The sequence below is a fragment of the Sulfurimonas sp. NW9 genome (genome assembly GCF_051132275.1).
GTDB lineage: Bacteria > Campylobacterota > Campylobacteria > Campylobacterales > Sulfurimonadaceae > Sulfurimonas > Sulfurimonas hydrogeniphila.
In genome coordinates this window covers 397,155-623,931 of the sequence record NZ_CP093236.1, presented here as the reverse complement: position 1 = coordinate 623,931, position 226,777 = coordinate 397,155, and the positions used below count along the sequence as shown (strand labels likewise).

Here is a 226,777-nt window from a genome sequence, read left to right as displayed (position 1 = left end):
ACCCAAAAAGATTTTGGACCGCTCGAAGATTTAAAAAGTTATACAGTTACATGTAACTACCCCAAAAAAGCGCTTATCAGCATAGGGGCTACACGATATACGCCCTATGGAGAAACTACTTTTTTAGAAAAAGGGGATGAAATATTTGTTGTTCTTTATAATCACAAAACTTACTCCCTGCGCGATGTCACAGATACGCTTCATGATAAGAATTACACACAAGAACAGATGAGTATTTTGGCACAGAGCGTTTGCTGATGAAAACAGGTATTTATGAACACTACAAAGGTAAAAGGTATCAAGTGATTGATACCGTAAGGCACTCTGAAACAGAAGAGCTTATGGTTCTTTATCGCGCCCTGTATGGAGACGAAGGACTCTGGGTACGGCCTTACAGTATGTTTTTTGAAACTGTATCTGTCAATGGCTGTATGCAACCACGATTTCGCTATCTTGGAGAAAAAAATGAGTAGAGGGAAAAAACTCGATCTCTTTATCGGTGCGAGTATAGATGATGACAGCTGGGCAGAAGTTCATAATCCCGGCCCTCCAAAAACTTCAAACATTACGGAAGAACCCGCGAAACATTTTTTACTTTTTAAAAAAGAAAAACGCAGAGGCAAAACAGTTACACTGGTTGGAGAATTTCACAGACCAAAAAATGAACTGGCACTCCTCTTAAAATTACTGAAAAAAAAGCTTGGTTGCGGAGGCACTCTTAAAGAAAACTGGATGGAATTTCAGGGAGATATAAAAGAAAAGCTTCGCCCGCTTTTAACTGAAGAAAAATTTCGTTTCAAAAACGGACACTAGGCAATTTTTGCCTTTGAGGCATTGGATGTGATTATATACCTGTCTCTTCCGGCCTCTTTTGCTTCATAAAGCATTTCATCAGACCGTGAAATCAATACATCTTCATCCAGCGCTTCATCTGCTACACAACAAACGACTCCAATAGAGAGTGTAAGGTACTCATGTACTTTTGAAGCTTCATGTTTTATTTCAAGGCCTCTTACAGCATTGCAGATTTCCCGGGCAATATTTGCACTGTTTGTCTCACTCGTATCACTCATAAGTACTCCAAACTCTTCACCGCCAAGTCTAAAAACATAGTCTCCCGGTCGTTTGAGTGTCTCTTTTAAAACTTTTGCAACACTTTTAAGTGCTTCATCTCCTGCCAGATGTCCATAAGTGTCATTATATTGTTTAAAATAGTCAATATCAAGCATCATAAATGTAATATAGGCTTTATTTCGTTTTGCACGTTTGACTTCTCTTTCATAAATGAAATTAAAATATCTTCTGTTGTGAAGATTTGTCAAAGAATCTGTATAAGAGGCATTTTCAAGCTTTTTATTGACAAGTTTAAGTTTCTTCGCTGCAATTTCCAGTCTTGTCTGATCTTTTTGAATACTCTCAAATACATAAAAAAGAATTATCAGCAGTCCCACAATAATAAGTCCGAGTGAAGTACCAATTTTTAGCAAAATTGAATCATAGGTATATAAAAACTTCTTTCTCTCATAATTCGCCATATTGACTTCATAATTGATCAGTTTTTCCAAAACATTATGAATTGTCTCAACTTTTTTTTCAAGTGTTGTTATTGATATATGCGCTAAATTTTTGGAAACTTTCACGGCTTTTAGAACTTTGGAAAAATAATTATTGGCACGATTAATCTCCAAATCAGCATATTCGAGATAATATAATTCCTCTTCTGTCTTAAAATGAGACTTATAACTTTGCCATTTTTTATTGATATATTTTAGAGATGTTCTATTTTAAAAGCTGCCTCACTGGGGCTGATTTCATCTCTACGCACCTTGTAAACAGTAGCTGCCAGGTCGTAACTGTATGTTTTGACTATCTCATTCAATTCTGTTACAGGTATCAAAGAACCAAAGTACAAAGAATCCATATTTTTTTTCATTGCATTGACATAGTTTGTTCCTATAAAGCCAAGAGCAAACAGCCGACAGTAATCAAAAGAAAAAGAAAAAAAAGCTTGCTTCTAAGTTTAAGTGCTTCGATAAACTGCATATATATCCTTCTTTGATACAAATAATTAAGCATATTTTGTACCATAATCTTTATAGATATTGCCATCCCGCACTGAAGTACCGACTGTTTTTTTTCTTGTTCTTCCCCCTCTTATATGTTAAAATTCCAAACAAATTTAAAAACTGACATTTTGTCATAAAAAAAGAGCAATCATGAAAGCCCAGGCAATAAAAACAGACCGATATCTCAACAGACAACAGATAAAAGAGCATTTAAAAAATGTAGAGTACATCATTATGGCGGCACCGGCACCGGATCATTTCAAACAGACACCCATACACTTTACACTCTTTTTAAATACAGAAGAGGCACTGCCAAAAGATATTCAGGATGCCGTACTGAAAAAATTTTTGCAGGAACATAAAATAGGCAAACCTGCAGAACTCATGAGTCAGCTTATGCCAGTGGGGTTTGCACTCAGCAAGGCACAAGATACCCCCATGCCTATGTTACTGGTAAAGCCGGAGGATCAAAAAAGTATTCCCTATACAGTAATGCATGTCATGGATTTCTTGGCAGATTCAGATGCCTTTGATGAAGCAAAAAAAGAGAATCTCACCGGCTGGAGTTACTCTTACGAGTAATTTCCTCTATCTCTTTTGCAATATGTGAAGAGAGATTTTCACAGCCGTTTTTCGTAACTAAAATATTGTCTTCAATTCTTATGCCTGTACCTCTGTACTTTTTAGGAATACTTATATCTGCTGCATCAAGGTAAATACCGGGTTCTATGGTCATAACCATACCGGGTTGCAGCGGAATCTCTTTGCCGTTTGGTTTTTTATAGGGACATTCATCATGCACATCGAGCCCCATCCAGTGTCCGATACCGTGCGGATAATATTTTTTGTGTGCTTTTTCTTTTAGCAGTTTTTTGAGTTCTCCCTGCAATATTCCCAAATCTATCATTCCCTGACACAGTAACTCTTCAGATTTTTTCTGCAGTACACTTTTGAACACGCCCGGAAAAATCATCTTTATAATCTCTTTTTGTACATGTAAAACCATTTCATAGAGTTCTTTTTGTGCTTTTGTATAACTTCCGCTGACAGGAATTGTGCGCGTTATATCACTTGCATAATACCGGTATTCGCATCCGGCATCTATGAGTATCAGATCACCTTGCATCAATTTTTTATCGTTGTTTACATAATGCAAAGTATTGGCAGAGTTTCCACAGGCTACAATAGATGTATAAGCATCGCTGTAGGCACCGTTTTTTTTAAAAATGTACTCTAAATTTGCCTGCAGTTCATATTCATAATGCAGTTTCGCACTCAATTTCATCGCTTTATGATGTGCTTTTTTTGTAATATTTATAGCTTTTTTGATAAGCTTAATTTCAGATTTTGACTTTATGAGACGCATTTTTTCAATATATGTCGCCAGATTCTCATAACTTTGTATGCTTTTTTTGAAGCGTTTTAAGATTTTAACCTTTGCATATTCCAGTTTGAAATCATGATAGATATGTTTTTTATTTTCTATAAACTCTTTAAGTTTTTCTTCAAACTCATCAATTTCAAAAACATCATCCACCATGAAAAGCTCTTTGGCTTTCTCTTTTCCCAGCCTTTTTCCATGCCAGAGTTCCTGCATTTTGTCTTTTTTGGCAACAAACAAAAAAGTGTGAAATTTTTTTGCATCTTTTACAATAACCAAAGCAGAATTGTCTTCTGTGAAACCGCTCATATAGTAAAAATTACTGTTTTGCCGGTATGGATATTGTGTATCATTGGAACGTGTTTTTTGCTCTGCACTCAACAAGACAGCTACACTCAAAGGCTTCAGTTTACGTCCCAAACGTATTCTTCTTTGTTTGTACTCTTTTTCACTTATCAAGACATACTCCCTGCAGCCATAAACCACACTCTTTTAAAATTTCATCTAAGGCATTGCTGAGTGCAACAACCCCGCCTTTTGCATCATCTGACAAAGTTTTTTGTTTAAAATAAAAAGTTTTTGTCGCTACTGTCTTATGGCTTGCTTCATCAACCAGGTTACATGTAATGACAACATTGACAAAAGAATTTTTTTCGTTTTCATCAAAATACTGCATAAAATCTTCTATATTTATTTCCAGTCTGTAGTCGTTTTTTGTTTTTGATTCTGCACTTTGCACACTCTTAAAAAGCTTCAGATCCCGCAAATACTCTGTAACAGCATATGTTAGAGCATCATTTGGCGTCTGCGCCCATCTTGACTGGGCATAAGAGTATTGTGCATATTTTCCCTCTACATAGTACATTTTCAAGGACATATAGAGTTTGTCACCAAAAGAGCGCTCTACTTTGAGTGTTTTTTTCCGACATTTGCCTGTCTGTACTTTTACTGCTTTTGGCTGTATATTGAGTCGGTACTGATTCTGCGCCGGTGTCGGCGATGTGCATCCGGTAATTGTTATTACCGCGATACATGTAAGGCATATAATTAATAATCTATTTTTCACCAGGTCCCCTTTTGTATCTTTCTTTTTTATATAAAATATCACTCGGACTGCGGTCATAATGTTCTAACAGCTCATCTAAATTTATCAATGTCTGTTGCATTTGTGTCACAGTGCTGTTAATCAACGGTACGGACTGCACTGTAATATCTTCAACATTATTCTGTACATCAGAAAAAGATTTTGCCATATCATTCATAATATGTCCCATTTCCAGATATGTTTGTTTGATACTCGAAAAAGAGTCATTGATTTTCTTTTCCCATGCAATGCTGTGTGCAACCAATTTATTCATATTGGGAATACTTTTATCAATCTGAGCTGTGATATGTTCCATATTTTTCGCACTTTCCTGCAGGTGTGCAATGGTTTTTTCATCAAGTATTGTATCAATTTTTGCCATAACCATAGCACTCTCGTGTAAAAATCTAGAAAACTGTTCCTGGTTTTTTTCACTCAACAGCTCATTGGTTCTGTCAAGCGTCATAAGCAACAGTTCAGAGACCGAATCCAGCGACTGTTCCACATTTGCGAAAAAAGAAGGAGCTGACTTGATTACAGGATACATTTCTCCTTTTTTTGCTTTAAGCGGCGGTGCATTATTGCTTCCCTCTGTCAGATTTATATAACTCAGTCCGGTAATGCCCTGTGCAGTAAGCTTTGCCACCGTATCTTCTTTGACAGGTGTCGTCTTTAGCATACTGACTGTCACCTCCACCTGTTCGGTGTTTTTCGGATTTATGCGCAAGCGTATTACTTTGCCTACTTTTATACCCTTGTATTTCACAGGTGCATCAAGATTGAGTCCCAACACCGATTCGTTAAAATATATAATATACTTTTGTGTCGCCTCTGCTTTTTCAGGTTTGAGCATCCAGTAAACAAATCCGAGTATGCTGAGTATTCCCAACAAAACGACAAACCCTATCAATGTATAATTTACTTTATTGTTCATATTGTATCTCTAAAAAAAGTCTGTATAAAATCATTCTTCACAGAAGTAACCTCTTCTAAACTGCCCTCATAGGCAATTTTTTTATTATCAATTATAGCCATTCTATCCAAAGTATTATATATAGAATGTAAATCATGTGTGACAATTACCATAGTAAGTCCCAGCATTGAACGCAACTGCAATATAAGTTCATCGAACTCTCTGGCAGAAATCGGATCAAGTCCGCTTGTAGGTTCATCCAAAAAAAGCAGTTTGGGATCCATTGCCAAAGCTCTGGCAATCCCCGCTTTTTTTCGCATACCTCCGCTTATTTGCGAAGGATACAAAAATGCATCACTTGGTTTCAAACCTACCAGATCAAGTTTAAATGCCACTATTTCTTCTATCATTTTTTGGGAGAGTGTTGCATACTCCCGCAGCGCCAACGCAATATTTTCCGCCAGAGTCAAAGAAGAAAAAAGAGCACCAAACTGGAACAATACACCCCATTTTCGCCTGAGTTCCTGTGCCTGGCTTTCACTGATACTCTCTATTTTCTGTCCCAAAATCTCAATACTTCCTGAGTGAAACTCCTGCAGCATGACCATTTCACGCAGCAGTGTTGTTTTTCCGCAGCCGCTTGGTCCCAAAAGCCCGTAAATTTCACCTTCGTTTACATGTAAATTGAGCCCGTCATGCACCACTTTGTCACCAAAAACTGTTTTGACACCGCTTACTTTGATCAGTTCCATTATATCCCCAGATTTGTAAAGGCTATAGAAAAAACCGCATCACATACAATTACGGCAAAAAGTGACTCGACAACACTTTTTGTAGTATTGTAGCCTATACTTTGTGTATCATCTTTGACAATCAACCCTCTGTAAATACCGATAGAAGCAATCAAAAATGCAAAAAACGGTCCTTTGACAAGTCCCACATAAAAATGTTTCATTGCCACTACCTCTTGCAGTCTGTCAATGAAAAGTGCCGGCGGCAGGTCCAGACTCAAATCGGCAACGATAATGCCTCCGAGCATAGCCATAATATCTGCTGCAAAAATGAGTATCGGCAGCATAACAACAAGAGCAACTATTCTTGGCAAAACCAAAAAAGTATATGGGTCAAAGCCCATAGTCCGCATAGCATCAATCTCCTGTGTGATTTTCATCGCTCCTATCTGTGCCGTATAGGCTGAACCGCTTCTGCCTGCGATGACTATTGCCGTAATCAAGGGGGCAAGTTCTCTGAATATAGAAATACCCATCATATCCACAATAAAAATATTGCCTCCGTATCGCTGAAGCTGATAAGCAGCCTGATAGGCTGTCACCAAACCAATCAGAAAACTTGTCAATGCTACAATGCCAAGAGCACGCAGTGCACTTTCATTGATTTCAAAAGCTATCTCTTTTATACGGATATTTTTAACACTTTTAAAATAGAGCAAAAAAGAGACAAAAACCTTCCCGATAAACTCCATAAAAGAGATAAATGAAAGGTAGGAGCGATAAAAAGTTTTTCCCATACACTCAAATATATTTTCTTTTGAAAGTTTGTATTTTTTATCGAGCTTTTTTTTATGCTCTTTGGTCAATGCAAGTGTATGCAAAAAGTTTGTATTTGTACACTCTGTGTTTACATGGTACTCTTCTTGCAGATCAGTTAAAAAAAGAGCAAAGGCGGTATCAAGATAGCGGGCATCTCTTAAATCAACAGTAATTTTTTTAAAATTTGAGAGCTCGATTTTTGCAATGAATTCTTGGGCTTGATGAAGATTGTAGAGTGTCAATTCCCCTGAAAATTCAAGGGAAATACTCTCTTTGTCAATGGTAGTGCGCAGTAGGTTTTCAGGCATGAGACAAAAAGGCTAAAAATCTCTTTCTAAAAGTTTGTTCACTTTTAAAATAGTAATAATTTTATCTGCCTGCTTTCCTACACCGTCTATAATAGTGTCATCACCGTTGACAGTATCAGGCGGCGGTCCCACATTCTCTTTTTTAATGCGAATTGCCATTGTGAGTCTGTCAATCACAAATCCTGCCACATCAGAGCCGTTTCGCATAACAATAAAGCGTGTATCTTCGCTCTGTTTTTTAGGAGGCAGTCCAAATTTTGTACGCAGATCTATAAGCGGAATAACAGAACCGCGAAGATTAAACACACCCAAAACATACTTAGGCACCTGCGGAACTCTTGTCCATGGAAAAGGTTTGATAATCTCCTGAATGGAAAGAATAGGTACTGCATACTCTTCATCCCCTATGACAAATCCGACAAGTTGTACCACATCATCGAGCTGATCAACAACACTGTCATTTTGTTCAGCCTGTTTGTTAATAATATCTTTTAATTTATCACTCATTATAAAAACTCCGGTTTAAAGTTAACATTTCTCTGTACAACACTTGCCAAATAGTCGGCAGAATAAGGTTTCGTGATATACTCAACCATACCTGATTCAACCCCGCGCATACGGTCAGATTTACTTGTTCTTGATGTTACGGCTATAAGCGGCAGGTTTTTATATCTGTTGTATTTTTTAATCTCCGAGGCAAGTGTATATCCGTCCATCCTTGGCATTTCGATATCAATGAGCATTGCATCTATATTGTGATCGCCTGATTTCAAGAGGTTAAGTGCTTCTTGTCCGTCACTCGCTTCAACAAGAGTAATCCCCATAGGTTCCAGTGCTTTTCGCATAATCGTTCTGTCTGTTTTGGAATCATCAACGATCATTACAGTATAGTCACTCGCTTTTGTTTTCTCTTTCACCGCAGATTCATCTGACGAGCTTATCTGCGTGGCTTTTGTCTCTTTGGCCATATCCATAAGCGCCACGACATCAACGATAAGTGTCACTCCTCCGTCTCCGCGGATGGTAGCTCCCGCAATCCCTTCAATACCTTTGAGGTACTCGCCGAGAGATTTGATAACAATCTCTTCCTGCCCTACCAAAATATCTACAATAAGCCCCAGTTTGCTTGTTCCGAGTCCCAAAACAACAACATAGGCATGTTCACTCGCATCCAAAATACGCTCAACTTCAAAAATATCTCCGATATGCACCAAAGAAAGAACATCATCACGTAATCGCATTACAGAACGTCCCTCTACTGTATATATTTCATCTTTTGAAATTCTGACCGTTTCAAGAACAGAGGCTAAAGGAATGGCATAATGTTCTTCTTGAACACCTACAAGAAGTGCCTGAATAATTGCCAGAGTCAGTGGAATTTTCAGTTTTATAGAAGTACCCTTGTCTATTTCACTGTCAATATCTATGATACCGTTGAGTTTTTCGATGTTTGTTTTGACAACATCCATCCCGACACCGCGTCCGGACACACTTGTCACAGCTGCAGCTGTTGAAAATCCCGGTTTAAAGATAAGTGTATATGCTTCTTTGTCACTCATCTGTTCTGCTTCTTTTTCAGTGATGATGCCTTTTTCAAGCGACTTTTGCTTAAGCATCTCCGGGTCAAGCCCTTTTCCGTCATCATCTATCTGAATCACAATCTGATTGCCCTCATTATAGGCTTTGAGTGTAATCGTACCCTCTTCCGGTTTTCCTTTTGCAAGACGCTCTTCTGGCGTCTCTATACCATGGTCACAGGAGTTACGGATAATATGCACAAGCGGATCCCCGATCTCTTCCACAATTGATTTGTCGAGCTCTGTATCTTCACCGGAGATAACAAGTTCAATCTTTTTGTTGAGTTCGCGGGAAAGATCCCGGATCATTCTAGGGAATTTGTTAAAAACTTTTCCTATTGGCAGCATACGCGTTTTCATAACCGCAATTTGCAAATCAGTCGTTACAAGAGAAACAATAGAGACAACCTGGTTGAGCTCTTCTAAAAACTCTTCTCCCTCATAACGCTCTTCAACATCATCATTGATTTTAATCAATCTGTTTTTTGCCAAAACAAGTTCACCGATCAGATTCATCAGATGGTCAAGTCTTTTGACATCCACACGAATCGTCTGCTCAACCGTGGCAGGTGCACGTTTTGCCGGTGCTGCCGCCTTTGGATCCTCAGCAGAAGCATTTTGCGATGCTTTTTTATTTTGTGAAACAGGAGCAGGAGTCGGTGCCTTTGGAGCTTCTTCTTTTTTCTCTTGTTTTTCTTCTTTTTTCGGCTCTTCTTCATTTGGTTCTGGTGGCATTACAGGCACTTCTTCACCCGCGGCTATTTTTGCTTCTCTTTTGGCTCTGTCTTCGGCCTGGCGCTGTGCCAAAAGTCTTTCTATTTCAGCTTCTATCTCATCAGGGTCCATATTGTCATAGTCCGGTTCTTCTTCCTGAGTCTCTTCTTCAGCTGCCGCAGGCTCTTGTTCTTCTTTTTCCTGTGCTGCTGTTGCATCGGCAAGTCCTGAAAGGTCACCGTTGCTTATTTTGTCAAGTCTTGCGACACAGGCGGCCACATCTATGCCTTCATCACTGCTCGTGTCACGGATTTTTTCCAAAAGTGCTTTCATCAGGTCAATAGACTCCAGAATAACATCCATAACATCCGGAGTGATACTCAACTCTCCATGACGGGCTTTATTGAGCACATCTTCCATATGATGTGTCAAATGTGTCAAGGTGTCAAAATTCAAAAACGATGAAGCCCCTTTCACGGTGTGTGCGACACGAAATATCCCGTTTAGCAATTCCAAATCATCCGGACGGGATTCTAATTCGACCAAATCTTCGTCAAGCTTTTCAACAAGTTCAAACGATTCAACTAAAAAATCTTGCAGTATCTCTTGAAATTCATCCATATTTACACTCCCTATTTCTTCATATGTGCACGTACAATACGTGATACTTCATCAAAAAATGCACCTGCCTTAAACTTAACCAAATAAGCTTCTCCGCCGGCTTCCTCACCTCTTGTTTCACTAAAATGATCACTGATTGAGGAGTTAAAGACTATAGGAATATCACTGAACCTTTCATCTTCTTTGACTTTCGCCGCAAAATGAAAACCGTCCATTCTTGGCATTTCAACATCTGAAATAATTATTTTTAAATTATCTGCCAAATTATCTCCATAAGTTTCATAGAGATCTTTCAGTTTATTAAGACCCTCTTCTCCATCCATCGCTTCTACAACATGAAAGCCCATTTTCATCAATGCATCTTTGACAATTTTACGAGCCGTTGCACTGTCATCAAGCACCATTGCCAGACCTGAAAATGTTTCTATTTTCTCCGGTGCCGAATCTGTTTCAGGTTCATACAGTCCCAAATCCTGAACAACACTTTCAAGGTCCAGGATTAAAAGAACATTATCACCCTCTATCTTTGTTACTCCAGTTATTTTATTGCTCTCAAGTCCTGAGGAACTGCTCATAAAAGTTGCCGGTTCTATATCACTCCAGCTGATTCTTCTGATGCGTTTTGCTTCATGAACTATAAAGCCTATCAGCACATTGTTAAACTCTGTAATAATAACGCGGGCATTTTTCTTTGCATCTTCGGGTTCAGTCACACCCATCCATTTTGCCAGATTGACAACAGGAATGACCACTTCACGCAAATCAAATATTCCCTCTATGAACTCCGGTGTACTTGGCAGCTCTGTCAGTTTTGGCAAACGTATAATTTCTCTGACCTTAGAGACATTGATACCGTAAATACCTTCATAAACCTTGTCTTTTTCCTGTTTGAATATGCGAAAATCAACAAGTTCCATCTCATTGGAACCAACTTTTAAAGACTTTTCATCCATCTTTTATATCTCCCTAGAGTATTTTTTTTCTTCCAACAACTCTATGTCTTGAGCTGATTTTACAATAAAGTATCTTTGATTGCAAGCAAAAGCACCCAGATTTATATAGTAAAAACCGTCTGTGTCAAAAGAAATGTTTTGATGATAATGTCCCTCTATAAAGTAGTCGCAGGTATATTTTTCTGCCAAACGCTTTTGTACAAATTCTCTAAAACCCGTAAATTTCTGACAGTCATTTTTTTTACTCAAATAGCTGTCAAGATTTTTCAAAATCGCATGTTTTGAAAATATATCTATATACTTTAAAACAAAAAGAACAAAAGGGCTTCGTATCAAAGATGTGTAGAGTTTATAGAGTCTCTCCCCGTCAAAGTCTCCATGTGCAAGATAGACTTTTTTCTTTTGATACAATGCTTTTACCGGCTGGTTTTTAATCGAAAAAACCCTGGCCTTTGGAAAAACATTTTTTATATTAAAGTCATGGTTCCCCTCCAGATAGACAACTTCCGTATCTTTGGAAATATCATTTATAAGCGCTATAACCTCTTTGTTCTGCTTACATGTAAAGTCTATAGACCCAAACAGAGCGTCAAAGATATCTCCCATCAGAATAAGCTGGGGTACTGCCATATTTTTACTGTGTATTTCTCGTAAAAAATATAAAAGTTCCGGACGCAGGTGTGAATAGTGCGCATCAGAAACAATAAACGCACCCTCTTGGATAATAACCGGTTTAGGGGACATAGGCTATATCTGGTATCGCCGTCGTCTCATCAATGCCCATCATCAGATTGGCGTTGACAACGGCCTGAGAAGATGCTCCTCTCATCAGGTTGTCTATGCTTGAAGATATAAAAAGTATATTGCCTTTTCTTTGGGCATAGATGTCACAGAAATTTGTTCCGGCAACATTTTTCATGTCCACCGGCACAGAACTCACCCTTACATGTACGTCATTTTTATAAAATTCTTCTACAACATCCAGGGCGTCGAAATCATCACTGACCTGTATATAAATCGAACTTATCATACCCCGCGTCACAGGAACCAGATGCGGTACAAAACTGATTTTGTCAAAAGAGATATTCAGTTTGTCTGCAATTTCGGGAGCATGTCTGTGCAACAAAGGATTGTAGGCAAAAAGATTGTCATTGACATTCACAAAATGTGTCACTTCACTGAGCTTTTTGCCTGCTCCGCTCACTCCTGTTTTTGCATCAATTATAATCGGTGTATCCGTAATACGTTTGTCCATAAACGGAAGCAGTCCCAATATCGCGGATGTAGGGAAACATCCCGGATTTGCAACCAGTTTTGCAGACTTTATCGCTTCACGATTGAGTTCAGGGAGTCCGTAGACAACATGTTCCAGATTTTTTGGGTCTGTATGGGGACAGTAAAATGCCTCATAAATATCCTGCGGCAGTCTGTAGTCAGCTGAGAGGTCAACAACTTTGATACCCTTCTCTAACAACGGCTTGACGTAAGCCATTGCTGTTTTATGCGGCAGTGCCAAAAAAACCAGTTTACATGTAAGCGCCATTGCATCAATATCTGCTTTTTGCACCTCATCTTCGCACACACCGTTTAAAGAAGGATGGAGCTTGTTTATGGTCGTTCCGCCTTCAGAGTTTGCGATGTATGCCAAATGAAAAAAAGGATGTTTTATGAGCATTTTGACAAGTTCCAGCCCTGTGTAGCCTGTTGCCCCGACCACGCCTACATTTATTTTACTCTTGTTTTGCATTACTCTTTACACTCAAAAACAATATCCTGGTATTTCACCTCGTCTATTTCAAACTCTTTTTCACCGCCGGGGAGACGGACTTTGACCTCGTCACCCTCTTCTTTGCCAAGAAGCTGTTTTGCCAGAGGAGAGTTAAAAGAGATGAGCCCTATGTCAGGATTGCTCTCACAGCCGCCAACTATCGTGTAGGTTACCTCTTCGTCTGTGTCCATATTTGTCATGACAACCGTTGAGCCAAAGCTCACCTTGGTGTGCTGCAGATCTTTAGGATCAACAATCTGGGCATTTCCTAAAATCTCCTGAAGCTCTGCAAGGCGGTTGTCTATGCTTTTTTGCTGCTCTTTTGCCGCATGATACTCTGCATTTTCTTTTAAATCGCCGTGTTCAAGCGCTTCTTCAATCGCTTTGACAACGCCGGGACGTTTTACCTCTTTTAAGTCTTTCACTTCGGCCTGTAACTTCTCGTAGCCAAAAAGTGTCATCGGTTCTATGTTGTTTTGCATAATCTATTCTCTTTATTAAATTTTTTTAGTTGTATGATTATATCAAAACTTTACACTTTGTTAAATTTATTTTTTTCTATTTCGCTCAAGGCTTTGAGAGACATCTCTTTGACATCCCGTGCCACCTCATTGACTTCAGCCGCAGTCTGTGCATTAAGCTCTGTCATAGCATTTACCTCATCAACTGCTTTGTTAATAGAATTCGCACTCTCGCTTTGTTCGGCAATATTGGCCTCAACATCGGTAATGGACTGCGTCAGGATACTCACTGTTGTATTGATTTCAGCCAGTGATTTTTGTGTTCCCTCTGCAAGCTTTCTTACCTCATCAGCCACTACGGCAAATCCGCGTCCATGCTCACCCGCACGTGCCGCTTCAATGGCCGCGTTAAGTGCCAGCAGATTTGTCTGATCCGCTATATCACTGATAACCTGCATCACATTTTTAATATCCTGTGACTGGCTGACAACTTCATTTGCTTTTTGGGATGTCTCTTCTATGGTCTGCGCTATAGTATTGACCGCCTGCGTTGTCACACTCAGCTCTTTTGCCTGTGAAGCCGTAGAACTGTTTAATTCCTGCATTTTTGACTCAAGCATATCTGCCCGCTCAAGCAGTGCATTTGCATTGTTATAGGAATCGTTCAAAAGTTTTGTGATGGCATCGCCAAGATTGTTGACTCTCTCTACAACCGCTTTTGTCTCTCCTGTAATTTTTGCATCAAGAACAATCTTATCCAGGTAGTTATAGTTTGCATACTTTTCAAGACCTTCGAGTATATCGTCCATCACTTTTTCCTGGGTATCGAGCATTTTATTGATTGTATTTGCCAAAGTCTGGATTTGCGAGTTTGTTGCCTCGGAATTGACTCTGCATTTAAAAGAACCCTGCTGTACCTTATTAAGAGTAAGAATTGACTCTCCGACACAGAGCATATCATTCTCTATTCCCTCATTAATTGTATCTGTCTGTTCGTTGACCATTTTTGCAACACGGGCGAGTTCATCACTGCCAGACAAATCAATCTTTTCGATTACATTGTGTTTTCTGTTTAAAAACTCCAAAAACTGTTCCATGCCTTTGCTTATTTTTGAAACGGAGTGTGTGATATTTTTGCTGATTAGCCACGAAAGCACTGCTGTAAACAAAATAATAAAAAGCATTACAAAAAGATACAGATAGAGCGCATTTTTTTCATTCTCATATTTTTCATGTGCCAACCGGGTAAGATTTTGGCTCAGGTGGTCATCCACTTTCTTCAAAAGATTGATTTTTTGCGTGATGGTATCAAACCAGTAAGAAGCATCCACACCAAATCCGCCTATGGTATTGGCCTCAAGCGCAATTTTTCGCATCTTTTCAACCTCCTGCACTGCCTGTATAGCCATCTGATTTGTATAATATGCCACCAGATAGGAAGGGGCTACAGAGCGAAATACTCTCAAAAAGCTTTTTTGTTCTGTTATGAGTTTTACAAATTTGTCTTTCATACCCGGCAGAAATTTATTTCTGGCAAAAGCATTTGAGAGCACTGCCCGCTCTATGCCCGCTCTCTCTTTTGCCATTAAAAAACTGTAATAGGCAATGAGCTTTCTTCCGCTTTTTATATCTGTTGCCAAATGTGTCATATAGGCAATCGTATCAAGCATAGATGTATTTGCGGCAGTATAAGTATTTAGAGCACTTTTTACATCAATATCCAGTGATGTCACACGCTTTCTTACACCCTGTAATTCTTGAATTTTTTGCAAAAATTGATTTACGCGTTTTTGTAATTCATGCGGATAGTTTTGAAAATGAAAACTTTTGATATCACCTTTAAGCCTTGCCAGTTTTTTATCACTTGCGGCTCTCTGTGCCGGAAGTCTGGTAACGAATTTTTTGGCATTTGAGCCTATATACCCTGCTGTAGCACCTCTCTCTTTTTGTGTTTCATGTACAAAGTTTGCGATGTCTATGGCAAGCTGAAAGAGTTCTTTGCTTCTTTTGTCACTGCCGTTCAATCCTTTTTCTATTTTTTCCTGCACTTTTTTGAGTCTGTTTATTTTTTTTGTAATCGTATCAAACCAGTAGGTGGCATCCACACCAAAACCGCCAATCTCTTTGGCACTCAGCAAAATGGTTTCCATCCGTTTGACTTCTTCAATCACCTTACCCTGCAGAATCTCTCTCTTGTATGCAATATCTTTTTTTGAGGCAAGGGTCTCAAAGCTGCTCATAAATGCCTCTTGTTCAGAGATCAGTCCTGCCAGTTTTGTTTTTGCCCCTTTGATAAACTTGTCATTTGCGAAAGTGGCACTTCCGACTGCACGCTCTATGCCGGCTCTCTCTTTGGACTGTAAAAAATCATAATACGCCAGGGTCTCGGCACTGAGCTGTGCATCCGCTGCCTGCAAAGAAGCTTTTGCTATAAAATTTAAAAACTTTGCATTCATTTGTGTATAGTAGGCAATCGCCTCCTTTGCTCCCATACTCTGTGCCGTCACCTGAGAACGAATGGTATTTATCCTTGAGAGATCCTGTAATGCTTTTTCAAGGTATTCTTTGACATCTTTATCCAACAGACTGATGACATTCCCGTTTTGCAGATACTCTTGCAGTTCTTGAATTTTTTTGTCAGTCTCTTCTTTTTGCGAGACAAGTTTTTGTGCAAACTTTTTCCCTTTTGAACCCAAAAATCCGGCAGTTGCACCCCGCTCTTTTTGTGTCTCATGCACAACTTTGGAAATTTTTTGATCCAGATCGACGATGATGCTGTATGTTTCATACTGCTGACTGTTTTGCAAATGACTGTAAATTGCACTTATGGCTATGATGACAATGACCGCAAGAGGCACTGCAACATTGAGCAGCATCTTGTTTCTTACTGAAATCTTTGTTAAAAAATTAACCATTGTGGCGCTCCTTTGCTCTCATCTCTTTATAAATTTTTTCATATTTCTCTTTTTCCATTTCTGAAACTGTTCTTCTGCAGGAGATATAACCCGGTTGCCCGTCACAGGAGGTAAAGGGGTAAACCGTGGCAAAAACCCAGTAGTAGTCACCGTTTTTTGCCTTGTTTTTTACAAAGCCCCGCCATCGCTTCCCGCTTTTTATCGTATCCCACAAATCTTTAAAAGCGGCACGCGGCATATCTGGGTGACGGACAATATTATGCGGTTTGCCAACAAGTTCATCAACACTGTATCCGGCATAATGACAAAACTCATCATTGGCAAAACGGATAATCCCTTTCGTATCTGTTTCTGAGACCAAAAAAGCTTTGGTATCCAAATGTATTTCAGCCATTCAAAATCCTTAAGTATATTTTAAAAGTTAGATATAGTACTTTTAGAAAGCTTTGCTTTTAGTTAAAGGTTCTAAAAATTCTCTTTTTTACACTTTCTTTTCACTCTTGTTTTACACTGCCGACATCTTTCATAGGAGGAAAATATGAAAACAACTTTAAAAATAAAGCTTCTTGGACTGGCAGGTCTCGTCTGTGCTTCACAAATTGAGGCGGCCGACTGGCTCAAGCTGCAAGGGTATCAACCGGAGTTTTTTGCACCAAAAGGGGTAATCGTTCCATATCGCAGTCACAAACCGAAAGTCTGGGGATTCATTCAGGCAAATTACAAAAAAGACGAGGGAAAAGTTTTGATTGCTCCTGACGGTAAAAACAAAACACCTTTTTCTCTTTTAAACCCTGACCTGGAATCGCAATCCGGTATGAGTCTTTTTCGGGCACGTTTGGCGATGAGAGGGATGGCTGACAATGACAACCTTGTCAACTACTTTTTTATGACAGAGTTTGGAAACAACGGTGTCAACAATCTTGCCGGACATAGAAATGTCGGTACTTATTTTACAGATGCTTCTGTAACTCTCAAACATATAAAAGGGGCAAAAGTCAGAGCCGGTATGTTCAAATATCCGGGAAGTGAAGAGGGCTTGCAGGCTGTCTTTGTTTCTCCTTACATCGAGTTTACTTCTATGACATTTCAACAGCTTTTAGAACGACAGGTAACAAAAGTAGGAGCAGCACAGACAGGTGCAGCAGCAGGCGGTGCACAGACAGTTCACTATACCAGCACAGAAATCAACAGACCAATCGGCGCTTTTAGAGATACGGGTGTGCAGATTTTCGACACCTTGCCGCTGGTAGATTCATGGAACATCTCTTATGCTTACATGTACGGAAACGGAAACGGTATCAGTATGAGCAGTTCAAATGCACAGGCAACCCACTACGGATATCTTGCACTGGAGAAAATTTTTGCAAATCCCGGCAAAGGATACTATACAAATTCACTCAAAATGTTTGTCTGGGGACAAAGCGGAAAAAGAAAACTTCTCTCCAACAACGGAACAGCAACAACCCAAATTGATGCAGACCGCAAACGATACGGTTTAGGCTTTACCTACCATAAAGACGGCATCAGAGTCGAAGGAGAATATATGAGAGCTTCTGGGATGATTTATACCGGTGCAAAAGATACAGATCCTGATCCGCAGACTGAAAACTGGCAGTTTCAATTCGCTGCAGGCAGTGAAAACAAAGCGGATGGCGGATATGTGAATCTTCAGTATGAAATCGTTCAGAGAAAGTTTGAAGTATTTGGCAGATATGACTACTTAAACCGTCTGACCAATGACACCAAAGGCGAACGTGACTTTAAAACCCTAACGCTTGGTGCCTCATACAGATTCAAAGGAGCAACAAGAGTCGATCTGAACTACATGATACGGGATGCAAAAGCTCCGGGTAATGCAAATGCACAAAAAGTTTTAGACAATATGGGGAACCGTATTGCTATTCAAATAACAGCAGCTTTTTAAAGGATTGACAATGAAATTATTCAAAAAACTCTCAACAGTGGCATTACTTATGTTGCTCGGAACAGATCTCTATGCGCAAAACAGTGACGCAGAAGAAGAAAATGATGTAGTCAAAATAGTCTATCAGTGTGATTTTCCCGATATTCAACGTATACACCTGATGCTCAATACTATTAATAACGCAGCCAGCTATTTTGACAAACATCTTATTCCGTATGAGATAAATATTGTCGCTTTTGGTCCATGTCTTCAATACATGATGAAAGATTTTAAGGGCACAGGTTTTGTTAAAATGCCTTACTGTGAGCACGGAGGCCCGACAGGTGCCGGAACAGTTTCACGTTTTAAATCTTTAAAACAGCTTGGCGGAGACAACATCAACTTTTTTGCCTGTGGCAACACTATGAAGAAAAAACATGTCAAAGATGAGCAACTGCAGGATTATGTGAAAAAAACACCTGCGGGCATCATTAAAATCGTTAATTTGCAAAGACAGGGATGTGCATACGTCAAAATTAAGTAATTTAACGCCAAGATTTGTGTATTATTATAAAAAATAATACACATTCTTTATGTATGAAGTAAAAAGAACATGAAACTCTATCAGAAATATCTCGCTGTAATATTGTTAATGCTGGTAATTTTTATAGGCTACTTCTATACACAAAACAAGCAGGAGTTTACTGACAGAGTGCATACTGTTTTACTCAATATTTTAAATAAACAGATAGAAAATGAAAAGGCAAGGGCTTTTAATTTTGCCTTTGCCCTTTCTCAAAATGAAACACTCCAGCGTGCGCTTAAAAACAATGATGCAAAAAAAGCCTATGAAATTCTCCAGACACATATGAAGGCACTTGAAACATTCAGCGGTTCAAAAATCCGTATTCAGATTCTTTCAAAAGACATTACTATATTTGCACGCAGCTGGGATAACAGTGATGCGGGTGTCAATGTCAAAGCCTACCGTCCCGACTTGGTAGAGATGAAAAAAACACTCAGCCCGCATCTCTCCTATGAAGCGGCAAGACGGCTTGTGCTTATCGCTTCTATTCCTATTGTAGAGAACAAAAAGTGTCTCGGGTTTGTTGAGGTTATTCAACGTTTTGCTTCCCTTGAAAAATATTTTGCCCAGTACGATATAGATATGATTGCACTCCTCGATGACAAATACCAAAACCAGTCCGTACTGCTAAAAAACAATCCGCGTATTAAAAATATGATAGTAGCAAACAACGGAGCAAACATCAATCACATTCAAAATCTCCGCAGACTGGACTTGAATAAACTTGAAAGTCTGGGTTCTGTGCAGACCGAAGAGTATCTCTACATATCAAAAGTCATTCTCAACTCCAAAGCAGAACGTATAGGTTACTTTATACTTATACTTTCACAAGAAAAACTCAAACTTTTCAGCAGTTTTGAGAATGAACTTGAAAGCTTTTTCAGCTACTCAAGAAAAGATCTTTATTCTACTATTGTCAATAAAGACAAAGCTTTTGACCCTTATACCGACTTAACAGCAAAAGAGCTTGTTTCACTGAAAAAATGCACAACACAAAAAGACAGGGCCTGTTTGGAGAAAAATTTACGTAACAAACTCAACAGATACACAAAAGAAGAGTTAATATCCCTCTTGCTGGATGCCAACTCTCAAAAAATTTCAAGAGGAAAGATAAAATGAAAATACTTTTACTCGAAGATGAGACAATTTTAAAAGAGAGCATTGAAGAATTTCTCAGCTCAAAAGACTATACAGTAGACAGTTTTGAGAACAGCAGTGATGCTTTTGATGCCATTTTTTGCAAAGAGTATGACTTGCTCCTTCTGGATGTCAATGTCCCCGGAGAATTTGACGGATTTTCTTTAAGAAAAGAACTTGGAGATGAGGGAAAGAACATTCCTACAATTTTTGTCACTTCCATGTCAAGTGCCGATGCAATGCTGCAGGGATATGCAAACGGCTGTTGTGACTATATTAAAAAGCCTTTTGATCTAATCGAATTACAGTTAAGAGTACAGCATGCCCTAAAATCCAACTGTTTTAAAACCGACAGTGATATGCTCCAGCTTCCCTGTGACTACCGGTATGATGTTAACAACCGGAAACTTATCGGTATATCGGGAGAGATTCAACTGAGCAAAACAGAAAATGATATTCTTACTCTGTTCATCAAACACAGAAACCAGATTGTCACTTTTGAAATGCTGTATGAAGAGATCTGGGAGAACAATGTTGAAGCTGCCAATGCGAGAGTGCAGATAAACAACTAAGAAGAAAGCTGCCAAAGGATGTCATTGAGAATATTTACGGCATAGGATACCGACTTGATTGTCAATGAAGAAAAATTTGTAAAAAAATACAGTCTTATTTATACACTGATTGTCTCTTTTATACTCCTGACGCCTTTGTCATTGTATATCAATCATAAAATAAACCTGCAGGAAGTGCAAACAGAAGTGGAACTCAAATCCATCCAGGCGCACATCATAAAAGCCATGGACAACTTTGGAAACCATCCTCAGGAGATCTTTGAGTTTCCCAGGTTTGCCTCTTTTGCCTCAGGTCTTTACAAAAAAGATTTTACTCCGGTCTATACACAGATAGACGAACCCCTCCCCTCCTATATGCCAGGATACCATTCCAAAGGTTCTCATAGATACCTCATCACAGAACTCCCGGATAAAAAATACTTTTTTGCGAACTATTTGGTCACAAAAACAGAAATCTCTTTCGCTCCTGTTTTTTTTGAAGCCAGCCTCATTGCCTTTGGAATCATTACGCTCATCTTGCTGCTCTCTTTTTATTTTTTAAAAAGCTTTTCAAAACCCTTCAGAAGAGTCAATGAAAAGCTCGATGATTTTATCAAAGAGTCTATGCATGAAATCAACACCCCTTTGAGCATCATCAATGTAAATGTTGACCTTTTTGATGCGCTTTACGGCAAAAACAAATATTTCAACCGCATAAAATCAGCAACACGCTCTCTTGCCACCATTTACAATGACATGGATTATCTCATAAAACAAAACAGAGTTGAATACAAAAATGAGCCCATTAACCTTTATGACTTTTTACAGGAGCGTGTCTCTTATTTTGAACTTATCTGCCAGTTAAAAGAGATAGAACTTCTCTTTACATGTAAGGTAGGACAACCTGTACTGTTTTTCAGCACAACTAAACTGCAGCGAATCGTTGACAACACACTTTCCAATGCCATAAAGTTTTCATTTGCAAAAAGTAAAATAGAGATAAAGCTTTTCCATGACAATGAACTGAATATATGTCTGAGTATCCAAGATTATGGAAAAGGCATCCAAAACCCGCAAAAAATTCTCGAACGCTACTACAGGGAAAATGAATATAAAAACGGGTTTGGCATAGGTATGAGCATCGTCAAATCAATCATAGATGAAGCCGATATACATCTTGATATAAAATCCGAACCAGGAAAAGGAAGCATATTTACCTATACCTTTAAAAAGTCTATGTTCCAATCAGTTCCTGTTTGATTGCTCTGTAGAACTCTTTGTATGTTGCACGGTTGAAAATATACTCTTTGGTTTTAAAAAGTGTATCAAATACTATTTTCCACAAAGCAGAAAAATTTTTATCATCTCGCAGTGCACATAGTTTTTCCTGCATTTTAAGTTCCAGTTTTGCCAATTCCCGAGCATGTTTTACATACTCTTTTATCAACTCATAATCAACCCCGACTTCCCTGCAGTTCTCTATCAAATTCACTATACAAGCTTCTTTTTGAGTATAATCATTCTCCCCTATTGGCATTAAAACACCATCAGCAAGCAACCTTTCCAGGAGTTCCTCATCAATATCAAAATGCTCTGTAAACTCTTTTTTGCTGTAGTGCTCGCTGTGAATCTCAATACCGCTTAAAGTATTCATGAGCGGTGCCAGCATTGTGTAAGAACTTGAAAATGAATTGTTTTTTTTCTCTAAAACCAGTTTCACCTGTTCGTTACTGCTACCCATCTCCTCTTTCATATACTTGATATATTTGATGAGCTCTATATGCTCATCACTGTATTTATGAACATTTGCCTTTACTTTTACAGGATTTGGCAAGAGTCCCTCTTTTATATAGTAAAGTATAGTCGATTTTGGAACACCTGTTTTTGCCACAAGTTCAGACATTTTATAATCCATTTTTCATCCTAATTAATAACTGATTAAGAATTATATCATATAATTCAAATTGTAAAGTGTAGCTTTACACTATTTATTTAAAATGGAGTTTATATGCCTAGACAGATACCTTGGTGGGTTGGCGGAATTGCAATGAGTTTACTTTTTTATTTTAGTTTTTCAACTTTTGGAGCGAATCGTCCTATCGGTGCTTCAACCGGAATGGCGTACCTTGCAACTGTTTTATTTGGACTTGATGCAGATAGTTATGCTTATACAGCAGAGATACAACAATCCGGAGCATGGGAAGGTGTCATGCTGATCGGTCTGTTCTTTGGCGGACTTTTTATGTCAATTTTTGTAACAAAGTCTTTTCATTTGAGTCTTATCCCCACACTCTGGAAAGAGAGAAAAAACAGATCAGTCAAATCTCGTATGCTTTGGAGTTTTATTGCCGGATTTCTGCTTGTATTTGGTGCCAGACTAGCAGGCGGATGCAATGCCGGGCATATTTTGTCCGGTGGCAGTCAATTGGCACTCAGTGGTATAATCTTTGCCGTTTTTGCGCTGGGAACAGGTGTGATAACAGGAAGATTTTTTTACAAAAAAAAGGTTTGCAAAAATGACAGATAGAATTGTACATATGTTTGATATAGTGGCAAGGCAAGGACATGGTTCTGTTTGGACGGTACTGTTTACAGGCTTTGTTTTTGGTGCCGTTATTTTATACTCAAGATTGGATAAATTTGAAAAAATGGCTGGTTTTATGCTTTTTGAAGATACCCTTGTTCCTCGTATGGCGATGACAACCGTTGCACTTTCAAGCCTGGGATTTTATATTTTGGTACAGACTGGTTATGCTTCTTATTCTGTAAAACCTGTTTTACTTGCAGGACTTATCACGGGGGCAATACTTTTTGGTATCGGCTTGGTTATTTTAGGAAAATGTCCCTCTGCTTTTTTTGTTTCGGTATCTGAGGGCCGAATAGATGCCCTTGTCGGCGTTTTGGGAGGAATGGTCGGTGGAGCGGTTTTTACGCTTTTTTACCCTCAGATAAAAAACTTCATGGGTCCGGATTTGGGAAAAATGCAAATATTTCATTATTTTGAAGATCACGCTTTACTTGTTGTAGTAATTTTTAGTACTATTTTACTGATTACTGCATATCTGCTGCCGACAATAGAATATAAAGACCCTGCAGATTTCAAAAAAAATTAGATACAAAGGAAAAAATATGGCATATATACAACTACCGGAATTTGAAGAAATGAGCCCTGCAATTCAGGACAAAGCAAGACCTATTTTAGAAAAAACAGGAAAACTCGGAGAGATATTCAAACTCTTGGCTCTTGATGAAAAAGTTTACTTTGCAACAGACACAATGATACAAAAATACCTTTTGGATGAAACAACACTCTCATACGATATAAAAGAGTCTATCGCTTTGCTTATATCTTTGGAAAATGGCTGTAAAATGTGTGTAGATGTCCATAAAAGTATCGCAAAAATGTTAGGTATGAGTGAGGAGAGAATCGAAGAAGTTTTACAGGGTGTCGATGATTTGGATGCTGATGAAGCAGAAAAAGCACTTTTAAACTTCTGTATACGCGCATCCAAAAAAGACAACTACAAAGTTACAAAAGAAGAGATAGACAACTTGAAAAAACTCGGCTGGAGTGATGTCCAAATAGTCGAAGCAGTTGCTATTACCGGTTACTTTAACTACATTAACACACTTTCAAATGTTTTTGGCTTAGAGTAAGAATATGAAAAATGTTTTTTTAATTCTCAGCCTTTTTAGTGTACTTGTCAATGCCAGAGAGTATAAAGTTGTTTTGACTGCAGTTCGGCTGATGCATCTTATATAAAAAGCCGTATGTGGCTTGTCGGAAAAACTATAGATATGATTGAAGAACAGGGAGATACTGCAAAAGTAGCACTGACACTTCACGGCTCCTGCGTTGCAATGGTGGCAAAAGATTACGACATGACAGTACCGGATGAAGATGTCCAGATATAAAACAATCCCAGCAATACCTCAAGAAACTTGCAAAAAGAAAAAATGTCACCATCACTGCCTGCGCTATGTCTCTGGCACATAATGCTATTGAAAAAGAAGATGTTCTGCCTTTTGTAAAGATTTCAAAAAACAGTTTCTTAGATACCATCAGATACCAAAATGACGGGTATGCGCTCATGAGTTTCAAATAAAAAGGTTTGGCAATGCAAAAAATTTTTATACTGCTTTTTGTTTTGTTCTCCTGTGCACAGGCACAAAACAGCGTTACAGATACAGCGCAAGAGTTACAATGGCTTGATACAAAGGATATGCAGAAGTTTAACGGTATATGGAAACTGGCAAACAGTTACTGTAAAGCATTACATGCAGCGCAAAAAGATGACTGGCGACTGCCGACAAAAAAGGAACTGCAACACCTGGGAGAGTCAAAAAAACTCAAAGCAAAATTCAGGCACCTTGATACTGCGCTGTACTGGAGTAAAGATATAGACAAAAGCAGTGACGGATTTAATGCTTATACCGTCTATACAGGAAACGGTTTCATCTCATCAACGGATAAATGCAATACAAACAAACTGGTATGTGTCAGAAAACTACAGTGATGAAAGATCAAACTCTCTGGTTTGATCTGAACACTCTATTGTAATAATACAGGCAGATTTACTGATTTTTTGAACATTTCTCACATTATCCAGGAGTATCATAGACTTTTTTGTCACGGGGTCAAAGGTTTTCAGTTTTTCATCTTGAACATAAAAAATACGTCCGCCTCCACAGCCGTCACCGACAATCCCCTCACAAACAAGATCAGAACTCAAATCAAAACCATGAATCATCCAGACACTCCTCTTTTGCATCTTTTACAAACTCTTTATACTCCGTACTGTTTTTGTCCAGATTTTTATACTCATCATAGGTATACTCTTTGAAAGTGGCATCATCCAGACATTTGCAAAGCTTCGTAGAGTTTTCGTCACCGCTGCAGTGCGAAAGCATCTCTTTTTTCTGTTCCTCTTCCCAACCGATGTAGGAGTTATAGTACGGATAAAGCGCCCATATTGCAAAAGCTATTGTCAGGACAATATTGATGATATATTCTCTCTTTTTTGTCTCAAAATACTTTTTTACATCATAAGAGATTAAAATTATAAAAACAACCTCAAGCCCTATATTAAACCAGTCGCTCTCTAAAAAATCAAACAAATCCTATTTTTCCTCTCTTAGCTTTTTGATTGCTTCGGCACACATGGTCAGACCGAAAGTTGCCGTGACACCCATAAAGCTGCCTTTTTCTTTTATGACTGCTTCCTCGCTTGAAAAAATCACTTTATATTTTTTGTTAAAACCGCGTTTTTTCAATTCATACCGAATTTTTGCACCGAATTTATCGCCGTAACTTTTCCAGATATCACCCACCTGAACCTTTGTCGGATCAAGCCTTTTGGCACTTCCAAAAGAAGAGATGAGTTTTTTATGGCATTTTTGTGCGATTGCGAGTTTTGCATTTCTGTCATCTATCGCATCAAGTACCAGGTCATATGGTTCAAAATCAAACTCCTGCACCCACGCTTCGTCTATGCGTCTGTTGATTACATGTAACTCCGGATAGTGCTCTTTTAAGGCATTCACCTTTGTCTCACCTTCATGCAGTTCCGACCACATCTGACGATTTTGGTTTGATTTGTCATAGGTATCAAAATCTACAATCGTGATATCTTTCACACCGCTTCTGTATAAACAGTCCAGGCAGAAGCTGCCGACACCGCCGACACCCAGCAGTAATATTTTAGCATCTTCGAGTTTAGAAAAATCATCCTTTAACACAAGTTTTATGCGGTCATATTTTTGCATCAGTCCAACCATTCTTCTAATGTTTTCATGCTTTTGTATGCACTCAGATCAAGCATAATCGGGTCACAGATATAAATCCGTCACGTATCGCTTCATAATCGCTCACACCTTTGACACCTTCTCTTGCTCGAAAATTCAGAGGATGCAGCCCAAGCCAGTAGTGTTTCTCGCCTCGTGGATTACTGTGCACATCGGCTTCATTCGAGTAGACCCTGTACCCTGCATAGGTTATCTTTATCTGTGCCTCTTCAACTGCCGGAGGAATGTTGATATTTAAAAATTCTCTCTCAGGCAGAGGAAACTTTTCATTTCGTATTTTTGTCACTATCTTTTTGATTGTTTTTTGCGCAAGCGTAAAATCTCCCTTGGGATTGGCAAAATCCATCACCTGCGAAATCGCAACAGAGGGAATATTGTGCAAAACACCTTCCATAGCACCTGCCGCTGTCCCGCTGTAGGTAATGTCTTCACCCATGTTGGAACCTCTGTTTATCCCGCTGACAACAAGGTCTGGTTTGTCTCCCTGAAAAATTGCATTCAAAGAGAGGTACACACAGTCAGTGGGTGTTCCGTCTTCGAGTTTAAAAAAGTTCTCTTCAATGCCTACAAAACGCAAAGGTCTTGTCAGGGTCAAAGAGTGTCCGCAGGCAGACTTTTCATTTGCCGGAGCCACAACAGTCACCTCCACATCTGGGAGCTCACGTAAAGCTTCCACCAGACACAGCAGTCCTTTCGCCTCATATCCGTCATCATTTGTTACTAAAATTTTATACTTGTTCTTCATAATGTAATTGTATAGAAAACATCATTTACATTTGATAATTTTTCATTATTACCGATATAGATTAAAAGTAAAAAAGAGAAGAAAAGAAAAATGAACACATCCTATGCAGCAAACAGTTACTACCGCCATGATTTGAACATTACCATGAAAACCTCAAGCGGAGACGTTATAACAATGGACTTTGCAAACGAGAAGTCTGCCTCTGCAAACTATGAGACAGATGGCAGTTCACGCAAAGCATCAATGAGCTTTTCCTCAATGTCCTCATTTAAGTTCTCCCTAGATACAAACGGCATCGATGCTCAGGACCAAAAAGAGATAGAAGCTTTCATGAAAACGGCTCAGCCTTATATAGACAAATTTATACAGGAGTTAAGCGAAGATGCCCCAAAATCACCGGTAACAAAGCTTGCCAAAAAAATAGCCACACTGTTTCAACCCAATGAAAACAACAGTGAGGCACGCAACAATACTATCAAAACAAATATTGTAGAAATGTTTGACAGATCACTGCAAAAAGTACAGGAACCTTTCAATATTTTCAAAGAAACACAGAAGCTTCTGGAAAAAACACTCAAAGAGTTTGATACCTTTAACAAAGAACTTTACGCCTAAAAATGCAAAAACTTGACAATAGCGTCAGAGTTATTGTAAAATTCCAGCAACAAGACAGATACACAAGGTATCTTTGAATCTTTCCTACAATTTCAATCCTAATCAATTAAGGCAGTCATACATATGAGTGAAAATGAATCTTCCACACAATCGCGTAAAAACACTAAAAACAATCATAAAAACAATTCAAAATCCAGAACACACACTCCTGTAAAAGGCTCAAGTGTCGAAGAACTTCGTACAAAAAGCATTCAAGAGCTTGTTGATATAGCGACACAGCTTGGTGTTGAACAGCCAAATGAACTCAAACGCCAGGATGTAATCTTTGAAATACTCAAAGCGCAGACTGCACAGGGCGGCTATATTCTTTTCAGCGGTATTTTGGAAATCATGCAAGACGGTTACGGTTTTATCCGTTCAATCGATCAGAGTTTTAATGAAAGTATCAATGATGCCTATGTATCAAACACACAAATCAAACGCTTTGCTCTGCGAAACGGAGATGTTGTAACGGGTCAGGTTCGTCCTCCCAAAGATCAGGAACGCTACTACGCGCTTATAAAGATAGAAGCAGTCAACTCCCTTCCTCCGGAAGAGAGTAAGAAAAGACCTCTTTTTGAAAACCTCACACCACTTTATCCGACAGAACAGCTCAAACTCGAATACCGTGAAAAAGGCTTGACAGGCCGTATGATGGATCTTTTTTGCCCTATCGGAAAGGGACAGCGCGGTTTGATAGTTGCGCCTCCAAGAAGCGGGAAAACAGAGCTTTTAAAAGAGATTGCACACGGTATTACGACAAATCATGCTGAAGTTGATTTGATGGTACTTCTTGTGGACGAACGCCCAGAAGAGGTAACAGACATGGAGAGAAGCGTCAAAGGTGAAGTCTACAGTTCTACCTTTGATATGCCTGCAAAAAACCATGTAAAAGTTGCCGAATGGTCATAGAAAAAGCAAAACGTAGAGTAGAGCTTGGTCGTGATGTCGTTATTCTCCTGGATTCTATCACTCGTCTTGCACGTGCCTACAACACAGTTACCCCTTCAAGCGGAAAAGTGCTCTCGGGTGGTGTGGATGCAAATGCCCTGCATAAGCCAAAACGTTTCTTCGGAGCGGCGAGAAACATTGAAAACGGCGGCAGTTTGACTATTATTGCCACAGCTTTGGTTGATACGGGAAGCCGAATGGATGAGGTTATCTTTGAAGAGTTCAAAGGAACAGGAAATATGGAAGTCGTCCTTGACAGAAAAATTGCAGACAGACGTATCTACCCTGCTATTGACATTCTCAAATCAGGAACACGTAAAGATGAACTCCTTATCGGTCCAGAAGTATTGCAGAAGGTATTTATTCTTCGTCAGATGCTGCATAAACAGGATAACGAAGTCGAAGCACTCAAATTTATCTACAACACTATGGGCAAAAAATCTACGAATGAAGAGTTTCTTGAAAGTATGAACACAAACAGCTAGTGTTCATGTTTTTAGGAACCCGTACTTAAGTGCGGGCTAAGAGTGGCAAGAGTATTACAACAGCCGGCACTGAAGTACCGGTTCCGAAATTGAGATTAAGTCCTTAACACTCTTTCAAAATCACATCTATCATATCATCGGCAAGAGTAATCCCTGTTCTGTAAAAAAGCTGTTTCTCTGCCTCTTTAAATATCAAAGTAGTCGGCACTTCTTCAACAAAGTACCGCTGTGTCAGATACTCCGACTTTCCGCTGTCAATGCTCAAAACAGAAACATTCGCAAGCCTGTCACACAGCTCCTCAAGCTCCATGTCCATAATCTGGCATGCATCACAGTAGTAAGAACCAAACTTTAAAACGACAAATTTTTCTTTTTCAAATTCTCTTGCCAAAACAACATCAAAATTATCTTCATCCACATCTATAAACGCCATTGTCTATCCTTTTAATTGCTTAACTGCTCTTTTAAACTCATCCCCACGCTCTGCAAAGTTTTTATATTCGTTAAAACTCGAAGCAGCAGGAGAGAACAACACGGTTTTTCTTGCTATATTATAGGCTTTTTTGACACTCTCTTGCAAGTTTTTTTGCAAAAACAGATTTTTTTGTTTCACTTTTACATGTAAAGCATCATAAATTTTTTTCCCTGTATCTGAAAAAAGTATGATGTTTGCGACATCACTTGCAAGCAAAAAATCTATCAGCACTTCATAATGCACACCTCTGTCATTCCCCCCGATTATAAGCGTATCAACATTTTTTAAAATTTTCACAGCCTCTATGGTAGCCTGAGGATTGTTGCTATTGAGTCATTTATATAAGACACACCCTTGACTTCTTTGACAAATTCCAGCCTGTGAGGAAGCGTTTGAAAAGTGTTAAGTGTTTGCATATATGCCTCATCACCGAGTGCCAAAATTTCTTTGAGTTTTTCAAGTATCTGCAAAGTAGATTGATGAATAAACCCGTTTTGCAGACTGAAATCCACACTGTATTTGAGTTCATTTTCATATACATTATATCCGCAGTCCAATTTTTGCGCCAGATTATATATAAAAACATCCTTTTTGCTCTGATACCTGTATATATTGAACTTGGCTGCATAGTATTCCTGTACATCTTTGTAATAATCCAAATGTTCTTCAAACAGATTGGTCAAAATCGCAATATGAGGGGAGTGCGTTACATGTAAGAGCTGATGAGAGGAGAGTTCCATCACTATTTTTGTCTCAGCACTGATCTCTTCGAGCATATCAAAAGCGGGTATACCGATATTGCCGCATAAAATACTCTTTTTTTCTGCATTTTTCAACAAACTGTCTATAAGTGTTACAAGGGTACTTTTGCCTTTTGTTCCCGTTACTCCGATAATCTGATGCTTAAAATGCTTGAGTAACAGTGCTGTTGTAGAAGAAAAATGAAAAGAGTGATAATCAATGTCCAAATTATACAAAGAGATGCCGGGTGATTTGATAATCAGTTCTGCTTCATGGAGCTTGTCCAAATAATTGTCATCACAAGAAGGATGATTTTTATCTATGATAACAAGCTCAGTACCCGGTAAATATTTTTGTGCAAAATTATAAAAAGATTTCCCTTCTACACCAAAACCGAAAATCCCGATGCTTTTATACTGTTTTAAATCAGAAACTAAGTTTTTCAACATGGCTTTTGAGGTTCTTTTTGAATTTTTGCGGCAGATTGTTTTGCCCGTCATAGTTTACATGTAAAGGATATTCCATATTTTTTGGTTTGTAGGTTTTCAACAGGGACGGCAATTCTTGTTGAGAATACGAATAATATTTTTTGCTTAATGCGTAATTGACCTCATCATAGGTCCCCACACACTCAAAAGGTTTGACGGCATCACTTTGGGAAAGTCCGTCAAAAAGTTCTTGCAGTGCCAAATCGTCAAGCATATCTTTGCCAAATATTTTTTGCAGTGCAGCGTCCTCTATATAATTGCACAGCATGATATAGGTAAATAGGCATTTTGGGCATTTGCCACACCATTCATTGCGCTTGCTGCCAACATTACAGCTGCGAAACGTAAAAAAGTGTTCTTTTGCAAAGCTGGCAAAAAGCTTGGCAATGTGTATCTCGTCCAAAGGACGCAAAAAACTGAAATACTCTACATCCTCCGTTATAAAACTAAAAACATACTCCCGAAAATCATTTTCAAACTCTATAGATTTTGAGTACTGATGGTTGATTTTCTGTCCGTTGTAGATGATGTTTTCTTCATTGGCACTTGATTCGTTTGAAAGGACGATGTACTTCGTTTTATACAGCAGACCAAGCCAATGGAGATAAAGCCGACAATGGAGGAAAAAGGGATATGTCCGTTTAAGTAGCCACGCGCATTAAAATCCAGAATTTTCTCCAGGTCAAGCTCTCTTTTTAGTTCTATCGCATGTTTTGGATGCTGCTTCAGTATCTCTTGTGAAGCAACAATAGGGTTCATAGAAAACATCAATGCATCAGGAAACTCCTTTTTTAAAAGCTCATAACTTACAAGAGAGTCTTTTCCTCCGCCAATCGGTATGATGATGTTTTGCTGTGTGCATAAAGCTGTTTTGTCAAATGTCCTGCCTTTACATGTAAAGCGAACAAGATCTTCTTGCTTTACCTCGATGCCATTGAGATAAATATACTCCCCCAGCCCATTAAAATAAAGCTTTTCAAACCATTTTTTCTGCATTTCGTTTATTGTTCCGCATTCTATGACAAACTCTTGCGGCAGAGCGATTTTGTAGTAACTGATGGCTTCTGCAAGGCCGATATGAAAAACAATATTGTGCATAGAAAAATCTGTAGATATTTTTTCATTTTTTGTAATGCTGAGACGATGAAGAAAGTCAGTAGTTTTTCCTTCTTCATCAAGTTGATAGTGAAAGTGCAGAGCTATTTTATCTTCATCTTCTTGAATTTCATAGCTTTTGTATATAAATTTATTTGCTTTTTTACGCAACTCTTTAAATTTTTTCATGAGAACCATTTGATATTTTTAAAAGATTATATAATCTTTTAACTCTATATCAACTAAAAGTTCCCATTAGTTAAAATACTCAAACAGTTTGTTTTTATCGATTTTCACCAAATCAAGCGCCACATTCTTTTTCAAAACAGCCTTTGTTTCCTGGCTGAGTTTATCAAGCAGTTCGGCATTGTTCTCCTGTGGAAACGCTAAAAACAGAGATTTTGGCTGTATCTGCTGCACAATCATATCTATATCTTCTGCCACCTCAGTAAGTGTTCTTTTTGCAATCGTCTCTTCAACACTGTGTTCTTCAATTGTTGCGTGTCCTTTTCTGCCATTGGCATCACTTTTGAGTTCATGGAGTTTTTTTCTGCCCTCAATAAAATCTTCAGCATTCACCAATTCCAAAGAGTAGTTAATTTTCAATTCATTGTTATAAATATCTTCATGTTTTACTGTTTTATATGCTTTTAATTCCCCTAAGTCTGCCACGATTATAACTGTATTGTCTAATTTCATAATTCATCCTTGTAAAAAAATTTAAAAACATCATCAAAACAAAAGATGCTTTACATTATGATATGGAAAGAATACTTTATTGCAGATAAATTTCAGACAAAAGGAGCAAATATGCGTACAAACCGTGAACTCATTCAAAGCATGCAAAATTCTGGCGTTTTAAAAACACCACAAATCATAGAAGCTTTTGAAAAGATTGACAGAAAATATTTTGTGCCCGAAGGTTTTGAAGAAGCAATTTACAGAGATGCTCCCCTGCCCATCGGCGAAGGACAGACAATCTCTCAGCCTTCAACAGTTGCTTTTATGCTTGAACTGCTTCAACCGCGCCAAGGAGACTCTGTTTTGGATATAGGGTCAGGTTCCGCCTGGACTACATCACTCCTGTGCGCCATTGTAGGTGAAAGCGGTCATGTTACGGGCATGGAACGTGTTGAGAGGCTTGTCAGTATTGGACAAAAAAACCTTTCGCAGTTTGGTTTTGGGCAGTGTCATATCGAAAAAGCAGGCAAAGAGTTAGGAAAACCGGGAGAACAGTTTGACAAGATACTGGTCTCTGCCAGTGCACCGGAAATTCCTTTTTCACTTTTTGAACAACTCAAACCCAACGGTGTACTTGTCATACCGGTAGGCAATTCCATCTTTAAGTTTAAAAAACTTCAAGATGGCAGAATACAGCAAGAGGAATATGCAGGTTTTGTATTTGTACCTTTGATTTATCAGGAAAAACAGTTTCATTAAATCATCTTTTAATCCACTCTCTGCTAAAATCTATTTACCTGAATTTGGAGTATGAATTTGAAAGAAGCGCATGAAGTTTTAGCCAGAAAATATCGTCCGTCAAACTTTGATGAACTTATCGGTCAAGAGACGATAGCACAGACTCTCTCACTTGCACTTGATTCAAACAGACTCTCTCATGCCTATCTGTTTTCAGGGCTGCGCGGGAGCGGAAAAACTTCAACTGCCCGTATCTTTGCCAAAGCACTCATTTGCGAAGAAGGAATGAGCCATAAACCTTGTGACAAATGTTCCAACTGTGTGATGGCAAAAGAGAATCGTCATATGGACATCATAGAGATGGACGGGGCAAGCAGCCGTAAAATCGACGATATTCGTGACCTTATAGAACAGACAAAATACAAACCGGCCGTTGCCAGATATAAAATCTTCATTATTGATGAAGTACATATGCTCACAAAAGAGGCTTTTAATGCCCTGCTTAAAACACTTGAAGAACCGCCCCAATATGTCAAGTTCGTCCTTGCAACCACTGACCCGCTCAAACTTCCTGCAACAATTTTAAGCAGAACACAGCATTTTCGATTTAAAAGTATTGCCACAAACAAGGTCGTTGATCATCTTGCCCATATTTTGCAACTTGAGGGGATAGAGTATGAAACAGAGGCGCTTGAAATTCTCGCAAGAAGCGGGAGCGGAAGTCTTCGTGATACGCTGACATTGCTTGATCAGGCAATAATCTACTCAAAAAACCATGTTGATGTTCGTACCGTTACAGATATGCTCGGACTGGTTGACCCAAAATTTATCAGTAAACTTTTCGATACTGTTTTTGCAAAAGACTATGCACGGCTGGTAGAGTATACAAAAGAACTGGAAGATTACGAAAGTGAAATGGTTGTAGACGAACTCATCGCTTATCTCAAAGATAAAATGTATAATCAGGATGCTCTTTTTTCTACACTGGTACTTGACAGGTTTTTTAGAATACTGAGTGAATCAAAATATCTTTTCAGCATTAATGCCGATGGTTCCTTTGTGCTTTCGATGATATTTTTCAAGATGACAGAAGCGCTTAAAATACGGGAAATTGATCAGATGATAGAATCTTTTGAAAAAGATGTGAAACGTCCTGAAATTATTGTATCACATGAAGAGAAAAAGAGGTGCAAAGCTCCTCTCCTGTAAAAATAAAAATGCAGGAAACTACCCCTGAGATGAACGGCAAAGTCGCAAAAGAAACCTCTGCAGAAAATACGCAGGAAATACCGCCCAATGAGCATCTTCTCACTTTTCAAACGCTCATAGAAAGAATCACAGACAGAAACTATGCACTTGGTGAGTGTTTTACAAAAAATATTCGCTTTGTTTCCTATGAAAAAAACATACTTACTTGGGAGAGTTGTGCGGACGAAGAGTGTAAAAAAGTGCTCAAACACGGATATGCGGTCATTAAACAGCTTGTTCGTGAAACCTTTAGTTTTGAGACAAAAATAAAAGGAGTTGCCTGCACGAAGATAGAAACAGAAGAGGAACCACAGACACAGGCATCACAACCCGTCGAACAACAGCCCGAAATGCAAAGCGGCTCTACCGTCGAGGACATTGAAGCAGGCGGTGCTGCAAGCTGTGTGACAAACTGTGACGAGCCTTCTGTGCAAGATGAAACAAACGGCACAGACATCACAAAAGAGCCGATGATCCAAAAGGCGATAGAGATGTTTGAGGCAAAAAAGGTCACCGTGCAGTCAAAAATCTAGTCAAAAAAAATTTCACTGCAGCACAAATCTTTTTGATGGCAATACTCTAATATCTCAACAAAAGGGGTAGAGTTCCTTTTTTTGATTGTTGCAAATTTTGATTGGGAAATATTTAGTAAATTTGCCACATCCTTATCATATACTTTCGTATTTGATCCATTCGCAATATGCTCTTTGAAAACTTCTATAATCGTTCGAAAATCTCTCATTCTTACTCCTAAGAGCAACAATATAACCAAGAAAAATCAAGAAAGCTAAAAATATGTCAATTTGTTAACATATTTTATACCCTACTCCGCGAACTGTTTGTATATAGTCTTTTGACTTGTCCGGGTCTATCTTCTCTTTGAGCCTGTTGATGGCAACATTGACAGTCTTGTACTGGTGGTTTTCACTGTCACCCCAAACATTTTCAAGCAGATAATCCCTGTCAAGTACACTGTTTTTATTTAAGATAAATTCACTTAAAAGGTCAAATTCAAGCTTTGTCACATCAACAGGTTTTCCGTTTACATGTAATGTTCTGCTGCTTTTGTCAAGCAGTAAATCTCTAAAAAGCAATTTTGAATTATTGTATTTTTTTGAAGTTCTTTTTAACACAGATCGGATGCGAAGGACCAATTCTTTCATATTAAACGGTTTCGTGATGTAATCATCTCCGCCTCGCAAAAAGCCACTCTCAATATCTTCATCTCTGTCTTTTGCACTTAAAAATATAACGGGTATATCAAGCCCCTCATCACGTAGTTTTGCAACAAACTCACTTCCTTCAACACCGGGAAGGTTCCTGTCCATTATAAGTAAATCTATATCTTCTTCATCTAAAATCTGCACAACTGTTTTTGTATTTAAAAAGCCTATTGTTTCAAATCCCTCTTTTTCCAGGGTGTATTCCAACAGTTCGAGCAAATCTTCCTCATCCTCAACTATTACTATATTTGCACTCATAAATATGCCTTACTATTTTTTATAATTATATCAAAGATTCTATGGTATAATAGACCAATTGCGGAAATTTTGAAGAGGAAAAAAAGATGTTTGTTTCATCATACAATACATATATACCAAACAAGCACACATCAAAAATAGATAAAAATACGCAAAATGAAAGAGACAATTTCTCTCAAGAGCAAGAAAAAGTATTCTCAAAAAGCCTTGAAAAAGTTGTTGCTTCTTCTGTAAAAATACCACTCAATTATATTTCAAACTATAAGTCATTACACAACCAGCAGTTACTGCAACAGCAAAATACACCCAAAAAAGAGTATGCCAAAACAAAATTTGAAAAAATAAAAAAAATCAGCAGTGCCCAGAATGCCTACAGTGAAAATTCTCACTATTTTTCTCTTGCGCAAAAACCCAAAACAGCGTTAACACAAGAGGTCAAACAGCCTGAAAACATACAACGCAACACTCTTTTAAAACAGAAATTTATCAATACCTATATTGCAAATGACAACTACTACAGAGTAACTGCCGCCTAATCCAGCCATGCCTCGGTTTTAATCACTCTGCTGTCATCAAAAATTTTCAGTTTATATGCTTCACTGCATTTGCCGTCATTGATTTGCATGACAGCCATCTGCAGAATTTTTTTACACTTTTTTGGAATATCAAAATGCCCTTTTAGACCTGTCAAAAACTGTTTTACAGGAACATCCTTGTCCATGCCTATAATATTGTCACGGCACCCTGTAAGCCCTATATCACTCATATATGCCGTACCGTTTACAATTTGAAAATCATCAGTGCCTACATGAGTATGTGTCCCGATAATTCCGCTTACTTTTCCCTGAAGCATCATCATCAGTGCACGTTTTTCACTTGTAGCCTCAGCATGAAAATCAACAAAAATATTTTTTATCTCCTGCGTGTGCAGCTCCTCAACCGTATTTTTTGCACAGCGAAAGGCATTGTCGGTATAGGGCATTGCATAGTGCCCCATTATATTAAGGACAGCAAGTTTTTCACCCTTTATATCATAAATACGCAACCGGTTCCCGGTACTTCCTCAGGATAATTATGGGGCCGCAGCAGTTCATGCGTATCTAAAAGAGGAATAATCTCTTTTTTATCCCAGGTATGATTGCCTCCGCTCATAACATCGATGCCGTAGGAGAAGAGTTCATTTGCATTTTTGAGTGTCAACCCAAAACCGTGAGAAGCATTTTCATAATTTGCAATGACAAAATCTATTTTGTGTTCTTCTTTTATTTTCTTCAGATAATCCCGCAACATAATACGTCCGGGCTGACCTAGTATATCGCCTATAAATGCTATTTTCAATGTATAATTCTTTTCGTTTGTTTTTTAGAATTATAGCCAAATCTTTTCCCTGTTTTTCTTTAAAAACAGTATAATTGCAGTATGAATCATTTTATGCAACCACCTGTACGTATCAACGCTTCAAATGAGCTTCGAAAAGTCGGCTTTGAACTTGAATACAGTGCCATAGAGTTACAAAAAAGTGCAGAATTACTTATTGAAACTTTAGAATCCGGCAGTATGGAAAAAATAAATCCTTATCATTACAAAATCAGAGATACCTGCTGTGGCGACTTTAATCTTATCCTTGATTTTCAGTTTCTTATTTCACAGGGTCTGCAAAAATGGCTGCAGAATATAGGGCTTGACCAGTTTATCGAAACAGAAATTGCACTGGCTTTGGAAGAGTTCATAGCCACCCTTTCTCAAACTATCGTGCCTTATGAAATCACAACACCGCCGCTTCCTTTGGATAAAATTGCAATTATAGAGAAGATAAAAGAGACGTTTCGAATAAATGGAGCACTTGGAACTGATGCCAATCCTCTCTATGCCTTTGGCTTTCATATCAATCCGCAGGCCTTCTCTTTTGAAGTAACAGAAATTATTGATACACTCAGGGCCTTTTTCATTCTTTATGAGACGCTTGTGCTATGGCTGCAACCTGATATTGTACGCAGAATCAGCCCCTATATCAAACCTTTTGAAGAGGAGTATATACAAAAAGTACTCAAAGCCTCTTACAAACCGGATATGAACCGGTTTATCTGTGACTACCTGCAATATAACCCTACCCGTAATCGCGCACTGGACCTCTTGCCTCTGCTTGCCTGGATAGATTCCAATCAGGTTTTCAAGACACTTCCCGAAGAAAAAATTTCACCACGTCCTGCCTATCATTATCGCCTTCCAAACTCCAAGGTTGACAAAAAAGAGTGGCACACCTACGATGCCTGGAACAGCTGGGTCATCATTGAAAAACTCGCTCAAGACAAAGAGATGCTTGCACAACTTGCCGGCGAATACAGCAAATACCTCACTGACCCTTTTTCGTTTTTGAAAAAAGAGAAGTGGTTGCAGCAGGTAAATGTATGGCTGAAAAAACAAACTATAATCATAACAGGCTCAAGCAAAGGAAGTCGCAGTGCCTGGGTGACAAGTCGTGCTTTGCTCACGCTTTTTGGTGTGAATGCAAGGTTTTTGCATCCTGATAATTGGGACAAGAACACCCAAATGGATGGGCTTGTGCTTACAGGAGGTGTGGATATTGATCCGCATACTTTTCATACATCCAGGCACCCCAGTGTAAAAAAAACCGAACCACTGCGTGATGCAATGGAACTCTTTTTACTTGAGCGCGCACTCACACAAAACATTCCCGTTATGGGAATATGCAGAGGCATGCAGCTTATCAATCTCTTTATGGGCGGATCACTTCACCCGCATATACCGGAAATGGATTTGGATTTTAGACATCCGCATTCTCTGCTGCCTCAAAACACCATCAAAATAGAATCAAAAAGCCATCTGCATAAAATTCTCAAAGCCGAAAAATTAAAAGTCAATGCCCTGCATCATCAAACAGTGAGAACACTTGGAAAAGGGCTGAAAGTTGCAGCAAAAGATACAAACGGCCTCATACAGGCCATTGAAACAGACAATGAAGACTTCATTCTGGGTCTGCAGTGGCACCCGGAGTTTATGCCCTATCACTGGAGTACCTACCGAATTTTTGAAGCTTTTTCCAAAGAGATAAAAATCAGATAAAAAAAAGTGCCAACAGAATATAACGAATACCTTTTGCAAACAGAACAAGCAAAAAAAATCTTTTAAAGTTATAATGCAGAGCACCGGCTACAAAAGTAATAGGATCGCCGATTATCGGAGCCCAGGAGAGCAGCAGCACGATGGCACCGTAACGATCAAACATTGATTCGGCTTTTTTATACGCTCTCATTTTTACATATTTTTTCTGTGCCAGATAATCAATCCCTTTTTTGCCCAAAAAGTAGTTCAAACAGGAACCAAGGGTATTGCCGAGTGTAGCAACACCCAGCAGAGCATAAATATTGTAACCGGCTGTAATATCATAAACCAATACAGCTTCACTCACTACCGGCAATAAAGTCGCAGCACCGAAAGCGCTTAAAAAAAGAGTAATATAGACCAACTAGAGCACTTTTGGTTTGCTGTTTCTTAAATAGTACAGTGTTGCTTTAATAATGTCATCATCATCTTTCGAATCTGATTTTATTGTCTCCTTGGACTCATTTAAATAGGTAAATGTGATATTTTGTCCATAGTTTGAAATCGTTTTGATTTTTTTCTCCAGGGACAAAAGTTTAATAACCATCAATTCAAAAAACTGTTTGGTAGGAATGTCCAATTCGCCAAAACGGTCAATTACCTCTTCTTCTATTTCATAGATCTCCACAGCACTTTCACACTGGGCAAGTCTTCTGTAGATATCTAAACGCAACCTGTCTTCTTGTACAATTTCATCACTGATAAAAGCGGATATGCTCAGTTTTACATCTACCTTTGCCCGCTCTCCCTCGGCTGTATTGCTCAACTCTTTTATAGCATCTTCAAGCATTCGAAGATACAGAGAGTAGCCGATATTTTTAATATGTCCGCTTTGTGCATCTCCTACAAGATTCCCGCCGCCGCGAATTTCCAAATCATGATGTGCCAGCACAGAACCCGAACCTAAAAAGGAGTTCGATTCTAATGCCAAAAGGCGTTTTTTGGCTTCATCTGTCAAATTTTCTTTGTTTTGTACAATAAAATAGGCAAAACCCTCATTGTGTCCACGACCTACACGCCCGCGAAGCTGATGCAAATCTGCTATACCAAATCTGTCTGCACCGTCTACAATGATGGTATTGACACGGGGCATATGAATACCGCTCTCAATAATGGAGGTGGCTATCATGACATCATATTCGCCTGCTTCAAATTTCAGCAGCTCTTTTTCTGTTTCCACTGCCGATATTTTAGAATGCAGCATCAGCATTCTCAAGTCAGGTAACAGGGCCTGCAGTTCTCCCAGTTTTATAGGCATATGGTCAATTGAATTGTGCACATAAAAAACCTGACCGCCACGACGAAGTTCTCTCAAAATAACCTCTTTTATCAGCTTTTCATCATACTCTTTTACAAAAGTCCTTACACCCTGGCGCTCACTCGGCGCTGTCAATAGCTGACTCATTGTTTTTATGGAACTGAGTGCCTGATTGAGTGATCGCGGAATCGGTGTTGCACTCATAGAGAGCAGATGCACATTATGGTAGAGCTCTTTGATTTTCTCTTTTTGCTTCACGCCAAACTTGTGTTCTTCATCTATAATAACGACGCCAAGTTTCTTAAATTCCAGTCCAAAAAGCGTATGCGTCCCGACAACACAATCTATTTCACCGCTTGCCAGCCCTTTAATAACTGCATTTTTCTCTTTTGTGGTGACAAATCTGTCAAGTTTTGCATAACGGATACCCAAATCTTTAAACCGCTCATCCAAAGAACGCCAGTGCTGTGCTGAAAGCAGTGTAGTTGGTACAATAAATGCCGACTGATAGCCTGACTTGTAGGCTGCATAAATAGTGTTGAGTGCGATTTCTGTTTTACCAAAACCGACATCTCCGCTTAAAAGTCGGTCCATTATATGCCCTGAACTCATTTGTGAGAGTATCTCCTCAACAGCCTGAGTCTGGTCATCTGTATATTCAAAGCCTGAAAGTGCCTGAAACTGCTCCAGCTCTTTTTTATCCAAAGAAATCTTTGGTGCTTTTATAAGCGCTCTTGCTGCTGCCGTGTTAACAATCTGTCCTGCAATTTCAAGCAGTCTTTTTTTTACCTTTGCCTTGAGTTTGCCAAAGCTTCCTTTTCCCAGCCTGTCCAGTACAGGTGTCGCACCGCCTCCTGCGATGTAACGGTCAATATAGTCGAGGTTTTCTACAGGCAGCAGTATTTTATCATCACCGACATATTTAATGACGATAAAGTCTTTGACTCCGCCGAGTATTTCGGTTTTTTCAATTTTTTCAAAGATACCGACACCATAATCTTCATGAACCACATAATCACCTGCTTTTAAATCATCCAAAAGAATAGAGGTTTTTCTTCTGCGGCGTTTTTTATCGGCTTTGTTCAGTGATATAACCAGCTCATCAGGTGTAATAATATTTAATATATAAGGAGCCTCTACAATGCTTAAACCTGTTGTATCATAAATACCGGCCTGTTTTATTGTCGCATTATTTGCAGCAATGAGCGTTACTTTTTTGTTTTTGTGAACACTTAAAAGCTGTGCAGGATTTACAACAACCAACTCTTTGACGGCATCGTTTTCTTCTAACACTTCAAGATCAAAAGCATCTCTTGGAAGTTGCGGATTGTTTATACCGTAGGCATCTTTGAGTATATTGTCTAAATTTCTGACAAGCTTGACATTTTTGCCTGCTAAAAAATTCTCTGCTAATTCATCAAGATGCCAAAATCCCAAAGAGGCTACATCTTTGTTGAGTGCATCAAATTCACTCTTTTGTATTTTTTGATGCAAGGCATTATAGGATGCTTCATCCAGAGCATAAAAAGCACTTCGTATTTCTACACTTTCCAAATCATCGCCGAGGGTTCTTTGTGTTTCAAGGGCAAAGGATTTTATTTGTTCTATTTCATTGTCAAAGAGGGAAATTCTTATCGGATTTTCGCAAGAAGGTACAAAAATATCTATAATATCCCCACGATGAGAAATTTCACCTGCAACCTGTACCATATCAACAAAAGTGTATCCCCAGTAAAGCATCTGCTCTTTAAACTCTTTGAGATTAATCTCTGAGCCAAATTCAAGCCTCATCTCACCGAGCAGCTCTTTTTTTGGCAAATGAAAGAGAAGTGTTTTTAAAGGAGATATTACAAGCGGTTTTTTCGCGCAAAAATGGTATGTTCTTAAAGCAAAACAGAGTTCGTGCAACTCTTCTTTGTAAGAACGCAAATCATCACCGTAACCTGGTCTGAAATCGGGAAAAACAACAACATCCCGTCCAAAAAACTTTGCTACATTTTCAAGTTCATATGCTTCTTTTGCATCTTCACATACCAAAATTTCAAGGGCATCTTTTTGTGCATTGTTTTTAAAATGATTAAATAAAATTGCCTGTGACATTACTTTCCTGTTTCTTTTACTATTGAGTTTCCCTGAAAAATACCTTTGGCCTCTATGACAAGTTCAAGCGAGGTAATTTCGCCATTTACATGTCCTGCCGCTTTTATCTCGACACGGTCTGCATGTATACTCCCCTCGACCAGGCCTTGAACCACGAGACGCTTTGTTGTAATATCGCCTTTTACATGTCCGTTTTTACCCACATTCACCTCTTTGGACGACTTTATAAACCCCTCTAACTCTCCGTCTATATAAAGATTGCATGTAAGTTCTATTTCGCCTTTGATTTTTGCTCCGGCTGTGACAATTGCTGTGTTTGCATCTGTTTTATCACTTTTATCCGTGATGTTGCCATTATTAAAGATTGCCATGGTATCTTTTTCTCCTTTTTAAAAATTTCATCATAATTTTGCTGTGTCCATTTTATAAAATAATACGGATTTAATGCACGGTGAATAAAGCGTATTTCATAATGCAAATGCGGTCCGTTACTGAGCCCGGAATTGCCTGTATAGGCAATTAAATCACCTTTTTTTACAAATTGTCCTGACTTTACCACAATTTTGTTTAAATGTCCAAAGTACGATTTAAAACCATACACATGTTCGAGTATGACAAGTTTTCCAAAACCGCTGCGCCTGTGCAGCCCTGCCCATTCAACAATACCGTCAGCCGTTGCATACACAGGAGTATTGAATTTCGCTTTCATGTCAGAACCACGATGAAACTCTTTTTTATGCAGTGTCGGGTGTATTCTGTAGCCGAATTTGCTTGTAATTCCATGGTATTTTACAGGGATCCGCTTGGTATAAGTTCCAGCAGTGTTGCTCTGTGCGATGAACTGAGCATTGTCATATTTACTCTTTCGGCCAAAGATTCAGTCGCAAGAGGTTTGAGCCCTATGAGCGTTTCAATCTGAGACAAAGAATCTGAAAGTTCATCAAGCTCTTTTTCTTTTGCCAAAAGGGAATGTGTTGTACTCTTCATCTCTTTTTGCAAGGCTTGATTTTGACGCAGCATCTCTTTATATGCCTGTGCCACTTCATTTTTTTTACTCTGCAGTTTATCTACACTGGCATTTAAATACAAAATAGTTCCTGCGGCAATCAGTACAATACTCAGTAAAAAAAGTCCGGTATACAAAAAAGCTTTTTTTATAAACTTGTGAACATTAAACTGCTTGACACCGTTGTCATCATGAATAGTAACCGTAAAATGATTATCCACCATGCACCTTCAAAAATGTTTCCACAACACTGAAGGAGCCAAAAACAAGATAATTTTTATTTGCATCTATTCCTTGAAAGCTTGTGTGTTTCATCTGCAAATCCTCTATTGCCTTTTTGAGTTTGCTCAATTCTTCTATTCTTTTATCTTCTACCGCTATAATTTCCACATGTTCAATTATCGGCTGTAAAACAGTAAGTATTTCACTGTAATTTTTATCTTTAAAACTATTATAAACCAATATATATTTATTCTCTTTTAAACTTTCATAAATTGAACGTGCTGCAAGCGTGTTGTGTCCCACATCTATCAGTATGTTTGTCTCTAATTGAGAAAGTCTGCCAAATAATTTTGCATGCTTAAAATCTTCTGCTTCGTACGAAATGCCCAGACTCTTTAATGCCGCGATACTTACCATTAAATTTTCTTTTAAATAGCACGCCAACCTGTGATACCTGGCAATTTTTTCAATCTTCGCTTTGTCTTGTGCATCTAAAAGTTCACTGTAATCTGCGACATGGATATTTTTTTCCTGTGCGATTTTTTTGGCAATCTGCATCACTTCTTTATGTGGCTGTTTGGACACAATTACTTTTTTTTGCATAGCATTGAGTTTTGTCGTGGCTATGGACAAAATATCCGAACCCAAAAAAGCTTCATGATCAAAACCAACCGGTGTCACAAGTGTTAAAATATTTTCAAATACCGCTGTTGCATCATGCTCTCCGCCAAGCCCTGCCTCAAGAACAATATAGTCACACTCCTGATACAAAAAAACTGCCAAAAGTGTTGTATATTCAAAGTAACTTAATGAATCTGCATCCTGGGGGTCCAACAGCGATAAAAGCTTTTGATGTGCTTCGTTTAAGAGTATATCACTGACATTTTCTCCGTTGAACCAAATGCGTTCATTGAAAGTCAGTATATGCGGAGAGGTATAATGCCCCGTAGTAAACCCCAAAGAGTACAAGGCTGACGCCAAAAAACGTCCTGTTGTCCCTTTTCCGTTTGTTCCCACAAGATGAATAATTTTTGGCAATTTTAATGAAGCTTTGATTTTTGCGTATACTCTGGGCATACGGGTGTAGTCTATGGTGTCATAATACAATGGTTTGCTGTTAAGAAATTCCTCTAACACGTTTATTTTTTATACTCCACTCTGTTTCTTCCCTCTTTTTTTGCTTTATACAGATACTCATCGGCAGAATTTATCGTCGCGTCAAGTGAAATATGATCACTTCGTTGCGCGACACCGGCACTCACAGTCACTTTAATACGCTTGCCTTTATATACAAAACGAGTCTTTTCGACATGCTTTCTCACCTTTTGGGCAAAAGTCACACCCCCTTCCAAATCCGTCTCACTTAAAAGTGCCAAAAATTCTTCGCCTCCAAAACGCCCGACTATATCTACTGTTCTACTCTCTTTTTTGAGTATTTTGGCAAATGCCGCCAAAACCGCATCCCCGGCTTCATGTCCATAGGTATCATTTACTTTTTTAAAAAAGTCTATATCAAACATAACAATGACAAAATTATGTCCATAGCGTTTGTATTCTGCCTCTTTCATCGTTAAAAACTCATCAAGCGCGCGCTTGTTATACAACTTCGTTAAAAAATCTTCTTTTGATTCCTGTTTTGCTTCTTCAAGCTCTTTTTCAAGTGTACGGACTTTTTTGCTCAAAGCTTTGACTTCCTCACTGTGTCCCTGCAAATCTTTACTTAAAAGATGTGTATTTTTCTCTAAGGCAACAGCAATTGTAAAAAGTTTTTTATGTGCAAGTGCAAAGTTTACAGTTGATTCTTCCGTATAAGATTCCAACTCAAGTTTTATTTTTTGTATTTCGGCATTTGAGTTGTCAGAACTCTCTATCATGTCTATAAGACGCAGTGAAAGTTTATCGAGAACTCCGTCAATAGACTCTACCATCTCTTTGACAGTTTTTTTGTCAAGTGCTATGCGCAAAGATATGGCTGACCTGATTTCATTTTCAACACTTTCATGTTCAAGCAGTTCAGGATTTTTCTGGATTTTTTCACTCAAAGCTGCAATCGTATCATTCACACTCGAAGCAATGGAGGGAACAAAAGAAGCTATCAAAAGTTTTGATATTTTCTGTAAATCCACACTTTGGTTTTCTTGTGCACCAACACATTCCAAATGTAAATTTTCAATAGTTTTTTGTAAATCCCGCGTATCTACATCACCGTACTCTTTCAATTTTTGCAAAAAAGCATCATCATAAGTAGTTAAAAAATTGACCCATCGTTGTCGAAACTGGTCCAACTGTTCAGGCTGGGCGCCATGCTCTATAAGTTCCAGAGTTTTTTGTGCAAGCTCACCCGCTTCTTTGTTGTGCAGTACAGTAATAACCTGCAGTACCCTTTTTGTCAGTAATGTTTGGGATTCAAGCAGGTTTGAACACTGCGTCGGGTTGGTTCTGTTGAGTTTTGAAATCAGCAAACGCACAAACTCATGCATCGTTTTTATATTGTATTTTTTGAGCTCTTTTTGTAAGTCTTTGTTGAGCATGGCATTGAACTTGTCAATATGTTGACAATCTTCAACCTGCATATTTGCTTTTTGCGCCTCTTTGCAAAATGCTTCTGCATAAAAGTCAGGAGTCAGTAATTTTCCTTCGAGTTTTAATCTTTTGACAGCTTTACTTATGATTGTTTGTATAGTCATGTAATCTTCTCCTGATTTATAGTTGTGATCCTTCTGCTGAGACCTGTGCAACAAAAGATGCTATAGCCTTGATGGCACTGAATTTTATCGCATCAAATCGTTCCTGATCTGTTATAACAGCATTTGGTACAACCGAAAAGTCATAGGTACCTCTTGCCGTATACGTTTTTTTAATATTTTTTGATTCTCTTGCAATCTTTAAAACAATTTTTGCCCGATATGCAATAATATACCCTTCTGCATTATACTGAATTGGCGAATAACTCGGTGGTGTCAGAGAAAAATTCAACGTTGTATCGGCATGGGATTTGTCTGTTAGAGAGGCATGAAAAATTTCCACAATGGCGCTGTCTACCGCATCTTTTATTAAAACAGTATTTTGGGGATCCAAAGCTGAAATGACAACATGTGTGTATATTTTTGAACCAATAACACTTCTGGCATACTTTGAACTTGGCTTATATCCGCATGCATTCATTGAAACAAGAAGAATCAAAAGAACAAATACCTTCAATGCATGTGAATATTTTCTCATTCTTAGCCCTTTACAACAATATTGACAAGCTTTTTAGGAACAAAAATCTCTTTGACAATCTCTTTGCCTTCAAGCCACTTGGCAATATTTTCTTTTGCTGCTGCAATAATTGTCTCTTTATCAGCATCAGCGGCAACTTCAATTTCCCCTCTTTTTTTCCCGTTGAGAGAAACACCCAAAGAGATGCTCTCTTCTACAAAAACTTCTTCTACTGTTTCTTGCGGAGCCAGGTTGTTCAGTTTGAAATATTGCTCACTGATTTCATGACAGGTATGAGGAATAACAGGTTCCATAATCGAGCTGAGTATCCAGTATCCTTCCGTCCATACATCTGCATTTTTTTGTGCATTGAGCGCATTCATCGCCTCCATGACACCGGCAATCATTGTATTAAATGTGTATCTTTCATTATAAACATCTTCGGCACGTTTGAGTGCTTCATAGACTTTTTTACGGGCAAACTTCTCTTCTTTACTCAAGTCTGCATGATTGATTTCAGGCTTCTCGTTACATGTAAAGACATTTGCAGTTCGCTCAAAAAATCTTTTTATAAACTTGTAGGCACCCTCAACAGCACTGTCATTCCATTCAAGTTCCTGTGTCGGCGGTGCGGCAAAAAGTATAAACAGACGTGCCGTATCTGCACCGTATTTCTCAATGATGGCATCAGGGTCAACCGTATTGCCCTTTGATTTGCTCATTTTGGCCCCGTCTTTAAGTACCATTCCCTGGGTTAAAAGTTTCTCAAAAGGTTCATCCAAATCAATATAACCCAAATCACGGAACACTTTTGTAAAAAAACGCGCATATAAAAGGTGTAAAATCGCATGTTCTATCCCACCGATGTAATGATCAACACCTTCATGCCCTTTTTGGTGCATCCAGTATTTTATCTGCTCAGGTGAAAATGCCTCTTTTTCCCAGTTTTGAGGCGATGCACAAAAACGCAGGAAATACCAGGAGGATTCTACAAAAGTATCCATCGTATCTGTTTCACGAACAGCATCTTTGCCACACTCCGGACATTTACAGTGTTTCCATGTCGGGTGTTTTTCCAAAGGATTTCCCTCTCCTGTAATCTCTACATCATCCGGCAGAGCCACAGGAAGATTCTCTTTTTTCTCCATAACAAGACCGCACGCGTCACAATGAATAAAAGGAATAGGTGCACCCCAGTATCTTTGACGACTCACACCCCAGTCTTTGAGTTTATAGTTTGTCGTCTTTTTGCCCAAACCTTTTTGTTCAAACACAGCTATGATTTTTTCCTGTGCCTCTTGAGAGTTCATCCCTGTAAATTCGCCGGAATTTATAAGCTCACCGACTTCTGTAAAAGCAGATTTTGAAAAGTCATGTTCTGTTTTAAAAGGCTTGATAACCGGTTTTACAGGCAGGTCATACTTTTTAGCAAAATCATAATCTCTCTCATCATGTGCAGGTACGGCCATAACCGCTCCGCTTCCATAATCCATCAACACAAAATTTGCCACCCAGACAGGAATTTTTTCTCCTGTGAGCGGATGCGTTACATGTAAACCAAGCGAAACACCCGATTTCTCTTTTTGCCGCTCGATTGAAGAGGTGTTTTTCATAGTCTCAATTTGTGCAATAACCGAATCATCAAGCAATTTGTTCTCTATCATATACGAAACAATTTCATGTTCAGGTGCCAAAGCCGTATAACTCACACCGTAAATTGTGTCAGGTCTTGTTGTAAAAACATCAAAACACTCAAATGTATGCGAAAGTTTTGCTTGACTTGCTTCATCAAAGTGTAAATCAAAAGCAAGTCCGTTTGACTTGCCTATCCAGTTTTCCTGCATCGTCAGAACCTGTTTTGGCCAGCCACCTTCAAGTTTTTTCAAATCATTTAAAAGTTCGTCTGCATAGGCAGTAATTTTAAAATAGTACTGATTCATCTCTTTTTTGACAATCGGTGTGTCACATCGCCAGCAACATCCATCCACTACCTGCTCGTTTGCCAAAACAGTCTGATCATGCGGACACCAGTTAAGCATCCCTTTTTCACGGTACAGCAGACCTTTGTTATACATATCTATAATGAAGCCCTGTTCAAACTTCGTATAAAGCTCATCACTTGTGGCAAATTCACGTTTGCGTGAAAAAGAGAAACCCAGAGAATAAAATTCGTTTTTCATATAGTCAATGTTGTCATAGGTCCAGCTTTTAGGATGTGAACCGTTTTTTATAGCAGCATTTTCCGCAGGCATACCAAAGCTGTCAAAGCCAATCGGGTGTAAAACATTTTTGCCCTGCTGTCTGTGGTACCGCGCAAAAGCATCACTGATAGAGTAGTTTCTTACATGTCCCATATGCAGACGTCCGCTTGGAAAAGGAAACATTGAAAGAATGTATTTTTTCTCTTTGGTAAAATCTTCACTCGGCTCAAAACTTTCGTTTTGATTCCAGTATTCCTGCCATTTTTTTTCTATAGTTTTTGCGTTATATTCCAATTTTATTCTTCCTGTTAATATTCTTCGTGTGTTTTACTGCTCTCAATGTAGACAAGTCCCATTGAAAATACATTGGCAATCAATGCACCGATTGCCAGGGCAATTGCCCAGGAATCATTCTGCACAATAACCAAAAAGACAAATGCCGGAATCAGGTGCAGGTCTGCCACCAAAGAAGATGCCAACAGTTCGGCTGAAAGCAGATTACGCACACCGATTTTTAAAATTGTTGAAATCAGATTCACACTTGCGGCTATAAACAATGAAATAGCCGTATTTTCATATAAAAACCCTGCGATCGATGTAAGACTCATTAATGAAAAAAATACGTATACTACTTTACCCCAATCCATTACATAACTCCTGATTCAAACTGTTCGCGCATTCTGTTTTTTTCTGCTTCTCTTTTTGCTTTTTCTGCCAGTTTTGCATGATAGTTTTTCACATCAAAACCAAACAGTATCAACAACGGTGAAGCAACAAAGATGGACGAATATGTTCCTACGATTATACCTACCAAAAGCGTAAATGCAAAGGCATGAATAATCTCTCCGCCAAACATAAACAGTGTAAAAACCACAAAAAAGGTCGTTAAAGAGGTCAGTGTCGTACGGGCAAGCGTTCTTGTGATAGATTCATTGATAATCTCTGTCAAATTCGCTTTTTTGGATTTTGTAATCCCTTCGCGGATACGGTCAAAGACAATAATTGTATCGTTGAGCGAATATCCCAAAAGTGTCAGTATTGCAGCAAGTACATCAAGATTGACATCAATCTGAAAGAGAGCCACCGCACCCATTGCAATCGAGACATCATGCACTAACGCGGCTATAGAAGCCACGGCAAATCGCCATTCAAATCGAAATGCCACATAAACAAGAATCGCGGCTATAGAGAGAAAAAGTGCCATAAGCCCTTTCTCTTTTAACTCTGAACCTACTTTTGGACCTACAATATCAACACGGCGAATCGTAAAATTGCCTGTACCCTGCAGTGCTGCTCTTGCAACATCACCGATGTCTTTTGCTACACTCGCACTCGATGTTTTCATACGAATGACAACTTCATCCGGAGAACCGAACTCACTGATGGAAGCACCGTCAAAAAGTTTGTCTGCCTGCAGTTTTTCCCGCATCGCTTTGATAGGGGCTTTTGTGTCATACTTTACCTGAACAATCGTTCCTCCGGCAAAGTCGATCCCGTAATTGAGTCCTTTTGTCGCCAAAATCGCATATGAAGCCAAGATAAGAATAATTGAAACTGCCATCGCAATTTTTGATTTACCCATAAAATCAATGGGCTGTTTATACTTAAAAAATTCCATAATTATCCTTTAATCCCAAACCAGAAACGGTAATTTTTGCTTTTGCCTATTTTAGGTTCAAGCATCTGATAAATTCCGTGTGTTCCGAGAATTGCAGTGAGCATAGATGCCAAAATACCGATACTCATAGTAATGGCAAACCCTTTTATAGCACCTGTACCATAGACATACAAGACAACAGAAGCAATCAGCGTCGTGATATTTGCATCCAAAATTGCCGTCATTGCGTTTGCGTAGCCTTCTTCTATGGCCTTGTGCATAGATTTTCCCTCATAAATGAGTTCACGGATTCTTTCGGTAATAATGACATTCGCATCCACCGCCATACCGACCGTCAGGACGATACCTGCCATACCCGGCAGCGTCAATGTCGCACCAAAAAGACTCATAACCGCCAAAAGAATCAACAGGTTTGCAATCAGGGCAATATTTGCAATTACCCCTGCCATACGATAATAAACCATCATAAAAACAATAACAAGAATAAAACCGCCTATCAGCGCTATCATAGATGCTTTAATACTGTCAGCACCCAGACTTGGGCCGACAGAACGTTTTTCCATCATATATATTGGCGCCAATAATGCACCCGAACGCAGTGCAATCGCCAAATCTTTTGCCTCAAGCACTGTATAGTTTCCGGAAATCTGTCCGCTGCCTCCGCCGATGCGTTCATTAATATTCGGTGCAGAGTAGACTTTCCCGTCAAGTACGACTGCCAGACGTTTGCCTACGTTTTTGCCGGTAAAATCACCGAAGATGTCAGCACCCTCTGCATTGAGTTTAAAATTAATCACCGGGCGGTTGTTTTGGTCAAAGCCCACATTTGCACCGGTAAGCATCCCGCCGTCCAGAATAGGATTTCATGCACAAGATATTTGATTTTAGGATTTTTCACATCTTCTAAAATCACATCACCGTATGCCGCCGCATCTGCGTCACTCATATTGTAAACACGTGCATTTCTGGCTTCATCAACTGCCATCATTTCAAGTTTTGCCGCACGAGAAATCAACTCGCGTGCACGCTGTTCTTCCTGCGGTGTTTTAATCCCCGCAAGCTCTACAAGTATCTTGTCTTTTCCCTGACGTGCGACAACGGGCTCTGAGAGTCCGAACTGGTCAAGTCTGTTTCTGATCGTTTCAATTGCCTGCGAGACTGCCTGCTGTTTTGTTTTTTCTATCTCTTTAGGCGTCAGACTCAAGGTTATGACAGAACCTTTGTGTGTAACTTTCACACCTTCAAGTTTTGATAAAAAATCATCAAAGTTTTTAATCTCGTCACTATCAAGCACTTCAAAAGTTACACTTTTGCTGTCAAAGCTCAATCCGTCTATTAAAATATCATTGCGTTCTGCAAAGTGTTTGATACTTGCCGCTATTGATTTAATACGTGATTTTGTCGCTTCCTCGGTTTTCACACCGAGCAGCATATGCAGTCCACCCTGTAAATCAAGGCCTAAGGTTATTTTTTTGCCGCTTTGGGTCTGTAAAAGTGATGGAAGAGAAAATACAATTCCAAACACTATTGCCAGAGCAAAGATGACTATGCGATAATTAAGCTTCATCCTCGAACTTCTTTGCAATGGAATCTTTTGTAATTTTTACGAGTGTATCATCATTGAGTTTTACTGTCAAAAAGTTCTCTTCAACTTTATGAACAACAACGATAAAACCGCCGTTAGTGATGACTTTGTCACCTTTTTTAAGAGATTCAATCATCTCTTTTTTGGCCTTGGCCTCTTTTTGCTGTGGGCGAATAATTACGAAATACATAATTGCAATTAAAAATACAAACGGTAGTAGTTGGGAGATAATTTCCATATCTTGTGCTTCCTTCTCTTATAAAATTGCAGCGATTATACAAAAAATATACTAATAAGCTCTTAAATTCAGTACAATTTCAAAATGAATTCCTTAACAAAAAATATTTTACTCGCAATTGGCACGGCTGCACTTTTCAGTGCTTTTATCTATTTGGAATATTTTGGCATTGAAAATAAATTTTTCAATACCCTTTTTGGACTTGGAGCAATAGCACTGCTTCTTAGCATTCCTAAAAAAGCGGTTCTTTTTAGCGGTTTTTTTATAGGACTCTTTTGGTTTTACTGGATCGGTTTCAGTTTTAAATACCAGGGTGTCGGTTATATGGAGCCTTTTGTTACTCTCGGCTTCGGTATTATTTATCTTCTCTTTTTTGCACCGCTTGCCTTTACAGACAAGCCCTATATACGGGCCATACTGCTTTTTGGGCTCAGCTTTTTTGAACCGCTTGGCTGGAACTGGATGAAAATTGAGCTCTTGTTTGTCAACAGTTATATAGGTGTTTACAAATATCAGTTGGCGGCCGTTTTGCTCGCCCTCTCCCTGCCTTCACTGATAAAAAACAAAAAATACAGATATTTGCCTCTTTTGCTTCTCGTTTTTGCCTATAACTACGGCTATCCCAAGCAGCATGATGCGCCCCTGAAAATAAAGCTGGTACAAACACAAATCCCCCAAAGTGTCAAGTGGGAGAGAAGCAGCCTCTACCCTACCGTTGCCATGATTTTTGAAAAAATCCGTCAGGCACAGGCAGAAGGCTATGATGTTGTCATATTCCCCGAATCTGTCTTCCCTCTTTTTATGAATGAAATGCCGAAACTGATGCAGGAACTTCGTAAGGCTTCTGAAAAAATCACTGTTATAGCCGGTGCACTGATGCGTGAAAACAATCTCAACTACAATGTCACCTATATGTTTGACAAAGGCAGATACAAGGTTGCCAAAAAACTCATTCTGGTACCCTTTGGCGAGTACATTCCTCTGCCAAAATTTGCACAAAAATTCATCAACGATACTTTTTTTCAAGGATCAAGTGATTTTGTTACGGCAAAAAAACCGACAGACTTTGTCATAAAAGGTATCAGGTTCAGAAATGCCGTCTGTTATGAGGCTACATGTAAAGAGCTCTACAATGGCAATGTAAAATATATGATTGCCATAAGCAACAATGCATGGTTTACCCCTTCTATTGAGCCGACACTGCAGAAGTTGCTTTTAGAGTACTATGCCCGAAAAAACGGTGTGACAATTTACCACGCAGCCAACATGAGTGGCACAGGTGTAATCAAATAGTAATAATTTCTTTGCTATAATAAAGAAAAAACTTACCAAAGAAAGTGAAAATTTTATGATAAACCTTAAAAATCCCAATCTTTATTTAAACCGTGAGCTTTCATGGTTACAGTTTAACACAAGAGTCCTCAAACAGGCACAGGATGAGTCTTTGCCGCTGCTTGAACGTCTCAAATTTCTTGCCATTTACGGAACAAATCTGGATGAGTTCTATATGATTCGCGTGGCAGGACTTAAAAAGCTTTTTGCCGCGGGTATTATCGTCTCAGGAGCCGACAGGCTGACACCTCTGCAGCAGCTTCGTGAAATCAGAAACTATCTGCATCAGGAACAGCAGGTTGTCGAGCACTGCAGAAGTGAAATATTTAAAAAACTTGAGCCTCATGGTATCAGTGTAAAGACATATGATGAAGTGAACAATCAGGACAAACATAAGCTCAACCAGTATTTCAATGAAAACATCTATCCGGTAATTATTCCCATTGCCATAGATGCCACACATCCTTTTCCACATCTTAACAACCTGAGTTTCGGGCTTATCGTAAAACTTCGCGATATGGACAACGAAAATATAGAACGCTTTGGAATTATACGTGTTCCCCGTGTTTTAAACAGATTTGTAGAGCTTGGAAACGGAACCTATGTACCGATAGAAAGTGTTGTGGAAAAGCATGTTGATGAACTTTTTCCGGGCTATGAGCTTATCAAATATGCCCCTTTTCGCGTGACAAGAAATGCTGATATTGCCATAGAAGAAGAGGAAGCTGATGACTTTATGGAGATTCTTGAAGAGGGGCTCAAACTCCGCCGTAAAGGAGAAATGGTCCGGCTTGAGGTCGGTTCAAATGCTGATGATGAAATCATTAACTTTTTTAACCGTCATGCACATATATACAAAGATGACATCTACAGATACCATACCTTTTTAAATCTCTCAAGTCTTTGGCAGATAGTATCGAACAAAAACTTTGCACATCTTTTGGCACCGGCATTTCAACCAAAAAATCTGCCGCCTTTTGAAAACAATGAAGATATTTTCTCTATCCTGGAAAAGCAGGATGTCTTGATGTACCATCCTTATCAGAGTTTTGACCCTGTGGTAAATCTCATTCAACATGCGGCAAAAGACCCTGATGTTGTCTCTATAAAAATGACACTCTACCGTTCAGGGACAAAGTCGCCTATCGTCAAATCTTTGATGGATGCCAGTGAATCGGGAAAACAGGTTACCGTTATGGTTGAGCTAAAAGCACGCTTTGACGAGGAGAACAATCTCATTTGGGCAAAAGCGCTTGAAAAATCAGGAGCCCATGTTATTTACGGAATTCAAGGGTTTAAAGTCCATGCAAAAGCGGCTTTGATCACAAGAAGAAAAAACGGAAAACTCAAGCAGTATGCCCATTTAGGCACAGGAAACTATAACCCTTCCACTGCAAAAATATATACTGACATGAGTTATATGACGAGCAAGGACACCATCACCAATGACTTAACACGCTTTTTTCACTTTTTGACAGGCTTTAGCAAAAAAGGAAAACTCAATGAGTTATATATGTCTCCTTCACAAATCAAGCCTAAAGTCCTTTCTCTCATTCACAATGAAACAAGACAGGGAAAAACGGGCATATCATTGCAAAGGTAAACTCACTTGTTGACGATGATGTCATCAGAGCACTCTACAAAGCCTCTATAGCCGGTGTAAAAGTTGAGCTTATTGTACGTGGTATCTGCTGTTTGAAGCCCGGTATCAAAGATGTCAGCGAAAATATAAGAGTTATTTCCATTTTGGGAAAATACCTTGAGCATGCCCGTACTTTTTATTTTAAAAATGATGCATCAAAAGTCTATATCTCAAGTGCAGACTGGATGCCCCGAAATCTTGTGCGGCGTATAGAGCTTTTAACTGCCATCAAAGATGAAGATGCCAAAAAGAAAATTATACAGATTCTCAAACTGCAATGCTCCGACAATGCCCTTGCACATGAACTGCAAAGTGACGGATCCTATATAAAAATCAAACCAAAAGAGGGGCAAAAGGTTATCAACAACCACAAACTTCTTGAAGACTATGTCAATCGCATTGCAAAAGCAACCAAAAAAGAGACCTCTACCTATGTGCAGCAGCTGGTTAACCGTCTCTTCATAGAAAGTTAAAGGAGCACGCCTTATGTTACATGTATACAAAAATATAACCCCGACTGTAGGTAGCAGAAGCTGGATAGCGCCTTCAGCGGATGTTATCGGAGATGTTACCTGCGGAGAAGACTGTTCCATCTGGTTTGGCTGTGTCGTTCGCGGTGATGTGCATTATATAAAAATCGGCAATCGTGTCAATATTCAGGATTTGAGTATGATACATGTAACGCACTACAAAAAAGAGAACAAAAGTGACGGAAATCCGACAATCATCGAAGATGATGTGACCATAGGACATCGCGTCATGCTGCACGGATGTACCATAGAAAAAGCCTGTCTTATCGGCATGAGCGCTACTATACTGGACGGTGCGGTTATAGGCAAAGAGAGCATAGTCGGAGCAGGTTCGCTTGTGACAAAAAACAAAGTTTTTCCGCCACGCTCACTCATCATGGGAAGCCCTGCAAAAGTTGTCAGAGAATTGAGCGAGGAGGAGATAAAAGAACTTTATGCCTCTGCCTCACGCTATGTGGCGTTTAAAGAGGATTATGTTCTGTAATCTGCATTTATTTTGACATATTCATACCCGAGATCGCAGCCAAAAGCTGTGAACTTTCCGTCTCCTATCCCAAATCGCAATAAATGGTAAATGCTTCTCTTTTCATTATCTCACCGGCTTTTTGCTCCATCACTGCATCGAAATAGAGTGTTCCCCTGTCATAGACACAGACATCTTCAAAGGCAATACGCAGTTTTTCTTCATCCGCATCAGCACCGCTTGCACCGACTGTTGAAGCGATTCTTCCCCAGTTTGGGTCTTCTCCGTAGAGTGCCGTTTTGACAAGTAAAGAATTGGTCAGCGCTTTGGCCACAATCTCTGCCTCCGCATCATCTTTTGCCCCACTCACTTCATAGGTAACAAGTTTTGTCGCGCCCTCTCCGTCTCTTACCATTTCACGGGCCAAAAAACGCATAATTTTATAAAGAGCTTCTGTGAATGCTCTCCTGTGGTAGACTTTACTTTTTGCATTGCTGAGCAACATAACTGTATCATTGGTCGAGGTATCTCCGTCAACACTTGCGGCATTAAAAGTTGTTTTTACATTTTCAGTTAAAATATTTTGCATTTCATCTTTGTCAACTTTCGCATCAGTTGTGATAAAACAGAGCATTGTAGCCATAGCGGGATTAATCATACCCGCGCCTTTTGCCATTGCACCAATGTGAAAACTGCTGCCGTCTTCAAGCTCAACTCTGTAGGCAATCTGTTTTGAAAAAGTATCGGTTGTCATAATCGCTGCCGCTGCAGCACTGCCGTCTCGTTTTTTCAAATCAAAAAGTCTGGCACCGGCTATAATCTTCTCTTTTGGCAGTCGTACACCGATAACACCTGTTGAGCTCATTACAGGATTGTGCACTTCCTCCGGCAAGGTGGCTAAAATTTCTTCTATATCTTCAATACCTGCTTTTCCGGTCATAGCATTGGCATTTTTAGAATTAATAAGTACAAAATTTGTTTGAAACTCACCTTTTGCTTTAAAGTGGCGTATAGGTGCTGCCGTCATTTTGTTTGTTGTAAATGCTGTTGCTATTTCACACAAGGTATCACTGTAAACAAAAGCCATATCTTTTGCTTTGTTCGGTTTTAATCCTGCACTGATACCATCCGCATAAAAACCTTCTGCCGTACAAACCCCACCATCAACTTTTATCAACTTATACAAACTTCAACTCCTTAGGTTTGACTCTTTTTGAAATCAGATCTTTTGTTATTTTAATCCCTTCCTGTGTGCCTATCACTAGAAGTTTCGATTCACTTGTCACCAAGGTATCTCCCTTTGGCATTCCAATAAGCTTTCCGTCTTTTCTGGTAATTCCCACAACTGATGTGTTTGCAATTTCCCGGATATGTGTCTCTTTCAATTTTTTGAGAACTGCCCAACTGTAACGCGGCACTATGATCTCTTGCATATCCAAAGGATTGTCACTTTTATATAAAAATTCTTCAAGCAGATTTTCCATATCGGGACGGGCTGCCATTGCAGAGACTCTCTGCGCTGTGAGTTTTGTCGGAGAAACGACAGTGTCTGCTCCAAGTTTTTTCAGCTTTTCCACATCACTCATTGTCTCTGCTGAGGATATCACATAATAGGGACGAGGCAAAAAATGTTCTTTTCAAAAAGCCGCACCGAAGCAATCAGCGCAATATTGTCAGCAATAGAACTCGACAAAGTAATCAAACCTTTTGCAGAAGAAAGATGTGCTTTGAGCATTGAAAGCTCAGCATGAGGCTGTGCCTGCAAAAAATGCGGATATTTATGCTCTATTGCCCATTCATGGATTTCAGCTCTTGGATCAATCACAATAAAAGGAATATGGTTTTTTCGCAACTGTTTTGTTACTTCTATTGTATAGTCATTATGATAGCACACAACAAAATGCTTTTTAAGTCTTGCTATTTTGTACAGCATTCTTCTCTCCTTCATTATGGCAACAATATGCCCCTTGTTCAGTTCTGAAACCAAAATACCTATAGCACTTGAAAATACTGCAAACCCTGCAATAATTAAATTGATAGTAAAAATTCTTCCTGCGTTTGATATTGGAGCAATTTCACCAAACCCAACAGTAGTAAAAGTAATGGCCGTTTGATAAATTGCATCCATTATTGTAAAATTATCTATAAGAACATATCCGGATGTTCCTATTAACATTACAAATACTGTTAAAATTAAAGGGAGACGAAAAGCTTTAAGGTGGGAATAAACTTCAGGAAGAAGCTTGGGATCAGGTTTGGGAGGGCTCTCCCAATTTAGGAACTTGCGAATCCTTGGTAAAAGATTCAAAACTGATTCCTATAGTCTACGAATTTTTCTTAAGTGTGCGTAATTCTCTTGCAGAAATCTTAATCTTCTTCGTTGTACCGTCTTCTAATGTAATACGAACTGTTCTTAGGTTTAATAAAAAACGACGCTTTGTTCTGTTTTTTGCATGAGAAACATTGTTCCCACTCATCGGGCCTTTGCCGCTGATAGCACATCTTCTTGCCATTTGAGTATCCTTGAATGATATTTTAAAGTTGCGAATTATAGCAAACAAAAGCAAAACTGCAACTTAAGCCTGTTTTGTTTTTTTTTGAGAATATACTTTCTATACTTTATTTGAATTTTATCTTAATCTCGTTAGAATATATAATATCCAACATAAAGTAGTAAAATTTGATTACATTACAACAGATAGACGCATTTATAGAAAAAATACCGCCATCACCAAAGATTTTAAAACAGACGCTCGCTTTGCTTGATCAGGGTGATCTGGTTCAAGCAGCAAAAGTGGCACAGAATGACCCTGCACTCAATGCCTATTTGAAAGAGTTGGTGAACAAACCTTTGTACGGGTTTAAAAATGAAGTCACAAATGTTTCTCAGATTTTTGGCATACTTGGTGTCTCAAGATCACAGCAGGCGGCTTACAACTATATGATCTCTTTGCTTTCTCCCGCAAAATGGAAACTCTTCAAACTGAACAAATCTTCTTTTTATGATTTACAGGCCGGACTCTCTGTTGACTGGCACAAAATTACCGCTTATTTGCAGATAGAAGATAAAGACCTTCAGAGTGCTGTTGCTCTGCTCCCTGCAAGTATCATAGTATCCGAAGCACTCTTTTGTGAAAAAATTGAAGATGTAAAGCTTCTTAGAAGTGTAGATGAGATTGATCTCAACACCATATTGCAGAGACTCTGCAATATGGACCTGTTTGATATATGTGAAAGAATTTCCCAAAAATGGGAAATGCCCAAAAATATTGCCGATATCATTCAGGCATCTTCCGGCATTAAACCGTCTCAGGATGAAACAAACAACAAACTTGGAAAATGGATGCATCTGCTACTCTTTTACACCCTGTCAAAACCTGTTTTTATTGAAGCCGGATTGAATGATTTTATTGACTTTCAAATTGATTTTGTCAGCGACATCTATGATGACTTTTCAAAACTGATGGAGATTTCATGAGAGCGGTAATTAGAGAAGGAATCGGCGTATTTCACCCTCAGGGATTCCTTGACGGTTCGTCAGGAAGTTCCTTTCTGAGCATAGAAGATATAGATGCCACACTCAAAAGCAATGCTTCGATGATTCTTGTTTCACTAAAAAAAGTTATTTTCTTCAACAGAAACGGTTGGACACTTTTGTAAAAATGTTTCAAAAAGTCAGAAGCAAAAACCATATAATCGTCGGTTTTTGTGATTATGACAAAAAGAAATATGATGCTTTTAAAAAATTTTATGATGGCGATTTAAGTTTTTCACTCTTTAAAACTCAGCAAATCGCTTCTCTGTTTGCAGACGGGTTCAAAGAAAAAAATAAAAATATACTGCCTTTACAGTGAAGACAAGTCACAAAGAGCCGCTTTGGCAATAGAGTTGCACAACAATGGGCACAACCCGATAGTTGCACAGACAAAAGAAGAGTTTTTGCAAAAAGCAAAAGTAGAAAATGCCTATGATGTCATCATAGAAGACACATATCTCGGGCAAATGGGACAAAAAGTTGCAACAAGAGTCACGGGCAATGCCATCATATACACTGTTTCTTCATTTTTGGATGCGGAAATAGGCAATACTTTTAATATAGCCTATCACAACAACTCCCTGCATGTCGGTTTTAGACTTTTTATCTTTGATGCCTACAAAGTTGTCAGTATGAATATTCATGCTCTTAATTTTTTCTCAAAGCTTGCATCATCTTCTGCCGAATACAATGCCACCATATGTTTTGTAGGCATGTCTTTTGACAAAACACCTCTTTCTTTCAAAGAGACACTTGAAGATGCCGGCATCATGTTTTTTGAACAGATGGATGATATTTTGCAAAACAAAGAACTTTTGGACGAACTTGGTGCCAGCAGTGCAGCTGCGACAAAGAACAAACGTGCACTTAACAAAGTACTGGTGACAGAACTGCCAAGATTTATTGATGCAACTGTAGCCACTATAGAGATGATGACAAATTCAAAAGCATCAAAGATGCGGCAAAAGTAGACAAAATTGAAATTACTGACAAAGATGGAAAAATAGCGAGCTCTATCGGTTTTTACGGAGACATTGACGGCATGGTTATGCTTGTTTTTCCGCTGGGCATTGCGAAAAAAGCCTGCGAACTGCTTATTGGGGAGAGTACTGACGACAAAGAGATGATACTTGATACTCTGGCTGAACTTGTCAACATTGTCGGAGGAAAAGTAAAAACACTTTTGGCAGACGAACACATCAGTGTGGATATTACCCTTCCTAGAACCTACCATAATGTTGAAGGACTGCTAGAAGTTGCCAAAGGAAAAAAAGGTGTTCAGGTTGATTTATCCTTTGATAATGACAAGTTTTTGTTTTTCTTAACAAGGTAAAAGCTATTATAGTTTATAATTCCACAATAATTTAAAAGGAAGAATATGCAAGTAGCCCCTAGCGTTCTCTCGGCAGACTTTGGAAATTTGGCACGGGATGTACAGGAAATATGTGAAGCGGAATGTGATCTGGTACATGTAGATGTCATGGACGGGCATTTTGTACCCAATCTGACGATAGGGCCGGTTGTGGTTTCGGCTATAGCCAAAGCTGCCACAAAACCCCTGGATATTCATCTTATGGTCGAGAACAACACCTTTTTTGTAGAGCTTTTCGCACCTCTGCAGCCAAAATATATCTCTTTTCATATAGAAGAAGAAAAACACCCGCATAGGCTCATACAAAAAATCCGCTCTCTTGGTATCAAACCCTGTATAGTGCTCAATCCAACACAATTCCCGAAGAATTGGAATACCTTCTTGCAGATTTGGATATGGTTTTGCTTATGAGTGTGAATCCTGGTTTTGGAGGGCAATCTTTCATAGATTCCGTACTTCCAAAAGCAAAAAAACTTGATGCTATGAGAAAAAGACTCAATCCCGAATGTCTTATCCAGGTAGACGGCGGGGTAAGTGACAAAAATATCCATGCACTCAAAGAAGCCGGCGTTGATGTTGTTGTTGCCGGCAGCTATGTTTTTAAGCACGAAGACAGAGCCAAAGCGATAAAGAGCTTACAAATATAATGCGTACAAAAATCTGCGGTATTACCTCTTATGAGGATGCTATGACGGCAATAGATGCCGGAGCTGATGCACTTGGATTTGTATTTTATGAAAAATCTCCACGCTGCTTAACACCTGCTGAGGCAAAAAAAATTATTCAAAAGCTTCCTCCTTTTGTTGAGAAAGTAGCCCTCTTTGTCAACGTCGATGCACAGACAGTCAATGCTACATGTAAAGAGGTTGGTGCGACACTTGCCCAGATTCATTTTGAAGCAGACGAAGCGTTTTATGAGCACTGAAAATCCCTCATATCAAAGTTATAAGAGCACAAAAAAAAGAAGATGTACTCCAGTATGCTGATGAGTACAGACTTGTTGATGCCTACTGTGAAGCATATGGCGGTGCAGGAAAACAACTTAATGCAGAATGGTTTGAGGGCGTTGAGTGTTCCAAAATAATTCTTGCCGGCGGCTTAACTCCCGACAACATTCAGGCTCTGAAAAAGTACGGTTTTTATGCTTTTGATGTCAGCAGCGGTGTAGAAATATCACACGGGAAAAAAGATGCAGCTAAAGTAAGAGAGTTTATACACAATGCTCACTGATAATTTCAATCTTGATGCCAAAAGCATTTCACGACTCTCTTCACGCGGACTCTCTTTAAAAACACTCAAAGAGCAACTGAGCGAAGAGCTTGAACTTTCCATAGAACTCTGGAAAGCACAGGGTTTACATGTAATCAGACACCAGGGATATTACTATTTCGATACAAAATTTATTCCTATCCATCAGGCAGAATTCTGTATCGTTGATATCGAAACAAACGGTTCAAAAATAGAAAAACACCAGATCATTGAATTGCTGCTGTAAAAGTAAAAAATGGAATAATCATAGACAGATTTGAATCTTTGGTCCATACCAAAGAAATTAATCCTCATATCACGGAGATTACAGGCATAACTGTCGATGATACAACAAATGCGCCTCAGCTCAAAGATGTTCTGCAACGATTTAAACTCTTCTTGGGTAATGCCGTGTTTGTTGCCCATGATGTCAAATTTGATTACAGCTTTATATCCAAAAGCCTGCAAAAAATCGGCTTGGAACCCCTGCTAAACAGGAGTCTCTGTTCTCTTGCCTTAGCTGAAAGAACTATTGTCTCTTACAGATATGCACTTTCCTATCTGAATGAAACACTGCGATTAAATCCGGAAGCCAGGCATCACAGAGCCATGAGCGATGTCATTACAACCTATGGACTGTTTTTGTTAAGTCTGGAGAATTGGATGAAGATATAAAAACGGTAGAAGATTTAATCAAGTTTTCAAAAGAGGCGCCAAGGCTGAAACGCCCAAAATTTGATCCTCTTTTAGAGATAAAAAAAGAGGAAAAAGAGCAGTAGAGTTACTCCTTGAAAGCACCCGGTTTTGTGAGTTTTGCATAGCGTGCATTCATTCTCTCTTCTTCACTCATAGCTTTTAATTCTTCCACTTTTTGTAAAAAATACTCTTTAAGAACCTGTGCTGCTTTTTCTTTTTCTCTGTGTGCTCCGATTAAAGGCTCATCAATGATATCATCAATCAAATCAAGCTCTTTTAAATCTGCACTGGTGATTTTAAGTGCGTTTGTAGCAGTTTCTACTTTTTTAGGATCATTCCAAAGAATTGCAGCACATCCTCAGGCGAATAACACTGAAGATAGAATAACGCATCATTGCAAATTTATCGGCAACGCCGATGGCAAGAGCACCGCCGGAACCGCCCTCTCCTATAACAATAGAAACCGTAGGAATTTTCAGTTCTGCCAGTTCGAGCAGATTTCTCGCAATTGCCTCGCTCTGGTTTCTCTCTTCTGCCCCTATACCAGGATAGGCACCCGGTGTGTCTACAAGCATAAGAAGCGGAATATTGAATTTTTCGGCCAATTTAGCGGCACGGAGTGCTTTTCTGTAGCCTTCAGGATGCGGCATACCAAAATTTCGCTTCAACTTGTTTTTTGTTCCACGCCCTTTTTGCTCGCCGATAACCATAACTTTTTGATTGTCAATATACCCAATATAACAAAGAATAGCGGCATCATCACGGAAATGTCTGTCTCCGTGTATTTCATACTTGTCTCTCATTATAAGATTAATATAATCCAGTGCATAAGGACGATCAAGATGGCGTGCCAGTTGAAGCTTTTGAAAGTCAGAAAGATTTTTATAAATCTTTGTAACTTCCTTATCTAATTTCTTTTTCAACTCTTCAACTGCGCCTTGATCATGGCGAACCTGTGCAGAGATTATATCTTCTTGAATAGCTTTTATTTTATATTCAAAGTCTAAGTATGTAGCCAAATTAAATCCTTGTCAATTAGATTTTTTTGAATATAAGAACGCCGTTTGTTCCGCCAAAACCAAATGAGTTACTCATAACAATGTTTAGATCTGCTTTTCTCGCACCTTCAGTAACATAATCCAGTCACAGTTTTCATCAGGTGTTTCATAGTTGATTGTCGGAGGAATGATACCGTCCCGCATCGCCATCAAACATGTAACAGCCTCTATACCGCCTGCTGCACCGAGACAGTGACCGATCTGTCCTTTGATAGAGCTCATCGGAGGACAGTTTTCTTTTCCGCCCAAAAGATCTTTCAGCGCTGCTGTTTCATTTTTATCATTTACCGGTGTACTGGTTCCATGTGCGTTGACATAGTCAAGTTTCGGTTCACCGGCCATTTTATAGGCAGCTTTCATCGCACGGGCAGGACCGTCCAATGATGGTGTTGTAATATGATTCGCATCACCGCTTTCACCAAAACCGATAATTTCACCGTATATTTTTGCACCACGCGCAACTGCATCTTCGTATGTTTCCAAAACAAGAGCCGCAGCCCCCTCTCCCATAACAAAACCGTCACGATTTGCATCAAAAGGACGAGAGGCATGCTTGGGATCATCATTTCTTGTAGAGAGTGCTTTCATCGCGGCAAATCCGCCGACTCCCACACCTGTTATAGCAGACTCTGCCGAGACAACCAGCATTTTATCGGCTCCGCCGCATATAATGGTTTTTACCGCTTCACTGATTGCATGTGTTCCTGCGGCACAGGCTGTTACACTTGAAAGGTTTGGTCCTTTTGTTCCGTGTTCTATAGAAACGAATCCTCCCAGCATATTTACAAGAGCACCCGGAATAAAAAACGGAGAAATTCTTCTTGGTCCGCGAGTCTCTAAAATAACAGAACTTTTCTCAATGGAAGGGAGTCCGCCGATTCCTGAACCTGCACTGATTCCGAATCTTTCCATATCTGTATCTTCAGGAAGTGCAGCATCTTCCATCGCTTCTTTGGCAGCTTTGAGTCCAAGGTGGATAAATCTGTCTGCTTTTTTTACTTCTTTGGGAGGCATAACCGTAGCAGGATCAAAGTCTTTGACTTCTCCGGCTATTTTTACACTGAATTTTTCAGGGTCAAATATAGTGATGATGTCTATTCCGCATTCACCGTCACATATAGCTTTAAAAGAACTCTCTTTATCGTGACCTACTGAATTTATCATTCCCAGACCTGTAACTACCACTCTTTTCATTGAATATTCTCCATAAAATAATAAAATACTTTTAAAAATCAATACAAAAATTAACTATTAAAAATATTTGCTTTCAAAGAGATGACTAACCTCTTTGAAAAATTAAAAAACTGACTACTTGTTTTCGATATAGTTTACAACATCTTGAACAGTTTGAATTTTTTCAGCTTCATCATCAGGAATTTCGATGTCGAATTTTTCTTCAAGAGCCATTACCAGTTCTACAACATCAAGACTGTCTGCACCTAAATCTTCTACGAATTTTGAATCCGGTTTTACTTCATCTGGGTTAACGCTTAACTGCTCAACTACTACTTCTTTAATATCATCTAAAAGTGCCATTATAGCTCCTGTTTTTTTAAGTTTAAAATCCTGTAATTATAGCATAAATATCTTAGAGGACATTTATGCCATGTTCATTCCGCCGTTAACTTTTAAAGTTTCTCCCGTAATGTAACTTGCATAGTCCGAAAGTAAAAAAGCTGTTGCGTTTGCCACCTCTTTTGCATCACCGAAACGGTTCATAGGAATCTTGTCTGTAAAACTTTTTTTCACCTCATCACTCAGCACTTCTGTCATTTCAGTTGCAATAAATCCCGGTGTGATAGTGTTGTATCGTATACCGCTTGTCGCAGCTTCAATTGCAAAGCTTTTTGTCATTGCGATAACCCCGCCTTTGCTCGCTGCATAGTTTGTCTGTCCGCCGTTGCCTGTTTCGCCTACAATCGAAGCAATATTGACAACCGAACCGAATTTTTTCTTTCGCATAACTTTCATAGATTCGCGACATCCGATAAAAGCAGATGTAAGATTAGCGTTAATAACAGCCATAAAATCTTCTGTTTTCATACGCAATGCCAGCTTGTCTTTTGTAATGCCTGCATTGTTTACAAGATAGGAAAGCTCACCGTCCGCATCCACTATTGTCTTTATCCCGTCAATAAAAGCTGCCTCATCGGTTACATCAAACCCGATAACAGCCGCACTGCCTCCCTCTGCTTCGATTGCCTCTTTTACCGCATCCGCTTCTTTTGCGCCGCTTCTGTAGTTTATCCACACCTTTAGACCAAATCCCGCCAAAGTTTTGGCGATTTCTGCACCTATTCCACGGCTTGCGCCTGTTACTAAAACATTTTTTCCGCTAAATTTCATTATACCTTCCTTTAATTTTTTTGTAAAACACCCAAGCCTGCACTGAAGTACGGGTTCCTGAAAAATTATACATTTTCGGAATCGGCACTTTTTATGCTAAAGCATGAGTTGTGAGAAAAACTGAATTTTTTCTGTAGTGTCAGTTATACTTCTACCAAAGCTCCATCCATCTCTTTTGGAATCGGAAGTTCCATCAGCTTTAAAACCGTCGGGGCTATGTTGTTGAGCCCGCCCGGTTTTACTTTTTCAACACCCTGTGCATCCACAAAGCACCATACTTTTCCGACCGTATGGTTTGTCAGCACATTGCCGTTTTCGTCCCGCATCTCTTCACAGTTTCCATGATCGCTTGTCAACACAAATGCATACTCTTTTTCTTTTGCTTTGGCATATATTTTTCCCAACTCTTCATCAACAGCCTCAACAGCTTTCTTTGCCGCTTCAAAATCACCGGTATGTCCGACCATATCTCCGTTGGCAAAATTTACCACTATGAAGTCATACTCCGCATCCATTGCCTTACGAACAGCCTCACCAACCTCTTTTGCACTCATTTCCGGTTTCATATCATATGTTTTCACATTTGGCGAGGGAATCAAAACCCGTGTTTCATTTTCATACGGTTCATCAATTCCGCCGTTAAAGAAAAAGGTCACATGTGCGTATTTTTCCGTCTCTGCGGTATGTAACTGACGAAGCCCTGCGCTGGCAATCACTTCAGCCAAAGTATTTTTTGGCACATCTTTTCTAAACATCACAGGATAGGGAAAATTTTTGTCATATTCGGTAATTGTTGCAAGGTTTACGTGCTGTACTTTTCTTTCAAATTTTGTAAAATTTTCATCAGCCAGTGCCGTCACCATTTCTCGCATTCTGTCACTTCTGAAATTTACAGTAAGGACACTGTCTCCCTCTTTCATCCCCTCATATCCTGCAAATGCAGTCGGCTCGACAAACTCATCGGTTTCTCCAAGTGAATAAGAGTGCCCGATATAGGCTTCAGGTGTCATGTCTGTTTGCGGTTGGGCAGATACAATAGCATCATAGGCACGCTTGATCCGTTCCCAGCGGTTATCTCTGTCCATTGCATAAAAACGCCCGGATATGGAAGCAATTGTTACATTTTCATTCAAATGCTTTTTTACTTCTTCTAAATATTTTTGTGCCGATGTTGGAGAGACATCTCTTCCGTCTGTAACAAGATGCAAAAAGACTTTTTTACCGTTTTTTGCCGCAATATCAGCTATACCCATAAAATGATCTATATGCGAGTGCACTCCGCCGTCACTCATCAATCCAATTAAATGCAGCCTGTCCGATTTTTGAAAAAGCTCTTGCAAAACTTCATTTTGCTCCAAAGAACCGTCTTTAAGCGCCAATGATATTTTGACCAGATCCTGATACAGAACACGTCCGCTGCCTATACTCATATGCCCAACTTCAGAGTTGCCCATCTGACCCTCGGGAAGTCCGACACTCAAACCAAAGGTTTCTATAAGAGCGTGCGGCACTTCATTAAAAAATTTGTCATACGCAGGTTTATTTGCATTATAAAATGCATTATGCTCTGTTTTTTCACAGTAGCCAATACCGTCTGTTATGACTAAAATTGCTTTTTTACTCAATTTTATTCCTATTAATAATTTTCTTGCGTGATTATACTCATATAATGCTTTATACTTCTTTTTAGATGTTTCCCTAAAAGACATTAAAGCTTTTATAAACATCAGTTAGAATCCCGTTGCCTCTTTTGTATAGGTTGTGATTATACTGAATTATTTTTTTAAATAGATTGAATTATAGTTGAACCACAAGAGGCTAACGGTAGATAATTCTGTATATAAACTGAAGTAATCAAATTTTGATTAGCTTGTATATGAGTTGAGAGTGTCTACCATTTATTAAAAAATCAAAGGTTTTACAAATGGAAAATATATATATTGGATGTGACGTTTCTAAATCAAAAATAGATTATTGTATCTTGTCAAGCGATAAAGATAAAAATTCTTCTTTTTATGGTCAATTCAAAAATTCATTAGATGGTTATGAAAAATTCCTTAAAACAATAGCTATAAATTATCCTTTTAAGAACCCGCTTATAGGCTTTGAATCTACAGGTGCCTACACTTCTCAATTTCAAAAGTATCTTAGTGACAATGGTATTTTACATAAAATGTTTAATGCAAAAAAAGTATCTAAGTATCTTAAATCAATGGATATTCAAGGAAAAACAGACAAAAGTGACAGTTACGGTATTGCTCATTTTTGTGCTCATCAAGATTTAAAAGTTTTTAGTTCCTCTTATTCTGTTAATAAAGAGAAATACACGCAATTTACCACTTCTCTTAGATTATTGATGAAAATAAGAGTACAGATTAACAACTCTATTAAATCTTTAAAAAATGGCAATGAAAATTTCTTTTTAATTGAACAACTTGAAAAATCAAAAATTGATATAAAAAACCGTGAAAAAAATATAAAAGAAGATGCTATTTCATCTCTAAAAATTGATTATCCTATATGTGATTTTTTGGTTAATAAATATTCTGGTCTCGGTTATTCTCTTTTACTTCTTTTGGTTCCTAAAATTTATGACAATATTGAAGATTTTAATGTGAATCAAACTGTAGCATTTTTAGGACTCAATCCTGTTAGTTTTCAATCTGGTCAAATGAAATATGCTGATAAATTGAATATATTTGGCGATAAAGAATTAAAACGTCTCTTATATATGGCTTCTCTTACTTCTGTTCAATTTAATCCTATTTTAAAAAAGAAATATGAAAGATATGTTGCAAATGGTAAAACTAAAAAACACGCCCTTACAATAATTTCTCGTAAACTTATTTCTCTTATTGTGAAAGATATAAAAAAATATAAGGCACAAAATAAATGACAGATACAGAAAAGTTAATTTTATTTACAACATTGGCAATTTTTGCTGATGGTAAAAAAGTATCAATTAAGGCAATAGCTACTCGTAGCGGTATTTCAAGACAAAATATTTATTACTATATTAACAAACATAGGAATAAGTCTATTAAAGAACTCATTGAAAAATAGTTCTTTGATGGGTTTATCCCATAAATTTTATTCAAAGGTTGCACAAATGGCAAACAGTAAAGAAACACCGGAAAAAGTTGTTACACATGAACAAATGACTAAGGATATCAATCCTCAGATTTTAAAGGCTATTCAAGAGCTTGACTCTTTAAAAGGTACAAATGTGATTCAACGTGCTTTTAAAGTGAAATCCAAAGAGATTAAGAAAGGGAATCAAAAGATGGATGAAAATAAAAATCCTCTTTTTAATCAAGATGGTTCTCCGCAAATGTGGGCTGACAGATATACACTTCAAACCACTTCAGAAGATGGAAAAATTGATATTAAGGTTACTGAAGAACAGTTTGCACAAATTGATGTTGGTCAATGGTATATGGGTGTTGGTCACGTTGAAATATATACTCCTTATGAGGGTATGCCAAAAGAGATTATCAAGTATGATGATTTTCAAAAACTTTTCGGGGTTCAAGCATAATGCTTGGCTCTGTTGTGGCTCTTTTTAAACAGAAACGTTTTGTTTCCCGTTCCTGTTTAACAAGGGGTATAACCGTGACACCTCTTTATTTCTTAAAAGGTCAAATATGAAGTTTCAATTAGATAAACCAAAGATATTATCGCAACACGTTGATACGCTTGTCGCTACTTTCAAAAGTGTTGATGAGCATGAGTACAACAAATATATAATAAAAACTCTTTCTATGCTTGAAGATTTTAAAATTGATGCTCAGAATGTTGAGGGTTTTAGTAATAAATCACGTTTTTGTAAATGTGAGCCTTTTGATGGGTTTGGTACTTTTAAAGTTTTTGCTCAGGGTATGGGTGCATATAGGTATATTCTTGAAAATCAGGATGTTATGATTTTTTTATCAAATGCAAAATTTGGTACTGATATGCCACAAATTAAAGTTGAATTTAGGGCTCATTATTTATTTTCTGTTGGTCAAAATAAGGCTTATGAATATGTTTTAAAACTTATTGATGTTTTACTTGGTTGTAAATACGAAAGTTCTATACAACGTCTTGATTTAGCCACCGACATTTGGGGTGTTAAGCTTGAATATCTTGATGCTATGCGTTTTCAAAATTCTTTTAAAAATTCAAATTATCGTCAAGGAAGTAAACAAACCGGTATTAGCTTCGGCGGTGGTTCTTTTATGTTCCGTATTTATGACAAATTGATTGAAATTAAGAATAGTCATTCGAAACATTATGTTAAAACCAAATGGATTGTAAACGGTTATGATGAGGCATTGAATTACAACGTTACACGTTTTGAGGCTCAGTTTCGCCGTACTGAATTAAAAAAATATATTCCACAACATACTTCAAATGAGATAGCTTATGTTTTTAATCATTTAGGTAATTTTTGGATTAAGGCACTTCAAAAAATTAAGTATGCTCCGCTTACTAATGATGAGTGTTTGCGTATTGCTGATGGTACTTTAAAAGCTGACAGTAAACGACAAATTTTTAACCGTGCTAGAAAAAATGAGGATAGATTTCAATTTCAAAAATTTTTATATCATTGGGATAATTCTATTTCTGATTTTCCTATTGAATATAAGACTATTCAGGCTCCTAAAATTGAGGTTGCCAAACGTATGTTAAAAGGTTTTATTGCTACTGCTTACAAGGCTGTTGATGGTAATCCACGTGCTTTAACTGATGTTCTTATTGGTATGCAAACAGATATGTATAAGTTTGAACAAAAAACTTTGCATGATTACGGTTTATCTAAGATTATTGATAGCTTTATCAAACAGGAAAAAATGAAAAATAAAGTTGGTGTTCAAGTTGATTTTGATTATAGCTTGATAGCTCATGATGCTTATTTTAAGTTGGCTGAATCTTTAGGTTCTATTGATGCTATTAACAAATTTATTCCTTCAATAAATCAGAGTGAATCAATTGAAGACTATTTCCCAAAAACTTATGAAAAGGTTTCTTGATGCGTATTATGAAAAAAATTAAATATTTTACATCTGATGAAATATCTTGTCCTTGTTGTGGTTTTATGAATATTAATACAACTTCTTTATATAAGCTTGATTTGCTTCGTGAATCATTGGGGTTGCCTTTGATTGTAAATTCGGCTTGTCGTTGTAAGTTTCATAATGAAAAAGTTGGTGGTTCTTCAAACAGTTCTCATTTATGCAGTATGGATAGAGAATCTTTTGCTTTTGACATAAAGGTTACTGATGATTCTATGCGTTTTCAGGTTTTAAGAAAAGCTATTGATTTGGGATTTCATAGAATAGGTATTTATTCAAATTTTATACACTTGGATGATGATTTGCGAAAGCGTCCTTGTGTTTGGTATGGTAAATAATTTTGGTCTTGCACTTCTGTTGTATGTAAATCCAAAATATTTAAATAAGGTGGTTATATGAATTTTTTTACAATGTTGTTTCCATTGGCTGTAAATATTTTTGAACTTTATATTAAAAATAGTAGTTCTAAGAAAGATGATGCAGTTCTGGAAGTTGTTAAAATGGGTGCTAGTTATCTGGCAAATAAAGATAATAATACGGTCACAAAAGATGATTGTATTAAATTAAATGAGAAAAAGGTGTTATTATGATTATTGCTACTGTTGATTATGTTTTTTATGGTGCAAACAGTTCTTATGCTATTGATTCAGGTTTGATGGTTTCTTCAAATTCTGTTGTTGTTGTTGGTATGGATACTGCTGACGGTTCTGTTTCTTTGTTGGGTAGTCAAATTTTATCTTCTGATTTGGCTGATACTAATTTTTCTATATCTGTTGATGATTTTAATGGTGCCGGTAACACTCTTGTTGTTGCTTTTGATGGTTCTTCTTTGTCTGTTTCAACGTCCGGTTCTTCAAATTCTTCTGTAAGCATTGGCGAAAATTTGGCTCTTTTGCTGTCTGGTTTTAGAGATTTTGATTCTTTGGTTTCTAATAATACAAGTGGAGGTAAATAGTTATGAGGTTGGTTTTTGATTATTTTAAGTTTAATACTTCGGCTCCTGTTGATTTTAATCTTTTTGATGATATGAGTTATCTTGTTTATATGGTTGAGGATGACGGTACTTACACTTTTATTGCAACTGATTATGCTGATAAAACTTCTCAACTTAATATGACTTTTTCAGTACCTAATGATACGAACACATATTTAATATCTGATTCTGGTGGATATGTTTCATTATTTTGTTCTGATTCTAATGGTGCTCCTGCTTCATTTCCTTATGATTTTGAAATTGGTTCATCTTTTTTTGATTTTTATTATAGTGAACCTGTTTTTGATGTGTCTAGTTCTATTAGTGATGCTGTCACTACTTTGAGTGATTTGGTTACTACTAGAGCAAATGGTGTTCTTTCTACTATTCAGACATCAGAATCTAACATTTTAAATAACGTTGGCTCTCGTTTTGATTCAGTTGATACTTCATTATCTGGTTTATCTACTTCTTTTTCTGATTTTCAAAATTCTTTGGTTTCTTTGTCTGATTCTGTATCTGGTGTTCAAAGTTCTGTTGATGCTATACCTGGTTCAATTTCTACTGTTGATTTTAATAGTTTTTCTTTTTCATCATTAAATGGTGCTAGTGGTTCTTTTAAGGATGGTCAAGCTGTTACTATTGATGGTGTTGATGGTATTTATACTGTTGAGTCTTCCCAAATGCTTAAGAATGATGCAAATGTTTATTTGATTATCTATAAAGTTGTTCGTGATGGTATGTCGGGTGTTTTCCCATCTAATATGGTTCATTTAAGTACGGGGGTTTAACATGGGTGCCGTTCCTCTTGGTAGTTCTTCATCAATCTCTGGTAATTATGCTACGGGTACATTCGGTTCTTCTTCAAGTTATGGTTCGGCTGTTAATAATATCAATTATAGAAACACGGCTGTTCGTAAAAGTTTATTTGAGGGTGCAAAAGCTGTTTTTAAGACCGGTGCTAAGTCTCTTGTTCGTTTTAATCCTTATCTAGCCGGTGCTATGTTGCTTTATGAGGGGTATGACCTTTATAAAGGTTATAATGCTTCTTCTTCATCATCTTCATCTTCGGATGTTGCTGTGCCTATTGGTTCAAGCTCTGACAACACTTCTACTGTTCCAAGTTTTAATGTTCCGCCTTTTGATAGTTCTGGTACATTGCTTACTGATGTTGTAAATTATAATAATAATAGAGGTGTTGATTTTGTTGGAAGTGTTGCTCAAAATTCTTCTAAAATAAATGATTCAGTTTCACGTCTTCTTGATATCTCATCTTCTTATGAGGGTTCTAATTTACTTGAAGTTCTTATTTCAAATAATGAAAAAACAAATAAAATACTTATGGCATTGGTTTCCGCTGTAAATAATTTTGCTGTTTCAAGTTCTGTGAGTTCTTCTTCTATTTCAACAAATTTAGGTTTTATCGGTTCTGTTCTTTCTACTCAAGCACAACAAGATGCTATGTATTATAATTTGGGTTCTTTAGATGATTATGCAAAATCTTCTTTAACACCTCCTGATGTTAATGATAGTTTGAATAATTCTTCTTTACCTGATGATTCGTACACTCCTCCTACATTTGATAATTCTAATCCTTTTAATATACAATATACTTATGAGCAACAAGTATTGTCTCCTGAGGAATATCGTAGGTTTTTAGGTTTAGATTCTGGTGCTGATTTATCTGAGTTTGAATATGAAACTCCTGCACTTGGTGGTATAGACATTGCTCCTTTAGTTTCGGCAATTAATCCTGCTTCACGTGAAGAATTTTTTGAAAAATCAAATCAGATATCTGATTATAAAATGACTCCTGTTCCTGCTGTTGATTTGGATGGTAACACTATTACTGATGCTACCCTTTCTCCTTTGGAAGTTGAGCGTATTAAAAATGCTTCTACTGCTCGTAAACATACAGATGAAAATAATTTTGAACTTGATGAAGATGATTTTGATATGTGGTCATTGCCAAATATGGATTTTCTTGATGATATTAAATATTCTAATATTTATTCTGATGTTGCAAATTCTTAGTTTTTTTTTATGTTATAATTGCTTATGAAAAAACGTATTGATGATGAAAAATATTCTTTTTTAGATTATTTTTTTTATTTTATGTATATATTTGTTGTTTTTGCTTTTTTTTATTTCTTTTTTAGTTGTGATTCTTCATTGTATGATTATTCACATATATATAAAGAAGTTGTTGATTATAATAAATTTAAGTAATTTTTAAAACCTTTTTCCCCTTTAGGTTTTATTCAGATAGCTTTATTAAAAGGTTATCTTATGGCTTTATCTAGTATTGGTTCTAACGCTACTGAAGAATTCTTTGAAACTATTTTATATGGTACTGCTTATGCTGAGGCTCAGGAAGCTTTACGTGGTGCTACTGATGATGTTGAGAATGATTTGTTACAGGATGCTATAACAAGTGCTTCATCTATTATGATTGCCGGTGCTATGTCTGTTCTTATTCGTAAACAAGAAGATTTGATATCTGGTATTTTTCAAAAAACCGGTGCATATATTGGTGCTATTCTTAGTTCTGAGCTTTTAGGTCGTGTTAAAAATAAGCTTCGTGGTTTGCGTGGTATGAAACTTTTTCGCAAATTGGGTTTTGCTCAAACTACTTTTAGTGATAAAGTTGCTTTGGCTCAACTTGCTAGTAATTACAATATGAACCATGTTGGTTCTATTCGTGCCAAAACAAGTGTTGTTAGTCCTTATTCTGATTTACAGTCAAAAAAAGATTATATTTTAAATAAAGAAAATCATAATTTTCAAATTGGTACTGAAAAAGCAAAATCTTATCAACAAACTTTGCTTTTTAAAGTTCTTACAAAAAATTTTACTGCTAACGACAAACAAATTATTAAAAAAATATTAGGTAATAGTCAAGCTGATATGACGGATATTGACAATCTTAACCAGGTGGCTGATTTTATGTTTGTGAAGGATTCAAACGGGGATATAACCGGTCTTTCTGAGCAAATGTTTCAACTATTAAATGGTCTTGGTTATGTTCATAAGTGAGGTGTCTTTATTGTGATTGATTATGATACATTTATAGATTATTTTTTTAAGCCTGAATTGGTTTGTCCTCCCTCTAAAAGTCATTTGTTGCCTTATTCTAATTTGTCCTGGTTTAAGTCTCTTTTTTCAGAATTTTATAGGGATGTTTATGAGAATAAAGATTCTTATCCTATGGATTATTATAGAGAAGTTTTAAAACCTGTTGTTGATATGCACGTTTATATAGATTCAGATAGTGATAATTTTTATTTTTCTGGTGGTTATCTTGTTTTTTCTGTCAATAAAACTTATGATTCATTTCACAAACCTGTTTGGTTGGTTCAATTAGGATATATAACTATTGGTTCTTTTGGGAATGAACTTCTTGATATTTCAGATTCTGATTTTTCTGATATGGTTAATCAATTTCTTTCATTGGATTTAAATTCTCAACTTTCTGGTTTAGAGTATTATGCTTCATCTAATGGTATTACATACTATTTGAGTGTTGGTAAAGGTTACGGTTATGATAATTCTATTTTGTATAAATTTTATATTTATTTTGATTGTTGTTCTTTTCTTAGTGGTTATAAATCAATTTATCAAATATTAGGTGGTGTTTAGTATGTCTTTATTTTATCTTTTAAATATTTGTAATATTCTTGGTGTTTCTTATGATTCTAATTTTGGCGGTGCTTTGTCTGATTGTGACCGCATGGAGTATTTGTTAAAACAAATTTATATTTTTTTAGGAGGTTCTGAAGATGCCTAAGTACAGAGTTCAATTAAAACAGGGAAAAAGGACAATTGTTGAGCATATTGAGGCTAAAAGTGTTGATTCCGTTATTTCTCTTTACAATACTTTGACCACTATGAAACTTACTGAGGTTTTAAAAATTGAGTTCCAGGACAAAAGCACTCCGCCTATTGACGATTATATTTATCAATCGCTTTTTAAGGGTTTTATTAAAAATAAAGATAGTAGGAAAGTCAAGCAAATTATTTTTCATAATTTAAAGCCTGGTGTTACTGAGCTTGATGTTTATAATCAAGCTATGGCACATTTAGAGATTGATGGTTTAAGTGTTGATGGGGTTACTGCTACTCTTTTTAAAGATTGATTTTTTTATATTAGGCGTTTTTATTTTTCGCCTAATATAAGTTTTCTTACTATGTTGTGTAATTTTTGGGATTCTCTTTCTGTTATTGTTTCGTTAAGATAGAGGATTGTATTCATCCCGGATAGTCTTCCTACGTTGTAACCTCTTTTATCTACTTTTTGTCTTTTTGCTTCTTTGATGAGAAAAATTATTTCATCTAATGCTATTCTTCTTAGTTCTTTCTTTTTCATTTTTTTTGCCTTTTTTTTAAAGTGAGCTTTTAAAGCCCACTTGGTATTTTTTTTGTTTTTAGATTACTTAATTTTATGCACATTTCTATATCTTTTATGAAATGTGCTACCTCTTTTGCTGTTGCGTTTGGTTTTGATTCTAGGAACATATCTCTTAATATATTTATTTTTTTGATACTCATTTTAACATCCTCTTTTTTTATATATTTTCTGAGCCTAAGGCTATCCAAAAGTCCGCCGTAAAATGTCCGTAGTACAATTCTTTTAGTTCGCATCCGTATTCCTCCGCTTTTTCTTCTAGGTATTCTAGTAACTCTTTGGAAGTGATGTTCAATTCTTTCATTTCTTCAACGCCTGTTGTAAAGTTTCCATTCATAAATGTATTGCACAAATCATCTCCTATTGTGTATATTCCCTCGTCTTCGTTGATTTCTTCAAGCTCTGTATATAGGTCTTTTGACATGATATATTTCCTTTTATCATTAACATTATGTTATAATGCTCCCACACGATTAAAAGTGTCGGGGTTGAGAGTTACCGCTCTCGCCTCTTTCTTCCTATTACTCTATAATTATACCGAATTTCGTTATAATTTTATATTAAATATTCCGATTACCGTTATTTTTTTAACTTTTATTAAGTTTTTTTTATTATTATTTTATAAAAATTAAAAGGTTTTAATATGTCAAAAAAAAATGATTTGCTTTCTGATTCTGATATAACCAGGCTTCTCGGGGTTCCTCGTTCTACGATTCAAGATTGGAAAAAATCTCCTAATGACACCTGGCGAAAAAAGTTATATATCTTTTTAAAGTCTCACTCTTATTCTGAATTAGCTCTCCGTGTTGATATGATAAAACCGTTTTTAAATAGTTCTCTCGAATCAGATTAATTTTTCTTTGTTTGTGTGGGTGTTTTTTTTCTGTGCAGGTGTTGGGCTTTGAAAAAAAATCATCTCCCCCAAACCTTCGTTCGCTTATGTGTCCGGTGCTATTTTTAGCTTAGTAGTAGCTTACCTGAGCCTTTGGCTCATGTCAGCTACTTCTAGGCTAATAAATGGCTAAAATCTATTTAAGCGTACGAATGTTTGGGGGTGTTGATTTTTTTAGCTCATCATCTCTTTCAATTCCTGAGTGAAGCTTGAAGTTATAACTTTTTAAAAGTCTTTTATCGTCTTTTTTGTTCTTTTGTCTTTCTTTTCAGTTTATTCTTTCTTTTCAGTTTCCATTTTTTTATTAAATACATTAAGATAATCATTTTAAGTGCCTTTATTCGACTTTTTTCTTATAATCCTATGTCACACTTTGTTTCTATTGCACACTTCGTTATTCCGTCTCTCATAATGGTATATTCAAGGAGATATTTATACATTTGCCATTTATGCCCATTGTTGCATCTTATTCGCCATTTACTGCTTTTTTTTAATAGTTGTGCTTTTTCCCCACACTCAAAGCATCTTAATTCACTTTCTCCATTGTTGTTGTCTTTGTATCTTTTTTGATATCCTTTTGTCATTAATTCTTTAAATTGATTTGATGATAATCCCATTGTTTCCTCTTTTTTTTTGTTTTATTTCTATTTAAAATAGATAAAACATTGTAATCATTTTCTTTTTTTTTGAGTAGTGTAAAATATCTTCCTGAATCATATCCTTTTAATCCCCTTGAAATGGGCTTTTTATAATTTTGAAATTTACACTTTTTTTATTTTTTCAAATCTTCTATACTTTCATTGCGTCTGAATAAAGTTAAGGGGGAAAATTAACTATGTCGTATATAAAACAAGTTGTAAAAGGTCGTACTGTCAAAACTCTTGATGTTACTGCAAGTGCCGGTGATTTAACTGCACTTACTGACCTTATGGATGGTGAGGTTCATGTATTTGATGAAAAATCTACCGGCGGAACTGCTGTTGCTACACCTGCCGAATTGAATCGTAAACGTTTTAGTTGTGGGGATAGAGATGCAAATCTTTCTACTTCATTCACTGTACCGCATGTAAAAGCCGGTGCTACTAAATCAGATTTTAAATCTGTTGTTGTTGGTGCGTTTGACGCTCATCCTGCTAGTGCAATTAAAGCAACATATTTAAATTTGCTTTATGATAGAAATTAAGGGGTAAAATATGGCACAATCACTTATTAGAAATAAGGTCGGGGAAAAAACCTACAATATCTATGTTCCTGCTGATGATGTAAATGCACAAACATTTTCTGATGCTGTTCTTGAGGGCACTTATGCTGTTCTTGCTGAAACAAGCGTTGCTGGTTCTGATGTTGTTACTGAGGCTGAGGATGTTACAATCTTCTATGAAGAGGATGCAACGAAAAAACGTAACTATTTGCGTTTTCTTGCCAAAACTACTGTTGATGAGGAGCAAATCATAAATGCTCTTGTCGGTAAAACTTACAACGGAATCAAAGCTGATAAAGTTGTAATTATCTCTATGCGTACAGTAACTTTCTAGGAAGTTATTGTATATGGAACTTAGTACAAGTATTGAAATTGTAGGTGTTGTTATACTTTTACTCACTCATTATGGTATCATTGTCGCTAAGTTCCAAAAGCATGATAATAAAATTGAATCTTTAGAGAAAAGACATTTAGAGCTTTTGAATACCCAAAACAAACATTCTGAATATTCAAAAACTTTACATAATATAGAGGGTAAATTAGAAATACTTTTAAGCCTCTATCAAAAACGTGTTCAATAATTTTATTACTTTTTGTAACACTTTTTATAAAATCTTCTTAAATTTGACTTAAATTATCATATAAACTATAATGTCACTTTCAAATAACAAACAAGACTCTAATCAGGACAAATATTTGCTATATTTTATACATCAGTTTCTCGACATAAATATTTTAGGCTATATTACTATTCGTGCCGGAATCGCTTTTTTTATTGCCCTCACTCTTACATTGTACTTAATGCCAAAATTTATACGTTGGGCCCAAAAAACATCCAGTGTGCAGCCTATTAACGAATGGGCACCGCAAAGACATCAGGAAAAAGTCTCGACGCCTACAATGGGAGGCATCGTCTTTATAGGTGCTACCATTATTGCCACACTTCTGACAGTCCGTCTTGACAATGCGTATGCTTTGGCCGGACTGCTTACCCTTGTGCTTTTTTCACTCATAGGCTTTTGGGATGATTTTGCAAAAATCAAAAAAAATGAAAATCTTGCAGGCTTTAAAGCAAGAACAAAACTGCTGCTTCAAATCATTTCAGCCCTTGCTGTTTCGTGTTTTTTATGTTACTTTGCTGATTTTAACACCGATTTATATGTGCCTTTTTTAAAAACACCTCTTCTTGACATGGGTGCATTTGCCGTTCTTTTATGGGTTTTGGTCATTATTTCCACTTCCAATGCGGTCAACCTGACAGACGGACTCGACGGTCTTGCAACAGTGCCTTCCATCGTTGCCCTTGCCACTTTCAGTATTATCATCTATATTATAGGCAATGTCAAAATCAGTGCTTACCTGCTCATGCCTCATTTTGAGGTCAGTGAAGTAGCCATTATTGCCAGTGCCCTCATAGGTGCGCTTACAGGCTTTTTGTGGTACAACTGCCATCCTGCAGAAGTTTTTATGGGAGACAGCGGTTCTTTGACCATAGGCGCTTTTTTGGGATATCTGGCAATTATCAGTAAAAGTGAGATACTTCTGCTTCTGATTGGTTCCATCTTCGTTATAGAGACGCTTTCTGTTATTCTTCAGGTAGGCAGCTTCAAGCTCCGTAAAAAACGGGTCTTTTTAATGGCGCCGATTCACCATCATTTTGAAATGAAAAAATGGGCGGAAAACAAAATTATCGTCCGTTTTTGGATTATTGCTATTCTTTCGAATATTTTGGCACTCATCACACTCAAAATCAGGTAGAAAACATGAAGAACATAGCTATACTTTCATCGCATAACGGGAGCGGTCTCGATGCCATCTTTGAAGCTGTCAATGCAGGAATTTTATCGCTCAACATTGCCTTGGTGATTTCAAACAACACAGATGCCAAGGTTTTGCAAAAAGCAAAAAAATATGGGCTTACATGTAAACTTGTCAATGCAAAGACAGATACGGATCCTGATAAAACTATTTACCGGCTGCTGAAAGAGTATCAATGCGAATATGTTTTTTTATCAGGTTACATGAAAAAGCTCTCTCCTTCGCTGACATCCAGTTTTACAATAATCAATTCGCATCCCTCTTTACTGCCAAAATATGGCGGTGCCGGCATGTATGGACGCTTTGTACATGAAGCTGTCATAAAAAACAGAGAAAAAACAAGCGGTGTCACTATTCATGAAGTCAATGAAAATTATGATGAGGGAAAAATCATCTTGCAAAAATCATTACAAATACTCCCTGAAGAGACGGTTGATTCACTTGAGAAAAAAATCAAAACCCTGGAAAAAAAAGCAATAGTTGAAGGGCTTGCTCTGTGTTTGAAATAGCAGAGTACATAGGCATTATCGCTTTTTCAATGAGTGGCTTTTTTGTAGCAACCAGGAACAGACTTGACCTGCTCGGTGTGCTAGTGGCTACATTTTTAACGGCTCTTGGCGGCGGAATCATGAGAGATGTTACCGTAGCAAAAATTCCTTTTACTTTTTCGCATAACTATCCGGCACTAATTGTCATCTCTGTTTTGCTGCTTCTTATCATTTTTAAATTTCATCACCGCAACTCTATCGAGAACAAAGCTCTTTTTATTTTAAGTGACTCTATCGGTCTGGTCTCATTCAGTATCTCGGGGGCACTGATCGCCATAGAGAGCAGTTTCAATCTCACAGGCATTATTGCCATGTCCTTTCTGACCGCAGTAGGGGAGGAATTGCACGTGATGTCATCATCAACGAAGTACCTTTTGTTTTAAAAACAGGTTTTTACGGAACAGTTTCTATTCTTATTGCCGTTATTTTATATGCACTGCATACTTTACATGTAACCACGTATACAAATATTTCTATCCTCTTTTTTGCTGCACTGACCCTCAGGCTTATTGCCTACTATGCCAAATGGTCTATCCCTTTACGATAACATTTATCATTAAGCTAAAAAAGAGTACCATTTACCTGATTTTAAAATAAAAACAGGGTTAGATATGAAAAACAGCTGGCATGCTCTTCATCAAAAAAAGATATTGGAAACCTTAAGCTCGGATTTGAATAAAGGACTTCAAGAAGATGAGGCAATAAAAAGGTACAAACAATATGGTCCGAATCTTTTAAGTGTCAAAAAAACAAAATCTGCACTCCTTCGTTTTTTAAGTCAATTCAATCAGGCACTGGTCTATATTTTGCTGGCGGCTATTGTCATAAAAATATATCTGGGTGCCTACGTTGATGCCAGTGTGATCTTTGGTGTTGTTTTGCTCAATGCCATCATAGGATTCATCCAGGAGAACAAAGCACTCAATGCACTGGCCGCTTTGTCAGAGTCTTTAGTTACAGTAAGCACTGTGTTGCGTGGCGGAAAAAAACAGCAGATTGATGCAAAAAAACTTGTGGTTGGAGATATTGTGTTGCTGCAGTCAGGAGACAAAGTCCCTGCTGATATGCGGCTTCTCTCATCCCGTGAACTGCAGATAGACGAATCCGCCCTTACAGGAGAATCAACCCCTGTTTCAAAAACAAATACAATACTTCCCGAAGATGTTTCTCTTGCGGATCGTACCAATATGCTCTATTCGTCAACTTTTGTCACATACGGTACAGGCACAGGTGTTGTTGTTGCAACAGGCGATCAGACAGAAATAGGTCATATTTCAAAGCTGCTCAATGATGCAACCGTATTGGATACTCCTTTGACACGTAAAATATCCAAATTCAGTCATCTCTTATTGTTGGTAATTCTCTTTTTGGCAACAGTCACATTTGCTGTAGGGCTATGGCACGGTAAATCCTGGGAAGAGTTGTTTATGGCATCCATTGCTCTGAGTGTTGCCATGATACCCGAAGGTCTGCCTGCTGTTATGACAATTATCTTGGCTATCGGTGTCGCACGCATGGCCAAACGAAATACAATCATTCGCCATCTTCCGGCTGTAGAAACCCTGGGAAGCACCACAATAATCTGTTCAGACAAAACAGGGACCTTGACACGCAATGAAATGACCGTCCAGGAACTCTACTGCGCAAATGAGAAATTTGAGATAAGCGGAGTCGGGTATTCGCCAGATGGAGAGATCCTCCAAGAAAACAAAAGTTATGACAGCGGCAAGAACCGGACTCTTTTGGAACTCTTCAAAGCAGGAGTTTTATGCAATGATTCCACACTCAAAAAGAGTGAAAAGGCATGGAGCATAGAAGGAGATCCTACGGAGGGAGCATTGCTGGTCTGTGCAAAAAAAGCGGCAATAGACACTGACGCATTAAGAGCTGACATGCCAAGGATAGATGCGATCCCCTTTGAATCGCAATACCAGTATATGGCAACTCTGCATTTTGACAAAGAAACAAACAAATATATCATTTATGTAAAAGGCTCTGTAGAGAGTATTACCCAGCGATGCAGTATTGTTTTGGATATAAACGGCGAGCCTGTCCCTCTCGATGAGAATGATATTTTTATGGAGGTGGAGTCTATGGCAAAAAAAGGCTTAAGGGTCTTGGCCTTTGCCAGACTTGTCATAGAGCACAAAATAACACTCGAACATGAACATATCTCTCACAATTTGGAGTTTATCGGTCTTCAGGGTATGATAGATCCGCCAAGAAAAGAGGCAATTATTTCGATTGAAGCATGCAAAACGGCAGGCATAGATGTAAAAATGATTACAGGGGACCATGCCATAACGGCCACAGCAATTGCCAGGCAGATGGGATTAATCCATTCTGCGCAAAAAGATGAAAACAGTGTCGTTATTACAGGAAATGCACTGAATAATTTACAAGAAAAAGAAATGCTCGAAGCTTCAAAAAACGCTTCGGTATTTGCCAGAGTAACACCGGAACAAAAACTGCGTATCGTCGAAGCCCTCCAAAGGAACAATGAAATTATTGCAATGACAGGAGACGGTGTCAATGATGCCCCTGCGCTTCGCAGAGCCGATATCGGAATTGCTATGGGGATCACGGGGACAGAAGTTGCCAAGGAAGCGGCAGATATGGTACTGACCGATGACAATTTTGCTTCTATAGAGGCAGCTGTCGAAGAGGGACGGGCTGTACTGGAAAATATTATCAAATTTATCGGTTTCATATTGGCAACAAATCTTGGAGAGGGGCTTGTCATCATGGTTGCTATTTTAGCGAATGTCACACTCCCGATTCTTCCTGTTCAGGCTTTGTGGATCAACATGACAGCTGCAGTTTTTCTCGGACTGGCCCTGGCATTTGAACCGCAGGAACCAGGTTTGATGCAAAAACCGCCGCATCCGCCATCTGCTCCGATACTAAGAAAAGAGATGCTGATTCGTATCTTTTTAGTGGGTACAATGCTCCTAGGCGGCTCTTTTGGCTTATTTGAACTGGCACTCATGCACGGAAACAGTTTGGAAGAGGCCCGCACAATAGCAGTCAATGTTTTTGCCGTTGGAGAATCTTTTTATTTGCTCAATTCCCGTTCACTGCGTTTTTCCATATTTAAGCTGGGACTCTTCAGCAATCTCTGGATATGGATCGGTATTTTTTGTATGATAGGCGCTTCTGTTGCCCTGACATATCTGCCGATTATGAATAAAATGTTTCATACTGCACCGATCAGTTTGCATGACTGGCTCAATATATTTGCCGTTGGAGTGCTGATTTATGTTACAGTTGCCATTGAAAAAATGGTTCGGCAGCGGTATTCAAGCATATAAAGCAGTTTTGTATGGCATAATTTAGATTTAGGGGCAAAAAACAACATGACAAATGAAGAAATTTTTAGTAATGTTTTCAAGCAGCTCAAAAGTATTGCATCAAAAGATAAAAAAAATATTTTTTATCTTCTGTACTATTCTGTTATTGAAGCAATTTTACTGCTTGTGAGTCCGTTGACCTCAGCATTTATTATTAACAGCGTACTGGCGCATGCTTCTATCTCCATTACTGTCTTAAGCGTTGTCGTAATTGTCATTTTTTCACTTATTGCAATTTTGCAAGTCATAAAAGAGTACATCATAGAAAAATTTGAGCAAAAAATATTTGTAAAAAATGCCATTAAAGTCTCTGAACTTGCAATCAACAATAAAAACAACCTTCAAAACAAAGATAAAATCGACAAATATATGAACTACTTTTTTGATGTTGTACACATACAGAAACTTTTTCCGATTTTGCTCCTCAATGGTTCCAGCCTTATTATCAAAGTTGTCATAAGCCTGCTGCTTCTTCTTCTGTTTGATGTTTCCTTCTTTGTACTGGGCGTGGTTTTTATAATTATATTTGCGATTATGATTTTATTTCTAGGAAGAAAAAGCCCAAAAAATGCAGTCGCACGGTCTGATGCAAAACATAATGCCATATACTTTTTGCAAAGTATTCCCTTCTTAAACGATACAAGCCAAAGCATATCATCCAGGCTGGATGGATATCTGACAAAATACATTTCAAAAAGACAGCAAATGTTTGCAATAATCATCAAACAGGTTGCGCTTACTTTTGTTACAGAAGGATTTATTTTGGCATCCTTCTTCATTTTGGGCGGTTATCTTGTTTTTGAAGGCATTGTCCCTATTGGAGAGTTCGTTGCAGCTGAGATCCTCATTATCTCTGTTGTCGGTGCCCTAAAAGAGTTTATTGAAAAAATAGATTATATTTATGACATGATTGAGGGTTTTTACAAAATCGACAAACTCTCTAAAGTCTTTGAAAGTGAAGAAACGTGAAAAAATACAAATCATTGGAACTCGTCGAACCACATAAGTTTATAAAACACTGGATGCTTATTACCTTCTCTATTATATCAATTTTCATAATTTTGCTTTTTTTGCCATGGCAACAAACTGTTTTCGGTATAGGAAAAGTAATCGCATTAAATCCTACTGAACGGGAGTACAACATAGTTGCAACCGTTGATGGCGTAATAGAGAAGTTTTATGTGCAAGAAAATCAGGAAGTTAAAAAAGGGGAACTTCTTTTTTCAATGAGAGATTTGGACAAAGATTATCTGCAAAGGCTCCAGGATATCCAACAGCAGACACAAAACCAGATAAGCAATCTTGCAATTAAACTTGAAAATCTAAAAAACAACCTCACCAATCAAAAAGAAAACCTTGAAAACAAAATGAAAGCTTTTACTACAAAAATATCACAGCAAAGAAACAAAATCCTTGCTCTGCAGGAGAAAAAAACCGCACTGACCAACCAGGAAAAAATTGCCTTTATCAACTTTAAAAGAACGCAAAAACTTTTTCAAGACGGTATAGAATCAAAAAGAGCACTGGAGGTACAAAACAATGCGTACATATCAACCAAAGCAGAACTTTCAATAATAAACACAAAAATAGAAAATGCCTACAAAGAAATATCAGTACTCCAAAATGAAAAAGATGCGATTTTCAATACACTGACACAAAAGATAAACACCATAAAAAACAGATTGCTGGAAACAAAGAACAGCATAAATACACTTAAAAAAATCTGCAAAACGAAAGTGTAAAACTTCTGCGCTATGAGAATAAAGACATTAAAGCCAAATCGGATGGTTATGTGGTCAGAATCTATCAAAATGACACAAACAAACTTCTCAAAAAAGGGGAGAAGATTCTCTTTTTTGTTCCAAAAGTAACAACAAGGGCCATCCGCCTTGAAGTCTCCAACTTCAATATGCCACTCATTAAAAAAGGACTTGAAGCCCGTATAATATTTTACGGATGGCCCGCTCTGCAGATTTCCGGATGGCCAAAAATCTCTCACGGAACATACGGCGGAAAAATTGCTACAACAGAACAAACGGCATATGATCAGAATAACTACTATGCACTTGTTGTAGAAAATGAAAAAGACAGCAAATGGCCTCCGTCACATCTTTTAAGAAACGGAACACAGGCAAAGATATGGGTACGGCTCTCAACGGTTCCTATCTGGTATGAAATATGGAGACTCATATCGGCACAACCGCCAAAAATGGTCCATGTAAAAATAGATGAATCGAGTTTTTAAATGCAGATAAAAAGCTTGCTTATCGTTCTTTTATGCAGTTACGGTTTTGCCCAGGAAGTATTTGTCCAAAAAGACATCATAAACTATTTTAATGAAAAAAACCCTTTTTACTACGAAAAAGTGGGTGATATTTACATTAAAGAATACAATGAAATTTTCTACAAGGGTGCTTTTGATATAAAACTTGATGCAAACTATGAAAAAAAAGAGTACCCGCTCTCTACAGCAGAGTTTACAAAAGCAGGACTCAGGCAGTCTCTTGGAAACGGAGTGGAATTTTCAGCCGCATACAGAAAAGCAACAGGAACACAGGAGTACAACAACATAAAAACATCCAAAAGGGAGAAGCCATTGTCAACCTGCATCTTCCAGTTTTCAATATCATTAACAGCATCAGCAAAAACCAAAAGAATCTCTCCCTTGCCCAACAAAAGACAAAAATAGCAAAACTGCAATCACAGGACAAAATAATCAAATTTTATCTTGATGTATCAAAGCTCTATTATAAACTTTTACTTCACAAAGAACTGCTCCAAGCCAACAGAGAACTTCTCAACAAAGCATATATTAATTTTGCATTCATTGACAAAAGTATTCAAACCGGAAAATTGCCGCAAATAGCATTAACAGAGATAGAAAGTGAAATTATCAACAGAAAACAGAGAGTTGTACTGACAAATATGCAGTTTCAAAAAGTTTTTTACTCTTTTTTGCAATATCTCAATATTAGCAAAAAAGATTTTGATGCCAAATATACACTTCCGGAATTGCCAAAGCAAAGTTCTTTGGAGCTGCTGCAGGATCAAGCAGTTCAAACAGCCTTTAAAAACAGTTTGCTTCTCAAAGCGTTACATGTAAAGGAAAAAGAAATAACAATTAAACAAAAGTACAATGAAGTCAAAAAGTACCCAAAACTGGATGTCAATTTTTATGGTGTCTATGATTTGCAATACAAAGAAGGGTACAAAGCTACTTTTGATTTCAATCTTCCTTTACAGCGAAGTTCCTACAAAGGACAAAAAGGTGCCTATACAAAAGAAACGCTTTTGCTGCAAAACAGGATAGCACTCCAAAAGAGCAAACTGAGAACGGCCATCATTACAGTACTGCAGGAGATAAAAACAAAAAAAGAGATTATAAATCTTGCAAAAAAAGAGGTAACACTCAAACAGAAAGTTGAAGATGCGCAAAGAAGACGCTACAAGCTTGGCATAGGAAACCTGCTTACGCTCAACCAAAGAGAGATCATAACACTTCAGGCAAAACAAAAACTCCTCAGTGAATACTATAAACTTATAGAAAAAGAGCTGGAATTAAAATACATTCTAAGGGAGCCGCTGTGAATCTTTTTAAAATATTGAGAAAAAAGTGTACAATGTTATTATACAAGGTGGTCATACTATGAAAAATATTCAGATTGGAACCCGTTTTCTCTTTGTTCTTTCCAAAAGAATGTTTTTATTTTTTATTATTTGGATAATACTGACAGACGGCGACATCTCTTCTCTTTGGATTGGCGTTCCTGCTGTATTGCTCTCATCCATAATCAGTCTTATCCTTGTTCCTCCTGTCTTTTGGAACTTTACTGCATTCCTGAAATTTATTCCGTTTTATCTTATACGCTCTCTTTTGGGAGGATTTGATGTCATGTTGCGTGTTTTTCATCCGGCTCTTCCGATAAACCCTGGTTTGCTAAAGTATCAGCTGCATCTTCCAAAAGGAGTACAGCAGGATATGATTGTCAATGTATTAAACCTGCTTCCGGGTACACTTTCAGTAGAAATTGAAAATAATTTGTTGTTGATTCATGTTTTGGATATTGGCAAAAATATCAAACAAGAGGTCCTGCTCATTGAAGATTATATCAATGAGATATTTTCCAAAAAGACCAACACTCAAGGTAGTTCAAATGAAAAGATTTAAAAACATACTCTGCATTATTGAAGATACACAAGCGAGCCAAAGCATTTTGCAACGCGCTGTCAAGTTGGCAACAGACAATCAGGCAAAACTGACAGTTGCGAGTGTTATTAGCAACTCAAAAGCCAGTTTTGGTATTTTGAAAAACTTTTTGGATATGGATGTAAAAACTCTTTTAAAAAAAGAAAAAACAAAAGAGCTTAAAGATTTGACACAGACTGTTTCAAACCAGTCAGATATCGAAATTAAAGTATTTTTCGGAACGCCTTTTTATGAGATAATCTATCATGTTTTGCTAGACAATTATGATCTGGTCATCAAAATTCCGGAAAATGCAAGTTGGATGCATCGATTGTTCGGGAGCAATGATATGCATCTTTTACGAAAATGTCCATGTCCGGTTTGGTTTATCAAAAAAAACAGCCCTGAATCTTTCAATCATATCATGGCTGCTGTCGATGTAAATATTGACACTGAAACGGAAGAAGAACCAGATACACAAGAAAAACTAAACCATCAAATTCTTCAAATAGCAAGTTCTCTTGCTGTCAGCGAGTTAGCCCAATTACATGTACTGCATGTATGGGATGCTCCAGAAACAGCACTCATGCAGGGTGCATTTATAAAGATGCCGGATTCAGAAGTTATTAAATATGCACAGGAGATGCAGCATCTGCATGATTCAAAGCTACAAGCACTCTTACGTGATGCAGCACATACGCAAATCGGTGATATGTTAAAATTTCTAAAACCGAATATTCATCTGCTGCGAGGTTTGCCAAATAAAATCATTCCCCAGTTTGCCCAAAAACTGCAAATTGATTTGATTGTTATGGGCACTGTCGCGCGAACAGGTTTGGCCGGAGTCATTATGGGAAATACAGCAGAAGACATACTCAACCAGATAGACTGTTCGGTTCTTGCAGTCAAGCCTCCGGGATTTAAAACTCCTGTATCCCTGTAGGTATGCAAATGATGAATATTATCTATACAGGTCTTGCAGTATTTTTGTTTCTAAACCTTATTGCAGGCATATGGCGTCTTGCCTATGGTCCGACAAATGAGGACAGAATCTTGGCATCACAGTTATTTGGTACGATTGCCATCATTATTTTGCTTTTGCTTTCGCAAATAAACGGACATGCCGCTTTGCGCAACATAGCACTGCTTTTTGCTTCACTCGCTGCTGTCACTGCAATAGCCTTTGTCCAAAGCAGTAGCAGAAAAAAACACAAAAGGCATGAAAATGATTGACATTCTCTCTATCATATTTCTCCTGTTCGGAGCAGTTTTCTTTTTAGCCGGCACAGTCGGGCTTTTACGGCTGCCGGATGTTTATACCCGATTGCATGCTTTGACAAAAGCTGACAATATCGGTGTCGGTTTCATTGTACTTGCACTCTGTTTGCAGGCAGATTCGTTCTTTGAGATAGGAAAACTGCTGCTTATCTGGTTTTTGGTTTTTTTGGCAGGAGCAGGTGTCTCACATTTAATCGCAAAAAACGCATTTCGCAACGGAATAAAAATATGGAAACGTTAGCAATCGTAGAATTTGTCTTTGATATGTTACTCTCAAGTTCATTGTTGTTTGTTGCCTATAAAACACTTACATGTAAAGACTTGTTTCAGGCTATTGTCTTTTTTATCGTCTTTGGTTTGTTAATATCTGTTGCATGGGGACGGTTGGGTGCTTACGATGTTGCTATGGCCGAAGTGGTTATTGGTGCCGGACTTACAGGGGCACTGCTGTTAAGTGCTTTGGTCAAACTCAAGAAAATGAATATAGATTAAAACAAGAGAGGGTATAAAGTATGGTACGTTTTTTTACATTCATTTTAACAGCTCTTCTTTTTGCAGGCTTAACGTATACCGTTTTATCTTTACCTCAACAGACACAGGGTCTTGCCCAAACAGTAGGCTCACAAATGCAAAACAGCGGTGTTTCTAATCCTGTAACAGCGGTATTGATGAACTTCCGTGCCTATGACACCCTCCTTGAGATGGCGGTTTTGTTTATTGCTCTTTTGGGAGTTTATTCATTGGGCAGTTCAGCAAGAGAGGCGAAGTCTCTTTTAAAAAGCCCTGTATTAAAAAGATTGGGAGGGATTTTGGTTCCTGTATTGCTTTTGCTGAGTGCTTATATTTTATGGATTGGAGCGCAGGCTCCAGGCGGTGCTTTTCAGGCCGGTTCTATTTTAAGTGCTACTGGAATTTTAATCTTTTTAAGCGGGTGGAAACTTGATTTGTCTTATAAAAATTTCTTTGTACGACTTCTTGCAAGTACAGGTTTGCTTGCTTTTGTTCTTGTTTCGGCAATCACACTACTGTTTTCTGATACACTTCTTGAATTTTCTGCAACAGAGGCTTCTTATTTCATTTTTATTCTTGAAGCCGCTGCAACTGTTTCAATAGCAATAACTCTGTTTAATCTTTTTTTTACTATTTTTGCACAACCAAAGGAAGAGAAGTGAGCACACTGTTTTTCTATGCTGTCGCCGGAATCGGACTTTTTTGTACAGGTTTGTATACACTCATTGTACAGGCCCATCTTTTGCGAAAACTGCTTGCCATAAACATTATGGGAAGCGGTGTTTTTCTTTTACTTGTCTCCCTCTCCATGCGCACTGCAGGCACACAGCCGGACCCGGTACCGCATGCCATGGTCATCACGGGGATAGTTGTTGCTATATCCGCAACAGCACTGGCCCTGGTTTTTATGATAAAAATTGCATTAAAAACAGGCAAAGCAGAGCTTTCAAGCCTGGAAGAAAAGTGATGTATTTAAAACTTGTATTAGCAACCCCTTGGGAAGTTTTTTTGATTTTATTGCCGATTTTAGGAGGATTGTTCTCTTTTCTTTTGCCGAAATTCAATAAAGCTATCGGTATTTCCACACTCATACTCACACTCTTTTTTGTAGTTTTTATTGCTCTGAAACTACGTACGCAAGGTGCTTTTTATCATCTTGTAGGCGGCTGGGATGCACCCTTGGGTATAAACCTTTACATAGACGGTTTAAGTCTTGTTATGCTTGGGCTAACTGCACTCATCGGAGTCGGAGCAAGTGTCTATGCAGGAAAATATTTTACGCAGACACAGTCTCTTTGGTTTTGGCCAATCTGGCTGTTGCTCATAGCCGGGCTTAATGCTCTTTTCTTATCGCAGGATATCTTTAATTTTTATGTAACTTTGGAACTTATCGGACTGGCCTCCGCCGCCCTGACTGCTTTGAGCAATACAAAAGAGGCACTGACAGGAGCTATGCGGTATTTGTTAGTGACACTGCTTGGCTCGCTTGCTTATCTTTTAGGCGTCGCTCTGTTGTATCATGGTTTTGGAAGTGTAGATATTGCCATTCTTTCAAATACAATAGAATCTACCCCTGCAGCATGGGCTGCAATGGGTCTGATGAGTGCCGGTTTGCTTCTTAAAAGCGCTCTTTTTCCTTTGCATTTCTGGCTTCCGCCTGCACATGCCAGTGCTCCTGCCCCTATAAGTGCAGTATTGTCGGCGCTCATCATCAAAGCTTCCATATATATACAGCTGCGCTTATGGATATCTCTTTTTTTCCTCTGCATAATTTTTATTTTGAAATATTTTTTGCTGTACTTGGATCCATAGCCGTTTTATGGGGCTCCGTTCAGGCACTTGTGCAGACTCGACTGAAACTGCTCATAGCCTACTCCACAGTAGCGCAGGTAGGCTATCTTTTTCTTGCTTTTTCTTTGGCTTTGGGAGGGGTATCTGTAGCGTGGAGTGCACTTATCTACCTTATGCTCTCACATGCACTGGCAAAAAGTGCTTTGTTCCTTGTAGCAGGAAATTTATTGCATTTTCACGGGCATGACCGTATCATTGATTTGGACCGTATTGCACAAAGGCTTCCTTTGAGTACCGCTGCTTTTGCTTTAGCGGGAGTGAGTATTATCGGATTACCCCTCAGTGGCGGTTTTATAGGCAAATGGTTTCTCCTTGAAGCATCACTTGCAGACAATAACTGGGGAATAACCGCAGTAGTTCTTCTGGGCGGATTGTTGGCTGCAGGATATATTTTTAAGGTTTTAGGGTTCACTTTTACAAAGACCACTCGTACACAAAAGGCACAAAACATTCCTCTCTCAATGGAACTTGTACCTCTGTTTCTTGCAATTATGGCAATTTTGACAGGTTTTTTTGCCACACCACTGCTTTCGCTGATACATATCGGAAATCCTTTTGGAAACATTGGAGCAGCCCCGTGAGTTTTAACACATACATTCCCCTGTTTGTAGTTTTAAGTTCATTTCTGCCTGCTCTGATAATCTTCAGACTTTCAGAAAAGCAACATACTCTTCGTACACTTTTGAACCTTTCAGGGATTTTTATAACACTTGTTTTAGTCATATGGATGTTTGTCGGTGTCTATTACGGAGAACATTATGAAATACATTTTGCTCTTATCCAGAATCTTGATATCAGTTTGCGTGCCGGACCTTTTGCTCTTTTTTTTACAGGGCTTTCAAGTGTTTTGTGGTTTATAACCACTGTCTATGCTATTGGTTATCTGGAGGGTTCTGCACACAGCAGCCGCTTTTTCGGGTTTTTCAATCTTTGTATTACGGCCACTATTGGCATTGCCTTATCCGGAAACCTCATCACTTTTTTGCTTTTTTATGAAATACTGACACTTTCTGCCTACCCTCTTATTATCCATAGAGGTACTGAAGAGTCCCGTCTTGCAGGCAGCAGATACCTTCTCTATACTCTGATTGGAGGAACCCTGTTACTTTTGGGAACAGTATGGCTTTATACATTAACCGGTACACTTGAGTTTACGCCAAAAGGATTTGTGCAAACAATACTGCAAGAGCATTCTTCGGCTCTTGTAGCAATTTTCATCCTTTTAATTGCAGGATTCGGTGTCAAAGCAGCACTCTTTCCTCTGCATGGATGGCTGCCGCAAGCCATGGTGGCGCCGGCACCGGTAAGTGCTCTCTTGCATGCAGTCGCCGTTGTCAAAGCAGGAGCATTCGGTATAGTACGCGTTGTATATGAAGTATACGGACTTGAAACAGCAGCTTTTCTTGGTTTGACAACACCTCTGGCTATTATAGCTTCCATCACTATCATATACGGCTCTCTCAGGGCACTTTTTCAGGATAATCTCAAACGAAGGCTGGCTTTTTCTACAATAAGCCAGGTTTCTTATATCATCCTTGGTATTGCCATAGTGGGTCCCATCGCAACAACAGGGGGAATTATACATCTTGTGCACCAAGGTGTTATGAAAATCACTCTCTTTTTTGGAGCAGGAAATTTTGCAGAAACACTTGGCGTACATCAGGTAAGCCAAATGAACGGCATCGCAAAACGCATGCCCTGGACTATGGTGTCTTTTACTATCGGCGCCCTTGGCATGATCGGTATACCTCCGATTGCAGGATTTATTACGAAATGGTACCTGGGACTTGGTGCTTTGGAATCCGGGCAGGGGTGGGTAATAGCTGTACTTGCTGCGAGCAGTCTCCTGAATGCAGGATACTTTTTACCTATACTTTATCGAGCATGGTTTTTGGCACCTCCAAAATCCTGGCCTGATGAACATAATTTTTCAAAAGGGGAAACAAAACTCAGTCTCTTATGGCCGCCGCTTATTACAGCATTTTTTGCTCTTTCTTTTGGTCTGTTCGCCGCTTCTCCCTGGAGTCCTTTAGCATGGGTGCATCTCATTACCCAGCGGGAGTTTTTTTAAAATGTATGAAACGTCTGTAAACAGCCTGCTCTTATTGGGTGTACTCTGGCCTCTAATGCTGGTTCCCCTGTTGTCTCTAAAAAAAATCCGTCCTATAACTTTATCGCTTGCTGCATGGGCAGGTATCCCTGCACTTTTTGCCGCTTTACTTGTCTCGCCTAGCATCGCTCATTGGAATTTTCCATGGTTGCTTCTTGGTATGAAGATCGGACTCGATGCCACAGGAACTCTTTTTTTATTTGGCAGTGCACTCCTTTGGTCTGTTGCCGGCATCTACACAAAAGCATATTTTTCCAAAGAAGACAGACAGATCTCTTTTTATAGTTTTTTTCTGCTTGCAATGGCCGGAAACTTTGGACTTGTAATATCTCAGAATATTTTCAGCTTTTATCTTTTTTTTACTTTAATGAGCTTTGCTTCATATGGACTTGTCGTCTTTAATAAAGACAAGGAAGCCTTTGATGCAGGATTAGTCTATATAATTTTGGTTGTTATTGGCGAAGTGATGCTTTTTGTTGCTTTTTTATTACTGGCGCAGACATCTGATGTAACTTCATTTGAATCTGTACGAACAGGATTTATAAACAACCCGAATAAAAATTTAGTAATCCTGTTGCTTTTTACTGCTTTTGGTATAAAGGCAGGGATTATCGGTTTACATGTATGGCTGCCTCTTGCGCATCCCGTAGCGCCCACACCTGCAAGTGCAGTTCTCTCCGGTGCAATGATAAATGCCGGACTTTTGGGATGGTTGCGATTCCTTCCATTAGGAGAGATCATCTCCCTCTACTGGGCAGCAGGCATTATACTTTTAGGTCTTTTAGCACAATTTTACGGAGTCATTATAGGCTTGACACAACGTAATCCCAAAACACTTTTAGCCTATTCAAGCATAAGCCAGATGGGGATTATGACTATGCTTATAGGTTTTGGATTTTATCTGCCTGAGCATTGGAAGAGTATCTTGGCCGGTATCACTTTTTTTGCTTTGCATCATGGCCTCAGCAAAGGAGCTCTTTTTTTAGGTGTCGGCATGCTTGGCAGCACAAATAAACTGCAAAGATATGCGATATGGCTCGGACTCTGTATACCTGCTCTTGCATTGGCAGCTGTACCCTATAGCAGCGGCATGACAGCAAAATTTTTGCTAAAGAGCTATACCGCGTACTTTGCAGCACCTTGGAGCAGTATGCTTTCCGTACTTCTTGTTATCGGCACTGTAAATACAACATTGCTTATGATAAGATTGCTGTATTTGGTTCGGCCGGCTGCAGCTCCTTTTGGGGTCAGTACAAGTTTTTCTCTGCTTTGGCCTTGGATTTTGCTTCTTGCAGGCATTCTCTCTTTGCCATTTTCTTTAGACTTTTCTGTAGAAATTATGCGAGAGCTGAATGCCCTCCCTTTCCTGTACCCCTTGTTTTTGAGCATCTTTATCACTGTTTTTATAAGGAAAATAAAAAAGTTGCAAAATATAAAACCTGTACCGGCAGGTGATATAGTCCTTTACTATGAAAAAGTTCTTCTTTTCTTAATCAGAAATGGCAAAAAATTTAATTTTATTTTGCTTTACTACACTCGCTCTCTCTCTTTTTTAACTGCCAAAATCACAAAATTCTCAGATAAAATAGCAGCATGGATAAAATAAACCAGCTAAAAAAGCATCCTACTATTTACAAATTAACAAATATATTTGGTATAATATATTATTACTTTTAAAATAAGTAATAAATATGGGGCTGACCTGGTTTCGACGGGATCTGGTGGCTCCCAACTGCATGTCGGACTGAGCATTCCGTTAGACGGCTCACAATTGCTTAAACGCAAACAATACAAATTATCGCCCAGCTTTAGCAGTAGCTTAAGTTTTAACCCCTCTTAAAGAGGCGGGCTGCTTCACCTGTGGATTCTAAATAAGCAGGACTCGAAGTATAACCCTTCATTTAGATATATCTTGAGTCTGTCTCAGCTCAAGATGAATCCTTGAGACTTGGTCTTGCGTAGCTTTGCAGGTTGTGTGAAGCAAGACGAGATTAAACAACCTTTCTAAGCATGTAGACGTTGGGAGTAGCCAGGTTTCGGACTGCGGTTCGATTCCGCACAGCTCCACCAACATTCCATCCAAGTCAATCCAACAAAGTCTATAAAATTCCTAAATAGTCTATCTTAATCTATTGCGCCCATTCAACCGCACATCCAACAAACATATTAAAAGTATATCTGGTAAAACAGATACAAATCAAAATAAAAAAGATGTATGATGGCTAATACTATTGAATATTCACCAGAGGATAATATTTAGATCTATTTATTCAAGATCCTTTTTATTTTGTTAAATTAAACAAAAAAACAGAAAATTAAGTATAGTTTATATAATATAATATTATCATTAGATGATAACAAAAGGAACAAAGTGGATGATTTAGAAAACTTACTTAACTTACATGGTGAAGTTTTTCCTATGGATAGTGGGTATTGGGTAAAGTTTGAGGCTTATCAAATAGAACCAAGTAAAACAATACCTCATGGTATCAGGTATTCATTAACTCTGCATGATAAAAATAATCACAGAGTTATTGGGTATGACAATGCACATAGTTTTAAATCATCTAAAAAATACGGAGCTAACAAAGAGACTTATGATCATATTCATAAACAGATGGATATAGTAGCTTATGAGTTTGAATCAGCTTCACAACTTTTAGAAGATTTTTGGAAGAGTGTAGATTATTATATGGAGAATAACTAAGATGAAAACTATAAAAGTTGGCATTATGTCAAAAAAACAGTATAAACAAAGAACTATTAAAATAGCTAAAGGTATCTATAAACCTAAAAAAGATGAACCAAAAATTTGGTTTGAGTCTATTAAATCGTTAGCTCAAATATTGTCTAGTGAAAATCAGGAATTATTACAGGTAATCTTAACCAATAATCCAAAATCACTAAAAGAGCTAGAGAGTCTGACAGGTCGTGCAAAATCAAATCTCTCAAGAACTCTAAAGACATTACAAAGATATGGTATAGTAGAATTACACAAAGAAAACAATGCGTTAGTGCCAGAAGTAAAAGCTACAAATTTTCATGTAGAGTTTGGGCTTGATGCAGCATAAGCTTTTTTCTTTTTTAAACAAGAAGATAAAAAGTAAAAAACTATCAGACAACTCAGATAACTCCTATTTTAGGGGTTTTCATACTTTAGATAACTACCTTGTATCTTGAACCGTCAAAGTGATTTTCAGGGGATTATTTGGGGAATTAATAGTTTTAGAAGCCTTTAGAAGTCCGTAAAATAGGATATAATCGATTCCGCATAGTTCTACCATCCAACAATTTTTTAATCCCACTAAAAACCTATTATAAATACCTAAATGAAGGGATGCCTGTTCATCCAAATGGTTCAAATTTTTCCTTGGTCGAAAACAACTCTCAATTTTTGCAGAACAGTCTTATGAAAATTAATAAATTAAATAAGTAATTATGTAGTATAATTTAAAAAAAATATAGGTGCAGTTCATGGAGAAAAGCCAAATATTATCATACTTAAAAAATGTTAAATCAGAGTATGAAAAAGAGGGGTTTGTCATCAAAGCGCTCTTTGGCTCTTACTCTCGTGATGAAGCTGATAAGAATAGCGATATAGATATTCTTGTAGAAGCAAAGCCTGAATTTGTCAGCAGGTATGGTTTTGGTGCAATATCCCGCATACAAGAGATACAAAATGAACTCACTCAAGCATTTGGCATAAAAGTTGATTTAGCTGATAGTACAGGGATGGGAAAAACTGCTAAAAAGTTCATCATCGATAGAGCAATTTATGTCTAAAGAGTCTATAAGCAAAGTTTATCTCATAATTGAAAAAATAGACTACATTGAACAAACTGTTAAAAAAGCAGGAGGAGTTGTCAAAGCGCTAGAAGATGTGGTAATTTACAGAGCTGCGATACTTATGCATCTGACTGCCATAGCTGAACAGTTTAACAAACTAAAACAATCTCATAGTAACGAGATACTTTCAAAATTAGCATAAAAAAGGATAGTAAAAAAACTTGTGCACAACAATATATACCACTTTTTTAAAGCTAGTTCATAAAGAGGCTTATTTTTGAAATGGTTCGATTCCGCACAGCTCCACCAAACAGGACTGCAACATCTTTGGTAAAAAACTTGAATACATTTTTATAGCTGTCATCTTTATTTTTGGGAGTATTCTCATTTTCAACTCCTACCAAAGCTATCAATTTAAGCACAATCCTCTTCCACAAACATATATCAATCAAATACAGGCAAAAGAGCAGGATGTTTTACAACACATGCAGGACAATTTTGGTTTCATTTACAGGTTTCCAATTATTATTACAGATAAAGTGCCGGGAAGACTTTATGGTCTGACCTCTTACAAAAACGGAAAGATAAAGATATTTTTAAACAAAAAGGTAATGCAGGAGAGTATGCCTTATATGATTTCGGATGTAATCCCTCATGAATATGCCCATGCTCTTCTTTTTAAACTCCATCAAAATGCTGTAAGAAATGATGGGCACTCCAGACTTTGGCAAGAAACCTGTAAAAGTCTGGGAGGAAAAAACTGCAGGCGCTATGTAGATCAAAAAGAGATTATCATGTCAAAAATGCCCTTTAAATAATCTCCCTATTCGTCAATATCTCTTTGGGCATCTTGAAAATAATATCCTGGAAATTCTATTTTTTGTAAAGATTTCAGCCCCTCTTCATTTTCTATGACTTTATACAGTTCCCCGTAAATAATCTGCGGTTCAAAAACAAAATTTTCTACAGTAGCTTTATTCTCCTGTGTTGCCAGGGATTCTGGTAAAAAAGTATCACAGACTACATCATAGTAACTCTCACGCAATAAATCATACTCATCCAGGTCTGTACTGCAGTCAAAATAGGAAAAGCTCATAGCCTCATCGCTGTTGTTTATTTCAAGACTCAGCATTATATTTGCTTTTCCCTGCTCTTTTCTTAGATATATTATATCGCCCTTGCATGCCTTTGTTAAGAGGTTTTTAATAGGTTTGAGTGTTTGATTGACCAGTTTAAAACTCTCCATTGAAATTTCTTTCTCTTCACTCTCTTCATCAGCACATGCAAGATACTCAATCTCCTCACCGTTCATGACTTTATATGTACATACGTCAGTTACAGCATCAAGCTCACCGCTTTGCGCATAAGCATCAATCTCTTCCATAATGCTTTTTATTTCTGATTCTTCGTTGATTTCTTCGTTTTCTAAATTAAATTCCTCAAAAGTCCCGACATTGCTCAGACTTACTATAGAAATATCACCTTCGATTATAATTTTTCTTTCCATTGTATACTCCTGTCTGTTTTTTATGATTATACATCTTTTGAAATAAAAAGCAATGGAACTTAAGTAACAAATATGTGATTTTTTTATAAATTTTGTTATGATGGTGCTCGATACTGGATTTGAACCAGTGACTCCTACCTTGTCGAGGTAGTACTCTACCACTGAGTTAATCGAGCTGTAGTAAATGAAGAGTAAAATTCTACCAAAAAATCCTTAAACCAATTTTCTTTTTCAAACTTTTTGCGAATATCTTTTTCTTTTCTATAATATTTTGAAAAACAATCTATTTTACTTTTAATTTATGTTTAGAAGTAGTATAATTTCGCTCTAGAGATGATACACTGCTAAAAAGTATCAATTATTACATATACCACAAGGTAAACTATGAGCATAACAAAAGAATTAGAAGATTTAGGACTTAAAAATGTCGGAAAAATTTATCATAACCTTGACTATGATGAATTAATCAAGCATGAACTTGAAAATGGTGAAGTAAGAAAAACCAAAACAGGTGCAACTGCTGTAGATACAGGTATATTTACAGGCCGTTCACCCAAAGACAAATATTTTGTTGACCGTGAACCATCTAATAAATACATAGCATGGGGAGATGTCAACCAAAAAATCAGTGAAGAAATTTTCAATGAGCTTCTGGATCTTTCCCGTGAACAGCTTTCTGGGAAAAATCTTTATGTGACTGATGTATACAGTGGCGCAAGTCCCGCTTCAAAAAAATCTATTCGTTTTGTGACAGAGATTGCCTGGCAGTCTCATTTTGTTAAAAATATGTTTATTCGCCCCACTCCTTCCGAACTTGCATCATTTAAATCTGATTTTACTGTTTTAAATGCCTGTAAAGCTGTCAATGACAAATGGAAAGAACACGGCATGAACTCTGAAGTTTTTGTTCTCTTTGATATCGAAAGAAACATGGCTATAATCGGTGGTACCTGGTATGGCGGTGAGTTGAAAAAAGGTATTTTTTCAATGATGAACTACTGGCTGCCGCTTGACGGAAAACTCTCCATGCACTGTTCTGCAAATGTTGGAGAACGCGGAGACACTGCTCTGTTTTTTGGACTGAGCGGAACCGGAAAAACAACACTTTCAACAGATCCAAAACGTGCCCTCATCGGTGATGACGAACATGGTTGGGATGATTACGGCGTCTTTAACTTTGAGGGGGGATGTTATGCAAAAGTCATTAACCTTGACGCAAAAAGTGAACCTGAAATTTACGGTGCAATCAAAAAAGATGCACTTTTGGAAAATGTTGTTATGCATGATGACGGTGAAGTTGACTATGATGACGGTTCCAAAACCGAAAACACCCGTGTTTCTTATCCTATTGAACACATAAAAAACCACAAGCCTGATTTAATGGCAGGACACCCTGAAAACATTATCTTTCTCTCTGCCGATGCGTTTGGTGTACTGCCTCCGGTTTCAAAACTGACCCGAGAACAGGCAATGTACTACTTCCTCAGCGGATACACTGCAAAAGTTGCCGGAACAGAACGTGGTATTACCGAGCCGGTTGCAACGTTCTCTGCATGTTTCGGTGAAGCATTTATGACGCTGCATCCTACAGTGTATGCCAAACTTCTCGGCGAAAAAATTGACAAACACAATGTAAATGTTTACCTTGTCAACACAGGTTGGACCGGTGGAGGATACGGTGTCGGCAAACGTATGAGTTTAAAAGACACCCGCGCATGCATCAATGCCATACTTGACGGTACCATCAATGAAAGTGAATTTGATACGACAGAGACATTCAGACTGCAGGTACCTAAAACACTGGGAGATATCAACCCTGACCTTTTAAACCCCAGAAATGCCTGGGAAGACAAAGAGGCCTTTGACGCAACCCGCGACAAACTTGCAGATATGTTTGTGGAAAACTTTAAAAGATACCAGGATGCCGACAGCGAATTTGACTTCTCTGCAGCAGGTCCCAAGGTAGAAAAGTAAAAAGCTTTTTGGCTTTTTACTCTTACTCTCTTTCAAGCTACTTTTTTTTCGTAGCCTTTTCCAGATAGATCCAAACTGCTCCGCCGATAGTAAGTAAAATCACAGGGGCTATCCATTTGTTATCATTAATATACAGGGCAAACTTACTCAAAACAGCCCCGAAGTAGTAACTGCTCAGACCAAATGCCAAAGCCCACACAGCAGCTGCAAAAATATTTAATATTGCAAACTTTTTAAAGTCATATTTTGTCAATGCTATTGCAATCGGTACGACAGTTTTTAAACCGTATATAAACTTTTGAATAAAAATAACCCAATCCCCATGTTTTTTTATAAGTATATGTGCAAGTGCGAGTTTACGTCTGTGCTTTCGCAGCCCCTCAACCATCATAGACTTCTGGTATCTTGTCAGCCAAAAAAGTAAAACATCTCCAAGCGCATTGCCCAAAAAGGCAATACTGATTGAAAGTGTCAAATCCATCTTCCCCATAAAACTCAAAACACCTGCTGCTACAAGTCCGATGAATCCGCCGCCTAAAGAGTATAAAAAAAGTCCTATATACCCGTATGTTGCCAAATTACTGAATGTATCTTCCATATTTTATTGTTACTCCTTATTTATTGCTTTTTGCTTTCTAAATTGCTATATTTTTTTGTAACCCAGTCTTGAATCTTGAAAGACACAAAGCCCGCACTGAAATACGGGTTCCAAAAAGCAAATCTAAAGTTTTTTAATTTTTGTGATTTCATCACGCAGTCGTGCCGCTTCTTCAAAATTTAGCTCACGGGCAGCCTCTTTCATTTTTAAGGAAAGCTCTTTTATCATTGCTTTTCTTTCACTTGGCGGTATTTTATCCTGTTTTTTGTATTTTTGGTAGAGCCCGCCATGATCTTCAACTTTAAGATTTTCATCCAGGGCCCGTTTTGTTGTTTTTGGCGTTATGCCATGCTTCTTGTTATACGCTTCCTGAATTGCCCGTCTTGCATTTGTTTTGTCTATGGCTCTTTGCATGGAGCCTGTCATTTTGTTTGCATACAGAATGACCCGACCGTTTTCATTTCTCGCTCCGCGTCCTATAGTCTGTACAAGCGCCGTTTCACTTCGTAAAAACCCCTCTTTGTCCGCATCCAAAATTGCCACCAGAGAAACCTCCGGCAGATCCAGACCTTCACGCAAAGGTTGATTCCTATAAGCACGTCAAACTCACCCAAGCGCAATGAACGAATAATTTGGTTTCGCTCGATTGTGTCAATATCTGAGTGCATATACTGTACTTTAATGCCCAAATCCGCCAAATATTTTGTCAAAGCTTCTGCCATTTTTTTCGTCAAAACCGTAATTAAAACACGTTCGTCTTTGACAATGGTCTTTTTAATCTCATCATGGATATCTTCTACCTGATTGTCTGAGGGCTTTATCTCTATAACAGGGTCAAGCAGTCCTGTGGGACGGATAATCTGTTCCGCTTTGACTGCCGACATTTCCAACTCATATTCAGAAGGCGTTGCTGAAACAAAAAGATAATACGGTGCTTTGTTTATATACTCTTCTGCCTTTAGCGGACGGTTGTCGAGGGCTGACGGCAGGCGAAAGCCATAATCGACAAGCACCTCTTTTCTTGCTCTGTCTCCTGCATACATTCCTCGATACTGTGGCAGTGAAACATGGGATTCATCTACGATAACAAGATACTCTTTATGGTTTTGTTCAAAATAATCAAGCAATGTAAAAGGGGCTTCTCCCGGTTTTTTATTTGTCAAAAGTCTTGAATAGTTTTCAATACCCTTGCACATTCCGGTTGTCTGTAACATCTCCAGGTCAAATTCGACACGCTGTTTGAGTCTTTGATACTCGACTAATTTTCCCTCTTTTTGAAAATATGCCAAACGTTCATCAAGCTCTTCTTCTATGCGTTTGACAGCCACAGCCATTTTTTCCTGAGAAACACTAAACTGTGAAGTCGCATAAACAGTAACACTTTTATGCTCTTCGAGACGTTTGTTGTCGATAACATCAAAGGTATAAATTGCCTCTATTTCATCACCGAAAAATTCGACACGGATTGCTTCTTGTTCAAAATACGGCGGATAGATATCTATGCTTTCTCCGTTCACGCGAATATGCCCGCTGTCAAAATAGCTGTCATTTCGGGAATATCCCATTTCCACCAAACGCAAAAGCAGTTTCTTCTGCGCTATTTCATCACCGACGGCCAAAGACTGCACCATGTTTTGGTACTCCTCAGGATCTCCCAAACCATAGTTTGCAGAAACAGAGGCGATGACGATAACATCATCATACGAAAGCAGATTTGCCGTAGCGGAAAGTCGAAGACGTTCAAGTTCATCATTGATAGCGGAATCTTTTTCTATAAAAAGATCCTGACGCGGGATGTAGGCTTCAGGCTGATAGTAATCATAATAAGAAACAAAATATTCGACATGATTGTTTGGAAAAAACTGACGAAATTCTGAGTAAAGCTGTGCGGCAAGCGTTTTATTATGTGTCATAATGATAGTCGGCATTTTTACATTTTCTATAACGCGTGCCATCGTATGGGTTTTTCCGCTCCCCGTGACCCCTTCAAGTGTCTGATAGCGATTCCCTTTCAGTATGGAGTCAGAGAGTTTTTTTATAGCTGTCGGTTGATCACCCGCCGGTTCATAGGGTGATACTACTTTAAATTCTGGTTTCTTTTTCATTAATGGAATTATAGCCAAATGAAAGAAACATCAAAGATTATAATGTATTTCTGATTGATTTATATCAAGTAAACCTCTGCTATTATATAATATAATTTTATACAAAACAGACAAACGAGGTTTTATGCAATACCAAACTATTACGAAAAAAAACATTCGCGTTATGGTTGACCGCTTTTACAGCAGTGTACTCAAAGACGACCTTATCGCTGATTTTTTTATTGAAAAACTTGGGGATGAGATGATTTCGGATGAATGGCAGCATCATCTTAATCTTCTGACAGACTTTTGGGCAGCGATGACAACAGGCGACAACAGTTATAACGGTACCCCCATAACACCGCACTTGGATATGCCCGGACTTAACAAAGAGAGTTTTCAAAGATGGCTGGAACTTTTTTCAGAAACTATAGACAGACTGTATGAAAAAAAAGCCGCAGATATTTTTAAGATCAGAGGTGAAATGATTGCAAATAATTTTATGAAACAATTGAAACTTTAAATTTTTTATTTTATAAATTTAGCACAACTGTAGGCACTTGAAAATGCCCACTGAAAATTATAGCCCCCGAGTTCGCCCGTTACATCTACAACTTCGCCTATAAAATAGAGACCTTTTACTTTTTTTGATTCCAAGCCATTATATGTAAGCTCATCTGCCAAAACACCGCCTCTGCTTACCTCCGCTTTGCTAAAACCAAAATTTCCCGCAGGAGCAAAGGTATAATTGTGCAATGTTTTTAATGCCTCTTTGTCATGTTTGCTCAGTTTTGTACACTCTTTGTCTTTAAAATCTATCGCGGACAAAAGAGCTTTTGCAAGTCTTTTTGGCAAGGGGATGAGTGAACTCACCAGTTTTTTACTCTTTTGCACCAAATCTAAAATATTTTTATTGGGCAAAAAGTCTATGCTTATTTCCCCTTTTTTCCAATAGAGTGAAGCAGAAAGTATGGCAGGACCGCTAATGCCTTTATGCGCAAAAAGCATCTCTTCTTTGAGCATTTTATCTGCCACCTTTACATGTACATAGCAGCTCAGCCCGCTGAGCTCTTTCATCCAAAACTGCTCTTTTTGCAGTGTAAGCCCGACAAGTGCAGGCGTAAATTCTTTCACACCGACACCAAAGCTTTTTGCAATTTGCAACCCTACATCACTTGCACCAAGCGTTTGAAAACTTTCTCCACCGGTGGCTACAACAACTTTTTTTGCCGTGTATTTGTTTTTGTCTGTCGTAACTGTAAAAAAATCTTCTGATTTGCTTACATGTAACACTTTGTTGTTCAAAATAATTTCACTGTTTTTTGCATTTTTTTTCAATACATTGATAATATCATCCGAAGAATTTTTACAAAAATAGTAGCGTCCTTTTTCAGTTCCAACGCTACCCTGTTTCTGTCCAAAAAGTCCAATAAATCATCTTTCGTGAATCGTTTAAAGGCTGCTGAGAGTAATCTCTCTTCCCCGTCAAAATTATTTGTCTGCACACTGACATTGGTAATATTACATTTACCTCCACCGGAAATTTTGAGTTTCTTGGCAGCTTTTTCATTGCCCTCGATTATAGCAATGCTCATTTTTTTACTCAGACTGCCTGCACACATCAGTCCACTCGCCCCGGCACCAAGAATAATTACATCATAGTTTTTCATAGACTAATTATACGGTATAATTACACAAATATATCGTAATTTAAAATCAATTTTGATCTTATTGCCTTAAATGAAGCAGCTTTTTTGGAACGCGGACTTCAGTCCGGGCTGAGAGTGGCAAGACTATTGCAACAGCCGGCACTGAAGTACCGGTTCCAAGAGGGCATTAAAGTACGGGTTTCAAAAAAGCCATTCAGAAAATGAATTTTAAATTGCCATGAAGCAAATACAATACAAAGAAGAGATATGAGCAACAAACTCCACATAGTTTCACTCGGATGTACCAAAAACCTGGTCGATACAGAAGTGATGATGGGAAAACTACAAAATTTTGAACTCACAGACAACAATGAAGAAGCCGATGTCATTATTGTCAATACCTGCGGTTTTATTGACGCGGCAAAAGAAGAATCAATCAATACCGTGCTTTCTCTGCATGATGCACGAAAAGAGGATTCACTTCTTGTGATGGCAGGCTGCCTGAGCGAGCGCTATCAAGAGGAGTTGACGGAGCAGATTCCCGAGGTTGATATTTTTACCGGTGTGGGTGATTATGACAAAATTGATGAGCTTTTGGTTGAGAAAAAGAGCCGTTTTTCTGATGAAGTATACCTTATTGACGGTGCTGAGCGTGTTGTAACAGGTTCTACATACCATGCCTACATCAAACTCTCAGAAGGGTGTAATCAGACATGCAGTTTTTGTGCGATTCCCTCTTTTAAAGGTAAATTAAACTCGCGTAATTTAGATTCTATCGCCAAGGAAGTTGAAGGACTTGTCAAAAAAGGCTACTGGGATTTCTCTTTTGTTTCACAGGATTCAAGTTCTTATCTGCGTGACCAAAATATCAAAGACGGACTTTCTCTGCTTATTCAGAGAATTGAACTGATTGAGGGTGTCAAATCTGCGAGAATTCTCTATCTCTACCCTTCAACTACAAGCATGAAACTTCTGAAAAATATTGCAAAAAGCAAAGTGTTTCACAACTATTTTGATATGCCTATCCAGCACATTAACGATGAGATGCTGCGTATTATGAAACGCGGATTCGGCAAAGAAAAAACACTCGAACTGCTGAACTACATGAGAAGCCTGCCAGACTCTTTTGTACGCACAAGTTTCATCGTCGGACATCCGCATGAAACAGAGGCAATGTTTGATGAGATGTGTAATTTTGCACAAAATTTCGGCTTTGACCGCATCAATGTTTTTTCCTATTCTGACGAAGAGACGACTTCAGCCCATGATATGCAAGATAAAATCTCAGAAAAAGTCAAAGCCGAGCGTGCACAGATTCTTGGTGATATTGCAGCAGAGTGCACAAAAAAATCTCTTCAAAAAGAGGTCGGCAAAACCACACAAATCGTCATAGACGGGGAGAGTGATGAACATGAGTATCTTTTAAGCGCAAGAGAACTTATCTGGGCACCGGAGATTGACGGTGAAATTTATGTCAATGACAGAACGCTTGATGAAGATTTGGATTTTGGCAAGATTTATTCTGCTAAAATTACCGAGCTAGTCGGAAATATTCTTACAGCAACCGTAGACAATGCTCAAAAGCAAGACTAAAAAGGCCTTACAAACAACAAAAAACCTGCTGGCATTTTCTGCCGGAGGCGACTCTACTGCCCTGCTCTTTCTTCTTTTGGAAAATGACATCAAATTTGATATTGCTATTGTTGATTACGGAATAAGAGAACAAAGCAAAGAAGAGGTAGTCTATGCAAAAGCCTTGGCAAAAGAGTACGGCTTTACATGTAATGTCCATCACGCACAAAAAATTACAACTAATTTTGAAGCCAATGCCAGACAAATTCGCTATGATTTTTTTGAATCTCTTATACAGCAGAATAGTTACGACACCCTCCTCACAGCCCATCATTTGGGAGACAGGTTTGAATGGATGCTTATGCAGTTTTGCAAAGGTGCCGGTTGTGCAGAACTTGCCGGCATGCAGGAAAAAACACAGCGCAACGGCTATATGCTTTACAGACCACTGTTACATGTAAACAAAGAGGAACTTCTTGAATATTTGCATGGAAACAACATTAGATATTTTGAAGATGCAAGTAATGCGGACGAAAAGTATACACGCAACATTTTTCGGCACAACTACACAAACCCTCTCTTACAAAAATATGCACAGGGTATCAAAAAAAGTTTTGCCTACATGGATGCGGATGTAAGGGATTTGATACAGAGTACTTCCTTGCAAAAGATAAATGAACTCGCCTGCTTTAAAAAAACACCTACAAGAAGAAATGACATCTATCATATTGACAAATATCTCAAATCAATCAATCATCTCATGAGTGGCGAAGAAAAAAAATTGCTACAAATTCAAGACAGTTTAGTCATAGGCAGAAAGTATGTGGTGACGATGATGGCAGAGTATATTTTGATTGCACCCTATATAAAACCCGTCAATATGCCAAAAAATTTTAAAGAAAGAATGCGTTCTTTACATGTAGAACCGAAATTACGGGGCTATTTACTCACAGACCCGGAAGCAGTAGAATTTTTATCTTTGTTATTGGTATAAACTTTCATTGTGAATGATGACTTTATCATTTCTCCCTCACGCTTAAAATCTATAGGAAAATTAACGCCTATAATCCAGTCAGCCTTGTTGAGTGCATCCAAAAAATTATAGAAATTTTTTGGTGAACTGATTTTGGATGTTGTATTGACTTCATATGTTGCAAAACCCTCTTCATCTTTTGAGCGCTCCACTTTCATTACATGTAAGGATGAAAAAAAAGTTTTATATTTTTTTTCAAACCTGTCAGGGTTAAATGTCATATCAAATGCAGTTATAATATGTCTGTTCTTACTCTGTAAATCTTTGAGTGTTTTGAGGTTTTGTCATAAAAATCCTGATATTTACGCAACTCTGCATTCTCTTTTCGCAGCTCAAGCCTGGATTGGCGATACTCTTTTCCCTTAGGAATAAGCAGTCCAAAAGAAAAAACAAGCACAAACAGAAACAGAAAAACAGATATCAGTAAAATATATAAATAGTGACGGGAAATTTTAATTTTCACTTCTAACCTCTCTGTCTGTGATTCATCCATATAGTTTGTCGATACAAACATAAGCCAACCATTCTTTGCAGGATAAAAACTGCTGTATGTTTTATGAAATATTGAACGTAATGGCGCCTGGAGCATAAAATTATAGACATCTTTGTTTGGTGTTATACCATACAGTATCAAACCGTTTTTTAAAAGTTGTGCCCGTGAAAGCGTGATGCGTTGCGGTACCAGGTCAAACAGGTTTGCGATAGAATCTTTTAATACCATATTTTGTGTAAATACTTTTTCTGCTAAAGCCTTTTGCTTTTGAATAAAGTTTATTTGATTCTGCATATGACTGATACTGGCTTCAAGTTCTTTTTTGTGTTCTATGATTGATTGCTTATCCTGTATGAATGTATAATCTTTATAAAGCAAAAACGAATATGTTGCAAGAAGCATTAACAGTGTCATCGCAAAAAAAGTGAACACTATTTGCAATTCCGGTGTCAGAGGCGTCTTTTTTCTTGGTTTTATATAGCTGTATTTCATAAACCAAGCTCCAGCTTTGTGAGTTCACATAACTCGGCTCCAAGATCAGCCTGTCTTACATAAACATTAAAGAACATCTCTTCTTCAAGATACTTTTTTAAATCGTTTGTCACCCCTGTACCATCGGCAATATAGACATTCTCTACAAATCTGCTTTCATATTTTTCATCTTTGTAAAAATGTGAAACAGCCAACTGAATGAGTGTAAACCGCTGATAGTCTTCATTAAAAGATTCGTTTTGTTCATCTTCAGGCAACGCATTCTCACTCTCAAACAGTTCTTCTTCAACATCTTTACTTTCGGAAAACTCATCGATGTCCTCAATCGAATCCAGATCTTCAATATCACCAAAATCATCTAAAGAATCCAAGTCATTCTCATCAACATCTATATCTTCCAAATCAATGCCCTCATCAAGGTCCAGATCAAGATTTGTATCAATATCTTCATCTATTCCTTCATGAAGTGTAATATCTTCAGCTTCATCAGATGCAATCATATCCAGATGTTCTGCATAAAGAAGATTTGAATGTTCAAAAATAGCCACAGAAATTACATTGTTTTGAACAAGAACATACATTGCAAGATTTCCATTAATTTTATCCTGAAAAAAATTTGCCAAAAGAACAAAAGGAGAAAATATCATATCAACACCAATATCTTCATATTTGCGTTCTATCTCATAAATATCATTTTTTGCAGTATAAAAAGTCCATCTGTTCTCAAAGCATTTGTATTTTGACATAGACAAATCAAAATAATGGTCCAACTTGTTTTTTTCACATGAAGGAAGAGCTCCCTGCACCAAAGATGTATCTAAAACAGCTATGTAAAAATAGGGAGACTCTTTTGTGTATTCAGAAATAAAATCATACATTTGTGTAGTGAGAGAGGTTGTTTGAAATTCAGAGTTTACTTCATCGATTACTCCTTTTTTTCCATATAATTCTATATGAACCAGGGTACTCTCTTTTTGGACAACAATATTCACCAGGACTTTAAGGTAAAAAGATTCCAGTAATCTGCTCAGCACTCGTTCTCCCCTAAGGGGTGTGCTTTGTTGTAATTTTGTTGTTTCAATGCACTGCCTAATTTTGTATATATCTGCGTTGTTGCCATGGATGCATGTCCCAACAGTTCACTGACATCCACTATCGGTGCACCTCCGTTTAACAAAGAGGAGGCATAAGAGTGACGAAGCTGGTGGGGTGTGACTTTCAAGGCTACACGCTTAAATATTTTAGTTATCATATATCTTAGACTATTTTCGCTTAATCTTTCGCCATTTTTTTCAAAAAGAAATTTTTTTAGCACAAAAGTTGACAAATATTCATCAATGAGTGTTCTTGTGGATTTGAGAAGCGGTATATCTCTTTGTTTATTACCTTTTCCTGTAACCCGTATCCATTCACCCGAAATATTTTCCAGTTCCAATGATGCAAGCTCAGAAATACGCAACCCCACAGTATAGAACATACTCACAGCAGTTTTTCTTTTAAATCACACTTTTGCAAAGCTTCCAAAATATGTTCATGAGAGATGGGCTTTGGCAGTGTCTTTGCAACCTTTATACTCTCATCCGCCTGCAAGGTTACATGTAAACCCTGTTCTTGTACAAATGCAACAAAACTTCGAACAGCGCTTAATTTTTTACTAATTGTTTTTGCATTTAAACCAGCGATGAAAATCCTGTAAGGCATCAAATTTAAAACGGTATGCCCGTTTTCCTCCACTGTCTCTATGTATCCGAATGCTTCACTCAGAACATCTGCATAGGTTTTTATCGTTAAATCTGAATAGCCTCTGTGCTCTTCCAGGGAGGTGAGAAAATCTTTTTTGTATTTATCTATTGACTTTTTCAAGAAGCTTCTCAAAATCTTTATAATATTTTGCTGCTTCACGTACTAACTTTTTATCTGTAATTACGCTTGGAGCAAGTTTTTTATAAGAATCCACCATTATCTCACTCATCAGTTTTATTTTGGCTCTGTCCGCATCACTTATGGTCTCTTTAGCTGCTATAAGATTAATCTCAGTCATATACTCTTTTGCCTGATCTATGTATTTTTTATACTTTATGGAAGTTTTGGACTGTGCCATTATTGTTGCAGCCATGCGGTTGTATATGTCTAGGCTGAAGGCCTCATTGGCACGTTTATAGGCTTCTTCATAATCACCAATCTCATAATAATATTTCGCTTCTATGGACTTTTCATAAGAGGGATTGACCAAAAAGTAGATACCCATAATTACTAAAAAAAGAGCAGCCAAAGCCGGAAAAAAAAATTTATTGTTCATGTTTGAGTAACCCCTTTTTAATCAAGTCTCTGGCCTCTTCAAGTTCAAGCCCTTTTATATCCAGCAAATCACTTATATAATAGGTAATTGTACCAAAAGGTTTGGGAATTACAAACTTATCCCATGAATTCAGCTGCCAGTAACTGCTCGGTTTGATCTCTACAAGGGTAATTTTCACATCTGCTTTTTGTGCCATGACGATGATCCCGTCAGCAACCTCATGCCGTGGGCCTTTTGGCCCATCCGGGGTAATGCCCAGGTCATATCCCTCTTTTAAAGCCTTTATCCCTTGCAAAAGCGCTCTTGCAGCATTGCGTCTGCTTGAACCCCGAATCGTTTTAAAACCAAAATAACTGAGTGTTTTTGCGATGAGTGTGCCATCAAAATGATCTGAAATTATAAGTTTTACATGAGGAGTTTTTCTGTAGTGTAAATAGGCATAGGGAATCATCAAAAGTTCCCCGTGCCAGCAAGCCATTATGAAGTTCTCTTCACCAAGTGTTGCAGGCGCATGAAAAACTTTTTTATTTGTAAGGTAGAGTAGTTTTATAAGCAAAGAGCCTGTAAAGGGAAGGAGGTAAAGTGCAAGAGAACGGCTTATCTTCTTAAGCAACGACTTCGCCTGTTAAAATTGTTCTGCCGATAGAAGTAATTTTAACATCTCTAAACTCTCCTAACAACTCTTCGCTCCCTTTGACTTTGATTACGAGGTTATTATCACTTCTGCCTGAAACAAAATTATCTTTATTTAGATTTTCAAAATAAACACGAAAAGTTTGTCCCAAATACTTTGCATTGATCTCATCTAAAAGTTCATTATGCAATGATTGCAGATACGAAAGTCTCTCTGAAGCTACTTCTTCATCTACCGTATTTGTAAAATGCTGTGCTTCTGTTTCAGGACGAGGAGAATATTTGAATGAAAAAATCTGATCAAACTTTACCTGTTTCATCACATCAATTGTATCTGCAAAATCTTCATCACTCTCACCGGGAAAGGCGACTATGATGTCCGTTGATATACTTACATCAGGACACTCTGCGCGCAGTTTTTGCACACGGTTTAAGAACCACTCTTTTGTGTACCCGCGTTTCATATCTTTGAGCACTTTGCTTGAACCGCTTTGCAGTGGCATATGCATAGATTTGCAGATTTTAGGATTTTTGGCAAATTCTTCTATAAATTCATCATCCATATGAAAAGGGTGCGGTGAAGTAAAACGGATACGTTCCAGGCCCTCTATTTTTGAAAGTCTTCGCAATAATTCCGTAAAATTTACCTTTTCATGTTCACTTGATGAAAAACGGCGCCCGTAATTGTTGACATTTTGCCCGAGTAAAAATACTTCTTTTGCACCGTTGCTGACTGCGCGTTTTGCTTCATTTATAATCAAATCATCAGGAATCGAAATTTCATCTCCGCGTGTTTTTGGAACAATACAAAATGTACACCGCTTGTCACAGCCTATTGAAATGTTGATATATGCTTTATAGGGGGATGTTCTAAAATCATCAAAAGCAAATTCACTCTCATCATAATTTATGTCTATTTCCACAGCTTTGTCTTTATGTAAAACTTCACCGATTTTAGAAACATTTCTTGCACCCAGAACAAAATTAACATAGGGTGCCCGTTTTATAATCTCTTCACCGAGATGAGAAGCGGTACATCCGCATACACCGATTTTAGCCGAAGGTTTTTTTCGTTTGTTAAAACCGCCGAGCTCGGAGAAAAGCTTATGAACAGGACGCTCTCTCACAGAACAGGTATTTATCAAAATAAGGTCGGCCTCTTCAAGGGTCTGTGTCGTTTCATACCCCTCTTTTTCGCGTAACTGTGCTATCATATGTTCAGAGTCACGAGAGTTCATAGCACAACCCAAGGTTTCAATAAATAACTTTTTACTCATAAACTGCTCTTTAGCTCATGATGTGAACTTGGTACATGTAGTCATTGTCTGACAATCCGTACTTTACTTCACTCATATAAAAACTTTTTCCCATTGCTTCGTAATGGTCTTGCAGTTCGAGTAAATCTTTATGTGAATTTTCTCTGTCAAAATAAAATATTATACTCTCATTTTTTTCTACTTCTGCATCCAATTTAGCTAAATCAACTTTTTTCGGTTTTGCTTCTAAATCAGTTCTTGCAAATTTCAAATCCATTACTTATTCCTTTAATTTATTCTATACATTCAAGGGAACCTTTTTATTCCCTATTTACATGCCAAAGAAAATATACCCTCATGGGGTACCTTGATTCCTTTGACTGCGTTAATACCCCGAGGGTACTTCCTCGCTTCACTTACAGCGCACAGGTTTCCTTCGACAGGAAGTCCACGCCGCATTGCGGCTTTTTATAACTCATAAAAGTTTTGGATTATACTCAAAATCTACTAAAAATTGGGTTAAAGCTATTTTTAGTAGATTTTGGATACAATTATATACTTCAATTAAGAAATCCCCCGTCATAGCAATTATCAATGTCAGATTTCTTAAAAATACTAAGGAAATACCTATGGAAAAAATTTTAGATATAGCCGAAGCAATCGGTCATGAAAAGGGTTTACAACCTGAAAAAGTAATGGAAGCACTGAAAACTGCTTTTGTACAAACTGCAAAACGTGTAATCGGACAAAACTTTGCTTTTGAAGCAGATGTTGATGAAGATACAAAAAATTTAAAAATTATTCAGACAATCACAGTTGTTGCTGATAATGATGAAAAACTCCAGGATGAAGAGATTGCTCCCGCATATATTTCACTTACCGAAGCAAAAGAGTATGATGATCAGGTAGAAATCGGAGATCAACTCCAAATTGACCATGACCTTGAGGACTATGGCAGAACAGCCGCTTCACAACTTCACCGTGAAATAGAGTACCATATACAACGACTTGTGGAAGATGAAATTTATAACAAATACAAATCCAAAGTAGGTACACTTGTCAGCGGTCGTGTTACACGTGTTGATGCACAAAACAACACATACATCGAAGTGGATGAAATTCGTGCAGTTTTACCAATGAAAAGCCGTATAAAAGGCGAAATATTTGAAGTGGGTGATCACATAAAAGCGGTTGTAAGGCGTGTAAATATGGACAAAGAAAACGGGATGCAAATCGAACTTTCTCGGACAAGTCCAAAATTTTTAGAAGCACTCTTGGAACTTGAAGTGCCAGAAATTGCAGAGGGTTCGGTCATCATAGAAAAGTCAGCCCGTATTCCGGGTGAGAGAGCAAAAATCGCTCTTATAAGCACACACCCGCAAGTGGATGCTGTCGGTGCAACAGTCGGTGTCAAGGGTGTGCGTATCAATGCGGTAAGCCAAGAGTTGATTGGTGAAAACATTGACTGTATAGAGTATACAACCATTCCTGAACTTTTTGTATCACGTACAATGAGTCCGGCTATCATCTCTCATGTAGAAATTGTCAAAAACGAAGAGGGCGAAAATGAAAAAGCCATCATTACACTGCCTGCCGACCAAAAAAGCAAGGCAATCGGAAAAAGCGGTATCAACATCCGTCTGGCTTCAATGCTCACAGGTTTACAGATAGAACTTGTAGAAAATGATGCTGTCACTACAAATGAAGACGGTACCGTAGAAGAGAAAAAAGAGAGTGTTGATGCGTTGGAGGCACTTTTTAGCTAGAAAAGTTTTTGGAACCGGTGCATTAGTGCCGGCTGTTCCTGCTTACTTATGTTCTATTCATATAAGGATTTAATTTCAACAAAAGTAGATCTGCCAACATATTCCCCACAAGTGTCAACAATGCGGTTATCATTAAAATCCCCATAATGATGGGATAGTCTCGTGATAATGCCGAGATGTAAAAAAGCTGTCCCATCCCCTCTATACCGAAAATAGACTCCAAAATAACACTCCCACCGATGAGTCCGGGCAAAGAAAGCCCCAACAGAGTTATAACAGGTGGCATCAAATTTGGTAAAATATAATATCGTAACAGCTCTTTTTTTTCTAAGCCACGGGCACGTGCAAAAAAGTAATAATCACTTTTGAGTATCTCCAGAGTCAGTGACCGGATATAAATTATCATACTTCCCAAGCCTGTAAAAATCATTACCGACACTGGCAAAGTCACATGCCATGCCATATCTGTATAATTTGCAAAACCCTCTTTTGCTTCAATCGAATGAAGTCCCGCTATAGGAAACCATTCAAGTTTTATGGCAAAAAGAATAATAAAAATCAATGCAAGATAAAATGAGGGCATAGAAAAAGAGACTAAAGATATTTGACGAATAATATAGTCGCTCTTTTTTTCATACGAGAGTGCTGCTTCGATACCCAGATATAAAGATAGCATGAAAACAACAACCAAAGAGATACTGTTCATCCACAGAGTTACAGGCAGGCGTTTGAGTATCTCAGAACTTACATCCTGACCACTTACAAATGATATGCCAAAATTAAGCATAGTAATGTTTTTCACCCAAGAAATATACTGCTCAAGAAGTGACTTGTCCAGTCCATACACAGCTTTTAGTTTTTCTATTGCCTCTTTCGTCATATTCGGATTCAATTCTCCCGCTCCAAAAAAACTGTTTGGTGCAGCGTGAATAGCTAAAAAAGAAATGATTGAGATGAGCAGTAACATAAAAAGGATATAGGCTGTTTTTTTCATAAAAAGTGTCATATCTCTGCTATAAACCCTTTCGTATATATTCAGAGTATTGTCTTATATCACTACTCTCTGTTTGATTATTTTTTGCATAGGAGCCAAACAGATATGCAAATTCTATTTCATTAATTTTTGCCATAAAGATATTATATCATAAGTTAAAAAAATATCTTTGTTAGTTTTTTTGAAGAAGAGGAGAAAAGACTAACTCCCGAAAGGGAGCTAGAAAAGTTTAGACTAGAAGTTTAAAGTTAAATATGCTTGTACTATATTGTCATTTGTTGCTGCATCTGTATTAATAAATACTAATGTTGCATCTAATGGTCCAAATGATTTGCCAGCAGTTACTGTAAGTTCTTTAAGATCTTGACTACCAGTTGCTTTATGGTTAACATCTGTATAATAAACACCTAAATCAAATAAACCCTGTACAGGTGATGTAACTGTTAAGTGGATTGAATCAGTATCACTCATAGTAACCTGTCCATAGTTCCACCATACTTCTGTGTAAAGTTTTGTTTGTGCAGTTGTTGCTGCTGTTGCAGTATTGAAACCGGCATAACCGATTGAACCACCTTTGTTTACTGATGAGAAAGACAAACTTGCAGCAAAAAGATCTTTCATTTCGTACCCTACCTGTAAAGCATATACATCATCAGCTTTTGCTCCACTTGCTACAGATTTAATATTAGAATATTGTGCACCTACAGTAAGACCTGCTACACCTAAGCCGCTAGCATCTAAATCAGCTTGTAACCAATAAGCATCTGCAACTGCAGTAACACTGTAGTACCACGCTTGTGCAGTTAATGGTTTAAATGAATTATTTATAACACCAACAGCATATGCTCCTGATTTACCATATGTATCAAACTTACCACCTTCATTTACTAAAGGTGCTGTTGCAATTGGACCTGCTGCCAAAGATGATCCACCAAGACTTTCTGTACCATTTCCGTTACCTACATATGCACCTACTAACGTAGTGTCTGGAAGATCTTGATTAATAACTACAGCCGCTTCAAAAGTATTTTTTTCAATAGACCATGTTTCTGTAAATGCTAATGGTGTATCTAATTCCATACGCCCAAGTTTTACTGTAGTTTTTCCAGCAGTTGCTGCAATCCATGCTTCATTCATCCAGTTAGGAGTATTTACATGTGCACCGCGACTTGATGTATTAGGAGTAATCCCATGTGCACCACCCCATACACTGCTTACAAGGTTTTGCTCTAAACCTAATGTTGTAAGTACTGTATAACCTGCACCAGCACTAATTGCCACAGTCGAATTTTTTACTAAATCAGTTGTAACATTTAGGTTGATTGAGGCATCTGCTGAACTGTTGTCTTTATCAAAAAAAGAATTGCTTCCCGCATCAGTTGTTTCATAAAACAAGTTAGCATCACCACTAACTTTTGTGTTTTCAATTGCAAACGCACTTGAACCTATTAGCAGCGCTGCCACCAAACTCATTTTTGTAAATTTCATATTTTCTCCTTATCCTTTTACAAATTTCACGGGTAGTATAGCATAATCAACTCTTAACTTTTCATTAAAGTGATGAATTATTATACAAAATAAGATATAATTACAATATGAAACAATTAATTACAACATCACTAACAATACCACTCTTTATATTACTCAGTGGATGCGCGACAGACGCTCCTGTGGCACCATCACAAAACAGTGATTTAAATAAGATAAGTAACTCAAACGGCAAAGCAAAACCGGGATTAATACAAAAAAATCTCGACAGTTGGCTCAAAAATGAGTGGACACCTACTGTAAATGAAGACAGAAAAGTGCAAAAAAAATATATGAAAAAAGTAGATATGAACGCTACAAATACCAGCAACGACAGGGAAGAAAAATATGTAGAGGACAAGGAAAGGAACTTTACACTTCAAGAGTATGTTGACAAAGCGGCAGCATATTCAAAATTACATCCTTCTGATGAAAAGGATTCTCATGTGAAAAAACTGGGAAATATGCCTGTTATAGGGAAATAATCCGTTTTTTTTCAGTTTAGCCCGCACTGAAGTACGGGTTCCGGGTTTTTTCGGAATCGGTACTTTCTATGCTAAAGCATGACTTGTGAGAAAAACTAAATTTTTTTCTGTAATGCCGACTGTAACTTTGTTGTCTTCTCAGCCCAGATTGAAATCTGGGTTCCAAAAACTTAATTAACTTACATGTAAGCTAAGAAATCCTATTTTCTGGTATCCCATGCCAAGACAGTTTTGCCTTCTTCGTTAGTAGCTGCGGCTGCCATACCCATGATGTTGTACCCTGCATCCACATAATGCACTTCACCTGTTACACCTGAGCTTAGATTGCTCAACAGATACATTGCAGAGTTGCCGACTTCGTCTATTGTTACATTTCGCTTCAATGGAGCATTTGTTTCATTCCAGTTCAGTATCTGCTTAAAATCACCTATCCCTGCAGCGGCAAGTGTTTTGATAGGTCCGGCAGAGATAGCATTGACACGTTGCCCTTTTGCACCGAGTTCAACTGCCATATAACGTACACTCGACTCCAAGGCTGCTTTTGCCACGCCCATTACATTATAATTTACAATGTATTTTGGTCCGCCAAGATAGGAAAGTGTCAAGATGGAAGCATCATCAGACAAAACAGATTCCAAGCGATTGGTCAAATCAATAAAAGAGTAGACAGAAATATCCATGGCAATCTGAAATGCACTTTTTGTTGTTTTCATAAAAGGTGCAGAGAGTGCCTCTTTTGGTGCAAACGCAACAGAATGCACCAAAAAGTCGATTTTTCCAAAATCTTTTTCAATTTTAGCAGCAATCCCGGACATATGCTCTTCATTTGAGACATCTAACTCATATACACAGTCACTTCCAAACTCTTTTGCTATAGGTTCTACTCTTTTTTTCAAGGCATCATTCAAATATGTAAAAGCCATTTCAGCTCCCTGTGCCGCACAGGCTTTTGCTATGCCGTATGCTATGGATTTATTGTTTGCCAGACCTACTATTAAGCCTTTTTTTCCTTTCATTATCATTCGATTTTTTCCTTTATAATTAAAATTTTAGTTTTAAAGACGCAAAGCCCGAATTGGAGTACGGGTTTCGGTTAGATGTGGTCTAACTCGTCTGCCGACTCTATCATTGTACAAAAATGTTCAGCATATAATGCTGCACTGCCGACTAAAACACCGTCAACATTTTTTACCTGCAAAATATCTTTAACATTGTTGACTTTCACGCTGCCACCGTATAAAAGAGGTGCAGATGATTTTTTCTTCAATTCGGAGTGAATATCTTCTATATCTTCTAGCGTCGGTATTTTGCCCGTACCTATAGCCCAAACAGGTTCATAGGCAATAATCAGGTTTTCATATTGGGTATCAATGCCTTCATATTGTTGATATAAATATGCAAGCATCTCCTCTTTTGAAGACTCTCTCACAGCAAGCGGTTCGCCTACGCAATAAATAATCCTAAAACCCTGTTCTTTAAAATAGTGAAACTTTTCAGCTATGAATTCTTGGGACTCACCCAAAATATGACGACGCTCACTGTGCCCTATCAGTATAGTTTTGATGCCAAACTCTGCAAGATGTTCCAGCCCTATTTCGCCGTAAAGCTCCTTTTTCAACAGGATATGCATTTTGGGCACCTACAGTGATATCCGTCTTATAAGCATCAAGGGATGATATTGCAGGAAAAACTATAACCTCTTGTGAACTCTTCTGCACACAGGAATCCAACTCTTGCATATATTTGTGTGTCGCTTTTCTTGTAAGGTTTGTTTTCAAATTCGCTGCAATAATCATCTTAGTCCTTTTTATCTGTAGTTTCTACCATCAAAGGTTGTACACCCGGAAGAACCTTGCCCTCAAGCAACTCCAATGAAGCACCGCCGCCTGTAGATATAAAGCTGATGTCTTCATCAACGCCCACTCTTTTTACCAAATCAGCAGTATCACCACCGCCTACGACTGTCGTGGCATAGGTATCTGCTACAAAATGTGCTATTTTTGATGAACCTCTGGCAAATTTTTCCATTTCATAGACGCCCATAGGTCCATTCCATACTGTCTGGACATCATTGAGCGCCTCTCTGTACAGTCTTACAGTTGCAGGACCGATGTCAAGTCCCATCCATTTTTGTGGAATCTCCTGCACTGTGACAATTTTACTGACAGCATCTTCAGAAAATTTTTCTGCTGCTATAACATCCACTGGCAGATAGAATTTCACACCCAGTCTTTTTGCTTCATCCATAATATTTTGTGCTTCTTCCAGTAAGTCATCTTCCACAAGAGAAGCGCCTATTTCATAACCCATCTGTTTTAAAAATGTAAAAGCCATGCCTCCGCCGATGAATACTTTGTCAACTCTAGGCAGCAGATTTACAAGTGCTTCAAGTTTACCTGAAACCTTGCTTCCACCGATAATAGCAGCAAACGGACGGACAGGATTGTTCATAAGTTTTGAAAAGTACTGAATCTCACGCTCAAGCAAAAAGCCGGCTGCTTTGTGCTCATTGTCAAAAAACTTTGTAATGCCGTGTACAGATGCATGCGCTCGGTGACTGACACCAAAAGCATCGTTGATATAAAACTCTGCCATTGATGCAAGCTTTTTTGACAACTCCGCATCATCTTTTGTCTCCCCCGGCTCGAAGCGCAAATTTTCAAGCAAAAGTACCTCATGCCGGGGCAAATCTTTTGCTTTTTGCATAGCATCTTCACCGACAACATCTTTTGCCAACGCTACATGACGCTTTAAAAGTTGCTGTAAACGCCTTGCAACAGGAGCTAAAGAGTATTTTTCTACAACTTCTCCTTTCGGACGACCAAGATGAGATGCCAATATAACAGCACAGTCCAAATCAAGACAATAGTTGATAGTCGCTATAGCAGAACGTATTCGACGGTCATCTGCGATGTTTCCAAACTCATCCATAGGCACATTAAAGTCACATCGAATGAAGACCTTCTTGTTTGCTATATCTAATTTTTTAAGATGTAATAGTTCCAAATTTTTTGTCCTATTTTGAAATATGAAGAGCCATATCTAAAAGTCGTGACGAATAACCCCACTCATTGTCATACCATGCCATAACTTTTATCATGTTACCACCGATAACCTGTGTCAAATCTTCTGCAACAATTGCACTGTATGAGGATCCTACAAAATCTTGAGATACTCTCATCTCTTTGTCCATAAGCAAAAGACCTTTGAGTCTTGTATCTGCCATTTCATTAAAAACAGCGGTCACTTCTTCTTTTGTTGTATTTTTTGGAAACGACAACATTTAAATCAACCATAGAAACATCAGGTGTCGGTACACGTACGGACTGACCATGCAGTTTTCCTTCAAGCTGCGGCATTACAAGGCTGATGGCTTTTGCTGCGCCCGTAGTTGTAGGAATCATATTTATAGCACCGGCACGGGCACGGCGTTTGTCCTTGTTATGCTTAACATCTAAAATATTTTGATCATTGGTATAAGAGTGGATAGTCGTCATTAAGCCTTTTTCAATACCAAAAGCATCATCAAGAACACGGGCAACAGGACCCAGACAGTTTGTTGTACAAGAAGCATTTGAAACGATTTTTGTCCCGCATATTTTTCTTCATTGACACCCATCACAAATGTCGGTGTTGCTTTGTCTTTCGCAGGAGCAGAAAAAAGTACTTTTTGCACCGTTGTCAATATGCACCTGCGCGGACTCCTGTGTCAAAAAGACACCGGTACACTCCAAAACCATATCAGCGCCACATTCGGCAAACTTCAGGTTTTTTGGATCACGATCAGAAAAAACTCTTATTTTTTACCGTCAATTGCAATGTTTTCATCATCAAGCTGCACAACTTCACTTGCAAATGTTCCGTGAACAGAATCATTTTTTAACAAATATATCATCATATCAATACTTGTAGTGTCATTTATAGCGACAACTTCCACATCATCCCTTTTGTGTGCAATACGTGCCACACAACGACCTATTCTACCAAATCCGTTAATTGCTATTTTTAGTGCCATTATAGTTCCTAATATAAAATAATTGGGTAATTTTATCCAAAATTAGTTATAATTCGCATTAAATGAAAACGATAGCACTTTACGGAGGTTCATTTGACCCTCCACACATCGCACATGAGGCAATAGTCAAGGCTTTGGGCGAACTGGACTTTATTGACAAAGTAGTGGTAATGCCTACTTTTTTAAATCCGTTTAAAAAAACTTTTACTGCTCCGGCTGAGTTACGGCTGCAATGGCTGAGAGATATTTTTTCATCTTATAAAGATGTGGAAGTCAGTTCATATGAGGTCGACTTGAAAAAAAAAGTGCCGACAGTTGCGACAGTCAAACATTTGCTGGATAGTTATGACAAAATTTATTTGGTTATCGGTGCAGATAATTTAAAATCACTGCATCAATGGTATGCTTATGATGAACTGAAAAAACTGGTAACTTTTATAATTGTCACAAGAGACCGTATAAAAGTACCAAAAGATTTCATTCAGCTTAACATAGATGAAGACATATCTTCATCTATGTTAAGAGAAAATTTTGACAGTTCAAAAATACCAAAAAAAGTCAGAGATGAAATAACACAATATTACAAGGAACACAATGCAAGACAGAATACAAAACATAGTAAACACACTCGATAAAAACAAAGCGGAATCCATAGAGGTTTTTGATCTCCGTGACAAAAACTATTTCGTTGATTATGCGGTTATAGCCTCTTCTCTTGGACAAAAACACACCACTGCCCTTTTGGACCATTTAAAAAATGAACTCAAACCTGCCGAACATTTTAACAATGTAGATGAAAGCGGTGACTGGATTGTTGTTGATTTGGGCGATATACTTATTCACATCATGACTCCGGAATACAGAACAAAGTATGATATGGAAACATTTTTAGGGGAGCTTGGAAGTCACTAGATCAGTTTTCAACACCTTGTTTTGTTTATCTAAAATATCTTTATAGTTATAGATGGACTCAACATATTTGACAGGCTCTGCCCCTCTTGCATATCCGTATTTTAAAGTTCTGTAATACTTTTTTTGCGAGAGCAGAGGCAGTACTATTTTCAAATCACTCCAGACATTTGGATTAAGTCCCAGTTTTTTTGCAAGCTTTTGCGCATCTTTTATATGTCCCATACCTATATTGTAAGCAGCCAGGGCAAATTTTAGTCTGTTCTCCCCTTCTACCTCTTTGGGAACAAATTTTATCATCTGTTTTAAATGCCGTGTTCCGCCAATTACACTCTCTTTCGGATTCAATCTGTTTTTCACACCTAACATCTTTGCTGTACGTTGTGTCAGCATCATCAACCCGCGAACACCTGTAAAACTTTTGGCTTTTGCATTCCAGTGTGATTCTTGATACGAAACAGATGCCAACAGTGTCCACGGAATGTCAAATCTTTTTGCAGCATACTTAAAATATTTTTCATACTTTGGCAGTCTGCTTTTCATTCTTTTGTAAAACATTTTTGTATTATAATAATCAAAGAAAAGAATATAGCTGTAATAGTGGTCTTTAAGCTGTGTCATCTTGCCTTTTTGGTTATAATCATTGAGCCAGGCATACATATCAGCTTCTAGCTCTTTTGCATTTTTTGGGAGCAGCCATGCCAACTGTTCTCTTTTACTGATGGAAAAAGCAAGTGCTATTTCAGGAAAATACCGCAAATTAAGTGCATAGATATTTGAATCCGCTATTGTGCAGTCTATCTCATGTTTGGCAACTTTTTCAAGTAACTCTTCTGTTGAGTATTCTGAAGTTGTCGTTGCATTTATTTCATATCCGTCTGCCTGCAGTGATTTTATCGTTTCGCTGTAACTCGTATCAGCACCTACCATAATATTTAATCCTGCCAACTCCTCCACATTTCTTGGAAAATTTGATCCGCGTAACATTCCTCTGTTACAAATCACCTGCTCTTCGACTTCAAAATACGAAGGTCCAAAGTGAAATTTTTTTTCTCTGTGTGGTGTTTTTGACAAAGATGCAGATGTGATATGAATATTTGGATTTTTGGAGAGTGCTATCGCTTCTTTGACAGTATGTGCTGTTGTAATTTAAATCCACTCCCAAATGTTCTGCATATGACTGTAACAAATCATATTCAAAACCCTGTGGACCATCCGGACCTATATAGTAGGTCGAAGGAGCATTGAGCAGAACAACGTTTAAAGTTTTGTTTTCGCGAATTGTATCAAGCAGTGTTTGCTCCTGCTCTTTTTCATAGGGCACATAGGCAGTATGGCTCACCCAGCCAAATGCAAAAAAAGAGAGTGCAAAAACAAGTAATATGAAGCTGTACATGTATCTATTCATTGCATTAGTTTACATTTTTAAACTTATGCAAATATAAAACGGTTGACTCCGTTTTCATACTCATGCGCCAAAACCTGCCCATGTGCTTTAAGGATAGAGTCAACAAGATACAGTCCTAATCCAAAGCTGTTTTTCGATGGGTTGTCTTTTGTAAAAGGCTCTATGTAATACTGTAGAGGATGCGAAAGGCATGCACCTTTGCTTTCAAAACAAAGTTCGTTTTTGTCATTCATACGAATTGTAATATGCGAATCGGTAGCATATTTCATTGCATTGTCAATCATATTTTTAATAGCTGTCGTATAAAGTCTGTAGTTTACATGTACTTTTATTTTTCCGCTGATTTTTACTGTGACATGTTCTTTGTCAACCATAGCCATATCTATAGCTCCATCAATTACATCAAGCAGCCTGTACTCGGAAAAATCTTTTTTATCGCTCAGACTTGTCACCTCTTCTATCATTGCAAATTCAGTTACAAGTGTCTCCAGGCGTTTAAAAATAGAGCTGAATCTGTCTTTTTGTTTTTGCGAATCAAGCATCTGTGTGGCGATAGTCCCTTTGGCTATAGGCGTTTTCAACTCATGCATCAAATTTCTTAAAAAGAGTGTACGGATTCCAACACAGTATTTATTTTCTGTCGTGCATTTTCAAGTTCATTGGCAACTGCACCGATTTCATCTTCACGGTTTGTTTTAAAAGAAATGTCCATATTTCCGTTACCGTACAATTCAATCTTTTTTCTCAATCTGATTAAAGGACGCAGTCTTTGAAGTATCAGAATAAAAGAGAGACTGATAATCATAAATATTGTAATATAGGAATAGAGCAGATTAATATAGCTATAAGGTTTTAAATCGTTGTCTTTGATCAGGATATCACCACTTGGTGTTTCTATATGAAAGTATATATTTCTTTTATACTGAATCATAGTCGCTCTGAGATTTGTTACGATATTTTTCGTATATAACCCTTTGTCATTGATAAGCAAGGAGGTTTTAAAACTTTTAAATCCCTCTCTTTTGAGAACTTTTCCTTTTTCAAATATCTCTTTTTTCAGTTTTTCATCTTTGGTGACTTCAAGATTATACACAGCCAGATTTGCCTCAAGCATAATCTCTGAACTCTGGCGCTGCTGATGTTCACGGTATATTTGGGTGATTACTGAGTATTTTGTAAAAATGTGGTTTATATACTGTTCTTTGTTAAGTTTGTAAAACTCCCAAAAGATTGCACTCAGACTTGTCAAAGAGACAACAAGTGCAAAAAGTACCGTAAATAAAACAGCATGACGTTTGATCATTTGAGGAGCTTGTATCCTACACCACGGACAGACTCTATGAGGGATTTGTCTCCGAGCTTGTTTCTGATGCGTCCGACCATTACATCTATACTTTTGTTGGATGAGTCTTCATTAATGGCATTGACATTATGAATCAAATCTTCACGAGACACAACCAGACCCTGTTTGCTTATCATATAAGACAATATTCCAAACTCTGCATTTGTCAGCTCAATCTTGCGACCTTTATAGGTAATGGTCATCGTCTCTTTATCGCATTTGAAATCACTTTTTGATTCTGCTTTTTCTTCACTTTTTGCTTCATAACGACGCAGTACTGAGTGAATCCTTGCCTCAAGTTCTCTCGGGTCATACGGTTTTGGCAAGTAATCATCCGCACCGAGTTCCAGTGCTTTTATCTTGTCTGTCACATCACTTCTCGCACTTGAAATGATTATAGGAATATCCTGGCGTTCACGAATTGCTTCACAAACTTCCAGCCCGTCCATACCCGGCAATGTCAAGTCCAGTATAACCAAGTCAAAAGGCTCTAACTTTAATATACTTACTGCTTTAAAAGGGTCGTCTTCAGTGACAACCTCAAACTCAAATTGTTCGAGATACTCTGTAAGTATCTCTGCCAGTTCCAAGTCATCTTCAATCATTAATATTTTTTGCATAATTTATTTTAACCAATCTAATCTAATAATGGGTTAATAACCCAGTAAGAGTGTTATATGATATGCCAAAAATGCAAGAACATATGCCGTAATACTCGTAAATGCCAACAGATAAAAGAAATACTTCAAGCCACCTGCTTCACGGGTAAATACAACAGAAGCGGCAAAACACGGAAGATATACCATGATTATTACGATAAACGCCACAGCTGATGCAAAAGAGATGTTTTTGCTGATGGCATCTTTTAGCGAATAGGTTGTCTCATCGACATTTTCACCAAGTGCATACAATACACCCAGTGTTGAAACAATGACCTCTTTTGCCGCCAAGCCGGTTTCAAGTGCCACCGCCATTTTCCAATCCAGTCCAAGCGGACGAAAAAGCGGCTCGGAAAATGCACCGATTCGTCCCAAATAGCTCTGTTGTAAATTTTTACTTGCAAATTCGTTTGTCAGTTTTGCTTTTGCCTCTGCTGTTTGTGCCTGTTCTATTTTTACTTCATATTTTTTTTCTAACTCCGTATTGTGTGGATAATTACTTAAAAACCAGATAAGTATGGTAGCTCCGGCAATAAAAGTCCCCGCTTTTTTCAGATACATCAGTGTTTTTGAAACTACCGTATGCCAGACAAGCTTGAAAGATGGCAAACGGTACTTTGGCATCTCCATAACAAAAGGTTCATCTACCCCTTTAAAAGCCGTAATTTTTAAAATTTTGGCAGCAATCAGCCCGAGCATTGCACCTGTAATATAGATAGCAAAAAGAACATTGCCTGCAATCGATTCACTGAAAAATGCTCCGGCAAAAAGCACATACACAGGCAGTCTTGCCCCACAGGACATAAAACTGATGATAAAAAGTGTGAGCAGTCTGTCTCTGTCATTTTTGAGGATTCTCGCACTCATATAAGCCGGAATGGAACATCCAAAACCGGTTACCAAAGGAATAAAACTCTGTCCGTGCAAACCAAATTTATGGAAAAATCCATCGAGCAAAAAAGCAACCCGCGACATGTAACCGGTACTCTCAAGCAAGGCTATCCCTATAAAGAGGATAATGATATTCGGTGTAAAAAGCACAACCGCTCCCACTCCCGCAATAAGCCCGTCAACAACCAAAGAACGTATATCCTCATTAGTGATTGTTGCACCGATGGCATCTCCAAACCAACCAAAAAATCCGTCAATCCACTCCATAGGTACTGCACCCAGTACAAAGGTAAGCTGAAAAAGCCCCCACATTAAAAACAAAAATATAGGAATACCGTATAAAGGATGAATCAAAACAGAATCGATCTTTTCCGTAATTGTCTTTTTCTCTTTTTCCTGTTTTGTTACTTTCACGACTTCAGCAACAATACCTCGGTTAAAAGAGGCATATTCTTCGGCAAAAGCTTCCTTGATGTCATCTGTATCATGGTGCAGTTCTATATGTTTGGACGCTTCTATCAAAATAGGCTGCAACTCTATCCAAATAGGATCATCATGCAGTTTTTCATAAGTTTTTCTGTTTTCCTTTAAAAGATTTATTGCAATATTTCTATAACTGTTTTTTGCTTCATATTTGTGTTTTTTCAGATAAGAGACTATCTTTTGTATCTCTTCTTCAACCGGTTCGCTAAATACAAGCTTCGGTTCAAGTTTGGGCTTTTCATGCACATCAACAACCATGTTTATCAACTCTTCTATCCCTGTTTTTTGTGCTGCTGAAACTTTTACACAGGGGACATTGAGCAGTTCGGACATATACTCGGCATTTATCTCTATGCCCTCTTTATCCGCTTCGTCACTCATGTTCAGGGCAATGACCATCTTTTTACTCATCGTAAAAAGTTCTGCTGTGAGTTGGAGATTTTTTTCCAGATTTGTAGAGTCTACAACATTGATAATAATATCATAGTCTTCCGCGCAAAGATAATCTCTTGTGACTCTCTCTTCTATTGTATAGTCCGTAAATGCGTAGGTTCCGGGCAAATCAACAACAGTAAAATGATAATGTTTATAATCAAACAACACCTCTGTTTTATCCACTGTCACACCGGAAAAGTTTCCTACATGCAAGTGGGCATTGGAGACAGAGTTAATCAGCATACTTTTACCGACATTCGGCTGTCCCACAAGTGCTACTTTAATATGATTGGCAATAATCGGGCATACTTTTGTTTCTTCATTCATATTGTTTCAACCTCAATAAGTTCTGCTTCTTCGGCACGTAAGGCAATTCGCATTTTTCCTACTTTTACTTCTATTGTTTTTTTTCGCGGGGCATGCTCTAGTACCTGCAGTTGTGTATCTTTCATAATGCCAAAGGAGATAAGTCTTTGTTTTAAATCATAATTTGTCGCCAACTTTAAAACCTTTACTTTTTCGCCTTTTTCACAGTCTATTAATTTTTTCATTTTATTCACTTTGTCTCTTTTAAAAATTATAATTAAGCATAAACTGAACACGATTCCAGTCATGGTCTGTATTTACAGAGTTTTCTTTATCTTTTTGCATACTGTATACACATGCAAACAATAATTCATTATCTATATTATACTCTAAACTTACATCTTGTTCTATTATATGTGCTTTCTCACCCAAACTGTTTGCATTTCCTTTAAAATCACCATAGGCATACAAAAGAGTAAAAATCTCTGTTGTATAACCAATTGAGGATACCAAAGCATGCGCATCCCTGTCATCCGCAATATCATCCAATATGAGTGTATCCATACTGCTAAAAAGTGTTCCTCCGCCAAATCCGCTAAAACTTGCTGTGGCAGGGTCGTTTAAAGATTTGTCATAGGCAATACTCAAACTGATTCCCTTTACTACAAATTCAAACAACCCGCCATAAATCGTAGTGTCATAAGCACTTGAAGCCAACTCTTTTTCATTTAAATACTGCAAAACACAGTGAAGGATCATATCCTCATTAAAATGGTACTGAATCCCTCCATCGAGGTAAAATGCATTTGTTACATCTGTAATATTATAAACCCAAAGATTTAATTCCCATACATTATGATAGCTTAGCCCGCCAAAATTTGTCCCTCGGCTACCCGTTTTTTCCCATGGAGTATCCAGTCCGGCATCAACTCCCTGCCATGACTGAATATTTCCGGCCATCATCTCTAACCCGCCATCCGAATAAGATGCAACATACGCTTCAAAAGTATTACTTATCATACGGATATCATCACTGTCAGCCAGTGGAGTGTCTAAAATCTGGCGTCCTGCCCTTATGTTAAATGCTTTATATTTATAATTTATATATGCTTCGGCAAGCTGCGTATAACTGCCGTCACTTGAAGAGAGTTCACTGTTGTGCCGAGTTCCCTCACCTGTTGCAAAGCCTAGATCATGTGATATGTAAACAGCCGCACCCGCATTAAAACCCTGCAGTTCTGCCAACTCATACTTTAACTTTCCGCCAAGTGCAGTCGCATAATTATTCGCCACATTTTGTTCTTTTTGCTCATATCCGGCAAACATAATCCTAAGCTGACCTGAGACTCTGGCATCTTCAAACATGTGTTCAATATTATTTATTGGAGAAACTTTTCTCACCTGCATCAAGGCCTCTTTGTCTATATTTTTTCTTACAGAGTGAAGACGTTTCTCATTGACTAATGTTTGTTCGGCAGCACTCAGCAATGCTGTAAAAGAAAAATATAATATACTGAGTCTAATAATTTTTAGCATAAAATTCCTATTTATGATTTTGATATGCAATAATAATTCAGTTCTACTTACAGTAAGCTTAATGATATTGATAATATTTATCATATCTTTCTATTCTGTTTAATATGATTTTGCTATAATTGCATTTATATTTTACAAAGGCAGCTATTTATATGAAATTTTTATGGACACCCTCTTCTCACTTTAATCTCGCAAATGTGTTTACCTTTGTCAACATCACAGCAGGACTCCTTGCAACCTATTTTATCACACAGAACAATTTTACTTTGGCGATAGTTTTGGCATGGATTGGCGGTGCTTTTGATATATTTGACGGAAAAATTGCAAGAAAGTATAAACTCTCCAATGAGTTTGGGGTACAGCTTGACAGCTTTGCAGATTTTTTAAGTTTTGTTCTCGTTCCTGTCTTTTTGATATTTCAAGCCGCATATGCACCTTCTTTGCATGGGTTGTGGTTTATTCTTGCGGCAATTGCAAGTATCTACTATGTGATATCAGGGCTGCGCCGTCTTATCCATTTCAATTTGCATACCGACGCCGGTGCGGTTGATAAATATTTTACGGGTGTGCCGACGCCGCTTGGAGCAATTCTGCTCTGGCTTGTCTATTTGTTAAATACTTACAATATTTTACCGGCATACGGAGTTATCGTTTGTATGTTGCTTATCGGGTGGAGTTTGAATTCTACTATAAAGGTAAAACATCCCTAAGCATCAGGCTTTAAAGACACAAGCCCGCACTGAAGTACGGGTTCCAAGGGTGCTTAAAATGTAAGTTTGCCATGTCAGCTTATAAATTTTTTGCAGCATATATTTCAGTCTGAATGCCATTAAACTAAGGAACTTTTCGGAACCCGTACTTCAGTGCGGGCTTTAAGCTTTAAAATCTCCATTTTCTATTTGGAATTTACAGCGTATTTTCCGCTTCCAAGAAGTATGACAAGCAGAGACAGTATCAGATAAAGCAACGGTGTCTCCCAGGACAAACCTCCAAACTTTGAAAGTGTCAGTGAAAATCCATATGCCAAATAGATTGCCGCAAACATATTAAAAGCCAAGGCAGTCGCCGCCACTCTGGCATAGAGCCCTAAAATAATAAAAATTGGCGCTATCAACTCCCCAAAGTAGACGCCATAGGCTAAAAACTCAGGCAATCCCGCACTGACAACCAGACTTTTAACACCGCCTATACCATGTATGACTTTGTGAATTCCGTGAAACAGGATCAACACACCCAAACTTATTCGCAACAGCAGTTTTGCTATATCCTGATTTTGAAACATTTTATCCCTTTTTCTCTGTTATTTTAAATTTGCATGAACCGACACTTATTACCTTACCCTTTTTCACAGCCTCTTTTATATAAGTAAAAACACCCTCTACATCATCATTGCCTATTTCTTCTTCTATTATTTTTAAAATATCCTTCTCAGATGTCAGCGTCCAGCTCTTTTCATAATTGTACCTTGTCTCTATTTTCATGTATCGTCTCCATCATCTTCACTCTTGAGCGGCAACTCTTTTTTCGGCTTTAACCCCAGTGCTTTCATATTTTGCGCTCTTTTTATAACATTGCCGCGTCCCGTGCTGAGTCTGTTCATCGCCTTGTCATAAGAGTCCTGTGTTTTTTGCAGGTAGGCTCCTATGTGTTTCATCTCTTCAACAAATAATACAAGTTTGTCATACATCGCTTCTGCTTCTGCGGCTATCTTTTTTGCATGTTCTTCCTGCCTTTGCGTTCGCCAGATGTGCTCTATGGTTCTGAGCGTTACAAGCAGCGTAGAAGGAGATACGACTAAAATATTGTTTTCATATGCACGCTTGAAAAATTCACCGTCTTGTTCAAGTGCCAGTAAGAAAGCCCCTTCAATCGGCATAAAAAGCAGAACAAAATCAAGCGTATTGACCCCTTCAAGTTTTTCATAGTTTTTTGCACTCAGCTCTTTTATATGTGAAGAGATACTTGCAATATGCTCTTTTAAGGCTTTTGCTTTTTCTTCAGGCTCATCCGCATTGACAAACCGTTCATACGCAGTCAGTGAGACCTTGGAATCCACTATGATATCTCTGTTTTGCGGCATATGTATTATGACATCGGGTCTGTAGGTTTTGCCCTCGTTTGATTTGAGTGTGGCTTGGAGTTCATACTCAACACCTTCGCGCAAACCTGACTGTTCAAGTATATTTTCCAAAACCAGTTCGCCCCAGTTTCCCTGCGTTTTGTTCTCACCTTTGAGGGCATTGGTCAGGTTGAGCGCTTCCTGTGCCAGTGTTTCATTCATCATTTTCAGGCGATGCAGTTCATCTTTGAGCAGATGGCGGTCTTTGAGTTCCACTTCAAACTGTTCTCTTGCCTCTTTTGAAAAATTTGTTATCTGTTCACGAAAAGGTTTTAAAAGCAGTTCCAGCTGCTCTTTGTTTGCACTGCTGAACTGTTTTGACTTGTCTTCAAATATTTTATTTGCCAAAATTTTAAATTCCTGTGAAAGTTCTTCTTTTGCTTTTTGTAAAACTTCCAATTTCTCAGCCGATGCTTTCATCTCATCATTGTATCTCGCATTTAAAACCTGCATATTCAATCTCCAACGCATTATAGTCTTCTTTTAGCTGTTCATACGAACCATTGAGTGTAAAATAACTGCTTTGCAACTCTTCTGCCTTTACATGTAAACGTTTGTTCGTGTTTTTTTCTTTTAAATAAAAATATAAAACCAGTAAAAATGAGAGGAGCAAAAAAGCAATAACGACTAAAGAGATGTTTTCATTCATATAAAACCTTCTATAATTTTCTTTTGTGTATTATACTGGATTTTGCCCAGATTTGAAGTCTCAATGCCGTTAAGTTAAGCAAAAAACTGCTGAGAAACTTCTCGGAATCGGTACTTTAGTGCCGACTATGAGCGTTCTTTTATCATTCCAGACCAGACTACAAAAAAATTTACCTGCTCTTTTGTAGCATTATAAACTTAAGTAATTAAAAATATTTGCAACTTTACTGTAAATATTAAAAAATTTAGCTATAATTCCATAAATATTTTAAGGGGAAGATGCCCTGATAGACTTAAAGTGGAAATTTTAGTAGAACTTGCGTCATCTCCTTATGTATAAAAAGGCTTCAAAAGCCTGTTAAAAAAGGATAATGATGCAAGAAACTGCACAAGAAACACAAACAACAACTACAGAAGAACCTACAATCACATTTGATTCGTTAAACCTAAAACCAGAAATACTTAAAAGTGTTAAATTCGCCGGCTTTACAGTCCCCTCTCCTATTCAGGAGCAGGCAATTCCTATCATACTTGAAGGCCGTGATATGGTCGGACAGGCACACACGGGTACAGGAAAAACAGCAGCTTTTTCACTTCCTGTTCTTTCAAACATGAAACTCAACGGCAAAGTGGAGATGCTTGTCATCACACCAACACGGGAACTCGCAACACAGGTCAGTGATGAAATATTCAAATATGGCCGTAATCTGAATGTAAAGACAGTTACCGTATACGGGGGAAGCTCTTATAAGCGTCAACTTGACCTTATCGGTCGCGGTGCAAGTGTTGTCGTAGCAACACCCGGAAGAATGCTTGATCTCTTAAAAAGAAATATGCTCAACAATTTTGCACCGAGTGTCGTTGTACTTGATGAGGCAGATGAGATGCTTGACATGGGATTTTTGGATGACATCACTGAAATTTTCTCTTATCTTCCGACAGACAGACAGACTCTGCTTTTCTCGGCAACTATGCCACAGCCGATTAAAAATCTTGCAAACAAGATTTTAAAAGACCCTGCTTTTGTCTCTATCACAAAAGGGGAGACAACAAATGCCGATATCGAACAGGAGTATTATGTTATTGACGAGCATGAAAGAGATGATGCAATAATTCGTCTTATGGATGCTGAAAACAGTACAAAATCAGTTGTCTTTTGTAGAACAAAATCAGAAGTTGACAGATTAAGCAATGTTCTTTCAAATGCAGGATATCTGGCGAACGGTCTGCACGGTGACATGGAGCAGCGTCAGCGTGAGACTGTTATCAAAGGTTTCAAAAACGACTCTGTCAAAGTCCTTGTGGCAACCGATGTGGCTGCCCGCGGTATACATGTAAGCAATATTTCTCATGTATTCAACTATCATATTCCTTTTGATCCTGAGTCTTATGTTCACCGTATCGGGAGAACAGGACGTGCAGGAACAAAAGGAAAGGCTATCACACTGTTGACACCTTTGGAGTTTAAAGAACTGCAGCGTATCAAACAAAAAGTCGGTACCTCAATGAATCATGCATTCGTGCCAAGCAAAAATGATTTGCGTGAATCTACTGTGGAAAAAATGGTCAAAACAATTGAAGACCAAAAAATATATGATGAGGCACATAAAATTCTTGACCGTCTCAAAGAAGATATAGATGAAGAAAAAATCATGTTCAAACTCATCTCTATGATCCTGGACAGACAGGATATAAAAGGACCGAGCAATATCGGTATTCCTGCTGACAAACTCGCTGCTATCCTGGAACGTGCCGGAAAACGCAATGACAGTCGAGGAAAAGGCGGCAGAGGTCGTGGCGGGTTCCGCGGAAACAGCCGTAACCGTTCGGGCGGAGACAGAAACCGTTCTGGCGGCGAAAGAAACCGTGACGGCGGCGGATACAGAGGCAACAGAAGTTCTTCAAACAGAAACCGAAACAGAGACTAGTTTTTATGGACACTCTCATCATTTATGAAGATGAAAACTTTTTTATAGAAAAAGAAGAGAGTGAAATTCCCTGGCTGAAAATCTTCACAAAAAAGCCTTACAAAGAGCTTGGAGACATGCCAAAAGAGCTGCGCCTGCAGCTCTTTGAAATCTTTGATATCATCGAAGATGAAATGAAAAAATATTACAAACCTTCCAAAATAAATATGGCATCATTTGCAAATATGCTTCCGCGCGTCCATTTACATGTAATGGCAAGATTTGAAAATGACAGCTGCTTTCCTAATCCGATGTGGGGTGAAAAGCTAAGAGATGCTGTTTTAAACCTGCCGGATGAAGCAGAGTTTTATAAAAGAGTTGTTGTAGCTTTAAAACAAATCAGCCTGGGTTAAAACCTAGCCTACGTGCTCTTTTAGAAACGATGCTTTAGCATTTTAACAAAATATCCTCGGAACCGGTACTTTAGTGCCGGCTATTGGCGTTTTTCTGCCACTCTCGCCCGCACTAAAGTACGGGTTCCGAAATAGTTGGCAATTAAGAAGCAAAAAAATATTTTTCGCCTCTCAAGTTCTCATTTTTATTCTAGTTCAAGGCGGATATAAATATATTTGAGGAGCTTACTATAGTAAGTGACGAAAAGATATTATTATCCAACGCAGAAATTGGATAAAAATGTTACTTGAGTGGTGAAAAAGGGATAAGGGCGCTTCCCCAGGTTAATCCTCCGCCAAAGGCGTCAAGCAGCATCAGCTCACCAGGCTCAAGTTCCCCTGATTCATACAGATCATTAATAGCCATCGGAATGGAAGCTCCTGAAGTATTTCCATACTTTTGTACAGTGATTACGACCTGATCATCTCTCATTTTTAAAGCTTCGCCAACAGCTTTGATAATTCTCAAATTTGCCTGATGCGGAATAAAATGTTTGATATTTTCACTTTTTATGTTATTTTCTTCTAAAATTTCTTTAACATCTTTTGTCAGCGTACGCACAGCTACTTTAAAAGTTTCATTGCCTTTCATCTGCATAAAACAGCTTCCCGCTTCACTTTCAAGTGCATCATGTGCAGAACCGCTGCCGCCGTTTGGTGTCATTAGCAAATCTGCATATTGACCGTCAGCACCTGTATGCACATCTATAATAGCTTCACTTTTATCATCTGTTGCAGAAATTACAGCAGCCCCTGCACCGTCACCAAAGAGTATACATGTACCGCGGTCACTGTAATCTGTAATAGCAGAGAGTTTTTCCGCACCGATGATTAAAATGTTTTTTTTCATCCCTGATTCTATAAATGCTTTTGCTATTGCCAAAACATAGATAAAGCCTGTGCACGCTGCAGAAATGTCAAAAGCAGTGGCATTTTTGATACCCAGTTTTGTAGCAATGACTGTTGCGGTTGATGGCATACAAAAGTAGTCGGGTGAAATTGTAGCGGTTATTACCATATCTATCTCAGAGCTTTCTATACCGCTTCGCTCTAAGGCTTTTTGCGCAGCTTTTGCACCTAAATCACTTGTAAATTCATCTTTAGCAGCAATGTGACGCTCTTTAATTCCCGTTCTTTTGGTAATCCATTCATCTGAAGTATCCACCATATGAGAGAGTTCTTCATTTGTAAGTATTTTTTCGGGCACATAGGCACCAATAGAGCGAAATGCAGCGTAAGCCATTTAGATATCCTTTTGTTTTAACTCTTGAAGCCTTGCAATAATATGTCTGTTAACGCCGGTATCTACATAATCAATAGCCTGATAAATTGCATTTTCAATTGCCCTGGCATTACTTTTTCCGTGACTGACAATTGCACAGCCTTTTATACCGATAAGAGGAGCTCCTCCTATTTCGGCATAATCTATCTCTTTTTTTAAAAGTTTGAAAACTTTTCTCATTAACAGTGCACCGGTAATGCGAATAGGAGATTTTTTTATATAGTCTTTAATCAGTTGTGAGATTGTAGAGGCAACACCTTCACTTGTTTTAAGGACCAGATTTCCTACAAAGCCGTCACATGTAATAACATCACAGCTTCCGTTAAAAATATCACCGCCTTCGACATTTCCTTTAAAGCCTTTGTAACCTTCTAAAATTTTGAAGGCTGCTTTTGTGACTTCGTTTCCTTTGGAGTCTTCTTCACCATTGGCTAAAAGTCCGATACTCGGCTCTGCTATACCTAAAACATCTTCTGCATAACAACCGCCCATAACAGCAAATTCTGCCAAATGCTCAGGTTTGGAATCTACATTTGCCCCCACATCCAAAAGAACAGAACGACGCCCTGTTTTTGTTGGCATCAATGTGACAAGTGCAGGACGGGAAACACCCTGCAGGCGACCAAGTCTTAAAGTGGCAAGTGTCATTGTGGCACCACTGTGTCCGGCTGAAACCACACCGTCTGCCTGACCGTCTCTAACTAAATCCACAGCTTTATAGATACTGCTCTCTTTGCGTTTTACTGCATCTGTTGCAGCATCACTCATTGCAATGATATCCTGAGACTCGACAATTAAAATCTTATCTCTATAACGTTTTGGTAACAGAGGTAAAATTTCTGATTTATTTCCTACAAGTATCGGAGTGAATCTTTTCTTTTTGAGTGCTTTTATGCATCCGTTTACAATCGGCTCGGGACCAAAGTCCCCGCCCATTGCGTCAATAGCAATTTTTACCATTGACTACTTATACTCACCGGTAGTTGGGTTAATGTGGTGTGGTAATCTATAAGTTCCGTCTTTATCTTTAACCGGACGGGCTAAAGAAATTTTATAATGAGTTCTTCTCTTCGCTGAACGGGAATGAGAGACTCTTCTCTTAGGTACTGCCATAACTTTTTTCCTTAATTTAATTTTTCAATTGCGCCGTTGAGACGACTAAAGCTTTGCCTCAAACGAGGCAAGAGTTTAAAACTCAATTTCTTCTGGTTTAGAGCAATTTCCACATGAATGGTAATCACTTTTGATAAGTTCGATCTCTGAGTGTAAAATCTCTTCAAGATCCACATTACCGTCCAAAGACTCAACAACATCCAAAAGAGTGCTGCTGTCATCTTCGTATATTCCGTCATTAATGAAAAATTCGACCTCTTCACTAACTTTAAGATTAAAACCCTGCGCACATATATCACAGGATTTTTCCAGTGTTCCACTGATGCTTGCTTTAAGCAGAATCAATTTTGCACTATAGTACTCCAAAAAACCTTTAAAAGTCATTTCATTCGAGGTGACTTCAAAGTCTAAAGGAGTTTTTGTTACTTTTCTAAGCACAATCCTCATCGGATATACTTAAGAAATTTCTCTCTCAGCAAAAAAGAATGCAATTTCATTCGCAGCATTTTCAACCGAGTCACTTCCATGAACTGCATTTGCATCGATATTTTCAGCGAAATCTGCACGGATAGTACCTGCTTCAGCCTCTTTAGGGTTTGTAGCACCCATTAAATCACGGTTTTTCTGCATAGCATTTTCACCTTCTAAAACTGAAACAACAACCGGTCCACTGATCATAAAATCAACTAAGTCGTTGAAAAAAGGTCTCTCGGCATGAACAGCATAAAATGCCTCAGCATCAGCACGGGAAAGCTGTAGTTTTTTTGTTGCTGCAATTCTAAGACCATTGCTTTCAAAACGATCTAAAATTTTGCCTATAACACCTTTTGCAACTGCATCTGGTTTGATTATTGATAGTGTACGTTCCATCAAATCTCCTCTGAAAATATAAAATTAGAATGGAATTGTATCTAAAAAAAGATTGTTTTTAGTTTAAAATGTAAATTTTATGGATTTAAATGAATTAAAAGGAGTGTTATGAGAGCACAGAAGTGCTCTTATAACTATTCTACTACCGGTTCGTGGTTTAAACGCTGTTCTTCAGTAATATCTTCACGGTGCTGTGGACTTGGCCCAACAACATCCCATGTTATACAACCCTCAGTCGGACAAGCAGTAGCACATGCAGGCTCATCATGATGTCCAACACACTCTACACATTTGTCTGGATACACATAATAAATATCCTCACCTGTTGGATTATCATCCTCATCTACGATTGCTTCTACCGGACACTCATCTATACAAGCTCCACAGTTAATACATGTATCATTAATTACAACTGACATTTTATTCTCCTTGTTTTTATTAAAATGCAACTATACACTGTAGACTTTTAAATACAGCTAAAAGCGCTCAGCTAGTTTAAAAACTGTAGTTTATAGGTTACACTTAAACTATATTAGATGCCTAAATACTCTTTTATTGCATCAACTCTGTCTGTTTTTTCCCAGTTGAAACCAAGATTTTCACGGCCGAAATGTCCGTAAGCAGCCGTTTTTCGATAAATTGGCTTTAATAAATCCAGTGATTTGATTATTCCGGCAGGGGAAAGATCAAAAAGCTCTTTTATACAGCTTTGGATTTTCTCTTCTGCCACTATGCCGGTATTGTGCGTGTCAACCATAATTGAGACAGGCTGTACTACACCGATTGCATAGGCAACCTGAATAGTCACCTTGTCACAAGCTCCTGCGGCTACAAGATTTTTTGCAACCCAGCGCGCTGCATATGCGGCTGAACGGTCAACTTTTGTCGGATCTTTTCCTGAAAATGCACCACCGCCATGTGGACAGCTGCCTCCATAGGTATCAACAATAATTTTACGACCTGTAAGTCCGGCATCTCCCTGAGGACCGCCGATTACAAATTTTCCTGTCGGATTGATATGAAAAACAGTGTTTTCATCCATCATCTCCGCAGGAATTACTTTTCGTATCACTTCTGCTATAACATCTTTGTGGATCTGCTCTTGCGATACTTCAGGTGCGTGCTGCGTGGAAATAACAACAGTTTCTACAGAAACAGGCTTCTCGTCTACATACTTTACACTGACTTGTGCCTTTCCGTCAGGACGCAGATAGGGAATAATTCCCTCTTTTCTTACTTCTGCCAGGCGTTCTGTCAAACGGTGGGAGAGGTGAATAGGCAAAGGCATCAGCACATCTGTCTCACGACAGGCATATCCAAACATTAACCCCTGATCGCCTGCTCCGGTTTCTCCTCCGGCCTGATCAACCCCCTGATTGATATCAGGAGACTGTTCTCCTATGCCGTTTAATACTGCAGCTGACCTGTGATCAAAACCATACGTTGCATCGGTATACCCGATATCTCGGATTACTTCTCTTGCAATCTCTTGCATTGGGGCATACGCCGTCGTCTTCAGTTCGCCTGCAATTACACAAAAACCATTTGATACCAGTGTTTCACACGCTACACGTGCATTGGTATCATGCTCAATAATATAATCCAGAATTGCATCACTGATCTGATCTGCCATCTTGTCAGGATGCCCTTCTGTTACAGACTCTGAAGTAAATATATACTCTTTCGTCATCGATTTTCCTTATTGAAGTACAGGGTCCAGCCCCATAAATCGAACGAATTATAGCACACTCTGAAACTTTTATTCTTAATGAGAAAAAATTACAGATAAACTTTAGGGCTGCCCTTTATAAAAGCTGTTAAACTCTTCAAAGAGTTCCGGAAAGTGTTTTTTCAAAGCTTCAGGCTTTTCAAAATAACGCTCCGTGACAACGGCAAAGAATTCTGCCTCATTTGTTGCGGCATAGGCACCTAAAAGCTTGTATTTCCCCCAGTCACGATTTTTCAGGGCAACATCACTGAGTTTGTTAAACTCTCTTGAAAGCACTTTTGCCCACTCGTGATATTTTGCATACGGCAATGGCGGTGTTCCGTCTGCACTGCCGTCAAGAAAGTCTATTTCATGGGCAAATTCATGCAGCAACACATTGTTTTCATGGAGATGATAGGCATCTTTTTTTGCATCATGCCAGGAGATGACAACGGTATCACTTGCTGACTGTCCCTCAAGCAAAAATTCACCTTTGGTGTATATACCACCGTTGGCACTCACCTGCCTGGCAACCATAGTATAAGGATATATCAAAATTGTCGAAAGATTTTCATAACAGGCTGTAAACTCTACATGCAACACCAATAAACAGGCATGAAAAGCAATCACTATTTTCATTTCATCACTCACATCAATATTGATACCTGTAAACTCTTTTGTGTTGATAAAAATCAAAATAGATTTATGTATGCGCTGTTGTTCTTCCTCTTTGAGTCTGTTATAGAGCACAATACGTTTGAGTATTGCTATATATTCTTGACGTATTGGCTGTTCTAAGATTTTTTGCAGTTTTTTTTGTTTGGAGTATGTGTAAATCACATAGGCACTCAGCAATGCAAAGCCGAGACCAAGCATAAGCGTTAAAAGAGCAAAATAGTAGTTCATTCCTAAAAATCGTCTTGTTCAAATTCTTGATCGGCTTTTTCATCTTCAATTCTCTGCAGTTCTTCATCACTGAGCATCATTGTTTTTATCTTTTTTGTCAGATTTGTTTGTCTGGAAGTTTCGTCATGTAGGCATAGGCTCCGTATGCCATTACAATCACAGTGATAATCAGAATGCTTTTTTGCACCGGATTAAATGTCTGAATAGGCTCTTTAATTTTCATCTCACATACTCCGCCAGGGCAGTGTGTTGCCTTATTCTTTTTTACCAGATTAAAAATTTTACATCCCAGACAAATGGAAAAAGCTGCTTCAAAAAAGAGCAGTGCCATACAGATAAGGCACACAAGAACTTTTAGCGGATTTGGCTGAAAATCAAGCACCAGATAATAAAACATCGGCCAGGCTATTATCATGCCCAGTGCCCAGGCAAAGCGTTTTTGTTCGGCTCCGACATATTCCGGTGTCTGATTGCTTACAAAAAAACGTCCCAATAACAGACTCGGAGCATATCGTGGCTGAATCACTCTGAGTGTAAAATCAATAGCAAAAAACGTCACAAAGTATTTAGAAAACACTGCTGTCCCAAGCATCACTCCGTTTGTAAGCCCTATAAATGCACCTACAAAAAGAATTGCCGCGGCAGCTCTTGCTTCTCTCTCATTGAGTACCCGTACATCATAGCCGGGAACTTTTTCGCCATATGCAAAAAATTCTTTTAGTTTTTCCATTTTTTTCCTTCTCTAAATATCCAATTCAAATATCATAAAGTTTTTCATTAAAGTGTCGAATTATACATAATTCGGGTTTAACCTATCAAAACATTTTTCTGTAGTATCTTCATATCGCTGTCAAAATCATACATTATAATCTCGCCTGTCGGTATTTCAAATTGCACTATCTCCTGTGAAGTCATTTTTTCAAGTTCCATTACCAAGGCACGCAGAGAGTTGCCGTGTGCCGAAATCAACACAGTTTTTTTCTCCTGCAGTTGCGAAAAAATCTGCTCTTTATAATATTGCAGCACTCTCTTTTTTGTATCCTGTAAAGATTCTGACAAAGGCAAAAGCGCTCTGTTGACATTCGCATATTTTTTATCATTCCATACACATCTTTTATCGTTTACATGTAAAGGTGGCGGCGGCACGTCATAGCCGCGTCTAACAGCCAGAAATTTTTCTTCTCCATACTCTTTTTTGACTGTATCTTTATCTCTGCCCTGCCAGTCTCCGTAATGTCTTTCATTGAGTTTATAACTTTTAAGCATATTTATATGCTCCCATTCCAGCTCCTGCAGTAATATCTGTGCTGTATGAATGGCACGTTTCAGCCATGATGTAAAACAGATATCCGGATAGATATTATGCTTTTTTAACACTCCGCCGGCTTTTTTTGCTTCATCCCTGCCCTGCTGACTCAAGTCAACATCTGTCCATCCTGTAAAAACATTTTTTTGGTTATATATACTTTGTCCGTGACGCACTAAAACCAACCTTGCTTTGCTCATTAGTCATCTCCCAAATTTTCTGCAAAATAAGAACTTCTTACCAAAATACCTGAAGCTACTGCACGAAATCCCATACACAAGGCATCCTTCTTTCATTTCATCAAAAAACTCCGGCGGGTAATATTTTGCTACCTTATGATGTTTTTGCGTCGGTTGCAGATACTGTCCGAGTGTCAATTCACTCACGCCGACATCCAGCAACTCCTGCATTGTGACCAGCAACTCTTTTTTTGTTTCACCAAGCCCACACATCAAAGAAGACTTTACATGTAAAGGTGAATATCTGGCATAATACTCCAAAACTTTTAATGAACGGTCATAATCACTCTGCGGACGTATACTTTTACTTAATCGTCTGACAGTTTCCTGGTTGTGTGCCAGTTTGTCAGCACCGCTTGTTGTAATTGTCTGCAAGGCATCTTGAGTGTATTTGAAATCAGGCGTTAGAAGTTCTATTTTTATCTCTGGATTTTTCTCTTTTATCGCTTGGACACAGCGTGCGAAATGCCCGGATCCGTAATCTTTCAAATCATCTCTGTCCACCGATGTAATCACAACATACTGCAGCTCTAACTCCTGGACAGCCTTCGCCAGACGTTGCGGTTCATTCATGTCGACAGCTCTGCCATGACCTGTTTTTACGTTGCAAAAAGCACAGGCTCTTGTGCAGGTATCGCCTAAAATCATAAATGTTGCACTGTTTCGCGCATAGCACTCTGCTCTGTTTGGGCAGGCTGCCGCTTCGCATACTGTTGTCAAAATATTTTTTTCCAAAATATCCTGCATATTTTGTAAAATCTCCGGAGCAGGCACTTTGACTTTTGGTTTAAACGGCATCTTCAAAATATTTTCCTATAAATTGTATCATCTGCTCGTTTACTTCTTCTGACGTGAGAATCAAGCCTTCATTTTTTAAAGAAGTCGGTACAATATTTGCCAGGTTACACGGTGAAACCAGTGAATGAAAGTCCAAATCCACATCAACATTCAAAGCAACACCATGCAAAGAAACCCCTCTGGAGTAGCGAAAACCCAAAGAGGCGATTTTACGATTTTGTATATAAAAACCGGGCTTGTTTTTGTCATATCTGACTGCAGGCAGATTTTTCATAAAAAAACTCTCGAAAGCCTCAAGAACTTTTTTATAAAATCGCGCCGGCTGTTTTACCTGAAAACAGAAATAAAAGATGTTCTGTCCCCTCGAGTGACAGGTAACGGAACCCCCTCTGTCGCTTTGCACGGTGGGTACATTGAAATGCCTTTGCTCATCGCTGCCCACTGTGAAAACCGCAGGATGCGAACACAGTATGAGGTGATTTTGTGTATCTTGCTGTGCCTTTACATGTAAAGCGTGCATCTGTCTGTTTGCTGTAACATATGCAATTTCACCCCAGTTATGGACAATCATAACTTAAAGAATGTTCTCTCTAAAGCTTCACTGAATGTCGGATGTCCGAAAATCGTCCGTTTTGCCTGCGCTGCATCCATTTCACCAGCCAAACTCATACCTGCGATGGCGACAAGTTCTTCTGCATTCGGTGCCAGAATTTCGGCACCAAGGATAAATCCTTCCTGATCCGCATATGTAATCATCACGCCTTTTGCAGCATGATTGTATACAGAGTAGGGAAAATGACTCAAAGGAACAATGCTTGATTTTAAACCGTCAGTTTTTCCGACTACAGCATAACTCATAGGCAGGGTGTGTATAAATTTGACAACATGGTCCAGATTGAGAGGACGTGGATTGTTCCCTAAAATGCGCTCTACAACATTTAAAACTTCTGCTCTTGCAGCATGAGCGAGCTGAAGTTTTGCGTTACAGTCCCCTATGGCATAATGATTTTTCAGGGTTGTTTCAAAAAATCTGTCTGTGACAATGCCTTTTTCAACTTGTATCTCTTTACATGTAAGAAAATCAACATTCGGTCTGCGCCCGGCTGCAACAAGCAAAACAGGCATATAGATACTGCTTTTGTCTTCAAAAGTGATATGCACACCTTTTTTTGTACTTTTTGCAGTTTGTATTTTGTGCATCTCAAGAATTTTCACACCGATTTTTTCAAGCTGGTTTTTTACCTCTTTTTGAATAAGCGGGTTTGCGTGTTTTAAAATTTGGTCGTCGCGATTGACAAGTGTTACCTGTGTGCCTGCCGTTGCGAAAAAACCTGCCATTTCCAAACCTATAGCCCCGACACCGTAAATGGCAATTTTTTCCGGCAGCTTTTGCATCATCAGCACCTCATCACTGACGATAATATCCTTGGCATTATACTCTATGCCTTCAGGAATAAAAGCCGAAGAGCCCGTGCCCATGACGATATGCTCTGCTTCAAGAATTTTACCGTTGACTTCTACCTTATGGGGTTCTTTGAGTCGGGCTTCGCCCTCTATTAAATCTACATGCGCACACTGTTTTTTAATTGCCTGCCAGGCATTGTTTATCAAATCTGTTTTTTTCTGAAAAAGCTTTTGCATTGAAAGTGCTGTTTGTCCTTCTAAAATGTCAGTTTTTGACGCATACACAACATTGGCATAATGTAAAAACATTTTTGAAGGAATACACCCCTTATGCAGACAGACACCGCCAAGCTGACGCATATCTTTTTCAACCAAAGCCACTTTTTTGCCGTTTTTTGCCGCAACAATTGCTCCTGCATAGTTCAGTCCGCCACCGATAAAAATTATGTCATACATCTTTCAGTCCTTAAATTGAAGAGGATTTTGTGCCTCTTTCTTGACATCCTGCATAAAGAGTGCTGCCTCATAGCCGTTTATCACTCTGTGGTCTGCACTCAGGGTGAGAGATATCTTCCCATCCTGCAAACTTCCTACCGCTGCGATACCCGAGTCATTTTGTTGATCATTGCATCAAAAGATTCTACACCCAGCATCCCAAGATTTGAAATACCGAAGCTTGATCCCTGCATATCTGCTGCAGTAAAAGAATTTGCTTTGAGCTTTGTTTTAAAGCTTTGCAGTTGTGCCGAAATTTCTGCTATGGAGCATTTGTTCGCATCTTTGACAACAGGCATGTAAAGATTTTTCTTATCTGCCACAGCAACGGCAATAGAGGCATTGGGACTTATAACAAGCGCATCATTTTGCAGGCGTGAACGAAATGCTTCATGTTGCATCATCACTTTTGCAAAAATCTTTATCAGCCAGGCGGTTATGCTGTATGCATCATGCTCCACAAAAAGTTTTGCATCAATATGCTCATACAAACGGTACACAGGCTTTTGTGCAGAAGCCGTCACATTGGCAATAATTGCCTTTTGCATCTGACTCAAAGGCTGTGGCAGGGGTGTTTCATTTTTGTCAATAAACTCCTGCACTTCTGCTTCGTTTATTTTATGGTTGAGTGTAAATCCTGCAAGATCCAAGCCGTACCTGTCCAACAGCTGTAATGCTTTTGGTGTAAAATAATGTTCTCTTAAATATGCCTCCACATCCTTTACATGTAAAGCATCTTTGGCTGTTTTTTGCAAAACACTCTGCATATCGACACCATACTGTGCCGCTCTGGCTCTTGCTTTTGGAGATATGTTGATTGTCTCTTGTGGTGAGTGATGTTTGGCAACAGGTGCTTTGGGTTTTGGTTCTGCCTGTTTTGCCACCGGTTTCTCGACAACTGTTGTTCCTGGCGTTTTTACAACTTTTTCATTCTTACTTTCACTGGTTTGAATCCGAGCAATAACTTTTCCAACAGGAACAACATCACCCTCTTTTGCATTTATTTCTGCAACAACCCCGCTTTTAAAGCTCTGTACCTCCATAATTGCTTTGTCACTCTCAACCTCGGCAATCACATCTCCCACATCTACTTTTTGTCCCTCTTTGACTTTCCAGCTGATAAGCTTGCCCTCGTCCATTGAGTCGGAGAGCTGTGGCATCACTATTTCATACATCGTTTTTCTTACCCCATGCCACTATATCACGAGCAATAGACTCCGGTGTAGGAATACTCAAGAGTTCCAAAGTTCTGTTATAGGGAACTGGCACATCTTTTCCTGCCAGGCGCAAAGGCGGAGCATCCAAGGCATAAAACATCTCTTCTGCCGCCCAGGAAACTATTGTCCTCCGTAGCCTCCTGTTTTATGATCCTCTTCAACCATTACAAGACGGGAAGTTTTTTCTATAGATTTTTTCAGTGTTTCATAATCTACAGGGTTCAAGGAGCATAAATCTATCACTTCGCAGGAACATCCAAGCTCTTTTTCTATCTCTGGGACTGCCAGCATCACATCATCAACCATTTTCAGGTAACTCACAATGGTAATGTCTCTGCCCTCTTTGGCTATTCTTGCCTGAAAAGGGTTCAGTTTTTGTGTAAAATCCACCTCGCCCTTTTTGTTATACAGCAGTTCATGCTCTATAAACACAACAGGATCATCTGACAAAATCGCATATTTGAGTGCATGGTAGGCATAATTGACATCATTCACACTCAACACTCTTAGTCCCGGTACCGCACAGAGCATCTGCTCATAACTTTCACTGTGCTGGGCTGCGAGTTGACGACTCACGCCCTGAGGAAACCGTACCACCATAGGCAATATGATTTTACCGTTGCTCATATAGTGCAGTTTTGCCATGTGGTTGATAATCTGATCAAAGGCAAGCAGAGAAAAATTGCCCGTCATTATCTCTGCTACAGGTCGCAAACCTCCTATAGCCATGCCCACGGCATTCCCTACAATACTCAGTTCCGCTATAGGTGTATCAATGACTCTTTTCTCACCGTATTTTTCCACCAGTCCTTCCGTCACACGAAAACTGCCACCGTAAAGTCCGACATCTTCTCCCAGTGTTACCACCGTATCATCTGCCTGCATCACCTCATCAAGTGCTTTGTTTAAAGCTTCACGATACAACATTTTCACGCTCCTCGTAAAAGAGATGTTCAAACAGAGCATCAGCCTCTGGTTCAGGGGATTCTTCGGCATATTTCACGGCATCTTCCACTTCTTCGTGTGCTTTTTTTTCTATATTTTGTATCTCTTCATTCGTGCAGAGCCATTTTTCATGTAAGGCTTTTTTAAACCTCTGTATCGGATCTCGTGCCTTGCAGTGTGCCATCTCCTGCGCACTTCTGTAACTGTTTGCATCACTGACAGAGTGTCCTTCGTATCTACATGTAAAGGCTTCTACAAAAACAGGACCGTGTCCTGATTCTATCTGTTTTTTTGCCTCACTCACTACCTCATACACAGCTTCAACGTCCATTCCGTCCACGGTATAGGTCATCATATAGGGTTCTGCTTTTTTTGCCTGTTCGCGAAACGGCGCCGTTCGCTGAATATTTGTTCCGATTGCATATTCGTTGTTTTCACACAAAAAAAGCAGGGGAAGTTTGTGTGTGGCGGCAATATTGAGTGATTCAAAAAAAGCCCCGCCGTTTGTAGCTCCGTCACCGAAGATGGCCATCACACCCTCATCTTGTTCCAAAAAAGCTCTTGCATAGGCACAGCCTACGGCATTAGGGAGCTGTCCTCCGACAATGGCATCCCCGCCGTAAAAGAAATGCGCAGGTTCAAAAAGGTGCATAGAACCGCCCTTGCCGCCGCTTACCCCTGTAACTTTTCCAAAGAGTTCCGCCATAACAGCTTTAGGCTCAAGTCCACGGCTCATTGCCATAATGTGTTCACGATAGCCTGAAAAAATATCGCCTTTTTCAAAGGCTTTTACCGCACCGACACTCAAAGCTTCCTGTCCAATATCCAAATGTAAAAATCCGGATATATTGCCTTGCATATAATTCTCTTTTGCCGCATACTCAAAAGCACGTCCAAGAACCATCAGATAGTACATCTTCAGCCAGTAGTTTGTTCATGTTTTACTACTTATACATGCTTAAAACGGTTCGACGCTATATACACGACCATTTCTTTTGACTATACGGATTCTTTCGCCCTTGTAAAAATCCTTACCTTTGGCAATGACCACAACTCTTCGTCCGTCATCCAGAAGAACACTGAGTTCAAGGGCATTGGCTTTACCCAGTTGGCTTCCCGCATATGCACCGCCTAAACCGCCTGCAAGTGTTGCCAGAGCACTTCCTCTGCCTTTACCGATTAGTGAGCCCAAGACTATACCCGATACCGCTCCAATAAATGTACCTGTGCCATTATCTCTTATAACAACAGGTTTCACAGATTCAATTGTGCCAACCTGATAACTCAATTCATAATTCACAGCACTCGGATCTATTTCATTAACACCGCGTGTTGCACATCCGCTAAAAAATAAACTCCCTGCCAAAACAGTCGCTACAATTCTTTTCATACTTTTACCCTCTCTTTTTATAATTTTGAAGCCATATAATCAGTTACTTCAAGCAGTCTTTGTGAATACCCGTATTCATTATCATACCACGCCATTACTTTAACCATTCTTCCACCTATAACAGATGTCGAAAGTCCGTCTATTATAGAGGAGTGACGATTTCCCAATATATCACTTGAGACTATTTCATCTTTTGTAAACTCCAATATACCCTGTAATTCACCCTCTGAAGCTTCTAAAAAAGCTTCATTGACACTTTCTATGCTCACATCTCTGTGCAACAATGCCACAACTTCGGTTATAGCACCGTCGGGAACAGGCACCCGCAGTGCCATCGCTTCCATTTTTCCTGCCAATGCCGGAATAACTTCAACCGTGGCGACTGCCGCACCCGTTGTCGTCGGTATAATGTTTATAGCCGCTGCACGACCGCGTCTGCGTTTTTTTGCACGTTTGTCAACTGTTACCTGTGAAGATGTATAGGCATGGGTTGTCGTAATCATGGCATTTTGCACACCGAAACTCTCTTCAAGCACTTTCATCACAGGTGCAAGTGAATTTGTCGTGCACGAAGCATTGGAGACAATATGGTGCTTTGCAGTGTCATACTCCTGATGGTTCACACCTTTTACAATTGTTAAATCGACATTTTTACCCGGTGCAGAGATAAGCACTTTTTTTGCCCCTGCTTCTATATGCTGCACAGCCAAAGTTCCATCCGTAAAACGTCCTGTACAGTCTATAACAATATCTATACCCAACTCTTTCCACGGCAGTTCTAGAGGATTGTGATTACTGACGATTGTAATTTCATGCCCGTCAATGATAAGTTTGTTTTCTTTTGTTTCAATAGAAAAATCTGCCCGCCCATGCACAGAATCATATTTCAGAAGGTACGCAGCATCTTCTACACTTGAAGTGTTTGCCGCAACTATTTCGCAGTTTTTTGGAAGATTGTTAATATAATGCCGAAGTACCTGATTGCCTATTCTTCCGAGTCCGTTAATTGCTATACGTTTTTTCATAATCATTCTCTTTTATTTTCATTTATTGCCTGTTGCCTTTGTCTTAGCTTTTGCTTTTTTGCATCATAGATTTAAAAAATATCTGCTGTGCCAATTTACCAAAAGCTTCACCCAGTGTCGGATGCGGATGAATTGTCCCTAATACGTCCATAGCAGTCATTTTATTTGCTACTATCAAAGAAGCCTCTCCCGCAAGAGATGAAGCATCTGCACTTACAATCTCTACACCTATGATAATTTTTGTTTTCTTGTCAATAATAAACTTCACAAAGCCGTCTGTTCTTTTGTCTATTTGTGCTCTGGCATCTATCTCATAGTTATAGACTTCTGTGCTTATCTCTATATCTCTTTTTTTTGCAACATTTTCATCTATTCCGACTACAGCGATTTGAGGATCACTAAAAAGTACCCAGCTGTTTTTGTCATAATCGACGACATGCGGGCTTGGCGCATACATGTTGTGTACAACTACACCAGCTTCATAACTTGCAGTATGTGCGAATTTTGGGCTATTGATACAATCGCCGCAGGCATAAATATGTTCCTGCGATGATTGCAGTTTTTCATTAACCAGTATCCCTTTTTCATCATATGCCACTTTAGCTTTTTCAAGGGCCAGATTATCAAGATTTGCCACACGACCTGTTGCCATGACAACATTGTCATATTCAAGAATCTGTTTTTTACCTTCTTGCTTAAAATGTATGATAAATTTATCATTTTCATAATCAATCTTCTCCAACACTATTCAAGTCTACTTTGATACCAAGTGTAAGCATATTGTTATAAACAATGTCTGTTGCATCTTTGCTGATGTGCTTTAAGATTTTTTCACCACGCTCCAGCACATGACATTTTGTGCCAAGTTTTGCAAACATTTGCACCAATTCACAACTAATAGCACCAGCACCTATAAAAAGTAACTCTTTTGGTATCTCTTCTTCAAAAAACAAATCTCTGTTTGTCCAAACTTTGTCAACCCCATTCCCTTTTATATCAGGAATTGAACTTTTTGCACCTGTCGCAATCAGTGCCTTTTTAAAACCAAAAAGCTCTCCACCTACTTCTACGGTATGCCCGTCAACAAAGGCTGCTTTGCCTTGTTTAAAATCGAGTGAAGGTAATCTGGCTATCTGCTTTAATGCAGCCATAGAGCGTTTTTTCAAAATCATATCTTTATCTTCTAAAACAGCTTCCCAATGTATCTGTTCGCTTCCTTTAAGCTCTACATTAAAAGTACTGCAGGTGAGCACATCCCAATATTTGTTTGCAGCATTTTCAAGCACTTTTGAGGGAATACATCCTTCAAACAAACATTCCCCGCCCGGTGCTTCTCTTTTATCTATCAACAAAACTTTTATACCAAACTGTGCTGCTGCCATAGCCGTTGGAGTTCCTGCAGGACCTGCACCAATAATAATTAAGTCATATTCTGTTTTCATTTCTCGCTCCTATCGGAGTAGTTGTAATGCTTCTTTTACAGTAGCATTTTGCGAAGTTATTGCATAAATGGCATTTGCCATTTTTACAGCCTCCTGTAACGGCCTTTGATGAATGTTACGCCCAGTACCATTTCCTCGAGAACCGCCTTTGTGAATTTGTTCGTACAGTTGTGTCAAAAACTCTTTTTCATCTATTTTGGCGCCGCCCTCACACAGAACACCTGTTCTGCCAGCTGCCATTGTAGCCTCTCGCAACAGTTTCGGATCAAATTTTCCTTTTTTATCATATGGCACTTTGAGTTTTACAAAGTCAGCACCCAAGGCTGCTCCGACACCTGCGGCACCGGCTATTAAATGCCCGTCATGTTCATCTTTCACAAATTTGCCTTTTGGATAAATCCACAGCACCGCCAAAAGTCCGTTTTTATGTGCTTCATGGACAATACTCGCCGCCTGGGTCAGCATCTCATGCTCATACGCACCGCCGAGATAAAGCGTGTACCCGACACCTTTTATATCAAGTTTACTCTCTTTGGCAAAGGAAACAACCTCACCGACACTCAGCCATGCTTTTGAATACGGGTCTTGTTTCTCATAAGGGACAAGATTTGTTTTAGCGTTGAGCTTTACAAGATAAGGAACATTTTTATAATCACGCCCATATCTGCTGATAAGCCCAAACTGTGTTGCAAATACACCTATTTTTGCACGTGAAGCAATTTTGAACAGATGCTCCGGAGAGTTGTCTTCAAGCGGAATATCTTTGCCGTAAAAATCATTGTTCAAATGCTCGACTTTCTGGTCTCCTGCAAAAAGCATCAAATGGTTTGTAGCGTTTGTCGCACTTTTGAGATTTTTTTTGTATGTTTCTTCTTTGTTCTTTGGTACATCTGCCGGAATATTATATTTCATCATGTTCTCCCAAGTTTTTGTTCAAGTTTGCCTACATTTTCTATGGTTTTTAAGACACTGTCAGGATTCAGACTCATAGAATCAATACCCAGACGCACAAGATACTCCGCCATTTCAGGGTAATCTGACGGTGCCTGGCCACAGATGCCGCTGTGACGGTCATTTCGTTTACAACCTTCCACTGCCAGCCGTATCATCTCTTTGACCCCTTCGTCTCTCTCATCATAATCAAAGGCAACGATTTCGCTGTCACGGTCAACTCCAAGTGTAAGCTGTGTCAGATCATTGCTTCCGATACTGAAACCGTCAAATATTTTGCTAAAAGCATCTATTTGAATAACATTGTTGGGAATTTCGCACATGACATAAATTTCAAGTCCGTTTTCACCCTGTTTGAGTCCATATTTTGCCATAGTGTCTATAACACGCTCTCCTTCATCCACTCTGCGGCAAAAAGGAATCATTAAAATAACATTTGCAAATCCCATCTCATCACGTACACGCTTCATAGCCGCACACTCCAGAGCAAACCCTTCCTCATAGTTTGGATGGGCATATCGTGAAGCGCCTCGAAAACCTATCATCGGATTATCTTCTTTAAGCTCAAAAACCTCACCGCCGAGCAGTGTTGCGTATTCGTTTGATTTAAAATCACTCATACGAACCACACAGGGTTTCGGGTATACAGAAGAAGCGATGGTTGCCACACCCTCTGAGAGTGTTTTGACAAAGAAATCTTCCATCGAATCATAAGCACGTGTCAGTTCTTCCAATTTGTTTCGTGTTGCCTCATCCACTTTTTGGGGATGTTTCAAAGCCATCGGATGCGCTTTTATGTACTCGTTAATGATAAACTCCATTCTTGCAAGACCTATCCCGTCAACAGGCAAAGAGGCGAGGGAAAAAGCAATATCAGGATTTCCAAGGTTCATCATAATCTTTGTTTTTGTTTTTGGCAGATTTGAAAGGTCTGTTCTTATGATTTCATAATCCAAAAGACCTTCATACACATGGCCCTCTTCTCCCTCGGCACAACTTACAGTCACTTCATCAGCATCTTTGAGCACCTCTGTGGCATTATCGCATCCTACAACCGCAGGTATGCCAAGTTCCCGTGAAAGAATTGCCGCATGACAGGTTCTTCCGCCTTTGTTTGTAATGATGGCAGAGGCTATTTTCATGATAGGTTCCCAGTCAGGGTTTGTGGTATCTGCGACCAGTACCTCACCGGCTTTAAAGGTATTGAGATCTTTGACGCCTGCTATGTATCGGGCTTTTCCCTGTCCTATTTTTGTACCGATAGCCTGACCGGTGACAAGAACCCTGCCCTTTTCTTTTAAATGATAGGTTTCAAGAATATTGCCTTTTTTCTGAGATTCAACCGTTTCAGGGCGTGCCTGCACCATATACAGATGCCCGTCGAGTCCGTCTTTTGCCCACTCCATATCCATTGGTTTCGTAAAACCGGCTTTTTTTGAGTAGTGGTTTTCCACCTTGATGGCATAATCTGCAAGGACCATTACCTCTTCATCTGTTATACAGAAACGGCTCTGCTCTTGTGCTGTCGTCGGTATGTTTTTTGTGTATTCCACTGCTATATTGTCCAGATTTATCGTATCTGTAAAAATCATCTTTTTTTCTTTGGAACCCAAAGAGCGTTTGAGAACAGTACGAAACCCTTTGTTGAATGTCGGTTTATGCACATAAAAAGCATCAGGGTTGATGCTTCCCTGCACAACATTCTCGCCAAGTCCGAGTGCTGCATTTATGAAAACAACATCTTTAAAACCTGTCTCGGTATCAAGTGAAAACATGACGCCGCTCGCCCCGATATCACTGCGCACCATTTTCATAACAACTACAGAGAGGTAGACTTTGAGATAGTCAAAACCGTTATCATATTTATAATGTATAGAGCGATCTGTGAAATTTGATGCCAGACATCGTTTGTAAGCATCCAGCAGTTCTTCTGCACTTGAAATATTCAGATACGTGTCATTTTGTCCTGCAAATGAGGCTTCCGGAGAATCTTCAGCCGTAGCAGAGGAGCGAACAGCCAGAGAGAGACTCTCCCCGTACTCTTCTTTGAGTTTTTCATACGCCTTTACAATATCCTCACGCAGATCATCCGGCAGTTTTGCATTATAAACTATCTCACGGCATTTTTTTCCTGCACTTTGCAGGGCATCAACATTGTCGACATCAAGATTATCAAGGAGTGCATGCAGTTTTTCCCAGGCATTGTTTGCATCCAGTACATGTATGTAAGCACTCGATGTAACGGCAAAACCATTGGGCACACGGACACCTTCCGCTGTCAGGTTCTGATACATCTCTCCAAGGGAAGCATTTTTCCCGCCAACCTCGGCAACATCCTCTATCCCGATTTCCTGAAACCATTTAATATTTTTTGACATCCTTGCACTCCTTGAAATACTTTTTGCTTTTTGCTCTTATAAAGTATTGTACTCCTTTTTCAGTAAACAAATATCCAATAATATACAACTATTTTCAATACAGTGTTTACTGTCTGTTATCAATTATATTTCATAATTAGACTAAATAAACTTGATATTAAAAGGATAAAGTTATGAAAAAAAGAGTTATATTATCAACAGTATTGGCAGCCCTACTGCTTTCAAGCTCAGCACTCTATGCAAGCTACAATGACAGTGTTTCAAAAAAAGAAGAGAGAGCCATTAATAATCCGACTTCGGTAAAAGGTCACGCTGCTGCCCAGGCAAAGGTGGAAGAATCCCAATCCAAAGAAGAATTTATGCGTAAAATGGATGCTAAATATTTCCAATCAGATGCAAAAAAAGAGGATATGCGAAGGCTGAAAGATGTTGTCAATCAAGAAGCAGACCAACACAGACAGACCCTGCAAAAAGCACCAAAAGAGATTGCACAGGCACTCAGACAGACAGTTGAAGCCCTTAAAGCTTTGCAAAAAAGAGACACAAAAACAGCAAAAGATGCCCTCAACAAAGCCACTAAACTTTTTGACACGGCACTCAAAAACAATCCGAAGCTCACACTCGTACCGGTTGCAGATGCCATAGAGGTCATGATTTTACAGGAGATGCCAAACTGGTCAAACACATCATAAAATCTGCGCAGGATCTTGGATGATTATGATACACAGGCGGCCAGAGCCATTCTCATGCCTTTAGAAGATGAAATGGTAATGACAACACAGTATCTGCCGATGGGTATGTATCCGCTTGCGACAAAAGAAGCACTCAAAGAGTTAAACAAAGGCAAAGCCAAAGAGGCTTTTTCAATGCTTGTCACTGCCTTAAACGGTATAGTCATTAAAACAACCATTGTTCCTTTGCCGCTTATTACGGCACAAAGCCTGGTAGTCGAAGCATCCAAACTCAATAAAAAAGAGAAAGACAAAGCACTCAAGCTGCTTGATTTGGCACAGGATGAACTTGAAAAAGCAGTCTATCTGGGTTATACAAAGAAACATGCGCCTGAGTATAAGATGCTGCAAAAAGAGATTAAAAATATTGAAAAAGAGATTAAAGGGAAAAATATTGTTGCAAAACTCTATGAAAAAATCAAAAAAGATTTTGCATCACTGCTTACAAAACATGAAGCGGACACAAGTACAAAAAAACACTAACTGTACTCACGATTACATGCCAGTTTCAGACAGTTTGGCAACTGTCTGTCTGCAAGAAACGCCTTCATGTTTTCTAAAGAGATCTGCATAATTCTTTGCAGAGCCTCTTTTGTATAGTATGCCATATGCGGCGTGTAGAGAATGTTATTTCGATGAATGTACTTTATGTCGCTATAACATCGAGACAGAGAATATTTTTCATTCTTCCGTACAGCACATCTTCAATCAGCTCTCCGCGTGCCGTATTGACAATAATGGCATCTTTTTTTAGTCCTGCTGCATTTTTTTCATTCAAAATATTTTTTGTAGCCGGTGTCAAAGGAAGTGCCAGCATCAAAATATCACTTTGTGCTATCACAGAGTCCAAATCACAAAAATCAATCCCTAACGTATCGACAATCGGTTTTTTTGTCCTTGAACAGGCGACTACTTTCATTCCAAAGCCTTTGCCAATTTGTGCCATTTGCGAGCCTATGGTTCCAAGACCGAGTATTCCCAGTGTTTTTCCCGAGATTTCCATACCCTGAAGATCACTGTAGTCAAAATTGTTTTGTTTTGTGCGCTGCAGAGCCATATGTGTATGTCTTGTGGCATTTAAAAGCAGTGAAAATGCAAACTCTGCAACAGCAGGACCGCCATAGCCTGCAACATTCGAGACAAGCAGTCCGCGCCGGTAGAGTGTATCGCATTTTATATGATCATAGCCTGTTGATCTTGTCTGCAGGTACTTCAGTGCCGGAAGTTTTTCTAAAATTTCATCTGTAATGCGAGAGTGTACAAAAACAGAAACAGCATCATACGCCTGCGTCTTTTTGAGTGCCTCTTTGACAGTCTCTTCAAAAAAGAAGAGTTCCTGCTCTTTGAGATGTTCTTGAAAAAAAGCTTTTTCTTCCGGTTTTGTCTCAAAAAATGCAATTTTCATCTACAGTTCCTTTTGAATTTCTTTCAAATAATAAAACATTGCAGTTTCTCCAAAAAACGGTCCAAAAATATTAAAAATCGGCAAAAAGTTAAAAAGTGCTGTGACGGCGCTGATAACAAAAAAGCCCGATTTGTATCCGGAAAGCTTTGCTCTTTTTTCCTTTGGTATCACCAAGAGAGCACTGTCGTTGACAAAAGTATCTTTAATAAGCCAAATCCATAAGCCGAGTTGCAAAACAAAATTAAGCACCGGATAAACAGCAAAGGAAAAGCGACAATCGAAACCACCGTATATATCGCTATATCCAGCAGTCTGTTTTCGCTTGCTTTGACCTCATCTTCTTGCAAAAGCGGTTCATAAGGAAAATGCTCTTCATTGATATCTTCCAGCAATGCCTCACTGAAAAAGCTTGTTATCAGCAACATACTGACAATGATACCGCTGTAGATAAAATATATCCCCAGCAAATATGCCAGACTTTCCTGTACTGTCTCAAACGGCAACCAGTTAAAAAGTCTTAAAAACTGCTCATGCAAATATGCACCTTTAAAAAACCATATTACAGCCCAAAACACAGCACTTAAAAATACAACAAGCAGTGAAAAGGAGCTGTACTTTTCTTTAGAAACCCTCTCTAAAATCATATTGCCAAAAAATGCCAAAATCAGAGCAAATGTTACCAATACCAGGGAAAACCATAAAAAGGAAGAGAAGATCCAGGCTCCGTTTGAACGAAGCATAGAAAACGGTACCAAATCAATAAAACCTGCGGCGACAGAGATAAGTCCGCCCCACATAAAATAGCCGATGATCGACCAGACAATGGTAACAGCCGCCCCTATTGCCAAGGCACGTTTCATTATTTTGTAATTGAGTATTTCACTAAAACCAAAAAGTATTGCTTCTATAATGTTTTGCATCTTACTTTTTTTCGCACTTCATTGCATTTGCTTTGATGAATGAGAGTTTACTGAGTATATGCCCGAATTCGGCATCTTCTTCTTCAAATTTCTTACGAAGTTCGGCTCTTTTTTCCTCTAAAATCTCTATCTGTTTTTCAACATCTTTAGGATTTACATAGCATTTTTTTGCCGCTTCCTGCTCTTTTTCAAGTACCCAATCCATTGCTTTTTTTAAAAAATCTACCATTTTTGATACTCCGTTTATTATTTACATGTAACAATTATAACCCTTATTTTATTAATTTTTCATACTTTTTGAGAAATTTTATAAAGATAATCATGCATGTCAAAATAGCCGATCATTCCTTCGAACAGTATTCGCAGGCACAACTCCATACACAAAAAAATCACACCAAAAAAAAGATAAGCACAAGTTTGTTTTGTTTGCCTAAAGCCCTCTCTTTCAAAAAAGAAAATCTTTTTATAAGAAAAAAACGCATCTTCCATACCAACACCGGCACAAACAAAGCAAAGATATAATAAAAGAAAATAAATATATCCTGTGCAATGAATGTATTAAAACTTAAGATATTCCACATGTACAATTATACCCCTTATAAAAATTTCACAAGTCTGTCTGTTGCATCAAGAACAAAATCCGGCGGCATATGCCCTTTGTTATAGTAGAGATAGTTGTCAAATCCCCATTTCATCATTTTTGCAAGCGGTGAATGAAAAGCAATATCTCTGTTGCCGCCGTAAAGTACATTTGAAGCAATGAGTGTGGCATCATGTCCGCCCATGTTCATAATACAAAAAATTTCCAAATCATAAGAAGGTATTTCTATATCTTCTCCCAATTCCTTCATCACAGCAGCCGCAGCAATAGCCCCCTGAATAATAGCAACATGCCCAAGTTTTGGCTGTGCAAGCGCCGTAGCGTCACCTGCTGCAAAAATGTTCGCATAATCTAAATGGCGCATCTGTTTATCTGTAGGAATAAAACCTTTTTCATCACCCAGACCTGATTCAATCAATACTTTTGGAGCACTGTAGGGAGGAATGACAATCGCTAAATCACATGCCATTCTTGAGCCATCTTCAAATGCTACATAATCTTTCGCTATTTCTGTTAAGACTTTTTTATTGGAAAGCTTTATGCCTCTTTCTTGCATAATTTTTCCAACAGCATTTCTTGGCGTATCGCCGACATCTTCAAAAAATATCTCGCCAGGAGTAAAAACCTCAATCGTATAATCTTTGGTACGTTGCAAACCTTTGTCATGTGTGAGGTAAAGTCAAGCATAAACATTATTTCGCCTATTGGTCCTTCACACGGTGCCAAAAGTTTCGGTGCATCAACGCGTGTTCCCCAACTGCTTTTTGCAGCACCCGTTATTATTTTTCCGCCTTCAAAACTTTGTACTTTTTTCCAAAGTTTTTGCGCCTGCAGCTCGTCACACACCGAATAGCCAAACTCTTTGAAACCCTTAATCGCATCATAATCTTTTATAGCACCCGGTGCTAAAAATATGTAATCATAACCAAGCATTTCACCATTTTTCAGTGTAAGCTCATTTTTTGGGGCATCAATATTTATAACTTCATTTTGTACAAACTTTGCTCCGCGGTTCTCTAAGGTGTGTTTCAGTTCTATCAAAGAGTGTGAAACAGGAGCGCCTTCAAAAGAGACCTCGGGCAAAGAGGGCTTCAAAAGAGAGTGGCTTCTTGAGTCAACAACGGTAACTTCTATTTTTTTACCGATAAGATGGCGAATTTTGTAAAATATATGCAAGCCTGCAAAACCTGCGCCTAAAATAACGACTTTTTTCATGTTTGATCCTTATAAGTGCCTGATTTTGACTGTAACATTTTACTTTTCCTCTTTATTTTGCAAAAAGATAATCAAAACAAAAAACAGTACCAGAAACAGTACAGACAAATGTTTTTGCAAAACAATCATTATGCCGATGATGCTTTCGCCAAACAGATAGCCCAGCGATGTAAATACAACCGACCATAAGAAAACACCGATAATATCCGCAATAAAAAACTTCCAAAACGAAAATCCTGACATACCGACAAAAAGCAGTGAAGGAATGTGTGTTCCGTATATAAATCGCTCAAATATTATAACTAAAATGCCATGCTTGTGAAACCAGTGTTCAATGTTTTCTATCTGCTTCTTATAATGAACAGGTAGAAAATCTTTTTTTTTGATAAGAAAACGACCGCTTGTATAAAGAAGTATATCGCCGATCAAAGCGCCGGCAGTAGCAATCAGAATAATTTTCTCAATAGAAAATACTCCTTTTTTGGCTAAAAATCCGGCAAGTGTCAGCCCTATTTCTCCTTCGAGGATACTCCAAAAGAACAATATCCAATAAGAAAAATGATGTAATAAAAATTCCGTTATCATCTTGTTTTCTGTCCTTTAAACGTTCACAAATAATAGCGCATTTTTGATAACACTGTTCAAAAACGCTAAAACAGAGGGTTCATTAAAGAAAAGTTAATGTAAATAACAGTTATAATAAACAAACTGATCTCAGGAAAAAGATGCAATGCAGCAAAAAAGAATTATTATAAAAATTTTATTACTTTTATCTCTTTTTTCAATCTCTCTTTATGCAGATATTCAGCTAACAGGAAACTTGCATCCTGGTGATAATGTTGAGAGCAGCTTTATTCCTTCTGAACCTCTCACAAATGACACCGAAGACACATATGACTACTACCTTAACAATCCTACAAAATTTTATTTGAGTGAAAACAGTGATATTACCGCAGTAGAACTTGTAAATGCGGTAGGAATTGACAGTGCTATTCGTGTTTATATTGATGGAAATCTTGTGGGGACAGGGGCAAGCGGAAGTGCTGCCATATCACTCGATACGACACTCAGTCTGGTTAGCGGCTATCATGATATTGCTGTACGAGGGAGTTGTTATGATAGACGGGGGAATGAACTAGCCTGTAGTTCAGGGCAGGTAAGAGATATTGATGATTTTAATTTTTCAGCGCTAAAACTTATTTCTCAGCAAACAACAATCGCTTATAATTTTCTCACAAAACAGCATCTTGGCGACAATAATGACGATGATGATAACTATGATATTGACAATACCTCATACGCTTACTATCCAGATGCACCATCAGGTACATCTATTGACTACCCAATAAATGAAACAAACTCGTTTATAGGTTTTCGAATTTTTATTGCCAGAATGCGAGATATTCATGAAAACGGTATCAATAAAGTTGAAGTATTCGATTTGAACAATAATTTGATTGTATCGTGGGATATCAACAGCACCTCAACAGATAAATTTGATTTTGATCAGGCACTCATACAGAATATCAACGGGATCAGCAAAGTACGCATACAGAGCGGTAACTTTACAACACAAAGTGGAGTTGATGACATCTCTTTTGATGAGCTTATACTCATCCCTTATACATCTGTAGCAGATGCTTATCCAAAACCAATTATTGATTACCGTATGGATGAGTGTAGCTGGGACAGTGACAGCAATACTTACGAAATAAAAAACGACGGAACTCTTGGAAGTGATTATAATGCAACGGCTCTCAATGATGCCAATGTTACGGATGGGAAAATTTATACCGGTGGTAATTTTATAGCTCCAAAACAAATTGTACCACAAAATGTAATCCCTTTATCCAATAAATACACAGTTGCTACTTGGATTCAATTTCCTTTAGATACAAATAATCATGAGATATATTCTTACCAATCAGGGTTTACATCTTATGAAGAAAAATATTTCAATATTGCTGATAGGGATGGGGCATCTGATAGTTTTATATTTTTTAAATACTATAGAACAAAATTTTGGTTTTTCTCATGGAGTGCTTGGAAGTGGGCTTGGTGTGTTGATGCACAAAACGGAACGCCTACATGTAAAGATCTTAGTTTACCAAATGATTGGACTTTAGTTGATTTTATTAGTGCAAACGGACAAACTACAATCTATTATAACGGTAATGAAGAGGATACTATTAATAATGCCCTAGAAAATATACAGCTGGATCGTATAGGTGCAAGTGATTTTTACGGGGATAATGATGGCAATACCACCATCGGTGCATCTATGGATGAGTTTAAAATATTTGATGGTGTTTTAAGCCAAAATGACATTCAAGCTTTTTATAACAATGAAAACAGCGGCAACAACTATAATGGAACCAGCAGAGCTGTCCCTCAATGTGGTGGCGGCAATCAAAACAACAATAAAACCACGCTTTTTAATGCAGTCAGTTCTATTGGCGGCGTTACATGTAACGCGGTAAATGACTGGGATAACAACCTTACTACACAAATAGTCAACAAGCCTTATGGTCTTTACATCCTCTCAAAAGATGCATTGACGCAGACTGCTCCAAGCGTGGCAGACATTACAAAAGTCACACTCAAATACTATGATGACGGAAACACTACAGACTGTGGCGGCAATCTTCTTGCCAATGTCGTAAAATGTGATGACGCAACCAGCACTACATGTAACGATACCAATGCAAGCGGCTGTGCTTATTATGACAATATGACGATAGACCGCGCTGTAAAATGTGTTCAGGTTTACATAGAGGGAAGAGACCAAACAATACCTCTTTGGACACAAACAGCTCTTATTCAAGTGATAATTATGCCGTACGCCCTGTAAATTTCACATTGAATGTCACAACTTTACCTCTGGTTGCAGGCGCAGATTTCAACACCACTTTTCAAGCTTTGGATGCAAACGGCAATCCTTCCACAGACTATAATGAAACAAGGAACAGTTCTTTTAAAGTGGACGCCAATATTACAAAAAGCACATGCAGTCTTGGAAGCTTTACGATGGAAAATTTTTCCTTTGTCAACGGACAAAAAAATGATGTCAATGCAAGCTACAGTGAAGTCGGCGAACTTAATATCACTATACAAGAGATAAACGGTAATGAATTTGCAAAAATAGATGCAGATGACACAAATGACATTCAAAGACTGATAGAACAAAATTCGACAACAGTCTCCTTTGCACCACATCATTTTTCCATCATAAACTATAGCTTTACACGCAACAATCCGGATCAGGACTGGCGATACATGGCGAATGTCAATGATGCCAACATCAGCATCGCCTTTAATGTCCGGGCACAAAACGAACAGAACCAGACAACACAAAACTTTGATGCTCTATGCGCTGCAACAGATGTCGGTGTAAAAATAGATCTCAACACAACAAATGATGATGCGAATGCAAGTTATTTTGAGCGTATAAACAATACCGTTACAACCGGACATGATAAAAATTTAAGCAATATGAACCTGAATGCTACAGTCAATGACAGCAACTTCAGTTCCGGAGACTCTACACAAATAGAGTATGCCCTCAATGTCTACAGAGTCTTCAACGCTCCAAAAGAACCTCGTACTATCACGGTCACAGAGGTAAACACAACAAGCTCCAGTGTCATAAACAGAGGATTGACTCCGGAAAACAACAGCAGTAAATTTTACTATGCAAGACTCTATACACAGGATTTGGCAACTTCTCAGACAACTGATACCGTGCAGGCAAAAGTACTGGTCTATGACAGCCTTGCAGACAGTTATGTAAGTGATTTGAATTTGACAGAAGAGTTGAGTCACTGGTATCACTATGTCCCTCAAAACGAAAATACAAACGGAGACATCCTTGCTCTGAATGTTTCAAGAACTACAACGAAAAAATCGGCGGATGATGACGGAATGAGCGCAACAGTCAGTTTTGATACAAACGGCACCTTTAGTATAACTGTCAACAATCCAAATCAAAATACACTGACTCACTATATTCATTTGGATGTCAGTCCGTGGATCTGGTATGTCCATGAAAATTTTGGCAGTGACTATAACGAAAGTGTCGGCAGCAGTTGCAGTGAGCACCCCTGTATCAAATACAATTTCAATACACAAAGCAGCGGAACAGGTGTCAGCAGCGGGAATGTCAACGGTGTCTCTTTTGATGTCAATGTCTCCAAAAATTCTCGAGGAATCAGGCTGCTGCGATGAAAAAAGCATTTACGCTGATAGAACTTATCTTTCTATGGTTATCATCGCCATTGCTTTTTCTGTATTGCCTAAAATTCTGCAGCTCTCCATCAAGTCATCCACAACAAGCTTAAAAGAAGAAGCAATGTTTAATGCCGTAGCCTATGTCGGCTTGATTAAATCCACCGCATGGGATGAAGAAAATACAAAAGTTGATGACATTCTTCTTGTGACCAGCGGCAACAGTGTTTATGACTGTAATGAAACATCAGGCTACAGAGCAGGCGGTATGAAAGGCTCTCGGAACTGTTTTCATAAAAAATATGCTTCTGTACTTGGGTCTGACAGCAATGATTTGGATGATATGGATGATTTTATCACGCTCAATGCAAAAAACTCCAGCAGTTCACGTGACTATAACCTCAGTGTAACGGAAAACTATATAGATGACATTACGCTCAATGCAACCCAGTACACAATTGTCTATCCTCCCAATGCCACCGATACTACCAATACAAAGTTCATAACAGTCACGGTTCAGGCAAATAAAAAAGGAAATGTTTTAGGCAACAGTTTTGTAAAAATTCTTTTATTGCCCAAAATATCGGGCAAATCAAAGTAAACAGAAGAGTATGGCAATGAGAAGAGCGGCAACCCTCATAGAAATGATATTTGTCATTGTCATTATTTCTTTTTTGGCTACGGGTTCATTTAAAGCGATGCAGGCAATTTTAGTGCGTGAGTATAAAGCAAAACAGCTTACAAACCTCTCTTTGGAGTCTCAGATTGTTGTCAACCAAATCAGTAATTATTTAACGCAGCGCATCGTCTACAGTACCATTGGATACAACCCCAATGACGGCAGTTTTGAGTATATAGGCGATTTGACAAGCTCCAAACCTGTACTTGAGTGGATAGGCAGAGCCAATGACTTATACCTTGAAAAAAGATACAGTGGCTTTTTTGATATGGCAACAAAAACCGGTACAAAAGTCGCCTCATACGATATAGACGGCACTGCCATAGATACAAGTAAAACAGCTCTTATATTCGCAGGAAGTTTTGACCGTTCACAAAGCGACAGTGCAAATATAGCTTCGAGTTTCGGCTGGCATGAAAGCAACAGAGAGGACACCTATGATATCACAATAAGTGATCAAAATATCTCTCTTGACAACCCTGTCCCGCAATTTCTGTATGAAAAATATTTTTTGGTTGAGAGCGCTTATGCTATCGCCAGAGGAGAAGATATCGATCAAAATGCCACCTGTATCACAGATCTTGGCTTAAAGAGCAAAGATGTCAACAGTACTCTTTTTCTCTTTTCAAACTACAGACCGTGGAAGCAGGAAACATTTTGTGCAGACAAACAGGGCAACTCCAAAGTGGGAAATGTCTCTGTTTTGATGCAGAATATAGACGGTTTCAACTTCAGTGAAGTTGATTACACGATACGCATTCTTCTGGATGTCAACAAACAGATTCGCGGCGCCCACCCGGTGCATTTTTCCAAAATGAAGGTGGTATTTTAATGCGCAGCGGATTTAACCTTTTAATGGCCATTTTCATCATTCTTCTTTTAGCCGGAGCAAGTGTACTGACACTCAAGTACACTTCAATTTCTGCAAAACATTTTGCCGACAGCTATATAAAAGAGCAGGCAGAAATTTTTTCCCAAAGTGTTTTAGAGACAACAATTTTAAAAATTGAAGGGACAGACAGAAGTACCGAGTGCCTGACACTCTTTAGCCTTGATTCGGCAGACGGCAAATTTACAGCAGATGTAAATATTTCAACATATTATCTTTATGCAGATGACTATGACAATGCAACCGGGACAAACTGCAACAACGTAAAAAAAAGAATTCAGACAGAAGAGTCAAACGGCTATGTTCTTATAAACATCACAATACAGACAAACAGCAGCAATAATAAGATAGGAGACTATATATCTCCCGTCAGAATCGTAACAAGGAGCCTGCAACGACCATGAGAACAAAGGCCTATACATTAATAGAATTGATTTTTGTCATAATCATCATAGGGGTTTTAGCCGGAACAGGATTTTACTATTTTAAACCGCATTACCTTCAAAACGATCGTGATTTTTTAGAACTCCAACTCAATACAACCCGATATGAAGGACTCAATTATGACAAAAGGAATCCGTCCGGAAGTATGAATTATACTATAGGATGTATCGCTCAAGAGAATTTTTTCACCGACAGAACAACAATTGATACACATTATAAAGTACATGCTGTATTTACGGTAACTCCAAATGAGAACATTCTCTGTTTTGATACACTCGGACGCGTACACAACGGAACTGACGGAAACAAAACAACACAAAACTCATTATTGGCCAGTGATATTGTGATAACATTAAGTTACAATAACGAAGAAAAAAACATTACAATTGACCATTTCAGCGGTGACTTAAGGTAACCTAATTCATATTTTGTTATAATAAAAGAAAATAGGATTGGTTTTTGGCTGAAAATGCAATAGTTCTTCTTGATAATGAACATACTGTTATTTATGACGGACAAAAACCTGTTTTTGATACAAAGAACAAGGACCCTGAACTTTTCACTGCAGTTGTTGTTCCCTTAAAATATATTCACTCTTTTTCTTTTAAAATTGCAAATACAATCAGCGATGATGAACTCGCAATGAAAACAGAACTCAAAATGTACAAAGAGGGCGGACTTGATGTACAAAAAGAGTATGCTGTTGATTTTATCAAGTATGAGCTTGACCATGAGTATCTCATCGAAGCCTTTGCCCTTTCTCTTGATGATTTCAATCACTATATTGCGAATTTTTCATATAAAATAGATGTAGTCGACCTTGCCCTGCCCCGTTTTTTGATATATGAAGCACTTTATAAAACAGAAGAAGAGAAAAAATCAAATGATTTGTATATCTACATCAGCGACGACGAAGCTTTCGGAGCGATATACCAAAACGGCAGGTATATCGGTCACAGGGTTATCAATTCACTCAATGCTATCTCAAAACGGACAGGCCTGGAACTTGTAAAACTCAAAGAGTATTTGCAGGAAAAAGGCTTTAACCGTGACAACTACGGGCTTGAAGAGACCTTGATTTTAGATACCGTCATTGAAGTCTTTTCAAAAGATATAGAAAAGATTGTCTACTCTATCAACCATAAACGCGGTCTTTTCGGATTGACCGGCATAGATACAGTTATCATAGATTTTGAAGGACACACCCTCGAAGGCATAGGAGATTTTTTCTCTCAATATGGCTTTGAACCTGTTATAAAACCTTTGACATACCATATACAGCAGGCAACACCTTCTCTTTCGGTCTTGCTTGAGTATCTCTTTGGGCTGCATCAGGGAGCAGATTTTCATCAGGTTAATTTAACACACCTTGAAAGAAAAAAACCGCTATCGCAGTATACGGGCTTTCGCTATCTTATAGAAACACTTATTACAATTGTTGTTCTTTTAGGCATCGGCATCTTTGTCAGCTACTATCTCAACCAACAGCAGGAAAAAATTACCCTCCTTGAAGTCAAAGCAAAAGAGCGAAAAAAGAAGATAGAAGACCTCTCTCTTCGTTTCAAAAAATCAAAAAGAAAAATGATCGGCTGCTCAAAGAAAAAGAAGGGCTTGAAGACAAAATATTTGTATACGAAACGACTTCAGGGTTATTCCTATGATAGGACAAATTGGCATCAAACGGCAAAAAATGATGAATGACATTCTGAAAGTACTGAAGAAGTACCGTTTGAGCGCCTCCTCTATATTTCAAAAAGATGAAAAAAGATTTGAGATTCAACTCATCTCGCAATCCGCTAAAAGAGGTAACATTTCCAAGTTTATGCATGATCTTATAGAACTGGGATATAAAAATGTTATGACGAAAGATATTACTTATGAAGACGGTGTCTATAAAAGTAAAATCTATATCAGTGTAAAAGAAGTTGAGTAGCATGCTAAGAGATAAATTTGAAGAGATAGAGAATTTAGATTCCAGAAAAAAAACTGGCATATATATTGCTATTCCTTTTATACTGTTTGCTCTTTTTTACTTTCTGTTTCTTTCCTCTGCCCTGGATGAGTTTGATGCCAACCAAAAAAAGACAGAGGCACTGCAAAAAGAGTTAAGCAAACCGACTCTTAGGCTGCTTTTGGCAAAAACAGTTCGTTTAAAAAAAGAGATTGTAAAAAACAAAACAGCAATTGAGCAAGACAGAGAGCAGTTGAATTATTTTCAGCATAAACTGGATTCAAAAAGTTTTCTGTTTATTTCCAAAAAGTCAATCAGTCTCTTTTTGGACAAACTTTTAGATAATTCTTTGCACAAAGGTGTCTTGATTCAAGCCATCACTCTGCACAATGAGAGCAAACCCTACATAGGGAATTTAAAACTGAAAAAGGTCATCGATGTCAATGCCAGCGGACGATTTTTAAATGAACTCTCTTTTTTGCGCAGCGTAGAAAAAAGTACCATGCTGATAAAAGTTGAGAACCTGCACATTTTTTTGCAAGAAACGAATCAACCGCTTTTCTCTTTTGAAGTAAAATTTTATGGAGTTGAGAAATGAAAAAAGTGATTTTAGCCTCTGTGTGTTTTCCTTTTTTATATGCAAACTCTCTGCCCATTGTCAACTATGACCCTTTTTACAAAAGTCAGAAAATACTGCATACACGCCATGCCACCAAAAGGCAGAGCAACTCTTTTGTACTCAGTGCAATTTACAACAACCGTGCCTTTGTCAACAACAGATTTTACACTGTCGGTGAAAAAATCCAGGGCTATAAAATAAAAAAAATATATAAACAATCCGTTGTTTTGCAAAACCGCAGCCGTCTAAAAATACTGCATTTGCAAAAAAACCACCTTATCCAAATCAAACAAGCAAAAAGAGAAGAAAAATGAAAATACTACTTTTACTGTTCCTCACACATACCCTGTTTGGATCCACTGTTTGTGAAAACCAGCTCTTCTCACTCAGTGCCTACAAACAAAAACAAAAAAGTGCTATAGAAGTCGCTTCGATTTTAAAAGAATTAAGTGCTACCTGTAAGCTCTCTATTGTATTCAATGATGACGTATCCAAAAAAATGCTTCATAAAAAACTGGATTATGTCAATATTAACAACTATACTTTTGAGCAGTTTTTAGACTTTCTGTTTAACGAGGCAAATCTTTTTTATACCTATGAGCCTACAAAAAACACCCTGGAAGTACAATATCTCAAAACAAAAACCTTCAGTGTTGATTATATATATCTAAGTGAGTTAAGCAGTGAAAGCAGTAAGTCCATTACAACAGGAGCAGCAGGTATTGCGGCAGGTAATACAGGAGGAGGCGCAGGTGGCCTTTCTGGCGGTGGAGGCGGATTTGGCGGTGGCGGCGGTGCCGGAGGCAACAATGGACGCCAAAACAGAGGAACTTCATCTTCCAATGATTTTACCACTATTAGCTCAAAATCAAAATTTACTTATTGGGACAATCTGTACAGTAATATTTCAAAACTGTTTCATACAAAAGAAAATGTACGAATTTTCATTAACAAAGATGCTCTCTTTTAACCATCACCACAACAAAAAAGAACCTGGAAAAGGTAGACAGATACCTTAATGTTTTACTGAAAAAAATGCACAAACAGGTGGCTATAGAAGCAAAAATAATAGAACTCACCTATGATGACAGCTCCTCAACAGGCATCGACTGGAGCAAACTTGACATCTCTTTAAGCGGGAGTATAAGCAATGACCCCGGAGCTGTTGATGCCACACTTTTAAACAAACCTTCCTATAATCTGGCATACAGTTTTTCAACAGCAAAGTTTTTAAAATATTTAAAAACATACGGGGACATCAAAGTCCTCTCCAACCCAAAAGTTGTCACAATGAACAACCAGCCTGCTGTTATCAATGTAGGAGAGCAACTCTCCTATAAATTCCAGACAGGTTCCGTGACAACGACAGGAGGCACAGCGGCCGGAACCAACACTTTTTTCTGTCGGTTCGACCTTTATAGGTGTTACGCTTTATGTTATTCCCGAAGTCAGCGAAAACAATGAAATCATCATGAAAATAAATCCTGTGGTTTCCAAACTCGCTGACAACACCTCCACAACAAACACCGCTTCAAGTGCTACACGGGAGATTCCGCCTGATACAAAAATAAAGCAGATGACCTCTATTGTACGTATAAAAACAATGAAAAAATAGTCATTGGCGGGCTTGTCAGCATCACTAAAGGCGGTTCTTCTGTAAAAGTACCTCTTTTGGGAGATATCCCGTTTTTTGGATCTCTCTTTAACTATAAAGAGAAGATAAAACAAAAAACGGAGATGTTTATTATCATACAGCCCCATGTTGTAACGACAAAAGCTATGCCGACACTCAGAGACATTGATTTAAAAGATCCGTTTTTTCAATCAACTTTTGACAAAAACAGTACCATTGAGAATACAACCAATGGGTAGGTTTGCCAAATGAACTATTTAGAACTTGCCCAGTGTTTTGAAGAACAAAACAGTTCTGAACATTATCATCAAAACAGTGAAGTGCTTCACATAAAAAATACAATAGAGAGCATCTTAAACAACAATACAAAACAACTCCTCTTTTTAACGGGCGAACCAGGCGTAGGAAAAAGTGCTTTTTTAAATTACATCGAAGAGCAGTTTACTTATGACATTATCAAATTTGACATTCCTTTTTTGGAACCTATAGACTTCGTAAAAATTTAATTCAAAAAACGCAGACAGAAGTTGCCAACTACTCCTTAGAAGAACTCATCAAGCAGGTCATCTCTTTATACCAGAATTCAAACTATATAGTAGTGCTCGATGAAGCACAGCTGCTCTCTAAAGATATGATTGAAATCATTCGGATTCTGGCAGATTCCAAGCATTCTGGTTTATCCTCGCTATGCATGAGCATGAGTCACAAAAGATACTCAAAGAGCCACAGTTTGCATCAAGACCACACAAGGTTCTCAAGTTGCAAAATATTTCAATGCAGGAGTGCAGAGAGTACATTTACACAGAACTGCAAAATAAAAACGCCTCTATGCTTGCCGGTGAAATCACAAAAAAACATATAAAAGATATATACAGACTCAGTAACGGCAATATGCGCGTACTCAAAAAACTTCTCTATACCTCCTTTTTACTCATTGACTATGCGCAAAAAAATGATAAAGAGCATTACAAAGCATTTAACAAATGTATTCTGACTATGGCTGCCATAGACGGAGGGCTGATCAATGCATAATTTTGACGACTTGCAAAAACGCTGTAAAAAATATGCAATGAAAAAAAAACTGAAATATGCCCTGGTCGCTGTTTCTGTAATTATCGCAGCTGTGCTTCTTTATCTTTATGCGCTTGAGCAGGTATCGACTCTTCCTGAGAAAAAAACTTCTGCAAAACCCAAAGCTGTTACAAGTGCGCATCCTGTAAAAAAAACAGCACCCAAAAAAGAAGTGCAAAGAGAAAAAGTCAAAAAAACATCAAAAAAAGTGCAAACAGATGCAAAAAAATACTCTTTGCAGTTTTTGGTAGCATCTCCACGCTATATAAACAGAATCAAAAAAGAAAAAAAGCATCTCGAGACTCTTGGTTTTGTCAATTGCAAACTGCAGCAATCTTCTGTTTACATCCACCTTGTATGTAATGAATCAGACACTTTGCAAGACCTTGATCCCTATATAAAACTGGCACAAAGAAAAAAACTGGACTATGTTATCCGGACACAAAATAATGATGCCCTGCAGCAAAAACAGTGCCAGAAAAAAAAGAGAAAAAAAAGCAGTTCCGCCGTTGCAAATACAAAAAAATGTACAAAAGACAGTGCCCCCAATGATCAAAGTGCAAAGTGCTGGTACACAGGAGCTTCAAAAAGATTTGCACAGACTCCAAATTATGCCGTAGCACTTGTCATAGCACGCAACTATTACAAAGAAGGCAACTACAAAAAAGCGATAGTTTGGGCAAAAAAAGCAAATCAGCTTAACAAAAGTGATGCACAATCCTGGATAATTTATGCAAAATCTCTTTATGCACTGCATCAGGATGCCAAAGCCAGGCAATTGTTGCATATATATTTGCAGTATGAAAATTCGGATGCAGCGCAAAGCCTGTTAAAACAATGGGAGCATACTCAATGATAAACAAAAAGATAAGACTCGGTGACCTGCTGATTGAAAAAGGATATATCACACAAGAGCAGCTTGAGTCTGCTCTGGCCAAACAAAAAGAGCTTAACTTTACAAAAAAACTCGGTGAAATTTTTATTGACGAGGGGTATATTTCACAAAAAGAACTGCTTAAAATGCTTGCAACTCAACTCAAAATTCCTTTTGTCGACCTTTTTGGCGAAAAAATTGATTTTGAAAAAATTGTTGCAAGGTACCCGATAAATTTACTAAAAGTTGCCCATGCCATTCCTTTTAAAGAGGATGAGGACTTTATCTATATGGCAACCAGCGATCCGCTTAATTATGATGCTTTGGAGAATTTGGAAAGAAGCATATCCATCAAACCGATGAAAATTTCTTTGGCCTATGAAGATGACATTAATGTTATTTTCAAAAGAATAGAGACGCTTAAAAAAACCAAAGTCCTTATAGATGAAGTAAAAAAAGAGTTACAGACAGAGGGATTAAAAAAAGAGGGAGAAGACAGCGCTGTTATGCGGCTTATTCGACTGCTCATCAGCGATGCTATTGCAAAAAGAGCCAGTGATATCCACATAGAACCCGAAGACAATGACAGAATGATTGTACGCTCCCGTATAGACGGCGTTTTGTTTGAAAACTTTATTTTTGATATGGAGATTACCATGCCATCTCTTCACGCATCAAACTTTTAGGCAATATAGACATATCCGAAAAGCGGGTTCCCCAGGACGGAAGATTCTCTTTGAACCTTTTTGACAAAGCCTATGACTTCAGACTCTCTACCACGCCGACTATCTTTGGCGAATCTATCGTTATGAGAATCCTCGACAGAGAAAAAGTTCTTTTAAAACTCGAAGATTTGGGCTTTGCAGATGAAAACCTGGAAGCGTTTAATGACCTGATTACCTCGCCTCACGGTATTTTGCTTATTACCGGACCTACAGGTTCTGGTAAAACAACCACTCTGTATGCGGCACTCAATGAGATAAAAAGCATCTCCAACAAGGTTATGACAGCAGAGGATCCTGTTGAGTACAGACTGCCTCTTGTACAGCAAATCCAGGTAAACGAAAAAACAGGACTCACTTTTGCAAGAGCAATAAAATCTTTTTTACGCCAGGATCCTGATATTATCCTCATCGGTGAAATTCGTGACAGCGAAACCCTTGATGCTGCATCCCAGGCTGCCCTTACCGGACATCTCGTACTCTCAACACTCCACACAAACGATGCCCCGGGAGCAATCCCGAGAATGGTACAGATGGGGCTAAAACCCTACTTGATTTCAGATTCTCTTATCGGTGTTGTAGGACAGCGTCTTGTAAGAAAGATTTGTCCCTACTGCAAGCATGAGGTAAAAATACAAAAATCCCAACTGCCAAAAGTAGAAAAATATATCAAGCCTGACGCTGTTGTTTATGAAGGAAAAGGGTGCTCAAAATGTGATTTTACAGGGTATTTCAACAGAACAATGATTTCAGAAGTTTTTGTTCTTGATGAAGATACCGCAAAGCTTATCTCTGAAAATGCAAATAAAATAGTTTTGGCAGAGTATGCAGAAAAAGCGGGAAAATACAAGCCGATGATTTACGACGGAATGAACAAGGTACTCAAAGGAATAACAACTGTTGCGGAAGTACTGCGTGTAACCAAGGAACATTAGGGTGAAGTATTTTAAAATTGATTACAAATTTGGGAAAAAACGTTCCTCTGTTGTTCTCGAAGCACAAAACAAGATAGAAGCCATGGAGAAGTTTTTTGAAATGGAACTTGGCGTTCTTGTAAAAATTCAAGAGACTTCAAAACCGCTTGAACAGTCATTTCAAGACCTTTTGGCAAAATACAACGACCCTATAGGCAAGGGAAAAGTTGATCAGGAGAGGCTCATAGCACTGCTCGATCAAATGGCAATTATGCTTGATGCAGGGCTTCCGCTCAACTATACACTCAGCGAAGTAACAAAACACCAGGAAGACAAAGCGCTCAAAGCCATATTTGAAAAAGTTTTAAACGACATAGAGAGCGGAAAAGGTTTTTATGCTTCCGTGCTTCCGTTTCAAGAGCAGCTTGGAAGTCTCACTGTTGCCATGATTCAGCTTGGTGAAGAGACAGGCCAAATAGCCGAATCACTCACACATCTCACCGATATACTCCAAGACATTCTGGACAACCGAAAAAAATTCAAAAAAGCCACACGCTATCCGCTGGTCATCGTGACAGCCATGGGTATTGCATTTAGTGTTGTGACAATTTTTGTTATTCCCCAGTTTAAATCTATCTTTGAAAGTTCACAAATGGAACTGCCTCTGCCGACAAAGTTTTTACTCTGGCTGGAGTATGCTTTACGTGTCTATGGTCCCTATATTCTTGCTGGTGCTGTATTTTTGGCGCTTACTATTTCTTACATGTATAAAAAGAGCGACAAAGTTCATATGTTTTTGGATAAACTGATACTTAAAATTTACATTATCGGCAAAGCAACTTTTTTTGCAATGATCAGTCGTTTTGTCTATGTGTTCAGCGTACTTGTCAAAGCAGGAATTCCCATGCTTGAAGCCCTCCGCATAGCCTCCGGAATTATAGACAATGTCTACATCAAACAAAAAGTAGACAGAATTGCGAGTGCTATCGAAGAGGGGAAAAGTCTGAACCAGGGTTTTGAAGAGACAGAACTTTTTGAAAATATGGTTGTTGAGATGATAAAAGCGGGTGAAACCGGTGGCGGTTTGGATAAAATGCTGCAAAAAGTTGTCAAGATTTACAAAGACAGATTCAGCTATATTGTCGACAATATTGCTACACTGATAGAGCCTATACTGCTCGGGGCAATTGCAGGATTTGTTTTAATGCTTGCACTTGGAATTTTCCTGCCAATGTGGAATATGGTCGATATGGCAAACTAAAGGAGTCAGAATGGATATAGAGACAGGGAGTATCGGTATAGCAATTGTAAGTGCATTTATACTGGGATTTGCTTTATGGATTATACACAAAATGTCAAATTTATAAGAAAGTTCTATCCCTCTATAAGTATAAAAGTTCCGTTGACATCATTGTATTCCCAATGGTCTGTACTGTCAGGTTTGTCACTGCTGTTTTCGCCAATACCGCTGTTTGTGCTTGATGCCGGTCCGTGGTAGTCGTTGTTTGCCGTGCAGCTCCATTTTGCATCCACACTTGCCGGATTTTTCAGCAGATACTTAAAAGCCTGGGAATTTGTTGCTGCACACTCACCCAGTTTTTTAGGGTAACCGTTGTCACAGTCAAAAAGAGCATCACTCCCGTTGTTGCAGTCAATACTGTTGCCGTTTCCCCAGCTGAATGTACCCTCAGCGGTTATCCAGTCGGCATGAATATCATCGAGTGCAGACTGCACCGTCGCAGCCGTTGCCATCTCTGAAGAGATTTTGGCATTTGAAGAGAGGTGACTAAATTTTGGTATAGCAACTGCGGCTAAAACACCGATGATTACAATAACAAAAATTAGTTCTATGAGTGTAAATGCTTTTTTCAAACAAGCCCTTTATAAAAGAAAAAAAAGAAGAGCTATTGCCCTTCTTTTTGTTTTAATTAAAAATCTAAACTCTCAGTTATTGATGTTGCATTGATGTCGTTTTGACACTTAGTTTGTGTTTTAGCATCATTAAATTGAGTACAATCTATTGCATATATGACTTTGTTATTTGTTTTATCCAAAGCTATTGAACCTACCACATTCCCACCTACAGGGTCTGTATATGTATAATTTCCGTCTGCAGGAGTTGTTGTATATCTCCAACCTTTTCCTTTAAGAGAAACTATATCACTTAATACATAAGTTGTATTGCCTTCTAAATCTCGCATATTTACAGCAGTACTTACAGCACTTTGCGCCCCATCAATTACATTCTTTATAACAGAATTTGACTCTGCACTCTGTTTCAAGTTTTTAAATTTCGGAACAGCTACCGCTGCCAACACACCTATAATTACAATTACGAAGATGAGCTCTATAAGAGTAAAACCGCTTCTTTTCATACTACTTCCTTATACTAATATATCATACTCATTATATCGGTTTAAAACTTAAAAAACTTAAATTAATCCCAAAAGTGCGATAAATAAAACAGGAGGTGTTACTACAAGTCCTACTTTCATGTATTCGCCCCAGCCTATTTTTACTCCTTTTTGTGCGAGTACATGTAACCAGAGCAGTGTTGCGAGAGAACCTATGGGTGTCATTTTCGGTCCAAGGTTTGCTCCGAGTATATTGGCATATACCAAAGCTTCATTGCCTATATCCGACTTTGTCTATGGCAATGTCCATAATCATAATTGTCGGCATATTGTTCATCACAGAACTGATAACAGCAGACAAAAAGCCCGTACCTATGACAGCTACCGTTGTGCCCTGTGTGTTGAGCATTGCTATCCATGAAGCAATGATGTCCGTTAATCCTGCATTTTTCAAGCCGTACACACAACATACAGCCCGATACTGAACCATACAATCTGCCAGGGTGCCGCTTTTATGGTCATTATCGGTTTGACAGCCTTGTAATGGTTGGCGATTGCCAAAAACACAAAGCCCCGCCGAGTGCAAAGAGAGACACGGGCAGGTGAAATCTATCGCCTATGAAGTAGCCCACCATCAAAAGTGCCAAAAAAGCCCATGAAATTTTAAACATTACAGAGCTTTTTATGACTGTAGGGGCTTCAGGCAAGGCTTCTACGTTTACATGTAAAGGAATATCCTTTCGAAAGTAAATCCATAAAACGGCAATGGAAGCAAAAATACTCAAAAGATTTGGCAGGAACATATTTTTGGCATACTCCACAAAACCTATGTCAAAGTAGCCTACTGTTACGATATTTGTCAGGTTTGAAATGACCAGAGGATTTGATGCGGCATCGCCTATGAAACCGCCTGCCATTAAAAAAGCAAAAATAGGCAAGGGTTTCATTTTCAGGTATTTCATCTTTGCCAGTAAAATCGGTGTCAAAATCAAAGCTGCCCCGTCATTGGCAAAGAAAGCTGCCACAACTGCCCCTAAGAGTAAAATATAGACAAACATTTTGTTTCCGTTTCCACCGCTGAGACGCGCCATTTTAATGGCTGCCCACTCAAAAAAGCCTATTTCATCCAGTACCATGGAAAGGATGATAATGCCTATAAAAGAGAGTGTCGCATCCCAGACTATATCTATCACTGTGAGCACATCATCAAAACTCACTATACCCAGTACTAGAGCGACGACAGCGCCAATAACCGCCGTTGTCCCAATCTGCAAACCTCTGGGCTGCCAGATGATAAAAACCAATGTCACTAAAAACAAACCAAATGCAAGTACCATACTTCACCTTTTATACTATTTTTAAAATCAATACTGTTGTTGCAGCCCTACTGCTCTCAGCCGGCACTCACTAATTAACTTAATGGCATCAGGCTTAAAAGACACAAAGCCCGCACTGAAGTACGGGTTCCCAAAAAGTTACTTCACTTCATGACGCAGTCTCTATTTCAAAAACACCTCGGAACCGGTACTTCAGTGCCGGCTGTTACAACTTTCGTGCATAATTTGTACGCTTTCGTGAAAGTATAACGAAATAAAATCTATAAATCAATATATCTTGATATTTGTGTTTTAATCTGCTATAATTTTGCAAACGGAGGATGCAATGGAAATATTTTTAAAAACTGTTTCGGCATTAAATGATGAAACCAGAGTCCTTTTACTGCGATTTTTGGATGAATACGGGGAGTGTTGTGTCTGTGATTTGCAGGAATCGCTTGATATGATTCAGTCTCGTCTCTCACGGCACCTGAAAATACTCAAAGAAGCCGGGTTTTTAAGAGTTGAGAGAAAAGGCACCTGGGGATTTTATGCTATTCGCTCACCGCTTGACAGATTTCGCACAGAGGCTTTAAGAGAAATTCGGCATTTGGAAATAGCCTTGCCGCCTTTGAAAAAATCATCCCAAAACGGAGCATGTAAAATATGAGTCAAAAAAAAGAAGTTTTAATTCTCTGCACCGGCAACAGCTGCCGCTCCATCATGGCCGAAGCCCTTGTCAATGCGAAACTTGGTGAGTGTGTGCATGCCCAAAGTTCGGGTGTCAAAGCAAGCGGCAAGGTAAACCCTCACGCACAGGCACTGCTCAAACAAAAAGGGTATTGGAAAGATGAGTATCATTCAAAGGTGATTGAAACGGTGCTGGATACTCCTTTTGATCTGGTCATTACGGTCTGTGACGCTGCAAAAGAGAGCTGTCCCGTCTTTGCCAAAGCGGTAAAGACCTTACATGTAAGCTTTGAAGATCCAAGCGGCAAAGCAGAAGCGGAGTATGAAAAAACTCTCAATTTAATAGAAAAAAAGTTATTGCCAATCATAAAAGAGGAGTTATGCGATGAACAGAAAAGTAAATAAAACAGACAGCGGTGTAAAAATTTCCTTCAGTGGTGCAGTCAAAAAGCAAAATATCGTTTCCATGGTAGAAAACTGTGCCACAGGAAAATGCGAATGTATGAGTGATGCCACAAAAAGCAAAATCAAAAATATGTCTGTCAGCGGAAAAGACGGCGATGTTTCGTTAAAGCTTGACGGTGATGTAAGCACCCAAGAGATAGAAGCCGCACTGGCAAAATCAAAAGTTATAAATTAACTCAAAAAATATAGATTTTTATTAGTAAAAATTAGATAGAATCGGTTTATAAAATTAAACACAAGGACATATATATGTTAGTAACAAATCCAGCTCCAGATTTTACAGCTACAGCAGTTTTAGCTGATGGCTCAATCGTAGAAGACTTCAAATTAAGCGAAAATTTCGGTGAAAAAGGAACAGTAGTATTCTTTTACCCGTTAGACTTTACTTTTGTCTGCCCGTCAGAAATCATTGCATTTTCTCACAGATACGATGAATTTCAAAAACGCGGTGTGAACGTTGTAGGTGTTTCAGTTGATTCACAGTTTTCTCACTTTGCATGGAGAGAAACTCCGGTTGAAAAAGGCGGAATCGGCCGTATCAATTTCCCTCTTGTTGCAGACTTGACAAAAGATATTTCCCGTGCTTATGATGTACTTTTAAACAATGCAGTCGCACTTCGCGGTTCATTTTTAATAGATGACAAAGGCATTGTTCGTCATGCGGTTATCAACGACCTTCCACTTGGACGTAATGTTGATGAAATGCTCAGAATGATCGATGCACAGCAGTTTACTGATGAGTACGGTGAAGTTTGTCCTGCCGGCTGGGAAAAAGGTGACGAGGGTATGAAACCTGACGCCGAAGGTGTTGCCGAGTACTTGGCAAAACACGAAAAAGAGTTATAAAAATCTTTAGATAAGAGAGTTTTTACTCTCTGTCTAGCTTCTGCAGTGCTTTCTCGCTTGCCTTATTTGCTCTTTCATAATACCCTTTATCCTGATGTGATACACATCCGCTGAAACTGACAACCGCCAACAATAAAACCAACAATAAATTTTTATGCAGCAACAACCTGATTCCTCCCGTTTTGTTTCGCTCTGTACAAAGCATCATCTGCTTTTTTCACCAGCTCTTCTCTCGTCTGCGGCTCCTGATACTCGGCAACGCCTATACTGATCGTGATTTTATATTTTTTATCTATAGTATATGCCTCAACTCTCTTTCTTATTTTTTCGGCAATGACAACAGCCTTCTCTTTTGTTGTATTTTCCAGTATGACAACAAACTCTTCACCTCCCCAGCGACCAAATATATCAGTTTTGCGAATATGCTTCAAAACCAGACGACTCAAAGCTTTTAACACTCTGTCTCCTATATCATGGCCGTATGTATCATTGACAACTTTAAAATGATCTATGTCAAACATTAGTATGCAAAACGGTTCTTTATAGCGTTTATATCTTTGTATTTCTATATTTATCGCATCATCTATTTTGTAACGGTTGTATATTTCCGTCAAGCTGTCTATGGTTGCCAGTTTCTTCAGCTCTTTTTCCATCTCAATGCGGCTTGTTATATCTGTACTTGTAGAAACAAAGTTTTGAATATTTCTGTTTTCATCAAAGAGCGGTGTTATTTTCAAGTCTGCATAATAGAGCCTGTCATCTTTTGTCTTATCAATCAGAATATTATGATAATTCTTTCCAGCGAGTATTGTCTCCCAAAGATTCTTATAAAACTCCTGTGTATGTTTTCCTGATTTAAAAATATTTGTTTTGTTGCCTATCAGTTCTTCTCTCTCATATTTTGTTTTTTCAATCACAGAATCATTGACATACTCTATGATACCGTTTGCATCGGTAATCAACACCATGTCATCAGTCTGTTCCAAAGCCTGTGCAAGAAGTTGCACTTTTTTTCTCTCAAGCACTGTTTCTTTATCCAGATAATACAACTCTTCTTCCATCTGCTTACACCTCGTCATATCTTTGTAAAAGACTATCAGCTCACCGTTTGGCAGTTTTCTTACACTGTTATATCGCCAGCCGCTGAGCTTCTCATCTTTGTAAAGCCTTGTGTCAAGATCTCTTGCTTTGCCGTCTTCATGGACCTGCAACAAAACATCAAAAAGCCCGAACTCTTTGACCCCGGGAAACGCTTTCTGTCAATTTTTTGCCTATCAGCTTCTCCTTAGAAATATTTTCAGTTTTCTCAACATTTTTATTTAAATCCACAAAAATAAAATCATTCTCTTCAAATTTATAAATAACAACATTATCAGGAAGTTCATCTATTGCAATAGTAACACTTCTGTCCGCAGCTTGCATCTACTCTTTCCCTTTTTTAATATATTTAAATGATAACCTTTGTTTTCTGCCAAAAAGCTTAATTGGGATTTTTCATTGTTTGTTGTGGCAGAGAAGAAGACGGAAACACACTAAATATAATTTTCGGATACTCTTGTACTTTACACCATTTATACCCGTTTTTACGATAATAACCCGGAATTTTTTTCTGCACTATATTAGCTTGGTAACAATTCTCGTAGTTCTTTGAGATTTTCCACAGGTCATAATGTCTTTTATCTTTGATTTTATAGTTTTTTTTATATGTTTTCGTTGGATAGATTTTCAAATTTCCATTGACAACTTCATAGTTATACACAGTATTTGTCGTCTTATTTTTCACTTCTCCCCTTTTGTTAAAGGAAAGAGTATAAATTTCACCTCTGGTTTTTGAAAATTCTTTTCCAAAGGAGACAAAACCATTTGGTTTTACTGACGAAACCTCCCATACTCCTAAAATATTTTTTTTGCTATAAGAATCAGCATAGACTAATCCGTACAGTAAGATTATCATAGCAATTATCATTTTATTCATTGCACTACCTTGCATTCTTGATAGAATTTTATGGACTATAATCGGATTTTATCTTCTGAAGAGGCTCCTCTGTTGAAGTCTTTGATTCTTTCTCCAAGTTCTACACCTTTTTCTCTGCATTCCTCTTTTGAATATTTCAAATTATAACAATCTTGAAAAAGTGTTTTCATTTCTTGTCTTAAAGACTCTTTTGAATCAGAACTGCATCCAGAAAACATAACTATACCTAAAATACTTACTGTTAATAAAACTTTTTTCATTATCTATTGACCTCTACTCTTTGTTTTTTTTCACTCATTTTAATTCCTCCGTTTTTCAGTTATCTGTACTTTTACTTATAGTTGTCATATGTTTTTAAAACTTTGCCATCTTTGCCTAAAATTTCCAGCTTCGTTATATGTCCGATCACTTTCACATTAATATCATCACTACATCCGCGAAAATTTTCCTGACATTGTTCAATATTTTCAGATGAAGAGATTATTTTTTTAATTACATAAGAATATTTTGCAGTCAAATCTCTATCTACACTGCCTCTGCTGTTCTTTCTTGCTTTCATAAATTGCTTAGCATCTGCTTTTATCATTGGAAGTATTGTATTATTAGGATTAATATTATCAAATGACAATTTAGTCTTCCCGTTATATGCCAAAACGGATCCATAATATGATATATACGAATTTTTACTCATAAGTGACAGAGGAAACTCTTGTTTTTTAAAGTTATATTTTCCAAACTGTGCCCCCAGTCTTAATACACTTGTTTGTCCAATTATGTCTTTATTTTCTTTTATTTTATTTAGAAAATGCGTATATGCCTCTTCAATTGCACCGTCAAGTTCAAATTCATCATTTCTTACTTTTCTCCAAACAGCTGTTTCTCCCTGATATAAATACCAACGACCGGCTGCAGCTTTATCAACTTTTGCTATGTTTGCATTTAATCCTGCTAATGCTATCTTGTCAATAGTTTTATGTTCATTTAAATCGACCTCTGCAAAAAGGCTGGCGCTCATTGTTAGTATTCCTGCAAGTATTACTTTCTTCATTTATTTCCTTTATATTTTAATTTCACGAAATTCTATAAAAAAAGTGTGTGCCAAATGTGAAAAATATTAATTATTATAAAAAAACGGATAAAAAGATTCTCTTTATGTAAAAATGATACACTTTCGAAATAATATTGCAACTGCATAAGGCCCATTATTGAAATTTTCAACATATAAGTATTTTTTTTCTCTTCTTTTGCTGATGCAATTATCTGTTAATGCACAAAGCATTACGAGTATAAGTGAAAATACAAATAATCTTAATCTCTTGAAAGAAAGCTCCTGGTTTTTAGATAAAAACAGTCAAAAATCACTGAGTGACATACTGCAAAAATCAATACTATTTCAAAACAGCACAAAAGATTTTTTTAATTTTGGATATATTTTCAAAGACACACTTTGGATAAAATCTATTCTTAAAAATACTTCAAACAAACAAATAACACGCTATTTTACCATTGATGCACCAAACCTTGCTGTTTGCGATTTTTATGAAATCGATGCGAATAATACACTCAAAAGAAAAGAGAAAAACGGTGTTCTGCAAAGAAAAAAATTCAAAAACGAACTTTTTTTCACATTTGAAGTTTCACTTCGTCCCCATGAAGAAAAAACTTTTCTTTTTGCACTTCGTCCTATGACCCACTCGCTCCATTTTCATCTAAAACTACAAGATTACAAAGTGTATAAAAATGAAGAACTTCGCCATCAGCTTCTCTTAACTGTTTTTTTTCAGTATTTTGCTTGTTGCATTTATCTATGCAATAAGTATAAGTATTCACAGTGACAATTCAAGCTATTTTTATTATGCTCTTTTTATAGCAATGATTTTTATACATCACCTTTCTTTAAGCGGTATGATCGCATATTTTCTGCAAGACAACCAAACACTGATTTACCAACAGGCATATATGCCTGTTTATTATTTGGCTACAGTAGTCTTTTCCATTTTTCTTTTTACCAATAAATTTTTAAATTTACATAATTATAAAAAAATTTATTATTCCTTTCAGTTAGTTATGTTTTTAATTGTCTTGATTGTTCTGTTTAATTCACACCAGAATTATCTTCTAAAATATATGACACCTTTGGCCATTGATTTTTGCTTTATATTTAGAGGCTGTCAGTATCTATCTTGCAGTAACAAAAAAAGAAAAATATGCAAAATATTTTGCTTTTATTTGGGGTGTTTCTCTAGGTGGAATGATTTTTACCATGCTTTATTATGTAGGGTTTTTAAGCAAACCTATTGCATACCTCTTTGAAATAACTGTCATTTTTGAAATTTTCTCCTTTTCCATAATATTATCAAGACAAATACACACGCTGCAAAGAGAAAATCAACATAAAAATAATCATCTCCAGCGCCAAAACAAATTAGCTGCAATGGGAGAAATGTTACAAAATATTGCGCATCAATGGCGACAGCCATTATCTGAACTTAATGCAGTAGCAATGAAAATTGATGCTGATTTTTATACAAAAAAAATTACACCAAAAACACTAGATACAGATATAGAACGAATAGAAACAATTACACAACACATGTCCCAGACTATTGAAAATTTCAGCAACTATTTTAAAGAGAGCTCTAAAAATATAACCGTAGCAAAATTAGAAGACCTTATCTCTCAGGCACTACGATTAATCGATACAAAACTACAAACAATAACAGTAAAAGTAGATATTTCCCAAAGCATTTCGGCAAAGATAAACAGCAATGATTTCATTCAAGTCCTTCATGTACTTTTAATTAATGCTGTCGATGCATTTAAAAATAAAAATATGGAATATAGGAAAATTCATATTACATTAAAGAATGCAGATGGAAAAGCCATTATTGAAGTTGAAGACAATGCAGGCGGTATAGATACAACAATTTTAGAGAAAATTTTTGAACCCTACTTCACAACCAAATTTAAATCAAACGGAATCGGTATTGGTCTATATATGGCAAAGATGCTGGTAGAAAATAGTCTAAAAGGAGAATTGTATGTCAAAAACACTCAAAAAGGAGCGCTGTTTAGCATAATATTATGAAAAATTTTACACTACTGTATGCAGAAGATGAGTACACCACAAGGAAAAATCATATTGCCTATATAAAAAGTCGATACAATTGTACTGTTTATGAGGCTGACAACGGAGAAGAAGCGCTTAGTTTATACAAGACACATTCCCCTCACATTGTTCTTACAGATATTACAATGCCCTTTTTATCAGGCTTGGAACTTTCAAAAGAGATAAGAAAAATCTCCAAACATACACAAATCATTATACTTACTGCACACTCTGAAAAAGAAAAACTGCTTGAGGCTTTAAGTATGCAAATGCTTAACTATTTAGTAAAACCTATCAAAAGAAAAGAATTAACACAGAGTATAGATATAGCATTGGAATTATTAAAAACTGAATCTTTTACCAAGAATATTATACACTTGAATACAATCTCAACATATAATTTGGATACAAAAGAATATTTTGTCAATAATACATTGATTTTGTTAAGTAATTATGAAACGAAACTTTTGCATCTATTATGTCTCAATGTAAACAAATCGCTCAATTCATTTGATATTTTTGTTAACATTTGGGAGGACAATGATAAAGAATACAGTGCTGCTTCTATAAGAACACTTATAAAGAAGCTTCGAAAAAAACTCCCTGACGGAATTTTAATAAATATATATGGCGGTTTGTATACTCTTAAACCCTTGCAGCAAGTGGAATGAAATAATTTCATTCTTTAACGCCTGCTTACCAAAATACCACCAGATACAATACAGGCTATGCCTGTAAATGTCAATATATCCGGAAAACTGTCACCAAGAAGATACCCAAAACCTATGGCAAAGGGAATATTTGTATAACTGACAACACCTATAATACTTAAGTTTTGCGCACTGTATGCTTTTGTCAGGAGCCATTGAGAGAGTGTCGATATAAATGCCATAAAAACCACCAAAAGCCATACATGCAATGTAGTCGGCAAAATAAACTCAGGGAACAAAAAGCTTAACGAAGCAGGAGCATTGACAAAGGGTGCAGTCAGGAACAACAATGCCGGCAAAAATGTTCCTACACCCACAAAGGAGAGGACAATCACACGTGAGTCATATATATCTTTTATTTTTTTTATCGTTGTATATGCTGCTGCTGCAAAAAAACCACCCAAAATACCCAGGAAATGGGTATATGAAAAGCTCATTCCAAAAGGTTTGGTTATGAGAACGACGCCGAAAAAGCCTATAAACAGTGCCAGCAGTGTTTTTTTGTTTAAACGTTCATGCAGAAGAAAATAGGCAAACAGTGTTACAAAAAAAGGAGAAGTTTTGTTCAGAGTTATCGCCTCGCCCAAAGGAATAACGCTAATGGTATAAAAAAAGAGGATCATTGCCATAAACCCAAAAAGCCCGCGGGTAAAAAGCATATAAATCTTTCCGCCTGTAAGTTTTGGCGCCGTATGTTGCAGCGTATACAGTATGATAAAAATTCCGATAAGATTGCGAAAAAAGACAATTTCCAAAGCAGAAATATCTTCGGAGAGTATTTTAGTCAACGCTCCGTTGAGTGCAGAAATCAAAGCCGCACCAAGCATAAAAAGTATGCCGCTCTCTACATTTTTCAACAAGCCTCTTCCTTTTGTACAAAATTCAAAGCTTTTGGATTTACATATGCAAGCTCATACCATTGCCTTTTTGGGGCAATAAGTGTGAGTCTTGCAGGATTACAGGAACGTGAAAGTGCCACATAAAACTGAGAAGGTGCAAAAATCTCATTGGTCTCTATAATCAAATCTTCGATGGACATCCCCTGTGACTTATGGATGGTTATCGCAAACGCAAGTTTTATTGGAAACTGATAGACCGTAAAAACATTCTCTTCCACCATCTCTTTTTTTCCCTCTACACTCTTTTCTTTCCATACGGCCTTACTTTGTGCACTCGGCTCAAGTTTTACCACTTTGCCGTCACTCTTTTGTACATATACATAGCGCTCATCCACATTCACAACAGTGCCTCTTTCTCCGTTAAAGTAGTTCCAGGCGTTTCGTGTAAACAAAACAGGAGCACCCACTTTCAATGCAAGTTCTTTATCTATTCTGGCATCATCCATAAAACGCTCCACTTCTTTGTCCTGCGTTGATTTGAGATGTTTTACAATCTGTGCTTCCTTTACATGTAAAGCCTCATCTATAAAATCAAGCTGGGCTTTATTGTGTTTTGCAGCCGAAGCATTTTTGCCAAACAAAAATGTAAACTGACTCAAATCAGCGGGCAATGGCTTTATAAATTCGTTCAGATGATTATGCGTCTGTTCATCTATCCTGCCAAAACGTACCGCATGCAACAACTCAATGAAACGAAGATCATCTGTTCTGTAGATATGTGTCAGTTCCACTGTTTCAAAAGAGAAATTCTGCCAGGCGGGTGATTCAAAAGCAAATTTTACTTCGCCATAACCGCGTACAACCGGGGGGAGTTGCAAAAAATCACCTACGACCAGCAAAGAGCCATTAAAATCTGCCTGCGTAAGACGCAGTTCTATCATTGCAAAAAGTGTATCACTGACCATGGAAATCTCATCAATAACGATTAAATCCATGCTCAATATCAGTTTTTTAATCTTCTTTTTAATTTCAAATTTTGCATTTTTTTGCAACTCATCCACATCCGAAGCAATCCCCAAATCAAAAAAGCTGTGCAGTGTCTGCCCACCTATAAGTGTAGCAGCCATTCCGGTTGAAGCCAGTTTTGCAACTTTTTTTGCCTCCCTCTCAAATGCTGCAATAATTTCTCTTGTAACAGTCGTTTTTCCAACACCGGCACCGCCTGTTAAAAAAAGATTCTGTTTCCTGTATAGTTTATCAAGTATCAAAGCTTTATAATTCATAAACGGATAATAGCCATTCTTAGTATAATATCAGATTAATAACTGTATACTGTTACTTAACATTTTTTAGGAATATTTATGATGAATGAAAAAATTTTAATTGTAGAAGACAATAAAACACTGGCAAAACTTATTGCAAAAAAGCTACATTCTGCTCTTGATTTGGAAGTCGATGTGGCGTACACAATGGCAGAAGCAAAACTCTTTATCGCACGGTATTCCTATTTCGTTACACTTCTGGATATCAACCTGCCTGATGCGCCAAACGGAGAAATTGTTGATTATGTAACGCAAAAAAAGATTCATGCCATAGTTTTAAGCGGTAATATTGACAAAGAATTCAGAAAAAAAATTCTTCAAAAAAATATTATTGACTATGTCAACAAAAGCGGTGTAGATGACATAAACTACATCATCCACACCATAGAGCGTCTGCAAAACAACAAAAAGCACAAAGTGCTTGTAGTGGATGATTCGAGAATCTTTAGACAGCAGATGCAGACAATGCTTGAAAATCTTTTTTTTCAGGTCATCAGCGTTGCCCACGGAGAAGAAGCGATCGGTATGCTCAAATCCCAACCTGACATCTCTCTTGTTCTGACTGATTACAATATGCCTGTCATGGATGGTTTGGAGTTAACCATAGAAATCAGAAAAACATATACCAAAAACGAACTCTGTATTCTTGTCATCTCTTCAAATGAAGATGAAGAGATAACGGCACTCTTTTTAAAACACGGAGCAAATGACTATGTTAAAAAGCCTTTTTCCAAAGAGGAATTTTCCTGCCGCATTAACAATTCCATAGAAGCTTTGGAAAATATACAGATGATCACAAACTACGCAAACCGTGACTATCTCACAGGGCTGTATAACCGCAGATACTTTTTTGACACAATAAATGAATATATCGACGAAGTTAAAAACAGCGGTGAAAGATTTGCCATCGCGATGATAGACATAGATCACTTTAAAAATATCAATGACACTTATGGTCATGATATAGGAGACAAAATCATCATCGCCCTCGCAGATATCCTGAGAAGTTCTACAAATCCGCATGATATTGTAGCAAGGTTTGGAGGAGAAGAGTTTTGTGTTGTACTGAAAAATATCAATCAGTACAGTGCAGAAGAAATTTTCAACAGACTCAGAGAAGAAGTGGAAAAATTCTCATATCATCTAAAAGATGACAAGTATATAAATTTCACTGTCTCAATAGGTGCAACACTCTTTAACGAAGAGGAATCTCTTGAGGAGAATATTAATGCAGCCGATATGCTTTTATACAATGCAAAAAAGAACGGAAGAAACCAGGTTGTTTTTCAAGCCTGATCCAGTTTTATCAGTGTTCCAAACGGAAGTTCCTTTTCCTTGGAACTTATCCATTTCACCTCATAATCCGGTGCATTTTTCGGAAAAACTCCTTCGAGATCTGTAAAATACAAAAGCAGTTTCACATCATCAAAGTTTTCTTCTATAAAGTAAAACACAGGACGAAAATCAGTTGCCCCGCCGCCTTTTATATCAATTTCCAATCTTTCTCCACTATAAAAAGTACTGTGTGATTGGATTTTTTCATCGCATACAAGCAGTTCAATCTGATAATTTTGCACCAATGTCATTAAAAAGTTTACTTCACTCAAAAATTCATTTAAAAGCACTGTATCAATGGAGCCGGAACTGTCCACTGCAATCACAAGACGGAAAGTCTGAGAAATATTCGAAGGCAGGTATATACCCCTGTAGAGCAGTTTTTTAGAAGGCGGCATCATGACATAATCATCTCGAAAATACGGGTCAAGTGCCATCCTCAGTTCATTTCGCCAGTCAATTTTTCCAAAATCACTCAGTTGGAAAAAACGCTCAATCGTCACCGGTGCTTCACCTTTGTGCATTTTGGATTCCAAAAGAGCAATGGCTTCCTCTGCAAAAAGCTGTTCTTGCAAAATTTCTTCTTGCAACTGTTGTTCTGAACTCTGTTGCTCCTGCTCATTGTTCTCTTTTTGCTCTACATCACCTGCATCATCGGCTTCATACTCCAAGTCTTCGTCATCACGCAGAATATCATCTTTTAACTCGGCATAAATCTCCTCTGCATACATCCCGCTGAAACGTTCCCGGTATTGTGCACCATAGGGCATATCCAAGCCGTTTTGTACAAGCATATCATTGACTGCCATATCCGTAGCCATCTGCCAGAGCCAGCCAGTGCGTTTGTTTTTACGCATCTCATGAGCCAGGCTGGCATGCATCGCCCCGTTGGCAAAGACAAATTCCATTTCACTGAGTTCCAGATTTTTCAGATAATCGCTGTTGATTTCAAGCTTTTTACCGTCACTTTTAAAGGCTTCAATATCATCATTAATCACAACATCGATTTTGGAGGCAAGGTTTCCAAAATAAGGATATTCAAGCAAAAGTTTTGCTTTTGCCTGCGAGATTTTTTCTTCTGTTTTTTGCATATTTTTCCTTTACTCCTGTTTTTCGGAACGCGGACTTCAGTCCGGGCGAAAGTGGCAAGACTATTGCAACAGCCGGCACTGAAGTACCGGTTCCGAAGAGATGCTGTATTTTGGTAGCCAAACTGAAGTCCGCGTTCCGAAAAAACTACACATCCTCCCGGAATCGGTACTTCAGTGCCGACTGTTTGAACTTTCTTGTCATTCTCAGCCCGGACTAAAGTACGGATTCCGGGAAAAACACCCTTTGAGACCAGTGTGTTCGTGTCGGCTATTGCAACAGATAGGAAAACTTTTTTACCCACTCTTTAAAGACAGTTGAACCTTCCATAGTGATGCCCGCTCGTTGTAAATCCTGTGCTATCATCACGGCAAATTCCCCTTTGAGCTTGAGCGTATATCGGAGTAAATTTTCCAATCGCTCATCGCTTGGATTTTGCAGATAGTGACTCACCAGTCCAGAGCTCAAAGCATACAAAACATCGACCTCATCACTGTAAACAAAATCATCTGCACTGAGTATCTTCTCAATATCGGGCAGCCTGTCCATTACTTTTAAAAAACTCAAAAATGAAACGGCAACATCCCGTCCTACCGCACCGCTCACTGTTTCCAAAAGCACAGATGCAGGCAGAGCACTTTGTAAAATACTCCCGACATATTCCCAGCTTCTGGGTGTTGCAAAACTTTTATGCTCTTTTTTTGCATCAAAGGTAAAGAGATGCTCGTTTTTGTAACTTATGTAGGCAATTATGCGACTGTCAAGTCCGGATTTGTATGCCCAGTTGCGCCAGTCATCCACACTCACTTCCAATTCAAAATGCACAAAACGGTTTGCCAGAGGAGCCGGCATCCGGTAGGTCACGCCTCTGTCACCCTCACGGTTTCCCGCAGCAACTATAGCCCATCCCTCAGGCAACTCATATTCACCGACACGTCTGTCAAGTATCAACTGATACGCCGAAGACTGCACGGCAGGCGCTGCAGAGTTAAGCTCATCCAAAAACAAAATCCCCTGGCCTTCACTCGGTAAAAAAGCAGGCGGAGCCCAAAGTGCGGTGTGTGACTCTTTGTCATAAAAAGGGATGCCTTTTAAATCTGTCGGGTCCATCAAAGCCAAACGCAAATCAATAAAACCAAGGTTGTTTTTCTCTGCAATCTGTTTGACAATCGAAGATTTTCCAATTCCCGGTGCTCCCCACAGAAATGTGGGCACTTTTTGCAGAACCAGTGCCTGCAGTGCCTGTGTCAATTCTCCTGCTCTCATACTAACCATCCTATATTTTCACTTTGTATATGTTTTGAAAAGGTTTTGTTTGTTTTGACTGCCCGCTCAAAACGGCTCTCAAGTTGCAGTTGATATAAAATATCTACCGGAGTATTTTCATTTTTTGCCAAATTCAGAAGTATCTGTGCATCCCCGCATTTAAAAAGTTCTTCCAAAATATTTTGCGGTGTCGCATTGTTGCGACTCAGCGATTCACTGTAGTTTCCCTCTTTATAGGCGGACTTCAGAATATCTCTCGGCGTTGCACTGTTGGCATAAATTACTTGTCTGATTCTCTCATTATTTAGACAAAGCAGCTGTTTACATGTAATTACATGTAAGCACTTGTTTGCAGCCAAAGCAAAATGAATTGTCTCATCGTTACATGTAACAAGCTCCTGCTGCATAGCTTCATTTAAGGTCTCATTTGCCGCCAAAGCATTTTTGCACTCAGACAAAAGTGAGAACATCTCCTCATCGAGCCTGATATTCTGTGCTGCAATCTCGACAAGTTTTTTATTTTTTATCAACTCACGGGCTATATTTTTATCCAGATTGACATTGTACGCCATCGCTTCTTTTGTTGCTTCATCCCCTTTTTTTAAAAACCTTTTCTGCACACTTTTTGGAAGCTTTGGATGCAGGGCAAGTGCTTTTATAATTTTGGGATGTTTTTTGCTCGGCTCCAAAAAAGCAATGGCTTCTAAAAGCTGTTCGTTTTTTGTTTGTACTATCAGATGATAAATTCCCGTTGTCGCATACTGTACATTATGGTTTCTCTCTATATTTTCATAAAACCTTGCTATTAAAGCAGCAGAGACATCACGATTGTCATCATTTTCGAAAAAATCTTCACCGCCAAAAGAGTACATTTTTAAGAGTTTAAAAAAAAGCGCATCTTCTATACAGCTGTTTTGCAAAAAACTTTTTAATCTTTTTTTGTCATTGGAGAGTTTGAGACTCATAAGCAGCGTATCGCTGTCAATCTCTTCTGCCAAAAGTTTTTCAAACAAATCTATATTCATAAACTCATATTTTTCTTCTTCATAAAGGGTATCACTCAGATTTTGTTCATACGGACTCATCATGCGCCCCTCAACAACAAGAGTAACCGCATCGGTAACTTCTTTACACAGGGTAATATTATGAAACTTCAGCTGTGACACAAACTCATCTTCACTAAAAGCCCTGCTCTTTCCAAGCAGCAATATGGTCTTATTTTTCAAATTCTGTAAATTCATACACAAATTATACACATATTTCAACTTATTCTTATTTAGTGTTATAATTGATCTCTGATATTTAAGGAATGGCAAATGAAGTTATACGCACCGTGGGAAAAAGCTTTTGAAAAAATTTCCACTCCTTTGGAAAATTTCATTCATGCACAAACAACTACGGGACTTATTTTATTTTTTACAACTATTCTTGCTCTTATCCTTGCCAACTCACCTTTTTCCGGACTCTATTATGATATATTTCATACGCCCATATCTGTTTCTATAGGTTCATGGAAACTTTCACAGTCACTCAGCCATTGGATAAATGACGGACTGATGACCTTCTTTTTCTTTTTGATAGGACTTGAAATCAAACGGGAAATTCTCATCGGAGAACTCTCAAATATCAAAGTTGCCATTTTGCCTATTTTTGCAGCTGTCGGCGGTATGGTTTTTCCTGCACTCATATATATGAGCATCAACACAGACGGTCCCGGTGCAAACGGCTGGGGCATACCAATGGCCACAGACATAGCATTTGCCATCAGTGCCTTGGTGATTTTAGGACGCAGAATTTCTCCGGCACTTGTTACATTCCTGATTGCGCTTGCTATTGTAGATGATCTTGGGGCCGTTGTAGTTATTGCACTTTTTTACACCGAACAAATTCATATTCTCCCTCTTTTTCTGGCAGGTTTGTCATTTTTCATTATGGTGGCCTTTAACCGTTTTGGCATTCACATGCTTTTGCCCTATCTCATTGTAGGCATTTTTATGTGGCTGTTTATGCTCGAATCAGGTATCCATGCGACAATTGCCGGTGTTATTGCCGCTTTTGCAATTCCCTCCAAGCCCAGCTATACTCCTTTGGATTTTACAACACATACCAAAAATCTGCTTGACGAATATGACAACTATCCCATTGCCACCGATCACACAATGCATGAAAAACAAAGAGCCCTTTTGCAAAACCTCAAAGACAGAATTGACTTGGTAAGTTCTCCTGCTTTGAGGCTTGAGCATGCGCTTCACCTTCCCATAGGACTCTTTGTCATTCCTCTTTTTGCACTTGCAAATGCCGGTGTCAGTTTGGATTTTACATCATTTAGTCAAAGTCTAGCCAATCCTGTCTCCCTGGGTATAGTATCTGGGCTTCTGCTGGGCAAGGTCATTGGTATATTCGGGGTTTCTTACCTGAGTGTGAAGCTCGGCATTGCCAGACTGCCGCATAACAGCAGCATGAGTCAGCTGTTTGGTGTTGCCATTTTGGGCGGTATTGGTTTTACGATGAGTATTTTTGTCGCTGATTTGGCCTTTGCAGGCAACAGCACACTGATTTTTCAGGCAAAAACAGGAATACTGCTGGCCTCATTGCTTGCAGGTTTTTTGGGCTTTGTCTGGCTGAGATTTGTTGTCTCTAAATAGCCTCAATCGTGTTTCTTCCGTTCTCTTTGGCACAGTAAAGCATCTTATCCACAATCATTACATATTCGTCAAGCAGGGCATGCCTGTATACTTTATCAGGCTTAATCCACATAGCCCCCATGCTTACAGTGGCCTGTAACTTTTGTCCATCCGCTTCAAGTACCGCGGCTTCAAAAGCCTGGCGTATCTTTTCGAGGACTCTAAAGCCTTCCTCTTTTTGTATTGCTGAGAGAATTATCATAAACTCTTCGCCTCCGTATCGGATGACAATATCAGAAGTTCTGATATGTTTTTTCACAATTGCAACAAAAAAATGCAACATTTTATCTCCGGCGACATGCCCGTAGGTATCATTTATATTTTTAAAATAATCCAAATCACACATTGCAAGAACAAAAGAGTTCCCTGTGGCATAAGAGAGTTCGTATTGGGTTTTAAATATCAGTTCCAGGGAATTTCGATTGAGCGCACCTGTCAGATTGTCCTTGGTCATTTTTTTATTCATCTCGATATTGTCAATAAGTGCCAACTCTGTACCGATGTTCAAAGAGATAAGCTCACATTTTTCCAAATAGGAGATAAGTACATGATACTCCGATGTTGTTAAATTTACAAATATTTTCTTTGCAAACATATGCAAATCATTATGCAACCGTGTCAAAACATCAAGCTTTGAATTGTTTTGGATGATTTTTTTTGCATGATTGTTTAGCCACAGCCCAAAGTCACACTGCATCCCGTCAAGTTCGGGAAAATTATTTTTGTCAAAACTGTTAATATGTTTTGCCAACTCATTCAGCCATTTTAGATGCGCTTCATAGTGTTTTATGATAATGTCTTTGTCCAAAAGATCAGATAAAGAACTGAGCCGATTGTTATTGACCGTATAAATTTCCTGTGTATATCTTGAGAGATAGATATAGGCAACACCATTGTTTATCTCTTTAAACAGGGATATGAGATTCAAAATTTTATTACTCTCAATATTTTGCGCAATTCTGGATAACAAAAGGTTTTTCAGCCCGTATATTTCGTTGGTCATAATAATGTAGGGAACATTCATCGAAATTTTATACATTGCCAGCTCTTTGTAGAGAGTATTTATATCATTCGAAGTGAATGACTGATGAAATAAATTAATAATTCGCAGATAAAACTTTTTTATCACCTGCTCACAGGCATATGATTCTATACAGGTTAAATATCTGTCTCTGAGTTCGGTATAAATCAGCTCCGAATCACCCTCTAAAACCCCGGAAAAATCATATTTCATTTCTCAACCTTTATAAATGTTCGAACCTGCAAGACTCTGTATTGTGTTGCGTATTATACCAAATTCTCCCAAAATCTCAGGCGTATCTTTATACAATAAAGGAGAGTCCAAGTCTACATACTTTACAACATCTCTGTATGCAAAGGCAAGACAAAGAGCCGCATGTATGGAGACAGGTCCCTCCAGCATAGACCCCAGCATACACTCTATGTTGTTGGATCTGGCATATTCCAAAATCTCCTGTGCCCTGCTCACACCGCCGCACTTCATCAGTTTGACATTTATCATATTTGCACAGCCCTCTTCATACACTTTTTTTACATCTTCAAGAGTAAATACCGCTTCATCCGCAAGAATGGGAACAGTGCTTTTTTGGGTTATTGTTTTGAGGCTCTGTAAATCATCTGCAACTACAGGCTGTTCAATCAGGCTTACATGTAATCCCGCTACCGCCTCAACATAGTACAGTGACTGTTCAAGATTCCACGCCTGATTGGCATCTATGAGCACCTCTGCATCTACAAGCGTTTCAGTAATCATTTTTGTAACTGCAACAGCATGCTCCAGATCACTGCCAAGCTTTACTTTTAAAATATGAAATCCATTGTCAAAAGCTTTTTTCGCATCTGAGAGCATTATGTCTGCATCATTGAGACTGACAGTAATATCGGTAAAAATCGGAGAAAAATCTTTTGTACCGAGATACTGTAACAGTGTCTGATTATTCTGTTGTGCCAGCAAAGAGACAACTGCCATATCAAGAGCGGCTTTTGCACTCGAACCCATTGTACTGCCATGGATTACATGTAAAGCCTCACCCGGCGTCAGGCCAAGCAAGGCATCTTGCAACCCGCCAATCGCATTTGCAATGCTTTGCAGGTCTTCTCCTGTCACTGCTTTGGTGGCAGGCGCTTCACCGTAAGCATAAAGACCGTTATCACATGTAATCCTTAGCCGTATAAACTCAACATTTTCCACCCGTCGCAGCGCGGTAACAAAAGGGGTTTTCAGTGCTCTTTTCTTTATCTGTCTTTCTATCTTCTGTATTTTCACACTGAGGCCATATAGATAAAAAACGGATAAAGCAAAAGTCCCACATACGGCAAATACGGTCCTATGGGAGTCAGCAATACCTGGGCAAACTCTTTTGATATCTCTTTTTTTATAAAAACCTGATCAATCATAATAATTTTACTTACAATATCAGCAGTTTTAAAAGAGAGTAATGCCAAAGCATAGGGATTATAGTGGGTATAAAACAAAAACCAGACGGCAAAATAAAAGGTCGGGTGCATAATCAGAAAAAGAAGAACTTTTTTATGATAATAGCGGTACATCCGTGCCAACATGTCCATAAGTGTCCCAGCCTTTTGCCACTGCACTTCATAAAACTCCAAAAGCATATACAGCACAATAAAGACAATAAGATAATCCTGCATCAAATTTCACTCACTTTTTTTGTAAGTATAGCAAAAGAAAAATAAGCAATATTTCGGAATTGGTACTTTTTATGCTAAAGCATGACTTGTGAGAAAAACTAAATTTTTTTCTGTAGTGCCGACTGTTACTGCTTTTGCGGGCACTCTCAGCCGGCACTGAAGTACCGGTTCCAAAAAAGATGCCTGGCTTTAAAAATCAGAACTTGGAGTGCTGCAGTTTTCTTTTCCGTTTGGTGTGCTTTCACTTGCGTCAAATCCGATGGTTACACCGCTTCTTTGCACCAGGTCTCTTGCATCCTCGATATCTTCATCTTCGTCTTCCACAGGTCTTACAGTACTGTGAATGATGATTTTGTCACCGTAATCTACAGCCTGAAAAAAGTGTTTCATGCAAAACTCTTGATTCATACGACACTCTAACACTCTTGCCTTGTTGATCATGTCTTCTCTTGAATCAAATGTCATATTGTTTTCAAACCCGCTTTTTTTAAAGCAACTGCATTCTTTGTCAATTTCTATTATATACATTAATATTTCCTTTGTATAGAGTAATCTCTGTTTATATCACTTTGCGCTTAAAAGTATGGTTAAGAAAACATACTATTAAAACTCTTTTATAACTTTAAAATCACCTGATTCATACGAATATACCTTCTTCGCTTTTTTGTCAATGATAACAGGTCGTATCCACTCATTTAAAATAAACTCTTTGGCCACCGAATTTTCAACCGCCTTGCCCACTGCTTCCAAAGGAGCTTCCATATACGTAAGCAATCTGACAGGTTCGTGATAGGCTTTACCCTCCAGCATAACAGATTGCGTAGGAAGTCCTATTTTAAGGTCACCGTAATTACCGTTAAAAACCCCGACTTTGGCAACAATATTGTGGTAGACTTTGGAACCTGCTCCATAAACGGCATTGTCTACCGTAGAAAAATAGTGTTCCATGTTGATCCACTCACCTACAATAAGAGGTCCGTTGAAAATTTTTGTCAGAATATCCGCATTTTCATTATCCAAAGAAGCCTCATACGAGTGCATAAAGAGTCTGTTTTTAAATGCCATATGTTTTATAGAACTTCTTGGACCGGCAAAAACACCCATATTTCCTGCCAATCCCCACTCCGGCCTTGGTTCTGACCAGTCCATTGATTTTACAATGATATCTTCCTGGGTATTTGTATACGGCAACTGGGTGATTCTCTCCTGACGCGAAATTTTTGAAGCTTCTTCAAAATCCTTCATAACTTTTGTAAATTTTGTCATCTCTTCTTGCGTTAGGATATCTGTATCATAAAACTTTATCTCATCTGTACTCGTTACATGTAAAGCCGGCATAAACTTGACATCATCCGGAATGACAATCCCTTTTTGGGCAATGGCCTCTCTTACATCTTGCGAGTTGGCTATCATACAAAGAGCTCTGTTGTTTGGCAAACTGCTGCTCCCGCCACATGCGCCACAGTCAAGTGCCGACTCAAACGGATTGTTGTCCGAAACACTTTGGTGTCCACAGAGAATGACGAACTCGGCAAAATTATCCACTTGGCCTATCATCATTAAAAAACTGTACAGATATTCTACTTTCTCTTCAAGAGTAAATCCGACCATTTTGAGTTTGTTCTTCTGATACTCATAATCTTTTCGTGTTATTTTATACTTTGTGCGCAGTTTTTCCAGCAACTCTTTTGGAATATCCAGTGACAACTCTTCTTCAAAAACCAAATGATCGCGAATGGCCTGAATCTCTTCTGCCGTGTACTCCTGCGATGCACTGTTTTTCAAAGCTTCTACAATCACATATCTGTGCATTTTATTGACATACATTTCTATCTCTTGATCTGAGAGTTTGTCCAGAGTATATGTGGTTTTAGGTTTTTGTGCCTTAAAGCCGGACAAAAACCTGTTTGTTTTTCTTGGAGAAAATGTTTTTCCAAAAAGGTTTATTCCGAAGATCCAGCCGATTGCCTCTACCATTATATAAGGAGTATAAGGATTGTTTTTCAGATCACTTAAAACTTTTTTCGTAGTTTTGTTCATAATTTTTTTCGAACTGTACTCTTCATGCGCTTCTTTTGGCAGTTCAAATATAATATTGCCGGGTTTTACCACCGCCGGACATAAAAACTGTTCATGCGCCTTGTCAAACTCCACAAAGGCAATAGGAAAACCTAAAAAACCTCCTGCCCCGTATGTTACATAACTGCCTCTGCTCTCAAGAGATCTTCTCATCAGTTCCGAACGCACGTCCAGACAAAATGTGGCAGAAGCCAGAGGCCTCTGCCCATTAGCTGTTTGAGTCAGTTTCATCTCATCAATAAAAGCATGAATATAGCTGTCTTCAAGGGACTTCAGCCAGATATATCCCTCATGGGAGCGTAATGTTTCCATGATTTTTGCCAACTCTGTCAAGGCAATCTCTTTATTGTTCAGCTGGGCACTTGAGAGGTGTACCTGTTTGGCATCAAGTTTGAGTTCATCCTGCACATAGTTTTCCAAAATCTGCTCATAATTTTGATGTTCCTGTATAGCATCTATATATTTGCCGGGCAGATCCCCTTTTGCCTGCAGTATTCTCAAAATGACACAGGCACTGTTTTTTTGCACAAAAGAGTCCAGCAATTCAAAGTTCTTGATTTGTCTGTGCTGAAGGTAGGCAAGTTCAAAATAGAGTCTGATAGCCATATAGTCCATCAGTGATGACGGATACTCCTGCTGTGAAAAATAGTCAGGATCCTCGGAACGGTATTTTATAAACCCTGCCCATCCGTGCAGTTTTAAAATATGCGCCAGTAGATACTGCTCAACATTTTTCACTTTCAGCTTTTGAAGAGCCTCATTTACGAAAGATTCGGAATCCTTGGCATAGTCAAAGTTTTCATACAGTTTGAATGTTTCAAACATTCCCAGTTCTCTGTTTGGCATAGTGATGGTTGTCTGTTCCTCATCCAAAAACCTGGTGATATACTCAATAATATCTTTTTCTATCATCTCTTTGTCATCACGATCAAAAAGAATATCATTGATCTCATAGAGTGTCATATGCTTTGTCAGTTTTTCTATCCACTTTTCTTTATTGTGATAGAAAAACTTTTCATCAAGATATGCCAACAGATCTTCATCAATTTCATGTTCGTTTAAATCTGCAGTACTTCTAAGACTGTTCCATTTCGGATTGACTTCTATCAGACATTTTTTTGCCAGATCATAATGTTCTTGCAATCCGTCACTTTTGAGTATCTCTTTTAAGTTTGCTTCGAGCAAATCAGAATTGATTTTGCCTTCTTTGTAAAGATTCAGATAATACGACGGCTGCATGTAAACATTCCCGCCAAAGATACTCTGCGCCTTGGCCACTCCCTCTTTAAAATGGAGATGTTCAAAACCTTTTAAAGGGTTGTGATGAATAAATGCACCGATTGGCCAGTAATGGGGTACCGTTGATTTGACAGCATCAAGTTTTTGCATGATTGTACTCATAAAAGCAGCTCCTTCAGTCCATATATACTCAGTCCGAGTAAGACTATAACAACAGATAAATGCAACAGTTTTTCTCTAAAAGTTAAATCCACATAGTGAATATTTAAATTCGGCTTTCCAAAAAGTGACTTTTCCATAACTCTCATAGCCAAGAAAAAGTTTCCTATAAAAAGCGTTATAACAACTATAGACCAAAGCCCAAACGGTTCCCCCGTAAAGAGATAATTCAAAAAAAAGAGCGAATTGGGAAAGGGAGGATAGAGAGCTATACAAAGCAGATACACAGTGATATAGATGCTCAGATAAGGTGTGGCAAGTGTTATACCTCTTACGGCAAGATAATTTGCACTGCCGTAATTTTTTTCATAAAACCTTCCTATAAAATAGATCCCAAGAAGAGAAACCAGCAAAGAGAGACTGTAAAAGGCTCCCTTGTCTTCAAAAAGCATAAAAAACGGAGCATTTATAAAAACAAAATAGTATCCGAGTTTATAAAAATTTGTTGTTTTTGTAGCCCTGTATATAGTATACAATGCACTGAAAAAAGATATCATGACAAGTGAAGTCGGATGTTCATTTACTATAAAAAAAGAGAGAACAATTGCACATAAAAGCAAAAATCCGCTCAATAAAAAGATACCTTTACTGCCAATCTTCTTGCTTTTTTCCAGGAAAATATAATAAGGAAATCCTGCAGCCAATACAAATAATAAAATACTAGATATCATAGTCTCCCTTTTTTAGAACGCTTAAATATTTCAAAATAGAACCCTTCTTTTGCCAGCAGTTTGTAAAAAAGCCACTTCATTTTATTTGGTTTTATGTCGGCATTCGGAATTTCCACAAAATGCTGTTTATACATAAAGAGCCAGCCAATGGTCATAATGACAGCCAGCATAACCATGGAACTTGCCATCGTCACATTCAGTGTTGCCGCTTTGTAAAAGAGTAAGGCATCCTCACCATATAAAAAATGCTCAAGTGTCAGACCGATAAACTCATAGGTAAACAAAATCAGAACAAATGTACTGACAAGTGCCAGAATGACTTGTATCGAGTCAGATTTTGACACTTTAAAGAATGACAGGAAAAGCTGAGTTCCTGTCAACCAGGCAAAGGCCAGTATAACAATAGCCGCATTAAATTCAAAGAACTCTTCGCTCAATACCATTTTCACACCTATAAAAGCCAGAACAGGCAAAATGGTAAAAATTGCAATAAGATAAAAGAGTCTGTTGCTCCTGTTGCCTGTTTTATCCTCCCAAAATACTTTATAGGAGAGGCGTTCGGGTATATTAGGATCATGCCGGGCATATTTGATCAAAGCGCCTGATTCCAGGAAAAGTGTTGCCTTGAATATACCATGCACAATAAGATGATAGATGGCAAGTGAAAATGCACCCAAACCGATTTCCATGATCATATATCCCATCTGTCCTACGGTAGAGTATCCAAGAGAACGCTTGATATCTGAAACTACCAGCATTAAAGCCGATGCAAATATTGCCGTAAAAAGGCCTACGCCAAAAGCGATATTAAGCACACCCGGAGTCAGCATCAACAGGTAAGCAAGCTTGTTGAGCAGTATACCGCCAACATTGACAACACCGGCATGCATCAATCCCGATACCGGAGTTGGTGCTTCTGAAGTGTAAGGCAGCCAGATATGAAACGGCACTATTGCCGATTTCATCATCGCGGCAATCAAGAAAAGCAGTCCTATAACAAAGATCACAGGATCTTCAACCGGACCCTTGGACATAAGAAGCCACTTTTCGCTCAATGTTGCAAGGTCCAGACTCTGAAATGTTTTATAGGTCAGTATCACGGCCAGTAAAAAAACCAGATCGGCACCTTTATGTATGTACATAGTCCATCTTGCATTTTTTACAGCTGTTTTTGAACCGACATTAAATGAAACAAGCAAATACAGACCGATACTCATCAGTTGCCATGCCAGAGCCAAAACAATCAGATTGTTACTCATAACCAGTAAATATATTGACGCAAAAATAAAGTTCAAAAGAATGAAAAATCTTTTATACCCTGCTTCGTCCCACATGTATTTCGTAGCATATTTACGAATGACAAGACCAAGAATTGCAACATAGGGTACCAAAACAGCTGAAAGCTGATTATATATAAGCAATCCGCCAAATCCCGTGATTTGTGTATCATTACTTATGACATAATACGCTCCGTACAGTCCGAGCAAGGCTATCATACTCGACAAAATAAGACTGATTTTCGGAATAAACTCTTTTTTCTTCACAAAAATCAGCAAAAATGCTATTACAATAGGAATACCCGGAATGAGCAGTATAATTTTTTCCATTAAAACTCCTGTTTTCTAATGCAGATATTTAGCTCGCCGGTGTATCAATAGCACTAAAAGCGTCTAAATCAATATCATTCGATCTTTTTTTGTTTTTCACTATAGTCTTTTGCAGAGCATCCAAATCTCTTTCACCTGTACGGATACGTTCAACCTCCAACACAGGCACGACCCAGATTTTTCCTGCACCGTGATCTATATCCTGTGCATTTGCACGAATAGCCTCCATTGCTTTGTCTTTATATATCTTGTTGGGAACTATAACAATAACCATTACCTTTTCTGTCAATTCGGTTTCTGTACCGTCCCAGCAACCTTTTCCTAATACTCTTGTTACAGTAACACCCTGTATTCCCTCATCTTCTAAGCCATGCAACACATCATTAAGTGCTGACGGATCTATAATACTATTAACCTGAACCATATGGAACCCCTTTTTGTTTATATGGCAGCAATTTAAACATTATAACTTTTAAGCTCGGCTAAAAATAGAATCAGTCACAGATTACTACAGCTAATATTTAGGTTAAATCTCACTATACAGCCATTTGAGATAATCTGGCTATCCTAAGTGCTACATATTGTAACACCAATATATCCTCAATGCTTCAAAAAGTAGCATAAGACCCGGCAAAACAACTTATTTGTGCAGGTTTATTGTTTTACAAAAAATATTTATCTCATAAATTAAAGAGAATTTAAAGGACTTTCCAAGTAAACTCCCAACTGAAAACATAAAATGTTGCTGATAAAAAGTATATTTCTATATTTTTTGATGCCGCAAAATTGATAAAGATACTTAGAATTGATTGAATTTTCAATAGACTGGTATTTTATGTTTAAGTCATTTATAGGAGAAAAAATGTATTATGTAGCAAAAGTTAATGCTGACATGTGTGCAGAGTACAAGTGTAATACATGTACTCTGTATTGCCCGGAAGCAAATACACTCATGTTCGATAAAAGCGGAAATACATCTTGGGTTGATGTAGACAGATGTAAAGGGTGTGCATTATGTGTATACGTATGTACTGATATGCTCAATCGTGATTGTATTACGATGGAAATGCCTAACGTTGAAGCAGTCTAAGTCTAAGTTTTAGATTTAAGTAAAAAATAGAGTAAAATAAAAAAATCATAGGAGAACTTATGGCAAACCAAGGTCCTGCGTATTATTCACCATATCCTGCGGCTACGTATGAAGGTGTAATAACACCACCAGAAGGAAAAGCACTTTTATTAGAAGATGTGGTAGATGAAGAAACGGCAATGAGAGAAATTGCAAAACAGATGTTGACAAAAGAAAATGCAACAATTTTCCCCGGTCCACAAGTACTTTACGCATGGAGCGATGAAGCAAAAAGAAAAGCAACTCTTATCAAAGAGATGGCAGAAGTTCTGAATGCGAACATGATTCCAATGTATGACTACAGACCAAAATATCCAAAAATTGATGCTGAAGTTGAGATCAATCCAAATCATCCAAACTTGACGATTTGGGAAAACAAAATCAAAGCAGCAATTTTTATCGGTGTTCACTGTCATTATGCAAATGTTGCATTAAAGATTGTTAGAGCAGAAACAGACTGTTACACTATAGCAATGTGTGCTTTATCCGGACATGAAGATGCAATGGCTACTATTAGAGACCAACATGCTTCTGATCTTGAAAAGTTCATCAAAATAGCTAAAGAAGTTAAATCAGAGTTGGGAGTATAAAACAATGAGTAAACGAAGTGATATGACAAACACACACAACTGGTCTGGACAAAAATTAGTTTCAACAGACTATTTGCTTTTCGAAGCTCCTAGAGAGAAACACTTCATGACTGGTTCTGAAGTTTTAAAAGAAGCAATGAAAAGATGTACGGTAGATGCCTCGGTATCCTACCCAATTACACCGCAGTCAGAAGCAGCACACCTTATCGGTGAATTATGGGCTGAAGGGTATGTCGGTACTTATTTTAGAGGGGAAAACGAATTTGGTGTAATGTCTGAAGTTGCAGGCTGTGCAATGGCAGGCGCCAGAACAGTGACAACAACTTCCGGACCGGGAACACTCAGAGCGATGGAAAACTTTCCTCAGTGGTCTGGAACAAGAATCCCCTGTCAACTGGTTTTAATGGCCCGTGGTATTAACTCGCCACTGACTATTCAACCTGACAACCTGGAAGTTTCTTTTATGCTTGAAACCGGATGTATGATTTGGTATGCTGAAAATGTTCAAGAACTTTTCGATATGTCAATTGCAGCATTTACAGTAGCTGAAAAGCCTGATGTACATGTTCCGATTATTACAGTTGTTGACGGTTTCTTTGTATCACATACAAGAGAGGCAGTTATGCTTCCGGCTGATGATATAGCATTAGAGCCGTATGATCCGTACAGAGCTCCGTTGCCTCCGATTGATTCTGAAACACCTCCGGGACGTTTCTTAAGAGATCCATTTGTAATGAAGTCTAACTATATTTCGTATGCAACACACGCTTCTTGGCAGTGGGAAGTACGATCAGCGGTAGAGCGTTCACGCCCTTATGCAGAGCATTACTTGAAAGGTCTTATTCACATTACCGGTGAAGATGATGCAGAAATTGCATTCGTAACATGCGGAACGGCATCAAACCAGGCAAAAGAAGCACACAGAGAGCTTATGAAACTTGGTATCAAAACAAAAGTTATCAAGCTAAGAACAATCAGACCTTTCCCTGCGAAAGAACTTCTTGCGGCTGTTGAAGGTATCAAACACATATTTGTACCTGAATTCAATGTTGTCGGATGGCTGGAAAAAGAAGTAAGAAAAGAACTCTACAACAAGTGTGAAGCAGACATTATCGGCGGACCGAGAGTCGCTGGCGGTATGAGTATGCCTGCTGAAGCAATTATTGCGGAAGTAATGGAAAAAATCAACCCGGGAAAAGGAGCATAAGATGGCATTAGATATCTATAAAATAAATCCAGAATTTCGTGATATTATGCCTCAAGAGATTATAGATCTTGAGGAAAAAGCTACATGGTCAGTCAAAATGGACAAACCACGTGGTATCAAGGAACTTCCTGACACAAAAGAGTTGCTTGAAGAGCATTCACTCTGTGCCGGTTGTCCGGAAGCGGCTGCTCTGAGATATGTATTATCTGCACTGCCAAAACCGGAAGATACAATTATTGTAAACTCTACGGGTTGTACATCTTTAATGTTCCCGCATATCGCGCTTCATACTGTGCACTCACTTTTTGGTAACCAAAATGCGGTTGCATCAGGAATCAAAAGAGTGCTTGACTGGAGATTTCCGGATATTGAGAAAGATGTTGTTGTTTTAGCCGGAGACGGTGCTACTGTTGATATCGGTCTTGACTATACACTTCAGTCTTTCTTTAGACAGGAAAATATCACTACAATCTGTTTTGATAATGAAGTCTATGCAAATACCGGAGGACAGGAGTCTGGTGCTACAGCCAAAGGACAGGTCTTTAAAATGGCGCCTCTTGGTAAAAAGTTTGACAAAGTTCCTATGTGGGAATTGGCAACGACTTCAGGATGTCACTACTCTGTAAACATGACAGCTTCTGCTCCAAAAGCAGTTGCCAAAGCAGTCAGAGAAGCGATCTTGGTTGCAAGAGAAATCGGACCGACTTTCCTTAATATTTACACACCGTGTATTCTTGAAATCGGTTTAAGTGCAAATGAAGGCCTTGGTGAGATGAAAGATCAGGATAAAGACAGATTTGCATCTTACAAACATGTTTCACCAGAAGCAGAAGAATTTTTGAAAAAATGTAAAGAAGAAGGGCGTATATAATGGCAAAAGATTCAATAAAAATCAGAATGCCTGGCCTTGGCGGCCAAGGCGCGGTAACAGCAGCACACATTGCTGCTACAGCTGCAGATACAGAAGGTTACTATGCTGTATCAAATCCGTTTTTTGGTGCTGAAAAGAGAATGGCGCCATCTGAAAGTTATGCAAGAATAGGGACAGTGCCTATTTATGACAGAGGGGAAGTTATTTACCCTGATATCATTATGATTTTTCACCCGCAGGTTATTACTATGGGTAAATCATACACAATGCCTTTTTATGCCGGTATCAAAGAAAACGGCCTTGTAATCATCAACAGTGACAGAGATCTTTTGACTGATGATGATAAAAAAACATTGAGTGATTTGAATGTAAAAGTGCTTACAAAAGACTTTACTCAGTTTGCTATTGATATGGCAGGAACTGAACTTGCAACAAACATGGCAATGCTGGGTGCACTTTTTGGAGCTTTGGGCACTGTAAGCAAGCCGGCTATTGAAGAGGGAATCAAAGACAGATTTCTGAAAAAATATACAGCTTCCGGCGGTACAGCTACACTTGACTCGGTTATTGAGAAAAAGTTCAAGAAAAAGAAAGAACTTATTCAAAAAAATCTTGATACTGCTTCAGCAGCATTTGACTTGACAGTTGATTGGTGTAAAGAAGTCGGATTTGAACAGATTTTAGAATCTCCAAAAAAATAGTCATAATGTAACTACTGTTATTCAACACAGTAGTTACTTTTTCCAAAATATACTATAATACTCCAGAACAATTTGTTCTATACAAACATAATTCCATATCATTAAAGGAAGATCCCATCATACAGTCATTTATAATTACAGGATTTTTAGGTGTTGGTAAAACTACCATGCTTACAAATACTGTCAAAAAATATTTTAAAGATAAGAAAATAGCAATAGTTGTCAATGAATTTGGTGATGTAGGAGTTGACAGTAAAATTCTTACAAATGTACACAGTGAGGTACTTGAAATTTCCGAAGGGTGCATTTGCTGTAAATTGGCACAGGAATTTGAAAGCGGTGTGAGTGAAATTATCAGCAAATACAGTCCTGACATAATTTTTGTAGAAACCTCCGGTGCATCAGAACCTTTTCCGATTTTCCTCTCTTTGCAGAACCTCGGTATATCAATAGAGGGCATTATATGTGTTGTCGATGCAAAAAACTTTGATACATACAAAGAGAACTCTACCGCAAAGTATCAGTTGGGCGGTTCAAACATTATCATACTCAATAAAGTCGATTTGGTAACACCTGCACAGCTTGAAGAAGTAAAAAAAGAGGTTATACAGATTAAAGAAGAGTATAACATTAAAAACAATCTCACAGGAGAGACAGTATTTAACAACTATATGATTCATTATGCCCAGCAGGGTCTGGTAAACAAAGAGGTATTTGAAGGCGTTTATAAAATAGATGAAGTCATCGGCCTGGCAAAAGACTACAAGCATCTTGATCATACCGGCAAAGACTCTATCACCCAAAAAGTAGCCTATCTCAAAGACAATGTGGCATTTAATGATATAGACCAGCTCCTCAGTGCCCTTCCTAAGAGCATCTACAGGACAAAAGGTATTGTAAAAGTGACTGATGTAGCCAATCCTATATTTATCAATTACTCCTTTGGTGATGCCAGCTATGAAGAGTTACCGGAGTATAAAGAAAAATCACTCTTAATCTTTATCGGTGAGAGCATAGAAGATGATATAAAACTACTCAGTCAAAAATTTCCTTTTTTGGTTCTTCCCCAATTCAGTATAAATAAGTAATTTATACTGTGTAAATTCTACACACCTCTCTTTGTGCTTTCTCTCCTAACTCCCTGCAGATACTAAAATTCCAATAGCGTCTACAGGGGAAATAGGCGAAAAAGTTACAGAATTTTTCCAAAAAATTAATCTTGATAAATTAAATAATTTTTTTATGTTTACTTTAAGAGTAAAGACAAAGAGAAATTATACCCCCTGTAGCCTCCTATATGCGGAGCTCTGTTTTCCCTGCTTATTTGGAATCCTTATCTTATAAATAATAATATAAAATGCTAATAATAATAATTCGCAAATTCAACTAGATGAAAGAAAATAGTCTTAAGATTAAAACATAGTTACTAAGCTTAACTGCGTGTTAGGGCATTTCGATGTAATTTATCGAAACTTTTTCGTATTCGTACTAAATAAGGAGGTAACAATGTTAAAAAAAGTAACAGAAGGTCCGGCTGGGTATATGCCTCAATCGGCACCATATATGGGAGTTGAACTTGCACCTGAAGGGCAGGCTTTGCTTTATGGAAATAAAGTAAGTGAAGAAGAGGCTATGAGAGATGCAGCAAGAGCATTGCTGACTCGAGATAACCCGACAATTTTCCCTGGTCCACAAGTATTATGGGACTGGAAAGATGATGTAGCTGCAAAAGCAGAAGCGCTTTTAGAGCTGGCGTCTGAAATTCCAAACTGTAAAATTATTCCAATGCCGGATTACAGACCAAAGTATCCAAAAATCGATGTGAAGGCAGAGATTAATCCTAATCACCCTAACCTGACGATTTTGGATAACAAGATCAAAGCGTGTGTTTTTGTCGGTGTACACTGTCACTATGCAAATCTTACTCTTAGAATGATACGTGCAGGTACTGACTGCTACACTGTAGCATTATGTGCCTATATGGGTCATGAAGAGGCTATGGCATCAATCAGAGACCTTCATGCAGACGATATTCACAAATTTAAAGAATTGTGATTGAAGAAAGAAACAAACTAGGCATTGAGTGGGAAACTACTTTACCACCTGAAAATCCATCTTTACCTAAAGAAGATTTGACTACATTATCACCTGCTGATTATGGTGAGTACAGAAGTCTCATCATGACAAGAAAAGGTGAACATGTTACTGAAGTTGAATAAAGGAGATAATCAATGAGTCCAAATCCAGAAAAAAAATTAGAAAAAACATTAGTAGATATTAACTATCTGTTAAAAGAAGCTCCGAGAGAAAAGCACTTTATCACAGGTGCGCAGGCAATGGCAGAAGCTGTTAAAAGAGCAAGTGTTGATATGGCAATCGCCTACCCTATTACACCACAGTCAGAGGTAATGCACCTTGTAGGTGACATATATGCGCAAGGCCACATTAAAGAGTACTACAGAGCTGAAGAAGAGCTTGGTACCATGTCTGCTATTGCAGGTGCTGCAAGAGCGGGTGTACGTCTTTTTACAGCTACTTCAGGACCGGGACTGCTTCGCGGTTTGGAAGCTATTGTTTCTTGGCCAGGTCACCGTGTTCCGGCTGTCCTTGGAATATTGACACGTGTTATCAATGCACCGTTGTCTATTCAGCCTGATAATATCGAAATGGCATATATGATGCATTGTGGTGCCGTAATGTTACATGCTGAAAACCAGCAGGACACATTTGACTTCACTTTGGCAGCCTTTGCTATTGCTGAAAAAGTTGATGTATACATTCCTGTTGCAGTTGCTACTGAAGGTTTCTTCGTAACACACGCAAAAGGTTATGTTGACATGACTCCGGAAGATATGGCACTGATTGAATTTGATCCGGTAGCCGCACCGGTTCCTGCGATGGACAATGAAACTCCACCTGCAAGAATCCAGCGTGATGCTCCTGTTCAAAAGTCAAACTTTATGTCTTACCTGATTCATGCTGTATGGCAACAGGAAATCTGGGATTCAAACAAACGTGCAATGAAATATATCTATGAATATCTTGGCGGACCGATTGAAGTGAAAAATCCTGAGTCTGAAGTATTCCTTATCGCTTCTGGCTGTGCAGCTGCACAGGCAAGAGAAGCATGGAGATATGCACAGGAAGCAGGTTTAAGCGTCGGTTTAATCAAAGTAAGAGCTATCAGACCGTTCCCGATTGATGAGATCAGAGATGCAGTGAAAAATGCAAAATCTATCATCGTCCCTGAACACAATATTATCGGCTGGTTATGTAAAGAAGTAAAAGCGGCGATTCCAAATGGCGGAATTGTTACAGAGGGACCAAGAGTATACGGTGGTATGACACTTCCGGTTGAGTTGATTATGAAAGAAATTCATAACTCACTTGGCTTAGAATACGACCTAAAACTATAAAAAGGAGATAAAATGAGTTTAAAATATATAACTCCGGCAGAGAGATTTAAAAAATATCTACCAAAAGATTATGTAGAGCTAGTTGACTACGGTCCGTTTGGAAAAACACAAGAAGAAGCCGGACCAGGTAATATGGGGCAGTTTAAAGAGCTCGTTGAAGAGCATCCGATGTGTTCTGGTTGTTGGATGGCATACTATATCAGACTGATTTTTGCTTCACTTCCAAATCCGGAAGATACAGTAACACTGGGTACAGCCGGTTGTGGCCGTTTGGCTATTTCTCAGGCTGCGGTACCGTTTATTATGGAAACTACGGTGACCAAAATGCTATGGCATCCGGATTGACACGTGCGTTCAGATTACGTTTCCCTGACAAAACAAAAGATGTTATTACTATTGCCGGTGACGGCGGTACTATGGATATCGGTTTTTCTATGACTATGCACTCATGGATTCGTGGCGAAAAATTCACGACTATCATGCTTGACAATGAAGTTTATGGAAATACAGGCGGACAATCATCTGGTATGTCTCCAAAAGGTGCTGTTCTTAAAATGGCTCCAAAAGGAAAGACTTCGGCAAAATGCCTGCAACAGAGCTTGCCAGAGCAGCCGGTTGTGTCTATACTGTAAGAATGTCTCCGACAAACATCAAAAAAGCGGCTAAGATTATCAGACGTGCAATCTTTGTTGCAAGAGAAGTCGGACCGACATTTATTCATGCTTATACATCATGTAATATTGAATACTCTATTCCTACACATGAAGTGTTTGCTGATGCAAAAGCACAGGAAAAAGATCGTTTTACATTTGAAGAATACATGACTGATGAAGCAAAAGAAGTCATCGAACGTGTAGAAGCTGAAGAAAAAGCAGCAAGAATGGCAAGAAAAGCTCAAAAAACAGAGGCGGTAAATTAATATGGCTGATAAAACAAGAAAAAAAAGATATAACATACGTATTTCAGGGCTAGGCGGACAAGGTGTTGTAACTACAGCACACATCCTTGGTTCAACAATGGATAATGCAGGTCAATATGCATCTTTGGTACCGTTTTTTGGTTCTGAAAAAAGAATGGCACCTGTTGAGGCTTATGTAAGAGCTTCAACAGAGCCGATTTATGAAGTTGGTGAAGTTGTATATCCTGATATTATCATGATTTACCACTCACAGGTTGTAACACACGGTAAGTCTTATACAATGCCGTTTTATACAGGTCTTAAGCCTGACAGTTTGATTATTATCAACTCTGAAGTAAATGTACTTGATGAAGATGATGTAAAAGTTTTAAAAGACTTAAGAGCTACTGTTGTTCAGTTTGATGCAACAAAACTTGCACTTGATACGGCAGGAACAGAGCTGGCAACAAATATGGCAATGATGGGTATGATGCTTGGACTTATAAACCTTGTCAGTATTGAAAACATTGAAACAGCGGTAAAAGAGAGATTCCTGGGAACATCATTTGTATCTTCAGGCGGTACAGCGATGCTTGACTCTGCAATAGAGAAAAAGTTTAAGAAAAAAGAAGAGTTACTCCAAAAAAATATGGATGTAATCAGCAAGACTTTTGAAATGGCAAATTCTATCGATTTGGATACTGCTGATTTAATTATTAAGTTCGACATATAAAAGGATAATAAATGTATTATGTAGCAAAAGTTAATTCTGACATGTGTGCCGAGTACAAGTGTAATACCTGTACTCTGTATTGCCCGGAAGCCAATACACTCATGTTTGATAAAAGCGGAAATACATCTTGGGTTGATGTAGACAGATGTAAAGGGTGTGCATTATGTGTGTACGTATGTACTGATATGCTCAATCGTGATTGTATTACGATGGAAATGCCTAACGTCGAAGCAGTATAATTTCTGTATATATAGGTCATCCTTTAGGGATGGCTTATACCCTCTTAAAATTTAAAAAATCTTTTATTATTTATCCAATTCCTTATAAAAAGTTACTTTTAGACAATAATGTTAAAATAATATAATTAAAAATCAAAAGGACCATAGTGGAAGTTTCAGTAAAAAAAATCGATGATATTAACTTTATCTTGAGTGGTACGATCGAAAACAATATAATAGAAAACAAAGTGGCAGAATTTAAAGAAAAATTAACACAAAAGACAAATAACGAGACGTCAAAAAGTGAAAATATTGAGCAGGAAGCAGCAGGCGAAGTTTTCAAAGAGTTCATCAATACCGGCATCAAAAAAGCAAATATAGACATAGATACTATTTTGGGACAACCGCTCCTGAAAAAATATGAACAGCAGGAGAACAATGTCTACTTCGAGGTCGCGCTCTCAACAAGTCCTCAAATCAATACAGATATAGACTATAACGATATCATCCCCGACTTCACAAAGCCAAAAGCCGATCCTGCAGCAGTGGAGGCAAAACTTCAGGAGTTTGCACAACAGCAGGCTCCCTTTACCAAAATAGACAAACCGCGGGCAGTAAAAGCAGGTGATGTTGCTGTCATCGACTTTGCCGGTTCTATTGATGGTAAACCGTTTGAAGGCGGCAGTGCCGAAAAATTCAACCTGAAAATCGGATCCCAGTCATTTATTCCGGGTTTTGAAGAACAGATAATCGGAATGGAGTATGGCGAGGAGAGAACCATTACCGTTACCTTTCCGGCAGATTATCAGGCAGAAGATCTCGCAGGGAAAGAGACTAAATTTGATGTCAAACTTCATGAAATTCAACAGCAGGAAGCCCAAACACCCGATGATGCTTTTGCCCAAAAAATTCTAAGCGATCCCTCGGCAACACTTGACACACTCAAAGAAAAATTTGCAGACCAGATTATATCCGAAGAACTTTCACAACTGTATATGCAGGAGCTTAAGCCAAAAATAATAAATGCTTTAAATGAAAAATTTGATTTCACACTGCCTGAGAATATCGTCGAGCAGGAGATAGATGCAAAAGTGCGCGAAAAAACAAAAAGCTACACAGAAGAAGAGCATAAACAGTTCCTTGAAGACAAAGAGAAATTTCTTCAGCTAAGAGAATCTGTACGTGAAGATGCGAAAAGAGTTGTAAAAACTGCCCTTATCGTTGAAGCTTTGGCAAAAAAAGAAGGAATAGATGTTCATATACAGGAAGTGCATGCCGCACTTGGCTATCAGGCAATGATGACAGGCCAGGATGCCCAGGAACTTGTAAAGTACTATGAAGAGAACAATCTTATGACATCTGCAAAAATGGGTCTTACCGAAGATAAACTTTTTGGAAAACTCCTGGGGTTTCATAATCAGTAAAGATCCAATGATTCAAAAAATCTGGGACTGGGCTGATAAAAACAATATATCCGATTTAGAGTGGATAGCGCATGATTCCTATCTCAAAGGTGGCTATTTCAGAGGACTTCCGAGAGACAAAGAGTCATTGCTCGGACTGCAGGAGCTCAATCTTCTTGGCAGTCAGCTTTCAGACTTGCCGCCGGAAATAGCCTGTCTTAAGAATTTAAAAAAACTTTATATGCTGGGAAACCGGTTGAGGAAACTGCCCCCGGAGACAGGTCTTCTGACACAGCTTGAAGAACTTTATCTTGCAGGGAATCAATTGGAAGAACTGCCAAAAGAGATAGGGTCTTTAAAAAATCTGAAACTGCTTCTTTTGCAGGAAAACAGACTCTCATGCATACCAAAAGAGATCGCTTCGCTCAAAAATTTAAAAACATTGGAACTGGGCGCAAATCAGCTTTCATCCCTTCCTGCTGAAATCGGACAATTGACAAATTTAACCAAGCTGACTTTCTGGAAGAATCGGCTGAGCACCCTGCCTGACGAGATTGAAAATCTGCTAAACCTGGAAGAGCTGGACTTCACTTACAACAGGCTTTCATTAACCCAAGGGCATGCCCAGTGGCTGGACAGGCTTATGCAAAAAGGCTGTTGTGTTTCTATATAAACAGGTGGCTCTTGTCAGGATTTTTTTCCTGATATTTGACAATATACGAACATTGCGCCACAGCTTTTTTATTCTCTTTTTCTATCTCTTTGAGCACATCTTCAAGCAAAGCTTTTGCAAGACCTTTTCCCGCCAGTTCTTGCGGTACAATAGTATGTGTCAAGTGCATCTTGCCATCCTGATCATCATATGTTATATAAGCTACATGTCCCTCTATATGGTATTCGTATCTGCACTCATCTGGATTGTGAATTAAAGTATTTGACATCTCTTTTCCTTTTTTTTCTATAATTTTATCATGCTAAATTTAAAAAGAAACTACCCTGTCAATTACATAAATTTCACAACCTTTATATAAGCCTAAGAAATGAAGATGTTTTCTTCTTTAACTTCAAATTACTGTAGTTTTATCTAAAATACAAAAAAAATTATTGTGAGGTACTGATTATATGGCTACTCAAGAAACAAAACGGTATATGGAAATGCAAATGCAGGAGCTTAAAGAAGCCTGTGCCGCAAATGAAGAAGAAAAAAACCCTGCTCCAAAAAAAGCAAACAACAATAGGGACAAAAATGCTGAAATTGCAAAACTCTATGAAGATGCAGCCGAGTATGAAGAAGATTTAAAAGGCTTTCAAGAAGAACTTGAAATAGTCAATGCAAATGAATTTAAAGATATTCCCGACTTGTTAAAAGAAAAATTCTCAACACAGGAGAGAGACTATGCACAGGAGATAAGAACTCTTTTGGAAGCTACATGGGCACACTATGTAAATGTGGAAAAAACACATCCTCAGGAGCAGCTTGATATTATAAAAACAACTGCGTTAGATGAAATTGTCACAGCACTTGCCAAAGCCTACCCTGATTATGAAGGTGATTTTGAGTCAGATATAAAAGAGATACTTGTCAAGAGATGGGAAATGCTTATAGCAATCAAAAAAGAGCATATCAAAGAAGAGATAGCAGAAATCAAAATATTAGGTCTTAAGCCGAATTATGTCCAAAGAATCTATAAACAGTTTCATGGCATAGAATAAGAAAATATGATGTAAGAGCAGTTTTTCGTTTTTTACACACTTTTGTCATGTTTCAGAAAAAGAGTTCTCATATCTGCATGGATACTGTTAACTTTGCTATAATTATTCTATAGACGATATTATTTCAGGAGAGTTTGTTATGGACACAGTAACGAAAGAAAAATTAGAGAAAGTTGTTACACTGGTAAACAAAGCGATGGTAGATCCGGATATAGATATTGATTATTGTATACCCGGTGTTGAAACAACGGTAAAAGAGTGTGATGTATCAGAAACCCCTTTTGTATTAGTTACCTATGTTTTGGGTGATTACAACAAACATACACGTAAAATTCATTTGGATGCAACCTTATTGAGGGAAACACCCGAGGAGATCGCCAACAGAATAACATTTTCCATTGAAGAGTTCAAAGGTGAAATAGATTCTGTAGAGATGGGCTGATGCCCTCTCTGTTTTTTATTTTACAGTAAAAGGAATTTCATCCAGTGAAAAATCTTTTAATTTGGAAGTTATCCATTCATACTCTTTAGAATTTTCATTGACATAAAAATAAAGTGCTCCGCCGTCTTCGTCATTTTGGACAAGAATATTACTCTCGTTTTGCAACTCCCAGGCAGCCAAGCCTTCATATTGTGTGAACTCTTTTGCAAGCACATAGCTTTGCAGTGTTATTCCTTTTTCCAGTGAATAAAAAAGAAATCTTTTCGAAGCGATATCTGAGACCTTGACAGGAACAGATGCATTTAAATTAAATATTTTGTACTCAAAAGCATCCAATAATTCGGACAAAAACTCTTGACTCCATGCCATAACTTTTTTCATACATTGAGAAGTTTCAGGATCTAAATTGTCTCTGTCCAAATAAAATGTATTATAATCCTTACAGATATTACTGTATTCAATGCCAATGCCTATTTTTTTCAAACTAAACTTCTTTTACCACTTTTACATCATTTCCGACTGCAATTCCGCCGTATTCAAGAGGCGTTACAAAAAGACCGCGTTTTCCTTTTATCAGTGCAGGAAGTTCAGGAGCGAATGCATACAGATACCGGTAATCTTCACACGGCCCGTTAACTTCAAAAAGCATCTCGCCGATCTCTATTACCGAACCTTTGTTGAGATGATACAGGTCAACATCCACGTAAATATCTTCCATTAAAAGTCCTCTTTCAAACACAAGTTCTGCATCTTCTATGATGTCATAACTTTTTTTTGAAACCAAAACCATTGGCTTCACTTCACCGTTGTCATAGTCTCTGCTCCCAACAATTCCGTTCTCATCGCAATCAAAGTCTTCACATTTCATACGATGCCCCGCACGCATCATATCAGGCATCGTCACAAACAACGATAATACTTTTCCCTCTGTCATTTCTTATCCTTCATATCATTATAAAATTTTAATGATAGTAACATAATTTGTCTGTAGCCTTATTACTAATTTTAATTAGATAAATAAAATAATAATAGATAAATTCTCTACTGCGTGCTGTAAATAAGTATATATCCGACCAAAAGCCCGCCAAAAGTTCCTATCAAATACCCCATTATTGCCATCAGTACACCTATACTTACAAGTGCTTTGTTGTAAGTTGCCGCAAGAATTGGTGCCGAAGCCACACCGCCTATGTTTGCCAGAGAGGCAACCGAGATACTGAATAAATCGAGCTTGAATATTTTTGCCCCTGCCACCATTATCAATGCATGCACAAGCAAGACGGCAAAACCGGCAAAAACATACATGCCAAGACCACTGAAGCTTTCTATGACAGCACGAGAACCTATCAGTGCTATTAAAATATAGAGCATGGTTGTTGCCACTTCGTTTGAACCGTTTATAAACCGTAATTTTGTAAAAGAGCCGAGCACCCCTAAGAGTGTGGAAAAAACAACAATACTTGTCGTTGTATTGAGTATCACCAATTTTTCGGCTATTATCTGAGAAAACAGAGATGCTCCGAGTGCCAGAAGAATTAGGAGCCAGTATCTTTTAGCACCCACAGAACAGGCACAACCGATTTTATCCAGATAGGCAAGTTTTTCTTCACTCTTTGTAAACCTGTTGAATATTTTTGCAAAAGGGACCAAAAAAAGCAAGAGCATCACCCATACAGTATAATTGACACTGTCCACAACAAGAGCATAGGCAAAGGCATCTTCACTTACATGTAAAGCACTTCCGACAGCGATCATATTTGCCGTACCTCCCATCCAACTCCCTGCGAGTGCGCCAAATGCTGCTGCTGTTACTTTGTCAAACCCAAACAAATATGCAACGGCTATAAAGGCAAAAGCAATGGAAAAAACAGCTAAAACATAAGCGATCAAAAGCGATTTTTTGAGCTTGAAAAAATGCTTAAAATCCACTTCCAAAAGCATCAAAAAAAGCATTGCCGGCAGCAGATTCGTTTTTGTCAGTCTGTAGACAGCTGTAATCTCCTGATTTTGCGCAAACACTCCCGAAGAGGCAAGCAGCATAGAAAAAGCATATATCAGCACAACAACAGGAATATACTCGAAAAATTTGTGTTTTGTTTTGATTTGTGCAAAACTGAGTGCTGCTACAAGTAAAGCAAGTGTAAAAAGATATACCAAAGGAGAGTCAATCAAAGCTTTAACCTACTTTTTCATTAGTATATCATATAATAGCGACATGGTAAATCAAAGCAAATTAGCCTGGGGTTAAAACCTCACTGCCATTAAGTTGAGAAAATTAATGCTTTCTCGGAACCGGTACTTCAGTGCCGGCTGTTGCAATAGTCTTGCCACTTTCAGCCGGCACTGAAGTACCGGTTCCAAATAAATGCTTAACTTAATGGCAGTGAGGTTTTAACCTAGGTTCCAATATGCTTTATAATATAATTAAAAGTGAAACTCTGATGGCAAAAAAATATGTGATTTTAGATACAGAAACAACAGGCACAAATGAAGAAGACAGAATAATTCAACTCGGTTATATGGTTTTAGGCACAAAAGAGATAGAAGTGCATAACGAATTTTGTTCTGCTGATATTGCTATAAAATACGGTGCGATGGAAGTGCATGGGATTACGCCTGATTTGATTGAAGGCAAGCCGCCTTGTGTAGAGACACAGGCATACAAAAGACTTCTTGAATTAAATACTGCAGAGAATTATCTCATCATTCACAATGCCCCTTTTGATATAACAATGCTCGAAAAAGAAGGCTTTGCAACACAGATGAAAGTTATAGATACGCTAAGGGTTGCAAAACATGTTATGCCGGATGAAGAGGCGCACAGACTGCAGTATTTTCGCTATAAAATGGAACTCTACAAAGAAGAAGAAAAAGAGGCCGAGGCACTTGGCATCGTTGTCAAGGCCCATGATGCCATCGGTGATGTCCTTGTCTTGAAACTCTTTCTCTCTAAACTCAAAGATATTATCCAGAACAGTTTCCAAATGAAAATCCTGTTGAAAAGATGGTCGATTTAACCAACACTCCTATTTTGGTACAAACATTCAGATTTGGAAAACACAAAGGCAAAAGTCTTGAAGAAGTTGCAAGTGAAGATGCAGGATATCTGCGATGGATGTTGAAGAATATGGAAAATATTGATGAAGATCTGCGCTACTCTATCAACTACTACCTGGAGTCATAAATCCAAACAGTATAAACAGAAAAAAAGCAATAAAACCGCTTATAAGCGCATAAGGGAGTTGTGTCTTTACATGTTCGATTACCTCACAATCACTTGCCAAAGAGGAGATAATTGTCGTATCAGAAATAGGAGAACAGTGATCCCCAAAAACACCGCCGCTGATAACCGCTCCTATTGCCAAAGCCACATCAGCATCCATCCCAACAGCCATCGGTACGGCTATGGGTATCATAATGCTGAAAGTACCCCAGGATGTTCCTGTGGAAAAGGAGATGATGCTGCTGAGCAAAAATATCACACCGCTTAAAAGAAACAGACTCAGAGACTCATTGGCAAGTGAAGCCAGATACTCCCCTGTTTTCAAGTCAACCGTTACTTCTCCTATAGCAAAAGCAAAAAGCAGTATCACAGCAATCGGAAAAAGTTTTTTGGCTCCAATGTAAGCACTTTTTGTATAAGTTTTTACAGACATGTTTTTTGTCCCGACATAATAGAGAAACATTACACTCAAAGTAGCAAGCATTGTATAGTAAATAGAAGTCGAACCGCTTCCTTTGAGCATATTGCCCTCTCCCGTTATGTATAAGAATACAAACACAAATGCAATCATCAAAAAGATCGGGATAAGCATATAATTCATACTCACATGCGCGTTTACATGTAAAGAAGTTTTGGCTAAAGACAGCTTGGCATGTTTCATCGCACCAATGTCAATATTAAACCAAACAGCCAAAAAAGTGAACTAAAGCACTCATGGCATAAAAATTATACATGACGCTATGGAGTAATAAATTTACATTATCACCTTCTATGATGCCTGTTTGTATTTGCGTCGCAATCAGTCCGAGCAAAAGCGCACCCCAGCCATTAAGAACAATTAAAGAGCTGACAGGCGCAGAAGTGGAGTCACAGACAAAAGCCAGTTTGGCATGCGGCACTTTTTCTTTGTCGCAAAGCGGTCTGCCGACAGCTCCTGCTATTAAAGAGGTTATGGAAGATTCTATAAAAATCAATACACCGATAAAATAACTGACAAGCAAAGCGGAACGGGGAGAATTGACAAGTCTTGTTTTTTGGGTCATAAAAGAGACAAATCCGTTAATGCCTCCGCTTTTTTGCATCAACTCCATAACGCTTCCGACAAGCACTGCAAAAGCCAGTGTCTTAAGTATCCACCCTTCACTTAACAAAGAGAAAAAAAGTGCAACTAGAGCATCAGCCGTTGCAAGGAATGAAAAACCATGCAGAAAAAAAAGTCCTAAAAATATACCGCCAGATAAAGAGAGTACAATATTTTTGGTATAGAGCGCCAAAACAATGGCTAACAAAGAAGGGAGAACTGAGAGAGAAGAGAGTTCTATAAGAAGCCTTTAGAATTCCATAGCCAGAAGCATAACACCGGCTCTGCCAAAAATTTCTCTGTACGCATCACACTCTTTTTTATCGACAATTTCAAAGCCGAGTCTTTTGTAAAAAAGTTCTGCTTCCAAAGACCCTATCTCTATAACGGTCTGTACAATACTGTAGCCCTTGAGTCTTGCAGTGAGCAGACTTTTTTGCATCAATGCTTTGAGTACACCCACATCAATAAATCCCTCAAGTTCTTCCATAAAATCAAACATCAATCTGCTTTTGCTTGTATTAAAACTGCATTCATACACAACTTCCAACGGTTTTTGGATCTCATCACCGCAACCTATCTCTTTGAGGGCCTCTTCAAAAGCCTCTTTTGTTGCAATTCTGGGCTCATAGCTGCATAAGCTTCCCACACTCTTTCCGTCCATTTGCGCTATTAAAAAATTTTTGTAATGGCAATGACTTTTTGACTGTGTCTGTGTAAGCTTTTGTAGTTTTTCCAAGACTTCTGTATCATTATCTGTCCCAAAAAGCACATCAAAAAGACCCTTCTTTTTCCCTGCCCGTGAACTTTGTAAAATCATTTGTGCTAAAAAAGAAGCATCTTCAGCCGTAGCCTGTTTTATTTTAAGACTCATTGTTTTATCCAAACTTTAATTTTATCTATTTTACTCTTGACATCGTATAATAGTAATAGTACCATACTTTATGATAAAAAGTTTCTTAATTACAGCAAGTTTGTCAATTTTCTTGTTTTCTTCCCAGCAAATAGTGCTCGTTGTTGCCAATGATATGAACAGTTCATCGGCAAAACTCGAATGTTATGAGGGCTCAAACAAAGTCTTTGAGACGATGAGCGTCAATTTGGGGAAAAATGGATTAGGCTGGGGTGCAGAAAGCAGGGAATTTCAAAAAAAGCCTGATGAAGCGTTGAAATATGAAGGTGATAAAAAAGCACCTGCAGGGATTTTCAGCCTAAGTGCAATTTTTGGTTACGCTCCAAAAAGCAATTATAAAATGCCCTATCTTTATGCTGAGAAAAATCTGATATGTGTTGATGATACAAACTCAAATTTCTATAATCAGATAATTATGGCACAGGGAGATGAAAAAAGCTTTGAATATATGAAACGAAACGATGTCCAGTACAAAACAGGCATAGTCGTTGATTATAACAAAAAGTCAGCAAGAGGAAGAGGTTCATGTATATTTATGCATATTGAGCGTGCACCGAAGAGTCCCACTGTCGGCTGTACTTCCATGAGTGAAAAAGATATAAAAAAGATTGCCGGCTGGCTTGATAAGAAGAAAGACCCTGTTTTAGTGCAGATTCCAAAAAAATCCTCTAAAAAGGTTCTCAAACTTTATCCGCAGCTGAAAAATTCCGAATTGCTCAAATAAAAAGAGGATTACTCCTCTTCTTTAGACATTTTATCTTTGGCTGCAATACCCATAAGTGAAAGTCCTGTTTTTATACTCAACGCAACCATCAGCATGAGCTTTAAAAGCTTTGCTTCATCTTCTGTACCGATCATGCGCACATCATAATAAAACTTATGCAAAGAAGCTGCCAGAGATTTCAGGTAATCAGTTAATTTCTGCACCTGTCTTGTGTTAAAAGCATCTTCAATGATTTCAGGCAGCAAAAGTGCATCAAACAATAGTGTATCTGCATTTTCTCCAAGATTTTTCAAACTTGCATTTGCAATATCCTCTTTGGACACAGTTGCTTTGGAGAGCAGTGTCTGAATACGTGCATGTGCATATTGGATATAAAATATAGGATTCGAGCTGTCCTGTTTTTTAAACTCTGCCAAATCAAATTCGAGTGCGGTATCGCTCTTTTTCGATGCAAAAATAAAACGCAGAGCATCTGCACCTATCTCTTCGACTATATCACTCATAAGTATGACATTGCCGGCACGCTTACTCATTTTATACGGTTCGCCGTCTTTTAAAAGACTTACCATCTGAGAAAGCAGCACTTCAAGTTTTTTTGAGTCATATCCAGATATTCAACTGCTGCCTTCACACGGGCAATGTATCCGTGATGATCCGCTCCCCAGATATTAATATAATGATCATACCCGCGTTCAAATTTTTGATTGTGATAGACTATATCGCCGGCAAGATAAGTCGGGCGACCGTCTTCACGGACAACAACTCTGTCTTTTTCATCACCTTTAGCCTCTGAAGCTATCCAGAGTTTGCCCTCTTTTTCATAAATGCCGTCGCCCATCTTTTGCATCACTCTGCCCCAGTCAGCATACAAAGTTGATTCATACACAAAAGTGTCAAAGAAAATATTCAAATCACCCAAATCTTTGACAATGATTTTCATCACTTCATCTTTTGCCCAAAGCGCCAACTCTTTTTGACGAGATTCATCATAAAAAATTTCTCTGCCGAATTTTTCCATCGCATCACGGGCAAGTGCATCCAAATACTCTCCGCGGTAATAACTCTCAGGATATTCTACCGTTTCATCTAAAAGATGATCTCTTGCATAAAGCTGAATAGAAAGTCCAAGCAGATCAATCTGATTGCCGGCATCATTTACATAATATTCGGCTGTTATATCATATCCGAGATGTTTTGCCAGACGGTACAGAGTATCGCCGTAAACAGCACCTCTTGCATGACCGATATGCAGAGGTCCGGTTGGATTTGCACTGACAAATTCTAAAAGTATTTTTTGGTTTTTTTCCTGTTTTGCAAACTCTGCAGGATTCTCCAAAGCCCAGGAAGCATACTCAGCTAAAAAATCTTCACTTAAACGAAAATTCAAATAGCCTTTGACGGCCTCTACTTTGGAAAATACTTCACTCTCTTCAAAAGATGAAGCCAGTTCATCCGCAATGACCATCGGAGATTTTCTGAGTTCTTTTGCCAAAGAAAATGCTATAGGAGTAGCAAAGTGACCAAAAGAACGATCACGTGGCTTTTCTAAAACAACTTCACGACCTATTTTTTCGCGTAATAACGCCGATACACGTTGTTTCAATGTTTAGGCTTGTGTTGTAGATTTAGGAGTTGATTCAGCAGAAGCTACTTCATCACTTTTTTCAACTTTTTTCGGTGTCTCAACTTCTACTTCATCAACCTCTTTCATTTCTGCTTTGAAGTTTTTGATTCCTTTTCCAAGACCTTTTGCTAAATCAGGTATCTTTTTTGCTCCAAATAATAAAACGATAATTCCGAAGATTATCAGTAGTTCAGTTCCACTAGGCATTCCCATATTTTTTCCTTGTTATAAATTATGTTGTGAAGTATAACTCACATTTGCTGTAAATTCTCTTATCACTATATATTATGTTTTGAAGTTTTACAAATCTTCCCATTTTTGGACAAATTTGTTAATCTCTTCATTTGATTTTTTAAATCTTGCAACAGTTGCAATAAGACGCAGTTTTTCAGCAGCAGCATCCAAATCATCATTTATCAAAAGATATTCATACTCAGAGACTCTCTGAATTTCACGTCTGGCCATTTGAATTCTGCGTTCTATCACTTCTTGCGCATCCGTCTGTCTGTTTTGCAGTCTTCTTTTCAATTCACTCAGCGTCGGTGGCGTAATAAACACAGAAGTTGTGATATCCCCGAGCCGACTGTTAATTGCACTGTTCCCCTGCACGTCTATGTCAAAAATAACCAGTTTTCCTTCAGAGAGCGCTTTTTTAACCGGCTTGAGTGAAGTTCCGTAGTAATTTCCATGCACAATGGCATACTCTAAAAACTGATCTTCTTCTATCTCTTTTTTAAACTCTTCTTCATCCACAAAATAATAATCCACACCATCCGCTTCTCCCTCTCTCATAGGACGTGTTGTTGTAGATATGGAAAAATAACATTCACCGATATCATCGATAATTTTATGGATTAAAGAACTTTTTCCCGCCCCGCTTGGACCGGAAAGAACCAAAACTGCCCCGTGAATAGCACTCATGAGTTGTCACCCAATGTAATATTTATACTGATTTTCATTCCTTTCATAGATGCTGCAACATCTTTGTCACTGAGTGCCTCAAGAAGTTTTTTCAGTGCTTCGACTCCACTGTTTTGTTCTTTATTCTCCTCTTCAGACTCTACTGTTTCTTCAGGTTCCAAAAGATCCGTCTCTTCTGCTGTTTCTTCCTCTGTCTCTTCTCCAAGAGCCTCTTTTAAATCTTTGCTTGTCAGGCTCTCCAACGGATCAATCTCGTTTTTTGCTATTTGAAGCAGAGTATCTTCATCCAGTTCGCTCTCTAAATCTTCTTGTGTCAGATTTTCAACAGCATTTTGAATTTCTTCTTCCAGGCTTGCATCTTCTGCCTCTTGCGGCATCTCTAAATCATCTACAGGATCACGCGAAATATCAACATCTGCTTCGTCTTCCAAATCCAATGCCAGATCCACTGCCAGGTCACCCTCTTTGGCATTAAGTTCATCTGTGACAATTTCGTCTATTTCCTCTTCAAGCTCTTCTACTGTTGCTGTTTCGAGTTCTTGCAGTTCTTCGTCTTCAAGTGCTTTGACTTCCTCTTCCAAATCAAAACTCTCCTCCTCTGAAATATCAACGTCTGCTTCATCTTCCAGATCCAGTGCCATGTCATAAGCCTCCATGAGATCCTCTTCTTCGGCAGATGCCTCTTCTGCTTCCGGTTTTTGCTCCGCTGCCTCTTCATCCAAAGACTCATCCAGGGAAAACTCTTCTTCATTTAATCCCATCTCATCCAGTTCCAGACTCTCAAGATCATTTTGCACTTCCTCATCAAAAGAGAGATCTTCTTCATTTTCATCAAGCAAATCTTTTACCTTCTGTGCCTCTTCATCATCCAGTACGCTTTCACCGAAATCTTCTTCATCATCATCCAAAATCAACTCATCATCCAGGTCCAAATCATCATTCAGCGTATCCAAATCACCCAAATCATCCAATTCTTCTATTTCATTCTCTTGTGCATGGAGTTCTTCAACCGGCATCTCATCTGCTTCTTTTTTGATTTCTTTTTCCAACATCATAAAAAGTTCTACCAAATCAGTCGGCAAAAATGGTTTTTTCAGTACAGAGGCAAAGCCATCTGTCTCTTTGGCATCTTTTGCACATATAAACAGTGATTTCTTATATTTTATTTTTGCCTCTAATTCATGCAGTAAATCATCAGTGTAAACACTGTCATCAACAATAAGCAAATCATAATCATGTGACGAAATCTCCTCAAGACCAGAGGCTGTTTCTACTTCATCAGAAGTTTTTTGTGCACTGAGCGTCACTAATTTATTTACAACGGGATTATCATTTAAAAGCAGTATTTTCACGCATATTCCTTTGGATGATCTATTGATTGAATTTCAAAAATCTCTATTAGCACTATTGTATCAAAAAAAAACTAAAAAAGTATTTCCAAAGAGTTAAATGCTTCTTGAATTTCTCCCTTGAGTAATAGCATAATTGTAGTAAAAGTTGCTATAAGCACGACAAAAGCCACCATTATTTTAATAGGAAAACCAATGACCAGAAGGTTAAACTGAGGCATTGTCTTCATAAGCATCCCAAATATGACATCGGCCAGCCATGAAAGTGCAATTACGGGAAAAGCAATAATAAAACCGACCAAAAACATGTTTGATGCCGCATGCATAATGTAGTGAAACAGATCTTTACTCATCATAAAACCGCCCAGAGGCACTGTTTTTAAAGAATGGTCGACAAAAAGCAGCATCCAGTGATGCAGATTGAGTACAAGCAAAATCATTAAGCCCATCAAAGAGAGAAACTGAGAAATTATAGGCATTGAAATGCCT

263 protein-coding genes, 1 tRNA gene, 1 other RNA gene and 25 pseudogenes (2 of these 290 only partly in view) are annotated in these 226,777 nt (G+C 38.2%); 137 read left to right on the top strand and 153 right to left on the bottom strand.

All coding sequences use genetic code 11. From position 1 onward, the window contains the following. The 3 genes in view from MLC44_RS03765 to MLC44_RS03755 are tightly spaced (each overlapping or abutting the next) and all read left to right on the top strand, a layout consistent with a single transcriptional unit that may run on beyond the window. On the top strand, positions 1-258 hold the end of the coding sequence (locus tag MLC44_RS03765) for a DUF5718 family protein (RefSeq protein WP_434658535.1). 591 nt of this gene lie to the left of the window's left edge; the window shows 258 of its 849 coding nt (coding positions 592-849); its start codon lies off the left edge, out of view; the stop codon is at positions 256-258. After that, the gene (locus MLC44_RS03760; protein WP_151900851.1) at positions 258-473 is read left to right on the top strand and encodes a DUF1653 domain-containing protein; all 216 of its coding nucleotides are present in this window, start codon (positions 258-260) and stop codon (positions 471-473) included. The genes MLC44_RS03765 and MLC44_RS03760 overlap by 1 nt, the downstream gene beginning before the upstream one ends. After that, complete coding sequence (locus tag MLC44_RS03755) at positions 466-813, top strand: translation initiation factor (RefSeq protein WP_434637804.1); 348 nt, start codon at positions 466-468, stop codon at positions 811-813. The genes MLC44_RS03760 and MLC44_RS03755 overlap by 8 nt, the downstream gene beginning before the upstream one ends. Here MLC44_RS03755 and MLC44_RS03750 read toward each other — a convergent pair. Together MLC44_RS03750 and MLC44_RS03745 are read right to left on the bottom strand one after the other, a co-directional pair. Beyond that, entirely contained in the window at positions 810-1,688 is an 879-nt protein-coding gene (locus MLC44_RS03750) for a GGDEF domain-containing protein (protein WP_434658533.1), read from the bottom strand. The genes MLC44_RS03755 and MLC44_RS03750 overlap by 4 nt on opposite strands. A gap of 80 nt (positions 1,689-1,768) precedes the next feature. Beyond that, complete coding sequence (locus MLC44_RS03745) at positions 1,769-1,933, bottom strand: hypothetical protein (RefSeq protein ID WP_434658532.1); 165 nt, start codon at positions 1,931-1,933, stop codon at positions 1,769-1,771. A 283-nt stretch (positions 1,934-2,216) separates the two neighbouring features. Here MLC44_RS03745 and MLC44_RS03740 point away from each other — a divergent pair, with 283 nt between their 5' ends. Next, entirely contained in the window at positions 2,217-2,648 is a 432-nt protein-coding gene (locus MLC44_RS03740) for a hypothetical protein (RefSeq protein ID WP_346389483.1), read from the top strand. Here the strand turns inward: MLC44_RS03740 and MLC44_RS03735 are convergent. From MLC44_RS03735 to MLC44_RS03675, 13 genes are read right to left on the bottom strand one after another with little or no spacing between them, the layout of a single operon-like run. Beyond that, positions 2,620-3,906 carry an aminopeptidase P N-terminal domain-containing protein gene (locus tag MLC44_RS03735; RefSeq protein ID WP_346389482.1) on the bottom strand — a complete coding sequence of 429 codons (1,287 nt, stop codon included), beginning with the start codon at positions 3,904-3,906 and terminating at the stop codon, positions 2,620-2,622. The two genes, MLC44_RS03740 and MLC44_RS03735, sit on opposite strands and share 29 nt — an antisense overlap. Beyond that, positions 3,896-4,513, bottom strand: coding sequence for an ABC-type transport auxiliary lipoprotein family protein (locus tag MLC44_RS03730; RefSeq protein ID WP_188109974.1), 618 nt, complete (start codon positions 4,511-4,513; stop codon positions 3,896-3,898). Before MLC44_RS03730 ends, MLC44_RS03735 begins: the two co-directional genes overlap by 11 nt. Next, positions 4,503-5,465, bottom strand: a complete 963-nt coding sequence (locus MLC44_RS03725; protein ID WP_346389481.1) for an MlaD family protein — start codon at positions 5,463-5,465, stop codon at positions 4,503-4,505. The genes MLC44_RS03730 and MLC44_RS03725 overlap by 11 nt, the downstream gene beginning before the upstream one ends. Beyond that, complete coding sequence (locus MLC44_RS03720; RefSeq protein ID WP_434658530.1) at positions 5,462-6,196, bottom strand: ABC transporter ATP-binding protein; 735 nt, start codon at positions 6,194-6,196, stop codon at positions 5,462-5,464. Before MLC44_RS03720 ends, MLC44_RS03725 begins: the two co-directional genes overlap by 4 nt. Then, entirely contained in the window at positions 6,196-7,302 is a 1,107-nt protein-coding gene (locus MLC44_RS03715) for an MlaE family ABC transporter permease (RefSeq protein WP_434658529.1), read from the bottom strand. The genes MLC44_RS03720 and MLC44_RS03715 overlap by 1 nt, the downstream gene beginning before the upstream one ends. 12 nt (positions 7,303-7,314) lie before the next feature. Next, positions 7,315-7,809 (bottom strand): chemotaxis protein CheW, encoded by a 495-nt coding sequence (locus tag MLC44_RS03710; protein ID WP_151900859.1) that lies wholly within the window; start codon positions 7,807-7,809, stop codon positions 7,315-7,317. Next, complete coding sequence (locus MLC44_RS03705) at positions 7,809-10,214, bottom strand: hybrid sensor histidine kinase/response regulator (RefSeq protein WP_346389478.1); 2,406 nt, start codon at positions 10,212-10,214, stop codon at positions 7,809-7,811. The genes MLC44_RS03710 and MLC44_RS03705 overlap by 1 nt, the downstream gene beginning before the upstream one ends. Before the next feature lie 11 nt (positions 10,215-10,225). Continuing rightward, the gene (locus MLC44_RS03700) at positions 10,226-11,167 is read right to left on the bottom strand and encodes a chemotaxis protein CheV (protein WP_151900861.1); all 942 of its coding nucleotides are present in this window, start codon (positions 11,165-11,167) and stop codon (positions 10,226-10,228) included. A 3-nt stretch (positions 11,168-11,170) separates the two neighbouring features. Further along, a complete protein-coding gene (locus MLC44_RS03695) occupies positions 11,171-11,911 on the bottom strand; it encodes a UDP-2,3-diacylglucosamine diphosphatase (RefSeq protein ID WP_151900862.1) in 741 nt (246 codons plus the stop codon). After that, complete coding sequence (gene argC / locus MLC44_RS03690) at positions 11,901-12,914, bottom strand: N-acetyl-gamma-glutamyl-phosphate reductase (RefSeq protein WP_151900863.1); 1,014 nt, start codon at positions 12,912-12,914, stop codon at positions 11,901-11,903. The genes MLC44_RS03695 and argC overlap by 11 nt, the downstream gene beginning before the upstream one ends. Then, positions 12,914-13,417, bottom strand: coding sequence for a transcription elongation factor GreA (gene greA / locus MLC44_RS03685; RefSeq protein ID WP_151900864.1), 504 nt, complete (start codon positions 13,415-13,417; stop codon positions 12,914-12,916). Before greA ends, argC begins: the two co-directional genes overlap by 1 nt. A 50-nt stretch (positions 13,418-13,467) precedes the next feature. Next, positions 13,468-16,311: a nitrate- and nitrite sensing domain-containing protein gene (locus tag MLC44_RS03680; RefSeq protein WP_434637792.1), complete on the bottom strand. Its 2,844-nt coding sequence runs from the start codon at positions 16,309-16,311 to the stop codon at positions 13,468-13,470. Continuing rightward, complete coding sequence (locus tag MLC44_RS03675) at positions 16,304-16,705, bottom strand: PAS domain-containing protein (protein ID WP_151900866.1); 402 nt, start codon at positions 16,703-16,705, stop codon at positions 16,304-16,306. The genes MLC44_RS03680 and MLC44_RS03675 overlap by 8 nt, the downstream gene beginning before the upstream one ends. Before the next feature lie 144 nt (positions 16,706-16,849). Here MLC44_RS03675 and MLC44_RS03670 point away from each other — a divergent pair, with 144 nt between their 5' ends. From MLC44_RS03670 to MLC44_RS03650, 5 genes are all read left to right on the top strand, one after another. Beyond that, positions 16,850-18,235 (top strand): hypothetical protein, encoded by a 1,386-nt coding sequence (locus MLC44_RS03670; protein WP_434637788.1) that lies wholly within the window; start codon positions 16,850-16,852, stop codon positions 18,233-18,235. 10 nt (positions 18,236-18,245) lie between these two features. Further along, positions 18,246-18,758, top strand: a complete 513-nt coding sequence (locus tag MLC44_RS03665; RefSeq protein WP_434658528.1) for a hypothetical protein — start codon at positions 18,246-18,248, stop codon at positions 18,756-18,758. A 69-nt stretch (positions 18,759-18,827) separates the two neighbouring features. After that, a complete protein-coding gene (locus tag MLC44_RS03660; RefSeq protein WP_434581267.1) occupies positions 18,828-19,919 on the top strand; it encodes a cache domain-containing protein in 1,092 nt (363 codons plus the stop codon). Further along, the gene (locus tag MLC44_RS03655) at positions 19,916-20,509 is read left to right on the top strand and encodes a response regulator transcription factor (protein ID WP_434658526.1); all 594 of its coding nucleotides are present in this window, start codon (positions 19,916-19,918) and stop codon (positions 20,507-20,509) included. Before MLC44_RS03660 ends, MLC44_RS03655 begins: the two co-directional genes overlap by 4 nt. Positions 20,510-20,563: 54 nt before the next feature. Beyond that, positions 20,564-21,748 carry a sensor histidine kinase gene (locus MLC44_RS03650; RefSeq protein WP_434658524.1) on the top strand — a complete coding sequence of 395 codons (1,185 nt, stop codon included), beginning with the start codon at positions 20,564-20,566 and terminating at the stop codon, positions 21,746-21,748. On the opposite strand, the gene MLC44_RS03645 is transcribed toward MLC44_RS03650, so the two are convergent. Next, positions 21,723-22,403 carry a MerR family transcriptional regulator gene (locus MLC44_RS03645; protein WP_418641110.1) on the bottom strand — a complete coding sequence of 227 codons (681 nt, stop codon included), beginning with the start codon at positions 22,401-22,403 and terminating at the stop codon, positions 21,723-21,725. The genes MLC44_RS03650 and MLC44_RS03645 overlap by 26 nt on opposite strands. 93 nt (positions 22,404-22,496) lie before the next feature. On the opposite strand from MLC44_RS03645, the gene MLC44_RS03640 reads away from it, so the two are divergent. The 5 genes from MLC44_RS03640 to MLC44_RS03620 all read left to right on the top strand — a co-directional run bounded on the left by MLC44_RS03640 (position 22,497) and on the right by MLC44_RS03620 (position 25,005). Then, positions 22,497-23,015, top strand: coding sequence for a YeeE/YedE thiosulfate transporter family protein (locus tag MLC44_RS03640; RefSeq protein WP_434581262.1), 519 nt, complete (start codon positions 22,497-22,499; stop codon positions 23,013-23,015). Further along, entirely contained in the window at positions 23,005-23,601 is a 597-nt protein-coding gene (locus MLC44_RS03635; RefSeq protein ID WP_418641108.1) for a YeeE/YedE thiosulfate transporter family protein, read from the top strand. Before MLC44_RS03640 ends, MLC44_RS03635 begins: the two co-directional genes overlap by 11 nt. Before the next feature lie 16 nt (positions 23,602-23,617). Further along, positions 23,618-24,145 carry a carboxymuconolactone decarboxylase family protein gene (locus MLC44_RS03630; RefSeq protein WP_418641107.1) on the top strand — a complete coding sequence of 176 codons (528 nt, stop codon included), beginning with the start codon at positions 23,618-23,620 and terminating at the stop codon, positions 24,143-24,145. Between the two features lie 254 nt (positions 24,146-24,399). After that, on the top strand, positions 24,400-24,594 hold the full coding sequence (locus MLC44_RS03625; protein WP_434658867.1) for a DsrE family protein: 195 nt from the start codon (positions 24,400-24,402) through the stop codon (positions 24,592-24,594). A gap of 12 nt (positions 24,595-24,606) precedes the next feature. Beyond that, the gene (locus MLC44_RS03620; protein ID WP_434637785.1) at positions 24,607-25,005 is read left to right on the top strand and encodes a DUF1566 domain-containing protein; all 399 of its coding nucleotides are present in this window, start codon (positions 24,607-24,609) and stop codon (positions 25,003-25,005) included. On the opposite strand, the gene MLC44_RS03615 is transcribed toward MLC44_RS03620, so the two are convergent. From MLC44_RS03615 to surE, 4 genes and pseudogenes are all read right to left on the bottom strand, one after another. Further along, complete coding sequence (locus tag MLC44_RS03615) at positions 24,997-25,239, bottom strand: thiamine biosynthesis protein ThiF (protein WP_346389467.1); 243 nt, start codon at positions 25,237-25,239, stop codon at positions 24,997-24,999. The genes MLC44_RS03620 and MLC44_RS03615 overlap by 9 nt on opposite strands. Further along, the gene (locus MLC44_RS03610) at positions 25,223-25,606 is read right to left on the bottom strand and encodes a hypothetical protein (protein ID WP_151900879.1); all 384 of its coding nucleotides are present in this window, start codon (positions 25,604-25,606) and stop codon (positions 25,223-25,225) included. Before MLC44_RS03610 ends, MLC44_RS03615 begins: the two co-directional genes overlap by 17 nt. 3 nt (positions 25,607-25,609) lie before the next feature. Continuing rightward, positions 25,610-26,254: a ThiF family adenylyltransferase gene (locus MLC44_RS03605; RefSeq protein WP_434581258.1), complete on the bottom strand. Its 645-nt coding sequence runs from the start codon at positions 26,252-26,254 to the stop codon at positions 25,610-25,612. Beyond that, positions 26,254-27,038: pseudogene (gene surE / locus MLC44_RS03600) on the bottom strand (5'/3'-nucleotidase SurE). Before surE ends, MLC44_RS03605 begins: the two are co-directional and overlap by 1 nt. Before the next feature lie 90 nt (positions 27,039-27,128). Between surE and MLC44_RS03595 the strand changes: the two are divergent. Then, positions 27,129-27,653 carry a hypothetical protein gene (locus tag MLC44_RS03595; RefSeq protein ID WP_434658521.1) on the top strand — a complete coding sequence of 175 codons (525 nt, stop codon included), beginning with the start codon at positions 27,129-27,131 and terminating at the stop codon, positions 27,651-27,653. A gap of 123 nt (positions 27,654-27,776) precedes the next feature. Beyond that, positions 27,777-29,128 (top strand): annotated as a pseudogene (gene rho / locus MLC44_RS03590) (transcription termination factor Rho). A gap of 103 nt (positions 29,129-29,231) precedes the next feature. On the opposite strand, the gene MLC44_RS03585 reads toward rho, so the two are convergent. The 6 genes from MLC44_RS03585 to MLC44_RS03560 all read right to left on the bottom strand — a co-directional run bounded on the left by MLC44_RS03585 (position 29,232) and on the right by MLC44_RS03560 (position 32,626). Continuing rightward, positions 29,232-29,561: a thioredoxin family protein gene (locus MLC44_RS03585; protein ID WP_151900884.1), complete on the bottom strand. Its 330-nt coding sequence runs from the start codon at positions 29,559-29,561 to the stop codon at positions 29,232-29,234. A 3-nt stretch (positions 29,562-29,564) separates the two neighbouring features. Further along, positions 29,565-29,900 (bottom strand): hypothetical protein, encoded by a 336-nt coding sequence (locus MLC44_RS03580; RefSeq protein ID WP_434658520.1) that lies wholly within the window; start codon positions 29,898-29,900, stop codon positions 29,565-29,567. 5 nt (positions 29,901-29,905) lie between these two features. Continuing rightward, on the bottom strand, positions 29,906-30,793 hold the full coding sequence (locus MLC44_RS03575) for a Mur ligase family protein (RefSeq protein WP_434658519.1): 888 nt from the start codon (positions 30,791-30,793) through the stop codon (positions 29,906-29,908). Beyond that, positions 30,771-31,235 carry a hypothetical protein gene (locus tag MLC44_RS03570; RefSeq protein ID WP_434658518.1) on the bottom strand — a complete coding sequence of 155 codons (465 nt, stop codon included), beginning with the start codon at positions 31,233-31,235 and terminating at the stop codon, positions 30,771-30,773. The genes MLC44_RS03575 and MLC44_RS03570 overlap by 23 nt, the downstream gene beginning before the upstream one ends. Before the next feature lie 77 nt (positions 31,236-31,312). Further along, positions 31,313-32,116 carry a hypothetical protein gene (locus MLC44_RS03565; protein ID WP_434658517.1) on the bottom strand — a complete coding sequence of 268 codons (804 nt, stop codon included), beginning with the start codon at positions 32,114-32,116 and terminating at the stop codon, positions 31,313-31,315. 66 nt (positions 32,117-32,182) lie between these two features. Beyond that, complete coding sequence (locus MLC44_RS03560; protein ID WP_151900887.1) at positions 32,183-32,626, bottom strand: host attachment protein; 444 nt, start codon at positions 32,624-32,626, stop codon at positions 32,183-32,185. A 111-nt stretch (positions 32,627-32,737) separates the two neighbouring features. Here MLC44_RS03560 and pcm point away from each other — a divergent pair, with 111 nt between their 5' ends. From pcm to MLC44_RS03545, 3 genes and pseudogenes are all read left to right on the top strand, one after another. Next, positions 32,738-33,367, top strand: a complete 630-nt coding sequence (pcm, locus tag MLC44_RS03555) for a protein-L-isoaspartate O-methyltransferase (protein WP_434658516.1) — start codon at positions 32,738-32,740, stop codon at positions 33,365-33,367. Between the two features lie 51 nt (positions 33,368-33,418). After that, a pseudogene (locus MLC44_RS03550) lies at positions 33,419-34,489 on the top strand (DNA polymerase III subunit gamma/tau); the annotation flags it as partial. 44 nt (positions 34,490-34,533) lie between these two features. Beyond that, positions 34,534-35,127: a hypothetical protein gene (locus MLC44_RS03545; RefSeq protein WP_434658515.1), complete on the top strand. Its 594-nt coding sequence runs from the start codon at positions 34,534-34,536 to the stop codon at positions 35,125-35,127. Here MLC44_RS03545 and MLC44_RS03540 read toward each other — a convergent pair. Together MLC44_RS03540 and MLC44_RS03535 are read right to left on the bottom strand one after the other, a co-directional pair. Next, positions 35,124-35,336, bottom strand: coding sequence for a hypothetical protein (locus MLC44_RS03540; RefSeq protein WP_418641097.1), 213 nt, complete (start codon positions 35,334-35,336; stop codon positions 35,124-35,126). The genes MLC44_RS03545 and MLC44_RS03540 overlap by 4 nt on opposite strands. 64 nt (positions 35,337-35,400) lie before the next feature. Next, entirely contained in the window at positions 35,401-36,075 is a 675-nt protein-coding gene (locus MLC44_RS03535) for a response regulator transcription factor (protein WP_346389449.1), read from the bottom strand. Positions 36,076-36,161: 86 nt separating this feature from the next. Between MLC44_RS03535 and MLC44_RS03530 the strand changes: the two genes are divergently transcribed. Then, positions 36,162-36,611 (top strand): hypothetical protein, encoded by a 450-nt coding sequence (locus tag MLC44_RS03530; RefSeq protein ID WP_151900897.1) that lies wholly within the window; start codon positions 36,162-36,164, stop codon positions 36,609-36,611. Here MLC44_RS03530 and MLC44_RS03525 read toward each other — a convergent pair. Beyond that, positions 36,608-37,413, bottom strand: a pseudogene (locus MLC44_RS03525) (TIGR00282 family metallophosphoesterase). The gene MLC44_RS03530 and the pseudogene MLC44_RS03525 sit on opposite strands and share 4 nt — an antisense overlap. Positions 37,414-37,506: 93 nt before the next feature. Between MLC44_RS03525 and MLC44_RS03520 the strand changes: the two are divergent. Further along, positions 37,507-39,159, top strand: a complete 1,653-nt coding sequence (locus MLC44_RS03520; RefSeq protein WP_434658513.1) for an amidoligase family protein — start codon at positions 37,507-37,509, stop codon at positions 39,157-39,159. Here MLC44_RS03520 and MLC44_RS03515 read toward each other — a convergent pair. The 13 genes and pseudogenes from MLC44_RS03515 to yajC all read right to left on the bottom strand — a co-directional run bounded on the left by MLC44_RS03515 (position 39,152) and on the right by yajC (position 52,627). Beyond that, the gene (locus MLC44_RS03515) at positions 39,152-39,562 is read right to left on the bottom strand and encodes a YqaA family protein (protein ID WP_434658512.1); all 411 of its coding nucleotides are present in this window, start codon (positions 39,560-39,562) and stop codon (positions 39,152-39,154) included. The genes MLC44_RS03520 and MLC44_RS03515 overlap by 8 nt on opposite strands. Beyond that, positions 39,563-42,556, bottom strand: coding sequence for a DEAD/DEAH box helicase (locus tag MLC44_RS03510; protein ID WP_434658510.1), 2,994 nt, complete (start codon positions 42,554-42,556; stop codon positions 39,563-39,565). Beyond that, complete coding sequence (locus tag MLC44_RS03505; protein ID WP_151900903.1) at positions 42,556-42,927, bottom strand: bactofilin family protein; 372 nt, start codon at positions 42,925-42,927, stop codon at positions 42,556-42,558. Before MLC44_RS03505 ends, MLC44_RS03510 begins: the two co-directional genes overlap by 1 nt. Then, positions 42,828-43,265: a M23 family metallopeptidase gene (locus MLC44_RS03500; RefSeq protein WP_434658509.1), complete on the bottom strand. Its 438-nt coding sequence runs from the start codon at positions 43,263-43,265 to the stop codon at positions 42,828-42,830. The genes MLC44_RS03505 and MLC44_RS03500 overlap by 100 nt, the downstream gene beginning before the upstream one ends. Positions 43,266-43,345: 80 nt before the next feature. Further along, positions 43,346-43,783: a hypothetical protein gene (locus MLC44_RS03495; RefSeq protein ID WP_434658507.1), complete on the bottom strand. Its 438-nt coding sequence runs from the start codon at positions 43,781-43,783 to the stop codon at positions 43,346-43,348. After that, positions 43,776-44,921, bottom strand: coding sequence for a bifunctional folylpolyglutamate synthase/dihydrofolate synthase (locus MLC44_RS03490; RefSeq protein WP_434658506.1), 1,146 nt, complete (start codon positions 44,919-44,921; stop codon positions 43,776-43,778). The genes MLC44_RS03495 and MLC44_RS03490 overlap by 8 nt, the downstream gene beginning before the upstream one ends. A 2-nt stretch (positions 44,922-44,923) precedes the next feature. Continuing rightward, positions 44,924-46,471 carry a GGDEF domain-containing protein gene (locus MLC44_RS03485; RefSeq protein WP_434658505.1) on the bottom strand — a complete coding sequence of 516 codons (1,548 nt, stop codon included), beginning with the start codon at positions 46,469-46,471 and terminating at the stop codon, positions 44,924-44,926. Positions 46,472-46,487: 16 nt separating this feature from the next. Further along, positions 46,488-47,006 (bottom strand): LPS assembly lipoprotein LptE, encoded by a 519-nt coding sequence (gene lptE / locus MLC44_RS03480; RefSeq protein ID WP_188109978.1) that lies wholly within the window; start codon positions 47,004-47,006, stop codon positions 46,488-46,490. Positions 47,007-47,008: 2 nt separating this feature from the next. Beyond that, positions 47,009-49,480 (bottom strand): leucine--tRNA ligase, encoded by a 2,472-nt coding sequence (gene leuS / locus MLC44_RS03475; protein ID WP_434658504.1) that lies wholly within the window; start codon positions 49,478-49,480, stop codon positions 47,009-47,011. A 14-nt stretch (positions 49,481-49,494) separates the two neighbouring features. Next, entirely contained in the window at positions 49,495-49,833 is a 339-nt protein-coding gene (locus MLC44_RS03470; RefSeq protein WP_151900907.1) for a DUF6394 family protein, read from the bottom strand. Next, entirely contained in the window at positions 49,833-50,804 is a 972-nt protein-coding gene (secF, locus tag MLC44_RS03465) for a protein translocase subunit SecF (RefSeq protein WP_151900908.1), read from the bottom strand. Before secF ends, MLC44_RS03470 begins: the two co-directional genes overlap by 1 nt. A gap of 2 nt (positions 50,805-50,806) precedes the next feature. After that, positions 50,807-52,371: pseudogene (gene secD, locus MLC44_RS03460) on the bottom strand (protein translocase subunit SecD). Beyond that, positions 52,361-52,627 carry a preprotein translocase subunit YajC gene (yajC, locus tag MLC44_RS03455; RefSeq protein ID WP_151900910.1) on the bottom strand — a complete coding sequence of 89 codons (267 nt, stop codon included), beginning with the start codon at positions 52,625-52,627 and terminating at the stop codon, positions 52,361-52,363. Before yajC ends, secD begins: the two are co-directional and overlap by 11 nt. Before the next feature lie 84 nt (positions 52,628-52,711). Here yajC and MLC44_RS03450 point away from each other — a divergent pair, with 84 nt between their 5' ends. From MLC44_RS03450 to MLC44_RS03440, 3 genes and pseudogenes are all read left to right on the top strand, one after another. Beyond that, positions 52,712-53,920: an apolipoprotein N-acyltransferase gene (locus tag MLC44_RS03450; protein WP_434658503.1), complete on the top strand. Its 1,209-nt coding sequence runs from the start codon at positions 52,712-52,714 to the stop codon at positions 53,918-53,920. 55 nt (positions 53,921-53,975) lie between these two features. Then, positions 53,976-56,074, top strand: a pseudogene (locus MLC44_RS03445) (RNA degradosome polyphosphate kinase). A 13-nt stretch (positions 56,075-56,087) separates the two neighbouring features. Then, positions 56,088-56,615, top strand: a complete 528-nt coding sequence (locus MLC44_RS03440; protein WP_434658502.1) for a gamma carbonic anhydrase family protein — start codon at positions 56,088-56,090, stop codon at positions 56,613-56,615. Here the strand turns inward: MLC44_RS03440 and argJ are convergent. The 3 genes and pseudogenes from argJ to rpmB form a co-directional block, all read right to left on the bottom strand. Next, a pseudogene (gene argJ, locus MLC44_RS03435) lies at positions 56,603-57,717 on the bottom strand (bifunctional glutamate N-acetyltransferase/amino-acid acetyltransferase ArgJ). The gene MLC44_RS03440 and the pseudogene argJ overlap by 13 nt on opposite strands. A 55-nt stretch (positions 57,718-57,772) precedes the next feature. Continuing rightward, positions 57,773-58,902 (bottom strand): annotated as a pseudogene (locus MLC44_RS03430) (potassium channel family protein). Positions 58,903-58,918: 16 nt separating this feature from the next. Then, a complete protein-coding gene (gene rpmB, locus MLC44_RS03425) occupies positions 58,919-59,107 on the bottom strand; it encodes a 50S ribosomal protein L28 (protein WP_013326380.1) in 189 nt (62 codons plus the stop codon). A 167-nt stretch (positions 59,108-59,274) separates the two neighbouring features. Here rpmB and MLC44_RS03420 point away from each other — a divergent pair, with 167 nt between their 5' ends. The 9 genes and pseudogenes from MLC44_RS03420 to MLC44_RS03380 all read left to right on the top strand — a co-directional run bounded on the left by MLC44_RS03420 (position 59,275) and on the right by MLC44_RS03380 (position 63,424). Continuing rightward, positions 59,275-60,072 (top strand): HDOD domain-containing protein, encoded by a 798-nt coding sequence (locus tag MLC44_RS03420; RefSeq protein ID WP_151900916.1) that lies wholly within the window; start codon positions 59,275-59,277, stop codon positions 60,070-60,072. Continuing rightward, positions 60,069-60,254 (top strand): hypothetical protein, encoded by a 186-nt coding sequence (locus MLC44_RS03415; RefSeq protein ID WP_434658501.1) that lies wholly within the window; start codon positions 60,069-60,071, stop codon positions 60,252-60,254. The genes MLC44_RS03420 and MLC44_RS03415 overlap by 4 nt, the downstream gene beginning before the upstream one ends. Then, a complete protein-coding gene (locus MLC44_RS03410; protein WP_434658500.1) occupies positions 60,239-60,448 on the top strand; it encodes a hypothetical protein in 210 nt (69 codons plus the stop codon). Before MLC44_RS03415 ends, MLC44_RS03410 begins: the two co-directional genes overlap by 16 nt. Positions 60,449-60,470: 22 nt before the next feature. After that, positions 60,471-61,100, top strand: a complete 630-nt coding sequence (locus MLC44_RS03405) for a hypothetical protein (protein WP_434658498.1) — start codon at positions 60,471-60,473, stop codon at positions 61,098-61,100. A 77-nt stretch (positions 61,101-61,177) separates the two neighbouring features. After that, a complete protein-coding gene (locus MLC44_RS03400; RefSeq protein ID WP_434658497.1) occupies positions 61,178-61,462 on the top strand; it encodes a chemotaxis protein CheX in 285 nt (94 codons plus the stop codon). A gap of 45 nt (positions 61,463-61,507) precedes the next feature. Next, positions 61,508-62,148 (top strand): annotated as a pseudogene (gene rpe / locus MLC44_RS03395) (ribulose-phosphate 3-epimerase). After that, positions 62,148-62,731, top strand: a pseudogene (locus tag MLC44_RS03390) (phosphoribosylanthranilate isomerase). The pseudogenes rpe and MLC44_RS03390 overlap by 1 nt, the downstream one beginning before the upstream one ends. Then, positions 62,721-62,996: a hypothetical protein gene (locus MLC44_RS03385; protein ID WP_434658496.1), complete on the top strand. Its 276-nt coding sequence runs from the start codon at positions 62,721-62,723 to the stop codon at positions 62,994-62,996. The pseudogene MLC44_RS03390 and the gene MLC44_RS03385 overlap by 11 nt, the downstream one beginning before the upstream one ends. A 38-nt stretch (positions 62,997-63,034) precedes the next feature. Continuing rightward, positions 63,035-63,424, top strand: a complete 390-nt coding sequence (locus tag MLC44_RS03380) for an exonuclease domain-containing protein (protein WP_434658495.1) — start codon at positions 63,035-63,037, stop codon at positions 63,422-63,424. Positions 63,425-63,530: 106 nt separating this feature from the next. Here the strand turns inward: MLC44_RS03380 and accA are convergent. The 5 genes and pseudogenes from accA to gpmI form a co-directional block, all read right to left on the bottom strand. Continuing rightward, positions 63,531-64,464, bottom strand: a pseudogene (gene accA, locus MLC44_RS03375) (acetyl-CoA carboxylase carboxyl transferase subunit alpha). Positions 64,465-64,480: 16 nt separating this feature from the next. After that, positions 64,481-65,697 (bottom strand): annotated as a pseudogene (locus MLC44_RS03370) (beta-ketoacyl-ACP synthase II). 114 nt (positions 65,698-65,811) lie between these two features. After that, positions 65,812-66,039 carry an acyl carrier protein gene (gene acpP / locus MLC44_RS03365; protein ID WP_013326372.1) on the bottom strand — a complete coding sequence of 76 codons (228 nt, stop codon included), beginning with the start codon at positions 66,037-66,039 and terminating at the stop codon, positions 65,812-65,814. A 63-nt stretch (positions 66,040-66,102) separates the two neighbouring features. Continuing rightward, the gene (gene fabG / locus MLC44_RS03360) at positions 66,103-66,849 is read right to left on the bottom strand and encodes a 3-oxoacyl-ACP reductase FabG (RefSeq protein ID WP_151900923.1); all 747 of its coding nucleotides are present in this window, start codon (positions 66,847-66,849) and stop codon (positions 66,103-66,105) included. Positions 66,850-66,992: 143 nt separating this feature from the next. Further along, entirely contained in the window at positions 66,993-68,474 is a 1,482-nt protein-coding gene (gene gpmI, locus MLC44_RS03355; RefSeq protein ID WP_434658494.1) for a 2,3-bisphosphoglycerate-independent phosphoglycerate mutase, read from the bottom strand. A 299-nt stretch (positions 68,475-68,773) separates the two neighbouring features. Between gpmI and MLC44_RS03350 the strand changes: the two genes are divergently transcribed. From MLC44_RS03350 to MLC44_RS03290, 13 genes are all read left to right on the top strand, one after another. Further along, positions 68,774-69,745, top strand: a complete 972-nt coding sequence (locus MLC44_RS03350; protein ID WP_346389427.1) for an IS110 family transposase — start codon at positions 68,774-68,776, stop codon at positions 69,743-69,745. After that, a complete protein-coding gene (locus tag MLC44_RS03345) occupies positions 69,742-69,912 on the top strand; it encodes a hypothetical protein (RefSeq protein ID WP_346389426.1) in 171 nt (56 codons plus the stop codon). Before MLC44_RS03350 ends, MLC44_RS03345 begins: the two co-directional genes overlap by 4 nt. Before the next feature lie 46 nt (positions 69,913-69,958). Continuing rightward, positions 69,959-70,387, top strand: a complete 429-nt coding sequence (locus MLC44_RS03340; protein ID WP_434658492.1) for a hypothetical protein — start codon at positions 69,959-69,961, stop codon at positions 70,385-70,387. A gap of 106 nt (positions 70,388-70,493) precedes the next feature. Then, a complete protein-coding gene (locus MLC44_RS03335) occupies positions 70,494-71,861 on the top strand; it encodes a hypothetical protein (RefSeq protein WP_434658490.1) in 1,368 nt (455 codons plus the stop codon). After that, positions 71,861-72,241: a D-Ala-D-Ala carboxypeptidase family metallohydrolase gene (locus MLC44_RS03330; RefSeq protein ID WP_434658488.1), complete on the top strand. Its 381-nt coding sequence runs from the start codon at positions 71,861-71,863 to the stop codon at positions 72,239-72,241. Before MLC44_RS03335 ends, MLC44_RS03330 begins: the two co-directional genes overlap by 1 nt. A 57-nt stretch (positions 72,242-72,298) precedes the next feature. Then, positions 72,299-72,493, top strand: coding sequence for a hypothetical protein (locus MLC44_RS03325; protein ID WP_434658487.1), 195 nt, complete (start codon positions 72,299-72,301; stop codon positions 72,491-72,493). After that, a complete protein-coding gene (locus MLC44_RS03320; RefSeq protein ID WP_434658486.1) occupies positions 72,490-72,858 on the top strand; it encodes a hypothetical protein in 369 nt (122 codons plus the stop codon). Before MLC44_RS03325 ends, MLC44_RS03320 begins: the two co-directional genes overlap by 4 nt. A 2-nt stretch (positions 72,859-72,860) precedes the next feature. Beyond that, positions 72,861-73,667 (top strand): hypothetical protein, encoded by an 807-nt coding sequence (locus tag MLC44_RS03315; RefSeq protein WP_434658485.1) that lies wholly within the window; start codon positions 72,861-72,863, stop codon positions 73,665-73,667. Position 73,668: 1 nt separating this feature from the next. Beyond that, entirely contained in the window at positions 73,669-74,910 is a 1,242-nt protein-coding gene (locus MLC44_RS03310; protein ID WP_434658483.1) for a hypothetical protein, read from the top strand. A 255-nt stretch (positions 74,911-75,165) separates the two neighbouring features. Next, complete coding sequence (locus MLC44_RS03305) at positions 75,166-75,912, top strand: hypothetical protein (RefSeq protein WP_434658482.1); 747 nt, start codon at positions 75,166-75,168, stop codon at positions 75,910-75,912. A 12-nt stretch (positions 75,913-75,924) separates the two neighbouring features. Then, positions 75,925-76,515: a hypothetical protein gene (locus tag MLC44_RS03300; protein ID WP_434658481.1), complete on the top strand. Its 591-nt coding sequence runs from the start codon at positions 75,925-75,927 to the stop codon at positions 76,513-76,515. Between the two features lies 1 nt (position 76,516). Further along, the gene (locus MLC44_RS03295) at positions 76,517-76,663 is read left to right on the top strand and encodes a hypothetical protein (protein ID WP_434658479.1); all 147 of its coding nucleotides are present in this window, start codon (positions 76,517-76,519) and stop codon (positions 76,661-76,663) included. Next, entirely contained in the window at positions 76,656-77,012 is a 357-nt protein-coding gene (locus MLC44_RS03290) for a hypothetical protein (protein ID WP_434658477.1), read from the top strand. Before MLC44_RS03295 ends, MLC44_RS03290 begins: the two co-directional genes overlap by 8 nt. 20 nt (positions 77,013-77,032) lie before the next feature. Here the strand turns inward: MLC44_RS03290 and MLC44_RS03285 are convergent, their stop codons facing one another. Genes MLC44_RS03285 through MLC44_RS03275 form a run of 3 tightly spaced genes read right to left on the bottom strand, consistent with a single transcriptional unit; the run spans position 77,033 to position 77,705 of the window. Beyond that, positions 77,033-77,242, bottom strand: a complete 210-nt coding sequence (locus MLC44_RS03285; protein WP_434658476.1) for a hypothetical protein — start codon at positions 77,240-77,242, stop codon at positions 77,033-77,035. A 29-nt stretch (positions 77,243-77,271) separates the two neighbouring features. Further along, entirely contained in the window at positions 77,272-77,424 is a 153-nt protein-coding gene (locus tag MLC44_RS03280) for a hypothetical protein (protein ID WP_434658474.1), read from the bottom strand. Positions 77,425-77,441: 17 nt separating this feature from the next. Next, positions 77,442-77,705: a hypothetical protein gene (locus MLC44_RS03275; protein WP_434658472.1), complete on the bottom strand. Its 264-nt coding sequence runs from the start codon at positions 77,703-77,705 to the stop codon at positions 77,442-77,444. Positions 77,706-77,924: 219 nt separating this feature from the next. On the opposite strand from MLC44_RS03275, the gene MLC44_RS03270 reads away from it, so the two are divergent. Further along, positions 77,925-78,134, top strand: a complete 210-nt coding sequence (locus MLC44_RS03270; protein ID WP_434658470.1) for a helix-turn-helix domain-containing protein — start codon at positions 77,925-77,927, stop codon at positions 78,132-78,134. 392 nt (positions 78,135-78,526) lie between these two features. Here the strand turns inward: MLC44_RS03270 and MLC44_RS03265 are convergent, their stop codons facing one another. After that, positions 78,527-78,790: a hypothetical protein gene (locus tag MLC44_RS03265; RefSeq protein ID WP_346389410.1), complete on the bottom strand. Its 264-nt coding sequence runs from the start codon at positions 78,788-78,790 to the stop codon at positions 78,527-78,529. 218 nt (positions 78,791-79,008) lie between these two features. On the opposite strand from MLC44_RS03265, the gene MLC44_RS03260 reads away from it, so the two are divergent. From MLC44_RS03260 to MLC44_RS03115, 30 genes and pseudogenes are all read left to right on the top strand, one after another. Next, positions 79,009-79,356, top strand: a complete 348-nt coding sequence (locus MLC44_RS03260) for a hypothetical protein (RefSeq protein ID WP_346389409.1) — start codon at positions 79,009-79,011, stop codon at positions 79,354-79,356. Between the two features lie 10 nt (positions 79,357-79,366). Then, a complete protein-coding gene (locus tag MLC44_RS03255) occupies positions 79,367-79,708 on the top strand; it encodes a hypothetical protein (protein WP_434658469.1) in 342 nt (113 codons plus the stop codon). A 13-nt stretch (positions 79,709-79,721) separates the two neighbouring features. Further along, positions 79,722-79,955: a hypothetical protein gene (locus MLC44_RS03250; RefSeq protein WP_434658467.1), complete on the top strand. Its 234-nt coding sequence runs from the start codon at positions 79,722-79,724 to the stop codon at positions 79,953-79,955. Between the two features lie 115 nt (positions 79,956-80,070). Then, positions 80,071-81,132, top strand: coding sequence for a phospho-N-acetylmuramoyl-pentapeptide-transferase (gene mraY / locus MLC44_RS03245; RefSeq protein ID WP_151901544.1), 1,062 nt, complete (start codon positions 80,071-80,073; stop codon positions 81,130-81,132). A gap of 5 nt (positions 81,133-81,137) precedes the next feature. Next, positions 81,138-81,701 carry a phosphoribosylglycinamide formyltransferase gene (locus MLC44_RS03240; RefSeq protein ID WP_151900925.1) on the top strand — a complete coding sequence of 188 codons (564 nt, stop codon included), beginning with the start codon at positions 81,138-81,140 and terminating at the stop codon, positions 81,699-81,701. 29 nt (positions 81,702-81,730) lie between these two features. Next, positions 81,731-82,287 (top strand): annotated as a pseudogene (locus MLC44_RS03235) (trimeric intracellular cation channel family protein). Between the two features lie 64 nt (positions 82,288-82,351). Continuing rightward, positions 82,352-85,051: a cation-transporting P-type ATPase gene (locus tag MLC44_RS03230; protein WP_434658465.1), complete on the top strand. Its 2,700-nt coding sequence runs from the start codon at positions 82,352-82,354 to the stop codon at positions 85,049-85,051. A gap of 45 nt (positions 85,052-85,096) precedes the next feature. Next, positions 85,097-86,059 (top strand): ABC transporter ATP-binding protein, encoded by a 963-nt coding sequence (locus MLC44_RS03225; protein ID WP_418641076.1) that lies wholly within the window; start codon positions 85,097-85,099, stop codon positions 86,057-86,059. Continuing rightward, entirely contained in the window at positions 86,056-86,832 is a 777-nt protein-coding gene (locus MLC44_RS03220; protein WP_434658463.1) for a biotin/lipoyl-binding protein, read from the top strand. Before MLC44_RS03225 ends, MLC44_RS03220 begins: the two co-directional genes overlap by 4 nt. A 50-nt stretch (positions 86,833-86,882) precedes the next feature. Further along, entirely contained in the window at positions 86,883-87,335 is a 453-nt protein-coding gene (locus tag MLC44_RS03215; RefSeq protein WP_434658461.1) for a hypothetical protein, read from the top strand. Continuing rightward, positions 87,336-87,779 (top strand): hypothetical protein, encoded by a 444-nt coding sequence (locus tag MLC44_RS03210; RefSeq protein ID WP_434658459.1) that lies wholly within the window; start codon positions 87,336-87,338, stop codon positions 87,777-87,779. It abuts the gene before it with no gap. Continuing rightward, a pseudogene (locus MLC44_RS03205) lies at positions 87,668-87,940 on the top strand (TolC family protein); the annotation flags it as partial. The gene MLC44_RS03210 and the pseudogene MLC44_RS03205, both read left to right, overlap by 112 nt. 3 nt (positions 87,941-87,943) lie before the next feature. Next, a complete protein-coding gene (locus MLC44_RS03200) occupies positions 87,944-88,678 on the top strand; it encodes a TolC family protein (RefSeq protein ID WP_434658457.1) in 735 nt (244 codons plus the stop codon). Between the two features lie 58 nt (positions 88,679-88,736). Next, complete coding sequence (locus MLC44_RS03195) at positions 88,737-89,258, top strand: Na+/H+ antiporter subunit E (protein ID WP_434658455.1); 522 nt, start codon at positions 88,737-88,739, stop codon at positions 89,256-89,258. Next, complete coding sequence (locus MLC44_RS03190) at positions 89,245-90,219, top strand: universal stress protein (protein ID WP_346389400.1); 975 nt, start codon at positions 89,245-89,247, stop codon at positions 90,217-90,219. Before MLC44_RS03195 ends, MLC44_RS03190 begins: the two co-directional genes overlap by 14 nt. Before the next feature lie 8 nt (positions 90,220-90,227). Next, complete coding sequence (locus tag MLC44_RS03185; RefSeq protein ID WP_418641071.1) at positions 90,228-90,509, top strand: monovalent cation/H+ antiporter complex subunit F; 282 nt, start codon at positions 90,228-90,230, stop codon at positions 90,507-90,509. After that, on the top strand, positions 90,502-90,795 hold the full coding sequence (gene mnhG, locus MLC44_RS03180) for a monovalent cation/H(+) antiporter subunit G (protein ID WP_346389398.1): 294 nt from the start codon (positions 90,502-90,504) through the stop codon (positions 90,793-90,795). Before MLC44_RS03185 ends, mnhG begins: the two co-directional genes overlap by 8 nt. After that, a complete protein-coding gene (locus MLC44_RS03175; protein WP_151900934.1) occupies positions 90,783-91,046 on the top strand; it encodes a Na(+)/H(+) antiporter subunit B in 264 nt (87 codons plus the stop codon). Before mnhG ends, MLC44_RS03175 begins: the two co-directional genes overlap by 13 nt. 20 nt (positions 91,047-91,066) lie before the next feature. After that, a complete protein-coding gene (gene mbhE, locus MLC44_RS03170; protein WP_151900935.1) occupies positions 91,067-91,726 on the top strand; it encodes a hydrogen gas-evolving membrane-bound hydrogenase subunit E in 660 nt (219 codons plus the stop codon). Then, positions 91,723-92,031, top strand: coding sequence for a sodium:proton antiporter (locus tag MLC44_RS03165; protein ID WP_151900936.1), 309 nt, complete (start codon positions 91,723-91,725; stop codon positions 92,029-92,031). Before mbhE ends, MLC44_RS03165 begins: the two co-directional genes overlap by 4 nt. Beyond that, positions 92,031-92,876 (top strand): complex I subunit 5 family protein, encoded by an 846-nt coding sequence (locus tag MLC44_RS03160; protein ID WP_434658866.1) that lies wholly within the window; start codon positions 92,031-92,033, stop codon positions 92,874-92,876. Before MLC44_RS03165 ends, MLC44_RS03160 begins: the two co-directional genes overlap by 1 nt. Beyond that, positions 92,807-93,496, top strand: a complete 690-nt coding sequence (locus MLC44_RS03155) for a proton-conducting transporter transmembrane domain-containing protein (RefSeq protein ID WP_434658453.1) — start codon at positions 92,807-92,809, stop codon at positions 93,494-93,496. The genes MLC44_RS03160 and MLC44_RS03155 overlap by 70 nt, the downstream gene beginning before the upstream one ends. Beyond that, positions 93,493-94,986 (top strand): complex I subunit 5 family protein, encoded by a 1,494-nt coding sequence (locus tag MLC44_RS03150; protein ID WP_434658452.1) that lies wholly within the window; start codon positions 93,493-93,495, stop codon positions 94,984-94,986. The genes MLC44_RS03155 and MLC44_RS03150 overlap by 4 nt, the downstream gene beginning before the upstream one ends. Before the next feature lies 1 nt (position 94,987). Beyond that, entirely contained in the window at positions 94,988-96,631 is a 1,644-nt protein-coding gene (locus MLC44_RS03145) for a complex I subunit 5 family protein (RefSeq protein ID WP_434658450.1), read from the top strand. A gap of 87 nt (positions 96,632-96,718) precedes the next feature. Continuing rightward, positions 96,719-97,095, top strand: a transfer-messenger RNA (tmRNA) gene (ssrA, locus tag MLC44_RS03140). 301 nt (positions 97,096-97,396) lie between these two features. Continuing rightward, positions 97,397-97,732, top strand: coding sequence for a toxin-antitoxin system TumE family protein (locus MLC44_RS03135; RefSeq protein WP_418641067.1), 336 nt, complete (start codon positions 97,397-97,399; stop codon positions 97,730-97,732). A 1-nt stretch (position 97,733) separates the two neighbouring features. Further along, positions 97,734-98,096 (top strand): transcriptional regulator, encoded by a 363-nt coding sequence (locus MLC44_RS03130; protein WP_418641066.1) that lies wholly within the window; start codon positions 97,734-97,736, stop codon positions 98,094-98,096. Between the two features lie 403 nt (positions 98,097-98,499). Next, the gene (locus MLC44_RS03125; protein ID WP_434581196.1) at positions 98,500-98,808 is read left to right on the top strand and encodes a nucleotidyltransferase family protein; all 309 of its coding nucleotides are present in this window, start codon (positions 98,500-98,502) and stop codon (positions 98,806-98,808) included. Then, positions 98,801-99,013, top strand: coding sequence for a hypothetical protein (locus tag MLC44_RS03120; protein WP_434658448.1), 213 nt, complete (start codon positions 98,801-98,803; stop codon positions 99,011-99,013). Before MLC44_RS03125 ends, MLC44_RS03120 begins: the two co-directional genes overlap by 8 nt. 283 nt (positions 99,014-99,296) lie before the next feature. Next, positions 99,297-99,629 (top strand): SprT-like domain-containing protein, encoded by a 333-nt coding sequence (locus tag MLC44_RS03115; protein ID WP_230973257.1) that lies wholly within the window; start codon positions 99,297-99,299, stop codon positions 99,627-99,629. 5 nt (positions 99,630-99,634) lie between these two features. On the opposite strand, the gene MLC44_RS03110 is transcribed toward MLC44_RS03115, so the two are convergent. Together MLC44_RS03110 and MLC44_RS03105 are read right to left on the bottom strand one after the other, a co-directional pair. After that, positions 99,635-100,318, bottom strand: coding sequence for a hypothetical protein (locus MLC44_RS03110; protein ID WP_434581193.1), 684 nt, complete (start codon positions 100,316-100,318; stop codon positions 99,635-99,637). Positions 100,319-100,419: 101 nt separating this feature from the next. Then, positions 100,420-100,494 (bottom strand) — tRNA-Val (locus tag MLC44_RS03105). A 208-nt stretch (positions 100,495-100,702) separates the two neighbouring features. On the opposite strand from MLC44_RS03105, the gene pckA reads away from it, so the two are divergent. Next, positions 100,703-102,292 carry a phosphoenolpyruvate carboxykinase (ATP) gene (gene pckA / locus MLC44_RS03100; RefSeq protein ID WP_151900941.1) on the top strand — a complete coding sequence of 530 codons (1,590 nt, stop codon included), beginning with the start codon at positions 100,703-100,705 and terminating at the stop codon, positions 102,290-102,292. Positions 102,293-102,329: 37 nt separating this feature from the next. Here pckA and MLC44_RS03095 read toward each other — a convergent pair whose 3' ends face one another. Together MLC44_RS03095 and uvrB are read right to left on the bottom strand one after the other, a co-directional pair. Then, positions 102,330-102,890 (bottom strand): DedA family protein, encoded by a 561-nt coding sequence (locus MLC44_RS03095; protein WP_151900942.1) that lies wholly within the window; start codon positions 102,888-102,890, stop codon positions 102,330-102,332. A gap of 123 nt (positions 102,891-103,013) precedes the next feature. Then, a pseudogene (gene uvrB, locus MLC44_RS03090) lies at positions 103,014-104,995 on the bottom strand (excinuclease ABC subunit UvrB). Positions 104,996-105,119: 124 nt separating this feature from the next. On the opposite strand from uvrB, the gene MLC44_RS03085 reads away from it, so the two are divergent. Then, complete coding sequence (locus MLC44_RS03085) at positions 105,120-105,497, top strand: group III truncated hemoglobin (protein ID WP_434637715.1); 378 nt, start codon at positions 105,120-105,122, stop codon at positions 105,495-105,497. A gap of 5 nt (positions 105,498-105,502) precedes the next feature. On the opposite strand, the pseudogene MLC44_RS03080 reads toward MLC44_RS03085, so the two are convergent. Beyond that, a pseudogene (locus MLC44_RS03080) lies at positions 105,503-106,596 on the bottom strand (NAD(P)/FAD-dependent oxidoreductase). 294 nt (positions 106,597-106,890) lie between these two features. Between MLC44_RS03080 and rimO the strand changes: the two are divergent. Beyond that, the gene (rimO, locus tag MLC44_RS03075; RefSeq protein WP_434658446.1) at positions 106,891-108,216 is read left to right on the top strand and encodes a 30S ribosomal protein S12 methylthiotransferase RimO; all 1,326 of its coding nucleotides are present in this window, start codon (positions 106,891-106,893) and stop codon (positions 108,214-108,216) included. Continuing rightward, complete coding sequence (tilS, locus tag MLC44_RS03070) at positions 108,197-109,189, top strand: tRNA lysidine(34) synthetase TilS (RefSeq protein WP_346389388.1); 993 nt, start codon at positions 108,197-108,199, stop codon at positions 109,187-109,189. Before rimO ends, tilS begins: the two co-directional genes overlap by 20 nt. On the opposite strand, the gene MLC44_RS03065 is transcribed toward tilS, so the two are convergent. Genes MLC44_RS03065 through MLC44_RS03025 form a run of 9 tightly spaced genes read right to left on the bottom strand, consistent with a single transcriptional unit; the run spans position 109,135 to position 114,678 of the window. Next, positions 109,135-109,449, bottom strand: a complete 315-nt coding sequence (locus MLC44_RS03065; protein WP_434658444.1) for a hypothetical protein — start codon at positions 109,447-109,449, stop codon at positions 109,135-109,137. The genes tilS and MLC44_RS03065 overlap by 55 nt on opposite strands. 11 nt (positions 109,450-109,460) lie before the next feature. Next, complete coding sequence (locus tag MLC44_RS03060; protein ID WP_434658442.1) at positions 109,461-110,213, bottom strand: hypothetical protein; 753 nt, start codon at positions 110,211-110,213, stop codon at positions 109,461-109,463. Then, positions 110,210-111,247, bottom strand: coding sequence for a hypothetical protein (locus MLC44_RS03055; RefSeq protein WP_151900948.1), 1,038 nt, complete (start codon positions 111,245-111,247; stop codon positions 110,210-110,212). Before MLC44_RS03055 ends, MLC44_RS03060 begins: the two co-directional genes overlap by 4 nt. Then, on the bottom strand, positions 111,241-111,690 hold the full coding sequence (locus MLC44_RS03050; RefSeq protein ID WP_434658908.1) for a tyrosine-type recombinase/integrase: 450 nt from the start codon (positions 111,688-111,690) through the stop codon (positions 111,241-111,243). The genes MLC44_RS03055 and MLC44_RS03050 overlap by 7 nt, the downstream gene beginning before the upstream one ends. A gap of 2 nt (positions 111,691-111,692) precedes the next feature. After that, a complete protein-coding gene (locus tag MLC44_RS03045; protein WP_434658440.1) occupies positions 111,693-112,076 on the bottom strand; it encodes a site-specific integrase in 384 nt (127 codons plus the stop codon). Beyond that, positions 112,057-112,512 carry a hypothetical protein gene (locus tag MLC44_RS03040; RefSeq protein WP_346389385.1) on the bottom strand — a complete coding sequence of 152 codons (456 nt, stop codon included), beginning with the start codon at positions 112,510-112,512 and terminating at the stop codon, positions 112,057-112,059. The genes MLC44_RS03045 and MLC44_RS03040 overlap by 20 nt, the downstream gene beginning before the upstream one ends. Further along, positions 112,502-113,125, bottom strand: coding sequence for a lysophospholipid acyltransferase family protein (locus MLC44_RS03035; protein ID WP_346389384.1), 624 nt, complete (start codon positions 113,123-113,125; stop codon positions 112,502-112,504). The genes MLC44_RS03040 and MLC44_RS03035 overlap by 11 nt, the downstream gene beginning before the upstream one ends. After that, positions 113,118-114,422 (bottom strand): tRNA (N6-isopentenyl adenosine(37)-C2)-methylthiotransferase MiaB, encoded by a 1,305-nt coding sequence (gene miaB / locus MLC44_RS03030; RefSeq protein ID WP_151900952.1) that lies wholly within the window; start codon positions 114,420-114,422, stop codon positions 113,118-113,120. Before miaB ends, MLC44_RS03035 begins: the two co-directional genes overlap by 8 nt. A 10-nt stretch (positions 114,423-114,432) precedes the next feature. Continuing rightward, the gene (locus MLC44_RS03025) at positions 114,433-114,678 is read right to left on the bottom strand and encodes an HP0268 family nuclease (protein WP_151900953.1); all 246 of its coding nucleotides are present in this window, start codon (positions 114,676-114,678) and stop codon (positions 114,433-114,435) included. Positions 114,679-115,030: 352 nt separating this feature from the next. Here MLC44_RS03025 and nusA point away from each other — a divergent pair, with 352 nt between their 5' ends. Further along, entirely contained in the window at positions 115,031-116,167 is a 1,137-nt protein-coding gene (nusA, locus tag MLC44_RS03020; protein ID WP_418641059.1) for a transcription termination factor NusA, read from the top strand. A gap of 46 nt (positions 116,168-116,213) precedes the next feature. On the opposite strand, the gene MLC44_RS03015 is transcribed toward nusA, so the two are convergent. The 3 genes from MLC44_RS03015 to MLC44_RS03005 form a co-directional block, all read right to left on the bottom strand. Next, positions 116,214-117,173, bottom strand: coding sequence for an ABC transporter permease (locus MLC44_RS03015; protein ID WP_434637702.1), 960 nt, complete (start codon positions 117,171-117,173; stop codon positions 116,214-116,216). A gap of 7 nt (positions 117,174-117,180) precedes the next feature. Continuing rightward, positions 117,181-117,297, bottom strand: coding sequence for a nucleotidyltransferase domain-containing protein (locus MLC44_RS03010; RefSeq protein ID WP_188109981.1), 117 nt, complete (start codon positions 117,295-117,297; stop codon positions 117,181-117,183). Between the two features lie 98 nt (positions 117,298-117,395). Further along, a complete protein-coding gene (locus tag MLC44_RS03005; RefSeq protein ID WP_418641058.1) occupies positions 117,396-118,649 on the bottom strand; it encodes a hypothetical protein in 1,254 nt (417 codons plus the stop codon). A gap of 107 nt (positions 118,650-118,756) precedes the next feature. Here MLC44_RS03005 and MLC44_RS03000 point away from each other — a divergent pair, with 107 nt between their 5' ends. Next, positions 118,757-119,173: a hypothetical protein gene (locus MLC44_RS03000; protein WP_346389380.1), complete on the top strand. Its 417-nt coding sequence runs from the start codon at positions 118,757-118,759 to the stop codon at positions 119,171-119,173. 200 nt (positions 119,174-119,373) lie between these two features. On the opposite strand, the gene fabI is transcribed toward MLC44_RS03000, so the two are convergent. The 4 genes and pseudogenes from fabI to gap (MLC44_RS02980) all read right to left on the bottom strand — a co-directional run bounded on the left by fabI (position 119,374) and on the right by gap (MLC44_RS02980) (position 123,188). Next, the gene (fabI, locus tag MLC44_RS02995; protein ID WP_151900958.1) at positions 119,374-120,195 is read right to left on the bottom strand and encodes an enoyl-ACP reductase FabI; all 822 of its coding nucleotides are present in this window, start codon (positions 120,193-120,195) and stop codon (positions 119,374-119,376) included. Positions 120,196-120,266: 71 nt separating this feature from the next. Beyond that, positions 120,267-120,969, bottom strand: a pseudogene (locus MLC44_RS02990) (triose-phosphate isomerase). A 1-nt stretch (position 120,970) separates the two neighbouring features. Continuing rightward, positions 120,971-122,179, bottom strand: a complete 1,209-nt coding sequence (locus MLC44_RS02985) for a phosphoglycerate kinase (RefSeq protein WP_434658438.1) — start codon at positions 122,177-122,179, stop codon at positions 120,971-120,973. 10 nt (positions 122,180-122,189) lie between these two features. Next, positions 122,190-123,188: pseudogene (gene gap / locus MLC44_RS02980) on the bottom strand (type I glyceraldehyde-3-phosphate dehydrogenase). Positions 123,189-123,250: 62 nt separating this feature from the next. Between gap (MLC44_RS02980) and nadD the strand changes: the two are divergent. Both nadD and rsfS read left to right on the top strand, forming a co-directional pair. Continuing rightward, the gene (gene nadD / locus MLC44_RS02975) at positions 123,251-123,823 is read left to right on the top strand and encodes a nicotinate (nicotinamide) nucleotide adenylyltransferase (protein WP_151900962.1); all 573 of its coding nucleotides are present in this window, start codon (positions 123,251-123,253) and stop codon (positions 123,821-123,823) included. Next, positions 123,783-124,100: a ribosome silencing factor gene (gene rsfS / locus MLC44_RS02970; protein ID WP_151900963.1), complete on the top strand. Its 318-nt coding sequence runs from the start codon at positions 123,783-123,785 to the stop codon at positions 124,098-124,100. Before nadD ends, rsfS begins: the two co-directional genes overlap by 41 nt. Here the strand turns inward: rsfS and mltF are convergent. Genes mltF through MLC44_RS02930 form a run of 8 tightly spaced genes read right to left on the bottom strand, consistent with a single transcriptional unit; the run spans position 124,077 to position 131,157 of the window. Beyond that, a complete protein-coding gene (gene mltF, locus MLC44_RS02965) occupies positions 124,077-125,186 on the bottom strand; it encodes a membrane-bound lytic murein transglycosylase MltF (RefSeq protein WP_434658907.1) in 1,110 nt (369 codons plus the stop codon). The genes rsfS and mltF overlap by 24 nt on opposite strands. Then, the gene (locus tag MLC44_RS02960; RefSeq protein ID WP_434658436.1) at positions 125,116-125,505 is read right to left on the bottom strand and encodes a hypothetical protein; all 390 of its coding nucleotides are present in this window, start codon (positions 125,503-125,505) and stop codon (positions 125,116-125,118) included. The genes mltF and MLC44_RS02960 overlap by 71 nt, the downstream gene beginning before the upstream one ends. Before the next feature lie 23 nt (positions 125,506-125,528). After that, a complete protein-coding gene (locus MLC44_RS02955; protein ID WP_434658434.1) occupies positions 125,529-126,095 on the bottom strand; it encodes an ArsS family sensor histidine kinase in 567 nt (188 codons plus the stop codon). A gap of 8 nt (positions 126,096-126,103) precedes the next feature. Next, a complete protein-coding gene (locus MLC44_RS02950) occupies positions 126,104-126,808 on the bottom strand; it encodes a hypothetical protein (protein WP_434658433.1) in 705 nt (234 codons plus the stop codon). After that, entirely contained in the window at positions 126,805-127,467 is a 663-nt protein-coding gene (locus MLC44_RS02945; protein WP_151900965.1) for a response regulator transcription factor, read from the bottom strand. The genes MLC44_RS02950 and MLC44_RS02945 overlap by 4 nt, the downstream gene beginning before the upstream one ends. A 33-nt stretch (positions 127,468-127,500) precedes the next feature. Next, positions 127,501-129,642, bottom strand: coding sequence for a ferrous iron transport protein B (gene feoB, locus MLC44_RS02940; RefSeq protein WP_346389375.1), 2,142 nt, complete (start codon positions 129,640-129,642; stop codon positions 127,501-127,503). Further along, positions 129,639-129,866 carry a FeoA family protein gene (locus MLC44_RS02935; RefSeq protein WP_151900967.1) on the bottom strand — a complete coding sequence of 76 codons (228 nt, stop codon included), beginning with the start codon at positions 129,864-129,866 and terminating at the stop codon, positions 129,639-129,641. Before MLC44_RS02935 ends, feoB begins: the two co-directional genes overlap by 4 nt. Before the next feature lie 19 nt (positions 129,867-129,885). Next, complete coding sequence (locus tag MLC44_RS02930) at positions 129,886-131,157, bottom strand: OprD family outer membrane porin (RefSeq protein WP_418641054.1); 1,272 nt, start codon at positions 131,155-131,157, stop codon at positions 129,886-129,888. Between the two features lie 152 nt (positions 131,158-131,309). Here MLC44_RS02930 and MLC44_RS02925 point away from each other — a divergent pair, with 152 nt between their 5' ends. Then, the gene (locus MLC44_RS02925; protein ID WP_346389373.1) at positions 131,310-131,867 is read left to right on the top strand and encodes a CDP-alcohol phosphatidyltransferase family protein; all 558 of its coding nucleotides are present in this window, start codon (positions 131,310-131,312) and stop codon (positions 131,865-131,867) included. Between the two features lie 185 nt (positions 131,868-132,052). Here MLC44_RS02925 and MLC44_RS02920 read toward each other — a convergent pair whose 3' ends face one another. Genes MLC44_RS02920 through MLC44_RS02905 form a run of 4 tightly spaced genes read right to left on the bottom strand, consistent with a single transcriptional unit; the run spans position 132,053 to position 133,925 of the window. Further along, complete coding sequence (locus MLC44_RS02920) at positions 132,053-132,439, bottom strand: DoxX family protein (protein WP_434581169.1); 387 nt, start codon at positions 132,437-132,439, stop codon at positions 132,053-132,055. Between the two features lies 1 nt (position 132,440). Continuing rightward, positions 132,441-132,638 carry a hypothetical protein gene (locus MLC44_RS02915; RefSeq protein ID WP_434581167.1) on the bottom strand — a complete coding sequence of 66 codons (198 nt, stop codon included), beginning with the start codon at positions 132,636-132,638 and terminating at the stop codon, positions 132,441-132,443. Next, on the bottom strand, positions 132,635-133,729 hold the full coding sequence (locus MLC44_RS02910; RefSeq protein ID WP_434658432.1) for a DNA recombination protein RmuC: 1,095 nt from the start codon (positions 133,727-133,729) through the stop codon (positions 132,635-132,637). Before MLC44_RS02910 ends, MLC44_RS02915 begins: the two co-directional genes overlap by 4 nt. Then, entirely contained in the window at positions 133,701-133,925 is a 225-nt protein-coding gene (locus MLC44_RS02905) for a hypothetical protein (protein WP_434658430.1), read from the bottom strand. Before MLC44_RS02905 ends, MLC44_RS02910 begins: the two co-directional genes overlap by 29 nt. Before the next feature lie 373 nt (positions 133,926-134,298). Between MLC44_RS02905 and MLC44_RS02900 the strand changes: the two genes are divergently transcribed. Continuing rightward, a complete protein-coding gene (locus MLC44_RS02900) occupies positions 134,299-135,852 on the top strand; it encodes a DEAD/DEAH box helicase (protein ID WP_151900973.1) in 1,554 nt (517 codons plus the stop codon). A 5-nt stretch (positions 135,853-135,857) separates the two neighbouring features. Beyond that, positions 135,858-136,244: an HIT family protein gene (locus tag MLC44_RS02895; protein ID WP_151900974.1), complete on the top strand. Its 387-nt coding sequence runs from the start codon at positions 135,858-135,860 to the stop codon at positions 136,242-136,244. Positions 136,245-136,527: 283 nt separating this feature from the next. On the opposite strand, the gene MLC44_RS02890 is transcribed toward MLC44_RS02895, so the two are convergent. The 24 genes from MLC44_RS02890 to ppsA form a co-directional block, all read right to left on the bottom strand. After that, positions 136,528-137,526: a beta-ketoacyl-ACP synthase III gene (locus tag MLC44_RS02890; RefSeq protein WP_151900976.1), complete on the bottom strand. Its 999-nt coding sequence runs from the start codon at positions 137,524-137,526 to the stop codon at positions 136,528-136,530. Further along, complete coding sequence (gene plsX / locus MLC44_RS02885; protein WP_151900977.1) at positions 137,527-138,525, bottom strand: phosphate acyltransferase PlsX; 999 nt, start codon at positions 138,523-138,525, stop codon at positions 137,527-137,529. A 3-nt stretch (positions 138,526-138,528) separates the two neighbouring features. Then, entirely contained in the window at positions 138,529-138,678 is a 150-nt protein-coding gene (rpmF, locus tag MLC44_RS02880; protein WP_013326319.1) for a 50S ribosomal protein L32, read from the bottom strand. Positions 138,679-138,753: 75 nt separating this feature from the next. Continuing rightward, positions 138,754-139,125 carry a hypothetical protein gene (locus MLC44_RS02875; RefSeq protein WP_434658428.1) on the bottom strand — a complete coding sequence of 124 codons (372 nt, stop codon included), beginning with the start codon at positions 139,123-139,125 and terminating at the stop codon, positions 138,754-138,756. 9 nt (positions 139,126-139,134) lie between these two features. Continuing rightward, positions 139,135-139,548 carry a nucleoside-diphosphate kinase gene (gene ndk / locus MLC44_RS02870; RefSeq protein WP_151900979.1) on the bottom strand — a complete coding sequence of 138 codons (414 nt, stop codon included), beginning with the start codon at positions 139,546-139,548 and terminating at the stop codon, positions 139,135-139,137. 134 nt (positions 139,549-139,682) lie between these two features. Beyond that, on the bottom strand, positions 139,683-139,967 hold the full coding sequence (locus MLC44_RS02865; RefSeq protein ID WP_151900980.1) for a 4Fe-4S dicluster domain-containing protein: 285 nt from the start codon (positions 139,965-139,967) through the stop codon (positions 139,683-139,685). A 113-nt stretch (positions 139,968-140,080) separates the two neighbouring features. After that, positions 140,081-141,238: a methionine adenosyltransferase gene (gene metK, locus MLC44_RS02860; protein WP_151900981.1), complete on the bottom strand. Its 1,158-nt coding sequence runs from the start codon at positions 141,236-141,238 to the stop codon at positions 140,081-140,083. A gap of 102 nt (positions 141,239-141,340) precedes the next feature. Beyond that, entirely contained in the window at positions 141,341-142,162 is an 822-nt protein-coding gene (locus MLC44_RS02855; RefSeq protein ID WP_434658426.1) for a zinc-dependent peptidase, read from the bottom strand. A gap of 97 nt (positions 142,163-142,259) precedes the next feature. Then, complete coding sequence (locus tag MLC44_RS02850; RefSeq protein WP_434658424.1) at positions 142,260-142,892, bottom strand: DUF4395 domain-containing protein; 633 nt, start codon at positions 142,890-142,892, stop codon at positions 142,260-142,262. A gap of 77 nt (positions 142,893-142,969) precedes the next feature. Beyond that, the gene (locus MLC44_RS02845) at positions 142,970-143,668 is read right to left on the bottom strand and encodes a 2,3-bisphosphoglycerate-dependent phosphoglycerate mutase (protein ID WP_434658422.1); all 699 of its coding nucleotides are present in this window, start codon (positions 143,666-143,668) and stop codon (positions 142,970-142,972) included. 3 nt (positions 143,669-143,671) lie between these two features. Continuing rightward, entirely contained in the window at positions 143,672-144,505 is an 834-nt protein-coding gene (locus tag MLC44_RS02840; protein WP_434658906.1) for a lipoyl synthase, read from the bottom strand. Then, a complete protein-coding gene (gene lipB, locus MLC44_RS02835; RefSeq protein WP_434658421.1) occupies positions 144,495-145,076 on the bottom strand; it encodes a lipoyl(octanoyl) transferase LipB in 582 nt (193 codons plus the stop codon). The genes MLC44_RS02840 and lipB overlap by 11 nt, the downstream gene beginning before the upstream one ends. After that, positions 145,073-146,365, bottom strand: coding sequence for a dihydrolipoyl dehydrogenase family protein (locus tag MLC44_RS02830; protein ID WP_434658420.1), 1,293 nt, complete (start codon positions 146,363-146,365; stop codon positions 145,073-145,075). The genes lipB and MLC44_RS02830 overlap by 4 nt, the downstream gene beginning before the upstream one ends. Positions 146,366-146,368: 3 nt before the next feature. Further along, entirely contained in the window at positions 146,369-146,494 is a 126-nt protein-coding gene (locus MLC44_RS02825) for a 2-oxo acid dehydrogenase subunit E2 (RefSeq protein ID WP_434658419.1), read from the bottom strand. Positions 146,495-146,499: 5 nt separating this feature from the next. Beyond that, positions 146,500-147,579, bottom strand: a complete 1,080-nt coding sequence (locus tag MLC44_RS02820) for a 2-oxo acid dehydrogenase subunit E2 (protein ID WP_434658417.1) — start codon at positions 147,577-147,579, stop codon at positions 146,500-146,502. Next, the gene (locus MLC44_RS02815) at positions 147,572-147,721 is read right to left on the bottom strand and encodes a hypothetical protein (protein WP_434658416.1); all 150 of its coding nucleotides are present in this window, start codon (positions 147,719-147,721) and stop codon (positions 147,572-147,574) included. The genes MLC44_RS02820 and MLC44_RS02815 overlap by 8 nt, the downstream gene beginning before the upstream one ends. Before the next feature lie 20 nt (positions 147,722-147,741). Then, complete coding sequence (locus tag MLC44_RS02810; RefSeq protein ID WP_434658415.1) at positions 147,742-148,548, bottom strand: alpha-ketoacid dehydrogenase subunit beta; 807 nt, start codon at positions 148,546-148,548, stop codon at positions 147,742-147,744. Next, a complete protein-coding gene (locus MLC44_RS02805; RefSeq protein WP_434658413.1) occupies positions 148,535-149,482 on the bottom strand; it encodes a thiamine pyrophosphate-dependent dehydrogenase E1 component subunit alpha in 948 nt (315 codons plus the stop codon). The genes MLC44_RS02810 and MLC44_RS02805 overlap by 14 nt, the downstream gene beginning before the upstream one ends. A gap of 42 nt (positions 149,483-149,524) precedes the next feature. Then, entirely contained in the window at positions 149,525-149,956 is a 432-nt protein-coding gene (locus MLC44_RS02800) for a glycine zipper 2TM domain-containing protein (RefSeq protein WP_151900990.1), read from the bottom strand. A 17-nt stretch (positions 149,957-149,973) separates the two neighbouring features. Continuing rightward, on the bottom strand, positions 149,974-150,981 hold the full coding sequence (gene gap / locus MLC44_RS02795) for a type I glyceraldehyde-3-phosphate dehydrogenase (protein WP_151900991.1): 1,008 nt from the start codon (positions 150,979-150,981) through the stop codon (positions 149,974-149,976). A 43-nt stretch (positions 150,982-151,024) separates the two neighbouring features. Next, entirely contained in the window at positions 151,025-151,726 is a 702-nt protein-coding gene (locus MLC44_RS02790; protein ID WP_434658412.1) for an FAD-dependent oxidoreductase, read from the bottom strand. Next, positions 151,710-152,423 carry an FAD-dependent oxidoreductase gene (locus MLC44_RS02785; protein ID WP_434658410.1) on the bottom strand — a complete coding sequence of 238 codons (714 nt, stop codon included), beginning with the start codon at positions 152,421-152,423 and terminating at the stop codon, positions 151,710-151,712. Before MLC44_RS02785 ends, MLC44_RS02790 begins: the two co-directional genes overlap by 17 nt. A gap of 9 nt (positions 152,424-152,432) precedes the next feature. Then, positions 152,433-153,335 carry an aldolase gene (locus MLC44_RS02780; RefSeq protein ID WP_434658408.1) on the bottom strand — a complete coding sequence of 301 codons (903 nt, stop codon included), beginning with the start codon at positions 153,333-153,335 and terminating at the stop codon, positions 152,433-152,435. Then, positions 153,335-155,752, bottom strand: a complete 2,418-nt coding sequence (ppsA, locus tag MLC44_RS02775) for a phosphoenolpyruvate synthase (protein WP_434637668.1) — start codon at positions 155,750-155,752, stop codon at positions 153,335-153,337. Before ppsA ends, MLC44_RS02780 begins: the two co-directional genes overlap by 1 nt. Before the next feature lie 173 nt (positions 155,753-155,925). Here ppsA and MLC44_RS02770 point away from each other — a divergent pair. Continuing rightward, positions 155,926-156,966 (top strand): annotated as a pseudogene (locus tag MLC44_RS02770) (YfdX family protein). Here MLC44_RS02770 and MLC44_RS02765 read toward each other — a convergent pair. The 8 genes from MLC44_RS02765 to MLC44_RS02730 form a co-directional block, all read right to left on the bottom strand. After that, positions 156,963-157,091: a hypothetical protein gene (locus MLC44_RS02765; protein ID WP_434658407.1), complete on the bottom strand. Its 129-nt coding sequence runs from the start codon at positions 157,089-157,091 to the stop codon at positions 156,963-156,965. The pseudogene MLC44_RS02770 and the gene MLC44_RS02765 sit on opposite strands and share 4 nt — an antisense overlap. Before the next feature lie 38 nt (positions 157,092-157,129). Then, entirely contained in the window at positions 157,130-157,888 is a 759-nt protein-coding gene (locus tag MLC44_RS02760) for an NAD(P)-dependent oxidoreductase (protein ID WP_434658404.1), read from the bottom strand. 167 nt (positions 157,889-158,055) lie between these two features. Further along, positions 158,056-158,808, bottom strand: a complete 753-nt coding sequence (locus tag MLC44_RS02755; protein ID WP_434658402.1) for an EI24 domain-containing protein — start codon at positions 158,806-158,808, stop codon at positions 158,056-158,058. Between the two features lies 1 nt (position 158,809). After that, positions 158,810-159,037, bottom strand: coding sequence for a hypothetical protein (locus MLC44_RS02750; protein ID WP_151900998.1), 228 nt, complete (start codon positions 159,035-159,037; stop codon positions 158,810-158,812). A gap of 59 nt (positions 159,038-159,096) precedes the next feature. Further along, on the bottom strand, positions 159,097-159,297 hold the full coding sequence (locus MLC44_RS02745; RefSeq protein ID WP_434658401.1) for a DUF4282 domain-containing protein: 201 nt from the start codon (positions 159,295-159,297) through the stop codon (positions 159,097-159,099). A 107-nt stretch (positions 159,298-159,404) separates the two neighbouring features. Continuing rightward, entirely contained in the window at positions 159,405-159,965 is a 561-nt protein-coding gene (locus tag MLC44_RS02740; protein WP_434658399.1) for an FAD-dependent oxidoreductase, read from the bottom strand. Then, complete coding sequence (locus tag MLC44_RS02735; protein ID WP_434658397.1) at positions 159,947-160,624, bottom strand: NAD(P)/FAD-dependent oxidoreductase; 678 nt, start codon at positions 160,622-160,624, stop codon at positions 159,947-159,949. Before MLC44_RS02735 ends, MLC44_RS02740 begins: the two co-directional genes overlap by 19 nt. Before the next feature lie 39 nt (positions 160,625-160,663). Then, positions 160,664-161,209: a DedA family protein gene (locus tag MLC44_RS02730; RefSeq protein ID WP_434658395.1), complete on the bottom strand. Its 546-nt coding sequence runs from the start codon at positions 161,207-161,209 to the stop codon at positions 160,664-160,666. Between the two features lie 145 nt (positions 161,210-161,354). Between MLC44_RS02730 and MLC44_RS02725 the strand changes: the two genes are divergently transcribed. The 20 genes and pseudogenes from MLC44_RS02725 to MLC44_RS02630 all read left to right on the top strand — a co-directional run bounded on the left by MLC44_RS02725 (position 161,355) and on the right by MLC44_RS02630 (position 175,905). Then, positions 161,355-163,475 carry a LamG-like jellyroll fold domain-containing protein gene (locus tag MLC44_RS02725; protein WP_434658393.1) on the top strand — a complete coding sequence of 707 codons (2,121 nt, stop codon included), beginning with the start codon at positions 161,355-161,357 and terminating at the stop codon, positions 163,473-163,475. Beyond that, positions 163,424-164,848, top strand: coding sequence for a DUF6701 domain-containing protein (locus tag MLC44_RS02720; RefSeq protein WP_434658392.1), 1,425 nt, complete (start codon positions 163,424-163,426; stop codon positions 164,846-164,848). The genes MLC44_RS02725 and MLC44_RS02720 overlap by 52 nt, the downstream gene beginning before the upstream one ends. Continuing rightward, positions 164,799-165,449, top strand: coding sequence for a hypothetical protein (locus MLC44_RS02715; protein WP_434658391.1), 651 nt, complete (start codon positions 164,799-164,801; stop codon positions 165,447-165,449). The genes MLC44_RS02720 and MLC44_RS02715 overlap by 50 nt, the downstream gene beginning before the upstream one ends. A 10-nt stretch (positions 165,450-165,459) precedes the next feature. Further along, on the top strand, positions 165,460-166,359 hold the full coding sequence (locus tag MLC44_RS02710; RefSeq protein WP_434658390.1) for a type II secretion system protein: 900 nt from the start codon (positions 165,460-165,462) through the stop codon (positions 166,357-166,359). Beyond that, on the top strand, positions 166,359-166,820 hold the full coding sequence (locus MLC44_RS02705; protein ID WP_434581127.1) for a hypothetical protein: 462 nt from the start codon (positions 166,359-166,361) through the stop codon (positions 166,818-166,820). Before MLC44_RS02710 ends, MLC44_RS02705 begins: the two co-directional genes overlap by 1 nt. Beyond that, positions 166,817-167,275 carry a prepilin-type N-terminal cleavage/methylation domain-containing protein gene (locus MLC44_RS02700; protein WP_434658388.1) on the top strand — a complete coding sequence of 153 codons (459 nt, stop codon included), beginning with the start codon at positions 166,817-166,819 and terminating at the stop codon, positions 167,273-167,275. The genes MLC44_RS02705 and MLC44_RS02700 overlap by 4 nt, the downstream gene beginning before the upstream one ends. Before the next feature lie 44 nt (positions 167,276-167,319). Then, entirely contained in the window at positions 167,320-168,561 is a 1,242-nt protein-coding gene (locus MLC44_RS02695; protein WP_434658387.1) for a hypothetical protein, read from the top strand. After that, positions 168,551-168,793 carry a hypothetical protein gene (locus MLC44_RS02690; protein WP_434658386.1) on the top strand — a complete coding sequence of 81 codons (243 nt, stop codon included), beginning with the start codon at positions 168,551-168,553 and terminating at the stop codon, positions 168,791-168,793. Before MLC44_RS02695 ends, MLC44_RS02690 begins: the two co-directional genes overlap by 11 nt. 1 nt (position 168,794) lies before the next feature. Then, entirely contained in the window at positions 168,795-169,409 is a 615-nt protein-coding gene (locus tag MLC44_RS02685; protein WP_346389347.1) for a hypothetical protein, read from the top strand. After that, entirely contained in the window at positions 169,406-169,744 is a 339-nt protein-coding gene (locus tag MLC44_RS02680; RefSeq protein ID WP_418641041.1) for a hypothetical protein, read from the top strand. The genes MLC44_RS02685 and MLC44_RS02680 overlap by 4 nt, the downstream gene beginning before the upstream one ends. Then, positions 169,741-170,400 carry a hypothetical protein gene (locus MLC44_RS02675; RefSeq protein WP_434658385.1) on the top strand — a complete coding sequence of 220 codons (660 nt, stop codon included), beginning with the start codon at positions 169,741-169,743 and terminating at the stop codon, positions 170,398-170,400. The genes MLC44_RS02680 and MLC44_RS02675 overlap by 4 nt, the downstream gene beginning before the upstream one ends. Positions 170,401-170,465: 65 nt before the next feature. After that, entirely contained in the window at positions 170,466-170,894 is a 429-nt protein-coding gene (locus MLC44_RS02670) for a type II secretion system protein GspD (protein ID WP_434658383.1), read from the top strand. Next, positions 170,848-171,302 (top strand): annotated as a pseudogene (locus MLC44_RS02665) (type II secretion system protein GspD). Before MLC44_RS02670 ends, MLC44_RS02665 begins: the two are co-directional and overlap by 47 nt. 9 nt (positions 171,303-171,311) lie before the next feature. Further along, a complete protein-coding gene (locus MLC44_RS02660) occupies positions 171,312-171,569 on the top strand; it encodes a hypothetical protein (RefSeq protein WP_434658382.1) in 258 nt (85 codons plus the stop codon). Then, positions 171,569-171,682: pseudogene (locus tag MLC44_RS02655) on the top strand (hypothetical protein); the annotation flags it as partial. The gene MLC44_RS02660 and the pseudogene MLC44_RS02655, both read left to right, overlap by 1 nt. 68 nt (positions 171,683-171,750) lie before the next feature. Further along, positions 171,751-172,095: a hypothetical protein gene (locus MLC44_RS02650; RefSeq protein ID WP_434658380.1), complete on the top strand. Its 345-nt coding sequence runs from the start codon at positions 171,751-171,753 to the stop codon at positions 172,093-172,095. Then, positions 172,088-172,990 (top strand): tetratricopeptide repeat protein, encoded by a 903-nt coding sequence (locus MLC44_RS02645; RefSeq protein WP_434658379.1) that lies wholly within the window; start codon positions 172,088-172,090, stop codon positions 172,988-172,990. Before MLC44_RS02650 ends, MLC44_RS02645 begins: the two co-directional genes overlap by 8 nt. Continuing rightward, positions 172,987-173,694 carry an ATPase, T2SS/T4P/T4SS family gene (locus MLC44_RS02640; RefSeq protein WP_434658376.1) on the top strand — a complete coding sequence of 236 codons (708 nt, stop codon included), beginning with the start codon at positions 172,987-172,989 and terminating at the stop codon, positions 173,692-173,694. Before MLC44_RS02645 ends, MLC44_RS02640 begins: the two co-directional genes overlap by 4 nt. Beyond that, positions 173,670-174,665: a GspE/PulE family protein gene (locus tag MLC44_RS02635; RefSeq protein WP_434658905.1), complete on the top strand. Its 996-nt coding sequence runs from the start codon at positions 173,670-173,672 to the stop codon at positions 174,663-174,665. Before MLC44_RS02640 ends, MLC44_RS02635 begins: the two co-directional genes overlap by 25 nt. A gap of 1 nt (position 174,666) precedes the next feature. Next, positions 174,667-175,905: a type II secretion system F family protein gene (locus MLC44_RS02630; RefSeq protein WP_151901015.1), complete on the top strand. Its 1,239-nt coding sequence runs from the start codon at positions 174,667-174,669 to the stop codon at positions 175,903-175,905. A 113-nt stretch (positions 175,906-176,018) separates the two neighbouring features. Here the strand turns inward: MLC44_RS02630 and MLC44_RS02625 are convergent, their stop codons facing one another. The 3 genes and pseudogenes from MLC44_RS02625 to MLC44_RS02615 all read right to left on the bottom strand — a co-directional run bounded on the left by MLC44_RS02625 (position 176,019) and on the right by MLC44_RS02615 (position 178,335). Continuing rightward, complete coding sequence (locus MLC44_RS02625) at positions 176,019-176,516, bottom strand: type II secretion system protein (RefSeq protein ID WP_346389341.1); 498 nt, start codon at positions 176,514-176,516, stop codon at positions 176,019-176,021. Between the two features lie 56 nt (positions 176,517-176,572). Beyond that, positions 176,573-177,019: a pilus assembly FimT family protein gene (locus MLC44_RS02620; protein ID WP_346389340.1), complete on the bottom strand. Its 447-nt coding sequence runs from the start codon at positions 177,017-177,019 to the stop codon at positions 176,573-176,575. A 57-nt stretch (positions 177,020-177,076) separates the two neighbouring features. Continuing rightward, positions 177,077-178,335 (bottom strand): annotated as a pseudogene (locus MLC44_RS02615) (arsenic transporter). Between the two features lie 325 nt (positions 178,336-178,660). Between MLC44_RS02615 and MLC44_RS02610 the strand changes: the two are divergent. From MLC44_RS02610 to MLC44_RS02595, 4 genes are all read left to right on the top strand, one after another. Next, entirely contained in the window at positions 178,661-178,984 is a 324-nt protein-coding gene (locus MLC44_RS02610) for an ArsR/SmtB family transcription factor (RefSeq protein WP_434637644.1), read from the top strand. Beyond that, on the top strand, positions 178,981-179,409 hold the full coding sequence (locus MLC44_RS02605) for an arsenate reductase ArsC (protein ID WP_151901019.1): 429 nt from the start codon (positions 178,981-178,983) through the stop codon (positions 179,407-179,409). The genes MLC44_RS02610 and MLC44_RS02605 overlap by 4 nt, the downstream gene beginning before the upstream one ends. Next, positions 179,390-179,644 carry a hypothetical protein gene (locus MLC44_RS02600; protein ID WP_151901020.1) on the top strand — a complete coding sequence of 85 codons (255 nt, stop codon included), beginning with the start codon at positions 179,390-179,392 and terminating at the stop codon, positions 179,642-179,644. The genes MLC44_RS02605 and MLC44_RS02600 overlap by 20 nt, the downstream gene beginning before the upstream one ends. Positions 179,645-179,718: 74 nt before the next feature. Next, positions 179,719-180,315 carry a peroxiredoxin gene (locus MLC44_RS02595; RefSeq protein WP_151901021.1) on the top strand — a complete coding sequence of 199 codons (597 nt, stop codon included), beginning with the start codon at positions 179,719-179,721 and terminating at the stop codon, positions 180,313-180,315. A 22-nt stretch (positions 180,316-180,337) separates the two neighbouring features. Here MLC44_RS02595 and MLC44_RS02590 read toward each other — a convergent pair whose 3' ends face one another. From MLC44_RS02590 to MLC44_RS02565, 6 genes are all read right to left on the bottom strand, one after another. Next, positions 180,338-180,478, bottom strand: a complete 141-nt coding sequence (locus MLC44_RS02590) for a hypothetical protein (RefSeq protein WP_346389336.1) — start codon at positions 180,476-180,478, stop codon at positions 180,338-180,340. Continuing rightward, complete coding sequence (locus MLC44_RS02585; protein WP_434658372.1) at positions 180,468-181,526, bottom strand: diguanylate cyclase; 1,059 nt, start codon at positions 181,524-181,526, stop codon at positions 180,468-180,470. The genes MLC44_RS02590 and MLC44_RS02585 overlap by 11 nt, the downstream gene beginning before the upstream one ends. Before the next feature lie 7 nt (positions 181,527-181,533). After that, positions 181,534-181,737, bottom strand: coding sequence for a hypothetical protein (locus MLC44_RS02580; protein ID WP_434658369.1), 204 nt, complete (start codon positions 181,735-181,737; stop codon positions 181,534-181,536). Between the two features lie 58 nt (positions 181,738-181,795). Then, entirely contained in the window at positions 181,796-182,290 is a 495-nt protein-coding gene (locus tag MLC44_RS02575; protein ID WP_434658367.1) for a hypothetical protein, read from the bottom strand. Between the two features lie 35 nt (positions 182,291-182,325). Beyond that, positions 182,326-182,550, bottom strand: a complete 225-nt coding sequence (locus MLC44_RS02570) for a hypothetical protein (RefSeq protein WP_151901024.1) — start codon at positions 182,548-182,550, stop codon at positions 182,326-182,328. Positions 182,551-182,621: 71 nt separating this feature from the next. Next, entirely contained in the window at positions 182,622-183,338 is a 717-nt protein-coding gene (locus MLC44_RS02565; protein ID WP_151901025.1) for a DUF4852 domain-containing protein, read from the bottom strand. Between the two features lie 157 nt (positions 183,339-183,495). On the opposite strand from MLC44_RS02565, the gene MLC44_RS02560 reads away from it, so the two are divergent. The 4 genes and pseudogenes from MLC44_RS02560 (at position 183,496) to MLC44_RS02545 (ending at position 186,070) form a co-directional block, all read left to right on the top strand. After that, positions 183,496-184,125 carry a 7TMR-DISMED2 domain-containing protein gene (locus tag MLC44_RS02560; protein ID WP_434658364.1) on the top strand — a complete coding sequence of 210 codons (630 nt, stop codon included), beginning with the start codon at positions 183,496-183,498 and terminating at the stop codon, positions 184,123-184,125. Further along, positions 184,079-184,426 (top strand): annotated as a pseudogene (locus MLC44_RS02555) (7TM diverse intracellular signaling domain-containing protein); the annotation flags it as partial. The gene MLC44_RS02560 and the pseudogene MLC44_RS02555, both read left to right, overlap by 47 nt. Positions 184,427-184,433: 7 nt before the next feature. Continuing rightward, positions 184,434-185,378, top strand: coding sequence for an ATP-binding protein (locus tag MLC44_RS02550; RefSeq protein WP_434658362.1), 945 nt, complete (start codon positions 184,434-184,436; stop codon positions 185,376-185,378). Beyond that, positions 185,375-186,070, top strand: coding sequence for a response regulator transcription factor (locus MLC44_RS02545; RefSeq protein ID WP_151901027.1), 696 nt, complete (start codon positions 185,375-185,377; stop codon positions 186,068-186,070). Before MLC44_RS02550 ends, MLC44_RS02545 begins: the two co-directional genes overlap by 4 nt. Positions 186,071-186,084: 14 nt before the next feature. Here MLC44_RS02545 and MLC44_RS02540 read toward each other — a convergent pair whose 3' ends face one another. Together MLC44_RS02540 and MLC44_RS02535 are read right to left on the bottom strand one after the other, a co-directional pair. Next, positions 186,085-186,966 carry a DMT family transporter gene (locus MLC44_RS02540; protein WP_434658359.1) on the bottom strand — a complete coding sequence of 294 codons (882 nt, stop codon included), beginning with the start codon at positions 186,964-186,966 and terminating at the stop codon, positions 186,085-186,087. Continuing rightward, positions 186,963-188,231, bottom strand: coding sequence for an ATP-dependent DNA helicase (locus MLC44_RS02535; protein ID WP_434658356.1), 1,269 nt, complete (start codon positions 188,229-188,231; stop codon positions 186,963-186,965). The genes MLC44_RS02540 and MLC44_RS02535 overlap by 4 nt, the downstream gene beginning before the upstream one ends. 81 nt (positions 188,232-188,312) lie before the next feature. On the opposite strand from MLC44_RS02535, the gene MLC44_RS02530 reads away from it, so the two are divergent. Beyond that, on the top strand, positions 188,313-189,566 hold the full coding sequence (locus tag MLC44_RS02530) for a GGDEF domain-containing response regulator (RefSeq protein ID WP_434581618.1): 1,254 nt from the start codon (positions 188,313-188,315) through the stop codon (positions 189,564-189,566). Here the strand turns inward: MLC44_RS02530 and MLC44_RS02525 are convergent. The 3 genes from MLC44_RS02525 to MLC44_RS02515 form a co-directional block, all read right to left on the bottom strand. After that, complete coding sequence (locus MLC44_RS02525; RefSeq protein ID WP_434658353.1) at positions 189,557-190,696, bottom strand: vWA domain-containing protein; 1,140 nt, start codon at positions 190,694-190,696, stop codon at positions 189,557-189,559. The genes MLC44_RS02530 and MLC44_RS02525 overlap by 10 nt on opposite strands. A 268-nt stretch (positions 190,697-190,964) precedes the next feature. After that, positions 190,965-191,960, bottom strand: a complete 996-nt coding sequence (locus MLC44_RS02520; RefSeq protein ID WP_434581094.1) for an AAA family ATPase — start codon at positions 191,958-191,960, stop codon at positions 190,965-190,967. Continuing rightward, positions 191,957-193,186 (bottom strand): hypothetical protein, encoded by a 1,230-nt coding sequence (locus MLC44_RS02515; protein WP_434658351.1) that lies wholly within the window; start codon positions 193,184-193,186, stop codon positions 191,957-191,959. The genes MLC44_RS02520 and MLC44_RS02515 overlap by 4 nt, the downstream gene beginning before the upstream one ends. 90 nt (positions 193,187-193,276) lie before the next feature. Here MLC44_RS02515 and nhaA point away from each other — a divergent pair, with 90 nt between their 5' ends. Further along, positions 193,277-194,605, top strand: coding sequence for a Na+/H+ antiporter NhaA (gene nhaA, locus MLC44_RS02510; protein WP_151901033.1), 1,329 nt, complete (start codon positions 193,277-193,279; stop codon positions 194,603-194,605). On the opposite strand, the gene MLC44_RS02505 is transcribed toward nhaA, so the two are convergent. From MLC44_RS02505 to MLC44_RS02470, 8 genes are all read right to left on the bottom strand, one after another. Beyond that, positions 194,598-195,878 carry a GGDEF domain-containing protein gene (locus MLC44_RS02505; RefSeq protein ID WP_434658348.1) on the bottom strand — a complete coding sequence of 427 codons (1,281 nt, stop codon included), beginning with the start codon at positions 195,876-195,878 and terminating at the stop codon, positions 194,598-194,600. The two genes, nhaA and MLC44_RS02505, sit on opposite strands and share 8 nt — an antisense overlap. Before the next feature lie 3 nt (positions 195,879-195,881). Then, positions 195,882-196,931, bottom strand: a complete 1,050-nt coding sequence (locus MLC44_RS02500) for a dipeptide epimerase (RefSeq protein WP_434658345.1) — start codon at positions 196,929-196,931, stop codon at positions 195,882-195,884. Then, entirely contained in the window at positions 196,928-197,317 is a 390-nt protein-coding gene (locus MLC44_RS02495; protein ID WP_434658343.1) for a hypothetical protein, read from the bottom strand. The genes MLC44_RS02500 and MLC44_RS02495 overlap by 4 nt, the downstream gene beginning before the upstream one ends. A gap of 189 nt (positions 197,318-197,506) precedes the next feature. Further along, positions 197,507-197,845 carry a hypothetical protein gene (locus tag MLC44_RS02490; protein WP_434658340.1) on the bottom strand — a complete coding sequence of 113 codons (339 nt, stop codon included), beginning with the start codon at positions 197,843-197,845 and terminating at the stop codon, positions 197,507-197,509. A 75-nt stretch (positions 197,846-197,920) separates the two neighbouring features. Next, positions 197,921-200,797 carry a putative inorganic carbon transporter subunit DabA gene (locus MLC44_RS02485; RefSeq protein ID WP_434658338.1) on the bottom strand — a complete coding sequence of 959 codons (2,877 nt, stop codon included), beginning with the start codon at positions 200,795-200,797 and terminating at the stop codon, positions 197,921-197,923. Then, on the bottom strand, positions 200,794-201,525 hold the full coding sequence (locus tag MLC44_RS02480; protein ID WP_151901038.1) for a hypothetical protein: 732 nt from the start codon (positions 201,523-201,525) through the stop codon (positions 200,794-200,796). Before MLC44_RS02480 ends, MLC44_RS02485 begins: the two co-directional genes overlap by 4 nt. Further along, a complete protein-coding gene (locus MLC44_RS02475) occupies positions 201,522-203,132 on the bottom strand; it encodes a proton-conducting transporter transmembrane domain-containing protein (protein WP_151901039.1) in 1,611 nt (536 codons plus the stop codon). Before MLC44_RS02475 ends, MLC44_RS02480 begins: the two co-directional genes overlap by 4 nt. Before the next feature lie 28 nt (positions 203,133-203,160). Next, positions 203,161-203,556: a P-II family nitrogen regulator gene (locus MLC44_RS02470; RefSeq protein ID WP_151901041.1), complete on the bottom strand. Its 396-nt coding sequence runs from the start codon at positions 203,554-203,556 to the stop codon at positions 203,161-203,163. Between the two features lie 725 nt (positions 203,557-204,281). Between MLC44_RS02470 and MLC44_RS02465 the strand changes: the two genes are divergently transcribed. The 14 genes from MLC44_RS02465 to MLC44_RS02400 all read left to right on the top strand — a co-directional run bounded on the left by MLC44_RS02465 (position 204,282) and on the right by MLC44_RS02400 (position 214,971). Further along, a complete protein-coding gene (locus MLC44_RS02465; RefSeq protein ID WP_151901043.1) occupies positions 204,282-204,851 on the top strand; it encodes a carbon monoxide dehydrogenase beta subunit family protein in 570 nt (189 codons plus the stop codon). 4 nt (positions 204,852-204,855) lie between these two features. Then, the gene (locus MLC44_RS02460; RefSeq protein WP_346389318.1) at positions 204,856-206,058 is read left to right on the top strand and encodes a transketolase C-terminal domain-containing protein; all 1,203 of its coding nucleotides are present in this window, start codon (positions 204,856-204,858) and stop codon (positions 206,056-206,058) included. Position 206,059: 1 nt separating this feature from the next. Further along, positions 206,060-206,929 (top strand): thiamine pyrophosphate-dependent enzyme, encoded by an 870-nt coding sequence (locus tag MLC44_RS02455; protein WP_346389317.1) that lies wholly within the window; start codon positions 206,060-206,062, stop codon positions 206,927-206,929. Further along, positions 206,929-207,630: a 2-oxoacid:acceptor oxidoreductase family protein gene (locus tag MLC44_RS02450; RefSeq protein WP_346389316.1), complete on the top strand. Its 702-nt coding sequence runs from the start codon at positions 206,929-206,931 to the stop codon at positions 207,628-207,630. Before MLC44_RS02455 ends, MLC44_RS02450 begins: the two co-directional genes overlap by 1 nt. Before the next feature lie 95 nt (positions 207,631-207,725). Continuing rightward, positions 207,726-208,718 (top strand): GTP-binding protein, encoded by a 993-nt coding sequence (locus tag MLC44_RS02445; RefSeq protein WP_418641425.1) that lies wholly within the window; start codon positions 207,726-207,728, stop codon positions 208,716-208,718. Positions 208,719-209,136: 418 nt separating this feature from the next. After that, positions 209,137-209,685 carry a carbon monoxide dehydrogenase beta subunit family protein gene (locus MLC44_RS02440; RefSeq protein ID WP_434658335.1) on the top strand — a complete coding sequence of 183 codons (549 nt, stop codon included), beginning with the start codon at positions 209,137-209,139 and terminating at the stop codon, positions 209,683-209,685. Continuing rightward, the gene (locus MLC44_RS02435; protein ID WP_434658332.1) at positions 209,682-209,849 is read left to right on the top strand and encodes a hypothetical protein; all 168 of its coding nucleotides are present in this window, start codon (positions 209,682-209,684) and stop codon (positions 209,847-209,849) included. The genes MLC44_RS02440 and MLC44_RS02435 overlap by 4 nt, the downstream gene beginning before the upstream one ends. A 12-nt stretch (positions 209,850-209,861) precedes the next feature. Continuing rightward, positions 209,862-211,046 carry a transketolase C-terminal domain-containing protein gene (locus MLC44_RS02430; RefSeq protein WP_346389314.1) on the top strand — a complete coding sequence of 395 codons (1,185 nt, stop codon included), beginning with the start codon at positions 209,862-209,864 and terminating at the stop codon, positions 211,044-211,046. 12 nt (positions 211,047-211,058) lie between these two features. Beyond that, positions 211,059-211,391 carry a hypothetical protein gene (locus MLC44_RS02425; protein WP_434658329.1) on the top strand — a complete coding sequence of 111 codons (333 nt, stop codon included), beginning with the start codon at positions 211,059-211,061 and terminating at the stop codon, positions 211,389-211,391. Further along, positions 211,376-211,678 (top strand): thiamine pyrophosphate-dependent enzyme, encoded by a 303-nt coding sequence (locus tag MLC44_RS02420; RefSeq protein WP_434658326.1) that lies wholly within the window; start codon positions 211,376-211,378, stop codon positions 211,676-211,678. Before MLC44_RS02425 ends, MLC44_RS02420 begins: the two co-directional genes overlap by 16 nt. After that, on the top strand, positions 211,630-211,965 hold the full coding sequence (locus MLC44_RS02415) for a hypothetical protein (RefSeq protein ID WP_434658324.1): 336 nt from the start codon (positions 211,630-211,632) through the stop codon (positions 211,963-211,965). Before MLC44_RS02420 ends, MLC44_RS02415 begins: the two co-directional genes overlap by 49 nt. Position 211,966: 1 nt before the next feature. Beyond that, positions 211,967-212,677: a 2-oxoacid:acceptor oxidoreductase family protein gene (locus MLC44_RS02410; protein WP_151901052.1), complete on the top strand. Its 711-nt coding sequence runs from the start codon at positions 211,967-211,969 to the stop codon at positions 212,675-212,677. A 385-nt stretch (positions 212,678-213,062) separates the two neighbouring features. Next, on the top strand, positions 213,063-214,319 hold the full coding sequence (gene tig, locus MLC44_RS02405) for a trigger factor (RefSeq protein ID WP_434658322.1): 1,257 nt from the start codon (positions 213,063-213,065) through the stop codon (positions 214,317-214,319). After that, on the top strand, positions 214,288-214,971 hold the full coding sequence (locus MLC44_RS02400; protein WP_434658320.1) for a leucine-rich repeat domain-containing protein: 684 nt from the start codon (positions 214,288-214,290) through the stop codon (positions 214,969-214,971). The genes tig and MLC44_RS02400 overlap by 32 nt, the downstream gene beginning before the upstream one ends. On the opposite strand, the gene MLC44_RS02395 is transcribed toward MLC44_RS02400, so the two are convergent. Continuing rightward, on the bottom strand, positions 214,964-215,239 hold the full coding sequence (locus MLC44_RS02395) for a GNAT family N-acetyltransferase (protein WP_346389311.1): 276 nt from the start codon (positions 215,237-215,239) through the stop codon (positions 214,964-214,966). The genes MLC44_RS02400 and MLC44_RS02395 overlap by 8 nt on opposite strands. 181 nt (positions 215,240-215,420) lie before the next feature. Between MLC44_RS02395 and MLC44_RS02390 the strand changes: the two genes are divergently transcribed. Further along, a complete protein-coding gene (locus MLC44_RS02390) occupies positions 215,421-216,011 on the top strand; it encodes a hypothetical protein (protein ID WP_434581074.1) in 591 nt (196 codons plus the stop codon). Positions 216,012-216,150: 139 nt separating this feature from the next. Then, positions 216,151-216,453 (top strand): hypothetical protein, encoded by a 303-nt coding sequence (locus MLC44_RS02385; protein WP_346389310.1) that lies wholly within the window; start codon positions 216,151-216,153, stop codon positions 216,451-216,453. Positions 216,454-216,468: 15 nt separating this feature from the next. Here MLC44_RS02385 and MLC44_RS02380 read toward each other — a convergent pair whose 3' ends face one another. From MLC44_RS02380 to MLC44_RS02370, 3 genes are all read right to left on the bottom strand, one after another. After that, the gene (locus MLC44_RS02380) at positions 216,469-216,936 is read right to left on the bottom strand and encodes a hypothetical protein (RefSeq protein WP_434658317.1); all 468 of its coding nucleotides are present in this window, start codon (positions 216,934-216,936) and stop codon (positions 216,469-216,471) included. Between the two features lies 1 nt (position 216,937). Then, a complete protein-coding gene (locus MLC44_RS02375; RefSeq protein ID WP_434658315.1) occupies positions 216,938-217,387 on the bottom strand; it encodes a hypothetical protein in 450 nt (149 codons plus the stop codon). Between the two features lie 107 nt (positions 217,388-217,494). Continuing rightward, complete coding sequence (locus MLC44_RS02370) at positions 217,495-218,625, bottom strand: DUF819 domain-containing protein (RefSeq protein ID WP_434637607.1); 1,131 nt, start codon at positions 218,623-218,625, stop codon at positions 217,495-217,497. 269 nt (positions 218,626-218,894) lie between these two features. Here MLC44_RS02370 and MLC44_RS02365 point away from each other — a divergent pair. Continuing rightward, positions 218,895-219,637, top strand: a pseudogene (locus MLC44_RS02365) (exonuclease domain-containing protein). On the opposite strand, the gene MLC44_RS02360 reads toward MLC44_RS02365, so the two are convergent. The 3 genes from MLC44_RS02360 to MLC44_RS02350 are packed head-to-tail and all read right to left on the bottom strand — an operon-like array spanning position 219,615 to position 221,631. Then, complete coding sequence (locus tag MLC44_RS02360; protein ID WP_434658312.1) at positions 219,615-220,370, bottom strand: Na+/H+ antiporter NhaC family protein; 756 nt, start codon at positions 220,368-220,370, stop codon at positions 219,615-219,617. The pseudogene MLC44_RS02365 and the gene MLC44_RS02360 sit on opposite strands and share 23 nt — an antisense overlap. After that, a complete protein-coding gene (locus MLC44_RS02355; protein ID WP_434658310.1) occupies positions 220,354-220,950 on the bottom strand; it encodes a hypothetical protein in 597 nt (198 codons plus the stop codon). Before MLC44_RS02355 ends, MLC44_RS02360 begins: the two co-directional genes overlap by 17 nt. 57 nt (positions 220,951-221,007) lie before the next feature. Continuing rightward, entirely contained in the window at positions 221,008-221,631 is a 624-nt protein-coding gene (locus MLC44_RS02350) for an acyl-CoA acyltransferase (RefSeq protein ID WP_151901551.1), read from the bottom strand. 70 nt (positions 221,632-221,701) lie between these two features. Between MLC44_RS02350 and MLC44_RS02345 the strand changes: the two genes are divergently transcribed. After that, positions 221,702-222,394 carry a L,D-transpeptidase family protein gene (locus MLC44_RS02345; protein WP_434658308.1) on the top strand — a complete coding sequence of 231 codons (693 nt, stop codon included), beginning with the start codon at positions 221,702-221,704 and terminating at the stop codon, positions 222,392-222,394. Positions 222,395-222,402: 8 nt separating this feature from the next. Here the strand turns inward: MLC44_RS02345 and argS are convergent. The 5 genes and pseudogenes from argS to fliR all read right to left on the bottom strand — a co-directional run. Continuing rightward, a pseudogene (gene argS, locus MLC44_RS02340) lies at positions 222,403-223,997 on the bottom strand (arginine--tRNA ligase). Between the two features lie 3 nt (positions 223,998-224,000). Further along, entirely contained in the window at positions 224,001-224,231 is a 231-nt protein-coding gene (locus MLC44_RS02335) for a Sec-independent protein translocase subunit TatA/TatB (RefSeq protein WP_193151180.1), read from the bottom strand. An 87-nt stretch (positions 224,232-224,318) separates the two neighbouring features. Next, on the bottom strand, positions 224,319-224,939 hold the full coding sequence (gmk, locus tag MLC44_RS02330) for a guanylate kinase (protein ID WP_151901066.1): 621 nt from the start codon (positions 224,937-224,939) through the stop codon (positions 224,319-224,321). Next, on the bottom strand, positions 224,936-226,291 hold the full coding sequence (locus tag MLC44_RS02325) for a hypothetical protein (protein ID WP_418641015.1): 1,356 nt from the start codon (positions 226,289-226,291) through the stop codon (positions 224,936-224,938). The genes gmk and MLC44_RS02325 overlap by 4 nt, the downstream gene beginning before the upstream one ends. 71 nt (positions 226,292-226,362) lie before the next feature. Next, positions 226,363-226,777, bottom strand: partial view of a flagellar biosynthetic protein FliR gene (fliR, locus tag MLC44_RS02320; protein WP_151901068.1) — the 3' portion only. It continues 350 nt past the right edge of the window; only the last 415 of its 765 coding nucleotides appear in the window; its start codon lies off the right edge, out of view; it ends in the stop codon at positions 226,363-226,365.

Excerpts from the sequence above, each read along its gene's own strand:
- MLC44_RS03760 (WP_151900851.1), top strand. The coding sequence starts at position 258 with ATGAAAACAGGTATTTATGAACACTACAAAGGTAAAAGGTATCAAGTG.
- MLC44_RS03755 (WP_434637804.1), top strand. The coding sequence starts at position 466 with ATGAGTAGAGGGAAAAAACTCGATCTCTTTATCGGTGCGAGTATAGAT.
- MLC44_RS03745 (WP_434658532.1), bottom strand. The coding sequence starts at position 1,933 with ATGAAAAAAAATATGGATTCTTTGTACTTTGGTTCTTTGATACCTGTA.
- MLC44_RS03740 (WP_346389483.1), top strand. The coding sequence starts at position 2,217 with ATGAAAGCCCAGGCAATAAAAACAGACCGATATCTCAACAGACAACAG.
- MLC44_RS03725 (WP_346389481.1), bottom strand. The coding sequence starts at position 5,465 with ATGAACAATAAAGTAAATTATACATTGATAGGGTTTGTCGTTTTGTTG.
- MLC44_RS03720 (WP_434658530.1), bottom strand. The coding sequence starts at position 6,196 with ATGGAACTGATCAAAGTAAGCGGTGTCAAAACAGTTTTTGGTGACAAA.
- MLC44_RS03715 (WP_434658529.1), bottom strand. The coding sequence starts at position 7,302 with ATGCCTGAAAACCTACTGCGCACTACCATTGACAAAGAGAGTATTTCC.
- MLC44_RS03710 (WP_151900859.1), bottom strand. The coding sequence starts at position 7,809 with ATGAGTGATAAATTAAAAGATATTATTAACAAACAGGCTGAACAAAAT.
- MLC44_RS03705 (WP_346389478.1), bottom strand. The coding sequence starts at position 10,214 with ATGGATGAATTTCAAGAGATACTGCAAGATTTTTTAGTTGAATCGTTT.
- MLC44_RS03700 (WP_151900861.1), bottom strand. The coding sequence starts at position 11,167 with ATGGATGAAAAGTCTTTAAAAGTTGGTTCCAATGAGATGGAACTTGTT.
- MLC44_RS03695 (WP_151900862.1), bottom strand. The coding sequence starts at position 11,911 with ATGTCCCCTAAACCGGTTATTATCCAAGAGGGTGCGTTTATTGTTTCT.
- argC (WP_151900863.1), bottom strand. The coding sequence starts at position 12,914 with ATGCAAAACAAGAGTAAAATAAATGTAGGCGTGGTCGGGGCAACAGGC.
- greA (WP_151900864.1), bottom strand. The coding sequence starts at position 13,417 with ATGCAAAACAACATAGAACCGATGACACTTTTTGGCTACGAGAAGTTA.
- MLC44_RS03680 (WP_434637792.1), bottom strand. The coding sequence starts at position 16,311 with ATGGTTAATTTTTTAACAAAGATTTCAGTAAGAAACAAGATGCTGCTC.
- MLC44_RS03675 (WP_151900866.1), bottom strand. The coding sequence starts at position 16,705 with ATGGCTGAAATACATTTGGATACCAAAGCTTTTTTGGTCTCAGAAACA.
- MLC44_RS03670 (WP_434637788.1), top strand. The coding sequence starts at position 16,850 with ATGAAAACAACTTTAAAAATAAAGCTTCTTGGACTGGCAGGTCTCGTC.
- MLC44_RS03665 (WP_434658528.1), top strand. The coding sequence starts at position 18,246 with ATGAAATTATTCAAAAAACTCTCAACAGTGGCATTACTTATGTTGCTC.
- MLC44_RS03660 (WP_434581267.1), top strand. The coding sequence starts at position 18,828 with ATGAAACTCTATCAGAAATATCTCGCTGTAATATTGTTAATGCTGGTA.
- MLC44_RS03655 (WP_434658526.1), top strand. The coding sequence starts at position 19,916 with ATGAAAATACTTTTACTCGAAGATGAGACAATTTTAAAAGAGAGCATT.
- MLC44_RS03645 (WP_418641110.1), bottom strand. The coding sequence starts at position 22,403 with ATGGATTATAAAATGTCTGAACTTGTGGCAAAAACAGGTGTTCCAAAA.
- MLC44_RS03640 (WP_434581262.1), top strand. The coding sequence starts at position 22,497 with ATGCCTAGACAGATACCTTGGTGGGTTGGCGGAATTGCAATGAGTTTA.
- MLC44_RS03635 (WP_418641108.1), top strand. The coding sequence starts at position 23,005 with ATGACAGATAGAATTGTACATATGTTTGATATAGTGGCAAGGCAAGGA.
- MLC44_RS03630 (WP_418641107.1), top strand. The coding sequence starts at position 23,618 with ATGGCATATATACAACTACCGGAATTTGAAGAAATGAGCCCTGCAATT.
- MLC44_RS03620 (WP_434637785.1), top strand. The coding sequence starts at position 24,607 with ATGCAAAAAATTTTTATACTGCTTTTTGTTTTGTTCTCCTGTGCACAG.
- MLC44_RS03615 (WP_346389467.1), bottom strand. The coding sequence starts at position 25,239 with ATGATTCATGGTTTTGATTTGAGTTCTGATCTTGTTTGTGAGGGGATT.
- MLC44_RS03605 (WP_434581258.1), bottom strand. The coding sequence starts at position 26,254 with ATGCAAAAATATGACCGCATAAAACTTGTGTTAAAGGATGATTTTTCT.
- MLC44_RS03595 (WP_434658521.1), top strand. The coding sequence starts at position 27,129 with ATGAACACATCCTATGCAGCAAACAGTTACTACCGCCATGATTTGAAC.
- MLC44_RS03585 (WP_151900884.1), bottom strand. The coding sequence starts at position 29,561 with ATGGCGTTTATAGATGTGGATGAAGATAATTTTGATGTTGTTTTGGCA.
- MLC44_RS03575 (WP_434658519.1), bottom strand. The coding sequence starts at position 30,793 with ATGTTGAAAAACTTAGTTTCTGATTTAAAACAGTATAAAAGCATCGGG.
- MLC44_RS03565 (WP_434658517.1), bottom strand. The coding sequence starts at position 32,116 with ATGAAAAAATTTAAAGAGTTGCGTAAAAAAGCAAATAAATTTATATAC.
- MLC44_RS03560 (WP_151900887.1), bottom strand. The coding sequence starts at position 32,626 with ATGAAATTAGACAATACAGTTATAATCGTGGCAGACTTAGGGGAATTA.
- pcm (WP_434658516.1), top strand. The coding sequence starts at position 32,738 with ATGCGTACAAACCGTGAACTCATTCAAAGCATGCAAAATTCTGGCGTT.
- MLC44_RS03540 (WP_418641097.1), bottom strand. The coding sequence starts at position 35,336 with ATGAGAGATTTTCGAACGATTATAGAAGTTTTCAAAGAGCATATTGCG.
- MLC44_RS03535 (WP_346389449.1), bottom strand. The coding sequence starts at position 36,075 with ATGAGTGCAAATATAGTAATAGTTGAGGATGAGGAAGATTTGCTCGAA.
- MLC44_RS03530 (WP_151900897.1), top strand. The coding sequence starts at position 36,162 with ATGTTTGTTTCATCATACAATACATATATACCAAACAAGCACACATCA.
- MLC44_RS03520 (WP_434658513.1), top strand. The coding sequence starts at position 37,507 with ATGCAACCACCTGTACGTATCAACGCTTCAAATGAGCTTCGAAAAGTC.
- MLC44_RS03510 (WP_434658510.1), bottom strand. The coding sequence starts at position 42,556 with ATGTCACAGGCAATTTTATTTAATCATTTTAAAAACAATGCACAAAAA.
- MLC44_RS03505 (WP_151900903.1), bottom strand. The coding sequence starts at position 42,927 with ATGGCAATCTTTAATAATGGCAACATCACGGATAAAAGTGATAAAACA.
- MLC44_RS03500 (WP_434658509.1), bottom strand. The coding sequence starts at position 43,265 with ATGAAAGCGAAATTCAATACTCCTGTGTATGCAACGGCTGACGGTATT.
- MLC44_RS03485 (WP_434658505.1), bottom strand. The coding sequence starts at position 46,471 with ATGACTATACAAACAATCATAAGTAAAGCTGTCAAAAGATTAAAACTC.
- lptE (WP_188109978.1), bottom strand. The coding sequence starts at position 47,006 with ATGAGAAAATATTCACATGCATTGAAGGTATTTGTTCTTTTGATTCTT.
- MLC44_RS03470 (WP_151900907.1), bottom strand. The coding sequence starts at position 49,833 with ATGGATTGGGGTAAAGTAGTATACGTATTTTTTTCATTAATGAGTCTT.
- secF (WP_151900908.1), bottom strand. The coding sequence starts at position 50,804 with ATGGAATTTTTTAAGTATAAACAGCCCATTGATTTTATGGGTAAATCA.
- yajC (WP_151900910.1), bottom strand. The coding sequence starts at position 52,627 with ATGGAAATTATCTCCCAACTACTACCGTTTGTATTTTTAATTGCAATT.
- MLC44_RS03450 (WP_434658503.1), top strand. The coding sequence starts at position 52,712 with ATGAATTCCTTAACAAAAAATATTTTACTCGCAATTGGCACGGCTGCA.
- MLC44_RS03440 (WP_434658502.1), top strand. The coding sequence starts at position 56,088 with ATGTTACATGTATACAAAAATATAACCCCGACTGTAGGTAGCAGAAGC.
- rpmB (WP_013326380.1), bottom strand. The coding sequence starts at position 59,107 with ATGGCAAGAAGATGTGCTATCAGCGGCAAAGGCCCGATGAGTGGGAAC.
- MLC44_RS03415 (WP_434658501.1), top strand. The coding sequence starts at position 60,069 with ATGAGAGCGGTAATTAGAGAAGGAATCGGCGTATTTCACCCTCAGGGA.
- MLC44_RS03400 (WP_434658497.1), top strand. The coding sequence starts at position 61,178 with ATGCTTGTTTTTCCGCTGGGCATTGCGAAAAAAGCCTGCGAACTGCTT.
- MLC44_RS03385 (WP_434658496.1), top strand. The coding sequence starts at position 62,721 with ATGCTCACTGATAATTTCAATCTTGATGCCAAAAGCATTTCACGACTC.
- acpP (WP_013326372.1), bottom strand. The coding sequence starts at position 66,039 with ATGGCACTTTTAGATGATATTAAAGAAGTAGTAGTTGAGCAGTTAAGC.
- fabG (WP_151900923.1), bottom strand. The coding sequence starts at position 66,849 with ATGAAATTTAGCGGAAAAAATGTTTTAGTAACAGGCGCAAGCCGTGGA.
- MLC44_RS03350 (WP_346389427.1), top strand. The coding sequence starts at position 68,774 with ATGGAAAATATATATATTGGATGTGACGTTTCTAAATCAAAAATAGAT.
- MLC44_RS03345 (WP_346389426.1), top strand. The coding sequence starts at position 69,742 with ATGACAGATACAGAAAAGTTAATTTTATTTACAACATTGGCAATTTTT.
- MLC44_RS03340 (WP_434658492.1), top strand. The coding sequence starts at position 69,959 with ATGGCAAACAGTAAAGAAACACCGGAAAAAGTTGTTACACATGAACAA.
- MLC44_RS03335 (WP_434658490.1), top strand. The coding sequence starts at position 70,494 with ATGAAGTTTCAATTAGATAAACCAAAGATATTATCGCAACACGTTGAT.
- MLC44_RS03330 (WP_434658488.1), top strand. The coding sequence starts at position 71,861 with ATGCGTATTATGAAAAAAATTAAATATTTTACATCTGATGAAATATCT.
- MLC44_RS03325 (WP_434658487.1), top strand. The coding sequence starts at position 72,299 with ATGAATTTTTTTACAATGTTGTTTCCATTGGCTGTAAATATTTTTGAA.
- MLC44_RS03320 (WP_434658486.1), top strand. The coding sequence starts at position 72,490 with ATGATTATTGCTACTGTTGATTATGTTTTTTATGGTGCAAACAGTTCT.
- MLC44_RS03315 (WP_434658485.1), top strand. The coding sequence starts at position 72,861 with ATGAGGTTGGTTTTTGATTATTTTAAGTTTAATACTTCGGCTCCTGTT.
- MLC44_RS03310 (WP_434658483.1), top strand. The coding sequence starts at position 73,669 with ATGGGTGCCGTTCCTCTTGGTAGTTCTTCATCAATCTCTGGTAATTAT.
- MLC44_RS03305 (WP_434658482.1), top strand. The coding sequence starts at position 75,166 with ATGGCTTTATCTAGTATTGGTTCTAACGCTACTGAAGAATTCTTTGAA.
- MLC44_RS03295 (WP_434658479.1), top strand. The coding sequence starts at position 76,517 with ATGTCTTTATTTTATCTTTTAAATATTTGTAATATTCTTGGTGTTTCT.
- MLC44_RS03290 (WP_434658477.1), top strand. The coding sequence starts at position 76,656 with ATGCCTAAGTACAGAGTTCAATTAAAACAGGGAAAAAGGACAATTGTT.
- MLC44_RS03285 (WP_434658476.1), bottom strand. The coding sequence starts at position 77,242 with ATGAAAAAGAAAGAACTAAGAAGAATAGCATTAGATGAAATAATTTTT.
- MLC44_RS03280 (WP_434658474.1), bottom strand. The coding sequence starts at position 77,424 with ATGAGTATCAAAAAAATAAATATATTAAGAGATATGTTCCTAGAATCA.
- MLC44_RS03275 (WP_434658472.1), bottom strand. The coding sequence starts at position 77,705 with ATGTCAAAAGACCTATATACAGAGCTTGAAGAAATCAACGAAGACGAG.
- MLC44_RS03270 (WP_434658470.1), top strand. The coding sequence starts at position 77,925 with ATGTCAAAAAAAAATGATTTGCTTTCTGATTCTGATATAACCAGGCTT.
- MLC44_RS03265 (WP_346389410.1), bottom strand. The coding sequence starts at position 78,790 with ATGGGATTATCATCAAATCAATTTAAAGAATTAATGACAAAAGGATAT.
- MLC44_RS03260 (WP_346389409.1), top strand. The coding sequence starts at position 79,009 with ATGTCGTATATAAAACAAGTTGTAAAAGGTCGTACTGTCAAAACTCTT.
- MLC44_RS03255 (WP_434658469.1), top strand. The coding sequence starts at position 79,367 with ATGGCACAATCACTTATTAGAAATAAGGTCGGGGAAAAAACCTACAAT.
- MLC44_RS03250 (WP_434658467.1), top strand. The coding sequence starts at position 79,722 with ATGGAACTTAGTACAAGTATTGAAATTGTAGGTGTTGTTATACTTTTA.
- MLC44_RS03240 (WP_151900925.1), top strand. The coding sequence starts at position 81,138 with ATGAAGAACATAGCTATACTTTCATCGCATAACGGGAGCGGTCTCGAT.
- MLC44_RS03230 (WP_434658465.1), top strand. The coding sequence starts at position 82,352 with ATGAAAAACAGCTGGCATGCTCTTCATCAAAAAAAGATATTGGAAACC.
- MLC44_RS03225 (WP_418641076.1), top strand. The coding sequence starts at position 85,097 with ATGACAAATGAAGAAATTTTTAGTAATGTTTTCAAGCAGCTCAAAAGT.
- MLC44_RS03210 (WP_434658459.1), top strand. The coding sequence starts at position 87,336 with ATGCAGATAAAAAGCTTGCTTATCGTTCTTTTATGCAGTTACGGTTTT.
- MLC44_RS03195 (WP_434658455.1), top strand. The coding sequence starts at position 88,737 with ATGAAAAATATTCAGATTGGAACCCGTTTTCTCTTTGTTCTTTCCAAA.
- MLC44_RS03190 (WP_346389400.1), top strand. The coding sequence starts at position 89,245 with ATGAAAAGATTTAAAAACATACTCTGCATTATTGAAGATACACAAGCG.
- MLC44_RS03185 (WP_418641071.1), top strand. The coding sequence starts at position 90,228 with ATGATGAATATTATCTATACAGGTCTTGCAGTATTTTTGTTTCTAAAC.
- mnhG (WP_346389398.1), top strand. The coding sequence starts at position 90,502 with ATGATTGACATTCTCTCTATCATATTTCTCCTGTTCGGAGCAGTTTTC.
- MLC44_RS03175 (WP_151900934.1), top strand. The coding sequence starts at position 90,783 with ATGGAAACGTTAGCAATCGTAGAATTTGTCTTTGATATGTTACTCTCA.
- mbhE (WP_151900935.1), top strand. The coding sequence starts at position 91,067 with ATGGTACGTTTTTTTACATTCATTTTAACAGCTCTTCTTTTTGCAGGC.
- MLC44_RS03160 (WP_434658866.1), top strand. The coding sequence starts at position 92,031 with ATGTATTTAAAACTTGTATTAGCAACCCCTTGGGAAGTTTTTTTGATT.
- MLC44_RS03155 (WP_434658453.1), top strand. The coding sequence starts at position 92,807 with ATGGATATCTCTTTTTTTCCTCTGCATAATTTTTATTTTGAAATATTT.
- MLC44_RS03145 (WP_434658450.1), top strand. The coding sequence starts at position 94,988 with ATGTATGAAACGTCTGTAAACAGCCTGCTCTTATTGGGTGTACTCTGG.
- MLC44_RS03130 (WP_418641066.1), top strand. The coding sequence starts at position 97,734 with ATGAAAACTATAAAAGTTGGCATTATGTCAAAAAAACAGTATAAACAA.
- MLC44_RS03125 (WP_434581196.1), top strand. The coding sequence starts at position 98,500 with ATGGAGAAAAGCCAAATATTATCATACTTAAAAAATGTTAAATCAGAG.
- MLC44_RS03120 (WP_434658448.1), top strand. The coding sequence starts at position 98,801 with ATGTCTAAAGAGTCTATAAGCAAAGTTTATCTCATAATTGAAAAAATA.
- MLC44_RS03115 (WP_230973257.1), top strand. The coding sequence starts at position 99,297 with ATGCAGGACAATTTTGGTTTCATTTACAGGTTTCCAATTATTATTACA.
- MLC44_RS03110 (WP_434581193.1), bottom strand. The coding sequence starts at position 100,318 with ATGGAAAGAAAAATTATAATCGAAGGTGATATTTCTATAGTAAGTCTG.
- pckA (WP_151900941.1), top strand. The coding sequence starts at position 100,703 with ATGAGCATAACAAAAGAATTAGAAGATTTAGGACTTAAAAATGTCGGA.
- MLC44_RS03095 (WP_151900942.1), bottom strand. The coding sequence starts at position 102,890 with ATGGAAGATACATTCAGTAATTTGGCAACATACGGGTATATAGGACTT.
- MLC44_RS03085 (WP_434637715.1), top strand. The coding sequence starts at position 105,120 with ATGCAATACCAAACTATTACGAAAAAAAACATTCGCGTTATGGTTGAC.
- rimO (WP_434658446.1), top strand. The coding sequence starts at position 106,891 with ATGAGCAACAAACTCCACATAGTTTCACTCGGATGTACCAAAAACCTG.
- tilS (WP_346389388.1), top strand. The coding sequence starts at position 108,197 with ATGCTCAAAAGCAAGACTAAAAAGGCCTTACAAACAACAAAAAACCTG.
- MLC44_RS03065 (WP_434658444.1), bottom strand. The coding sequence starts at position 109,449 with ATGACATTTAACCCTGACAGGTTTGAAAAAAAATATAAAACTTTTTTT.
- MLC44_RS03060 (WP_434658442.1), bottom strand. The coding sequence starts at position 110,213 with ATGAAATACAGCTATATAAAACCAAGAAAAAAGACGCCTCTGACACCG.
- MLC44_RS03050 (WP_434658908.1), bottom strand. The coding sequence starts at position 111,690 with ATGTTCTATACTGTGGGGTTGCGTATTTCTGAGCTTGCATCATTGGAA.
- MLC44_RS03040 (WP_346389385.1), bottom strand. The coding sequence starts at position 112,512 with ATGAACAATAAATTTTTTTTTCCGGCTTTGGCTGCTCTTTTTTTAGTA.
- miaB (WP_151900952.1), bottom strand. The coding sequence starts at position 114,422 with ATGAGTAAAAAGTTATTTATTGAAACCTTGGGTTGTGCTATGAACTCT.
- MLC44_RS03025 (WP_151900953.1), bottom strand. The coding sequence starts at position 114,678 with ATGGATTTGAAATTTGCAAGAACTGATTTAGAAGCAAAACCGAAAAAA.
- nusA (WP_418641059.1), top strand. The coding sequence starts at position 115,031 with ATGGAAAAAATTTTAGATATAGCCGAAGCAATCGGTCATGAAAAGGGT.
- MLC44_RS03015 (WP_434637702.1), bottom strand. The coding sequence starts at position 117,173 with ATGACACTTTTTATGAAAAAAACAGCCTATATCCTTTTTATGTTACTG.
- MLC44_RS03010 (WP_188109981.1), bottom strand. The coding sequence starts at position 117,297 with ATGGCAAAAATTAATGAAATAGAATTTGCATATCTGTTTGGCTCCTAT.
- MLC44_RS03005 (WP_418641058.1), bottom strand. The coding sequence starts at position 118,649 with ATGAAATTTACAAAAATGAGTTTGGTGGCAGCGCTGCTAATAGGTTCA.
- MLC44_RS03000 (WP_346389380.1), top strand. The coding sequence starts at position 118,757 with ATGAAACAATTAATTACAACATCACTAACAATACCACTCTTTATATTA.
- fabI (WP_151900958.1), bottom strand. The coding sequence starts at position 120,195 with ATGATAATGAAAGGAAAAAAAGGCTTAATAGTAGGTCTGGCAAACAAT.
- nadD (WP_151900962.1), top strand. The coding sequence starts at position 123,251 with ATGAAAACGATAGCACTTTACGGAGGTTCATTTGACCCTCCACACATC.
- rsfS (WP_151900963.1), top strand. The coding sequence starts at position 123,783 with ATGCAAGACAGAATACAAAACATAGTAAACACACTCGATAAAAACAAA.
- MLC44_RS02960 (WP_434658436.1), bottom strand. The coding sequence starts at position 125,505 with ATGAATAGATACATGTACAGCTTCATATTACTTGTTTTTGCACTCTCT.
- MLC44_RS02955 (WP_434658434.1), bottom strand. The coding sequence starts at position 126,095 with ATGCATGAGTTGAAAACGCCTATAGCCAAAGGGACTATCGCCACACAG.
- MLC44_RS02950 (WP_434658433.1), bottom strand. The coding sequence starts at position 126,808 with ATGATCAAACGTCATGCTGTTTTATTTACGGTACTTTTTGCACTTGTT.
- MLC44_RS02945 (WP_151900965.1), bottom strand. The coding sequence starts at position 127,467 with ATGCAAAAAATATTAATGATTGAAGATGACTTGGAACTGGCAGAGATA.
- feoB (WP_346389375.1), bottom strand. The coding sequence starts at position 129,642 with ATGAATGAAGAAACAAAAGTATGCCCGATTATTGCCAATCATATTAAA.
- MLC44_RS02935 (WP_151900967.1), bottom strand. The coding sequence starts at position 129,866 with ATGAAAAAATTAATAGACTGTGAAAAAGGCGAAAAAGTAAAGGTTTTA.
- MLC44_RS02930 (WP_418641054.1), bottom strand. The coding sequence starts at position 131,157 with ATGCTAAAAATTATTAGACTCAGTATATTATATTTTTCTTTTACAGCA.
- MLC44_RS02925 (WP_346389373.1), top strand. The coding sequence starts at position 131,310 with ATGAAATTTTTATGGACACCCTCTTCTCACTTTAATCTCGCAAATGTG.
- MLC44_RS02920 (WP_434581169.1), bottom strand. The coding sequence starts at position 132,439 with ATGTTTCAAAATCAGGATATAGCAAAACTGCTGTTGCGAATAAGTTTG.
- MLC44_RS02915 (WP_434581167.1), bottom strand. The coding sequence starts at position 132,638 with ATGAAAATAGAGACAAGGTACAATTATGAAAAGAGCTGGACGCTGACA.
- MLC44_RS02910 (WP_434658432.1), bottom strand. The coding sequence starts at position 133,729 with ATGCAGGTTTTAAATGCGAGATACAATGATGAGATGAAAGCATCGGCT.
- MLC44_RS02905 (WP_434658430.1), bottom strand. The coding sequence starts at position 133,925 with ATGAATGAAAACATCTCTTTAGTCGTTATTGCTTTTTTGCTCCTCTCA.
- MLC44_RS02900 (WP_151900973.1), top strand. The coding sequence starts at position 134,299 with ATGCAAGAAACTGCACAAGAAACACAAACAACAACTACAGAAGAACCT.
- MLC44_RS02895 (WP_151900974.1), top strand. The coding sequence starts at position 135,858 with ATGGACACTCTCATCATTTATGAAGATGAAAACTTTTTTATAGAAAAA.
- MLC44_RS02890 (WP_151900976.1), bottom strand. The coding sequence starts at position 137,526 with ATGGCTTACGCTGCATTTCGCTCTATTGGTGCCTATGTGCCCGAAAAA.
- plsX (WP_151900977.1), bottom strand. The coding sequence starts at position 138,525 with ATGGTAAAAATTGCTATTGACGCAATGGGCGGGGACTTTGGTCCCGAG.
- rpmF (WP_013326319.1), bottom strand. The coding sequence starts at position 138,678 with ATGGCAGTACCTAAGAGAAGAGTCTCTCATTCCCGTTCAGCGAAGAGA.
- MLC44_RS02875 (WP_434658428.1), bottom strand. The coding sequence starts at position 139,125 with ATGAGGATTGTGCTTAGAAAAGTAACAAAAACTCCTTTAGACTTTGAA.
- ndk (WP_151900979.1), bottom strand. The coding sequence starts at position 139,548 with ATGGAACGTACACTATCAATAATCAAACCAGATGCAGTTGCAAAAGGT.
- MLC44_RS02865 (WP_151900980.1), bottom strand. The coding sequence starts at position 139,967 with ATGTCAGTTGTAATTAATGATACATGTATTAACTGTGGAGCTTGTATA.
- metK (WP_151900981.1), bottom strand. The coding sequence starts at position 141,238 with ATGACGAAAGAGTATATATTTACTTCAGAGTCTGTAACAGAAGGGCAT.
- MLC44_RS02855 (WP_434658426.1), bottom strand. The coding sequence starts at position 142,162 with ATGAACTACTATTTTGCTCTTTTAACGCTTATGCTTGGTCTCGGCTTT.
- MLC44_RS02850 (WP_434658424.1), bottom strand. The coding sequence starts at position 142,892 with ATGGAAAAACTAAAAGAATTTTTTGCATATGGCGAAAAAGTTCCCGGC.
- MLC44_RS02845 (WP_434658422.1), bottom strand. The coding sequence starts at position 143,668 with ATGAGCAAAGCAAGGTTGGTTTTAGTGCGTCACGGACAAAGTATATAT.
- MLC44_RS02840 (WP_434658906.1), bottom strand. The coding sequence starts at position 144,505 with ATGCCGTTTAAACCAAAAGTCAAAGTGCCTGCTCCGGAGATTTTACAA.
- lipB (WP_434658421.1), bottom strand. The coding sequence starts at position 145,076 with ATGATTGTCCATAACTGGGGTGAAATTGCATATGTTACAGCAAACAGA.
- MLC44_RS02830 (WP_434658420.1), bottom strand. The coding sequence starts at position 146,365 with ATGTATGACATAATTTTTATCGGTGGCGGACTGAACTATGCAGGAGCA.
- MLC44_RS02820 (WP_434658417.1), bottom strand. The coding sequence starts at position 147,579 with ATGTATGAAATAGTGATGCCACAGCTCTCCGACTCAATGGACGAGGGC.
- MLC44_RS02815 (WP_434658416.1), bottom strand. The coding sequence starts at position 147,721 with ATGTTTTATGCCTTGGATGCTCCGCCTTTGCGCCTGGCAGGAAAAGAT.
- MLC44_RS02810 (WP_434658415.1), bottom strand. The coding sequence starts at position 148,548 with ATGTTGTATCGTGAAGCTTTAAACAAAGCACTTGATGAGGTGATGCAG.
- MLC44_RS02805 (WP_434658413.1), bottom strand. The coding sequence starts at position 149,482 with ATGTACTATCTGATGGTTCTTGGACGTGCTTTTGAGTATGCGGCAAAA.
- MLC44_RS02800 (WP_151900990.1), bottom strand. The coding sequence starts at position 149,956 with ATGAAAAGAATTGTAGCGACTGTTTTGGCAGGGAGTTTATTTTTTAGC.
- gap (WP_151900991.1), bottom strand. The coding sequence starts at position 150,981 with ATGAAAAAACGTATAGCAATTAACGGACTCGGAAGAATAGGCAATCAG.
- MLC44_RS02785 (WP_434658410.1), bottom strand. The coding sequence starts at position 152,423 with ATGAAAACAGAATATGACTTAATTATTATTGGTGCAGGTCCTGCAGGA.
- MLC44_RS02780 (WP_434658408.1), bottom strand. The coding sequence starts at position 153,335 with ATGAAATATAATATTCCGGCAGATGTACCAAAGAACAAAGAAGAAACA.
- ppsA (WP_434637668.1), bottom strand. The coding sequence starts at position 155,752 with ATGTCAAAAAATATTAAATGGTTTCAGGAAATCGGGATAGAGGATGTT.
- MLC44_RS02765 (WP_434658407.1), bottom strand. The coding sequence starts at position 157,091 with ATGGCATACTATACAAAAGAGGCTCTGCAAAGAATTATGCAGATCTCT.
- MLC44_RS02760 (WP_434658404.1), bottom strand. The coding sequence starts at position 157,888 with ATGAAAATTGCATTTTTTGAGACAAAACCGGAAGAAAAAGCTTTTTTT.
- MLC44_RS02755 (WP_434658402.1), bottom strand. The coding sequence starts at position 158,808 with ATGCAAAACATTATAGAAGCAATACTTTTTGGTTTTAGTGAAATACTC.
- MLC44_RS02750 (WP_151900998.1), bottom strand. The coding sequence starts at position 159,037 with ATGGTAGATTTTTTAAAAAAAGCAATGGATTGGGTACTTGAAAAAGAG.
- MLC44_RS02745 (WP_434658401.1), bottom strand. The coding sequence starts at position 159,297 with ATGGAAGATGCGTTTTTTTCTTATAAAAAGATTTTCTTTTTTGAAAGA.
- MLC44_RS02740 (WP_434658399.1), bottom strand. The coding sequence starts at position 159,965 with ATGCAAGAAAGAGGCATAAAGCTTTCCAATAAAAAAGTCTTAACAGAA.
- MLC44_RS02735 (WP_434658397.1), bottom strand. The coding sequence starts at position 160,624 with ATGAAAAAAGTCGTTATTTTAGGCGCAGGTTTTGCAGGCTTGCATATA.
- MLC44_RS02730 (WP_434658395.1), bottom strand. The coding sequence starts at position 161,209 with ATGATAACGGAATTTTTATTACATCATTTTTCTTATTGGATATTGTTC.
- MLC44_RS02725 (WP_434658393.1), top strand. The coding sequence starts at position 161,355 with ATGCAGCAAAAAAGAATTATTATAAAAATTTTATTACTTTTATCTCTT.
- MLC44_RS02710 (WP_434658390.1), top strand. The coding sequence starts at position 165,460 with ATGGCAATGAGAAGAGCGGCAACCCTCATAGAAATGATATTTGTCATT.
- MLC44_RS02705 (WP_434581127.1), top strand. The coding sequence starts at position 166,359 with ATGCGCAGCGGATTTAACCTTTTAATGGCCATTTTCATCATTCTTCTT.
- MLC44_RS02700 (WP_434658388.1), top strand. The coding sequence starts at position 166,817 with ATGAGAACAAAGGCCTATACATTAATAGAATTGATTTTTGTCATAATC.
- MLC44_RS02690 (WP_434658386.1), top strand. The coding sequence starts at position 168,551 with ATGATGAATGACATTCTGAAAGTACTGAAGAAGTACCGTTTGAGCGCC.
- MLC44_RS02685 (WP_346389347.1), top strand. The coding sequence starts at position 168,795 with ATGCTAAGAGATAAATTTGAAGAGATAGAGAATTTAGATTCCAGAAAA.
- MLC44_RS02680 (WP_418641041.1), top strand. The coding sequence starts at position 169,406 with ATGAAAAAAGTGATTTTAGCCTCTGTGTGTTTTCCTTTTTTATATGCA.
- MLC44_RS02675 (WP_434658385.1), top strand. The coding sequence starts at position 169,741 with ATGAAAATACTACTTTTACTGTTCCTCACACATACCCTGTTTGGATCC.
- MLC44_RS02670 (WP_434658383.1), top strand. The coding sequence starts at position 170,466 with ATGCACAAACAGGTGGCTATAGAAGCAAAAATAATAGAACTCACCTAT.
- MLC44_RS02660 (WP_434658382.1), top strand. The coding sequence starts at position 171,312 with ATGAACTATTTAGAACTTGCCCAGTGTTTTGAAGAACAAAACAGTTCT.
- MLC44_RS02650 (WP_434658380.1), top strand. The coding sequence starts at position 171,751 with ATGCATGAGCATGAGTCACAAAAGATACTCAAAGAGCCACAGTTTGCA.
- MLC44_RS02645 (WP_434658379.1), top strand. The coding sequence starts at position 172,088 with ATGCATAATTTTGACGACTTGCAAAAACGCTGTAAAAAATATGCAATG.
- MLC44_RS02640 (WP_434658376.1), top strand. The coding sequence starts at position 172,987 with ATGATAAACAAAAAGATAAGACTCGGTGACCTGCTGATTGAAAAAGGA.
- MLC44_RS02620 (WP_346389340.1), bottom strand. The coding sequence starts at position 177,019 with ATGAAAAGAAGCGGTTTTACTCTTATAGAGCTCATCTTCGTAATTGTA.
- MLC44_RS02610 (WP_434637644.1), top strand. The coding sequence starts at position 178,661 with ATGGAAATATTTTTAAAAACTGTTTCGGCATTAAATGATGAAACCAGA.
- MLC44_RS02605 (WP_151901019.1), top strand. The coding sequence starts at position 178,981 with ATGAGTCAAAAAAAAGAAGTTTTAATTCTCTGCACCGGCAACAGCTGC.
- MLC44_RS02600 (WP_151901020.1), top strand. The coding sequence starts at position 179,390 with ATGAACAGAAAAGTAAATAAAACAGACAGCGGTGTAAAAATTTCCTTC.
- MLC44_RS02595 (WP_151901021.1), top strand. The coding sequence starts at position 179,719 with ATGTTAGTAACAAATCCAGCTCCAGATTTTACAGCTACAGCAGTTTTA.
- MLC44_RS02580 (WP_434658369.1), bottom strand. The coding sequence starts at position 181,737 with ATGCAAGCTGCGGACAGAAGTGTTACTATTGCAATAGATGAACTTCCT.
- MLC44_RS02575 (WP_434658367.1), bottom strand. The coding sequence starts at position 182,290 with ATGAATAAAATGATAATTGCTATGATAATCTTACTGTACGGATTAGTC.
- MLC44_RS02570 (WP_151901024.1), bottom strand. The coding sequence starts at position 182,550 with ATGAAAAAAGTTTTATTAACAGTAAGTATTTTAGGTATAGTTATGTTT.
- MLC44_RS02565 (WP_151901025.1), bottom strand. The coding sequence starts at position 183,338 with ATGAAGAAAGTAATACTTGCAGGAATACTAACAATGAGCGCCAGCCTT.
- MLC44_RS02545 (WP_151901027.1), top strand. The coding sequence starts at position 185,375 with ATGAAAAATTTTACACTACTGTATGCAGAAGATGAGTACACCACAAGG.
- MLC44_RS02535 (WP_434658356.1), bottom strand. The coding sequence starts at position 188,231 with ATGAATTATAAAGCTTTGATACTTGATAAACTATACAGGAAACAGAAT.
- MLC44_RS02530 (WP_434581618.1), top strand. The coding sequence starts at position 188,313 with ATGAATGAAAAAATTTTAATTGTAGAAGACAATAAAACACTGGCAAAA.
- MLC44_RS02525 (WP_434658353.1), bottom strand. The coding sequence starts at position 190,696 with ATGCAAAAAACAGAAGAAAAAATCTCGCAGGCAAAAGCAAAACTTTTG.
- MLC44_RS02520 (WP_434581094.1), bottom strand. The coding sequence starts at position 191,960 with ATGAGAGCAGGAGAATTGACACAGGCACTGCAGGCACTGGTTCTGCAA.
- nhaA (WP_151901033.1), top strand. The coding sequence starts at position 193,277 with ATGAAGTTATACGCACCGTGGGAAAAAGCTTTTGAAAAAATTTCCACT.
- MLC44_RS02505 (WP_434658348.1), bottom strand. The coding sequence starts at position 195,878 with ATGAAATATGATTTTTCCGGGGTTTTAGAGGGTGATTCGGAGCTGATT.
- MLC44_RS02495 (WP_434658343.1), bottom strand. The coding sequence starts at position 197,317 with ATGCAGGATTATCTTATTGTCTTTATTGTGCTGTATATGCTTTTGGAG.
- MLC44_RS02490 (WP_434658340.1), bottom strand. The coding sequence starts at position 197,845 with ATGTATATAATAGAAATTGACAAAGAATGCAGTTGCTTTAAAAAAAGC.
- MLC44_RS02485 (WP_434658338.1), bottom strand. The coding sequence starts at position 200,797 with ATGAGTACAATCATGCAAAAACTTGATGCTGTCAAATCAACGGTACCC.
- MLC44_RS02480 (WP_151901038.1), bottom strand. The coding sequence starts at position 201,525 with ATGATATCTAGTATTTTATTATTTGTATTGGCTGCAGGATTTCCTTAT.
- MLC44_RS02475 (WP_151901039.1), bottom strand. The coding sequence starts at position 203,132 with ATGGAAAAAATTATACTGCTCATTCCGGGTATTCCTATTGTAATAGCA.
- MLC44_RS02470 (WP_151901041.1), bottom strand. The coding sequence starts at position 203,556 with ATGGTTCAGGTTAATAGTATTATAGATCCGTCAGCACTTAATGATGTG.
- MLC44_RS02465 (WP_151901043.1), top strand. The coding sequence starts at position 204,282 with ATGGCAAACCAAGGTCCTGCGTATTATTCACCATATCCTGCGGCTACG.
- MLC44_RS02460 (WP_346389318.1), top strand. The coding sequence starts at position 204,856 with ATGAGTAAACGAAGTGATATGACAAACACACACAACTGGTCTGGACAA.
- MLC44_RS02455 (WP_346389317.1), top strand. The coding sequence starts at position 206,060 with ATGGCATTAGATATCTATAAAATAAATCCAGAATTTCGTGATATTATG.
- MLC44_RS02450 (WP_346389316.1), top strand. The coding sequence starts at position 206,929 with ATGGCAAAAGATTCAATAAAAATCAGAATGCCTGGCCTTGGCGGCCAA.
- MLC44_RS02440 (WP_434658335.1), top strand. The coding sequence starts at position 209,137 with ATGTTAAAAAAAGTAACAGAAGGTCCGGCTGGGTATATGCCTCAATCG.
- MLC44_RS02430 (WP_346389314.1), top strand. The coding sequence starts at position 209,862 with ATGAGTCCAAATCCAGAAAAAAAATTAGAAAAAACATTAGTAGATATT.
- MLC44_RS02425 (WP_434658329.1), top strand. The coding sequence starts at position 211,059 with ATGAGTTTAAAATATATAACTCCGGCAGAGAGATTTAAAAAATATCTA.
- MLC44_RS02420 (WP_434658326.1), top strand. The coding sequence starts at position 211,376 with ATGGCATCCGGATTGACACGTGCGTTCAGATTACGTTTCCCTGACAAA.
- MLC44_RS02415 (WP_434658324.1), top strand. The coding sequence starts at position 211,630 with ATGCCTGCAACAGAGCTTGCCAGAGCAGCCGGTTGTGTCTATACTGTA.
- MLC44_RS02410 (WP_151901052.1), top strand. The coding sequence starts at position 211,967 with ATGGCTGATAAAACAAGAAAAAAAAGATATAACATACGTATTTCAGGG.
- MLC44_RS02395 (WP_346389311.1), bottom strand. The coding sequence starts at position 215,239 with ATGTCAAATACTTTAATTCACAATCCAGATGAGTGCAGATACGAATAC.
- MLC44_RS02390 (WP_434581074.1), top strand. The coding sequence starts at position 215,421 with ATGGCTACTCAAGAAACAAAACGGTATATGGAAATGCAAATGCAGGAG.
- MLC44_RS02385 (WP_346389310.1), top strand. The coding sequence starts at position 216,151 with ATGGACACAGTAACGAAAGAAAAATTAGAGAAAGTTGTTACACTGGTA.
- MLC44_RS02375 (WP_434658315.1), bottom strand. The coding sequence starts at position 217,387 with ATGACAGAGGGAAAAGTATTATCGTTGTTTGTGACGATGCCTGATATG.
- MLC44_RS02350 (WP_151901551.1), bottom strand. The coding sequence starts at position 221,631 with ATGAGTCTTAAAATAAAACAGGCTACGGCTGAAGATGCTTCTTTTTTA.
- MLC44_RS02345 (WP_434658308.1), top strand. The coding sequence starts at position 221,702 with ATGATAAAAAGTTTCTTAATTACAGCAAGTTTGTCAATTTTCTTGTTT.
- MLC44_RS02335 (WP_193151180.1), bottom strand. The coding sequence starts at position 224,231 with ATGGGAATGCCTAGTGGAACTGAACTACTGATAATCTTCGGAATTATC.
- gmk (WP_151901066.1), bottom strand. The coding sequence starts at position 224,939 with ATGAGTGCTATTCACGGGGCAGTTTTGGTTCTTTCCGGTCCAAGCGGG.